This is a genomic window from Nannocystis sp. RBIL2, from assembly GCF_026626745.1.
Classification (GTDB): Bacteria; Myxococcota_A; Polyangia; order Nannocystales; family Nannocystaceae; genus Nannocystis.
On record NZ_JAPNJW010000002.1, the window covers coordinates 5,879,837 to 6,110,522 of the forward strand.

179 protein-coding genes and 2 tRNA genes (2 of these 181 cut by a window edge) are annotated in these 230,686 nt (G+C 71.7%); 90 read left to right on the top strand and 91 right to left on the bottom strand.

Features of this window, described 5'->3' with window-relative positions; genetic code table 11:
- Positions 1-960 carry the 5' portion of a GMC family oxidoreductase gene (locus tag OV090_RS51395; protein ID WP_267711856.1) on the bottom strand. 618 nt of this gene lie to the left of the window's left edge, so only the first 960 of its 1,578 coding nucleotides appear in the window; the start codon lies at positions 958-960; its stop codon lies off the left edge, out of view.
- A gap of 340 nt (positions 961-1,300) precedes the next feature.
- Between OV090_RS51395 and OV090_RS48125 the strand changes: the two genes are divergently transcribed.
- Together OV090_RS48125 and OV090_RS48130 are read left to right on the top strand one after the other, a co-directional pair.
- Positions 1,301-1,690, top strand: coding sequence for a TraR/DksA C4-type zinc finger protein (locus OV090_RS48125; RefSeq protein ID WP_267711857.1), 390 nt, complete (start codon positions 1,301-1,303; stop codon positions 1,688-1,690).
- A 45-nt stretch (positions 1,691-1,735) separates the two neighbouring features.
- Positions 1,736-2,344: a hypothetical protein gene (locus tag OV090_RS48130; RefSeq protein WP_267711858.1), complete on the top strand. Its 609-nt coding sequence runs from the start codon at positions 1,736-1,738 to the stop codon at positions 2,342-2,344.
- Here the strand turns inward: OV090_RS48130 and OV090_RS48135 are convergent.
- From OV090_RS48135 to OV090_RS48160, 6 genes are all read right to left on the bottom strand, one after another.
- Positions 2,325-3,359: an AraC family transcriptional regulator ligand-binding domain-containing protein gene (locus OV090_RS48135; RefSeq protein WP_267711859.1), complete on the bottom strand. Its 1,035-nt coding sequence runs from the start codon at positions 3,357-3,359 to the stop codon at positions 2,325-2,327. The genes OV090_RS48130 and OV090_RS48135 overlap by 20 nt on opposite strands.
- A gap of 106 nt (positions 3,360-3,465) precedes the next feature.
- Positions 3,466-5,280, bottom strand: a complete 1,815-nt coding sequence (locus OV090_RS48140) for an ABC transporter ATP-binding protein (protein WP_267711860.1) — start codon at positions 5,278-5,280, stop codon at positions 3,466-3,468.
- A 38-nt stretch (positions 5,281-5,318) separates the two neighbouring features.
- Positions 5,319-5,774 carry a hypothetical protein gene (locus tag OV090_RS48145; RefSeq protein ID WP_267711861.1) on the bottom strand — a complete coding sequence of 152 codons (456 nt, stop codon included), beginning with the start codon at positions 5,772-5,774 and terminating at the stop codon, positions 5,319-5,321.
- 51 nt (positions 5,775-5,825) lie between these two features.
- Positions 5,826-6,854 (bottom strand): NAD-dependent epimerase/dehydratase family protein, encoded by a 1,029-nt coding sequence (locus tag OV090_RS48150; RefSeq protein WP_267711862.1) that lies wholly within the window; start codon positions 6,852-6,854, stop codon positions 5,826-5,828.
- Between the two features lie 36 nt (positions 6,855-6,890).
- Positions 6,891-7,853, bottom strand: a complete 963-nt coding sequence (locus OV090_RS48155) for a hypothetical protein (RefSeq protein ID WP_267711863.1) — start codon at positions 7,851-7,853, stop codon at positions 6,891-6,893.
- Between the two features lie 274 nt (positions 7,854-8,127).
- Positions 8,128-9,075, bottom strand: coding sequence for a hypothetical protein (locus OV090_RS48160; protein ID WP_267711865.1), 948 nt, complete (start codon positions 9,073-9,075; stop codon positions 8,128-8,130).
- A 147-nt stretch (positions 9,076-9,222) separates the two neighbouring features.
- Here OV090_RS48160 and OV090_RS48165 point away from each other — a divergent pair, with 147 nt between their 5' ends.
- Both OV090_RS48165 and OV090_RS48170 read left to right on the top strand, forming a co-directional pair.
- Complete coding sequence (locus OV090_RS48165; protein WP_267711866.1) at positions 9,223-9,852, top strand: DUF938 domain-containing protein; 630 nt, start codon at positions 9,223-9,225, stop codon at positions 9,850-9,852.
- Between the two features lie 75 nt (positions 9,853-9,927).
- Positions 9,928-10,959, top strand: coding sequence for a DUF72 domain-containing protein (locus OV090_RS48170; protein WP_267711867.1), 1,032 nt, complete (start codon positions 9,928-9,930; stop codon positions 10,957-10,959).
- 315 nt (positions 10,960-11,274) lie between these two features.
- Here OV090_RS48170 and OV090_RS48175 read toward each other — a convergent pair whose 3' ends face one another.
- Positions 11,275-12,720 carry a TolC family protein gene (locus OV090_RS48175; protein WP_267711868.1) on the bottom strand — a complete coding sequence of 482 codons (1,446 nt, stop codon included), beginning with the start codon at positions 12,718-12,720 and terminating at the stop codon, positions 11,275-11,277.
- Positions 12,721-13,011: 291 nt separating this feature from the next.
- On the opposite strand from OV090_RS48175, the gene OV090_RS48180 reads away from it, so the two are divergent.
- Both OV090_RS48180 and OV090_RS48185 read left to right on the top strand, forming a co-directional pair.
- Complete coding sequence (locus tag OV090_RS48180; RefSeq protein WP_267711870.1) at positions 13,012-14,208, top strand: efflux RND transporter periplasmic adaptor subunit; 1,197 nt, start codon at positions 13,012-13,014, stop codon at positions 14,206-14,208.
- Positions 14,209-14,229: 21 nt separating this feature from the next.
- Positions 14,230-17,343, top strand: a complete 3,114-nt coding sequence (locus OV090_RS48185; RefSeq protein ID WP_267711871.1) for a CusA/CzcA family heavy metal efflux RND transporter — start codon at positions 14,230-14,232, stop codon at positions 17,341-17,343.
- Positions 17,344-17,434: 91 nt separating this feature from the next.
- On the opposite strand, the gene OV090_RS48190 is transcribed toward OV090_RS48185, so the two are convergent.
- Positions 17,435-18,304 (bottom strand): SDR family oxidoreductase, encoded by an 870-nt coding sequence (locus OV090_RS48190; RefSeq protein ID WP_267711872.1) that lies wholly within the window; start codon positions 18,302-18,304, stop codon positions 17,435-17,437.
- 195 nt (positions 18,305-18,499) lie between these two features.
- Between OV090_RS48190 and OV090_RS48195 the strand changes: the two genes are divergently transcribed.
- Positions 18,500-18,991, top strand: coding sequence for a hypothetical protein (locus OV090_RS48195; protein ID WP_267711873.1), 492 nt, complete (start codon positions 18,500-18,502; stop codon positions 18,989-18,991).
- A gap of 201 nt (positions 18,992-19,192) precedes the next feature.
- Here the strand turns inward: OV090_RS48195 and OV090_RS48200 are convergent, their stop codons facing one another.
- From OV090_RS48200 to OV090_RS48210, 3 genes are all read right to left on the bottom strand, one after another.
- A complete protein-coding gene (locus OV090_RS48200; protein ID WP_267711874.1) occupies positions 19,193-19,777 on the bottom strand; it encodes a hypothetical protein in 585 nt (194 codons plus the stop codon).
- A 22-nt stretch (positions 19,778-19,799) separates the two neighbouring features.
- Complete coding sequence (gene pepE / locus OV090_RS48205) at positions 19,800-20,504, bottom strand: dipeptidase PepE (RefSeq protein WP_267711875.1); 705 nt, start codon at positions 20,502-20,504, stop codon at positions 19,800-19,802.
- 247 nt (positions 20,505-20,751) lie between these two features.
- Complete coding sequence (locus OV090_RS48210; RefSeq protein ID WP_267711876.1) at positions 20,752-22,233, bottom strand: PLP-dependent aminotransferase family protein; 1,482 nt, start codon at positions 22,231-22,233, stop codon at positions 20,752-20,754.
- A 49-nt stretch (positions 22,234-22,282) separates the two neighbouring features.
- On the opposite strand from OV090_RS48210, the gene OV090_RS48215 reads away from it, so the two are divergent.
- On the top strand, positions 22,283-23,323 hold the full coding sequence (locus tag OV090_RS48215; RefSeq protein WP_267711877.1) for a GNAT family N-acetyltransferase: 1,041 nt from the start codon (positions 22,283-22,285) through the stop codon (positions 23,321-23,323).
- A gap of 14 nt (positions 23,324-23,337) precedes the next feature.
- Positions 23,338-24,189, top strand: coding sequence for a phosphodiesterase (locus OV090_RS48220; RefSeq protein ID WP_267711878.1), 852 nt, complete (start codon positions 23,338-23,340; stop codon positions 24,187-24,189).
- A gap of 15 nt (positions 24,190-24,204) precedes the next feature.
- Here OV090_RS48220 and OV090_RS48225 read toward each other — a convergent pair whose 3' ends face one another.
- Positions 24,205-24,537, bottom strand: a complete 333-nt coding sequence (locus OV090_RS48225) for a hypothetical protein (protein ID WP_267711879.1) — start codon at positions 24,535-24,537, stop codon at positions 24,205-24,207.
- 45 nt (positions 24,538-24,582) lie between these two features.
- Here OV090_RS48225 and OV090_RS48230 point away from each other — a divergent pair, with 45 nt between their 5' ends.
- On the top strand, positions 24,583-24,792 hold the full coding sequence (locus OV090_RS48230) for a hypothetical protein (RefSeq protein ID WP_267711880.1): 210 nt from the start codon (positions 24,583-24,585) through the stop codon (positions 24,790-24,792).
- A 498-nt stretch (positions 24,793-25,290) separates the two neighbouring features.
- On the opposite strand, the gene metH is transcribed toward OV090_RS48230, so the two are convergent.
- The 5 genes from metH to OV090_RS51400 all read right to left on the bottom strand — a co-directional run bounded on the left by metH (position 25,291) and on the right by OV090_RS51400 (position 30,898).
- Entirely contained in the window at positions 25,291-28,899 is a 3,609-nt protein-coding gene (metH, locus tag OV090_RS48235; protein WP_267711881.1) for a methionine synthase, read from the bottom strand.
- A 121-nt stretch (positions 28,900-29,020) separates the two neighbouring features.
- A complete protein-coding gene (locus tag OV090_RS48240) occupies positions 29,021-29,584 on the bottom strand; it encodes an OmpA family protein (RefSeq protein WP_267711882.1) in 564 nt (187 codons plus the stop codon).
- A 19-nt stretch (positions 29,585-29,603) separates the two neighbouring features.
- Positions 29,604-30,377, bottom strand: coding sequence for a protein phosphatase 2C domain-containing protein (locus OV090_RS48245; protein ID WP_267711883.1), 774 nt, complete (start codon positions 30,375-30,377; stop codon positions 29,604-29,606).
- A 166-nt stretch (positions 30,378-30,543) separates the two neighbouring features.
- Positions 30,544-30,616, bottom strand: a tRNA-Ala gene (locus OV090_RS48250).
- A gap of 102 nt (positions 30,617-30,718) precedes the next feature.
- Complete coding sequence (locus OV090_RS51400; protein WP_267711884.1) at positions 30,719-30,898, bottom strand: hypothetical protein; 180 nt, start codon at positions 30,896-30,898, stop codon at positions 30,719-30,721.
- 26 nt (positions 30,899-30,924) lie between these two features.
- Here OV090_RS51400 and OV090_RS48260 point away from each other — a divergent pair, with 26 nt between their 5' ends.
- The 4 genes from OV090_RS48260 to OV090_RS51410 all read left to right on the top strand — a co-directional run bounded on the left by OV090_RS48260 (position 30,925) and on the right by OV090_RS51410 (position 35,962).
- Positions 30,925-31,674, top strand: coding sequence for a TlyA family RNA methyltransferase (locus OV090_RS48260; protein WP_267711885.1), 750 nt, complete (start codon positions 30,925-30,927; stop codon positions 31,672-31,674).
- A gap of 71 nt (positions 31,675-31,745) precedes the next feature.
- Positions 31,746-32,066 carry a ribosome assembly RNA-binding protein YhbY gene (gene yhbY / locus OV090_RS51405; RefSeq protein ID WP_267711886.1) on the top strand — a complete coding sequence of 107 codons (321 nt, stop codon included), beginning with the start codon at positions 31,746-31,748 and terminating at the stop codon, positions 32,064-32,066.
- Positions 32,067-32,090: 24 nt separating this feature from the next.
- A complete protein-coding gene (locus OV090_RS48270) occupies positions 32,091-34,118 on the top strand; it encodes a metallopeptidase TldD-related protein (RefSeq protein ID WP_267711887.1) in 2,028 nt (675 codons plus the stop codon).
- Positions 34,115-35,962, top strand: a complete 1,848-nt coding sequence (locus tag OV090_RS51410; protein WP_267711888.1) for a metallopeptidase TldD-related protein — start codon at positions 34,115-34,117, stop codon at positions 35,960-35,962. Before OV090_RS48270 ends, OV090_RS51410 begins: the two co-directional genes overlap by 4 nt.
- Positions 35,963-36,133: 171 nt before the next feature.
- Here the strand turns inward: OV090_RS51410 and OV090_RS48280 are convergent, their stop codons facing one another.
- The 3 genes from OV090_RS48280 to OV090_RS48290 are packed head-to-tail and all read right to left on the bottom strand — an operon-like array spanning position 36,134 to position 37,381.
- On the bottom strand, positions 36,134-36,466 hold the full coding sequence (locus OV090_RS48280) for a hypothetical protein (RefSeq protein WP_267711889.1): 333 nt from the start codon (positions 36,464-36,466) through the stop codon (positions 36,134-36,136).
- Positions 36,463-36,975, bottom strand: a complete 513-nt coding sequence (locus tag OV090_RS48285; protein ID WP_267711890.1) for an RNA polymerase sigma factor — start codon at positions 36,973-36,975, stop codon at positions 36,463-36,465. The genes OV090_RS48280 and OV090_RS48285 overlap by 4 nt, the downstream gene beginning before the upstream one ends.
- Positions 36,976-36,988: 13 nt before the next feature.
- Positions 36,989-37,381 carry a hypothetical protein gene (locus OV090_RS48290; protein ID WP_267711892.1) on the bottom strand — a complete coding sequence of 131 codons (393 nt, stop codon included), beginning with the start codon at positions 37,379-37,381 and terminating at the stop codon, positions 36,989-36,991.
- A 172-nt stretch (positions 37,382-37,553) separates the two neighbouring features.
- Here OV090_RS48290 and OV090_RS48295 point away from each other — a divergent pair, with 172 nt between their 5' ends.
- Complete coding sequence (locus OV090_RS48295) at positions 37,554-39,584, top strand: M13 family metallopeptidase (RefSeq protein ID WP_267711893.1); 2,031 nt, start codon at positions 37,554-37,556, stop codon at positions 39,582-39,584.
- 39 nt (positions 39,585-39,623) lie between these two features.
- On the opposite strand, the gene OV090_RS48300 is transcribed toward OV090_RS48295, so the two are convergent.
- Positions 39,624-41,918, bottom strand: coding sequence for a serine/threonine-protein kinase (locus tag OV090_RS48300; RefSeq protein WP_267711894.1), 2,295 nt, complete (start codon positions 41,916-41,918; stop codon positions 39,624-39,626).
- A gap of 149 nt (positions 41,919-42,067) precedes the next feature.
- Between OV090_RS48300 and tssI the strand changes: the two genes are divergently transcribed.
- The 3 genes from tssI to OV090_RS48315 are packed head-to-tail and all read left to right on the top strand — an operon-like array spanning position 42,068 to position 46,067.
- On the top strand, positions 42,068-44,290 hold the full coding sequence (gene tssI, locus OV090_RS48305) for a type VI secretion system tip protein TssI/VgrG (protein ID WP_267711895.1): 2,223 nt from the start codon (positions 42,068-42,070) through the stop codon (positions 44,288-44,290).
- A gap of 56 nt (positions 44,291-44,346) precedes the next feature.
- Positions 44,347-44,817, top strand: coding sequence for a DUF6484 domain-containing protein (locus OV090_RS48310; protein WP_267711896.1), 471 nt, complete (start codon positions 44,347-44,349; stop codon positions 44,815-44,817).
- A complete protein-coding gene (locus tag OV090_RS48315; protein ID WP_267711897.1) occupies positions 44,817-46,067 on the top strand; it encodes a TIGR02270 family protein in 1,251 nt (416 codons plus the stop codon). Before OV090_RS48310 ends, OV090_RS48315 begins: the two co-directional genes overlap by 1 nt.
- Positions 46,068-46,196: 129 nt before the next feature.
- On the opposite strand, the gene OV090_RS48320 is transcribed toward OV090_RS48315, so the two are convergent.
- Both OV090_RS48320 and OV090_RS48325 read right to left on the bottom strand, forming a co-directional pair.
- Positions 46,197-47,204, bottom strand: a complete 1,008-nt coding sequence (locus OV090_RS48320) for a PDZ domain-containing protein (protein ID WP_267711898.1) — start codon at positions 47,202-47,204, stop codon at positions 46,197-46,199.
- Positions 47,205-47,347: 143 nt separating this feature from the next.
- Positions 47,348-48,661: a hypothetical protein gene (locus tag OV090_RS48325; RefSeq protein WP_267711899.1), complete on the bottom strand. Its 1,314-nt coding sequence runs from the start codon at positions 48,659-48,661 to the stop codon at positions 47,348-47,350.
- Between the two features lie 299 nt (positions 48,662-48,960).
- On the opposite strand from OV090_RS48325, the gene OV090_RS48330 reads away from it, so the two are divergent.
- Positions 48,961-50,748, top strand: coding sequence for a serine/threonine-protein kinase (locus OV090_RS48330; RefSeq protein ID WP_267711900.1), 1,788 nt, complete (start codon positions 48,961-48,963; stop codon positions 50,746-50,748).
- Between the two features lie 36 nt (positions 50,749-50,784).
- On the opposite strand, the gene OV090_RS48335 is transcribed toward OV090_RS48330, so the two are convergent.
- Positions 50,785-51,426, bottom strand: a complete 642-nt coding sequence (locus tag OV090_RS48335; RefSeq protein WP_267711902.1) for an SMI1/KNR4 family protein — start codon at positions 51,424-51,426, stop codon at positions 50,785-50,787.
- A 375-nt stretch (positions 51,427-51,801) separates the two neighbouring features.
- On the opposite strand from OV090_RS48335, the gene OV090_RS48340 reads away from it, so the two are divergent.
- From OV090_RS48340 to OV090_RS48350, 3 genes are all read left to right on the top strand, one after another.
- Positions 51,802-53,430 (top strand): alkaline phosphatase D family protein, encoded by a 1,629-nt coding sequence (locus OV090_RS48340; protein ID WP_267711903.1) that lies wholly within the window; start codon positions 51,802-51,804, stop codon positions 53,428-53,430.
- 130 nt (positions 53,431-53,560) lie between these two features.
- Entirely contained in the window at positions 53,561-55,429 is a 1,869-nt protein-coding gene (locus OV090_RS48345) for a carotenoid oxygenase family protein (protein ID WP_267711904.1), read from the top strand.
- A 334-nt stretch (positions 55,430-55,763) separates the two neighbouring features.
- Positions 55,764-55,836, top strand: a tRNA-Phe gene (locus OV090_RS48350).
- Between the two features lie 69 nt (positions 55,837-55,905).
- On the opposite strand, the gene OV090_RS48355 is transcribed toward OV090_RS48350, so the two are convergent.
- Both OV090_RS48355 and OV090_RS48360 read right to left on the bottom strand, forming a co-directional pair.
- Entirely contained in the window at positions 55,906-57,681 is a 1,776-nt protein-coding gene (locus tag OV090_RS48355; RefSeq protein WP_267711906.1) for a HEAT repeat domain-containing protein, read from the bottom strand.
- Between the two features lie 72 nt (positions 57,682-57,753).
- Entirely contained in the window at positions 57,754-58,560 is an 807-nt protein-coding gene (locus OV090_RS48360) for a hypothetical protein (protein ID WP_267711908.1), read from the bottom strand.
- A 385-nt stretch (positions 58,561-58,945) separates the two neighbouring features.
- On the opposite strand from OV090_RS48360, the gene OV090_RS48365 reads away from it, so the two are divergent.
- From OV090_RS48365 to OV090_RS48400, 8 genes are all read left to right on the top strand, one after another.
- A complete protein-coding gene (locus OV090_RS48365) occupies positions 58,946-59,362 on the top strand; it encodes a sporulation protein (protein WP_267711909.1) in 417 nt (138 codons plus the stop codon).
- A 9-nt stretch (positions 59,363-59,371) separates the two neighbouring features.
- Positions 59,372-59,848, top strand: coding sequence for a PaaI family thioesterase (locus OV090_RS48370; protein WP_267711911.1), 477 nt, complete (start codon positions 59,372-59,374; stop codon positions 59,846-59,848).
- Complete coding sequence (locus OV090_RS48375; protein WP_267711912.1) at positions 59,845-60,336, top strand: PaaI family thioesterase; 492 nt, start codon at positions 59,845-59,847, stop codon at positions 60,334-60,336. The genes OV090_RS48370 and OV090_RS48375 overlap by 4 nt, the downstream gene beginning before the upstream one ends.
- Before the next feature lie 310 nt (positions 60,337-60,646).
- Positions 60,647-63,613, top strand: a complete 2,967-nt coding sequence (locus tag OV090_RS48380) for a transglutaminase domain-containing protein (RefSeq protein ID WP_267711913.1) — start codon at positions 60,647-60,649, stop codon at positions 63,611-63,613.
- Positions 63,614-63,809: 196 nt separating this feature from the next.
- Positions 63,810-65,393 carry a hypothetical protein gene (locus OV090_RS48385; protein WP_267711914.1) on the top strand — a complete coding sequence of 528 codons (1,584 nt, stop codon included), beginning with the start codon at positions 63,810-63,812 and terminating at the stop codon, positions 65,391-65,393.
- Positions 65,393-66,250: an RNA methyltransferase gene (locus OV090_RS48390; protein WP_267711916.1), complete on the top strand. Its 858-nt coding sequence runs from the start codon at positions 65,393-65,395 to the stop codon at positions 66,248-66,250. The genes OV090_RS48385 and OV090_RS48390 overlap by 1 nt, the downstream gene beginning before the upstream one ends.
- A gap of 19 nt (positions 66,251-66,269) precedes the next feature.
- Positions 66,270-67,343: a hypothetical protein gene (locus tag OV090_RS48395; RefSeq protein WP_267711918.1), complete on the top strand. Its 1,074-nt coding sequence runs from the start codon at positions 66,270-66,272 to the stop codon at positions 67,341-67,343.
- Between the two features lie 67 nt (positions 67,344-67,410).
- Positions 67,411-68,100, top strand: coding sequence for an SDR family NAD(P)-dependent oxidoreductase (locus OV090_RS48400; RefSeq protein ID WP_267711919.1), 690 nt, complete (start codon positions 67,411-67,413; stop codon positions 68,098-68,100).
- 105 nt (positions 68,101-68,205) lie between these two features.
- On the opposite strand, the gene OV090_RS48405 is transcribed toward OV090_RS48400, so the two are convergent.
- From OV090_RS48405 to boxC, 3 genes are all read right to left on the bottom strand, one after another.
- On the bottom strand, positions 68,206-69,054 hold the full coding sequence (locus OV090_RS48405) for a hypothetical protein (protein ID WP_267711920.1): 849 nt from the start codon (positions 69,052-69,054) through the stop codon (positions 68,206-68,208).
- Between the two features lie 214 nt (positions 69,055-69,268).
- On the bottom strand, positions 69,269-70,693 hold the full coding sequence (gene boxB, locus OV090_RS48410; RefSeq protein ID WP_267711921.1) for a benzoyl-CoA 2,3-epoxidase subunit BoxB: 1,425 nt from the start codon (positions 70,691-70,693) through the stop codon (positions 69,269-69,271).
- A 36-nt stretch (positions 70,694-70,729) separates the two neighbouring features.
- On the bottom strand, positions 70,730-72,409 hold the full coding sequence (gene boxC / locus OV090_RS48415) for a 2,3-epoxybenzoyl-CoA dihydrolase (protein WP_267712137.1): 1,680 nt from the start codon (positions 72,407-72,409) through the stop codon (positions 70,730-70,732).
- Positions 72,410-72,900: 491 nt separating this feature from the next.
- On the opposite strand from boxC, the gene OV090_RS48420 reads away from it, so the two are divergent.
- Complete coding sequence (locus tag OV090_RS48420; protein ID WP_267711922.1) at positions 72,901-73,557, top strand: HAD hydrolase-like protein; 657 nt, start codon at positions 72,901-72,903, stop codon at positions 73,555-73,557.
- 251 nt (positions 73,558-73,808) lie between these two features.
- Here OV090_RS48420 and OV090_RS48425 read toward each other — a convergent pair whose 3' ends face one another.
- From OV090_RS48425 to OV090_RS48440, 4 genes are read right to left on the bottom strand one after another with little or no spacing between them, the layout of a single operon-like run.
- Positions 73,809-75,134: a hypothetical protein gene (locus OV090_RS48425; RefSeq protein WP_267711923.1), complete on the bottom strand. Its 1,326-nt coding sequence runs from the start codon at positions 75,132-75,134 to the stop codon at positions 73,809-73,811.
- Between the two features lie 2 nt (positions 75,135-75,136).
- Complete coding sequence (aroA, locus tag OV090_RS48430) at positions 75,137-76,423, bottom strand: 3-phosphoshikimate 1-carboxyvinyltransferase (RefSeq protein WP_267711925.1); 1,287 nt, start codon at positions 76,421-76,423, stop codon at positions 75,137-75,139.
- Positions 76,420-77,670 (bottom strand): DUF5924 family protein, encoded by a 1,251-nt coding sequence (locus OV090_RS48435; protein WP_267711927.1) that lies wholly within the window; start codon positions 77,668-77,670, stop codon positions 76,420-76,422. Before OV090_RS48435 ends, aroA begins: the two co-directional genes overlap by 4 nt.
- Positions 77,671-77,692: 22 nt before the next feature.
- On the bottom strand, positions 77,693-78,694 hold the full coding sequence (locus OV090_RS48440; protein WP_267711928.1) for a hypothetical protein: 1,002 nt from the start codon (positions 78,692-78,694) through the stop codon (positions 77,693-77,695).
- A gap of 181 nt (positions 78,695-78,875) precedes the next feature.
- On the opposite strand from OV090_RS48440, the gene OV090_RS48445 reads away from it, so the two are divergent.
- The 3 genes from OV090_RS48445 (at position 78,876) to OV090_RS48455 (ending at position 83,484) form a co-directional block, all read left to right on the top strand.
- Positions 78,876-79,685, top strand: a complete 810-nt coding sequence (locus tag OV090_RS48445; RefSeq protein WP_267711929.1) for a hypothetical protein — start codon at positions 78,876-78,878, stop codon at positions 79,683-79,685.
- Between the two features lie 8 nt (positions 79,686-79,693).
- Positions 79,694-80,227 carry a molybdenum cofactor biosynthesis protein B gene (moaB, locus tag OV090_RS48450; protein WP_267711930.1) on the top strand — a complete coding sequence of 178 codons (534 nt, stop codon included), beginning with the start codon at positions 79,694-79,696 and terminating at the stop codon, positions 80,225-80,227.
- 188 nt (positions 80,228-80,415) lie between these two features.
- Positions 80,416-83,484, top strand: coding sequence for an amino acid adenylation domain-containing protein (locus OV090_RS48455; protein ID WP_267711932.1), 3,069 nt, complete (start codon positions 80,416-80,418; stop codon positions 83,482-83,484).
- Positions 83,485-83,569: 85 nt separating this feature from the next.
- On the opposite strand, the gene OV090_RS48460 is transcribed toward OV090_RS48455, so the two are convergent.
- The 4 genes from OV090_RS48460 to OV090_RS48475 all read right to left on the bottom strand — a co-directional run bounded on the left by OV090_RS48460 (position 83,570) and on the right by OV090_RS48475 (position 90,496).
- Positions 83,570-84,448 carry an MBL fold metallo-hydrolase gene (locus tag OV090_RS48460; protein WP_267711933.1) on the bottom strand — a complete coding sequence of 293 codons (879 nt, stop codon included), beginning with the start codon at positions 84,446-84,448 and terminating at the stop codon, positions 83,570-83,572.
- Between the two features lie 72 nt (positions 84,449-84,520).
- Positions 84,521-86,101 carry a cysteine--tRNA ligase gene (gene cysS, locus OV090_RS48465; RefSeq protein ID WP_267711934.1) on the bottom strand — a complete coding sequence of 527 codons (1,581 nt, stop codon included), beginning with the start codon at positions 86,099-86,101 and terminating at the stop codon, positions 84,521-84,523.
- Between the two features lie 20 nt (positions 86,102-86,121).
- Positions 86,122-87,288, bottom strand: coding sequence for a hypothetical protein (locus OV090_RS48470; RefSeq protein ID WP_267711935.1), 1,167 nt, complete (start codon positions 87,286-87,288; stop codon positions 86,122-86,124).
- Between the two features lie 124 nt (positions 87,289-87,412).
- Entirely contained in the window at positions 87,413-90,496 is a 3,084-nt protein-coding gene (locus OV090_RS48475; protein ID WP_267711936.1) for an MXAN_5808 family serine peptidase, read from the bottom strand.
- 181 nt (positions 90,497-90,677) lie between these two features.
- Between OV090_RS48475 and OV090_RS48480 the strand changes: the two genes are divergently transcribed.
- The 4 genes from OV090_RS48480 to bioD all read left to right on the top strand — a co-directional run bounded on the left by OV090_RS48480 (position 90,678) and on the right by bioD (position 93,553).
- Positions 90,678-91,166 carry a hypothetical protein gene (locus OV090_RS48480; protein WP_267711937.1) on the top strand — a complete coding sequence of 163 codons (489 nt, stop codon included), beginning with the start codon at positions 90,678-90,680 and terminating at the stop codon, positions 91,164-91,166.
- 120 nt (positions 91,167-91,286) lie between these two features.
- Positions 91,287-91,664: a hypothetical protein gene (locus OV090_RS48485; RefSeq protein ID WP_267711938.1), complete on the top strand. Its 378-nt coding sequence runs from the start codon at positions 91,287-91,289 to the stop codon at positions 91,662-91,664.
- A 51-nt stretch (positions 91,665-91,715) separates the two neighbouring features.
- Entirely contained in the window at positions 91,716-92,774 is a 1,059-nt protein-coding gene (locus OV090_RS48490) for an SPFH domain-containing protein (protein ID WP_267711939.1), read from the top strand.
- A gap of 53 nt (positions 92,775-92,827) precedes the next feature.
- Positions 92,828-93,553 (top strand): dethiobiotin synthase, encoded by a 726-nt coding sequence (gene bioD / locus OV090_RS48495; protein WP_346660424.1) that lies wholly within the window; start codon positions 92,828-92,830, stop codon positions 93,551-93,553.
- Positions 93,554-93,633: 80 nt separating this feature from the next.
- Here the strand turns inward: bioD and OV090_RS48500 are convergent, their stop codons facing one another.
- Positions 93,634-94,710, bottom strand: a complete 1,077-nt coding sequence (locus OV090_RS48500) for a PEGA domain-containing protein (protein WP_267711940.1) — start codon at positions 94,708-94,710, stop codon at positions 93,634-93,636.
- Positions 94,711-94,807: 97 nt separating this feature from the next.
- On the opposite strand from OV090_RS48500, the gene OV090_RS48505 reads away from it, so the two are divergent.
- The gene (locus OV090_RS48505) at positions 94,808-95,569 is read left to right on the top strand and encodes a hypothetical protein (RefSeq protein ID WP_267711941.1); all 762 of its coding nucleotides are present in this window, start codon (positions 94,808-94,810) and stop codon (positions 95,567-95,569) included.
- 402 nt (positions 95,570-95,971) lie between these two features.
- Here OV090_RS48505 and mltG read toward each other — a convergent pair whose 3' ends face one another.
- On the bottom strand, positions 95,972-97,174 hold the full coding sequence (gene mltG / locus OV090_RS48510) for an endolytic transglycosylase MltG (protein ID WP_267711942.1): 1,203 nt from the start codon (positions 97,172-97,174) through the stop codon (positions 95,972-95,974).
- Positions 97,171-97,626: a Holliday junction resolvase RuvX gene (gene ruvX / locus OV090_RS48515; protein ID WP_267711943.1), complete on the bottom strand. Its 456-nt coding sequence runs from the start codon at positions 97,624-97,626 to the stop codon at positions 97,171-97,173. Before ruvX ends, mltG begins: the two co-directional genes overlap by 4 nt.
- A 152-nt stretch (positions 97,627-97,778) precedes the next feature.
- Here ruvX and OV090_RS48520 point away from each other — a divergent pair, with 152 nt between their 5' ends.
- The 3 genes from OV090_RS48520 to OV090_RS48530 all read left to right on the top strand — a co-directional run bounded on the left by OV090_RS48520 (position 97,779) and on the right by OV090_RS48530 (position 103,499).
- Positions 97,779-99,143 carry a cytochrome P450 gene (locus tag OV090_RS48520; RefSeq protein WP_267711944.1) on the top strand — a complete coding sequence of 455 codons (1,365 nt, stop codon included), beginning with the start codon at positions 97,779-97,781 and terminating at the stop codon, positions 99,141-99,143.
- Between the two features lie 643 nt (positions 99,144-99,786).
- Positions 99,787-101,073 (top strand): DUF1552 domain-containing protein, encoded by a 1,287-nt coding sequence (locus OV090_RS48525; protein ID WP_267711945.1) that lies wholly within the window; start codon positions 99,787-99,789, stop codon positions 101,071-101,073.
- Positions 101,074-101,087: 14 nt separating this feature from the next.
- Positions 101,088-103,499, top strand: a complete 2,412-nt coding sequence (locus OV090_RS48530; RefSeq protein WP_267711946.1) for a DUF1592 domain-containing protein — start codon at positions 101,088-101,090, stop codon at positions 103,497-103,499.
- On the opposite strand, the gene OV090_RS48535 is transcribed toward OV090_RS48530, so the two are convergent.
- The gene (locus OV090_RS48535) at positions 103,493-104,041 is read right to left on the bottom strand and encodes a peptide deformylase (protein ID WP_267711947.1); all 549 of its coding nucleotides are present in this window, start codon (positions 104,039-104,041) and stop codon (positions 103,493-103,495) included. The two genes, OV090_RS48530 and OV090_RS48535, sit on opposite strands and share 7 nt — an antisense overlap.
- Before the next feature lie 268 nt (positions 104,042-104,309).
- On the opposite strand from OV090_RS48535, the gene OV090_RS48540 reads away from it, so the two are divergent.
- Both OV090_RS48540 and OV090_RS48545 read left to right on the top strand, forming a co-directional pair.
- Complete coding sequence (locus tag OV090_RS48540) at positions 104,310-105,470, top strand: FAD-dependent oxidoreductase (protein ID WP_267711948.1); 1,161 nt, start codon at positions 104,310-104,312, stop codon at positions 105,468-105,470.
- Positions 105,467-106,324, top strand: a complete 858-nt coding sequence (locus OV090_RS48545) for a sigma-70 family RNA polymerase sigma factor (protein WP_267711949.1) — start codon at positions 105,467-105,469, stop codon at positions 106,322-106,324. Before OV090_RS48540 ends, OV090_RS48545 begins: the two co-directional genes overlap by 4 nt.
- Before the next feature lie 105 nt (positions 106,325-106,429).
- Here OV090_RS48545 and OV090_RS51415 read toward each other — a convergent pair whose 3' ends face one another.
- The 4 genes from OV090_RS51415 to OV090_RS48565 all read right to left on the bottom strand — a co-directional run bounded on the left by OV090_RS51415 (position 106,430) and on the right by OV090_RS48565 (position 109,807).
- Complete coding sequence (locus OV090_RS51415) at positions 106,430-107,629, bottom strand: aminoglycoside phosphotransferase family protein (RefSeq protein WP_267711950.1); 1,200 nt, start codon at positions 107,627-107,629, stop codon at positions 106,430-106,432.
- Positions 107,626-108,393 (bottom strand): M50 family metallopeptidase, encoded by a 768-nt coding sequence (locus OV090_RS48555; RefSeq protein WP_267711951.1) that lies wholly within the window; start codon positions 108,391-108,393, stop codon positions 107,626-107,628. The genes OV090_RS51415 and OV090_RS48555 overlap by 4 nt, the downstream gene beginning before the upstream one ends.
- Before the next feature lie 254 nt (positions 108,394-108,647).
- Complete coding sequence (locus tag OV090_RS48560) at positions 108,648-108,866, bottom strand: hypothetical protein (protein ID WP_267711952.1); 219 nt, start codon at positions 108,864-108,866, stop codon at positions 108,648-108,650.
- Complete coding sequence (locus tag OV090_RS48565) at positions 108,863-109,807, bottom strand: hypothetical protein (RefSeq protein WP_267711953.1); 945 nt, start codon at positions 109,805-109,807, stop codon at positions 108,863-108,865. Before OV090_RS48565 ends, OV090_RS48560 begins: the two co-directional genes overlap by 4 nt.
- A 730-nt stretch (positions 109,808-110,537) precedes the next feature.
- Here OV090_RS48565 and OV090_RS48570 point away from each other — a divergent pair.
- Positions 110,538-111,659, top strand: a complete 1,122-nt coding sequence (locus tag OV090_RS48570) for a sterol desaturase family protein (RefSeq protein WP_267711954.1) — start codon at positions 110,538-110,540, stop codon at positions 111,657-111,659.
- 219 nt (positions 111,660-111,878) lie between these two features.
- Here OV090_RS48570 and OV090_RS48575 read toward each other — a convergent pair whose 3' ends face one another.
- Positions 111,879-114,713 (bottom strand): tetratricopeptide repeat protein, encoded by a 2,835-nt coding sequence (locus OV090_RS48575; RefSeq protein ID WP_267711955.1) that lies wholly within the window; start codon positions 114,711-114,713, stop codon positions 111,879-111,881.
- A 113-nt stretch (positions 114,714-114,826) separates the two neighbouring features.
- Here OV090_RS48575 and OV090_RS48580 point away from each other — a divergent pair, with 113 nt between their 5' ends.
- The 5 genes from OV090_RS48580 to OV090_RS48600 all read left to right on the top strand — a co-directional run bounded on the left by OV090_RS48580 (position 114,827) and on the right by OV090_RS48600 (position 119,947).
- Entirely contained in the window at positions 114,827-115,348 is a 522-nt protein-coding gene (locus OV090_RS48580) for a hypothetical protein (RefSeq protein WP_143140227.1), read from the top strand.
- 134 nt (positions 115,349-115,482) lie between these two features.
- Positions 115,483-115,965 carry a hypothetical protein gene (locus tag OV090_RS48585; protein ID WP_267711956.1) on the top strand — a complete coding sequence of 161 codons (483 nt, stop codon included), beginning with the start codon at positions 115,483-115,485 and terminating at the stop codon, positions 115,963-115,965.
- Between the two features lie 32 nt (positions 115,966-115,997).
- Complete coding sequence (prmC, locus tag OV090_RS48590; RefSeq protein ID WP_267711957.1) at positions 115,998-116,912, top strand: peptide chain release factor N(5)-glutamine methyltransferase; 915 nt, start codon at positions 115,998-116,000, stop codon at positions 116,910-116,912.
- A gap of 125 nt (positions 116,913-117,037) precedes the next feature.
- Entirely contained in the window at positions 117,038-118,099 is a 1,062-nt protein-coding gene (locus OV090_RS48595) for a hypothetical protein (protein ID WP_267711958.1), read from the top strand.
- Positions 118,100-118,393: 294 nt separating this feature from the next.
- Positions 118,394-119,947 carry a TROVE domain-containing protein gene (locus OV090_RS48600; RefSeq protein ID WP_267711959.1) on the top strand — a complete coding sequence of 518 codons (1,554 nt, stop codon included), beginning with the start codon at positions 118,394-118,396 and terminating at the stop codon, positions 119,945-119,947.
- 1,018 nt (positions 119,948-120,965) lie between these two features.
- Here the strand turns inward: OV090_RS48600 and OV090_RS48605 are convergent.
- From OV090_RS48605 to OV090_RS48620, 4 genes are all read right to left on the bottom strand, one after another.
- Positions 120,966-121,619, bottom strand: a complete 654-nt coding sequence (locus OV090_RS48605) for a hypothetical protein (RefSeq protein ID WP_267711960.1) — start codon at positions 121,617-121,619, stop codon at positions 120,966-120,968.
- 1 nt (position 121,620) lies between these two features.
- Positions 121,621-122,436 (bottom strand): PTS sugar transporter subunit IIA, encoded by an 816-nt coding sequence (locus OV090_RS48610; protein WP_267711961.1) that lies wholly within the window; start codon positions 122,434-122,436, stop codon positions 121,621-121,623.
- A 29-nt stretch (positions 122,437-122,465) separates the two neighbouring features.
- Entirely contained in the window at positions 122,466-124,586 is a 2,121-nt protein-coding gene (locus tag OV090_RS48615) for a cation:proton antiporter (protein ID WP_267711962.1), read from the bottom strand.
- Between the two features lie 100 nt (positions 124,587-124,686).
- Positions 124,687-125,139, bottom strand: coding sequence for a hypothetical protein (locus OV090_RS48620; protein ID WP_267711963.1), 453 nt, complete (start codon positions 125,137-125,139; stop codon positions 124,687-124,689).
- Between the two features lie 238 nt (positions 125,140-125,377).
- On the opposite strand from OV090_RS48620, the gene OV090_RS48625 reads away from it, so the two are divergent.
- Positions 125,378-125,665, top strand: a complete 288-nt coding sequence (locus OV090_RS48625) for a hypothetical protein (RefSeq protein WP_267711964.1) — start codon at positions 125,378-125,380, stop codon at positions 125,663-125,665.
- A gap of 74 nt (positions 125,666-125,739) precedes the next feature.
- Here the strand turns inward: OV090_RS48625 and OV090_RS48630 are convergent, their stop codons facing one another.
- Complete coding sequence (locus OV090_RS48630) at positions 125,740-127,251, bottom strand: pentapeptide repeat-containing protein (RefSeq protein WP_267711965.1); 1,512 nt, start codon at positions 127,249-127,251, stop codon at positions 125,740-125,742.
- Positions 127,252-127,311: 60 nt separating this feature from the next.
- Here OV090_RS48630 and OV090_RS48635 point away from each other — a divergent pair, with 60 nt between their 5' ends.
- From OV090_RS48635 to OV090_RS48645, 3 genes are all read left to right on the top strand, one after another.
- On the top strand, positions 127,312-129,375 hold the full coding sequence (locus tag OV090_RS48635; protein WP_267711966.1) for a methylmalonyl-CoA mutase family protein: 2,064 nt from the start codon (positions 127,312-127,314) through the stop codon (positions 129,373-129,375).
- Positions 129,376-129,422: 47 nt separating this feature from the next.
- Positions 129,423-131,537, top strand: a complete 2,115-nt coding sequence (scpA, locus tag OV090_RS48640; protein ID WP_267712139.1) for a methylmalonyl-CoA mutase — start codon at positions 129,423-129,425, stop codon at positions 131,535-131,537.
- 141 nt (positions 131,538-131,678) lie between these two features.
- Positions 131,679-133,559, top strand: a complete 1,881-nt coding sequence (locus OV090_RS48645) for an Hsp70 family protein (RefSeq protein WP_267711967.1) — start codon at positions 131,679-131,681, stop codon at positions 133,557-133,559.
- Positions 133,560-133,663: 104 nt separating this feature from the next.
- Here OV090_RS48645 and OV090_RS48650 read toward each other — a convergent pair whose 3' ends face one another.
- A complete protein-coding gene (locus tag OV090_RS48650) occupies positions 133,664-134,365 on the bottom strand; it encodes a M12 family metallo-peptidase (RefSeq protein WP_267711968.1) in 702 nt (233 codons plus the stop codon).
- A gap of 316 nt (positions 134,366-134,681) precedes the next feature.
- Between OV090_RS48650 and OV090_RS48655 the strand changes: the two genes are divergently transcribed.
- Positions 134,682-135,473, top strand: a complete 792-nt coding sequence (locus OV090_RS48655) for a hypothetical protein (protein WP_267711969.1) — start codon at positions 134,682-134,684, stop codon at positions 135,471-135,473.
- A 300-nt stretch (positions 135,474-135,773) separates the two neighbouring features.
- On the opposite strand, the gene OV090_RS48660 is transcribed toward OV090_RS48655, so the two are convergent.
- Positions 135,774-138,305 (bottom strand): hypothetical protein, encoded by a 2,532-nt coding sequence (locus OV090_RS48660; RefSeq protein ID WP_267711970.1) that lies wholly within the window; start codon positions 138,303-138,305, stop codon positions 135,774-135,776.
- Positions 138,306-138,361: 56 nt separating this feature from the next.
- On the opposite strand from OV090_RS48660, the gene OV090_RS48665 reads away from it, so the two are divergent.
- The 6 genes from OV090_RS48665 (at position 138,362) to OV090_RS48690 (ending at position 146,644) form a co-directional block, all read left to right on the top strand.
- Positions 138,362-139,327 carry a threonine/serine dehydratase gene (locus tag OV090_RS48665; protein WP_267712140.1) on the top strand — a complete coding sequence of 322 codons (966 nt, stop codon included), beginning with the start codon at positions 138,362-138,364 and terminating at the stop codon, positions 139,325-139,327.
- Positions 139,328-139,351: 24 nt separating this feature from the next.
- Complete coding sequence (locus tag OV090_RS48670; protein WP_267711971.1) at positions 139,352-140,626, top strand: hypothetical protein; 1,275 nt, start codon at positions 139,352-139,354, stop codon at positions 140,624-140,626.
- 342 nt (positions 140,627-140,968) lie between these two features.
- Positions 140,969-142,564, top strand: a complete 1,596-nt coding sequence (locus OV090_RS48675; protein ID WP_267711972.1) for a VWA domain-containing protein — start codon at positions 140,969-140,971, stop codon at positions 142,562-142,564.
- Positions 142,565-142,579: 15 nt separating this feature from the next.
- Positions 142,580-143,116, top strand: a complete 537-nt coding sequence (gene orn / locus OV090_RS48680) for an oligoribonuclease (RefSeq protein WP_267711973.1) — start codon at positions 142,580-142,582, stop codon at positions 143,114-143,116.
- 5 nt (positions 143,117-143,121) lie between these two features.
- Positions 143,122-144,312, top strand: a complete 1,191-nt coding sequence (locus OV090_RS48685) for an MFS transporter (protein ID WP_267711974.1) — start codon at positions 143,122-143,124, stop codon at positions 144,310-144,312.
- A gap of 10 nt (positions 144,313-144,322) precedes the next feature.
- Positions 144,323-146,644, top strand: a complete 2,322-nt coding sequence (locus OV090_RS48690) for a hypothetical protein (RefSeq protein WP_267711975.1) — start codon at positions 144,323-144,325, stop codon at positions 146,642-146,644.
- A gap of 76 nt (positions 146,645-146,720) precedes the next feature.
- Here OV090_RS48690 and OV090_RS48695 read toward each other — a convergent pair whose 3' ends face one another.
- The 4 genes from OV090_RS48695 to OV090_RS48710 all read right to left on the bottom strand — a co-directional run bounded on the left by OV090_RS48695 (position 146,721) and on the right by OV090_RS48710 (position 151,747).
- Entirely contained in the window at positions 146,721-148,049 is a 1,329-nt protein-coding gene (locus OV090_RS48695) for a DUF1552 domain-containing protein (protein ID WP_267711976.1), read from the bottom strand.
- Positions 148,050-148,143: 94 nt separating this feature from the next.
- Complete coding sequence (locus OV090_RS48700) at positions 148,144-149,694, bottom strand: DUF1592 domain-containing protein (protein WP_267711977.1); 1,551 nt, start codon at positions 149,692-149,694, stop codon at positions 148,144-148,146.
- 182 nt (positions 149,695-149,876) lie between these two features.
- Positions 149,877-150,509, bottom strand: a complete 633-nt coding sequence (locus tag OV090_RS48705) for an MYXO-CTERM sorting domain-containing protein (RefSeq protein WP_267711978.1) — start codon at positions 150,507-150,509, stop codon at positions 149,877-149,879.
- 134 nt (positions 150,510-150,643) lie between these two features.
- Positions 150,644-151,747, bottom strand: coding sequence for a cytochrome c peroxidase (locus tag OV090_RS48710; RefSeq protein ID WP_267711979.1), 1,104 nt, complete (start codon positions 151,745-151,747; stop codon positions 150,644-150,646).
- A gap of 74 nt (positions 151,748-151,821) precedes the next feature.
- Between OV090_RS48710 and OV090_RS48715 the strand changes: the two genes are divergently transcribed.
- From OV090_RS48715 to OV090_RS48735, 5 genes are all read left to right on the top strand, one after another.
- A complete protein-coding gene (locus OV090_RS48715; protein ID WP_267711980.1) occupies positions 151,822-152,361 on the top strand; it encodes a hypothetical protein in 540 nt (179 codons plus the stop codon).
- A 52-nt stretch (positions 152,362-152,413) separates the two neighbouring features.
- Positions 152,414-154,063, top strand: a complete 1,650-nt coding sequence (locus tag OV090_RS48720) for an ATP-binding protein (RefSeq protein WP_267711981.1) — start codon at positions 152,414-152,416, stop codon at positions 154,061-154,063.
- 144 nt (positions 154,064-154,207) lie between these two features.
- Complete coding sequence (locus OV090_RS48725; protein WP_267711982.1) at positions 154,208-154,954, top strand: hypothetical protein; 747 nt, start codon at positions 154,208-154,210, stop codon at positions 154,952-154,954.
- Between the two features lie 273 nt (positions 154,955-155,227).
- Entirely contained in the window at positions 155,228-158,425 is a 3,198-nt protein-coding gene (locus OV090_RS48730) for a hypothetical protein (RefSeq protein ID WP_267711983.1), read from the top strand.
- A gap of 48 nt (positions 158,426-158,473) precedes the next feature.
- Positions 158,474-159,223, top strand: coding sequence for a patatin-like phospholipase family protein (locus OV090_RS48735; protein WP_267711984.1), 750 nt, complete (start codon positions 158,474-158,476; stop codon positions 159,221-159,223).
- A gap of 89 nt (positions 159,224-159,312) precedes the next feature.
- On the opposite strand, the gene queG is transcribed toward OV090_RS48735, so the two are convergent.
- The 3 genes from queG to OV090_RS48750 form a co-directional block, all read right to left on the bottom strand.
- Complete coding sequence (gene queG, locus OV090_RS48740) at positions 159,313-160,401, bottom strand: tRNA epoxyqueuosine(34) reductase QueG (protein ID WP_346660425.1); 1,089 nt, start codon at positions 160,399-160,401, stop codon at positions 159,313-159,315.
- A gap of 449 nt (positions 160,402-160,850) precedes the next feature.
- Entirely contained in the window at positions 160,851-161,453 is a 603-nt protein-coding gene (locus OV090_RS48745; protein ID WP_267711986.1) for a CoA pyrophosphatase, read from the bottom strand.
- A 20-nt stretch (positions 161,454-161,473) separates the two neighbouring features.
- Entirely contained in the window at positions 161,474-162,859 is a 1,386-nt protein-coding gene (locus OV090_RS48750; RefSeq protein ID WP_267711987.1) for an amidohydrolase family protein, read from the bottom strand.
- A 66-nt stretch (positions 162,860-162,925) separates the two neighbouring features.
- Between OV090_RS48750 and OV090_RS48755 the strand changes: the two genes are divergently transcribed.
- The 5 genes from OV090_RS48755 to rimK all read left to right on the top strand — a co-directional run bounded on the left by OV090_RS48755 (position 162,926) and on the right by rimK (position 166,047).
- Positions 162,926-163,330 carry a YkgJ family cysteine cluster protein gene (locus tag OV090_RS48755; protein ID WP_267711988.1) on the top strand — a complete coding sequence of 135 codons (405 nt, stop codon included), beginning with the start codon at positions 162,926-162,928 and terminating at the stop codon, positions 163,328-163,330.
- Positions 163,331-163,333: 3 nt separating this feature from the next.
- Positions 163,334-163,951, top strand: a complete 618-nt coding sequence (locus OV090_RS48760) for a hypothetical protein (protein ID WP_267711990.1) — start codon at positions 163,334-163,336, stop codon at positions 163,949-163,951.
- Between the two features lie 155 nt (positions 163,952-164,106).
- Positions 164,107-164,532 (top strand): hypothetical protein, encoded by a 426-nt coding sequence (locus OV090_RS48765; protein WP_267711991.1) that lies wholly within the window; start codon positions 164,107-164,109, stop codon positions 164,530-164,532.
- A gap of 154 nt (positions 164,533-164,686) precedes the next feature.
- Positions 164,687-165,139 carry a RimK/LysX family protein gene (locus OV090_RS48770; RefSeq protein ID WP_267711992.1) on the top strand — a complete coding sequence of 151 codons (453 nt, stop codon included), beginning with the start codon at positions 164,687-164,689 and terminating at the stop codon, positions 165,137-165,139.
- Entirely contained in the window at positions 165,136-166,047 is a 912-nt protein-coding gene (rimK, locus tag OV090_RS48775; protein WP_267711993.1) for a 30S ribosomal protein S6--L-glutamate ligase, read from the top strand. The genes OV090_RS48770 and rimK overlap by 4 nt, the downstream gene beginning before the upstream one ends.
- 772 nt (positions 166,048-166,819) lie before the next feature.
- On the opposite strand, the gene OV090_RS48780 is transcribed toward rimK, so the two are convergent.
- From OV090_RS48780 to OV090_RS48825, 10 genes are all read right to left on the bottom strand, one after another.
- Positions 166,820-167,155 carry an ATP synthase F0 subunit C gene (locus tag OV090_RS48780; RefSeq protein ID WP_267711994.1) on the bottom strand — a complete coding sequence of 112 codons (336 nt, stop codon included), beginning with the start codon at positions 167,153-167,155 and terminating at the stop codon, positions 166,820-166,822.
- A 41-nt stretch (positions 167,156-167,196) separates the two neighbouring features.
- Entirely contained in the window at positions 167,197-167,985 is a 789-nt protein-coding gene (atpB, locus tag OV090_RS48785) for a F0F1 ATP synthase subunit A (RefSeq protein ID WP_267711995.1), read from the bottom strand.
- A gap of 2 nt (positions 167,986-167,987) precedes the next feature.
- A complete protein-coding gene (locus tag OV090_RS48790; protein WP_267711996.1) occupies positions 167,988-168,404 on the bottom strand; it encodes an ATP synthase subunit I in 417 nt (138 codons plus the stop codon).
- A 2-nt stretch (positions 168,405-168,406) separates the two neighbouring features.
- Positions 168,407-168,715, bottom strand: a complete 309-nt coding sequence (locus OV090_RS48795; RefSeq protein ID WP_267711997.1) for an AtpZ/AtpI family protein — start codon at positions 168,713-168,715, stop codon at positions 168,407-168,409.
- Between the two features lie 15 nt (positions 168,716-168,730).
- A complete protein-coding gene (gene hemL / locus OV090_RS48800; RefSeq protein WP_267711998.1) occupies positions 168,731-170,080 on the bottom strand; it encodes a glutamate-1-semialdehyde 2,1-aminomutase in 1,350 nt (449 codons plus the stop codon).
- Positions 170,081-170,127: 47 nt separating this feature from the next.
- A complete protein-coding gene (gene gyrA / locus OV090_RS48805; RefSeq protein WP_267711999.1) occupies positions 170,128-172,740 on the bottom strand; it encodes a DNA gyrase subunit A in 2,613 nt (870 codons plus the stop codon).
- Between the two features lie 886 nt (positions 172,741-173,626).
- Positions 173,627-174,652 (bottom strand): aldo/keto reductase, encoded by a 1,026-nt coding sequence (locus tag OV090_RS48810; RefSeq protein WP_267712000.1) that lies wholly within the window; start codon positions 174,650-174,652, stop codon positions 173,627-173,629.
- 289 nt (positions 174,653-174,941) lie between these two features.
- On the bottom strand, positions 174,942-175,121 hold the full coding sequence (locus OV090_RS48815; protein WP_267712001.1) for a hypothetical protein: 180 nt from the start codon (positions 175,119-175,121) through the stop codon (positions 174,942-174,944).
- Between the two features lie 327 nt (positions 175,122-175,448).
- Positions 175,449-176,204, bottom strand: a complete 756-nt coding sequence (locus OV090_RS48820) for an EI24 domain-containing protein (RefSeq protein WP_267712002.1) — start codon at positions 176,202-176,204, stop codon at positions 175,449-175,451.
- 221 nt (positions 176,205-176,425) lie between these two features.
- Positions 176,426-176,548, bottom strand: coding sequence for a hypothetical protein (locus OV090_RS48825; protein ID WP_267712003.1), 123 nt, complete (start codon positions 176,546-176,548; stop codon positions 176,426-176,428).
- Positions 176,549-176,740: 192 nt separating this feature from the next.
- Between OV090_RS48825 and OV090_RS48830 the strand changes: the two genes are divergently transcribed.
- Positions 176,741-177,967 (top strand): metallophosphoesterase, encoded by a 1,227-nt coding sequence (locus tag OV090_RS48830; RefSeq protein WP_267712004.1) that lies wholly within the window; start codon positions 176,741-176,743, stop codon positions 177,965-177,967.
- A 294-nt stretch (positions 177,968-178,261) separates the two neighbouring features.
- Complete coding sequence (locus OV090_RS48835; protein WP_267712005.1) at positions 178,262-179,146, top strand: hypothetical protein; 885 nt, start codon at positions 178,262-178,264, stop codon at positions 179,144-179,146.
- 270 nt (positions 179,147-179,416) lie between these two features.
- On the opposite strand, the gene queD is transcribed toward OV090_RS48835, so the two are convergent.
- The 3 genes from queD to OV090_RS48850 form a co-directional block, all read right to left on the bottom strand.
- Positions 179,417-179,782, bottom strand: a complete 366-nt coding sequence (gene queD / locus OV090_RS48840; protein ID WP_267712006.1) for a 6-carboxytetrahydropterin synthase QueD — start codon at positions 179,780-179,782, stop codon at positions 179,417-179,419.
- Between the two features lie 81 nt (positions 179,783-179,863).
- Positions 179,864-180,889 (bottom strand): histone deacetylase, encoded by a 1,026-nt coding sequence (locus OV090_RS48845; protein ID WP_267712008.1) that lies wholly within the window; start codon positions 180,887-180,889, stop codon positions 179,864-179,866.
- A 49-nt stretch (positions 180,890-180,938) separates the two neighbouring features.
- The gene (locus OV090_RS48850) at positions 180,939-181,844 is read right to left on the bottom strand and encodes a YihY/virulence factor BrkB family protein (RefSeq protein ID WP_267712009.1); all 906 of its coding nucleotides are present in this window, start codon (positions 181,842-181,844) and stop codon (positions 180,939-180,941) included.
- Between the two features lie 278 nt (positions 181,845-182,122).
- Here OV090_RS48850 and OV090_RS48855 point away from each other — a divergent pair, with 278 nt between their 5' ends.
- From OV090_RS48855 to OV090_RS48875, 5 genes are all read left to right on the top strand, one after another.
- The gene (locus OV090_RS48855) at positions 182,123-184,096 is read left to right on the top strand and encodes a BamA/TamA family outer membrane protein (protein WP_267712010.1); all 1,974 of its coding nucleotides are present in this window, start codon (positions 182,123-182,125) and stop codon (positions 184,094-184,096) included.
- Between the two features lie 21 nt (positions 184,097-184,117).
- Positions 184,118-189,136 carry a translocation/assembly module TamB domain-containing protein gene (locus OV090_RS48860; protein WP_267712011.1) on the top strand — a complete coding sequence of 1,673 codons (5,019 nt, stop codon included), beginning with the start codon at positions 184,118-184,120 and terminating at the stop codon, positions 189,134-189,136.
- A gap of 271 nt (positions 189,137-189,407) precedes the next feature.
- Entirely contained in the window at positions 189,408-189,602 is a 195-nt protein-coding gene (locus OV090_RS48865; RefSeq protein ID WP_346660444.1) for a CsbD family protein, read from the top strand.
- A gap of 259 nt (positions 189,603-189,861) precedes the next feature.
- A complete protein-coding gene (locus tag OV090_RS48870; protein ID WP_267712013.1) occupies positions 189,862-190,038 on the top strand; it encodes a DUF1328 family protein in 177 nt (58 codons plus the stop codon).
- 497 nt (positions 190,039-190,535) lie between these two features.
- Positions 190,536-192,470: an IgGFc-binding protein gene (locus tag OV090_RS48875; RefSeq protein WP_267712014.1), complete on the top strand. Its 1,935-nt coding sequence runs from the start codon at positions 190,536-190,538 to the stop codon at positions 192,468-192,470.
- Positions 192,471-192,558: 88 nt separating this feature from the next.
- On the opposite strand, the gene OV090_RS48880 is transcribed toward OV090_RS48875, so the two are convergent.
- From OV090_RS48880 to wecC, 10 genes are all read right to left on the bottom strand, one after another.
- Positions 192,559-194,844, bottom strand: coding sequence for a cation:proton antiporter (locus tag OV090_RS48880; protein WP_267712015.1), 2,286 nt, complete (start codon positions 194,842-194,844; stop codon positions 192,559-192,561).
- Positions 194,845-195,014: 170 nt separating this feature from the next.
- The gene (locus OV090_RS48885) at positions 195,015-197,267 is read right to left on the bottom strand and encodes a cation:proton antiporter (RefSeq protein ID WP_267712016.1); all 2,253 of its coding nucleotides are present in this window, start codon (positions 197,265-197,267) and stop codon (positions 195,015-195,017) included.
- A gap of 24 nt (positions 197,268-197,291) precedes the next feature.
- Positions 197,292-199,364 (bottom strand): hypothetical protein, encoded by a 2,073-nt coding sequence (locus OV090_RS48890; RefSeq protein WP_267712017.1) that lies wholly within the window; start codon positions 199,362-199,364, stop codon positions 197,292-197,294.
- Between the two features lie 218 nt (positions 199,365-199,582).
- Positions 199,583-202,351 carry a beta-propeller fold lactonase family protein gene (locus OV090_RS48895; protein ID WP_267712018.1) on the bottom strand — a complete coding sequence of 923 codons (2,769 nt, stop codon included), beginning with the start codon at positions 202,349-202,351 and terminating at the stop codon, positions 199,583-199,585.
- Positions 202,352-202,510: 159 nt separating this feature from the next.
- Entirely contained in the window at positions 202,511-203,410 is a 900-nt protein-coding gene (locus OV090_RS48900; RefSeq protein ID WP_267712019.1) for a DUF2804 family protein, read from the bottom strand.
- 127 nt (positions 203,411-203,537) lie between these two features.
- A complete protein-coding gene (locus OV090_RS48905) occupies positions 203,538-204,986 on the bottom strand; it encodes a TIGR03790 family protein (protein ID WP_267712020.1) in 1,449 nt (482 codons plus the stop codon).
- A gap of 210 nt (positions 204,987-205,196) precedes the next feature.
- On the bottom strand, positions 205,197-205,928 hold the full coding sequence (locus OV090_RS48910) for a site-2 protease family protein (RefSeq protein ID WP_267712021.1): 732 nt from the start codon (positions 205,926-205,928) through the stop codon (positions 205,197-205,199).
- 374 nt (positions 205,929-206,302) lie between these two features.
- Positions 206,303-206,896 (bottom strand): nitroreductase family protein, encoded by a 594-nt coding sequence (locus OV090_RS48915; RefSeq protein ID WP_267712022.1) that lies wholly within the window; start codon positions 206,894-206,896, stop codon positions 206,303-206,305.
- A gap of 38 nt (positions 206,897-206,934) precedes the next feature.
- On the bottom strand, positions 206,935-208,548 hold the full coding sequence (locus tag OV090_RS48920; RefSeq protein ID WP_267712024.1) for a heparinase II/III-family protein: 1,614 nt from the start codon (positions 208,546-208,548) through the stop codon (positions 206,935-206,937).
- A complete protein-coding gene (gene wecC, locus OV090_RS48925) occupies positions 208,545-209,816 on the bottom strand; it encodes a UDP-N-acetyl-D-mannosamine dehydrogenase (protein WP_267712025.1) in 1,272 nt (423 codons plus the stop codon). The genes OV090_RS48920 and wecC overlap by 4 nt, the downstream gene beginning before the upstream one ends.
- A 33-nt stretch (positions 209,817-209,849) precedes the next feature.
- Here wecC and wecB point away from each other — a divergent pair, with 33 nt between their 5' ends.
- The 3 genes from wecB (at position 209,850) to OV090_RS48940 (ending at position 213,594) form a co-directional block, all read left to right on the top strand.
- Complete coding sequence (wecB, locus tag OV090_RS48930; protein WP_267712026.1) at positions 209,850-211,043, top strand: UDP-N-acetylglucosamine 2-epimerase (non-hydrolyzing); 1,194 nt, start codon at positions 209,850-209,852, stop codon at positions 211,041-211,043.
- Between the two features lie 53 nt (positions 211,044-211,096).
- A complete protein-coding gene (locus tag OV090_RS48935; protein WP_267712027.1) occupies positions 211,097-212,569 on the top strand; it encodes an MraY family glycosyltransferase in 1,473 nt (490 codons plus the stop codon).
- 827 nt (positions 212,570-213,396) lie between these two features.
- Entirely contained in the window at positions 213,397-213,594 is a 198-nt protein-coding gene (locus OV090_RS48940) for a hypothetical protein (protein ID WP_267712029.1), read from the top strand.
- Between the two features lie 211 nt (positions 213,595-213,805).
- On the opposite strand, the gene OV090_RS48945 is transcribed toward OV090_RS48940, so the two are convergent.
- Positions 213,806-215,371 (bottom strand): hypothetical protein, encoded by a 1,566-nt coding sequence (locus tag OV090_RS48945; RefSeq protein ID WP_267712030.1) that lies wholly within the window; start codon positions 215,369-215,371, stop codon positions 213,806-213,808.
- A gap of 220 nt (positions 215,372-215,591) precedes the next feature.
- Here OV090_RS48945 and OV090_RS48950 point away from each other — a divergent pair, with 220 nt between their 5' ends.
- Positions 215,592-216,668 carry a type I glyceraldehyde-3-phosphate dehydrogenase gene (locus OV090_RS48950; RefSeq protein WP_267712031.1) on the top strand — a complete coding sequence of 359 codons (1,077 nt, stop codon included), beginning with the start codon at positions 215,592-215,594 and terminating at the stop codon, positions 216,666-216,668.
- A gap of 47 nt (positions 216,669-216,715) precedes the next feature.
- Here the strand turns inward: OV090_RS48950 and OV090_RS48955 are convergent, their stop codons facing one another.
- Positions 216,716-216,856 (bottom strand): hypothetical protein, encoded by a 141-nt coding sequence (locus tag OV090_RS48955; RefSeq protein WP_267712032.1) that lies wholly within the window; start codon positions 216,854-216,856, stop codon positions 216,716-216,718.
- 37 nt (positions 216,857-216,893) lie between these two features.
- Positions 216,894-217,022 (bottom strand): hypothetical protein, encoded by a 129-nt coding sequence (locus OV090_RS48960; RefSeq protein ID WP_267712034.1) that lies wholly within the window; start codon positions 217,020-217,022, stop codon positions 216,894-216,896.
- Between the two features lie 96 nt (positions 217,023-217,118).
- On the opposite strand from OV090_RS48960, the gene OV090_RS48965 reads away from it, so the two are divergent.
- Together OV090_RS48965 and OV090_RS48970 are read left to right on the top strand one after the other, a co-directional pair.
- A complete protein-coding gene (locus tag OV090_RS48965; RefSeq protein ID WP_267712035.1) occupies positions 217,119-217,304 on the top strand; it encodes an addiction module protein in 186 nt (61 codons plus the stop codon).
- A 54-nt stretch (positions 217,305-217,358) separates the two neighbouring features.
- Positions 217,359-217,523: an addiction module protein gene (locus OV090_RS48970; protein WP_267712036.1), complete on the top strand. Its 165-nt coding sequence runs from the start codon at positions 217,359-217,361 to the stop codon at positions 217,521-217,523.
- A gap of 161 nt (positions 217,524-217,684) precedes the next feature.
- Here the strand turns inward: OV090_RS48970 and OV090_RS48975 are convergent, their stop codons facing one another.
- Entirely contained in the window at positions 217,685-219,079 is a 1,395-nt protein-coding gene (locus OV090_RS48975; RefSeq protein ID WP_267712038.1) for an FAD-linked oxidase C-terminal domain-containing protein, read from the bottom strand.
- 30 nt (positions 219,080-219,109) lie between these two features.
- A complete protein-coding gene (erpA, locus tag OV090_RS48980) occupies positions 219,110-219,442 on the bottom strand; it encodes an iron-sulfur cluster insertion protein ErpA (protein ID WP_346660445.1) in 333 nt (110 codons plus the stop codon).
- 435 nt (positions 219,443-219,877) lie between these two features.
- Between erpA and OV090_RS48985 the strand changes: the two genes are divergently transcribed.
- Positions 219,878-221,425: a hypothetical protein gene (locus OV090_RS48985; protein ID WP_267712040.1), complete on the top strand. Its 1,548-nt coding sequence runs from the start codon at positions 219,878-219,880 to the stop codon at positions 221,423-221,425.
- Between the two features lie 124 nt (positions 221,426-221,549).
- Here OV090_RS48985 and ligD read toward each other — a convergent pair whose 3' ends face one another.
- On the bottom strand, positions 221,550-222,461 hold the full coding sequence (gene ligD / locus OV090_RS48990) for a non-homologous end-joining DNA ligase (RefSeq protein ID WP_267712041.1): 912 nt from the start codon (positions 222,459-222,461) through the stop codon (positions 221,550-221,552).
- Between the two features lie 269 nt (positions 222,462-222,730).
- On the opposite strand from ligD, the gene OV090_RS48995 reads away from it, so the two are divergent.
- The 3 genes from OV090_RS48995 to OV090_RS49005 all read left to right on the top strand — a co-directional run bounded on the left by OV090_RS48995 (position 222,731) and on the right by OV090_RS49005 (position 225,713).
- On the top strand, positions 222,731-223,399 hold the full coding sequence (locus OV090_RS48995; RefSeq protein ID WP_267712042.1) for a hypothetical protein: 669 nt from the start codon (positions 222,731-222,733) through the stop codon (positions 223,397-223,399).
- A gap of 66 nt (positions 223,400-223,465) precedes the next feature.
- Entirely contained in the window at positions 223,466-224,473 is a 1,008-nt protein-coding gene (dusA, locus tag OV090_RS49000; RefSeq protein WP_267712043.1) for a tRNA dihydrouridine(20/20a) synthase DusA, read from the top strand.
- Between the two features lie 292 nt (positions 224,474-224,765).
- The gene (locus OV090_RS49005) at positions 224,766-225,713 is read left to right on the top strand and encodes an NAD(P)-dependent alcohol dehydrogenase (protein ID WP_267712044.1); all 948 of its coding nucleotides are present in this window, start codon (positions 224,766-224,768) and stop codon (positions 225,711-225,713) included.
- Between the two features lie 153 nt (positions 225,714-225,866).
- On the opposite strand, the gene OV090_RS49010 is transcribed toward OV090_RS49005, so the two are convergent.
- A complete protein-coding gene (locus OV090_RS49010; RefSeq protein ID WP_267712046.1) occupies positions 225,867-226,541 on the bottom strand; it encodes a TetR/AcrR family transcriptional regulator in 675 nt (224 codons plus the stop codon).
- A gap of 95 nt (positions 226,542-226,636) precedes the next feature.
- Between OV090_RS49010 and OV090_RS49015 the strand changes: the two genes are divergently transcribed.
- Positions 226,637-227,995, top strand: a complete 1,359-nt coding sequence (locus OV090_RS49015; RefSeq protein ID WP_267712047.1) for an efflux RND transporter periplasmic adaptor subunit — start codon at positions 226,637-226,639, stop codon at positions 227,993-227,995.
- 9 nt (positions 227,996-228,004) lie between these two features.
- A protein-coding gene (locus OV090_RS49020) for an efflux RND transporter permease subunit (RefSeq protein ID WP_267712048.1) crosses the window boundary here: on the top strand, positions 228,005-230,686 show its 5' portion. It continues 468 nt past the right edge of the window; the window shows 2,682 of its 3,150 coding nt (coding positions 1-2,682); the start codon lies at positions 228,005-228,007; the stop codon falls past the right edge of the window.

Sequence of the window (230,686 nt, forward strand, 5' to 3'; positions counted from 1 at the left end):
CGAGCCGATCGCCACGCCGCGCGAGAGGTCGTGCTGGCGCTGGGCCCCGACGACGCCGATGAGCGACTCGGAGTTGGTGCGCACGTTCTCGCCGAGCCGGTCGGACAGCTTGGGCAAGCCCTCGGGGTCCTGCTTCATGCGCAGCAGCAGGTGGACGCTGCCGAGCACGCCGCCGGCGAGCACGACGTTGCGGGCGGTGAAGCTGCGGGTCTGGCGGCCGAACACGCCGGCGCCGGTGCGCGCCTCGACGCGATAACCCCCGCCCGGCAAGGCCCGCACCGCGGTGACCTCGGTGTCGGCCAGGAGCTCCAGGCCGCGCTTTTTGGCGAAGTAGAGGTAGTTCTTGTCGAGGGTGTTCTTGCTGCCGAAGCGACAGCCGAGCATGCAGCCGCCGCAGTAGGTGCAGCCGGTGCGCTCGGGGCCGCTGCCGCCGAAGTACGGGTCGGCGACGGTCTTGCCCGGCTCGCCGAAGTAGACCGAGACGTTCGTCGGCTCGACGGTCTTGCCCATGTCGGCGGCGACGCCCTTCATGACGCGGTCGACCGGAGTGACCGCGGGGTTCGCTGAAGCGCCCAGCATCCGCAGCGCGGTCTCATAGTGCGGCTTCAGCTCGCTCTCCCAGTCGGCCAGGCGGGCCCACGAGGGCGACTCGAAGAAGCTGTGCTTCGGGACAGGTAGCGTGTTGGCGTAGACCAGCGAGCCGCCGCCGACGCCGACGCCCGAGAGCACTGTGACGTGGCGGAAGAAGGTCATCTGGAACAGGCCGCGCCAGCCGAGCTTCGGCATCCACAGCCACTTCTTGAGGTTCCAGTTGGTCTTCGGGAAGTCGGCCGGCCCGAGCTCGCGGCCCTTCTCGAGCATGAGGACGCGGTAGCCCTTCTCGGTCAGCCGCAGGCCGGACACGCTGCCGCCGAAGCCGGAGCCGACGACGATGAAGTCGTAGTCGAAGTCGGTGTTCACCGCTCGGGTGTATCACGGCCGGCGCGGCGCTGGCGACGAGCCGACCGGCGCCGACGTCGCGCAGCGAGCGGTTCGGGCTGGATCGCCAGATCTGCGGCGAATCTCCACACCGCGTCGGGGATCGCGTCCCACGCAGTCGGCGTGGCGAGCCTGCCGGAGACATGCGCCGCCGAACCGGCGGTCCCTCACCGTCACGCCCGCGGAACGCCGGCAACCGCCGTCCGCCGCCGAACTGGGCCGCCGCCCAGAGCCGGAGTCGAGGCCGCCCGCAGTCGAGGTCGCCCAGGAGTGCGGCGAGCGCTGCATCCGTGACCGAACGGTACTACGCTGTCGCGCAAAGATGGACCACCTCACCAAAGACCAGCTCGCCCGCCTGAAGCAGCGCCTCGAAGACGAGCGCTCGTCCCTGCTCCGCCGCGAGCTCGAGCACCGCACCGAGACGACCGCCCCGCCCTCGCCCGACGTCGGCGACCAACAAGACCTCGCGGCCAACGAGGCCGCCCAGGTGGCCCAGCTCAGCATCGCCGACCACGAACGCTCCCGCTTCCGCGAGGTCGAAGACGCCCTCGCCCGCATGCAGGCCGGGACGTACGGGATCTGCGAGGACACGGAGGAGGAGATCCCGTTCGAACGCCTGTGGGCCCAGCCGACAGCGCGGTTGACAGTCGAGGCGCAGGAGATCCGCGAACGCGAGGCCCGCGAGCGGGCCGAGATCCGCGAGGCGTATTGAGTTGAAGGCGAGTCGCCGATGCGGAGGTCCGAACCGGCCACGACAATGGCCGGCTCGGACCTCGTCCGCAGGGCCGCGGCGATTCATCCTCGGCCCATGACTACCCATCATTCACGTTATCTCTCCGGTTCACGGGCACGCGTCGCCCTCGCAACGGCGCTCCTCGGCGTCATGCTCGCCTCCGGTGGTTGCGAGTGGGGCGGCGAATCCGGCGAGTCCGGTGAATCGGGCGAGTCCGGCGAGTCCGAGACCGGGGATCCGGAGGCCGCGTCGATCGCCGGAATCGTGAGACGGACCGTGGACATCGCGCCTGACAACGATGGCAAGGGGACGCTCTTCGTGGCGGCCCTCGATGTCTGCGATCTGACCGGCGGCGGGACCGTCCTCGGCGTCGCGGTGGTGCCCGACGCCGACTTCGCGCCGGCGGACGCCGCGGTGCCCTTCGCAATCGAGGGTCTGCCGCGCACGGAGGTGCAGCTGGCGCTCTTCCTCGACGACAACGGTGACGCCATGCCGGCGTCGCCGCGTCCGGGGCTCGGCGATCTCGTGTATACGCGCAGCGGCGGCGACGGCGTGCTCGACTGCGTCGCGGTGGCGCTCGCCGACGGCGATGTCGCGGACATCGAGCTCGCGCTCAACGTCGTCGAGGAGTGACGCCGCGGACGGCAGACGCGTGGGTGCCCGGCGAGGTGCCGAACCAGCGGCGAAAGGCGCGGCGAAACGCCGCTGCATCGGCGAAGCCGAGCGCTGCAGCGACATCCTCGGTGCCGCCGCCGCGGGCGAGCAGTTCGCTAGCCGCGGCCGCCAGCACCGCGTCGAGTTCGGCGCGGAAGGTGGTCCCCTCGGCCTGCAGGAGCCGCCGCAGCGTCCGGTCGCTCATGCCGAGGTCGGCGGCCACGTCTTCGGACCTCGCAGAACAGTCGACGCCGCGCGCGGCGAGTTGATCGCGCACGCGTGCAGCGAGATCGCTGGTGGACGGCGCGGCGAGGATCGACGCGGCGTGCTCCTCGAGCAGCACGAGCAAGCCTGGATCGGCGCGCCGGAGCGGGACATTCAGCGCCTGGCGGTCGAACACGTAGGCGGTGGTGGAGCAGCCGAACTGCACCGGCGCGCCGAGGAACGTCTCGTGGCTGCCTGCCAGATCGGGCCGCGGTCGTTCTTGCGTCAATCTCACTTCCTTGACGACGAGCGGCCCCAGGGCCTGCTGGCGCACGAAGCAGAGCGAGACCGCGACGGCGAACGATTCGACGCTGGGCGGGCGCGGGCCGTGCAAGTCGAGCGTCATGCAGGCCGCGCGAGCGCCGATGTCGAGGCGATAGGTGGTCGCCTCGCTGAGCAGCGAGTAATACCGCGTGAGCCCGACGAGCGCGGCTCGTGTCGTGTCGTGAGACGCGAGCAGGTAGGTGAGCAGCCCGAACGTGGACGGCTCGACCGAGGCGGCGATCCGCAGCGGCAGGTCCGGCTGGTGGGCCGTCGCCGTCTGCCACAGTCGATCGGTGAGGAGCGCCGACAGCCAGCGGGACCGGCCCTCGCGGAACGCCGACGGATCGACGCCCATGCTCCGCAACAGCGCGCCCGGGTCGGCCCCGCTCGATCGCACTGCGGTCAGCAACGGCTGCATCGCCGCCGTCGTGATCCGCCCGGGAGATCGGGTGCTCCTCGTCGTCATGCTCCGATCCGGCGAGTGTAGCGGCCCGGCGAACGCCGGCGAAGCGCGCGTCGCTGACGAATCGCGCGCTTCCTCGCGCGAAGCCGGATCGCGGACGGCGGCGTCCTCAGCGGTAGCCCTGTGCCTGCAGCGAGAACAGGCGCTCGTAGCGGCCGCCCCTGGCCATCAGCGCCGCGTGGTCGCCGGACTCGAGGATCTTGCCGCCGTGGAGCACGATGATGTGATCGGCCGCGCGCACCGTGGAGAAGCGGTGGGAGATCAGGATGACCATGCGATCTTTGGAGAGGTTGCGGACGTGCTCGAACACCTGGGCCTCGGCCTCGGCGTCCATGGCGGCGGTCGGCTCGTCGAGGACGAGGACGTCGGCGCCGCTGCGCATGAAGGCGCGCGACAGGGCGATCTTCTGCCACTGACCACCCGACAGCTCGCGACCCTCTTTAAAAAGTCGGCCGAGCTGGGTCTCGTACTGCTTCGGCATGTCTTTGATAAAATCTTCGGACATGCCCTTTTGGGCAGATTCCTTCCAGCGCTCGCGGTCCTCGAAGGCGGCGACGTCGCCGGCGCCGATGTTCTCGCCGACCTTGAGCTGGTAGCGGGCGAAGTCCTGAAAGATGACGCCGACGCGGCGGCGCAGGGCGGCGGCGTCCCACTCGCGGAGGTCGCGGCCGTCGAGGAAGATCTGCCCTGCGGTCGGGTCGTACAGGCGCGTCAGCAGCTTGATCAGCGTCGTCTTGCCGCTGCCGTTCTCGCCGACCAGCGCCAAACTCTGGCCGGGGCGAATATGAAAACTGACGTCGTGCAGCGTCGGCGCGGCCGCGCCGGGGTAGGTGAAGCCGACGTGCTCGAAGCGGATGCCGTCGCTCGGGTCGGGGCCGGCGATCGCGGTGCCCGAGGGCGCGGCGACCTCCTGCGAGAGATATTCGTAGAGGGTCGAGAGGTAGAGGTTGTCCTCGTACATCCCGCCGATGGCGCCGAGGATCGCCGAGACCGCGCCCTGGCCCTGACGGAACAGCAGCAGGTACATCGTCATCTCGCCGAGCGAGATCTCGCCGGCCACCGCGGCCATGGCGATCCACATATAGGCGCCGTAGAAGGCGGCGGTGGCGACGAGGCCGAGGGTGCCGCTCCAGAAGCCGCGGCGTAGCGTCAGCTTGCGGTCCTCCGCGTAGAGGTCGCTGAAGATCTGCTGGTACCTGCGGAGGAACAGCGGGCCGAGCCCGTAGAGCTTGACCTCCTTGGCGTAATCGAGGGTGCTGATCGCCGTCTCGTAATAATATTGCATGCGCGTCTCGGGGGCGCGCCAGCGGAACAGGCGGAAGGCGTCGCCCGAGAACTTGGCCTCGGCGAGGAACGAGGGCAGGCCGGCGAGCGCGAGGATCAGCGCGGCCCACGGCGAGAAGCCGAACAGCAGCGCGGCGAAGCTGGTCAGAGAGATGGCGTTCTGGACCAGCGAGAAGGTGCGGCCGACGAGGCTCAGCGGGCGGCTCGAGGCCTCGCGGCGGGCGCGGGTCAGCTTGTCGTAGAAGTCGGCGTCCTCGAAGTGGGTGAGGTCGAGGGTCAACGCCTTGTCGAGGATCATGACGTTGACGCGCTGGCCGAGCTGGGTGCGCAGCAGCGACTGACAGACGGAGATCGATCTCTGGGCGAAGGCGAGGAGGATGACGAGCAGGGCCTCGACGGCGACGAGTCGCAGCACTGGCGCGGGGTCGTGGCTGACCTGGGCGGCGTGCACGACTGCGTCGACGATGAGCTGACCGACGTAGGCCGCGGCCGCCGGCAACAGGCCGACGATGAGGGTGAGCACTGCGAGGGCGACGGTCAGCGGCTTGCTGGTCGACCACACCAGCTCGACGGCGCGACGACCGTAGCGGAACACGCCGAGGAAGCGGCGCAGGCCTGGTTCGTCAGACGGAGCGGCCACGCGTGGAGTGTGACGCAAGGGTGCGCCGATCTGACGCGTCAGCGGAGGAGCTCGGCGGTCTGCAGGCGAGCGGGCTCGGCAGCGGGCGGTGATTTTCGCTCGACCTCGACGGGCGCGGACAGGGGCTCTGCGACCTGCATGCGCCCGGTCTCGGCGGGCGTCGGCAGGTCGTCGGGATGCGGCAGAGACTCGGCGGTCTGCAGGCGCACGGGCGGCGGGATCTCGAGGTTCGGCGGGCTCGGGATCGCCGGCATGAACTCGGCGGTCTGCAGGCGCATGGCCTCCTGCCGGGCCTCGGCGTCGAGCCGGATCGTCTCGGCCCGCTCGACCTCGAGGTGCTCGCTGCCGTGCTTCCCGAACTGGAGCAGCGCGATCACGCCGACGGAGGTGAGCGCGCCGATGACGAGGAGGGCGAGGAAGATCCGGGTCGCGTGCGCGGAGGCCCGCCGCGCGTGGTCGCGGACCGGCGGGGTGGGCGGGCCGTAGATCGACACGAGACTCACGCTAGCGGAGGACGAGCCGCGCGCCCAGCGGGCGAGGCTCGCTCACACCGCGGCCATGCCCTGGGCGCGGAAGTACTCGACGGTGCGGCGGATGCCCTCGAGCATGGGGACCTGGGGCGTATAGCCGAGGTCGGCGGTGGCGCGGGCGTAGTTGAAGTAGTGGTGGGTGCAGATGTAGCGGATCGAGAAGCGCGACAGGCCCTCTTCGGCGTGGAGGGTGCCGCCGCGGACGACGGTGTCGAAGGTCTCGCGGGCGGCGGCGGCGGCGTAGGCGACCGCGTAGGGGATCCGGAAGCGCGGGGTAGGGTAGCCGAGGCCGACGAGGACGCGGCGCACGAAGTCCCAGAAGTTCATCGGCTCGCCGTTGGTGATGAAGTAGGCGCGGCCCGACACCGGCGAGCCGGGCAGCAGGCGCTCGTCGGCGAGCAGCAGCGAGTCGACGATGTTGCTGACGTAGGTGAAGTCGTTGAGGCGGTCGCCGGCGCCGACGGTGAACTTGAGGTTGCCGGCCTTGGCGCGGGCGAGGATCGCCGGCAGCAGGCGGGTGTCGCCGGGCCCGAAGATCATGTGCGGGCGGATCGCGCAGGTCAGCACGCCGTCCGTGCCGCTGGCCTTGAGGACCTCTTCCTCGGCGATCCGCTTGGTCTCGGCGTAGGGGGCCAGCCACTTGCGGGCGTAGGGCAGGCTCTCGTCGCCGCGCTCGATGTCCTCGCCCTCGTAGACGACGCTGGCCGAGCTGACGTAGACGAGCTTCGGCACCTGGCCTTTGCGACAGGCGGCGAGGACGTTGCGGGTGCCGTCGATGTTGACCGCGCGGACCTGCTCGACTCGGCTGTGCTTGGTGTGGACCAGCGAGGCGTTGTGGAACACGACGCTCTGGCCGGCGCAGGCGCGGGCGACCAACTCGGGGTCGCAGATGTCGCCCTGGACGAAGTCGACGTCGTCGCGCCAGCGGTCGACGCGGTGGTCGAGGACGGTGACCTTGTCACCGCGGCGGACGAGGGCGTCGACGAGGAAGCGGCCGAGGAAGCCGCAGCCGCCGGTGACGAGAGATGCGCGAGGCTCGGACATGCGAGGCGCGGACTGTAGCGGGCCCGCGCCAGCCGCTCAAGGGCAGGTCCGCAAGATCTGGTTCTTGTTGGCGTCGAACGACACGACGCACGGGTCGGACGGCAGGTCGCCCTTGTCGTCGAAGCCGCAGCACGGCTGGCCACCTTTGAAGATCTGGCCGTCCTCGTAGTAGGGACACTGGGCCCCGCGCGGGGTGCAGCAGCCGAGGTCGTCGCCCTCGGGCTCGAGGAAGGCGTCGCACTTGTCGCTGCAGGTGTACTCGCACGCGACCAACGCGCCGCCGGCGTCGCAGCGATCCTGGCAGAACGCGCTCAGCGCCAGCGGGTCGGGCGCGATGTCGCCGTCGCACACTTCGGGCTCGGCGGCGTGCATCTGGTCCTTGTCCTTGAACAGGCCGCCGTCGACGATGTCGAGGCTCTCCAGGCGCGCGTTGCCGCAGTAGAAGCAGGTGGAGCGGTCCCACTTGCAGCCGATGCACTTGCTGGAGTGCCCGCTGCCGTAGGGACGCCAGGTCGGCGGGTTGAGGTCGCGGCAGTCGATGTAGATCGGCGCGCCCTTGTCGGTCACGTCGGTCACCGGGCCGAAGTCGCACTCCTCGCCCTGGTCGACGTCGACCACGCCGTCGCGGCAGGTGCGCGGACAGCTGGAGAGGTCGACGGTGCAGTCGCTGCGGCAGCGGGCGGCGCCGTCGATCGGACATGGCGGTTGGGACATGTCCGCAGGGTCACACGCCTCGCCGGGGTCGAGCACGCCGTTGCCGCAGCGGGTGCAGGCGTCGCGGTCGAAGGTGCAGGTGTCGCGGTCGCACGCGCCGGGAGCAGGGACCTCGTCGGCGGCGCAGTAGCCGACCATGCTGCCGACCAGCGACGGCTCGCACTCCTCGCCGGCGAGCTCGTCGACGTAGCCGTCGCCGCAGTCGCGCGGCGGATCGAGCGGGATGACGCAGCCCACGGCCGCAGCGAGGGCGGCAGCGACGAGCAGCGCGTACGACGAGCGCATCGACGACAAGGTAGCACACGGCGCAAACCGGCCGTGGGGGGCCGCCAGGGGGCGCCCGAACGCGACCGAGGGCCGAAGCCGACGCGTCGCTCGGAGCCTGACCGCGGCCCCGGCGGCATTGTCCCCGAAGGAGCTCCGCCCAACCCGTTCGCGGCGCAGCCGGTGGCGCGAGATCGCCGCCCGCGGCGCGTGACCTCGCGCCGCTCGCGCGAGCACGAAGGCCCTGGATGATCGAGCGCTCCGAAGCGAGCAGCGCCCGGACCGCGGCGAGGCGTCAGCGGCAGACGAAGAACAACTGCTCGCCGAACTGCAACGGCTCGCAGAACTTGTCTTCGTCGGGGTTGGCGAACTGGAAGCAGCAGGGCTGCCGCCCCTCCAGCAGCTTGCCCTGCTGGTCGTAGGGGCAGAGCTCGCCCTGGGCCGTGCAGCACTCGAGCTCGTCGATGGGGAGCGCCGCGGCCTGGAACGCCTGGCAGTCGGCGGCGCACTGGAACTTGCACTCGACGCGGTAGTTGCTGCCGCACGCCTTCTGGCAGTGGACGACCAGGGCGTCCTCGTCGGCCTCCTGGTTGTCACACACTTCGGGCGCCGGCTGGATGGTCTGCTCGAAGTCGACGAACAGGCCGTCGGCGATCTCGTCGCCCTCGAGCTTGTCGTTCTGGCAGTACGAGCAGCGCGAGCGGTCCCACTCGCACTTGCTGTTGCAGCGGGTCGAGGTGCCCGAGCCGTAGCGGCGGGTGACGCCGGCCGGCGAGTCGAGCTCGACGCAGTCGATCTCGAGGGCGATGTCGCCGATCTCGAGGGCGAAGTCGCATTCCTCGTCGACGTCGACCACCCCGTTGCCGCAGGCGGAGCAGGCCGAGCGGTCGACGGTGCAGTCGTCGCGGCAGGTCGCGACCCCCTCTCCGGGACATGTCGGTTCGGACATGTTCTCGGGGTCACACTCCTCGCCGGGATCGAGCACCCCGTTGCCGCAGGCGAGGCAGCCCTCCTCGGCGAAGCGGCAGGTCTGCGGGTCGCACGCGGCCGGGCTGGCGATCCGGCCGAGCTCGGTGCAGCGGTCGGCGTAGCTGTCGGAGAGCGCCGGCTCGCAGTCCTCGTGGGCGAGGAGGTCGATGAAGCCGTCGCCGCAGTCGGCCGGCGGATTCAGCTCGACGAGGCAGCCTGCGACGGCGCCGAGCGACGCCGCGAGGAGCCCCATGAGCCGCGAGCCGGACCTCATCGTCGAGGACGATAGCACGCCGTGCCGCGCCCTGCGCCGAGCGGGCCGGTGGTGCCCGACTCACGTTCCGTGTTCGCAGAAGCGGAGCGGTGAAGCTCGCAAATCGGCAAAACCACGAGTCTGTCATCTCGAGATACGATCGCGGTGATGCAGCCTCACGATCCACCGCGTCCGCAGCAGTCCCATGCACGGTCGTCTCCTGCAGCGCTCCGCAACCGCGGGGTGATCGCGGAGGTGTTGGCACGGGTCCTGCCCGCGCAGGGCCGCGTGCTCGAAATCGCCAGCGGGACCGGAGAGCACGCGGTGTACCTCGCGGCGGCCTTCCCTGGGGTCTCGTGGCAACCGACCGACGTCGACCCGGAGGCGCTGGCGTCGATCGCCGCGCGGGTCGAGAGCGAGGGGCCGCCCAACTTGCTGCGTCCGCTGCGGCTCGACGTCACTGCGTGGCCGTGGCCGGTCACCGAGGCCGAGGCGATCGTGTGCATCAACATGATCCACATCGCCCCGTGGGCCGCCTGCGAGGCGCTGATGGCCGGGGCCGGGCGCGTGCTGGCCCCGGGCCGGCCGCTCTACCTGTACGGCGCCATCAAGCGCGGCGGCCAGCACACCGCGGCGAGCAACGCCGCCTTCGACGAGGGCCTGCGGGCCCGCGACCCGGCCTGGGGCGTGCGCGACGAGGCCGACGTCCGGGCCGCGGCCGCGGCCCACGGGCTAGGGCTCACCGAGCTGGTGGCGATGCCGGCCAACAATTTCTCGCTGGTGTTTCGCAAGTCCTGAAGGACATGCCCTCCAGGGCAGGTCGGCTGCGCTTGCGCGGGCGGGCAGCTGGGGCTATCCTGCGCAAAACCGCGCATGGCTCCCCAGCTCGATCTGTTCGCCGACCCCTCGCAGGACCCGACCCCCGGCGGCGCCGGCCGTGGCGGCGCCGGCAAGAAGACGCCGGCGCCGATCTTGCCGGCCACGCCCCCGGCCGAGCTGGCGGCGCTGGCCGAGCGGCTGCCGAAGAACCTGCGCTTCGGGACATCTTCGTGGGCCTACCCGGGCTGGTCGGGGATCGTCTACGACCTGCCGCACTCCCAGCAGCGGCTCGCGCGCGACGGCCTGGCCGCGTACGCGCGCCACCCGCTGATGCGCGCGGTGGGCATCGACCGCTCGTACTACGCGCCGCCGCGGACCGACGAGTTCGCGGCCTACGCGGCGGCGGTGCCGGCCGACTTCCGCTTCCTGGTCAAGGCGCACGAGGCCTGCACGACGGCGGTGTGGCCGAAGCACCAGCGCTACGGCAAGGTCCGCGGCCAGCCCAACGAGCGCTTCCTCGACCCCGTGTACGCCAGCGAATTCGTGGTCGCGCCGGCCGTGGAGGGCCTCGGCGAGGCGCTGGGCCCGCTGCTGTTCCAGTTCGCGCCGCAGGACTTCGGCGCGCTCGGCGGGCCCCGCTGGCTGGTCGACCGACTGCGTCGCTTCCTCGACGGGCTGCCCCGCGGACCGCTCTACGCGGTCGAGCTGCGCAACCGCGAGCTGATGACCGGCGCCTACGCCGCCGCGCTGGCCGAGTTCGGCGCGTGCCACTGCATCAACGTCTACCCGAGCATGCCGCCGGCCCGCGCCCAGCGGACCCGCGTGCGCCAGGACCAGGCCCCCGCCGTGGTGTGCCGGTGGATGCTGCACCCGAGCATGAACTACGAGCGCGCAGAGGCCCGCTACGACCCGTTCGACCACCTCGTCGACGAAGACCCCGGCAACCGCGAGGAGCTCGCCCGCGTGTGCGCCGAGACCGACCTCGACCTGCCGGTCTACGTGATCGTCAACAACAAGGCCGAGGGCTCGTCGCCGCGGACGATCGCCAAGCTGGCCGGGCGCGTCGCCGAGCTGCAGGGCGTCTAGCTGGTCCGAAGGACAGGTTTTGCGGCGAAACCGCGGGGCGGCCGGGTTACGCCGGCGAAAGGCTGCGGGCCCGCAGATCGGCGGGCGGAGGGCGCAGGGAGGCAGTCTGCCTCGAAAGACAGGTTTATTTCGCGGCGAAATCTGCCCCGAAGGACAGGTCGTGGCGCTCCGGCGCGGCTGTCCGCAGGGACAGGTGGCGGTGCTCTCGCAGAGATGGCCGCCTTGCTCTCGCAAGGCTGGCCCTGTTGCTCGCGGCTGTCCGCAGAGACAAGCCGCGGCGCTCTTGCGGGGCTGTCCCGAGGGACAGGCGGCGCGTCAGCGGGCGGTCGCCGGCGGGGTGGACGCGCGGGTCGGACGGGCCGAGGCGAGGGTAGACGCCTCCGTGCCGATGATCGTCTCGAGCGTGTACATGGCGTCGAAGTAGGTGCCGTAGGCGTCGAGCGCCTCGGTCTGGATCCGCAAGAAATTCTCGCGGGCGACGAACACCTCGATGATGTCGACCTCGCCGAGCTCGAAGGCTCTTTGAAGGAGCTGCAGGTTCTCCTCGAAGCGCGGCACGACCTCGCGCGAGTAGGTCTGCACGCGCTCGGCGGCGGTGTTGATGGCGTCGACGGCCCGGCGGGCGTTGAGCGCCAGCTGGTAGCGGACGACCTCGAGCTCGGTCTGGGCGACGCTCAGCTCGGCCTTGGTCTGCGCCCGCGCCAGCTGGTTGCGCTTGAAGAAGGGCAGCGGGACCGTGAGCATGCCGAGCACGATCTTCGAGCCGGGGATGTTCGACGGGGTGTTCGGCTCGCGCTCGCGGCCGAAGTAGACGCCGATCCACGGCTCCGGCAGGCGGTCGCGCCTGGCCGACTTGGCCCGCGCCTCGCCGAGCTCGACCTGCGCCTCCTTGGTCTTGAGCGCGGGGTGCTCCTTCTGCACGTTGGCGATCAGGTCCTCGGGGTCGCGGACCTTGATCGGATCGCCGAGCTCGCCGGCGGGGGCGATGAGCTGTCCCGAAGGCCAGCCGGCCATCTCGGCCAGGTGGATGCACGCGAGCCGGAAATTCAGGTCGGCGGCCAGCTTGGCCTGGCGCGCGCGGGCCAGCTCACCCTCGGCCACGCGCACGCGCAGGCGCGAGATCTCACCGGCCTGCTGGCGGCGGCTGGCGATGTCGAGGAGGCGCTCGGCGAACTGCTGCGTGCGTGCAGCGGTACGGGCCCGCTCCTTGGCGATCAGCGCGGTGTTGTAGGCGTAGTGGACCTGCGCGTGCGTGGTCCAGCGGACCTGCGCGAGCTCGCGGTCGAGGAACTCGCGGTACTCGCGGCCGGCCTTGATGCGGAGGCTGCGTTCGCGGCCGATCTCGATCGGCTGCTGCAGCGTGCCCTGGAGCTCGAACTGCGCCGGCCCGGCGGTGGGATTGAGGCGCGCGCCCATGCCGATGTACAGCTGCGGGTTGTCGGGCAGCAGCGGCTTGGCGCCAGTGACCGCGGCGTCGCCGAGCTCGAGGCGCGTGCGGGCGGTGCGGACCGGCATCGCGTTCTCTTCGGCGTGTTTCAGAATTGTGTCGAGGGGCAGGACCTGGGCACCAGCGACGACGGGTTCGGGGATCGTCTGCGCCGGCACCGGCACCGGCGCGAGCAGCGGCGCGGGTGCGTCGGCGGGCTTGGTGCGCGTGGGGGCGGGCGCGGCTCCGGCCGCGGGGGCGAGCGTCGCCGCGGCCACGGCCGCGACCAGCGTGAACATCGTCGAGGTCCGGATGAGAGCTGTGCGGCGTGGCATGCGAATCGGAGTGCGGACGAGTTCGTCGCGCGCTGTCAAGCCCGCGGACTCTTACACGCGGGGTCCGAGGTTGCCAAGGACCTTGTACAGCCCGAGAGTTTGGGCACGGCGTGAGCGCTTTGGGGGCGGGCGAAACCTTGACATGAAGGCCCCGTAATGTAAGCAATGGTGTTTGAAACACCATCCCAGGGCCTTTTTCGGGGGGAGATTCGTCCTCGCCTCGCCGGGCCCTGCGCCACGCTCGCGCACGGGTGTGGCGCGCGGATTAAAAGACTCCCAGGACGTGTCGTGATGAGCAATTCCTCTGACCCCGGTCGAGCCTCGCGCTGGCTGATCCTCCTCGACCACGCGCGACGCTGGTTCGTGCTCATGTTCGTCTTCGCGGTCGCGACGCCGCTCGGCTGCAACCACGGGGAGGCCGCCGAGGCCGACGCCGCGACCAAGCCGCCGGAGCTGCCGTACTTCGAGGACGGCGTGATCAAGCTGCCCGAGGTGTTCGCCGAGAAGGCGGCGCTGCAGAGCGGCACCGTCGAGATGACCGAGGTGTCGCCGGTGGTCCACGTGACCGGCGTGCTCGAGTTCGACGAGCTGCGGATCGCCGAGGTCGGCTCGCGCATCTCCGGGCGCGTCAAGGAGGTCAAGGTCATCGAGGGCACGAAGGTCGAGACCGGCGACATCCTGGCCACGCTCGACAGCGCGGAGCTCGGCAAGGCCCAGGCCGAGATCTCGGCCGTGGTCGCCAAGGCGGAGCTGGCCGAGCGCGACAAGGAGCGCAAGCGACGGCTGCTGCAGGAGGGCATCGCCTCGCAGCGCGCGGCCGACCTGGCCAGCGCCGAGGTGTCGGTCGCCAGCGCCGAGCTGCGGGCGGCCAAGCAGCGCGTGCAGGCGCTGGGCGGCGGGTCGTCCGAAAAGGCGGCGCTCGGCGTGATGTCGCTGACCTCGCCGATCGAGGGCGACGTGGTCCGCGTGCGAGTGTTCCGCGGCCAGGCGGTCGAGCCGAGCTACACGGCCTTCACGATCGCCGACCGCAGCACGCTGTGGGTGCGCCTCAGCGTGTTCGAGGGCGAGGTGGTCAACATCCGCGTCGGCGACTCGGTCGAGATCTCGTCGCAGGTGACGCCCGACGAGGTGCTGACCGGCACGGTGACGTTCGTCAGCACGGTGCTCGACCCGGTGACTCGCAGCGCCGAGGTGCGCGTGGTGGTCCCGAACGAGGCCGGCAAGCTGCGCGTCGGTCAGGCGGTCAACGCGAGGATCCGGCCCGGCGCGGCGCGCAAGCAGGCGCTGGCGATCCCGCGCAAGGCGATGGTGCAGGTCGACGGCAAGCCCACGGTGTTCGTCGAGGTCGGCGAGCGCGCCGTCATGCCGCGCACGATCGAGATCGGCGCCCAGGGCCCCGACCTGGTCGAGATCAAGAAGGGCCTCGAGCCCGGCGAGCGCATCGTCACCGAGGGAGTGTTCGCCCTCAAGTCCGAGCTGTTCCGCTAGCGAGGCGCCGAGGAGACTCCCATGCTGGGCGCACTCATCGATATCTCCATCCGCCTGCGCTACCTGATGGCCGGCCTGCTCGCCGCCTTGCTGGTGGCCGGGGCGATCGCGGCCAAGAACCTGCCGATCGACGCGCTGCCCGACATCTCGACGATCCAGGTCACGGTCATCACCGAGGCGCCCGGCATGTCGGCCCTCGAGGTCGAGCGCAACGTCACCTTCCCGATGGAGAACGCCCTCAACGGCGTCCCCGGGCTCGACGAGCTGCGCTCGATCTCCCGCGCCGACATCTCGTCGATCACCGTCGTCTTCCGCGACGGCACCGACCCGTGGTTCGCGCGCCAGCTGGTGTTCGAACGCATGCTGCAGGCCAAGGGCGACCTGCCCGCGACGATCCAGACGCCGATCCTGGCGCCGCTGTCGACCGGCCTCGGCGAGATCTTCCAGTTCGTGGTCCGCTCGCCGGTGCACACGCGCAAGCAGCTGCGGACGATGCTCGAGTGGGAGATCGTGCCGCGCCTGCGCGGGGTGCCCGGCGTCATCGAGGTCAACTCGATCGGCGGCGACCTGAAGCAGTACCAGGTGATCGTCCAGCCCGACCGCCTCGCGGCCTACGGGCTGACGATCCGCGAGCTCAGCGAGACGCTGACCGGCTCGAACGCGATCGTGTCCGGCGGCTACATCGACCGCACTGCCGAGAGCTTCACGCTGCGCGCGGTCGGCACGTTCACCAGCATCGAGGACATCGGCAACGTGGTCCTCAAGGTCTCGGAGGGTCAGCCGGTGCTGGTCCGCCACGTCGCCGAGGTGCGCGACGGCTCGGCCCTGCGCCACGGCGTCGTCACCTTCAACGGCGAGGACGAGGCGGTCGCGGGCATCATCATGATGCTGCTGGGCTCGAACAGCCGCGACGTCATCTACGCGGTCAAGGACCGGGTGGCGGAGATCCAGGCCGACCTGCCCGCGGGCGTGGTGATCGAGGCGGTGTACGACCGCGCGAACTTCGTCGAGCGCACCCTGGCGACGGTGCTCAAGAACCTCGCCGAGGGCGCCTTGGTGGTGTTCATCGTCCTGGTGCTGTTCCTCGGCACGGTCCGCGGCGCGCTCGTGTGCGTGCTCGGCATCCCGGCCTCGATGTCGGTGGCGCTGTTCGGCATGCACTGGGCCGGGATCGCCGGCGACCTGATGTCGCTCGGCGCGATCGACTTCGGCTTCCTCGTCGACGGCCCGATCGTCGTGCTCGAGGCGCTGATCGCCACTTACGTCGGCCAGCAGATGTCCCGCGAGGAGCGGGCGCAGGCCTACAACACGTCCATCGGCGCGGTGATGCGCCCGGTCGCGTTCGCGGTGGCGATCATCATGCTGGTGTACATCCCGCTGCTCAGCCTCGAAGGGGTCGAGGGCCGGTTGTTCAAGCCGATGGCCACGACGATGGCGTTCGCGCTGCTCGGCGCGCTCATCTACTCGGTGGTGTTCCTGCCGGCCCTGCTGGCCCTGTTCGTGCCGCCGCTGAAGAAGGAGGGCGCGCGCTGGCTCAACCCGATCGCGCGCGGCTACAAGCGCGCGGTGCCGCACGCGGTCCGCCTGCGCTGGCCGCTGATCCTCGGCGCCGCCGCGGCGCTGCTCGTGTCCGGCTACATCTTCAAGGAGAAGGGCGCCGACTTCGTGCCGCGCATCGACGAGGGCGACATGGTGGTCAGCATCCGCCGCCCGCCGTCGATCAACCTCGAGGAGGCCAAGCGCCTCGACTATCAGACGCAGGCGATCCTCCTCAAGTACCCGGAGATCCTCAAGACGCTGACGATGACCGGCCGCGCCGAGGTGGCGATCGAGCCGGTAGGCAAGGACCGCACCGAGATCTCGATCCCGCTGCTGCCCAAGGAGCAGTGGACCACCGCACACGACCTCGACGACCTCAGCGTGATCCTCAAGAACGACATCGAGTCGCAGGTGCCCGGCACCTTCGTCGCGGTGTCGCAGCCGATCGAGGACCGCAACAACGAGATCATCAGCGGTTCGCGCGCCGACATCCAGATCGTGGTCGCCGGCAACGACCTGCTCGAGCTCAAGAACATCGCCGGCAAGATCGCGGATGCAGTCCGGCCGATCGAGGGCACCGGCGACCTCCGCGTCGAGCAGGTGCTCGGCATGCCCGAGCTGACCGTGCGGCCCGACCGGGCCCGCCTGGCCCGCTACGGCGTCAGCATGCAGGACGCGCTGCTGGCGATCGAGACCGCCCGCGTCGGCAAGACCTTCGGCCTGGTCTACGAGGGCATCCGCCGGTTCGACGCGCGCCTCCTGATCCCGCCGCGCGCGCCGGTGCCGGAGGCGCTCGGCGACCTGTTCGTCGAGACGATCGACGGCCACCGCGTACCGCTGTCCGAGGTGGCGACGATCGTCGAGGCCGAGGGGCCGGCGCAGATCCGGCGCAAGAACCGGGTCCGCGTGGTCCGCGTCGAGGTCAACCTGCGCGGCCGCGACCTGCTGTCGTGGGTCACCGACGCCCAGGCGGCGGTCAGCGAGAAGGTCGAGATCACGCCCGGGTACAAGGTCGAGTGGGCGGGTCAGTTCGAGAACTTCGAGCGCGCGTCGAAGCGCCTCGCGGTGGTCGTGCCGATCTGCCTGATGCTGATCTTCGGCATGCTGCTCTGGAACTTCGGCGACATCCGCTACGCGACGGCGGTGTTCGCGATCGTGCCGTTCGCGCTGATCGGCGGCTTCGTCGGCCTCATCATCCGCGACATGGCGTTCAGCATCCCGGCGGCGGTCGGCTTCATCGCCCTCGCCGGCGTGGCGGTGCTCAACGGGGTGGTCATGGCCAACGACGTGCGCCACGCGATCGACGAGGGCCACCCGTTCGACAAGGCGCTGGTCAAGGGCGCGGTGCACACGATGCGCGCGGTGCTCACCACCGGCGCGGTCGCGGCCCTCGGCTTCCTGCCGATGGCCCTGGCCACCGGCGCCGGCTCCGAGGTGCAGCGCCCGCTGGCCACCACGGTGGTGTTCGGCATCTTCGCGTCGACGCTGATGACGATGTTCCTGCTGCCGGCCATCCTCAAGATGACGCTCCGCCGCGAGCAGCGAGTGACGCCCGAGAACCACGCCGGGCCGCACCACGGCCTCGAGCGCTCGTAAGCAGCCGGGGCACACACGACGAGACCGGACGGGCCCCGCGGCGCGTCCGGTCTCGCTGCTTTCGGGCGGGCTCTGTGACCTGTCCCGAAGGTCAGGCCGCGGCCGACTTGGCGGTGCCGGTGAGCTGCTCGGAGACCTCCCACAGGCGGAGGGCAGCGGCGCGGTCGAGGGCGTAGCGGGTCGGGCGGGCCTGCTTCGACTTGACGAAGTACAGGCCGCTGGTGCCCGCGAGCTCGGGGGCGCTGGCGGCGTAGATCGAGGTGCGAGCGCCCTGCTCGGGGGTGATCATGAAGCGCTGGGCGAGGCCGACGAGGAAGCGGGTGACGCCGCGGGTGTCGCCGTCGAGGGCGAAGCCGGAGGCGACGACGCCGGGGTGGACCGCGTTGACGGTGACGCCGGTGCCGCGCAGGCGCTCGGCGAGCTCGAGCACGAAGAGGAGGTTGGCCAGCTTGGAGCGGCAGTAGACGGGGAAGGCGCTGTACTTGCGGCGGGCCTGGAGGTCGTCGAAGTCGAGCCCGCGGGCGGCGCGGTGGGCGTCGGAGGCGAGGACGACGATCCGCGAGGGCGCGCTCTGCTTCAGGCGGTCGAGCAGCAGGTGCGTGAGCAGGAAGTGGCCGAGGTGATTGACCGCGAAGGTGGTCTCGAAGCCGTCGGCAGTCTCGCCGCGGTCGCCCTGCACGAGGCCGGCGTTGTTGACGAGGACGTCGAGGCGCGCGTGGCCGGCGAGGTACTCGGCGGCGAACCGGCGCACGTCGGCCAGCGAGGCGAGGTCGAGGCGCATGACCTCGACGGCGTCGGAGCCGCTCTGCCGCTTGATGTCGGCGACGGCGGCCTCGCCCTTGGCGGCGTCGCGCGAGGTGATCGTGATCGCCGCGCCCTGGCGCGCCAGCTCGATCGCGGTGGCCTTGCCGATCCCGGTGTTGCCGCCCGTGATCAGCACGTGTTTGCCTTGCATCGTCATGGCGCGGACCCATAGCAGAGCGACCCTGCCGGCGCCACGGGGGCGAAAGGCCCCGCGCGCGGCGCCGACCGGCCCGCAGATCCGCTACAACTGGAGGGTCATGCCCGCGTCGCACCGACCCGCCGCTCGCCCGCCGCGCCCCCGCGGTGATGTCCCCGACATGTCCCCAGAGACATGTGATGCGCGAGGTCGGCGATGACCGCGATCGAGGACGAGCTGATGGCCGACGGCGAGGCGCTGCTCCGCCGGCGCGAGGCGGTCGAGCGCAGCATCACCCGCGACTTCCGCGGCTCGCGGGCGGCGTTCGTGGTCCAGGTGGCGCAGGTCGAGCGCGAGCGCGAGCGGCTGCGGGCCGAGCTGCAGCGGCTGGTCCGCGAGGTCGACGAGGCCGACCCCGCGGACTACGACCGCGACGACGAGGACGAGGGCGGGGCCGACCACTTCTACGCGGCGCGCGAACGCCTGGCGGTGCGCGACCGCGAGCTGGTCGGCCGCGGAGAGGCCCTCCAGCGCCGCGCGGGGGAGCTGCGCAAGGCCCCCGCCCCCGCCAAGCTGGCCGAGCTCGAGCGCGAGCGCGAGCAGCTCGAGTCACACCTCCGCCAGTGGCGCGGCCGCTGCCGCAAGGCCGGACTCATGCTCGACCTGCCCCGCTGGGGCGAGTTCGCCGGCAGCGCTCCGGATGACTGAACGACATGCCCTGAAGGGCATGTCCGAATGGACATGGAGTGGAGAATACAGGTGCCGAGCTCGCCGGCAGCGAGCCAAACCGTGCGGCGCACTCGGCCTCCTCGTGCGCCGGCACCACGCTGGTTGCGTCTCGAAGGTTGCGCCTCGACATGTCCTGGAGGACAGGTTTCTCGCTGCCTGCGACCTGTCCTTGCGGACAGGCTAATCGAGGGTCAGCAGGACGTCGAACGCGCCCGCGCCGCGGGGCGGGGCGAGCGGGCCGGTGAACCACGCGGACACTGCCACGTGGACGCCGTGGGGCCCGGGGCTGAGGTGGGCACCCAGGGCGCGGGCGGCGTGGCGGTAGGCGCTGCGGAGGACGGTGGGCGCCTGAATCGGAAAGCTGGCGAGCAGGGCGCCGGTCTCGGGGTCGCGGACCTGCAGCTGCAGCGGCGGGACGTCGTCCTCGGGCGTGCGCGGGGCCACCGGCGCGGCGGGGACGAGCAGGTAGCCGCCGTGGAGGACAGGGTCGCCGACCGGGCGGGCGCGCAGCGACCACAACAGGCGGCCGTCGCGGGTGAGGCGGTGGATCTTGTGGTGATAGGCGGCGCCGGTGCGGGCGTGCTCGCCCTCGGTGAAGAGGAGCACGAGGTCGTCGCCGAGGGCGCGGACCCACCCGCGCGGGTGCAGCGACTCGAGGCCCTCGGTGGCGTCGACGCGCAGCGACCAGCCGGGAGGGTCGCCGAGGCGGTCGACTGTGATGAAGCGTGGTCCGGCGAACTCGACCCGGTAGTACACGGCGGACATGGCCATTTTTAAATAGCACCCCTCAGGCGAGGAGTTCGCTCAGGTCGGCGCCGGGGGGCACCTCCGCGGGCCTCTGGCCCTGGCGGAAGATCCGGGCGCCGGTCACGCCCAGCAGGCTGAGCCGCGCACCCTCGCGGCGCAGCAGCGAGCCCTCGCGCAGGCCCACCACCGGCTGCGGGTTCTCCTCGTGGAATTGCTCGATCCGCTTCTCGCGGGTCTCGCCCATGTGCGTCGAGCCGGGGTCGGGGTCGAGGTAGTGCGGGTTCAGGTTGAACGGCACCAGGCCGAGCGCGCGGAAGCTCGGCGGCTCGACGATCGGCATGTCGTTGGTGGTGCCGATCGTCAGGCCGGCGATGTTCGAGCCGGCCGAGGAGCCGATGTACGGCATGTCCGAAAGGACACGTTCGCGCAGCGGCGCGAGCACGTCGAGAGAATAGAGCTGGTGCAGCAGGCGGAAGGTGTTGCCGCCGCCGGTGAACACCGCCTCGGCGGCCTGCACCGCGGCGCGCGGGTCGGCGGCCTCGTGCAGGCTGTCGAGCTGGTAGCCGAGCGCGACGAAGCGGGCGCGTGCCTGGGCGGCGTAGGCGTCGCGGTCGCGCAGGGCGAACGGGATGAACAGGACGCGAGTGACGCTGCGGCCGAGGAACTGTCCGATCAGCTCGGCGCAGTGGTCGAGGTAGCCGGAGCCGTGGAGCGTGGAGTTGCTGACGAGCAGGAGGCGGGTCATGGCGGCCCGCCGAGGATAGCGCGCCGCAGCGGCGGCAGGTCGCGTGGTGAGTCGCGCTCATCCGGTTGCTGCGCACGATGGTGAACCCGGGTCCTTGGCTCGCGGGAGCTCGGCGTTGCCAGAGCGATGCTGGCGTTCAGGGCGATGGGCGGGTGAGGTCGGTGGGCGACGGTCGGGCTCGCGGCGGCCTCACGTCACTCGCGCAGTCACTGTTGCACGGGTCCGCGAGAGGGGGACCTCGGTGCAATCATTGCTTGCGCAGGTCGGTGAGCGCGAGGGCCATGCGGCGGATGGCCTCGGCGAGGCCGCGCTCGTCGAGGCCGGCGAAGCCGAGGCGCAGGTGAGGCAGAGGGCGCGACTCGAAGCTGAACTGGCGGCCGACCTGGAACGCGACGCCGCGGGTCTGGGCGGTGCGCATCCACGCGGAAGGATCGACGCCGTGCGCGCGGGCCCACAGGGCCATGCCGCCGCTCGGCGGGGTGATGCGCAGGACGTCGCCGAGGCGGTTGGCGATCGCGTGCACGAGAGCGTCGCGGCGGGCGAGGTACGTGCGACGCGCGCGGCGAATGTGGCGACCGACCTCGCCGCTCTCCAGCAGCTCGGCGGCCGCGGCCTCGAGGGTGCGGTCGCCGTTGAGATCAGTGTAGGAGCGGACCGCGACGACGCGCTCGAGCAATGGTTGGGGGGCGACGCAGTAGCCGATCCGCAACCCCGGCGCGAGCACCTTGGATAATGTGCCGATATAGACGACGGAGCCGGCCGCGTCGCCGCTGGCGAGCGGGAGCACGGGGCGGCCCTCGTAGTGGAATTCGTGGTCGTAGTCGTCCTCGAGGATCGCCATGCGGTGGGTGCGGGCGAGCGCCAGGAGCTGCAAGCGGCGACCGGCGGCGAGGGTGACCGTGGTCGGGTATTGATGATGCGGGGTGGTGTAGACGGCGCGCACCGGCTCGCGCGCGAGCAAGGCGGCGAGGGCGTCGACGTCGAGGCCGCCGGCGTCGGCGGCGATCGGGACGAGGCGGGCGCCGGTGAGGCGCAGGGCCTCCCACGCGGGGCGATAGCCGGGGTCCTCGACCGCGACGACGTCGCCGGGGCGCAGGAGGGCGCGGGCGACCAGAGAGAGGGCCATCTGGCTGCCGCGAGTGACGATCAGGTCGTCCTCGCCGCAGGCCAGGCCGCGGGTGGCGGCGAGCATGTCGGCGAGGACGCGGCGCAGGTCGACGAGGCCGCGCGGGTCGCCGTAGCCGAGCAGGTCGGGGCGGGCGAGGGCGCGGCGATAGGCGCGAGCGAGGCTGGCCGCGGGCACGAGGCGCAGGTCGGGCACGCCGCCGGGCAGGGCGAGCAGGCCCGGGGTGCGCGGCATCGGGAAGTAGCCCTCGGGCCCGGGCGCGAGGTCGAACGCGGGTTTGGCCGGGACGCCGGTGCGCAGCGCCTGGCCGGCGCGTCGTGGGGTGGGCTCGGGCAGGGTGCGCGAGACGAAGGTGCCGCGGGCCTGGGCGCTGTCGATCCACCCCTCGGACTCGAGCTCGCGGTAGGCGGCGAGGACGGTGTTGCGGTGGACGCCGAGGTCCTCGGCGAGGCGGCGGCTGCCCGGCAGCGGGTCGCCGGGGCGCAGGCGGCCGCGCCGGATGTCGGCCGAGACGGCGTGGGCGATCTGCACGAACAGCGGCAGATCGCCGGCAGGGTCGAGGTCGACGGCGATCTGCCACGGCCGAACTGGTCTAGTCGACATGAAAGAACTGGACCTTTTTCATGGACCAGTGTGCGGCCATCCTCGAGGCATGCGCAAGCAGGAGTTCTTCGGGATGGCGCGCGAGGAGGCGGTCGCGCTGCTGGCGGCGGCGCCGGTGGTCCGCCTGGCGAGCGTCGGAGAGCGCGGGCAGCCGGTGCTGCGCTCGCTCCACGCGGTGGTCCTCGACAATTGGCTGTACTTCCACGCGGCGCCGGTCGGCGAGAAGTCGGAGACGGTCGGCCGTGAGGCGGTGATCGCCGCCGACGAGACGGTTGCGACGATCCCCAGCCACGTGTTCGACCCGGAGCGCGCGTGCCCTGCGACCACGTATTACCTCAGCGCGCAGGCCCACGGGACGCTGCACGCGGTCGACGAGCCGGCGCTCAAGGCCCGCGTGCTGCAAGCGCTGATGGAGAAGCACCAGCCGGAGGGCGGGTACGTGCCGATCACCGCCGAAGACCCGCGCTACCGCGGGGCGGTGAAGGGGATCGCGGTCGTCGGCATGCCGCTGACGCAGGTCGACGGCAAGGCCAAGTTGGGCCAAAACCGCGGAACCGATGACCTGGGCAAGGTGCTGCGATTCTTGTGGGCGCGCGGCGAGCCCGGCGATCCGCGGGCGGTCGACCTGGTGCGTGCGGCCAACCCGAACGTGCCGACGCCGGAGTTCCTGCAGGCGCCGGCGGGGGCGCGGCTGCACTGCGCATCGGGGCCGCGCGACCTGGAGGAGACGGTCGAGCTGCTGGCCGGCCAGTACTGGAACGTGGATGTCCCGCGGGACAGGATCGCCCGCGCGCAGGTGTCCTCGTCGGCCTGGGTGGGAGCGCGCGACGAGGCCGGGGCGCTGATCGCCACGGGGCGGGGGATCGCCGACGGGGCGCGCTGCGCCTTCCTGCTCGACATCGCGGTGGCAGAGCCGTGGCGCGGCCGCGGGCTCGGCAAGGCCCTATTAAATTTGCTGCTCGACCATCCGCAGGTGCGCGGCTGCCGGCGAGTCCTCCTGCGCACCCGTGATGCGCAATCGTTTTATCGTGCGTTCGGCTTCCGCGAGCGCATCGAGCTGCCCGGGACCGAGATGGTGCTGAATCGGTAACTCGTGGGAGAGACATGCTCATTGCTCAGATCAGCGACACCCACGTCAGCACGCCGACCGGCGCCGAAGACAGCTTGCTTCGCACCTCCGAGCACCTGGCTCGCGCCGTCGCGCACCTGAATCGTTTGGACCGTCGACCGGACCTCGTGGTGATCACCGGCGACCTCGTCGACCGCGGCGAGGTCGGCGAGTACGAGCGGCTGCGCGAACTGCTCGCGCCGCTGCGGATGCCGGTGTTCCTGCTGCCCGGCAACCACGACGAGCGTGACAACCTCCGCCGCGTGTTCGGCGAGCACGGGTACCTGCCGCGCGACGGTTTTTTACAGTACACGGTCGACGACTGGCCGGTGCGGCTCGTCGCGCTCGATACCCATGTTCCGGGGCAGGCCGGCGGTCGACTGTGTGGCGAGCGGCTCGCCTGGCTCGAGGCCCGCCTCGCGGAGGCGCCGGAGCGGCCGACGGTGGTGGCCATGCATCACCCGCCGTTTTCGATCGGGCTCCCGGTGATGGACGCGTTCGGGCTCGACGGCAGCGACGGACTGGCCGCCGTGCTCGGGCGGCACCCGCAGGTCGAGCGCGTCCTGTGCGGGCACCTTCACCGGCCGATCGTGCGCAGGTTCGCGGGCACTGTGGCGTGCACGTGCCCGTCGACCGCGCACCAGCTCGCGCTCGATCTACCGCCGGCGACCCGGCTGGCGTTCGTGATGGAGCCGCCGGCCTGCATGCTGCACCTGTGGCTCGGCAGCGACGGCGGGCTGGTCACTCACCTGAGCCTCATCGCCGGCGAGCACCCTCCGCTCACGGTGCACGACGGTCAGGGATGGATCCGCGACCCGCGGCCGCCTCCGGGCTTTCATCGAGCCTGAGGCCGATCCTCGATTTTAATTAAAATCGTAGAGCTGGCTGAGCACGCAGGTGTCGCGGTGATAGGCGGCGAACCAGGAGATCTCGGAGCCGGGGAACACTACGTCGGGGTGACGCAGCACGCGGAAGTCGTCGAGGTCGTGGGCATACGGGTCGTCCAGGAGGTCGTTCAGCTCGACGACGAGGTCGAGCGATACGGCGTCCTGGGCCTGTTGTAAGGTGTTGCCGCCGGCGGTGACGATGTCGCCGCCGAACTGGCGATAATAGTGGACGAGGTGCGAACGCAGGTCGGCGACGAAGGTCGAGACCAGGTCGCGCTCGATGTATTCTGTGACTGCCCGGAGTGACATGTTGGATCAGGACCAGGACGAGGGCCTTTTAAAAAAAGAAGAAAGGTGCTGAAGATCGGTGTCGTCGCGGCGCGGCGCGGCGCGGCTCCGGGGCGCGCTCTCGACCTGCAGCTCGACGGCCGACGGCACGGCGGTCTCGCGGGCTTGGCCTTCCGCGAGCCCATCATCACAGCCAGTCAGAGCGAACAGGACGAGCGCGAACCGGCGCACATGGGAAAGGTGACACGAGGGACGCGTCTCGACAATGGGCCCTGAGGTCCGGGCCGTCGCAGCGGCGCTGCACGGGGGGCCGCCGATTCGCATGCGGCGCCGGGCCGGCGCGGATCTGTGCGTCCTTGCGAGGTGGGCTGAACGGTGATTGCGTGACAGTCGGCCGCGCCGTCGCAGATCGTCGGTCACGCGTCCACATGGGCGCGAGCGCTGCGATGGTTTGCGTCAGTGCTTGAGCTCGCTGCGGCGTGGTGCGGCGAACGGGCTCAGCGCCGCGGCCACGCAAAGCTGTCGCGTTCGTCAGGCGGACGGCTGCCGGGCTCAGCTGGAGCCCTGGCGGTGTAATGTGAGTGTCATGATTCGCCCGGTCGAGCGCCGGTGTCGGCCCAAGACCGGCGGCGGGGTCATTCGCAGCAGCGCGCGGGTCCGCGTCCGTGGCGAGGCGGGCGAGGACGTCGTCGGGGAGGTTGTCGTGCTCGACGGGAGGGTCGAGCCGCGCCGGGTGCAGCGTATGGCCGCACCCGTTGCGTTCGCGGCGCTAAATTAGATATTAAAATACTTGGCGTCCGGGTGATGGACGATGATCGCGCTGGTCGACTGTTCGGGGACCAGCTGGAAGCCCTCTTCGGTGAGGGTGACGCCGATGTTCTCGGTGCGGAGCAGCTTGCAGAGGTGGACCTGGTCTTCGAGGCGGGGGCAGGCCGGGTAGCCGAAGCTGTAGCGCGAGCCCTGGTAGTGCTGGCCGAACAGGCCCTTGATGTCGGTGCTGTCGTCCTGGGCGATGTCGAGCTCGCGGCGGACCCGCTTGTGCCACAGCTCGGCCAGGCCCTCGGCGCCCTCGACCCCGAGGCCGTAGAAGTGCAGGTAATCGTCGTAGCGGTTGGCCGCGAACATCTCCTGGCAGTGCTGGGTCGCCACCTCGCCCATCGTCACGCAGGTGAGGGCGATGACGTCGCGCTCGCCGGAGCGGACGCTGCGGAAGAAGTCGGCGATGCACAGGCGGCCCTTGTCGAGCTGGCGCGGGAACGTGATCTTGACCCGCGGCGTGCGGTCGTCGGGCTCGCCCGGCGCCGGATAGATCAGCAGGTCGTTGTGGTCGCTCTGGCACGGGAAGTAGCCGTAGGCCACGCGCGGCTGCAGCATCTTGTCGGCCATCGCCCGCTCGCACCACATGCGAAACTTGGGCTCGACCGTCTTCTCGAGCAGCTCCTCGTACTCGGCCTCGTTCATCTTGCCGCGGCGGTACTGCCACTGGCCGACGTACAGCGCCTTCTTGTTCATGTAGCGGAAGATCTCGCCGAGCTGGACCTCCTCCGGGCCGGCGATCCGCGCGCCCCAGAACGGCGGCGTGGGCACGCGCGCGGCCGGCTGGACCTCGCTCTTCACGTAGGTCTCCATGGACTTGCGCATGTGCGCCTCCCACTCCTCCTGGGTGGTCTGGCGATAGGCCTTGATCCGCTTCGGCGCGGTCAGGCTGATCTTGTCGGGCGGCACGTGGCCGCACAGCTCGTCCATCAGGGCCAGGCCCTCGAACGCGTCCTTGGCATAAAACACCCGCGAGCGCGGGCGCGACTCGGCCTGCCGCTGCGGCGACGCGTCGCCCGCGACCTCGCCGGCGGCCAGGTCCTCGTCGCGGCCGCTGTAGGCGTTCTGCAGGTTGTGCTCGACGTAGCCGCGGGTCAGCGCCGCGCCGCCGCAGATCACCGGCATCAGGTGCCCGAGCTCGCGCATGCGCTCGAGGTTCTCCTTCATGATCACGGTCGACTTCACGAGCAGGCCGCTCATGCCGATCGTGTCGGGCTTGTGCTCGGCGGCGGCGGCCAGGATCGTCTCGATCGGCTGCTTGATGCCGAGGTTGACGACCTTGTAGCCGTTGTTGCTGAGGATGATGTCGACCAGGTTCTTGCCGATGTCGTGGACGTCGCCCTTGACGGTGGCGAGCACCATGCAGCCCTTGCTCGGGCCGGCCGTCTTCGACATGTGCGGCTCCAGGTGGCGCACTGCGGTCTTCATCGCCTCGGCCGACTGCAGCACGAACGGCAGCTGCATCTTGCCGGCGCCGAACAGCTCGCCGACGGTCTTCATGCCGTCGAGCAAGATCTCGTTGATGATCCGCAGCGGCGGGTAGACCTCGAGCGCCCGGTCGAGCAGGACGTCGAAGCCGACCTTGTTGCCGTCGACGATGCGCTTCTTGATCTGCTCCTCGAGCGGCAGCGCCTCCTCGGGCGGGCCCGACTCGATCTTCTTGGCGCCGGCGAAGCGGTCGATGAAGGCGAACAGCGGGTCGTAGCCCTCGGCGCGGCGGTCGTAGATCAGGTCGCGCGTGATCTTGAGGTCGTCCTCGCCGAGCTTGTGGGTGGGGATGATCTTCTTGGCGTTGAGGATCGCGGCGTCGAGGCCGTGCTCGCGCGCCTCGGCCAGGTAGACCGAGTTCAAGATCTGCCGCGGGTAGGGCTTGAGGCCGAACGAGATGTTGGACAGGCCGAGGATCGTGCGCGCCTCGGGCAGCTGGGTGTCGATCAGGCGGATGCCCTCGAGCGTCTCGAGGCCGAGCTTGCGGCTGTCCTCCTCGCCCTGGGCGATGGTGAAGGTCAGCGGGTCGAACACGAGGTCGGCCTCGATGAGGCCGTGGCGGTCGACGGCGAGGTCGCGCATGCGCTGGGCGATCCGCAGCTTGCCGGCGGCGTCCTTGGCCATGCCCTCTTCGTCGATGGTGAGGGCGACCAGGGCCGCGCCGTACTCGCGGGCGAGCACGGCGATCTTGTCGAACTTGCCCTCGCCGTCCTCGAGGTTGATCGAGTTGATGATCGGCCGCCCGCCGATCAGCTTGAGCGCGGCCTCGAGCACGTCGAGCTGGGTGGTGTCGATCATGATCGGTAGCGACACCGCCGGCACGATCTTCTTGAGGCACTCGGTCATGTCGCGGACCTCGTCGCGGCCGACGTAGGCGACGCACACGTCGAGCACGTGCGCGCCCTCGGCCTGCTGCTCCTTGGCCAGCTCGGCGATGCCGTCCCAGTCCTCGGCCAGCAGCATCTCGCGGAACTTGAGGCTGCCGTTGGCGTTGGTGCGCTCGCCGATCAGCAGCGGGCCGGAGTCCTGGTCCAAGGGACAGACGCTGTAGAGGCTCGCCAGCTGCGGGGTGAACTTGTCGGGCCGCGGCCCGGGCCTCAGACCCGCCACGGCCTCGGCGATCGCCTTGATGTGCGCCGGCGTGGTGCCGCAGCAGCCGCCGACCAGGCTGGCGCCGAACTCCTCGGCGAAGCGGCGGTGCGCCTTGGCCAGCTCGGCCGGGGTGAGGTGGTAGACGGCCCGGCCGTCGACGTTCTGCGGCAGGCCGGCGTTGGGCTGGACCGAGACCATGCGCGTGCTGGTGCGCCCGAGGTGGCGCACGTGCTCGACCATCAGGTCGGGGCCGGTGGCGCAGTTGAGGCCGACGACGTCGACCGGCAGCGACTCGAGGACGACCAGCGCGGCGGCGGTGTCGGTGCCGACGAGCAGGGTGCCGGTGGTCTCGACGGTGACCTGCACGAGCACGGGGACCTCGACGCCCCGCTCGCGCGCGACCCGGTGGACCGCCAGCACCGCGCACTTGACCTGCAGGATGTCCTGGCAGGTCTCGATGAGGATGCCGTCGGCGCCGCCGTCGATGAGGCCCTCGGCCTGGCGCGAGACGCTGGCCAGCAGGTCGTCGAAGCTCATGTGGCCGAGCGAGACGAGGCGGGTGCCGGGGCCGATCGAGCCGAGCACGAAGCGCGGCCGCTCGGGGGTCGAGTACTCGCGCGCGACCTCCTTGGCGATCTCGGCGGCGCGACGGTTCAGCGCGTAACACTCGCTGGCGAGGTCGAACTCGGCCAGCACGTGCGGCATGCCGCCGAAGGTGTCGGTCTCGACGCAGTCGGCCCCGGCCTCGAAGTAGGCGGCGTGGATGTCCCGGATGACGTCGGGCCGCGTGCGCACCAGGACCTCGGGGCAGCCGTCGTAACCACCGTAGTCGTCGATGGTCAGGGTGCGCGCCTGGATCATGGTGCCCATGGCCCCGTCGCACACGAGCACGCGCTCTTGCATGGCCCGCAGCAGCGGCAGGGTGCGCCGGCGCGCGGCCAGATCGAAGCGAGGGACCGGGACCGTAATGTCATTGCCCGCAGACATGGGTCTGGGCTTGGTAGCAAGGCGGCGAGGCCATTGCAAACCTCGTATGGGGCCGAAGTCGAACGGAAGGCCGACTGACGAGTGCGACTCGAAGCCCCGCGTCGAGGCCGCGACGCAAGACTCACGAGCAGGGGTCGCCGGCCGGCCTGCCGCCGCCGTCGGCGGGCATCCCACCGATCTCCCGCCCCATCAAGGCGACGTTGTGGACCTCGATGCGGTTGTTCTGAACCCGGCCCTCGGGCGTGCTGCCGTCGACGATCGGCTTGGTGTCGCCGAAGCCGACCGGATAAAGCCGCTTGCAGTCGACCCCCATGCGCACGAGCTCACGCGCGACGGCCAGGGCCCGCCGCTCGGACATCGCCTGCGCGTCGGGCCCGCTGAAGTGACCCTCGATGCGAACCTGCGTGACGGCCGGTTTGGCCTGCAAATAGCCGCGAACGTGCTCCAGCGCGATCTCGCTCCCGCGGCCCGGGACGTCGGAGGCGGCGGCGAAGTCGACCGGCCGCGGCAAGATCAGGCGGTGGCCGTCGAGCTCGTACGTGGCCGGCGCCGCTGCTGCGGGCTCGGGAGCCGCAGGCTCGCTGCTCGGCGCCCCGAGCGCCACAGGCTCGGGGGCCGCAGGCTCGGGCGTAGCGGCCGGTCGACAGGCGCACAGGCCCACGAGCACGAGCCGCTTCCACGTCATGGCGAACCCCGGCGGCGGCTCAGATCACGCGGCGCAGCAGCACCGCGCTGATGTTGTCAGGCCCACCGTGGCGGTTGGCGGCGTTGACCAGCCGACGCGTGGCCTCCTGCGGCGGATGCTGGGTGATGATGCTGTGCATCTCCTCGTTGGGGACGACATCGGAGAGGCCGTCGGAGCACAGCAAGATGTTGTCGCCGGCCTCGATGATGCCGGCGTTGATGTCGGGCACGCCCTTGGAGCGACCGTGGCCGAGGCAGCGGGAGATCCGTCCGCGATAGGGGTGGACGGCCGCCTGCTCCTTGGTGATGACGCCCTTGCTCACGAGCTCCTGGACCATGGTGTGGTCGAGGGTGATCGGCGTGGCGGCCTTCTTGTCGACGAGGTAGGCCCGGCTGTCGCCCGAGTGCGCGACCCACATCTTGTCGCGGATGCCCATGACCATCACGCAGGTGCAGCCCATGCCCTCGGTGTCGGGGCTCTTGGCGCTGAACTCGGTGATCGCGGTGCTGGCCAGCAAAAAGGCGTGGTACAGCAGCTCGCGCGGGCCCTGCTTGCGGAAGTTGTTGTCGATGTAGGCGGTGATCCGCTCGACCGCCAGCGCCGAGGCCAGCTCGCCCGCGTTGTGCCCACCCATGCCGTCGCACACGACGGCGAGGTAGTAGCCGCGACCGTCGTCCTCCTGGATCGAGATCGCGTCCTCGTTGTGCTCGCGCGACATCCCGGTGTCGCAGGCGCCCGACATCTGCACCTCGAAGTGGCCCGGGTAGAACGTGCGCTTGAAGAGCTTGTACATGAACCGAGGAGCTGCGAAAGCGTGAGGTCCGCCGATCCTGGCACCTCGGCGCAGCCGGTTCAAGCCATGATCGCGGCCGTCGCGCGGACGAAAGCCGCGCGCATCGATCAAGCGCGCGTTAAAAGCAACGAGCCCGAAGTCGGAGGACTTCGGGCTCGGATTCGAGTGGAGCAGAGGGGGATCGAACCCCTGACCTGTGCATTGCGAACGCACCGCTCTCCCAGCTGAGCTACTGCCCCGGAGAACTTGGAGGCCCGGGAAGCTAACCGAAGTGACTGTCCGAAGCAAGCGTCACGAGCGGGCGACGGCACAGGCACCGGGGGCCGCGGATGGGCGAAACATCACGCTCCTGGCCGCCGGTGCCGACCGCGCCAGGCCAGGCCGAGCAGCCCACACGCGACCACGACGCCGAGCAGGACGATCTGGGGACCGTCCTGCGGCGACGCCAACCACTGCAGAGCGCGCTCCAGGCCGGCGGGAGCGGCGACCCCGAGCCCGCCGAGGATCTGCGTGCGCACCACCGGCTTGCGATATACGACATGGCCCCGTGCCGCAACCTCCCCGCGTCCGCCTCGACAAGCTCGTCGTCGACCGCGGCCTGTGTGACTCCCGCTCGCGCGCCCAGGCTCTCATCATCGCCGGCAAGGTCGTGGTCGGCGACCACACCGAGAGCAAGCCCGGCGCGCTCGTCCCCGCCGACGCGGCCGTCCGCCTGCGCGTGGCCGACCACCCGTTCGTGTCGCGCGGCGGGCTCAAGCTGCGCGGGGCGCTCGACCAATTCACGGCGCTCGACGTCCGCGATCGCGTGGCTCTGGACGTCGGCGCGTCCACCGGCGGCTTCACTGACTGTCTGTTGCAGGCCGGCGCGGCCCGGGTCTACGCGATCGACGTCGGCTACGGGCAGCTGGCATGGAAGCTGGCGAGCGACCCGCGGGTCGTGGTGCTCGACCGCAGCAACATCCGCACCCTCCCGCGCGAGGCGATCCCCGAGGCCGCCGACCTGGCGGTGGCCGACTGCTCGTTCATCTCTCTGGTGAAGGTGCTGCCGCCGGTGCTGCCGTTTTTGGCCGCCCGCGCGGACGTCGTGGCGCTGATCAAGCCGCAGTTCGAGCTCGGCCCCGGGCGCGTCGGCAAGGGCGGGATCGTCCGCGACGCCGAGGATCACGCCGAGGCCTGCCGCGCGGTCCTCGCCGCCGCCGAGGCGCTCGGCCTGCGCCAGATGGGCCTGTGCGACTCGCCGATCGAGGGCCAGGACGGCAACCGCGAGTTTTTGGTGTGGCTGCGCCAGGGGGCGTGAGCTGCGCGCGCGACCGCGCGCACGCGCGAACCGGGCCGCCTTGCGCGTCCGCGCCGGTTACACTCCGCCGCGTGAACCGCCCCGTCCTCGGCGCCCGCAGCCGCGCCTTCCTCAAGTCGCTCGCCCATCCCCTGGCCCCCGTGGTGCAGGTCGGCGCCGAGGGGATCTCTCCCGAAGTCGTGCGCGCCACGAGCATCGCGCTCGAGGACCACGAGCTCATCAAGGTCAAGCTCGGCCAGAACTTCCCCGGCGAGCGGGTCGAAGCCGCCGAAGAGCTCGCCGCCCAGACCGGCGCCGCCGCAGTGCAGGTGATCGGCCGCGTGGTCGTGCTCTACCGCCGGCGGTCGCGCGAAGATCCGAAGCGCCCGCGGATCGAGCTCCCGCGGCGCTGACCGATGTCGGTTATCATGCGGCCGATGTCGGCCAGACCCGCGGCGATCCCGGCGCACTCGCGCGCGAGCCGAGACACCGCGAGCGCCGCGCCGGTCGACGACGCCTGCGAGGCGATCGCCGGCGCGAAGGCGCCGAGGCGGTGGGTCTCGCCGTGGCTGGTCGCGCTGGTGGCCGGGCTGTCGCTGGCGAGCTGTCGGCCGCGCAACGCGGCGACCTCGCCCGCGCCGGACGTGTGGGCGGCCGGCGGCGACGCGGCGCGCGAGCACCCGATCACGCGCACGCGGGCGCCGGTGGGCCTGCCCGAACCTGTCCTTGATTTCCTGGCCCAAGAGACACTCAAGAACCTGGCCCAGCTGCAGGGCGAGGGCGCCGAGGTGCCGGCGTACTTCCTCGCCTACGACCTGATCGCCCGCGATCACCTGTGGCTCGAGGCGCAGAACGGGCAGATCGTGCGCAACCGGAAGGACAGCGACCGCACGGTCGACGTCGACGTCCGGGTCGGCACGCGCCAGCTCGACAACAGCCACCCGGGCGACGCCAACTACGGGCCGGGCAACGGGCTCGGCAGCGGCATGTTCGTGTCGGTGCAGAACGACCCGCTCGCGCTGTCGCAGGCGCTGTGGCAGTTCACCGAGCTGCAATACAAGGACGCGCTCGCGGCCTTCAGCGCGGCCGAGAGCGCCGAGCAGCTGAAGAGCCAGACCGAGGACAAGCCGCCGTCGCCGGACTTCAGCGAGGAGAAGCCGAACATCCACGCCGAGCCGCCGGTGTCGCTCGACCTCGCCGCGGTGGGCAAGCAGTGGGAGCCGCGGCTGCGCGAGATCTCCGCGGCGCTGGCCGACGACCCGCACGTGCTCGAGAGCCAGGTCGTGTTCCTCGCGTGGGTCGACAACCGCGCCTACGTCAACAGCGAGAACACGCGGATCCAGGGCTCGCAGGTGCGCCTGCGCGTGATGCTGCAGGCCAAGGCCCAGGCCGACGACGGCATGACGCTCGACCGCTTCGAGAGCTTCGAGGCCCAGGCGCCGGAGCAGCTGCCGGCGCAGTCGGTGCTGCTGGCGACCGCCAAGCGCCTGCGCGACGAGGTGCTGGCGCTGCGGGTGGCGCCGCTGGCCGAGCCCTACGCCGGTCCGGCGGTGCTGGCCGGCCGCGCCGCCGGCGTGTTCTTCCACGAGATCTTCGGCCACCGCCTCGAGGGTCACCGCCAGAAGGACGACCTCGAGGGCCAGACCTTCGCCAACATGATCGGCAAGCGGGTGCTACCTGTCTTTTTGGACATGGTCGACGACCCCACCGCCGAGACCCTCGGCGGGGTGCCGCTGTCGGGTCACTACCACGTCGACGACGAGGGCGTGCCGGCCGAGCGGGTGGTCCTGGTCGAGCGCGGCAAGCTGCGCACCTTCCTGCTCGGCCGCTCGCCGGTGCTGCCGTTCACGAAGAGCAACGGCCACGGCCGGCGCGAGCGCGGCTACCAGGCGGTCGCCCGCCAGGGCAACCTGATCGTCACCAGCCGCAAGACGATCCCCGACAAGGACCTCCGCCGCGCGCTCATCGACGAGGTCAAGCGCCAGAACAAGCCGTACGGCCTGTGGTTCTCCGACATCCAGGGCGGCTACACCATCACCGAGCGCGCCGGCCCGCAGGCGTTCAAGGTCATGCCGCTGCTGGTCTACCGGATCTGGGCCGACGGTCGCCCCGACGAGCTGGTCCGCGGCGTCGACATCGTCGGCACCCCGATCGCCGCGTTCGAGACCATCGTCGCCACCGGCGACACGCCAGGGATCTTCAACGGCATGTGCGGCGCCGAGTCGGGCGACGTGCCGGTGTCTGCCGTCAGCCCGTCGCTGCTGCTGCGCAACCTCGAGGTCGAGCGCGCGACCCACGAGCGCGGCAAGCCGCCGCTCCTGCCGCCGCCGCCGGTCGGCGGCAAGGCTGACCCGAAGAGCATGTCCCCCGCGCCAGCCGCCGCAACGCCGCGCAAGGCCGTGAACGCGGGCGGTAATGTCCAAAGGGACATGTCCTCCACGCCAGCTTCGCGGAGGTCGCGGTGAAGCCGATCGTCCTGGCCCTCGCGCTCGCGCCCGCAGCGGCGGCTGCTCCGACCCCGGCACCCGCGGCGACCGCCCCGGCGTCCGCGCCCGCTTCGACGCCGGTCACCGCGGAGGCCGCCGAGAGCGAGATCTCCGCGGTCGAGCAGGAGATCGCCCGCGGCATCGCGGGGCTGCGCCTGCCGGACTCGCCGGCGCCCTACCACGCGGTCGTCTACGTCGTGCGCGCCGAGGTGCTCAGCATCGACGGCAGCTACGGCGGCATCATCACCGACGTCCTCGAGGACCAGGCGGCGGCGGGCATCGACATCCGCGTCGGCTCGGCCGAGCGCGACCAGACGGGGGTGTTCGGCCAGGACGGGGCGTGGCCGCGCTTCAACCTGTCGCTGCTGCCGTCGGCCGAGCTGACGCGGCACAAGCTGTGGCTCGGGCTCGACCAGGCGTTCCGCCGGGCCACCGGCACGTACGCGCAGAAGCTGGCCATCCTGGCCCGGCTGGCCGGCGAGCCGCTGCCGCCGGACCTCGGGCCCAAGCCGGAGCCGCTCGTGCGTCAGCCGGTGCCGCCGCCTGCGACCGACGCGATCGACCGCGAGGGCCTGCGGGAGCTGGTGCGCGCGCTGAGCAAGCGGTTCGCCGATCACCCGGCGATCGACAACGGCGACGTGTTCGTGCAGGTGCTGCGCAGCCACGTCACGACGATCACGAGCGAGGGTGTGGTCCTGCACGAGCAGCGCGACCGGGCGGTGCTGGCGGTGATGGCCGACACGCGCGCGCTCGACGGGATGCACCTCGACCACGGCGCGGCGATCCACCTGCAAGAGCTGCCGCGCGCGACCGACGAGCTGAAGAAGCGCGGCGAGGAGCTGGTCGACGGCGTCCTCAAAGAGCTGACGCTGATGGCTGACGCGCCGATGCTCGACGACGACTACGACGGCCCGATCCTGTTCGCCGGGCCGGCGTCGGCGCAGCTGCTGGCGTCGACGATCGCGGTGCACACCGGCGGCACGCCGGCGCCGCTCGGCGACAACGGCCGCGTCCGCGATTTCGAACCCCACTGGCAAGACAGCCTCGGCAAGTCGGTGCTGCCGGCGTTCCTCGACCTCGAGGACGACCCCCGCGAGGGCTTCGGCCGCCTGGCCGTCGACGCCCAGGGCTTTTCGCCCAAGCCGCTCACTCTGGTGAAGAACGGGGTGCTGCAAGAGCTGCTGATGACGCGCACGCCGAACCCGCGGCGCAAGGAGAGCAACGGCCGCGCCCGCCTCAGTCCGGGCCTGGCCTGGGGCGCGGCGATCACGAACCTGTCGCTCAAGTCGAAGAAGCGCGGCTCGCCCCGCAAGGCGCTCGAGAAGGAGCTGCTCCGCCGCGCCCGCGAGGACGGCTACGAGTACGCGTACATCGTCGAGTCGCTGCGCGACGGCAACATCCTCGGGCCGGTGAACCGCGAGGGCGCGACGAGCTACAGCACCGGCCGCAAGGTGTCGCTGCCGCTGCCGACCAAGATCTACCGGCTCGACGCGTCGGGCAAGAAGACGCTGGTCCGCGGCGCCATGATCGCGCCGGCGTCGATGCGGGTGCTGCGGCGGATCCGCGCGGTCGGCCAGAGCGCGCCGGCGCTGCCGCTGCGGATCGCCCCCGGCGCGACGGGTGGCTTCGGCGCGGAGACCGGGATGGACGGGATTCTCAGCAACACGGTCGACGTCAGCGTGAGCTCGCCCGACCTGCTGCTCGACGGGCTCGAGCTGCTGGTCGAGCGCAGCGAGAACGAGCGCCTGCCGATCCTCGAGCACCCGCTGCGCCGCGGCCAGACGCCGCCGCCGCAGCCGCCGGCCGACGACGACGCCGAGTGAGGCCGGCACCTCGGCCGCTCGCGAGCTCATCATAAGGAGTTGCGAGCTCGCCGGCTTCGCCCGGTGGACGAGGATGTCCTTCGGGACAGGCATACCGAGGATCGACCCCGTGGGCCGCGGAAGCGAGGATGTCCTTTGGGACAGGCATGTCGAGGATCGACCCGGCGGCGATCAGGCCGGGTCTTCGTGCACGACCGTCTCGGCGCCCCAGTCGTGGCCGACCAGCCAGGTGACCACCAGCAGGCCCGTCAGCAGCGGGAGGATCGCGCCGGCCGAGTCGGCCCAATCGGGCCGCCACAGCGTCCACAAGCCGAGGCTCGCGGCCAGGGCCGCTGCCGCCAGGCCGTCCGAGAGGCCGGGGCGCGCAGCGGCGCGGCGTTGCTGCGCCATGGCGCGGTCGAGCGCGACGAGCCGTTCGGTCCGGGCCACGAAGGCGAGGTCGGGCGGCCGCTCCGGCGGGGCCAGGTCGGCGGCGAGCAGCTTGTCGAACTCTTCGTCGGTCATCGCGGCTCCTTCGCTTGCGCCTCCAACAGCGCGCGTGCGTTGCGTTTCGCCCGGGCGGCGATGCTCTTCAGGGTCCCGAGCCGCAGCTCGAGCATCGCCGCCGCTTCCTCGTGCGTCCAGCCCTGGCCGTCGCACAGCACCAGCGCGGCGCGCTCGACCGGCTCGAGACGGGCCAGCACCGCGGTCATGTCGAGGCGCGCGGCGTGGCCCGGCTCTGCGGCCTCGTCGGCGAGGATCGCCGCGCCGTCGCGCTTGCGCGTCTCGGACGCGATGCTGCGCCGCTCGTCGAGGAACAGGCGCCAGCCGATGCGGAACAGCCACGCGGCGTAGCTGCCCCGGCCGTCGAATTGGCCCGCGCGCCGCCACGCCTGCAGGAAGCAGTCCTGCGCGAGGTCGTCGCTGCGCCCGGGCCCGGCGACGCGCGCGAGGAAGTCGCGGAGGCGACGCTCGTGGCGCGTGACGAGCTGCGAGAACGCCTGCGAGTCACCCGCGGCCGCGCGGCGGTTCAACGCGGGATCGTCCTCAACCATCCCGGAGGACATCCCGCGAGTTGCGGCGCGAGCCCCCGCGGCCGCGCGCAGCCAGGACGACGCCGACGAACAGCGGGAACAGGGCGACCCCTTCGGCGAGGCGGAGCGCCGCCGGCTCTTGTTGCAACCAGCCGAAGCCGACGCAGGCCGCCGCCATGGCGATCAGCATCGCCCCGTTGCGGTTGTCGAGCGCGTCGCGCTCGGCCTGGGTGCGGCTGCCGAACAGCCGGGCGAGGAGCTCCGCATCGGCGATGACGCCGGCGTTGAAGGCGCGGCGCAGGGTCCGGTGCAGCATCGCCAGGCGGGCGAAGCGGAGCCCGTGGATGAACGCGATCAGCAGAGTGATGGTGCCGATCAGGGCGCCTGCGAAGTGAGGGTCCAGCATGTCGTTCCTCGTTCGTCTCCCGAGATAGACGAAAGCCGCGGCGTCCTGGATGAGGGCGCGGTCGATTTTTTCGCGAACGACAGATCATGCGCCGCTCGTCATCCGCGGAGCGGGCGGGGTCCGTCATGGCTGCGAGCGCCGGCTGCGCGCCGGCGCTCGAGGATCCACGCCCATGAACCCACGATTTCGCCGCCTCATCGTCAGCCTGACCCTCCTGGCCGCCGCCTGTCCTGCAGTGATTCCGCCGCCGACGCCGCCGCCGCTCGCGGCCCTTCGGAGCTTCGACCTCGACGGCATGGACCCGAGCGTGTCGCCGGGCGACGACTTCTACCGCTACGCCAACGGCGCCTGGGAGGCGCGCACGCCGATCCCCGCGGACCGGCCCTCGTTCGGCACCACGCAGCAGATGCAGGATGACGCGTCCGAGCGCTTGCGGGCGATCGTCGAGGAGGCAGCGCGCACGCCCGGCTCGCAGCTCGGCGACCTCTACGCGAGCTTCATCGACGAGGCGACGGTGGCGCGACGCGGCATCACCCCGATCTCGCCGTGGTTGCAGGCGATCGGGTCGGCGGCGGACCACGAGGCGCTGGCCGTCGAGACTGCGCGGCTGGCCCGTTTCGACGTCGGCGGGCTGTTCAGCGTCAGCGTCGAGACGGACGACCGCGAACCCGGGCGACACATTTTAGTCCTGCGCCAGGCCGGGCTCGGTCTGCCCAATCGCGAATTCTATGAAAATACCGAATCGCGGATGACTGCGATTCGGTCCGACTATCGTGAATACCTCGAGACGATGCTGTCGCTCGCGGGCGAGGCCGACGCGGCCGCGCGCGCGGCTGCAGTGCTCGAGTTCGAGACGGCGCTCGCCCGGGCCCACTGGTCGGCGAGCGATTCACGCGACGCGGTGCGCACCTATCATAAGAAGACGCCGCTCGAGCTCGAGCGGCTCGCGCCGGGCTTCCCCTGGCGCCGCGCCCTGGCGGCGATGGGCTTCGCGGAGCCGTCGATCCTCGTGGTCGCCCAGCCGAGCGCCCTGGCCGGCGAGGCGGAGGTCTATCGCCGCACCCCGCTGTCCGTGTTGCAGGATCACGCGCGGCTGCGCGTCCTCACCAGCTATTCGCGGTACCTGTCGCCGCCCTTCGAGAACGCGCGCTTCGCCTTCTACGGCCGGGCGCTCGCCGGGACGCTCGAGCTGCTGCCCCGCTGGCGGCGTGGCGTGATGCTGGTCGGCTCCGTGCTGCGCGACCTGGTCGGCCAGGCCTACGTCGCCCGCCACTTTCCGCCAGAGGCGGAGGCGCAGGCGCATGCGCTCGTCGCCGACCTGATCGCCGCGCTGGACGAGCGCCTGGCCCGCGCGGCCTGGATGGCGCCGCAGACCCGCGCGCGGGCGCGGGCCAAGCTGGCGCGGACCCGGATCAGGCTCGGATATCCCTCCAAGTGGATCGACTACGCCGGCCTCGAGATCGTGCGCGACGATCTGGTCGGCAACCTGGCGCGCGCCAGCGCGTTTCAGTTCGAGCGGATGGTGGCGCGGCTGGGCGCCCCGCCGGATCCCGACGAATGGCTGGCACCGGTCACGGTCCCCAACGCGTACGCGAGCGCGAGCGTCAACGAGATCATCTTTCCCGCAGCGGTGTTGCAGCCGCCGCTGTTCGATCCGTCCGCCGATCCCGCCCTCAACTACGCCGGCATCGGGGCCACCATCGGCCACGAGCTCAGCCACCTGTTCGACGATCAGGGCCGCAAGTACGACGCCGACGGACGGCTCGGCGACTGGTGGACCGCGGAAGACGAGCACAACTTCCACAGCCGCGAGGCGGCGCTCGTGGCCCAGTACGACGATTACGAGCCGCTCCCGGGGCAGCACGTCCAGGGCTCGCTCACGGTGGGGGAGAACATCGCCGACCTGGCCGGTTTGGAGTTGGCGCTCGCGGCCTATCGTCGCTCACGAGGCGGCACCAATGACCTTATTAAAGGCTTCACGCCCGAGCAGCGGTTCTTCCTCGGCTGGGCGCGAGCGTGGCGGACGAAGTACCGCGACCACGCGCTGCGGGCCCAGCTGCTGTCCGACGCTCACGCTCCCGCCCGCGAGCGCACGTGGACGGTGCGCAACCTCGACGCCTGGTACGTCGCGTTCGACGTGCGGCCGGGGGACCGCCTCTATCTCCCGCCGTCGCAGCGTGTGTCCTTCTGGGGCACGGATTGACGCGACTCGCCGGCGGGCCCGGATCGTCGGCGCACCTGGTCAGCGGGTGAGCACGACGGCGAGCGCGGCGAGGATCAACACGCCGAGGCCGATGTTGAAAAACATGAGCCCACGCGGCGACAGCCACGGCTTGTCGGCATGCGCCTCGGCAGCCGGCTCTCGCGGCGTCGCGGCGCCTGCCGGGCGTTGCGACCGCATCGCCCGGACCTGCTCGCCGGAGTTCGACACCACCCGAGTCGATTCGTTGCGAGCGGGGATGTCCTTCGGGTCGGGTAGCGCCAGGGTCGCCTCGGCCGGCCGCGCGCCGCCCTGGTCGAGGACGATCGTCGACTCGGGGCGCCCCTCGGTCGGCGCTCGTCCGGTCATTCGTGGCAGCGCCCGGGTCCGCTCATCTCCGTCGGGATCTTCGGACGTGTCCTCGGGGACAGGTCGTTTCGGACGCGGCCGCAGCGTCGGCATCGCCGTCGTCGCCGCGTCCTCGTGCGCGCCCGGATCGAGGCGAGCGGGATCGGGGAGGGCGATCGTCGACTCGGGGGCGGGCCGCCGACCGTCGCGCTCGGTGGTGGTCCAGGCGGCGGGCAGACCTGATTTTTCGGTCAGCCCGTCGTCGTGGGCCAGGGCCATGGTCGTCTCGGGGGCGGTGGGGCGCCGACCGTCGCGCGCGGTGGTGGTCCAGTCGGCCGGGAGAGCTGGCTGTCGGGATGGATCTTCAGAACTGGCCTGGGGCGCGGTCTTGTCCGGCGAGGTCGGGCGCCGACGCTCGGGGACCGTCGTGCCTGGCTTTGAGGACAGCTCACCGGACAGGGGCAGGGCGACCGTCGACTCGGCCGGCGGGCGATCTGTCGCATGGGCCGTCCTGCGACCTGGCTTCTCGGACAGCTCACCTGACAGCGGCAAGGCGACGGTCGCCTCGCGCGCGGGCGACGGGCGCCGGAAGTCGCGTTCGGTGGTGATCCACTCGGCGGGCAGGTCCTGCGGCGCGGGCACGGTGTTGGGCTCGGGCCGCGTCCTGGCGGCCTTCGGCGCGGCCTGCCGCGAGTCGCGTTCGGCCGAACCTGACCTTCGGGGCACCTTGGCCGGCTCGGGCAACTGCATGGTCAGCTCGGGGCTCGCGGGCCGACGAGCGTCGCGCTCGGTGCTCGGTTCGGGGGTGACGAGGCGGCCGGTGTCGAGCTGCTGCAGTGATTCGCGCGTCGGCTTGTTCGCCGCCGGCGGCTGCGCCGGGATCGGTCGGTCGGTGCCGGAGCCGAGCAGCTCTGGTTCGTCCGCAGCGGGCGGCGAGTCGGCGGTGGCGGGCGCGACCGGTGCCGCGAATGCAGCGTCCCGGTTCGGGCCGCGGACAGGCGATTCGGCAGCGGCGATCGGCGGCTTCGGCCGGGCCACCGGGATTCGCAATTGCGTGGTCGGGTCGGCGACGGGGGCCGGCTCGTCCGCCGGTTCCGCGGTGGGTGCATTGTCGCCGGCGGTCGCTCGCGGGGCCATGCCGCCGACCGATTGGCGCACCAGGGTCAATGCGCGCAGGAACTCGCGGGCGTTCGCGTGGCGCTCCTCCGGCCGCCGCGCCAGCGCGCGCGTCAGCAGCGGCCGGGCCTGGGCCGGCAGCCCGGCGGTCGACAGATCGGGCGTCGATTGCAGCGCCCGGTGGGCCGCCTTGAACGCCGACGATGCGGTGAATGGATGGACCCCGGTGGTCGCCTCGAATAGCAGCACCGCGAGGGTGAACACGTCGGAGCGGGCGTCGCCGGCCTGGCCCTCGATCTGCTCCGGCGCGCGGTAATCGACGAACGCGCCGCCGGGGCGCGGGGCCACCGGCGAGACCGCGATCTCGGCGATTCCGAGGTCCAGGAGCCGCACCTGCGAGCTCTCGGTGATCCGCACGTTGCCGGGCTTGAGCGCGCGGTGCGCGAGGCCTGTGGCCTCGTGCACGGCCGCGAGCGCGTCCGCGCAGGTGCTCACGATCTCCGCGGCCCGCGACCATTGCAGCGGGCCGCCGCTGGCCCGCAGTGTGTCGAGGTCGGCGCCCGCCACCCATTCGCCGACGGCGAAGCGCGGTCCGCCGGCGACGACAGGCGTCTGGGGCAGCACGACCGCGGGGTGACTCACCGCCGCGGCGCTGCGGAGGGCCTCGGTGTAGCGGCGGAACGCCTCCGACGAGACCGCGGCGGCGTCGAACAGTTTGAGCGCGCAGGTCTGACGGCGTTCTCGGTCCCAGGCGAGGAACACCTGGCCGAGGCCGCCGCCGCCGGCGGGGCCACGCAGCTCCCAGCGCTCGCCGAGCACGTCTCCGACCTTGGCTCTCGCCTCGCTGGCGTCCGTCACGACTTGGCCGAGCATCCACGGATCTTCGCGGGCGATCAACCGCATATGACATGACCGAAGTCGCGCGAGCGTCGCAGCTGTAATGGGGCGTTTTCGTCGCCGGGCCGCCGCGCCTTGTCGAGGCCGATCGCATGTAGTAGCTTTTCGGACTCGTTCGAGCGCTCATGACGGAAACTGGCAGCAGCGCCCTGCTGGGCAATCGATCGATGTTCACATTCACCGTGGACGGCTGCAGCGAGGAGCTGCGGGTGGTCCGCTTCAGCGGGGAGGAGGCCGTCTCTTCGCTGTTCGGGTTCCGCTTCGAGCTCGCCTCGGTGACCATCCCGCTCGACGACCTGGTCGGCCACGCCGCGGTGCTGACGATCCACGGCCGCGAGGCGCCGCGGCACATCCACGGCCTGGTGTGCGACGCGCGTTACATCGGCGAATCGTCGAGCTACACCCTCCACGAGGTCACTCTGGTGCCGGAGATCTGGACGCTCCAGCAGCGCGCGGGCAGCCGGATCTTCCAGGGCCAATCGACGCCCGAGATCGTCGCCAAGGTGCTGGAGACCGCCGGCATCCCGCGCGCCGGGGTGCGGACCCAGCTGCACGCGACCTACGCCCCGCGCGACTACTGCGTACAATACCGCGAGACCGACATCGACTTCATCAGTCGGCTGATGGAAGCCGACGGCCTGTATTATTTCTTCGAGCACCACGAGGACAAGCACGTCCTCGTGATCACCGACCAGGCCGACGGCGGGGCGCCGATCGCCGAAGATCCGGCGCTCGGGTTCAACGCCACCCGCGAGCGCGAGCGACTGCTGCGATTCACCCTCGGCGAGAGCATCCGCCCGCAGCGGGTCTCGCTGCGCGACCGCAACCTGCACACCCCCGCCGAGGAGGTCGAGGCCGAGGAGGGGCAGGGCGACGGGCGCGAGCTCTACGACTATCCGGGGGGTTTCCAGGCCGGCGGCCGCGGCGGCCCGGAGACGGCGGGCAAGCAGGCGCGCATGCGCCTCGAGGCGGTCCAGGCGACCCGCCGCTCGGGCAGCGGCGAGAGCGACAGTCCGCGCCTGGCGCCCGGCTACTTCTTCAACGTGGCCGACGAGTCGCACCCTCACCTCGAGGGCGAGTACCGCCTGATCCGCGTGGCCCACCGCGGCGAGCAGCCGCAGGTGCTCGACGAGGGCGCGACCGGCGAATTCTCGTACACCAATCGCTTCGAATGCACCGCCGCCGAGCTGCCGTATCGCGCGCCGCGGCGGACGGTCAAGCCGACGGTGCACGGGGTGCAGACTGCGACTGTGGTCGGCCCCGGGAGCGAGGAGATCCACGTCGACGAGCACGGCCGCGTGAAGGTGCAGTTCCACTGGGATCGCCGCGGCGCGTTCGACGACGGCAGCTCGTGCTGGGTGCGCGTCAGCCAGATGTGGGCGGGCAACGGCTTCGGCGCGATGTTTCTGCCGCGGATCGGTCACGAGGTGATCGTCGACTTCATCGAGGGCGACCCGGACCGGCCGATCATCACCGGGCGGATCTACACCGGCGTCAACACGCCGCCCTATCCGCTACCCGACCAGAAGACGAAGAGCACGATCAAGTCGGAGTCGAGCCCCGGCGGCGGCGGCTCCAACGAGCTGCGCTTCGAGGACGCGAAGGGCAGCGAGGAGATCTTCCTCCACGGTCAGAAGGACTGGAACATCGTCATCGAGCACGACAAGACGCAGTCAGTCGGCAACGACGAGTCGCGCTCGGTCGGCCACGACAGCAGCGTGGCGATCGGCCACGACGAGACGATCGACGTCGGCAACGACCGCACGATCACGGTCGGCAAGATGCACGTCGAGCGGATCGGCGCCAACATGTCGATCGGCGTCGGCTCGAATCTCACCGAGACAGTCGGCGCCAGCGCGACCTTCACCGTCGCAGCCGACCAGACCGAGTCGATCGGCGCCAACAAGGCCGAGACCGTGGGCATCGCCAGCACCCTGGCCGTCGGCGCCGCCTATGCGGTGACCGTCGGCGGGGCGATGACGGAGAACGTCGGCCTCGCCAAGTCCGAGACGGTGGGCCTGGCCCGCGCGGTCAGCGTCGGCGGCAGCAGCTCCGAGAGCGTCGGCGGGGCCAAGAGCGTCAGCGCGGCCGACAACATCACCGAGAGCGCCGGCAAGAACATCGCGCTGCAGGCCGGCAAGCACGTCAACGTGACCGCCGGCGAGAACCTCAACCTCGCGGCCGGCAAGAAGGCCGCGGTCGTCGCCGCCGATCAGCTGTCGATCCAGTGCGGCAACGCCACGGTCGTGCTCAAGAAGAACGGCGACATCACGATCCAGGCCAAGAAGCTCAGCATCAAGGCCTCCGGCGAGGTCACCGTCAAGGGCTCGAAGATCAAGCTCAACTGACCGGTCCGTTTCCTCTCTCTCTCACGCCTGAGCCGTCCGCCACCGAGGAGCAAGTCATGGCCGCGCGCCGCCCCGCATCGTCCCGCGTCGTCCCGATCGTCCCGCCGACCCCGGCGCCGGCGTTGCCTGCGGTGATCCTCGGCTGGCTCACCGCCGCCGAGCCGCCGCTGGTCGACTTCCCCGGCAATCCGGCCGGGCCGGTGCCGGCGCGCCTGCTGGTCGAGCTCGACGCGCGCGCGCTGACTGTCGCGGTCGAGACGCGGCAGCCGGCGGCGCTGATGTTCGAGGGCGGCGACCCGTCGCGGCCGCTGATCGTCGGCCTCGTGCAAGCGCCCGGCTCGGCCCGCGAGGCCCGCGTCGACGGCAAGCGCGTGGTCCTCACCGGCACGGAGGAGGTCGAGCTGCGCTGCGGCGAGGCCAGCATCTCGCTCAAGAAGGACGGCAAGCTGGTGATTCGCGGCGCCTACGTCGAGACCCGCGCGAAGGGCACGAATCGCATCAAGGGCGGTTCGGTGCAGATCAACTGATGAGCACGCGCGAGGGCGACGACGAGCCGCTGTGGGACGTGCTCGAGGAGCACCTGGACGAGGCCGAGTTCCTGTGGGAATCGTGGGAGCAGAGCCTGGTCGCCCCCAATCATACGCTCGCGGAGGTCGCTGCCGGGGTCGAATCGCGGCTGCTGGCACACATCGACGGTCTGGTGATCGGCGGAGAAGCGGCGGCCGAGCGATTGTTGGTACCGGCGCTCGAGTCCGATGAATCGGCGCGGGTCAGCGCGGCCGCGGCGGCGCTGCTGCTCGGGCCCGTCGATTCGGCGCTGGAGACCCTGTTCGCGGTGCTGCAAGACCTGCCCGAGCAGCGGCCGGCGCTGGTGCGCGCGTTCGCGTGCATCGATCACCCCGGGCTGCTGGCGCGCCTGCGGGCCGGGCTGACCGACGTCGACGAGGCGCTGGTGGCCGCGTGCGCCGAGGCGCTGGTGTTCCGCCACGAGCCGCTCGGCGAGGCGCTGTCGGTGCTGCTCGCCAGCGACGAGCCTGCGGTGCGCAGCCTGGGCCTGCGGGCGCTGCCCGGCGAGGCCCAGGGCTCGGTGCGGGCGATCCAGGCCGGGCTCGGCGACGACGAGCCGCAGGTGGTCGACGCCGCGATCGCGGCCGGCCTGGTGCTGGCGCCGACACCGACGTGGACGCGCGTACGCGCGCGGGCCGAGGAGCCCGGCGGCGGGCCGGCGCTGGTGCTGTTGGCGCTGCGCGACGCGCCTGGCGATCGCGCGGCGGTGCAGGCGGCGTTGAGCGATGCGTCGCGGCGCCCGGCCGCCATTCACGCGCTCGGCCACGTGGGCACGCCGGAGCTGGTCGACGCGTGCCTCGAGTGGCTCGACGACGCGGAGTGCGGGCCGCTGATCGGCGAGATGATGCAGGTGCTGACGGGCATCGATCTCGACGACGCGGGCCTGACTGTGACTGTCGAGGACGAGGCGCTCGAGCACACGCCCGAGCACGACCTGCCGCGACCCGACCCGCTGCCGACGATGCAGTGGTGGCTGCGCCAGCGCCCGCGCTTCGAGGACGGGGTGCGTTATTTGCACGGCAAGCCGCGCAGCCGCGCCGAGGTGCTCGAGGCGCTGACGAGCGGGCCGATGCGCCGGCGACCCGCGCTGCTGCTGGACCTGCAGCTCCGGGCCCCGCGCGGCGTGCTGCTGCGCCTGCAGACCCGCGCGCCCACGGCCCGACAACTGGCCGAGCTGGCCGTGCTCCGCCGCGCGCTCGGGGCCGGCTGAGCGCCAGCCCGAGGGGCGCCGAGACTCTGGCTCACCGCCAACCCGTGCCGCAGAGGCGAGCTGCAGAAACGCAAATGGCCCTTCGGACAGGTCCGAAGGGCCATGGCGCGAGAGCCAGCTAGCGGCGGCTCAGAGGTCCTTCTTGGCGAACTCGATCGCCTGGATGATCGTCCACTGGTCGTCCTTGCCCTTGCCGGACAGCTCGTCGCCGGCGGGCGGGGACTGGATGCCCTCGGAGTGCCAGCGGATGATGCCGTCCTCGTCGAGCATCACGATCGCCGGCGACTGGCGGAGGTACTGCTGGTAGGTCGTCGCGCCCTCGAGGCCGAGCTCGCGCGAGGCCTGGTACTCGGTCGCGTTGGGGAAGCGGTAGGTCGGCAGCGGGCCCTTGTCGGACTGGCCGTTGGTCTTCTCCCAGTCGCGCAGACCGGAGTCGTTCATCGGCCGGACGCGCGGGCTGCCGTCGCCGAGGTTGTTCGACGGGAAGGTGATGTGCGTGAACATGATGTCCACGCCGGAGTTCTGCAGGTCGTCGCGGGCCATCTGCAGCACGCGCAGCATGTTGGCGGCCTGGGCCTGCTCCTCGCGGGTCGCCCAGTCCCAGAACAGGATCAGGCGCTTCTTGCCGGCCATCTGGCGGCCGTCGGTGGAGCCGCCGTCCATGTTCATCAGCATGATCATGAGGCTGGCGTGACCGAACAGGTTGCGGCGGGCCCACTGGGGCGCCTTGTCGAGGTCGGCGGCGCCGACCGACCAGAACGGCGGGGCCTCCTTGATCGGGGGGAGCTTCTCGCTCGGGGTGGCGACGATCTCGACATCGACCACCTGGCCGCTCTTCTTCTGCACCTTGAGCTTGACCGGCTGGCCCGTGGCGATCTGGCTGACCCGCAGGTCCTTGGCCGAGGTCACCGGCTGGCCGTTCAGCTCGAGCACCAGGTCACCGCGCCCGAGCTGGTCGCAGCCCTTGTCGCAGCCGAGGACGTAGGTGATGTACACGCCGCCGGGCTTGAGCTGCTCGCTCGTGACCTCGATGGTCGGTGGGGCCGAGCCGGCGCCGTCACACGCGGCGATGGCCGACAGGGCCAGTGTGGAGGCGAAGCCGAGGGGGACGAGACGGTGAACGAGACCGCGGAGCATCGCCGCGGACTTTAGAGCGGGGCCCCGCGAGCGTCAAATCCGGGCGACGTGCGTAAAGAGCGCGGTCCGAAACTCGTGGGCCGGCGGGGCTCTCCGGGGGCCTGCGGGCGACGCGGCCGGCCCCTTGCGTCGTGAAGCTCGCTTCACAGACCCAGGCGGAAGCGGACGCTGACGGAGAACGACCAGAAGTGGGGCAAGCCCTTGCGGAGGTTGGTGCCGGCGTCGAGCGCCGCGCCCTCGATGATCGACAGCGGCGCCACGCCAGACAGCTCGGGGTGGCTGACCCCGGTGATGACGTAGAACGCGTAGTGATAGGCGAACTCGCCGGTGACGGCGATGTTGGGATGGACGAAGGCGCCGCCGCCGACGCGGAACGGGGCGACGAAGCCGTGGAAGTCCATGCGGGTGGGGCCGCCGGTGGTCTCGTAGCGGTTGCGCCACAGCTGGTAGTGGATGCCGGTGCCGATATAGGCGACGCCGCGGCCCTTGCGGAGGAAGTGGATCCGCAGGGCCGGGCCGGCGCTGACGGCTCGCGCCTTGGCGCTGTTGACGATCAGCTGGTTGAAGTCGACGTCGACCTCGGTGCCGAGCCGCTCCGACAGCGCCTGCTCGAGGCGCGCCGGGTCGATGCCATACAGGGCCACCGCGTTCTTGCCCTCGATGTCGCGCGGGCGCAGCGTGCCCCACTGGGCCTCGATGCCGATGTCCAACAGGCCGAGCAGGTTGCCGCCGATGAAGCCGCCGAGCAGCGCGCCGGGGCGCTCGCCGTGGCCGTTGCTGCCGGCGCAGAACTGTCGCGTGCAGCCGAGAGTGCCGAACCGCGGCTCGACGATGAGGCCGGCGTGGCGCCACTTCTTCGGCTGCTTGCGCCGCGCCCGGGCCGCCTCCTCCTCGATGTCCTCCTGCGACTTCGGCTCGGCCGGCTTGTCGCTCTTGGCCTCGGCGCCGGTCGGGTCGGCGCCCTCGATCATCGGCGCCCGCGTGTCCGCCGGACCCGACGACGGCTTGGGGCCCTCGGGCTGCAGCGGGTCGCCGTCGGGCGGGCTGCCCGAAGAGACAGGTGGCGGCGGCGTCGGCACCGGGCTCGCCGTCGGCGGCGAACCGGGCGCGGCCGGCGGGGGCACCGAATCGGCCGGGGGCTCAGGCGCGGCGACCGGCGGCGCGGGCGGGGTGGGCGCCGGGGTCGGCCGCACCGTGGGTCGCATGACCGGGGGCCCGGGAGCGGGCTTCACGGGGGCGGGTGCCGTGGTGGTGGGCGGCGTCGACGGGGCGGGGCTGGTCGGCGGGACGTTCTGCGGGCCGACGTCGGGCAGCATCGGCGGGGGGCCGATGTCGGGCAGCTTGGGCGGCGGGCCGACCGAGGGGGCCGCGGCGGCCTCGGCCGGCGCAAAGGTCCACGCGAGCGCCAGCGCGCCGAAACAGACCAGAGACAACGCGGCGCGACGAGCAGAGAGCATCACGGACCTCAGTACGATGCGTGACGGGCCCGGTGATTACAAGCCGAGTCCGACGCCGGTAGGTGTGCGGAGGCGTCGTTGGCGAGGTTCGACGATCCGTGACGGATCGGGTCCCGCGCGCTCCTGAGTTCCTGGCCCAAGGGACAGCTTCGAGTCGCGCTGCTGCGGCAAGCTGCTTTCTTTGCCGCGTCGATTGTGCGATAACGCGCGGACTCTCGCGTTCTGGCGACGGATTCGATCCAGGTCGCCACCCTCGGTTATGCTAGCGCCGGTCCCGTCGCTCCCGCTGCTCCCGCCCTATGGACCCGTCGTCCCACTCGCACGAGCCGGCCCCCGGTGAATCCTCGGGAGTCATCAAGATCCCCAGCCTCGCGCAGGAGGCGGACCCCGCGTCGCGCAGCGGCACCGGCTTCGCCAAGGTCGTCGAGCCCGACGACCCCGACGACCTGGTCGATCGCGTGCTCGGCAACTACCGCCTGGTGCGATCGCTCGGCGGGCGCGGCCTGACGTCGGTGTACGAGGCCCGGGCGGCGGCCGGCGGCGACCGGCGCTTCGCGGTGAAGATCCTGCGCAACGCCAACTTCAACCGCGGCGCGCTCGATGTCGTGCAGCGGCGCTTCGTCCAGGAGGCGCGCGTCGCTTCGCGCTTGCACCACCCGCACATCGGCGACGTGGTCGACTTCGGCATCGAGGCCGGGCTGGCCTACATCGTCATGGAGTACCTCGAGGGCGAGAGCCTGCGCGAGACCTTGAGCCGCCACGGGCCGCTGCCGTGGACGCGCGTGCTGCCGATGTTCCTGCACATCTGCGACGCGCTCGAGGCGGCCCACGCGCAAGGAGTGATCCACCGCGACCTCAAGCCGAGCAACGTCTACCGGGTGCGTCACGCCTCCAGCGACGACTACGTCAAGGTGGTCGACTTCGGCCTCGCGCGGATCGTCGACGAAGATCTGCCCGAGGGCCTGCTGGCCGGCGGCGTGCTGCTGTCCACCCCGGAGTACATGGCGCCGGAGCTGATCCGCGGGGCCAAGCCCGACCCGCGCGTCGACATCTACGCCGTCGGCGTCCTCCTCTACGAGCTGCTCACCGGCTCGTGTCCGTTCAAGAGCGGCAAGCAGACGACCGTGCTGGCGATGCAGCTGCTCGACACGCCGATCCCGCCGCGGCGCGTCGCGCCCGACGCCAACATCCCCGGCGTGGTCGAGCGAGTGATCCTCAAGGCCCTGAGCAAGGCCCCCGAGGAGCGCTATCAAAACATCATGGAACTGCGCCTCGCTCTGCTCGACGACACCCGCATCGGCCGCACCGAAGCCGCCGCCATCCGCACCAAGGCGCTGTCCGGCCCGTCTCGCAGCGCCGCCAGCACCTCCGCGGCCGTCAAAGAGAGCAGCGTCGGCGTGACCATCATCCTGGCGCTGATCGCCGCGGGCCTCATCGCCTGGGTGTTCGCCGGGACGCCGGGCCTCGAGTTCCTCACCGGCGCCCAGCCGCCGGGCCCCGCGCCGGTCGTCGCGCCGGCCGCGGCCGTGCTCCCGCCCGACGGTCAGCCCTCGGCGGCGACCGACCCGCGCGTGCTCGAGACCACGCCGCCGGCGCCGACGCAGGACCCCCAGATCGAGGCCGAGCCCGACGAGCCGCCGCCCGAGCCGGAGCCGCCGGTCGCCCTGCCGACCACGCCGCCCGACCCGCTGCCGCCGAGCGACCCCGAGCCGAACGCGTTCAAGGCTGCCCGAACGACCAGGTCCTCCGAGACAGGTGCGAAGGAGCCCGTCAACTACGACATCGTCGACGACCCCAACGAGGCGACGGTCGTCACCGAGGCGCAGATCGACGAGCTGCTCAAGCCCTACCGCCCGGCCGCGGCCCAGTGCGGCCGCCAGAACGGGGTCGAGATCGACGCCACGGTCACCTTCAAGTTCGTGCTGACGAAGGACGGCCGCCTGACCCAGATCAAGCCGGTCGGCCGCGCCGCCTCCGACCCCGCGGCGGTGTGCATGATCGACCTGATCCGCGACGCCCGCCTGCCGGTGCCGGCCGGCAGCAGCTTCAAACATGCGTTCTTCGACTACAGCTTCCGCGTGTACTGAGGCGGCGAGCTGTCCCACGGGACAGCTCGAGCGCAGCTAGGACCGCCGCGGAAACAGCCGGCCCATGTCCGGCGGTCGGGGGCGCTGCGGATGGCACTGGGCGTCGCACGCGATCCAGGCCAAGAAGTGGCCCAGCGAGAGCCACCGCGCGACCAACTCAGGGGTCTCGGGATCGAACCACAACACGGGGTGCTCGCCGACCGACGACGTCCGGCTCGTGTCGAGCACGAAGCAGATGTGCCCCCCTTGCTCGTGTCCCAATGGGAACAGCTGGTCGAGCTGCACCTCGGTCGGACCGATGCCCTGCCAGTCCCCGGGCTCGAGCTCTCCCTCGTCGAGCAACTGCTGCAACTCCTGCCACTCGCGCTCGAAGCGGTCCCATTCTCCACGGAGCTCGGCGGCCCCCGCGAAGAATGGCCCGGAGTTGGTCCATCGCTCGACGATCCCGTCGTGCTCGCCGAGCGCCTGTCGCAGCACGAGTGGGAGAGCTCGCCCGAGCGCCACCTCGGCGTGGTGAAGCGCTTGCTCGCCCGCGCCCGCGCTGCGCAGCTCGAAGCGATCGGGCGGAAGGGGATGCGCGCGAAGAAACGCCCAGGCATCCTCGAGCCGCACTGGCGCTCGTTCGGGCCAAGAGAACGCCCGCATGCGGGCCATCAGAGCCGCGTCCCTGTCGCTCATGGCGAGACGTCTAGCACGGCGTGCGCTCGCTGAACTCGGGCGGCATGGCCTGGGCGTTCCCTCGGCCGACGACAGCGAGGACGCTCACACGGGTCCGACCTTTGCACACGTCTTGAGCGTCGCCGCCCCGGAACCGCTCGCGCAGCGCGAGGACGGAGCGATGATGTCTCTCGGGACATGTGGTGTGATACGATGGACATGTCCTTTTGGACAGGCCGCGACGGCGCTTCGCCGCGGGCGTCATACGATCCGCGTGGCGTGTCTTCACGGTCACGCGCTCGGCCCTTCTGCATCCGGAGGGCCGATCGGGCGCGCGCTGAAGGTCACGCCGAGTTCGCGCCGATGTGATGCGAAGTGCTCATAAAGTCGGGCCCGATGTCCGACCACGACGATCAGCCCGAGGGCCGACGGAAGCTCGCACGGCGAGACTTTTTAAAACTCGCAGGCGCGACGCTGGTGGCAGTGCCGGCGTGCGCCGACGACGTGATGGCGGGCACCGAGGGTCCGGGCGGCAGCAGCACGGGCGACGGCAGCAGCACGACCACGAGCGGCGACGTGCCGACCACGGGGGCGCCGACGACGAGCAGCTCGACGAGCACCGGCGACGGGACGACGACGTCGAGCACGGGCGCCGACTCGACGAGCACCGGCGACGACGGCACCACGAGCACGAGCACCGGCGAGCCGAGCGACATGGGCGCGCAGCCGCAGGCGTGCGAGGGCCAGGAGATCGCGTTCGCGCCCGACGCGGTGGCGGAGGACCTGGCGCGCTTCCCCACCGCGGTGATGGCGGGGGCGATGCGCCAGGAGTCGGCGCTGCTCCACGGCCGCAGCGAGCTGCCGGAGCCGGTGCTGCTGCGGGTGTGGCAGCCCGGTGATGCCGAGGGCACGGTGCGGGTGGTCCGCGAGCTCGAGGTGACGCCCGACGAGAACGGCTACCTGCGGCAGCTCGTCGACGGCCTGTGCCCGGGGCAGTGGTACCGCTACGGCTTCTTCGCCACCGACCGCGGCGAGCCGGTCGCGCGCGGGGTGCTCGGCGAGTTCCGCACCGCGATCGCCGACGACGCGATGGAGCCGCTGACCGTGGCGATCTCGTGCTGCAACGGGCTCGACAACTTCCCGTGGCCGGCGCTGCAGCGGACCAGCGACGAATACTACGACGTGTTCCTCCACCTCGGCGACATGGCCTACAACGACGGCGAGATGTCGCTGGCGGACTACCGCGGCAACTGGCAGGCGTACCTGGCGGTGGCGGACGGCGGCGGGATGGCGCTGGCCTACGCGCGGGCCGGGCTCTATTGCACGCTCGACGACCACGAGGTCACCAACGACTTCAACCCGGAGACGATCGATCCGCAGCGGCTGCAGGACGCGATGACCTCGTACTTCGAGGCGATCCCGGTGACCGACACGCCGATGGAGTTTCGCGTGTGGCAGAGCTTCCGCTGGGGCCTGACCGCGGAGTTCATCGTGCTCGACTGCCGCACCGAGCGGAAGCCGTCGACCGCCAATTCGGCCGACCCGATCTACCTCAGCAAGGAGCAGATGGCCTGGCTCAAGGAGCGGCTGCAGTCGAGCCCGTGCCACTTCAAGGTGATCCTCAACTCGGTGCCGATCACCGACATGCCGACGATCCCGTGGGACTTCGCGGCCAACGACCGCTGGGAGGGCTACCCGGTCCAGCGCCAGGAGCTGCTCGACTTCATCGCCGCCGAGGACATCGCCAACGTCTGGTTCCTGTCGGGAGACTTCCACACTTGCTTCATCAGCCACGTCGAGCCCGATGGCGACGGGGTGGTCGCCAAGACGCGCGAGATCGCCGTGACGGGCGGCAACACCAACATCCTCGGCGACTTCCTCGCCGCCCCGCAATTCTCGTTCGGCTCGTCGAACCCGCACGGTTGCATCATCACGTTCGACCCGGCCGCCGACGAGGTGCTGGTCCGCTTCATCGACGCTGACAGCGGGCAGGACGCGTACAGCGAGACGCTGACCCAGAAGTGACGCGGGCTACACGTGAACTTCGGGACATGTCCTCCAGCGCGTTCGCGCGCGCGGGAGCCTTGAGGATCCGCACGGCCGCGCGGTGGGCGATCCGGCGGCTTTCAGACGCTGATCCGGGACGATGAGCCCCATGGAGATCCCGCAGGGACCCAGCCGCATCATGCCGACGTCGATGCTCAGCAGCGGCGCGGAGGACCTCGACGGTCACCGCCGCGAGCTCGAGCTCAACGTGCTGGACGGCGCGCTACCGGGGGACATCCACGGGCACCTGTTCATCGCCGGCTCGATCGCCTCGCTCGGCCGCCCGGCCTTCACCGGCGAGGGCACGCTGTACCGCTTCGACCTCGAGCCCGACCGGATCCGCCTGACGCAGAACATCATGCGGCCGCCGTGTCACTACGCCGACCGCGCGGCCGCCAACTTCGGCGAATTGATGCAGTTCCGCGACATCGGCCTGTCGCGGATCTCGCCGCTGCTCGGGATCCGCACGGTGCTGAGCAACTCGCCGATCCCGCTGCGCGACCGCATGATCGTGACGACCGACGCCGGCCGCCCGTGGGAGTTCGACCCGGTCACTCTCGAGCTCGTCACCCCGATCGGCAAGGCCGACGAGTGGCTCGGATCGATCCCCGTGCCGTGGGCCTTCCCGCTGGTGCTGAGCACCGCCCACCCGGCCGAGGACGAGGCCACCGGCGAGCTGTTCACCGTCAACTTCTCCAACCCGGCGCCTGGCGGGCGACCTGGCTTTTCGCACCTGGTCCGCTGGACAGGTCGCGCGCTCGAGCACTTCACCCTGATCGACCGCGACGGCGAGGCGATCCAGATCCACCAGTGCGTGCACCAGATCCAGGTGACCCGCAACTGGGTGCTGATTCAGGACTCGGCGTTCGTGGTCGAGATGCGCCAGCTGGCGCTCGACGTGCTCGGCCAGGTGCTGCCGGTCGAGCCGCTGCGCGAGCTGCTGGGCGCGAGCACGATGCGGACGCAGCGGCCGACGACGGTGATCTACGCGATCCGCCGCAGCGACCTGCGGCCGCGCGCGGGCGGGTTCGCCGACCTGCCGACGCCGGTGCTGGCCCACCGCATCGAGCTCGAGGGCGAGTCGGTGCACTTCTACGCCGACTTCGAGGACGACGGCGAGTCCGTGCGCCTGATCGTGCCGCACACGCCGACGCTCGACGTGTCGGAGTGGATCCACGAGGGCGAGGACCTGCTGAGCGGCGGCGAGGCCGGGATCGAGGTCGCGGGCATGCAGATCCCGTGCGCCCTGGCCCGCGGTCGCCTGGGGATCCACAAGGTCCACGTGCCGTCGGGCACGGCGGAGTCGCGCTTCGTCGAGGGCCGCGAGACGTGGGGCCTTGCCCTCGGGACATACGCGCGCCGCGGGCCCGAGAAGCCGATCGAGGTCGTGTACTACAACACCAGCGGCTTCGCGCCCGAGCTGGTGCCGTCCCGCTTGCTGTCGGCGTACGCGCCGCGCGTGGACATCGGGGCGCTGCCGCTGGCCGACGGGGAGCCGCCGCGCCTGCTCGAGATCGACACGACGACGGGAGCGCTGCGCAGCTACACGGCGCCGAACGGCTGGAGCCTGCTGTCGCCGAACTTCATCCCGCGCCGCGGCGGGCCCCGCCACGCCCGCGACGGCTACATCGCAGTGCTGGCCCACGCGTCGGAGACTGTGCCGCACACGCTCGGCTCGACCGGCGAGGAGCTGTGGCTGTTCGACGCCAATGACATCACCCGCGGCCCGGTCGCCCGCCTCGGCCACTCGGAGCTCGACTTCGCGTTCACGATCCACGGCTCGTGGGTGCCGACGCTGAAGCCCAGCCGCCGCGACTACCAGGTCGACATCCGCAGCGAGCTGGACCTCGAGTACATCCGCACCCGCGCGCTCGGGTCGCTGGCGTTCTCCGATCTTTTTAATGAGACGCTCGGCCGCGTGATGCAGAGCGACGACGTCGACTCGCTGCTGCTGAACGCGGTGTTCCCGAAGTTCTGAGCGCGAGGTCGCGTGAGCGCGGACGGCGAATCGCGGCTCCGAGGATTCAGGCCGCGATCGCACGCGCGCTAGCGATGTGGTTGCGAATGGCGTGAGGCGATCGGTCCGGCCCTCAATGTCTGGAGTGCGCCTGGGCGGTACCGACTTTTCGGGATTTCCGAATTGTTGGCAGCTCCGGGTGCCCGAGCCGAGGTGAGGGGATGGCGCTCGCGGAGCCTTCGGGGTGGTGAGAAATATCTCTGGAATCGAGCCGCCGGGCGGGTGCTCGGCGGGCCTGTCCGGAGCGCCAGGTGCTTGACGCCCGGCCGCGGATCTCGTACCACTGCGCCCCCACGCCCAGGTAGCTCAGTTGGTAGAGCAGGGGACTGAAAATCCCCGTGTCGGCGGTTCGATTCCGTCCCTGGGCACTCTCGAAAAAGGCGACAGCAGGAGAGGCGGAGCGCGCGGCGCCCCGCCTCTTCGCTTTTGGTCCCGAATCAGCGGCGGCGGCCGGGCGGGCGCAGCGGCTTGTCCCAGCGCTGGAGCTGGCCCGTGAAGCCGCCCATGTCGAGGGTGAGCGAGCCGCGCAGGACCAGGCCGGCCGCCTGGAGGGCCGGGTCCGTCACCCGCGGGAGCGGCGAGATCCACGCGAGGCGGCCGCCGGGGGCCAGGACGGCCGCCGCGTTCGCCACGAAGGCGGTCAGCAAGGGGCCCACGTCGCCGCGATGCACGCGTCGGCCCATCGGCGGGTTGGTGACGATCAGGGTGACGCCGGTCGGCCGATGCGTGGTGGCGTCGGCCTGGGTGAGCTCGGCGCGCAGGCCGGCGTTGCGCAGGTTGGCCGCCGCGACGGCGAGGGCGCGCGGGTCGAGGTCGGTGCCGAGGAGGCTCGCGGCCGGGCCGAGCAGGCCGCGCTCGCACAGCTCGAGGCCGGAGCCGACGAACGGGTCCCAGACGACGTCGTCCGGGCGGACCTCGGCGAGTCGCGCGAGGGCGGCGGCGATCGTCGGGTGCGAGGCGGCGGGGACGTCGCCGCTGCGGTAGGCGAATCGCGGGTCGGCGGACTCGAGCGCGGGCTTGTCGTCGACGGACTCGGATGGCCTCTCGGCGGGAGAGGGTTCGCGGTCGGCGGCGGGCGCGGTGAGTCCTTCGCCCGGCTTGTCGGTCGCGCTCCAGCGACGCGGGCGCAGCTCGGCGCGCACGAGCAGGCCCGCGTCGTCGACGACGACCTCCCAGGTCGTCTCGCGCGGGTCGTTGACGAGCTCGGGCCACTGCGCGGCGGCGGCGGCGGCGACCTGCCAGACGAGGGCGCGGCGGTGGCCGCCGCGGGCCCAGGCGAGGCGGTAGCGGACCTGTCCCTTGGTATATGTCTTAAAAATCCGGCGGGCTTCGGGGCCCGTCAGCACGGCGGCGATGGTCGCGGGCAGATCTGTCCCGCGGGACAGGGGCGGCAGCGGCAGGCCGACCTCGGTCCACAGGCGGACTGCGAGGAGGTCGCGCAGCGGGCCGCGGAGGGTGGCGGCGACGCGGCCGGGGCCGAGGATCCGCGGGGCGAAGCCGGGGCCGAGCGCGTCGACCAGCAGCGGCTCGAGGCCGGGGCGGCAGCCGAGCACCAGCGGGCGCGGCCCGGCGGCGACCGCGTCGAGGTCGATCGCCGAGCCCACCTCGCCGCGGCCGAGGCTGCGGCCGAGCATCAAGCGGGCCCGCGCGGTCAGTCGCTGCAGCTCGGGGTCGTCGCTCTCGAGGCCGTCGAGCCAGGCGAGGGCGTCGGCGTCGCCGACCTTGCCGAGGGCCTCGACCAGGCTGCGCAGGTGCGGCAGCGAGGCCTCGGCGCGGGCGCGGGCGAGCAGGGCCGCGGCGACGTCGGGGCCGCCGCGCTTGCCGAGCGCGCCGATGGCGTTGCGCCTGGTCTTGGGGTCATGGTCGTCGAGACATGTTTTTAAAGCCATGTCGACGGCGGGGTCGGCGGGCAGGCGGCCGAGGACGCGGACGAGGCGCGGGCGCAGCGGCGGCTCGGCCCCGGGCAAGCGGCGCAGCAGGGCGGGGGCCGCGGCCGCGCCGGCGCGCAGGAGGGCGCGCTCGACGTGGACCGCGAGGTCCTCGTCGTCGCCGAGCAGCTCGACGACGTCGCGCAGGTCGTGGCGGCCAGGGGTGAAGCCGGCGTCGGCGACGGCCTGGGCGAGCTGCTGGCGGCGCTCCGGCGCGAGCTCGGGCGCGGCGCTGTCGCGTCGCTCGGTCGCGGGCTTGGCCGGATCGGTCGGTCGGGTCGCCATGAGCGGCGAAGCATAAGCGATGGCGAGCCGCGCCCTCACGGAGATTCGCCGCGGTGAGTCACCGCTGCGCGCTCACTTGCCGAGCGGGGCCTTCTCCATCAGCACGGGCACCGCGTTGGGGCCGCGGCGGACCTGGAACGAGGTCATCGCGGTGCGGTAGCCGGGGGCGTTGAAGCGGAGCAGCAAGGTCGCGCCGTCGTCCTTGAGCGGGAGCTCGGGGAACTTGTCGACCGTGTAGGGCTTGTTGTTGACGCACGGCCCGCTGACGCACTCGACGGTGGTGCCGGCCGGCGCGCCCTCGAACTGGAACACCGCGCTCTCGGGGGCGCCGAACTCTCGCTCGAGCGCGAACTGGATGTAGTTGCGGCCGGGCACGAGGTTGTAGGTGCCGACGTAGGGCTTGTAGTGCATCGCCCGGAACTCGAGCTGCACCGTGGCGCCGGCGGCGGGGATCGCGATCGGCGGGTAGACGCCGGTGATGAAGTCGGCCGAGCGCGTCGGACACGGGCCGCTCACGCACTGCACGATCGTGTTCTGCGGACCCCTGGCGAATTCGAGGTTGGCCACCGCTGCGTCGGCACCCTGCGAGGCAGGTGCGCCGGATGCGCTGCTCGGATTCGCGGCTGGTTCGGGCGCCGGCGCGCTCGCAGCGGCGACCAATTCGCAGGTGCAGTGCGCGTCGTCGACGGCAGCGCAGCGCACGCCCGGCGCCACCCGCTCGATGTAGACGGCGCACGGGTCGTTCCCGGGGCCGCTGGCGACGGTGTTGGCGGAGGCGGTGTCGGGCGTCGCCGAGGCCGAGGCGTCCGAGCGCGCGCGGCCGGAGCATGCGATGCCGAGGACACACAGGCCGAACAGGGCAGGAGTGATTGCACGCATGGCTCAGCTCAGCTTTTAGCGCGGGCCGGCCGACCGCTCAAGAAACGGACCGGGCCGCCATGCGTCCGATACGGCCGGTCATGGCCGAGCATGGCCGCGTCGGCGAGGCCCCACCGAGCTCGGCCGCCGGTCCCGGCAACGCCGCGGGTCGGAATGTGACGCGGCGGACCCGGCGACGACGTCGAGGCCGCGGCGCCGCGAGGTCGCGCCGCCCGAACCGACGCGCGCAGGACCCGAGGCCGCTCGCGCTGCGACGCGCGGGTCCCACATCCGGCCACGCACTCGCTTTCGCCCGTGAAAGCCGCGGCGGACGGCCCGCCCGGCGGCGCAGCGTATGAACCGAGATTCACGTGCCGCGCGGCCCGGGTTCGGCTAAGTGCCAGACATGGAGATCCTGGACCGACTCAAGAGCATCGTGGGGATCGGCAAGGCGACGATCGAGCTGTCGAAGGTCGACACGCCGGTGCGCCCGGGCGCCGAGCTGCACGCCACAGTGATCTTGCGCGGCGGGGACTACGACGTCGCGGTCCAGGACGTGCGCCTGCACTTCGACGAGGAGCGCATGGTGTACACCGCGCAGGGCCGCGGCGACTTCGCGTTCTGGCAGCAACACGCGAACGTGACGATCCCGCTGGGCGGACGGATGCTCGGCAAGGACGAGCAGCTGGAGATGCCGGTGGTCCTCACGCTGCCGGGCGACCTGGCGCCGAACGCGGAGAACCTGCGCTACGTGCTCATCGCCGAGACCGAGATCCCCGGGCTCAACCCGAAGCACGCCGTGCCGGTCGAGGTCGTGGCATAACCACGATCGATGTCCGACGAGCGACTCGACGCGGAAGACCTGAATCGCCTGCGCGAGCTCGGTCAGCGCTTCATGCGGGCCGTGCCTCACAACAAAGCGCTCGGCCTCGAGCTGCGGTCCGTCGGCGAGGGCCGGGCGGAGATCTTCCTGCCCTACGACCTGCGCCTGGTCGGCAACCCGGAGACCGGGGTGCTGCACGGCGGGGCGATCTCGGCGCTGATCGACGCCTGCTGCGGCGCGGCGGTGTTCCAGGCGCTGCGCAAGCCGATGGCGATCGCCACCCTCGACCTGCGCATCGATTACCTCAAGCCGGCTGCCCCGGGCGTCGGCGTGATCGCCCGCGCCCACTGCTACAAGGTGACGCGCCACGTCGCGTTCGTCCGCGGGGTCGCGTTCCTCGACAGCGAGGACGATCCGATCGCCACCAGCGCCGGGACCTTCATGCTCGGCACGCGCACCACCAGCCGCACCGAGGGGGCCGCGTGAGCACGAGGGATTCGTGGCTGCGACAGGTGCTCGCGGAGGCCCGTGCGACCCATGACCCGAGCCGTCTGGCGGCGGTGGTGCCGTACGCGCAGACGATGGGGATCTCGCTGCTGCTGGCGCCCGAGGGGCCGCACGCGGGCGAGCTGCTGGGAGTGATGCGGTTCGCCGAGCACTTGATCGGCAATCCGGTGCTGCCGGCGCTGCACGGCGGGGCCCTGTGCGCGCTGCTCGAGTCGACCGCGATCTTCCAGCTGCTGTGGGAGAGCGAGCTGTCGGCGACGCCGCGGACGATCGGTCTCACCGTGGAGTACCTGCGCTCCGGTCGCCCGGTCGACACGTTCGCGCGCGGGATGCCGACCCGCCAGGGCCGCCGCGTGACCAACGTCCGCGTCGAGGCCTGGCAGGACGACCGCTCGCGCCCGATCGCGGTGGCCAGCGCGCATTTCCTGGTCCACAGCGACGAGGGGCCGGCGAAGCTCGAGATCTGAGCGGCGGCGCCAGGCCGGCCGTTCGGGTGGCCGTCTGCGGCAGCTCCGGGGGGCAGAGGCGGGTCTGCGTCGGGCTCGCGCGACGACCGGACGTCGCGTGGTCCAGCCACGAGGGCGGCGCCGCGGCAGCGCTCGTCCGGCCGTCGCCGGGGGCGCGCCCGGAGTCCGCAGCACGAGGGCTGCGCCCGGCCCCGAGCCGCGTCCGCGCGCCCTGGGGCCGGCTTGAAAACAAGCGCGCTCGTCCCGGGCGCGCCAGCCGGTACACTGCTCGCGTGTCCCCGTCGCACCACGGCCGGCTCGAGGCCGCAGGATGACCAGCGCGCCGCCCGGGTCGGAGTTCCGCGCCCGCGCGCGCGCCGAGGCCGAGCGCTACGGGCCCGACCCGTGGGTGTTCGTGCGCGAGCTGCTGCAGAACGGCCGCGACGCCGGGGCGACGAAGGTCGAGTTCACCTGCGAGGCCCGCGGCGGGCGGTGGGTGCTGCGCTGCCGCGACGACGGCGAGGGCATGACCTTCGCCCACGCGCGCCGCTACCTGTTCGCGCTGTACGCCTCGAGCAAGGAGTCGCGGCGCGACCAGGTCGGCCGCTTCGGCGTCGGCTTCTGGTCGGTGCTGCGCTTCGAGCCGGAGCGGATCGCCATCCGCTCGCGCGCGCGCCGGCCCGACCCGAATTCGCCTGACCCGGAGGACAGGTCGGGTGCGTGGGCGCTCGAGCTCGACGGCGACCTGGCGACTGCCCGCCGAATCGCGCCGCCGAGCCTGCCGGGCACGGAGATCGAGCTAGAGCGAGCGGCGGTCGACGAGGCGCTCGAGCGGCGGGTGTTCGACGCGGCGTTCCAGAACGCGCGCTTCCTGGCGACCCGCGACGACCCCGAGCGGCCGCTGGTGGTGACGGTCAACGGGCGCAAGGTGAACAAGCCGTTCGCGCTGCCGGCCCCGAGCGCGAGCTTCCGCCGCGGGCGGGTGCGCGGGGTGGTGGCGCTCGGCGAGGCGGCGCGGGTCGAGCTGTTCTCGCGCGGGCTCAGGGTCCGCTCGGCGGCGTCGCTGGCCGACTTCGTGGTCGCCGGCGGCCGCAGCACCGACAACAGCCGCGTCCACTTCACCGAGCTGCCGGGGCGGCTGGCCCCGCAGGCGCTGCTCGAGAGCGACGCGCTCGAGCTGATGTTGTCGCGCTCCGACGCGCGCGACAACAAGGCGCTGCGCCGCCTGGTCGACCTGGCCCAGCGCGAGCTGGAGGGGCTGATCGCCCGCCAGCTCGACGCGGTCCACCCGCTGCCGTGGTGGCAGCGCCCGTGGGCCGGGCTGCGCGACCTGGTCCGCCGCTCGCTGGCAGTGCGCATGTTCCTGGCCGCGCTGCTCGGCGCGGCGCTGGCCGGCGGGGCCGCCTACGCGATGTGGGGCGACCGGGTGTGGGCCCGCTTCAAGCCGGCCGCGGGGATGTCCTACGGGACAGGTCCCATCGGACATGGCGAAACGGCCAGCGCCAACCTGCCGGCCCGCTACTCCGACCTGGCCGCGCGCTACCGCGGGCCGCAGGTCGACGTGCTGACCGGCGCCGGCGCCCGCGAGCCGCCGCTGACGTTCCGCCCGGCCGACCTGCGCCTGCACTTCGCGGCGCTGCTGTTCGCCCGCCTGGGCGACACCGCCGAGGCCCGCCCGCCCGAGCCGCGCGGCGACTACGCCTTTACGACATGTCCCGAAGAGCAGGTGTGCCCGGAGGTCGAGCTGCGCCTCGGGGCGCCGGCCGGGCCGATGCGGGTGCCGGTGCCGACGGGCCACCGGGTGGTCGCCGGCAGCGCAGCGCTGGTCGACGCCGACCACCCCGAGGGCGCGCCGACGACCCTGCAGGTCGGCGCCGACGGGGAGGCGCTGCTGGTGCTGGCGGGGCCGTCGGAGGCGACTCTGGTGTACCGCACCGCGCCGGCCCCGGCGGGCCCGCCGACGCGGCCGGTGCCCTCGGGGCTGCTCCCGGCCGACGTGCGCCGCGAGGCGCGAGCGCTGCGCGGGCGATCGATCGCCGCGCGGGTGTCGGCGCTGACCCGGCTGACCCGCGAGCTGGTGGCCTACAGCACCGCGCCGGAGGTGGCGGCGCAGCACCGGGCGCTGGGCGAGGAGCACTTCATCGCCCGCGCGCTCGAGATCGGGCAAGGCGACTGCGACGTGCAGAACGGGCTGCTGACCGCGCTGCTGCAGGAGGCGGGGGTCGAGTCGCGGCTGGCGATCGGGTTCGTCGGCCAGGACGGGCGCGTGAACCCGTGGCTGCACGCGTGGGCCGAGTACCGCGGGCAGGACGGCGAGTGGGCGGTGGCCGACGCGAGCACCGGCGTGGCCCTGGGCACGCCGGCCGGGCCGATCGAGCCCGGCGAGGTCGACGCGGCGGCGGACACGACGGGCTCGCTGGCCGCGGCGGACACCGCCGAGCTGCCGCCGGCCCTGCCAGGCGAGCCGCAAGGTGACATGGCCGTCGGGGCAGGTTCTTTGGAGCATGTCGAAACGGCCACGTCGTGGCGGCGACCGCTGGCGCCGTGGGGGCTGGCCGTCGGCGCTGCGGCGCTGTTCGCGGTGGCGCTGTTCGGAGTGCTGCGCGAGCGGACCCGCCGGCGGGTGGCGCTCGACGCCAGCGGCGATCTGTCGCGGCTGCTGCAGGGCGCGCTGCAGCAGCCGGAGGTGTTCCAGGCGGTGCCGGCGGTGTTCGAGCGGCCGCTGGTGCCGACGGCTTCCGGGGGGGCGCTGTCGCTGGCGCAGGCCAAGCGGCTGGCGGCCCGCGGGCGGCTGTATCGCACGCGCCGGCGCTCGCCGCTGGCCGTCGACGCGCTGGCCGGCGACGCGGCGGTGCTCGACGAGGAGCGCGCCGAGGCCCGCGCGGTGGCCGACGCGCTCGGGGCGACCGACCTCGACCTGTGGGACGCGCTGCTGAGCACCGCGGGGGAGACCGAACTGCTGAAGGCGGTGAGCGCCCGCCTGACCGCGTCGGGGGAGCCGTGGCAGGTGCTCTCCAGCCCGTCGCTCGGCCCCGAGGAGCTGCGCAGCCTCGACCTGGCGCCGCTCCGCCTGCGCAAGTCGCCGCTGCGCGGGCGCAGGGTGGTGGTGGCGGGCGCGCAGAACCCGTGGCTGCTGGACGCCGCCGGGGTGCTGGCGGCGCGGCCGGCCGCGGCCGTGTTCGCGGCCCTCGATTACCTGCTCGACCGCCTCGACCTCGGCCCCGAACGCACCGCCCGCCTGCTGCGCGAGGCAGCCCGCGAGGCGGTCCACGAGGCGGCCCGCGGGAGGCCGGCGTGAGGGGCGAGCGAGATGTCCCTCGGGACATGCCGCGGGAGGTCATGGATGGAGATGTCCTTCAGGGCATGTCCATGAAGCTCCCGCGAAGGGGGGCGCGCGCGGAGCCCGTGGCAGAATATGTCTTCAAGGACATGTCAGAGAAGGCCGGGCATCGGGAGCTCCGCAGCCGTAAGGCGAGAAACAGGTGGGGGTGGGGGTGAGCGAGACGGTCGACCTGCGCCAGCTGCTGGCGATCGACATCGAGGCGGAGCTGCGCAAGCTGGCGACCGCGCAGCTGCAGGGGCCGTGGCAGCTGCCGGCGGAGCTGGTGCGGCGGTCGCTGTCGGCCGGGGCGCGCACTGTCGAGGTCGAGCTCGGGCGCGCCTCGGTGCGCGTGCGCGACGACGGGGCGGCGATCGGGCGCGAGCTGCTGCTGGCGCTGGCCGACCTGCTCGACACCGGCGTGCAGGCCGAGCGGCGCCACCGGGCCCTGCTCGCGCTCGAGCAGGCGGGCGCCCTGGCGCTGCTGGCCCTGCCGGCGCTGCGGCCCGGGCGGGTGGAGATCGTGGCGCGCTCGCACGGGCTGGTGCGCCGCCTCGAGTGCGCCGGGCCGGGGCGAGCGAACCTGTCCGAAGGTGCAGATCCGTCCGGGGGCCGCGGGACCGAGTTCGTGGTCCGCGGCGCCGAGCTCGACCCGGCCCGCGCGCGCACGTACCTCGCCGACGTGGCCCGCTTCGCGCCGGCGGCGGTCCGCGTCGACGGCTCCGACATCAGCGACGGCCTGCGCAGCTACCTCGCGCGCGCGGACCTCGAGCTGCCGCAGTTCAAGCTGCGCGGCACGGTGGCCCTGGCCCACCGCGGCGAGCCGGCGCGGATCTGGCTGCTCGTCCACGGGGTGGTGTCGACCCACGTCGGGGTCACGCGGGCGCCCTGCTTCGAGGCGGTGGTCGAGCTGGCCGACAAGTTCGCGGCCGGCGAGCTGACCCCGGCCGCGACCGCGGCCGACCTGCGCGAGGCGATCGCGCCCGCGCTCGAGGCGATCGTCGACGCCGGCGTGCAGCTGATGTTGGCGACGGGCGCCCGTTCGGCCAGCTTGCCGGGCACCAGCCAGGCGCGGGTGCTGCACCTCCTGCTGCAGGCGCTGCGCTCGCGTCGACGCGCCGCCGAGGTGCTGGCGCTGCCGGTGGTGCCGGCGCTGGTGAGCCGCGACGAGCGGCGCTGGCTGGCGATCGAGAGCCTGCCGGCGCTGGCCCGACCCGAGCCGGCCTTCGCCCTCGAGCCCGAGCAGAACCCCGACGACTTCGCCCTGCCGGGTCCGCCGATCCTGCTGCTCGGCACCGCGGAGCGGGGGATCCTGGCCGAGTTGCTGCAGCTGCGGTTTCGCTCGCCGCCGCCGCGCGGAACCGAGCAGATGCCGGTCTCGGCCGCGCTGACGCGGGGCTGGCGGCAGCTGGCGCAGGCGTTCGGCGGGGCGCGGCGGCCGTTGCCGGATTCGGCATTGTCACCGGCCGAGCGGCAATTCCTGGCGACCCTGCGGGCGGCAGTGCGCGGCGGGGCGGGTGCGCCGGAGCGGGTCGAGCTGTGCGCGGGGGCCGGTTCGCCGCGGGTGGCCGGCGAACCGGCGACCCTGTACCTCGGGCGCGAGCACCCCGACGTGCGGGCGGCGATCGCCGCGGCCGAGACCGGCGAGGCGTGGATCTTCCCGGCCTGCATCGCGCTGCTCGCCGGCAGCGGCATGCCGGGCACGGCGAGCCGGGCGACGTGGGTCCGGACGTGGCACCGGCTGTTACAAGGGCGGTGATGACCCCGGTCCGCGTCGACGACCCCGACGACCCGCGCCTCGCCGACTACCGCGAGCTGGAGGCGCTCGGCCACCGCCCCGACCCGCGCCGCTTCATCGCCGAGAGCGAGCTGGTGGTCGAGCGCCTGCTGCACAGCCCGTACCCCGTGGCCTCGGTGCTGACGACCGAGAGCCACTGTGCGCGCCTCGGCCCGGCCCTGGCCGCGCGCCCCGAGGTGCCGGTGTACGTCGGCGAGCAGGGGCTGCTGCGCAGCGTGGTCGGCCAAAACTTCCACCGCGGGGTCGCGGCCTGCGGTGTGCGGCCACCAGAGCTGCGCTGGCATGATATGTCCCTGGGGACAGTTTATGGAAATGTCCCGGAGGACATGTTGTCGGCGCTGTGCCGGCGACCGGCCTACACCGTCGCGCTGGCCCAGGGCCTGAGCGACCCGGCCAACGTCGGCGCGATCGTCCGGGCCGCGCGGGCCTTCGGCGTCGACCTGCTCCTGCTCGACCGCGCGGGCGCCGACCCGCTGAGCCGGCGGGCGATCCGCGCCGCCGCGGGTAACGTGTTCGCGCAGGGGCTCGCCGGCGTCACCGACCTCGTCGCGGTGGTCGAGCGGCTGCGCCGGGCCGGCGCCACGGTGCTGGCGGCGACCCCCGGTCCGCGGGCGCGGCCCCTGGGCGCGGTGGTGCGGCCGGCGCGGCTCGTGATCCTGGTCGGCAGCGAGGGTCAGGGGCTGCCGGCGGCGTTGCGCGCGGTCAGCGACGACGAGGTCGCGATCCCGATGCGCCCGGGCGTCGACTCGCTGGGGGTCGCGGCCGCCACCGCGATCCTGCTGTACGCCCTCGCCGGGGCGCAGGACCCGGGGTTATGATGGGCGCCAGGCGAACGACATGGACGTCATTCTCAGCGCCTCCCTCGGGCTCCTGTTTTTGGTCGTCGGCACGGCTGCCGTCTTCTTGATGTACTACCTCTGGGGCTTCCCGTTCGACAAAGCCACGCGCACGAGCGCCGCCCCGCCCTCGCTGATGCGGCTGCACCGGCAGCTCGGGTGGTTCTACATCCTGATCTACATCGCGTTGATGTTCGAGATGGTGCCGCGGATGTGGAACTACCAGGTCGAGTGGCCGGCGCGGACCGTCGCGCACATGTGCCTCGGCATGGGCGTGGGCTTCATCCTGATGATCAAGGTGGTGATCCTGCGGTTCTTCCGCCACCTCGAGGAGTGGATGCCGGCGCTCGGGACGTCGCTGCTGGTCTGCACGATCATGCTGGCCGGCCTGTCGATGCCGCACGCGTTCCGCGAGATGGTGCTCGCCAGCGAGATGGGCGACGTCTACGGCGACGAGAACCGCGCCCGGGTGAAGAAGCTGCTCGAGGCGGCCAAGCTGCCCGAGGAGGCGCCGATCGACGAGCTGTCGTCGGCCGCCTCGCTGCAGGCGGGCCGGCAGGTGCTGCTCAAGAAGTGCGTCGCCTGCCACGACCTCAAGACGATCCTCGATCGCCCGCGCTCGCCGCTCGACTGGGTCGGCACCGTCGACCGCATGGTCATCAAGCCCAGCTTCAACGAGCCGATCTCCGAGTTCGAGGGCTGGCAGGTCACCGGCTATCTCATCGCCATCTCGCGCGACCTGCAGCGCTCGCTGAAGGAGCGCCGCGCCCAGGAGGAGCAGCGCGAGCAGGCCGACGCGGTCCTGGCCGCGCCGCCGCCCGGGGCCGCGCCCGCGGTCGCCACCGAGCCGGCCGCCGCGCCGCAGATCGACGCCGCGGTCGCGCGCAAGACCTACGAGAGCGTGTGCAGCCAGTGCCACGAGCTGTCGGAGGTCGAGAAGGCGCCGCCGACCAGCGAGGCCGAGGTCATCGAGGTCATCCGCCGCATGGTCGACGACAACGAGATGAAGGCGACGCCCGAGCAGGTCACCCACATCGAGTGGCACATGATCAAGGTGTTCGTGCACCGCGGCTGACCGTTCGGACAGGTCAAGCAATCACCTGAACAAGACGTCCACGCAGGGACAAGGAAGGATCTCAAGCATGCAGCGCGATCTCGAGGGGCTCACCATCGTCGTCACCGGAGGCGCAGGCGCGCTCGGCGGGGCGGTCGTGCAAGAACTGGCCGAGGCCGGCGCGTCGATCGTGGTGCCGGCGATCGACGACGGTCCGACCGACCGCGTCGCCGGCGTGCGCTACGTGCCGCGGATCGACCTGGCCAACGAGGCGGCCGTCAACGCGCTGTACGCCGAGCTGCCGACGCTGTGGGCCTCGGTCCACGTGGCGGGCGGCTTCACCTGGAAGAAGATCGAGGACACCGACCTGGCGGCGCTGCAGGGCCAGTGGACGATCAACGCGGTGACGGCGTTTTTGTGCAGCCGCGCGGCGGTGGCGAAGATCCGCGCCAGCGGCAAGCAGGGCGGGCGGATCGTCAACACCGTCGCCCGCACCGTCGCCCAGCCGACCGCAGGCATCAGCGCCTACGCGATGTCGAAGGGCGCCGTGGTCGCGCTCACCACCCAGCTCGCGGTCGAGCTGCGCGACGAGGGCATCACGGTCAACGCGATCGCCCCAGGCCTCATCGACACGCCGGCCAACCGCCGCGACATGCCCGACGCCGACTTCTCGCGCTGGACGAAGCCGGCGGAGATCGCCCGGGTCATCCACACGCTGGTGTCGCCGGGGCTCGGCGTGACGAGCGGCGCGATCGTGCCGGTCCACGGCCTGTCCTGAGGCCGCGCCTGTCCTTCGGCGCAGGTCGCGAAGGACAGGTCGTGAGAGACAGGTGCCGCGCTCCGTCGGCGCGGCGCTACGTGACGCCGGCCGCCGAGACGGCGGTCAGGGCAGCGCGCCCTCATCGATCCACGCGGCGATCTCGTCGATCACGTCTTGCGGCAGGGGCGCCGCTTCGGCCGGCATCCGAACGCCGTTGCCGCCGACATCGACGTGCGTGCCGTTCACCTTGTGCCAGAGGTAGCTGCTCTCGTGGTCGCCCGGGGCGACGCGGAGGAGCGGCACCTCGAGCGACGGTTGGTTGACGATGCTGTCGTAGGCGAGGTCCTCCGTGAGGACGAACCAACCCGAAGCCGACCCGCCCTGGACGTGGCACTCGATGCAGTAGGTGTTCCAGATCGGCTGCACCGCCGCGCCCGGGCCCGGGACCCGGCAATTGCCGTCGATGCACGCCTCGCCGCCGCCGACGTCGCACTCGTCGTCGCTGGCGCACTCGAAGCACGCGGGCTCCTCGGGCGCGAGCTCGTGGCCCTGCGCGAGACCGGCCTTGCAGGCGGTGATGCACAGCTCGGCGTCGGCCGGCGTGCCGGTCCAGCAGGAGCTGGCCTCACCGAAGTCCTCCTGGGCGTCGAGCAGCCCGCCGGGGTTGGTGACCGCGACGCACTCGATATAGCGATTGCACGGCACGCGGTTCGCAGCCGGGCCGCCGGTCGGGTCGCCCGTCGTCGTCGACGTCGGGTCGGTGGTCGGGGGTCCCTCGGTGGCGGGCCCGCCGGTATCGTCGGACGTCGTCGAGGTGTCGCTCGGGTTCCCGGACGGATTTGGACCCGATCCCGACACGGGCGCGGAGGCCGTGGGATTGGTCGTCAACGTGTCGAGGGGGTCGCTGTCGTTGCCGCAGCCGATAGCGAGGGCCGCGGTCAAGCAAGCCGATACGCACCATTGGTGTGCCATGCCTGCATGGTATCGGCGAGGCGGAACGCGCGCAACCGTCGGGGTGCCCCTGCAACGCGGTGGCGCGCGCCCGAAGAACATGTCGCACAAAACATGTCGGAAAAGACATGCTCCATGTCCATCGCCTTCTCACGGAGCCGCGGGCCCTGAAAAAACGCGAAACGGCCCCGGTTCGCCGAACCGGGGCCGTCTGCTGTCCGCGCTGGCGCGCGGCTCAGTCGCGCAGCTGGACGTACTCGAAGTCGATCGGCTGGCCTTCGATGCCGCGGGTGGGCGGGGCGATCCAGTTGGCGAACTTGCCCGGCTCGTGCGAGGCCTTCATGATCGACAGCAGGTAGTCGTTGTCGGCCGGGTTCAGCACCCACTCGCCGCGGCGCTGCTCGAACTGATCCTTGGTGATCAGGTTGCCGGTCGGGTCGAACGCGTGGTCGGCGTAGATGCCCTGGTGGCGATGGAAGCGACGGCTCGGCAGGGCCAGCCGCGTGGGCGAGCCGGCCTCCTCGAGGGTGCGGTTCCACTTGCGGAGCGCGCGCTCGCAGTCGTGGACGTAGGCGTCGCGCAGGACCTCGTTCATGGCGTTGCGCATCGGCACGTCGCGCTCGCCGAGGCGGCCGTCCTCGACCACCGGCAGGCGGTAGGTGCCGCCGAGGGCGCGGTGCTCCTCGTACTTGTCCTCGCGGTAGCGGCCCTTGAGGCCGGTGGCGAAGAAGTCGGCGGCGTTGCTCGAGATCTCGCCGCCGAACAGGTCGAGCGAGTAGGTGTACCAGTAGTTGATCGTGCGCTGGATGAGGTCGAAGTCGATGCCGCCCTGGTTGCGCACGTCGCCGTTGGGGTCGAGGCGCTGCAGCTCGGCCGAGCGCTTGACGATGCGGTCCATGCCGGTCTCGCCGACGAACAGGTGGTGCGCCTCTTCGGTCAGCATGAACTCGGTCGTGCGGGCCAGCGGGTCGAAGCCGCTCTGGGCCAGCGCGGCGAGCTGATACTTGCCGTCGCGGTCGGTGAACATGGTGAACGCGAAGAAGCTCAGCCAGTGGTCGCACGGCTGGTTGAACGCGCCGAGGATCCGCGGCTTGTCGGGGTCGCCGCTGCGCCGCTCGAGCAGCATGTCGGCCTCGTCACGCCCGTCGCGGCCGAAGTACTTGTGGAGCAGGTAGACCATCGCCCACAGGTGCCGGCCCTCTTCGACGTTGACCTGGAACAGGTTGCGCATGTCGTAGAGGCTGGGCGCGGTGTGGCCGAGCAGGCGCTGCTGCTCGACGCTGGCCGGCTCGGTGTCGGCCTGGGTGACGATGATGCGGCGCAGCGCGTTGCGGTGCTCGCCGGGGACCTCGTGCCACGCGGCCTTGCCGGCGTCGTCGCCGCAGCGGATCAGCGACTCCTCCTGGCGCGGGTTGAGGAAGATGCCCCAGCGGTAGTCGGGCATCTTGACGTAGTCGTAGTGGGCCCAGCCGTCGTTATCGACCGACACGGCGGTGCGCAAATAGACGTTCTTCTGCGCGAAGTCCGAGGGGCCCATGTCGTTCCACCACTCGAGGTAGTTGGGCAGCCACTTCTCGAGCGCGCGCTGCAGCTTCACGTCGTCGGAGAGCCCGACGTTGTTGGGGATCTTGGCGTTGAGGTCGACGGTGTTGCTGACCATGGGATCCGTGTGCTCCAAAAACGATCGGGGGGGTACTTACACGCGGTTGAGGTCGAAGTGCGGGCGCTGGGGCTTGCCGTACAGGCTGAGCGCGCCCTCCGGGCCGGTGGCGTTGGGCCGGATGAAGATCCAATTCTGCCAGGCCGTGAGGCGAGCGAAGATCTTGCTGGTGTCGTTCTCGGCGCCGACGAAGCGCAGGTTGGCCTCCATGCCGGTGAGCGCGTCGGGCGACATGCTGGCGCGCTCCTCGATGGCGACGCGGGTGTCGTCGTCCCAGTCGATCTTGTCGAGCCGCACGGTGACGAGGCCGGCGTCGTCGGCGTCCTCGGGGCCCATCAGCTCCTGCGTCTCCCGCAGCTCCTGCACCTTGTTCGGTTCGGCGGCTAGCCTCACGGACAGGCGCGAAGGGCCATGGCTCATCGGCAATGCCCCAAAGTTCAGGGGGCCGAGGCCGACGCGCACGTCCTCGTCGTCGAGCAGGTAGAAGCGGTCGGCGGCCAGCGCCAGCTCGAGCAGGCAGCCGGCGAAGGCCGAGTCGGTGGCGTCGCCGAGGGCGAAGAACGAGCGGCTGGTGAGGTCGAGGCGGCGCAGCACGCGGGCCATGTGCAGCAGCACCTCGCTCACGAACCAGTGGTCGCGGGCGGCGAACAGCGCCCGGTCGTGGGCGATCACGCGGGCCGCGTCGCCCTCGGTGCGCAGCAGGACGAGGCCCGTGTCGAGCAGGTTGAAGCGCAGCCACAGCAGGGCGTCGTCGAGCTCGCGCATGGCCCGGAGCGCCCACAGCTGGTCGCCCGCGGCGTGGATGGCGGCGCCGCCCTGCTCGACGAGCTTCACGTCGTCGGCGCTCGGGCCCTTGACGGTGATCGTGGCGGTGCGCGCGGCCGGGTCCCAGCTCAGGGTGACGTGGCGGTAGCTGCGGCGGTTGTCGCCGCGGTCCGGGGTGATCGGCCCGAGCTTGACGCCGACGCGCTCGCCCGGCTTGAGGTCGACCTTGCGCTCGGCCGAGGCCTTGGCCTTCTTGGCGACCTCCTGCTCGAAGCGGCTGCGCGAGAACACGGCGTCGACGAGGCCCCACTGCAGCGCACGCTTGCCGCGCACGCCCTCGGCGGTGGTGCAGAAGATGTCGGCGCGGTCGCGCCGGACCTTGCGCTTGTCGACCACGCGGGTGAGGCCGCCGGTGCCGGGCAGCACGCCGAGCAGCGGGACCTCGGGCAGGCTGACGGCCGAGTTGCCGTCGTCCTGCAGGTAGATCTCGGCGCACGCCAGCGCGAGCTCGTAGCCGCCGCCGGCGCAGGTGCCGTTGAGCGCGGCGACGTAGACCTGGTCGCTGTTGGCGGTCGCGTCCTCGATCTCGCAGCGCGTCTCGTTGGTGAACTTGCAGAAGTTCACCTTCCACGCGTGCGTCGAGCTGCCGAGCATGAAGATGTTGGCGCCGGCGCAGAACACGTTGTCGTGGCCGGAGGTGACGACGACGGTGCGCACCTCGGGGTGCTCGAAGCGCAGGCGACGGACGACGTCGGCCAGCTCGATGTCGACGCCGAGGTCGTAGCTGTTGAGCTTGAGCTCGTAGCCGGGGCGCAATCCGGCGGCGGCGTCGACTCGCATCAGCACCTTCGCGATCGCACCGTCGTACTGCACCTGCCAATGACGGTACCGCGAGGGATCGGTCTCGAACTCGACGGGGGGGGTGTTGCTGCGGCGAAGCGTCCATCGCAGACAAAAAATTACATGGGCTCGTCGCTTCGTGTGCCGCACATCGAAGTGTGCTCTCGCACGGCTTCGCAGATGCGTGCGGTGGGCCGGGGGAGCGCCGTGGCGATCGTCGCGCGACCCTCGACGTCGCTGCGGATCGCGGCGAACCCGTGTGGACGCGCACGCGTGTGCGCTCGCACGGAATGCGGAATTTCGGGCTCCAACGGTGTTCTACGGCGAATTTTTCCGAGTTCCATCGGCGCTCGACCGGCGGTAGATGACCTGTCCTTCGGGACAAGTCGTGTGCTGACTCGCCGCGCCGCGTCACGATGTCCGAAGGTGCCGCGATCGTCGCGAGCTCCGCGGTCGCGAAGATGACACGCATCGCACCGCGTGCATCGGCCGCCGCGTGGCGCTGCGACAGAGCCGTGTGCATCCGCACGGCGATCTGTCCCATGGGTCTGGATCTCCTCTCAAGCGCGACTTCAAGCCGCTGCGAGTGCTAGACAAGCTTCGTGCTCCGCGGCGTCCTCTTCGACCTCGACGGTGTGCTGGTCGACTCGCTGGCCTCGATCGGCGCTTGCTTCAACCACGCGCTGCAGACGCTCGGTCGGCCGCCGCTGCCGCTGGCGTCGCTCCGGCCGCTGATCGGGCCGCCGCTCGAAGAGAGCGCGCAGTCGGTGATCGGCGACGACCCGCAGCTGCTCGCTCGCTTCATCGCCGCCTATCGCGAGCGGTACGCGGCGACCGCCGTCGCCGAGACGCGGCCCGCCGCCGGGCTGGTCGAGGTGATGACGGAGCTGGCGGCGCGCACCGACCTGGCGGTGGCGACCAGCAAGCCCGAGGTGTTCGCGCGGCCGATCCTCGCCGGACTCGGCGTGGACCACTGCTTCCGGGCGATCTGCGGCCGCTCGCTCGAGCTCGACGCCGAGCCGAAGGCAGCCGTGATCGCCCGCGCCTTGCAGTCGTTCGCCGGCCGCGCCGAGGGCCTGGTGATGGTCGGTGACCGCCGCCACGACGTGATCGGCGCCGCGGCCCACGGCATCCCGACGATCGGGGTGCTGCACGGGATGGGCAGCGAGGACGAGCTCCGCGCAGCCGGCGCTCGCTGGCTGGCGGCCGATCTGCGCGCGCTGCCCGGGCTGCTGCGCGAGATCGAAGCGCAGCTCTGACCCTCATTTTAATTTTTAAATATGGGCAGTAGCGAATGACGACACATGCCTGGAAGGGCATGTCCGTAAGTTCATGCTTTAAAAAGAGGCGCGGGCGGGTTTCGGCGGGCGAGCGGGCTCAGCCGTGGCGAGCGATCGCCGGGATCGGGTCGCGGATCTCAGGGTCGGCGACATCGTGCTTCCAGGTAGAGCGCAGGCCGAGGCGGACGGGTCGCCGCGGGCGACGCGACGAGGATGAGGATGTCGAGGCGTCAGACTTCGCCTGTTCCGTGGGACAGCCAGGCGACCAGCTCGAGGTGCGGGGTCTGGGGCAGGGTGTCGTAGGCGCGCAGGCGGCGGAGGACGTAGCCGCCCGCCTGCAGGACGGCGAGATCGCGGACCAGGGCGTCGGCGCTGCAGCTCATGATCTGCAGGCGCGGCGCGGCCATCCGGACCAGCGCGGCGGACACGGCGGGGCCCATGCCGCCGCGCGGCGGGTTGGCGACGACGAGCTCGGGGGCGCGCCCTTCTGCCTGCAGGCGGGCCAGGAAGACCTCGGCCGGCTCGGCCGGGACGCCCAGAGCCGCGGCGCTCTCGGGGTAGGACTCGCACGGGACGACCTCGGCGAACTCGCGGCGCAGCAGGGCGGTGGTCACCCCGGCGCCGGCGTAGAGGTCGAACGCGAGGGCGCCGCGGTGCGGGGCGCCGGCCTCGTCGGCGACGAGGTCGCGGTAGGCCAGCTCGGCGACGCGCGGGTTGGGCTGCAAGAAGCCGAGCGGGCCGACCTCGACGGGCACGCCAGCGAGGCTGACCGAAAGGACAGATTTTCCTCGAAGCGATACCGGTGGCTCGCCGCGCACCGCGTTGCCGCGGCCGGCCTGCACGCTCCACGCGACCCCGACCGGAATCTTCAAGGCCTCGGGTAGCAGCTCGGCGGCGCGGCTCGGGCGCGCCGCGGTGATCAGCGTCAGAAGGACGTCGTGGCGGTCCAATTTAAACCACGCGTAGCGGAGGTCGCCGGCGCCGGTGGATTCGTCGTAGGGCTCGATCGCCAGGGCCGAGGCGGCCGCCTGCAGCTCGCGCGCGGCCGCGGCGATGGCAGGGTGGTCGACGCGGCAGTCGTCCATCGCCGCCGGGGCGTGCGAGCCGCGGTGGTAGCTGCCCACGAGGACATGTCCCGAAGTGCCGGTGACGATGCGCTTGCTCGACCAGCGGTAGCCCCACTCGTCGGGACCGGCGACCAGCGGGCCGGGGTCGAGGCCGTGGCGGCGGACCAGCGCGGCGCGCTTGAGCTCGCGCTGGGCGGCGACGTCCAGCGCCTGCAGCGGGCAGCCCGAGCACGCGCCCGCCCGCGGGGCCGCGCCGGCGTCGCTGTGCGGGCACGGCGGGGCGCGACGGGCGGGGTGGGCCTGCAGCAGCGAGAGGAGGCGGGCGTGGGCCCGCGGGGCCTGGCGCGAGGCGTGCTCGACCCGGACCTCGGCGCGCTCGCCCGGGTAGCCCCCGGGGACATGTACCGAAGTACCTGCGCTTTCGGACAGGCCGTCGCCCTCGGGCGAGAGCAGCTCGAGGTCGACCGTGATGACGTCGCCGGCGCGCACGCTCACTCGACCATGCCGAGGCCGGCGAGGACCTCGAAGTATTTCGGGAAGGTCTTGGCGACGCAGCCGGGGTCGCGGATCGTGACGTGGCCGGCCAGGCTGAAGGCCATGGCGACGCGGTGGTCGCGGTAGGTGTCGATCGCCGCGTCCTGGGCGATCTGCGCCGGCGGGGTGATGTCGAGGCCGTCCTCGTGCTCGACGACCTCGGCGCCGAGCTTGCGCAGCTCGGTGGCGGCGGCGGCGATCCGGTCGCTCTCGTGGTGGCGGAGCACGTCGACGCCGCGGATCCGCGTCGGCCCCGCGGCGTGCAGGGCGAGCACTGCGGCGGTCAGGGTGGTGTCGGGCATGTCGGACAGGTCGAGGTCGACGCCGTGCAGGGTACCTGTCCCGCGGACCAGGGTGATCTCCGGGCCCTGCAGGACGTGGGCGCCCATGCGCCCGAGGACGTCGCAGAAGCGGGCGTCACCCTGCTGACTGGCGCGGCCGAGGCCGGGCACGCGCACCTCGCCGCCGAAGATCGCCGCCAGCGACAGCAGGTAGGTCGCGGCCGAGGCGTCGGGCTCGACGTGATAGTCGCGGCCGCGCAAGGTGGTGGGGCTGACCTCGAGGACATCTTGCTCGACCCACCGGGCGTCGGCCCCGAAGTCGCGCAGACAGGCGAGGGTCATGTCGACGTAGGGCCGCGCGGGGGTGCCCTGCTCGAGAACGACGCGCAGGGGGGCCTCGGCCAGCGGGGCGGCGAGCAGGAGGGCGGAGATGAACTGCGAGCTCGGCGGGCGGGCGAGGCGGATCTCGCCGCCGCGCAGGCGGGCGCCGTGGATCTCGCACGGCAACATGTCGTCGGCGCCGAGGCAGCGGATGTCGGCGCCCTGGGCCCGCAGGGCCTGCAGGAGGCCCTCCATGGGCCGCTCCCGCATGCGCGCGCTGCCGTCGACGCGGCAGGCGATCGGCGAGGCGGCGAACACCGCGGCGAGGAAGCGCGCGGCGGTCCCGGCGGTGGCGACGTCGATCGGCCGCTCGGGCTCGTCGACGCGCGGCAGCGGGCCGCCGACGCCAGTGACGCGGACCTCGCTGGCGTCCTCGCTGGCCTCGCAGACGACGCCGCAGCGGCCGAGGGCGGCGCGCATGACCTGGGTGTCCTCGGAGTCGAGGCAGCCGCGCAGCATGGATGTCCCTTCGGACATGGCCGCAAGGACAAGTGCGCGGTTGGTCAGGCTCTTCGAGCCGGGCGGGGTGAGGGCGGCCACGATCGGGCCGGGCGGGGGGCGGACGCGGACTTCGCTCGTCATTGGATGACCTCGAATTCGACGCGACCCACCAGCTGGTCGTCCTCGGTGACGACGTCGATGCTCCACGGGCCGGTGCGGTCGGACGGGATGTGGAACGAGCGCAGGGTCGAGCGCAGGCGCACGCTGCCGGGCGGCGGGTCGGCGGCCGGCTCGCTGGGGCCGCGCTGGACCTCGAGCCCGTGGTGGCGCCACACGTGGAGCAGGTTGTCGCCGCGGCCGCCGGGGGTGATGACGTCGGTGAGCGCGTGCATCTCGGTGATCAGCGACTCGTGAAGGGCGCTGACGTGCATGCTGAGGCGCCCGTCGGGCAAGAGCGTCGGGCCGACGGCGCCGACCGAGACGTACATCGGCACCGGAGGGATGCCGCGCCGGCCGGCGTAGGCGGCGAACATCGCCGTGCCGACGGCGGCCATCAAGGCGAAGAACCACGCCGGCTTGAGCAGGTTCTTGAACGGCACGTGCATCGTGAAGAACACCACCGTCGCCAGCGCGGCCGCGGCGAGCAGGGTGACGAGCGTGCGCGTGTCGGGGAAGATCGCCGGCAACACCAGGTTGAGGCAGGCGAACAGGATGAACAGGTAGACGACCGAGGCCGGGGCCTTGTAGCGCATCAAGACCTGGTCGAACACGACGTCGACGGTCGACAGCAGCGCCAGGAGGCCGAGCAGGTAGAGGAAGAAGCGGTTGTCGGCGTCGAGCGTGGCGGCCTTCCAGTAGAAGGGCACCAGGAAGAACAGCATGCTCTGGTAGAGGTTCTTCAGCGCCGTGGTCATCACGTAGAAGCGCAGCTTCGACTTGGCGTCGGTGACCTTGTCCTTCTGCCCGCGGCCCTGGCCGAAGTGGCGGAAGAACATGACGATCACCAGCCAGCCGGCGCACAGCAGCACGACCATCCAGCGCGCGCGGTCGTAGCCCTCGGCGGCGTACATCATGACGAACGCGCCGAAGGTCATGGCGTAGGCCGAGTGCAGCCACCACAGCAGGTGGCCGTGCTTGGCGAAGAAGGCGCGGATCTTGGCGAAGCGCTTGACGGTGGCGAGGTCGCCGACCGACATGTCCTTCGGGACACCCGACGGGTCGCCCATGTCCTCGCCGACCTGCGCCAGCTCGGCCGCGGCCATCTGCAGGTCGGGGCTCAGCGACGCGGTCGGCGTGGCCGGCTCGGTCGCGGCGGGGCCGGCGTTCGCGTCGGGGACGGCGTTCGCGTCGGTCGGCTCGAACTTCGGTTCCTGCGGCGTCTCGGCCATCCGGTGGGTGAGGATGCGCGATTCACGAGCCGGTGCCAACCGTCGTCGTCGCGGTGGCGTCGCCGGTGGGGCCGGTGGTCGCTGCGGTGCCGCCGGTGCCGTCGGTCTCGCCGAGCCCACCGGTCTCAGGCATGGGCTCGGGGCGGTCCGTGGCCCACTGCACGCGCTCCGCCGTGAAGTTGAAGTACATCCACACGCCCTGGCCGTAGAGGCCGTGGTTGTCGATGTCGCTGAAGGTGTTCATGGCGTCGACTTGGCAGCCGGCGCCGCCCGCGAGCACGTTCCACGGGACGAAGCTGATGCCGTTGGCCTGGCCGGCCGGCATCATCGCCGCGGCCGCGGGCATGAAGCCGCGCAGCGCGCCCTGGACGAGCTTCTGCGGCTCGCCGTCGACCGCATAGGCGGCCGCGAGCTCGACCTCGACGAGGGCGAGGTCGAGCGGCGTCATGCCGGTCTGCGCGGCCAGCCGCACCGGGGTGCCGGAGATCCTCTGGCTGACGATGCAGGGCGCGGGCGGCTGCGCCGGGGCGTCGTAGGCCGAGTTGAGCGAGTTGGGCTCGGTGCCGCCGCAATTGCCGGCCTCGCGGTTGAAGGCGTCGGCGTCGACGGTGTGGGTGCCGGCGACCATGCGGTCGGTGCAGTTGGTCGGCTCGCCGGCGATGCACAGCGCCGACACGAACTGCAGCTTGGCGACCGCGCTGTTCGGGTCGAGCGGTCGCAGGACGAGGACGTTGCTGACGTCGTAGTCGGCGATGCCCTGGGCGATGAAGCCGTTGAGCGTCGCAGTCGAGTCGGTGCACACGCCGAGCACGGTGTCGAAGGTGTAGGTGTGCGGGTCGACGAGCTCGAGCGAGGTGATCCGGAAGGCGACCGGGCTCTCGGGCGGCGGGTCGGGACACACGCCCGTGTTGGCGCACAGGCCGTCGAGGTACTCGTTGCTGTAACAGGCGGCGCCGAGGCCGACCGCGAGCGCCAGCGCGGCGCGCATCAGAGCGGCGAAAGGACGGCGACCGGCGGCGAGCAAGGCGGCGCCATCATAGCGAAAATCCGCGCCGACCGGCCGCCGCCCGCGATGTGTGTTGCCGCCGCTCGGCGCCTGTCGCACCATCACGTCCATGAACTCGCTTATTCCGGCGCGCGGAGGCCTGAAGTCCAGGCCGGCGGGCGCCCCTGGCAAACGGTCGCTCTCGCCGATCCTGCCGCTCGTGGCCGGGATCGCCTGCCTCGCGGGCGCGTGCGAGCTCCGCGTCCACAACGAGTCCGAGACGGCGTCGGGCAGCGACACGAGCAGCACCAGCGCGACCACCGACGGCGACGGCGCGCCCGAGGTGTGCCTGCGCTACGTGGCCTGTCTGAAAGAGATCGACGCCGAGGCCGGGGCCGAGGCGGAGGCCACCCACGGCGCGAACGGCAGCTGCTGGTCCGGCGACGAGACCGCGGCGGCCGACTGCCTGGCGCTGTGCGACGCGCAGCTGCGCAACTACGCGAAGGCGTTCCCCGACGTCGCGGCCTGCGAGGACGAGGGCATCGTGTCCGACGTCGAGTTCGAGATCGGTCAGGCAGTGTTCGACCCGGTCGACCCGTTCCTGCCGCCGGTCTACAAGAGCCTCGAGCCCGGCGCGACGCTGCCGGTGGTCCGCGGCGGCCAGGGCCTGCTGATGCTGCCGTTCGGCCTCCGCGGCAAGAACTTCGTGATCACCGAAGACCCCAACGACTGGGACAACCCGAAGATGCCGCGCGTCGACATGTGGGTCGACATCGACGGCCACAACGTCGGCTTCGGCGGCCACTTCGCCCGCCTCAACAACTACTCGGTCGGCTTCTACCCGCTGGACGACGGCATGGGCACGCTCGAGCACATGTACATCGCCATCATCGTGCCCGACGCGATCGCCGATCCCCAGACGCTCACCGGCCAACCGGGCAAGGTCCACATCGAGCTCAACACGTTCGGCGAGCCGGCGTCCATCCAGGAGCTGGAGTTCGTGGTGGCGCCGCAGATCCAGGAGTATTGAGGCGCACCATGACCGGCCCGGCCCGCGAATTCATCCCCGTCCACGTCGCAGTCCTGACAGTCTCCGATACCCGCACCGTCGAGACCGACACGTCCGGCCGCCTGGCGGTCGACCGCCTCACCGAGGCCGGCCACCGCGTGATCCGCCGCGCGATCGTCCGCGATGACCGCGAGGACATCCGCGCGGCGCTTCAGGGCTTCATCGACGACCCGGAGGTCGAGGTGGTGATCACCACCGGCGGCACCGGAGTGACGCCGCGCGACGTCACCCCCGAGGCGCTCGCGCCGCTGGTGACCAAGCCGATCCCCGGCTTCGGCGAGCTGTTCCGCTGGCTCAGCTTCGCCGAGATCGGCACGTCGACGATCCAGAGCCGCGCCGAGGCGGCCCTGTGCGGCACGACCTACGTGTTCCTGCTGCCCGGCTCGACCGGGGCGGTCCGCACGGCGTTCGACAAGATCTTGCTGCAGCAGCTCGACCACCGCCACAGGCCCTGCAACTTCGTCGAGCTGCTGCCGCGGATCCGCGGCGAGCGCCCGGGATGATGGCTGGCTGGAAGGACATGTCGCGTGGGGCATGTCCTTCCAGACCTGTGACGATCGGTGCTGCGCGCCCGAGGAAGTCTGCACTGTCATCCCTCCGCGAACGGACCTGACCTTGCTCCGGGGACAGGCTCTGCTCTCCTGATTCCATCTAGCCGATTAAGACGGCGTTCTTGGATAGGGAGAGGTGTATGTCGATATCTGTCTATAAGAAGTTCGAAGCGCAGGCGGAGCGCGTCGCGGAGGCGATCGCGCTGCGCCAGGGCGAGCAGACGTGGCGCTACGGCGAGCTGGCGGCGCGAGTGCGGGGCGCGGCCGCGGGTCTGCGGCGCGCAGGCGTGCGCGCGGGCGATCGCGTGGGCGTGCTGCTGTCGCACTCGCCCGAGCTGGTGATCACGCTATTGGCGATCTGGCAGGCCGGGGCCGCGTATGTGCCGCTGGACCCGCTGCACCCGCACGCGCGCGCGCGCTTCGTCCTCGCCGATGCCGGCGCGAAGTTGTTGGTCGCCGAGCCGGCGCTGTCGCGAGCGCTGGGAGAGGTCGCGGCGCGGGTGGTGGCGCCGGCCGAGCTCGCGGAGGCCGAAGATGACGCGTCCGCGCCGGAGCTCGCGCCCGGCGATGCGGCCTACGTCCTCTACACGTCGGGCACGACCGGTGACCCACGCGGGGTCGAGGTGTCGCACGCGGCGCTGGCGAGCTACGTGGCCTGGGCCGGCGAGCGCTACGAGGGAACGGCGAGCTTCGCCCTCTACTCGTCGATCGCGTTCGACCTGACCGTGACCTCGCTGTTCGTGCCGCTGGCGTTCGGCGGGCAGGTGCAGCTGTTCGCCGGCGACGGACCGACCGCGGGTCTGTTCGCGGCGGCCGACGACCCGCGGGTCGAGGTGATCAAGCTGACGCCGGGCCACCTCGCGCTGCTGGTCGCGGGCGGGGGCGCGGGCGGGCGTCTGCGGCGGCTGGTGGTCGGCGGCGAGGCGCTGCCGACCCGCCTGGCGCGCGGGGCCCAGCAGCGCTTCGGCGCGCAGCTCGAGATCGTCAACGAGTACGGGCCGACCGAGGCGACCGTCGGGTGCGTGATCCATCGCTTCGATGCGGCGCAGGACGTCCGCGACGACGTGCCGATCGGCCGGCCGACGCCGAACGCGAGGCTGCAGCTGCTGGACGCCGAGCTGGCGCCGGTGGGCGACGGGGCGATCGGGGAGATCTTCCTGGCAGGGCCGTGCCTGGCCAGCGGCTACGTCGGGGCGCCGGAGGCGAACCGGCGCGCGTTCGTCGAGCTCGACGGAGTGAGGCACTACCGCACCGGCGACCTCGCGCGCCGCCTGGCCGATGGGACATACGAGTTCGTGGGCCGCGGCGACGGCCAGATCAAGTTCGCGGGCCAGCGGGTCGAGCTCGAGGGCCTGCGCGCGCTGCTGCTGCGCCACCCGGCGGTGCGCGAGGCCGCGGTGCTGCTGCGCAGCGACGGGCGCGGGCACGCGGCGCTGGTCGCCTATCACGTGGCCGAGCGCCCGCTCGCGCCGGCCGAGCTGCGCGCGCACATGACTGCGCTGGTCAGCCAGGACGTGGTACCGAATCACTTCGTCCAGCTCGAGGCGCTGCCGCTGACCGGCAACGGCAAGCTCGACGTGCGCGCGCTGCCCGAGCTCGAGGTGGTGCTGCATCAGGCGGCCAGCGCCGACGCGCCGCCGCGCACGGAGGCGGAGGCGACGCTGGCGGAGATCTGGGCCCAGGCGCTGGGCCTCGCGCAGGTCGGCGTCGACGACGACTTCTACGAGCTCGGTGGGCACTCGCTGCTCGGCAACCTGATCATCCTGCGGGCGCGCGAGGCGTTCGGGGTCGACCTCAACATGCGCAGCCTGTTCGAGCAGCGGACGGTGGCCGCGCTGGCGCGGCACATCGAGGACGTGCGCGGGCGGGCGCCGGAGCCGGCCGCGCCCGAGCCCGAGCTGCCGCCGCGCGTGCTCGACCTCGAGGCCGGGCCGCTGCCGGGCCGCACCACCGACGAGGAGAACCTCGCGCGCGGCGGCTCGATCGCCGGCGTCGACGAGATGGTCGGCGGGTTCTACAGCCGCTACCCGTGGCCGTGGAACTCGACCCGCTTCGACACCCTCGAGGACCCCGAGTTCGAGCGGGTGATGCTGAGCCAGGAGTTCGGCGACTACGGCCACGCGGCCTTGCCCGCGGAGAGCGAGATCTGGGTCGCCGGCTGCGGCACCAACCAGGCGCTGCTGACGGCGCTGCGGTTCCCGCGGGCGCGGGTGCTCGGCACCGACCTGTCGACGCGGTCGCTCGAGATCTGCGCGGCCACTGCGGCCGAGCTCGGGGTCAAAAACCTCGAGCTGCGGCTCGAGAGCATCAACGACGCCGACTACGAAGGTCGCTTCGACCACGTGATCTGCACCGGCGTCATCCATCACACCTTCGAGCCGGCGCACGCGCTGGCGCGGCTGCAGCGGGCGCTGAAGCCGGCGGGGGTGCTCGAGCTGCTGGTCTACAACCGCTTTCACCGCACGATCACCAGCGCGTTCCAGAAGGCGGTCGGGATCGTGACGCGCGGGCTGCCAACGGCCGACCTGGCGGTGGCGCGCCGGATCGTCGCCGGGTTCGCGCTCGACAACACGATGAGCCGCTTCATCAGCCGCCACCGCGACTGGGAGGAGACCGACTTCGCCGACCTGCTGATCAACCCCATCGAGCACAGCTACACGGTCGACTCGCTGGCCGAGATGGCGGCCGGCTGCGGGCTCGAGCTGGTGCGGCCGTGCATCAGCCTGTACGCCAAGTTCCGCGCCGAGAACATCTTCTGGGAGATGCGCTTCACCGACCCGGAGGTGCAGCGGGTCTACGACCGCCTGCCCGACCTCGACCGCTGGCGGGTGTCGAACCTGCTGATGCACGAGAAGTCGCCGATGCTGTGGTTCTACCTCCAGCGCAGCGACAACCCGCGGCCGCGGCTCGACGAGCGCGCGCTCGGCGAGGTGTTCCTGGCGACGCGGTTCGCCCCGGCCCGGACGCGCCAGCGCAGCCACATCCGCGGCCAGGACGACCGCTTCCACGCGAGCGAGCGGCCGATCGAATTCCCGACCGGGGCGCCCGAGGCGTCGCTGCGGCCGCTGTACGAGCGCTGCGACGGCACCCGCACGATGGCGGAGCTGTTCGCCGAGCTCGGCCTTTCGAGAGACTTCGCCAGCGTGCAGCGGGCGCGGCTGATGCTGACGATCCCCGCGTTCCCGTACCTGCGCGCGGTCGGGCCCTGAGGTGCCGACGGAGAGCATGCCCCGGTGGACATGCTCTCCGCGTCATGTCGAACAGGACATGACCCTCAGGGCATGTCCTGCAGCGCTACAGCAGCTGCTGGCCGGCGACCAGGTCGTAGACGTGGCCGGGCAGGGCGATCCGGAAGCCGGCCGCCTCGACGCGGGCGCGCCAGTGCTCGAGGTTGTCCTCGTGGTGCATGATCACGAGCTTGCGCCGGACCGCCTCGGGCAGGGCCTCGAGCTTGTCGAAGAAGCCGTGGACCTGGCCGGGGTAGTCGATGAAGGTGCAGTCGTGGAAGTAGATGCTGGTGCGCGGCTCGATGCTGTGGAGGAACGCGGCGTCGACGGTGCCGTCGCCGGACCACCAGGCGATCTTCGGGTTCTGCGGGTCGTCGCCGACGTGCAGCTCGAGCGCGCACGACGGCTTGCCGGGCACGTGCTCGTTCTCGCGGGTGACCACGCGCAGGCCGTCGACCTCGAAGGTCTCGGAGTGGTTCCACGGGTGCTTGCGCGGCGGCTCGCTGGCGGCCGGGGCGATGACGTCGAAGAAGTGCTGCAGGGTGCCGCAGCGCAGGTTGCCGCGGCCGTCCTGCAGGTAGCGCAGCGACGGCGCCAGCGTCTCCCACACCTCGTCGCGCACGGCGCTGTGCGAGATGTACTTCGGCAGCGGTCCGCCGCGGCTCGAGGCCATCACCTCGGCGTGGGTCTCGAAGTAGCGGACGAACGCGAAGTCCTCGAGGCCGAAGACGTGGTCGCCGTGGCAGTGGGTGATGATCTGGCCGTGGATGTCGTGCCAGGCGTAGCCGGCCGCGTGCAGCTGGTCCGGCGCCTGGCGCCCGCAGTCGATCAGCCAGCGCTTGCCGTCGCGCAACGTGACCATCGAGCATGTCGTCCCGTAGCGGCGGGAGAACGCGCCTCCCGCCCCGAACAGGCGCAGCGTGATGGTTTGACTGCTGGCGGACACGACCTTGTCGTTGTAGTGAAGCGCTCGGCTGCGGCGATGCAAGCCCTCGGGCCGCGGGGCCGAGGGAAAGGCTCAGAGGGTCCAGGTGGAGCGATCGACGCCGTCGCGGACGAGGACCCCGATCGAGCTTAACTCAGCTCGCAGGCGGTCCGCCTCTTTCCAGTCTTTTTTGGCCCGGGCCTCGTCGCGGAGGGCGACCTTCCGCTCGACATCGTCCACGTCGAGGCCGAGCCGCGCGGCCTTGCGAGCCCGGCGCCCCAGCAGCCAGGTCTCCGGGTCGGCCGCGAACAGGCCGAGCATGCGCGCGACGGCCGGGAAGTCGGCCAGGAAGCGGCGCAGGGTGGCCGTACGGCCCGCAGCGGCGCCCTTCTTCTTGGCCTCGAGCAGGCGGTTGATCTCGCGCAAGGGCTCGCTCAGGGCGGCCACGGCCGCGGCCGTGTTGAGGTCGTCGCGCAGGGCCGCGGTGAACGCGGCGAGCATCCCGCTCACGCTCGCGGAAACCGCGTTCTCCGGCGAGTCCTCGGACTCGTCGAGAGCGCGGCGGGCGCGCGCGAGGGTGTCGTAGACGTAGGCGACCCGCTCGTCGGCCTCTTCCAGGCCGGGGAAGCGGATGTGCGCCCGCAGGCTGTCGCGGTCGAGCGCGGCCCCGCACTCCGGGCACGCGCTGCCCTGCTGCGCCTCGGTGTCGAGCGGGCGTGCGCACGCCGGGCACGGGACCTCGACGTCGAAGTTGATGCCCGAGCGGTAGTGGACCCCGATCAGGAACCACCGCACGGCCTCGGGCGGATAGAGCGCCGTGACCTCGCGGATGGTGAAGAAGTTGCCGAGGCTCTTCGACATCTTCTCGCCGGCGAAGTCGACGAAGCCGTTGTGCATCCAGTGGCGGGCGAAGGTGCCGTGGCCGCACGCGCCCTGCGACTGGGCGATCTCGTTCTCGTGGTGGGGGAAGATGAGATCGCGGCCGCCGGCGTGGAGGTCGAAGGTCTCGCCGAGGTGGACCTTGCTCATCGCCGAGCACTCGATGTGCCAGCCCGGCCGCCCGGGGCCCCACGGGCTCGGCCACGCCGGCTCGCCAGGCTTGGCGGCCTTCCACAGCGCGAAGTCGAGCGGGTTCTCCTTGAGCTCGCTGACCTCGACCCGCGCGCCGGCCTGCATGTCGTCGAGGCTGCGCTTGCTCAGCGCGCCGTAGGTCGAGAAGGCGGCGACGCGGAAGTACACGTCGCCACCTGACTCATAGGCCAGGCCACGGGCGATCAAGGTCTCGATGAGGGCGACGATCTCGGGGATCGTGCCAGTGACGCGCGGCTCGACGTCGGGGCGCAGGCAGCCGAGCGAGTCGAGGTCCTCGTGGTAGGCCGCGGTGTACTTGGCGGCGACCTCGCCGGCGCTGATGCCCTCGACCTGGGCCCGCTTGATGATGTTGTCGTCGATGTCGGTGACGTTGCGGACGAAGGTGACGCGCACCTCCTGCTCGCGCAGGAAGCGGACCACGGTGTCGGCACAGATGGCGGAGCGCGCGTGCCCGATGTGGCTCAGAGCGTAGACGGTGGGCCCGCACAGATAGAAGCCGATGTGTCCCGGCTCGAGCGGCTCGAGCGGGCGCTTGCTCCCGCTCATGGTGTCGTAAAGAAGCAGCGTGGGCGTCGTACTCATCTCGGGCGAGGCAGTGTGCCTCATGCCCGCCGGGCGCGCCACCCTGCGACCAGGCTAGCGACGTTCCACCCGACGACCAGCAGCACCAGGCACCACATCGCCACCTCGAGCCAGCGGTCGCGCGGGCGGACGCCGACGTCGATCACATAGCCCTGCGGGTCGACGACGACCGGCCGCTCGAGCCGCACGGCCCGGACGTCGCCGGGGTCGAGCACGAGCTTGCCGGCCTGCAGCGGCCGCGGGACGAGCTTGCCGTCCTGCAAGTCGAAGCCCGGCTTGGCGTTGTCCCCCGGCACGAAGCTGAACTTGCCGCCCTCGGCAGTGATGTCGCTCGCAAGCACGGGGTAGCTGGTGATCCACGGCAAGATCACCGCGCCCACGCTCGGGTCGGCCGGCTTGGCGCCCTCGGGGATGACCGCCGCGACCGACAGCTTGGCCTGCGCCGACTCACGCTCGCCGGCGGGCAGGCGCACGTAGAAGCTGTAGAAGCGGGTGTTGCTCTGCTCCGGCGGCGCGTAGTACGGGACGCCGAGCGCTGCCACGGCCGCCTCCGCGGACGCCTGCGAGTCGAAGCTGCTGCGCCCGAGCTGGACCTGCACGTCGGGCTGCTCGACCACCAGAGTGACGGTGGCCTTGGTGCCGAGAGCGAGGCTCTGGCCGCCGGTGTCGACGACGGTGAGGGCGTCGCCCTGGCGCTTGCCGAGCGCGTCGAGCAGCGCGGCGGGGGTCGCGTCGCGCTCCTCGACGATGCGCTCGCCGTCGAAGTGCTGCTGGATGGCGGCGAAGTTGGGCGAGTCGGCGAGCCGGCGGATGCGGCCCTCGAACACGCCCTCGAACTGCTGCGGCGCGGCCTCGGTGGTCCGCGGGATGGCGGCGAACAGGCTGCCGCCGCCCTCGATGATGCGCAGGTAGCCGATCGTGCGCCCGCTGCCGCCACCCTTGGGCTCGAGGCGCAGGCGCGCGGCGTGCTGGACGTCGGGGGTGCCGTGGAGGACGACGTAGGTGTCGTCGAGGTCGTCGGCGAGGCCCTTGTCGACGAAGGCGGCGGCGTCGCCGAGATCTTGCGGCTCGCTGCCCTGGAGGAAGTAACGGACGTCGCCGAACATCCAGTAGAGCAGGTAGCCGCCGAGCGCGACCACCGCGACGTCGATGATGGGAGAGCGGCGCCGACGCGGAGCGCCGGCCATGGAATCGGACCCGGAGGGCCGGGGAGAGTCGTCTGCTGGATCCGTCGCTTCGCTCACGACAACCTCGCTATATCACAGGGGCGTGCGGTCCGTGGGACCGTCGCGGCGGGGGGAGGTTCCCCCGTCACTCGCGAAATACCCAGACCTCGCGGGTGGCCTCGATGTCGTCGCCGTCGCGGGCGGTGACGAGGATCCGGTTGCTGCCCGGCTCCAGCGGCACCTGCGCGGAGAACTCGAGGCTGCGGGCGGCGGCGCCCTGATGCGCGGGATTGGCCCGGTAATCGAGCTTGCGCTCGACCTGGGCGGTGCCCGGCGGCTTGACTGCGATGACGACGTCGCGGACCCGGCCCTCGTGGCGCGCGGTGCCGCGGATCTCCACCGTGGCACCCGCGGCCACCGGCGCCACCGGGTCGACCTCGATCACCGGCGGCTGCACCAGCAGGGCCGGCCGGTCCGGCAGCTTGCTGCCCTTGCCGACCGCGCCGCCGGCCTTGACCAGGTCGCTGGGCAGCCAGGCGCGGCGGCCGGGCCCGGCCGCGACGGCGCTCCATCCGCCGGCGGTGCCGAGGATGTCGAGCGCGGTGCCGCCGGCGACCTCGGAGAGCTGCCGCGACTGGCCGTCGGCGGCGTTGTAGAGGCGCACCGGCTCCTCGCCGGCCACCACGCGCGCGGGCCCGGCGACGAAGCCGGATGCGGGCGGGCCGAGCGGGATGTCGAACTTGTGGCGCACGCTCTCGCGGACGACGACGTCGGCGACGATGACCTCGAGCTCGACGGGCTTGTTCGGGTCGGCCTGCTCGCTGACGCTGAGGCCGAAGGCGCCGCGCACGGCGCCCTTGGTGGGGATCTTCCCCAGCTGCAAGAAGCCCTCCTCGAGCAGCACCTGCGCGCCGGACATGTTGTGGATGAGGGCGCGGGCGTCGGAGCTGTCGGCGCCGCTGTCGTTGCGGATCTCGAGCGCCAGCAGCACCTGCTCGCCGGGTTGCAGGACGCCGTCGCCGTTGCCCTTGACGGCGAACGGCGGCTCGCCGGGGAGCGGCGGCGACTTGGGCCGCTGCGGCGCGGCGGCGGCCAGCTCGGGGTCGTCGACGATCCAGTAATCGTAGGCGAAGCGCGGCCGCGGCAGGCCGGCGATGTCGAAGCGCACTGTGGTGGTCGCGTCGGCCGCGGGGCCCGGCTCGCCGGCGTGGACGTCGACCCGCAGGGTGTCGACGAGGTCGGTGTGCCAGGCCATGACGTAGAGGCGGACGTCGCGGCTGACGGTCGCGCCCGGCTCGATGCGCCCGAGCAGCAGCTCGATGCCGTCGAGCTCGTCGCGCAGGCAGTCGGTGATCACGTGGACGCGCTCGGCCGGCTCGCTGCCGCTGTTGGTGACCTCGACGCGCAGGGTGAACGGCTGGCCGGCGGCGATCTTCTTGTCGTCGACGACGCGCGCGCGCAGCTCGAGCGTGGGGTCGCTGCCGGCCCCGAGCGCGCCGGCCCAGTCGATCTTGGTGGCGGCGATGCCGTCGGCGATCTTCTGATCCTCGCGGGCGGCGATCTCGCCGTTCAGCGTAGCGAGCTTGGCGGCGCGCTGCTTGCTGTCCGAAAGGCCAGCCAGGGCGTCGGCCACGTCGCGGGCGATCTGCACCTCCGGGTCGGCCATCGCCGCCGGACCCTCGGCGGGGCGCGGCAGCGGCGTGCCCTGGCGACCGGCGAAGTAGCGCAGGCGCGGCCCGTCGCCCGCGGCCTTGCCGGCGAACGCGGCCTCGTGCTTGGCCGAGGGCAGGTGCGCGACCTGGGTCGACTCGCGGCGACGCTCGAACCGCTCGGTGTCGAAGTAGTTGGCGACCGCAGTGATGTCGCTGAGCTCGACGGGGTAGATCGAGAGGTCGGGGCGCACGCCGACGGTCTGGATCTTGGTGTCGCCGGCGACCTGGTACTCGGCGATCGTCATCTTCAGCGCGAGCTCGCGGCCGTAGAGGTTCTGCGGCTTGAGCAGCTGCACCGTGCCCTTGCCGAAGCTCGGGCGGCCGACGACGACGCCGCGGCCGAGCGCCTTGACGCCGCCGCTGACGATCTCGGCCGCCGAGGCGGAGTCCTCGTTGATCAGCGCGACCACTGCGGCGTCGGCCGGCAGGTTGATCTCGGCGGCGGCGTCCTCGGCCTCGCGGCCCAGCGCCGAGCGCACGATCACCAGCTCGCCCTCGGCGACCAGCGCGTCGACGACCTCGACCGCTTGCGTGAGCAGGCCGCCGCTGTTGTCGCGCAGGTCGAGCACCACGCCGCGCAGCGCCTCGCCCTTGGGCGTGAGGTCGGCGAGGGCCTTGCGCACCTGCTCGCCGGTGTTCTCCTGGAAGGTGGAGATCTCGAGGAGGGCGATCTTCCCCGGCAGCAGCGAGGCGGTGACGCTGTCGACGCGGATGATCTTGCGCGTGATCGTCAGCGTCAGCGTCTCCTGGCCGCGCTGGACCTTGACCGTCACCTTGGTGTCGATCGGGCCGCGCAGCATCAGCTGCGCGTCGGGGGAGCGCAGGTTGACGGTGCTCTGCTTGTCGATCTGCAGCAGCAGGTCGCCGTCCTTGAGGCCGGCGGCCGCGGCGGGGCTGTTCGGCAGGACCTTGACGATCCGGATCCGCCGCTCGTCCTCGCGGATCTCGGCCCCGATCCCGCCGAACTGGCCGCGCGTCTTGACGCCGAGGTCGGTGTGCTCCTCGGGCGTGAGGAGGATCGTGTGCGGATCGAGCGGCGCGAGCATGCCGTTGATCGCCGCGTACTCGACCTTGTGCGTGGCCTCGGCGTCGAGGCGCAGGCTGTCTTGCACGAACGCGAGCACCTCCTCGAGGCGGTCGGCGACGCTCGGCAGGTCGGTCAGCCCGGCGAGCGAGAACTCGCGGCGGAAGTCGGCCACGGTGACGGTGGCGGTGTCGCCGGCGACCGCGGCGAAGAACTCCGGCGTGTTGAGGCCGAGGTGGCGCAGGGCCTCGGCGAACTGCTCGCGCGGGTTGATGCGCTCCTTGTCGAAGTACTCCTGCTGCACGACGTAGGCCGCCCACACGGTCAGCGGGAAGCGGCGGCGGTCGAGCTGCAGGCGGGCGGCGACGTCGATTTCCGGTGCCGCCGCCTCCTCCGCCGGTCGGGCGGCCGCCGCGGCTTCGCCGGGATCCTTCGTGGAGCACCCGCAGAGCAAAACGGAGGCGAGACCCGCGGCGAGGCGACGAGCGACCATCAGCGCTAGCATAACGTCCGGCGGCCCCTGCCGATGGCCGATGTGGGGGCATCCGGGGCAAATCTACGAATCATCGCAGCGATGATGGCTTTTGTCGCGAGCGGATCCCGCGCCTCTGGCCAAGTCACTTGAAACACTGATCATGCCCCCTGGCACGGGACAGGCATGTCAAGTTTTCCGCTTGCGCACCACGAACCTGCTCTCCCTCGTTGTGGCCATGCTCGTGGTGGGTTGCGTCGACGCGCCCATCACTCCGGAGCACATCCTGCCCGACGGGCAACTCCGCTCCGATCTGTCGTCGTCCCAGGCCGCGTTCGCGGCCACGCCGGCCCGCCCGGTCGGGCACGCGGTCCAGGTCGCGGCCGTGCTGGCGGCGCAGGCGGCCGGACCGCTGGTCGATGCCGCTTCCTTCACCGCCGAGGCCGGCTCGGTCCACCTCCACCTGCGCGCCGACAGCCTGCTTGAGCCGCGCCCCGTGACCTTCGTGTGGACTCACGGCGAGTCGCGCGAGGAGGTCCCGGGCGTCCTCGCGCCGACGACCACGCTGGCGCTCGCAGCCAGCCATCCGCTGAACCCCGACGAGCGCGGGCGGTGGAAGGTCGAAGTGTTCACGCTGGCGGGGGACGAGCCCGCGCAACTGCTGCTCACCCGCGAATTCGAGGTTCTCTAGACGCTCATTGCTTGGTGGCGTCGAGTCGTGCGACGCCCGCGGTCCAGGCTGGACCGCGGGCGTTTTCTATTTGCGGCCGGCGCTGGCGGCGGCGGGTTCGTGCCCGTACCATCTCGGGCCATGGAGAGCCAGCAAGGCAGCATGACCCCCGAGGAGATCGACGTGTTCGCCCGCGGTCTGCACCACCTCGCCAGCGTGGACGGCATCGACCCGCGGGAGTTGGAGCTCATCGCCGACTTCCTGCGCGAGGCAGGCGCCAGCATCACCCTCGACGACCTGAAGGGCACCAGCTTCAGCAAGTTCGAGGCGGTGCAGGTGCTCGACAAGACCTACCTGCGCCGGATCTTCCTCAAGACCGCGATCGCCCTGGTCCACCGCGACGGGCACACCAGCGTCGCCGAGCGCCTCGCGCTCGCCGAGCTCGCCGACGTGTTCGGCCTGAGCAACGTCGAGTTCGTCGAGCTCGAAACCGAGGCCCTCCGCGCGGGCCTGGCCTGAAACTAACCGGCCGCGTCACCCTCTCGAATCACCCGCAGCACCGGAGCGACCATGGGCATCCTCAGCTTCATCAAGGGCCAGTTCATCGAGATCATCGAGTGGCTGGACAACACCAACTACACGCTGGTCTACCGCTTCCCTGACGACGACCACGAGATCAAGAACGGCGCCAAGCTGGTCTGCCGCGAGAACCAGGCCGCGATCCTCATCAACGAGGGCCAGCTCGCCGACGTGTTCGGCCCCGGCACGCACACGCTCAGCACGCAGAACCTGCCGATCTTGTCGCGCCTGAAGGGCTGGAAGTACGGCTTCAGCAGCCCGTTCAAGGTCGAGATCTACTTCGTCAACCTGCGCCAGTACGTCGACCAGAAGTGGGGCACCGCCAACCCGGTGCTCATCCGCGACCCCGAGTTCTCGGTCGGCGGCCGCCCCGGGCGCGTGCGGATCCGGGCCTTCGGCTCGTACAACTTCAAGATCTCCGACCCCGGCGTGTTCTTCAAGGAGATCGTCGGCACCCAGGGCCTGACGACCACCGACTCGATCGCCGAGTACCTGAAGCGCCAGCTCGTCAGCAAGTTCACCATCGCCGCCGGCAAGAGCGACCTCAGCGTGGCCGACATGGCCGCGCACTACAACGTGCTCGAGAACGCGGTGAAGGGCGACCTGGCCGAGGAGTTCGGCAAGCTGGGCCTCCTGCTGACCAGCTTCGTGATCGAGAACATCTCGCTGCCGCCGGAGATCGAGAAGGCGCTCGACGCCGCTGCCGCTCAGGCGGCCCGCGGGGTCGACAACACGATGGCCTGGGAGGGCCTCGGCGTGATGCGCGACGCGGCCCGCAACCCCGGCGCCGGCGGGGCCTCCTCCGCCGGCATGGGCATGGGGATGGGCATGGGCATGGGCCAGATGATGGCCCAGATGATGGGCGGCATGGCCGGCGCCATGAACCCGCAGCAGCAGTTCCAGCAGCAGCCGCAACAGCAGCAGCAGGCGCCCGCGGACGACAACAGCCTCGAGGCCAAGCTGCGCAAGCTCAAGGCGGCGTTCGAGGCCGAGCTCCTCACCGAAGAGGAGTACAAGGCCAAGCGCGCCAAGCTGCTCGAGGCCTTCTGAGCGCCGCGGCTCCCCCCGGGTCTGCAGCGCGCGCTGCAGGCCCGCCCCCGCGGGTGTTCCTGGTCGGCACCGACACCGACTGCGGCAAGACGACCCTCGCGTGCGCGCTCCTCCGCGCGGCCGCGGAGGCGGGGCTGCGGGTGCTGCCGTTCAAGCCCGCGGCCAGCGGACAGTCGGGACCGGAGGCAGATCCCGAGCGCCTCGCGGCGGCCAGCGACCTCGGCGTGACTGCCAGCGAGATCTGCCCGCTGCGCTACGCCGAGCCGCTGGCCCCGGGCATCGTCGAGGATGCTGCGGCGTTCACCGGGGGTCCGAGACTGGATGTCTCGAAGGACATGCTGCGGGAGACAGGGCCTATCGGGCATGTCCGAACGGTCATGGAGAACCTCGAGGCGGCGCACCGACCCGAGGTGACTTTGGTCGAGGGCGCCGGCGGGCTGTGGGTGCCGATGCCCGGCGGGACCTGGCTGCCGGCGTGGGTCGCGGGGCTGCGCGCGGCGCCGGTGGTGGTCGGTCGCCTGGGCCTCGGCGGGGTCAACCACGCGCTCTTGACGATCTTCGCCCTGCGCGCGCTGGGCCTGCCGCCGCGCGGGTTCTTCCTGGTCGACACCCACGCGATGCCCGACGCGGCGCGCACCCACAACCCGGCCGTGATCGCGGCCGCGAGCGGGCTGCCGTGCCTGGGCGTGATGCCCCACGCGGCGGCCGATACGGCGTGGCTGGCCGCGGACGCGTGGGCGACGATGACGAACCCGGCGCGCAGCTCACCGGGTCCTTGAGACACGCACAGCTGGCGGGCTGGTCATGATGCTCTTTAGAACATGCCGCCAAGGACATGTCCCGAGCGGCAGGCCCTCTTTTAGAATTGGCCGCGGAGGATCAGGCTGCCCGGGCCGATGCCGAGCTGGCGGACGCCGCGGCGAGCGGCGCGCTTGTCACCGGCGTCGGTCTTGGGCCGGGAGTTGATGAGGATGACCGTGCCGAGGGTGAGGAGCGCGGCGCCGGCGATGGTGGCGGCGACGCCGTACCACTTGGTGTTGAAGAGGTACTTGCACTCTTTTTCGCCGGTGATGCCCGGGTTCATCACGTTCTCGCCCTCGCAGTCGAGCGAGTAGTTGCGGCCGTCGATCGCGGTGAGGGCGATGCCGCCGCCGATGCCGAGGATGCCGACGGCGATCGAGGCGTAGCCCCAACCCTTGCCGGGCAGGCGGCTCGGCAGTTTTTCCAGTGCGTACTGCAGCTCCTCGCCGACGCCCTCGACGAAGGTGACCTCGCGCTCGAGGGCGATGAAGCCCTCCTTGCTGATCCGGATGACGTGCTTGCCGGGCACGATCGGGCGGTTCAGCGGGGTGGTGCCGGCGATCTCGCCGTCGATGGTGACGAGCGCGCCGGGCGGGTCGGTCTGCAGCTTGAACGAGGCTGGCCCCTTGGCCAAAGCGTCGAGCTTGAGCCGCAAGGTGGCGGCGGCGGAGTCGATGAGGCCGCTGGCGTCGACGACGCCGCAGATCTCGCAACCATCCTGGGTGGCGGCGATCCGCTGGCCGTCGTTGCCGTTGAACAGGTCGACGTGGACGTTGTAGTCGCGGTCGCGCACGGTGACGGCGGCGCGGACGATGTAGGCGGCGCCGGTCTTGGTGGCGATCGACTTGTAACAGACGGCGTTGTCGCAGCTGGCGGCGCCGCTGTCGGCGGTGATGACCTGGTCGGGCGTCAGCACGGTGAAGTTGCCGCGCTGCAGGCCGCTGCTGAGCGACTGCGTGAGCGAGTTCTGGTCGGCCTCGCTGAGCGAACCCTCGATCACGAGCGGCAAGATCGCCAGCTTCGCGCCCTGCTGCTCGGCGCCCTCGCCAGGGGCCGCGAACGTCAGCACGGGCCGCGGGGCCGCTGCCGCGGCCTCACCGATCCCCGAAGTGCTGAGGCACACACTGGCGGCCATCGCCACCGCAAGGCTCCGTCGCGCGAGGTCCATCTCTTCCCGAGGCTATCACGCTTGACCTTAGCCCCTCCACCATCCCACCCTGTGCAAGCCCCCGGTGACCCGCCTCCGCACCGCTTTGCTCGCCGCGTCGCTCGCGTTCGCGCTCGCTTGCCCGCAGGGACCCGCCGCGGAGGCACCGCCTCCGCAGCCCGCGCAGACCCCCGCACGCGCGCCCGAGCCGTGGCTGTACGGGCCGGCCCTGCGCGACAGCATTCCGGCAGGGCTCGCCGCGCGCCCGGTGTTCGAGCTCGCCGACGGTCGGCACGGGCGGGCGGAGATCGGCGTGGCGGTGGCGAGGCCGGGCGCGGCGCCGCGGCTCGAAGTGTGGGAATTCAGCCAGAACAACCCGCGTGAGCGGCTGGAGCGGGTCGGCGAGGCGCGCGAGCTGGTGGCTCTCGAGGGGCCCCGCGAGGCCCGCGGTCAGCTCGACGCGATACGCACGGCGATCGCCCGCCCGGGCAACGAGTTCGTCCGCATGCGCGGCCTCGAGGGCGAGCCGGAGGCGATCGTCGCCGAGCTGCAGCGCCTGGCGGCAGTGGTGCGCGACGATGCGGCGCTCCCGGAGCTGCGCGCGCAGGCCCTGGCCGACCTCACGCGCGCGCTCGACGATCACCTCCTGTTCACCGAGAACCGCCTGCCCGAGCTGCTGGCAGCGCTGAGCAGTGAGCTCACGGTGGCCTCGCGCGAGGCGATCGGCGAGCGCCGCGTCACGGTCACGCTGCGCGAACCACCGCACCGCCTGACATTCGCCCGCACCGGCGACCGCTGGGCGCTCAGCGACCTGAAGCTGGCAGCGCCGAGCGCGAAGGCTCCCTGAGCCCCGAGCGGGCACTGGCAGCGCCGCCGACGATCGTCGAGGCGAAGGCGCGCTCCGAGTTAGCGAGGGCTGCGGCTGCTTCACCCGGCCCGGGGCAGGTCGATCTTTCGGATGTCCGAAAGGACAGGCTGCGCGACGCGGCGATTCGCGCCTGGGTGCTCGTGCGACGGATGCACCCTCTGGCCGTCGACGAGCCGCCTCCGTCGATCACATGTCTCGAAGGACCTGTGATCCCACATGCTCGCGGCAGCCCATCCCGTTGGATGCCCGAAAGACAGCTGCGGGACGAACCGAATCGTGCTCGACGGCGGTGTGTCCGAAGGGACAGGTAGCTCATCGAGCGGGCTCCCGAATCACATGTCGCGAAGGACATGTGATCCAACGACCCCGCGCCCGGGCCGACTACTCCGCGTCGGGGTCGGCGGCGCCTGCGGCCGAGCCGTCGCCGACGGCGCCCTGGCGCATGAACTTCTCGACCGCGGCCTCGTGCTCGGCGATCGTCTTTGAAAATTGGTGCGTCTTGTCGTTGCGCGACACGAAGTACAAGAAGCGCGACTTCTTCGGCGCGAGGACGGCTTCGAACGCGGCCTTGCCGGCGTTGGTGATCGGCCCCGGCGGCAGGCCCTCGTGCGTGTACGTGTTGTACGGGTTGTCGGGGTCGCGCAGGTGGATCCGGCGGATCCGGCCCTCGAACTTCTCGCAGGCCGCCGACTTCTTCACCGCCGCGGTGCAGCCGTAGATGATCGTCGGGTCGGTCTCGAGCCGCTTGGGCTGGAACGACGAGAAGCGCAGGCGGTTGAGGAACACGCCGGCGATCAGCGGCCGCTCGTGCTTGGCGGCGGTCTCTTTCTCGACCAGCGAGGCCATGATGATGATCTCGCGGTCGCCCCAGCCGAGGGTCTTCTTCAGCTCCTCGAGCGCCTCGCGGTGGCTGCGCTTGAGGTTGTCGAAGACCTTGCGGTGCTGCTCGACCATGCGACGGATCACCTGGTCGGGCGTGGCCGCGGTCGGGAACTTGTAGGTGTCGGGGTAGAGGTAGCCCTCGACGCTCTCGCCCTCGATGCCGAGCTCCTTGAGCAAGGCGGGATCGCGCATGGTGGCGAGGATCACCGAGGCGTCGCCGTAGCCGGCGACCGCGAGGATGTCAGCGACCTCGAGGATGTTGCGGCCCTCGGGGATGGTCACCCGCGTCTCTTCGGTGCGCTGGGCCCGGACGAGCTCGGCGAGGACCTGCTCCGGGGTCATGTCGGCGCGGAAGGTGTGCGCGCCGGCGGTGATCTTGCCGGCCGCGCCGCGGTGCAGGACGAACAGCTTGAAGTAGAGGCCCTCGTCGTCGGGGATCACCCCGGCCTCGACCAGCTGGGTCAGCACCTGCGGGAAGCTGGCGCCCTTGGCCACCTCGATGGCGATCGGCTCGGCGCTGCCGACCCCCGGGCGCTCGGGGTAGTCTATGACCCGCTGGTACGTGCGCGACAGCCACACGCCGCCGACCACCAGCGTGACCGTCACCACCACCAGGGCCACGTATTGCGCCCAGCGCGAGCGCCGCGGACGCCACCACGGCAGGCGCTGGCGCTTGCTCGCTGCGCTCGGGGCCTGGGTCATGTGCCTGTCTCTCCGGACATGTCCTTACGGCGCTGGCCGTCGAGCCAGCCCTGGAGGATGAACTGGGCCGCGGCGGCGTCGATGACCTGCTTGCGGCGCGCGCGCGAGACGTCGGCCTGCAGCAGCGCCCGCTCGGCGCCGGCGGTGCTGAAGCGCTCGTCCCAGGTGAAGGCGCGGGGCGAGCCCGGGAGCGCGCTCAGGGCCGGCTCGAGGAGGGCGAGGAAGCGCTGGACCTGGCGCGCGCGGTGGCCGACGGAGCCGTCGAGCTCGAGCGGGAGGCCGACCACCACGGCGCCGGCTTCGAGCTCACGGGCGAGCGCGGCGACGGCGGCGGCGTCCTCGGCGTGACCGCGGCGCGTAAGGACCTGGCGGGGACTGGCGATCGTGCCGCTCGGGTCGGACACGGCGACGCCGATCGTCTTGCTGCCGACGTCGAGGCCGAGGGCGCGCATGCCCGGGGTTTTTAGCACAGCGGGGCCTCACCCGGGCAATTTCGCGAGCTTCGGCCCGGGCTTGCTTTCGGGCCGATCTTGCGCGGGCTCACCGCACACTCGGGGGAGGCCGGTCTTGCGCGCGCCCGGCCGGGGGGTCGATGCTCCGCCGCATGCTCGATCAGGTCCCGCACGCGCCGCAGAAGCTGCCTGTCGTCGGTCACATGGCCGCGCTCATGGCCGGGGCGCCGTGGGACGTGACGGAGCGGTGGCTGCGAGAGCGCGGGCCCACGGTGCGGCTGCAGATCCCCGGGGCCAGCTACCTCGTCACCTCGGACCCCGAATTCATCCGCCACGTGATCGTCGGCGCCGCCGACAACTACGTCAAGGATCTGCGCGCCATGGGCGCCTTCCTCGACATCCTCGGACATGGCCTTTTGACCAGCGACGGCGAGCTGTGGAAGAAGCAGCGGGCGGTGCTGGCGCGGGCGTTCCGCATCGAGGCGCTGCGCAACGTCGCCGAGGCGTCGATCCGCGCCGTCGACCGGCTGGCGGCGGTGCTCGACGCGCACGCGCGCAGCGGCAGGCCGGTCGACATCGGCGCGCAGATGCGGCGGCTGACGCTGCAGGTGATCGCCGAGGCGACGCTGCAGATGCCGCCGCACCAGAGCGACGACGTGCTGCCGCGGCTCTACGAGCCGCTGGTGGAGGAGGCCAACAAGCGGGTCTGGCTGCCGTTCCGCGGCTACCTGCCGACGCCGGCGAAGTTCCGCTACGACCGCTCGCTGGCCCAGCTCGACGCGTTCTTGCTGGAAAAGATCCGCGCGCGCGTGAAGGCCCGCCGCGCCGACCCCAAGGCGCGACCGGCCGACATGCTCGACATGCTGCTGATCAGCCTCGAGGAGCGCGGCTGGACCGACGACAGCGAGCGGCTCGTCAGCGACGAGCTCAAGACGATGCTGTTCGCCGGCCACGACACCTCGAGCGCGATGCTGACGTGGACGCTGCACGCGTTGACGCAGCAGCCGGCCGAGCTCGAGCGCCTGCGGGCCGACGCCGCCTCGGTGTTCAACAAAGGCGACGCCGTGCCCGACTACGAGCAGCTCAAGCGGCTCGACTTCGCCGGGGCGTGCCTCAAGGAGGCGCTGCGGCTGTACAACATCGTGCCGGTGGTCGTGCGCGAGGCGGTGGTCGACGACCGCTTCGGCGAGCTGGTGATCCCGCGCGGCACCAAGGTGATGGTGCACATGCAAGCGCTGCACAAGGACGCGCGCCACTGGCCCGAGCCCGAGGCGTTCCGCCCCGACCGCTTCCTCGGCGACGAGCCGGTCGGCCACCGCTGGCTGCCGTTCATCACCGGGCCCCGCAGCTGCGTCGGTCAGCACTTCTCGCTGCTCGAGGCGAAGATCGTGCTGTCCCGCCTGGCGCTGCGCTACGAGTTCTCACCTGTCCCCGAGAACAGCGACGCGCGCCACCGCTTCAACATCCCGGTCGGCCCGGCCGGGAGCATCTGCATGCACGTGCGGCCGCGGGTTTAGCTGTCTCCGAGGACATGTGCGGTCGGGACGGCGGCCGCATGCGCGGGACGAGGCGAGGCCGAAGCAGGCCAGCAGGAGCGGGCCGCCGGACGGAGCGCGAGCCTGTCGTGCCGCTGCGACATCCAGCGATGCAGGGTGCTCGCGGTGGGGATGCCGCCGCGAGGAGCGGCAGAGCGCCCGACGCCGCAGATGTCCTCGCAGAGGTCGCCGACGAGCGGCGAGGGGGCGGCTGTCATGAGCTGTCCCTGAGGACAGGTCTCGGTTCATGCCCCTCCCATGACACCGGCGACAGGTTCGGCGCTCTGGATGGCCCCGAAGCGCTCGAGCCCGCGAGCAGCGAGCCCTGCCGGCGCGGGGCCCCGAGGAGCGGCCGGAGGTCCGGCGGGCTCGGCCGTGGCCCGGAATCACATGTCCTGGGGGACATGTGCCCCGAGCGTGCATGATTCGCGGGGGTCGAGGGCCGTAGCACCTGTTTTAAGGGACATGTGATGATCCATCGCTCGTCCGCACGCGCAGCTCGGGGCGCGCGAGTTGCGAGGGCCGGGCGCGGGCATGCGCGGGGCGTTCGCTGCCGGGACTTACATGTACCGAATCGACGCGCATCGACAGATGCGCCGCCGCTCCGCTATGCAGGAGCGAGTCTATGTCGATAGGTCGTCGAAGCGTCCTGCACGGCCTCGGGATCGGTCTGGTCGCCGCCCCCTTTTTAAATCTGCTGACGGCGCCGAGCAGTCGGGCCGAGGGCGGGCCGACGGCGCGGCGGCTGATCGTGTTCTTCAGCCCCAACGGCACGATCCCGCAGCACTGGAGGCCGAGCGGGACCGAGACTGACTTCAGCTTCCCGGTCGGCTCGATCTTGGAGCCCCTGGCGGACATCCAGGATCAGCTGATCGTGGTCGAGGGCCTCGACTTCTTCGGCGCCGATAACCACGAGGGCGGCATGGCGGCGATGTTGACCGCCAGCGGCACGGCGTCCGACGAGTCGGGCGGGATGTCGATCGACCAGTACGTGGCGGCGCAGATCGGTCAGGACACGCGCTTCTCGTCGCTCGAGTTCGGGGTCCAGACGTCGGCGTGGGGCGGCGGGGTGCAGACGCGCATGTCGTACGCGGGCCCGGGCGCGTGGGTCACGCCGGACGACGACCCGGCGCACGTGTACGGGCGGCTGTTCGGCGACTTCATGGGCGGAGACGAGGCCGCGGCGGCGCTGCGGGCCCGGCGTCAGCGCGTGGTCGACCTGCTGGTCGACGAGGCCAGCGCGCTGCGCGGGCGCCTCGGCAGCGAGGAGCGGCCCAAGCTCGACGCGCACCTCGACGCGCTGGCCAAGGTCGAGAAGGGCCTGATGGGGGCGGTCGGCTGCGGCTTGCCGGACGCGCCGATGGGCGGGGGCACGCAGGACAACGCCAACTTCCCCAACATCACCGCGGCGCAGATCGACATGATGGTGGCGGCGCTGGCGTGCGACATGACGCGGGTGGCGTCGCTGCAGCTGTCGCACACGGTCAGCCCGACGGTGTGCTCGTGGCTCGGGGTGGCGGAGGGGCATCACTCGCTGTCGCACATCGACGACTCGAACGTGGCCGGGGTGGCCCAGTTCGTCGAGTGCGAGCGGTGGATGGCCGAGCAGTTCAAGTACCTCGTGCAGAAGCTGGCGATGACGCCCGAGGCCGACATGCAGGGCTCGATGCTCGACAACTCGATCGTGCTGTGGGCCAAGGAGATGGGCGACTCGCGGCTGCACACCTGCGTCGGCGTGCCGTTCGTGATCGCCGGCGGCGCGGGCGGGCGCTGGCAGACCGGCCGCTACCTCAAGTACAGCGGCGAGTCGCACGGCAAGCTCATGGTGTCGCTGTGTCAGGCGATGGGCCTGAGCAACGAGACGTTCGGCAACCCGATGGTCGGCAACGGCCCGCTCCCCGGACTGGCGTGAGGAGGACGAGGACCATGCGCACGACTCTCGTCAGCAACCTCGCGATCTTCCTGAGCCTCGCGGCCTGCCAGAACGGCGGCGGCGGGGCGGGCACCGACTCCGACGGCGAGACCGCCGGCACCGGCACGAGCATGGGCACGAGCAACGGCGACCCGACCGACGGCGGCGGCGATTGCCCGAGCGACGCGCAGTTCTTCGAGACGAGCGTGTGGACGCCGATCCTCAGCAAGACCTGCATCACCTGTCACAACCCCGAGGGGCTGGCCAAGGACACGCGGATGGTCCTGCTGGCCGAGGGCGAGGAAGGCTGGCTCGCGGCCAACTTCGCGGCGGCGAAGGAGGTCGCGCTCGACGACGACGGCGGGACGTCGATCCTGCTGCTCAAGCCGACCAACCAGCACCCCGACATGCACAAGGGCGGGATGGTCGTGACGCCCGACACCGAGGCCTACGACGCGCTGGCGCAGTTCGTCGCGCGCAGCCAGGGGACGTTCTCGTGCACGGGGCCCGACGGCGAGGGGGCGGCCGGCTGCGACGAGGGCGGCGCCGGGGTGCGACGCGTGCGACGCCTCAGCCACGTCGAGTACAACCGCACCCTGGCGGCGGTGCTCGGCGCATCGACCGAGCTCGGGCTCGGCTTCGCGGCCGACACCGTGGTGCAGGGTTATACGAACAACGCGGGGGCGCTGGTGGTCTCGGGGCTGCTCGCCGACCAGTACCGCGACGCGGCCGAGAAGATCGCGGACCTGATCGTCGCCGACCTGCCGACGCGGCTCGGCTGCGACCCGCTGGCCGACGGCGAGCAGACCTGCGCGCACGACTTCATCGCCCGCTTCGGCAAGCAGGTGTACCGCCGGCCGCTCACCGCCGACGAGCAGGCGCGCTACGAGATGCTGTGGAAGGAGGCCGCCGCGATCGAGAAGTTCGACGGCGGGATCCGCTGGACCATCGCGGCGATGCTGCAGTCGCCGGGGTTCCTCTACCGCACCGAGCTCGGCGAACACGCGGGCGAGGGCATCTACGAGCTCACGCCGTACGAGCTCGCCAGCGAGCTGTCGTATCTGATCGTCGGCGGCCCGCCCGACGCCGCGCTGATGGCCGCGGCCGACGACGGGACGTTGAAGGACCCGGACGTGCTGCGGATGCAGGCCACCCGCCTGCTCGCCAGCGCCGACGCCGACGCGACGCTGCACCGCTTCGTCGACGAGTGGTTGCACATCGACCGCCTGCGCACGGTGCCGCGCGACGCGATGCTGTACCCCGAGCTGACGCCGCAGATCCGCGAGGCCATGCTCGGCGAGACGCACCGGTTCGTCGGCGACGTGTACCGCGGCGGCGGCTCTCTGGCGGAGCTGCTGACCGCAAACTACTCGTTCATGACCGACGAGCTGGCGAGCTACTACGGGGTCGAGGCCGGCGCGGGCGAGCCCGATCCGGCCGGCTTCAAGCGGGCCGAGGCCGCCTCGGCGGCGGGCCTGTTGACGCACGGCGCGGTGATGACGACGCACGCGCTGCCGACGTCGTCGTCGCCGATCCACCGCGGCAAGCTGGTGCGCGAGCGGCTGCTGTGCCAGGACATGCCGCCGCCGCCGCCGGCGCTCGACACCTCGCCGCCGCCGGTCGATCCGGGCCTGAGCACGCGCGAGCGCTACACCCAGCACTCGGCCGATGCGACCTGCGCGGGCTGTCACGCGCGCATCGACCCGATCGGCTTCGGCTTCGAACACTACGACGCGATCGGCCGCACGCGCACGATGGACGGGATCCACGCGATCGATGCGACGGGAGAGGTCTTGCTGACCGACAACACGAACGGGCCGTTCGACGGGGCTGACGAGCTGGCGCAGCTGCTGGCGGGGAGCCCGGACGTCGAGGCCTGCTACACGCTGCAGTGGGCCCGCTACGCGGTCGGCTCGGCGGCGGGCAGCGAGCTGAAGTGCGTGCAGGACGATCTGTCCGCGGCGTTCGTCGAGGCCGAGGGCCGGCTCGACAGCTTGGTGCTGGCGCTGGTCGGCACGCGGTTCTTCCGCGAGCGCGGCGGAGCGCCGAGCCCGGGCGGCGACCCGACGACGGGCGAGGACCCGACGACGGGCGGCGAGACGACGACCGGCGAGGAGACGACCACGAGCGGCGGCACGACCACCGGCGAGCCGCAGCCGGGGCCGATGACGTCGCCGGGCATCGACGTGCAGATCACCCAGGACTCGAAGTGGGAGCAGGGCGAGTGCAACTCGGTCACGGTCAGCAACACGACGGGTGCGCCAATCGTGTGGCAGGTGGCGATCGCGATGCAGGGCACGATTCAAAACGCGTGGAACGCCAAGTACACGCAGGACACGATGCACTTCGTGTGGACCGGCGAGCCCTACAACGCCGAGGTCGCAGCCCAGGGGACCACGAGCTTCGGCTTCTGCATCCTTTATTGAGGATGAGAGGCTGAGGGTCGGCGATCGACCATGGCCGCGTAGCGCTCGGGCTCGCGGTCATGGTCGGCGCGCGTGACGATCGCGTCAGGGCCGTCGGCGCGGTCGACCGCGAGGACGCCGTCGAGGTGATCGAGCTCGTGCTGCAGGAGCTCGGACTCGGCGGCGGGCAAGCGCTCACGCAGGTGAAGCCGACCGTGCTCGTCGTGGTACCGCACGGAGATCGATGTCCACCGCCTCACGCGCACGAGCAGCTCGGGGAAGCACAGGCAGTCGTCCCAGAGGGTGAAGGTCTCGTCGCCGTGCCACACGATCTCGGGATTTAATAAGGTTCGAGGCCCGTCGCCGAGGTTCAGGGCGACGAGGCGCAGATCGATGCCGAGCTGCGGCGCAGCGATCGCACGGCCGAAGCCGTGCTCGGCGCGGAACTCGGCCAGGGCGCGGTGCAGCCGCTCGACTGCGATCGAGAGTTCGGGCGCGGCGAGGTCGACGGGGCGAGCGACCGCACGCAACCGCGGGTCGCCGAGGCGGAGGATCGCGGACACGCCGGGACGATCGCACGGGGGGCTCGAGGGTGGGGAGGATGAGTCGGCGATGGGTCGGTCGAGGTGGTGAAGAGGTCGGCGACTCCGGTGCAGTGGCCATGAGATGCAGGGCTTGAATTCGGGGCGGTGAAGGTGATCGTCTGCTTCCTCTTTTTGTGCGCGAGCCGCGAGCGCTGGCGCGCGGACCGGGGGGGAGCTCGGCGCGAAAAAAATCGTGTCACGCGGCGCGGGGGCTGCCTCGTCATGCCGGCGAACCAGGAGAACTCGCATGACCCCGCATCTCGTCGTCATCGGTACCGGCTACGCCGGCCTGCTCGCGGCCCTGCGCGCCGCGCGGATCGCCCGCGGTCGCATCGCCGTCACCCTCGTCGGCGCCAGCGAGCAGCTCGTCGAGCGCGTCCGCCTCCACGAGCTGGCGGCGACCGGCCGCAGCGTCGCCCACCCCGTGGCCGCGCTGATCGCAGGCACTGCGGTCCGCTTCGTCCACGCGCGCGCGCTCGAAGTCGCGCCCGGGCGGCTCGTCACCGACGCCAGCGTGCTCGAATTCGACCGCGCCATCGTGTGCACCGGCGGCTCGGTCGACCTCGATCTCGTGCCCGGCGCGCGCGAGCACGCGTACGCCATCGACGGCGACCGCGTGACCCGCTTGTTCAGCGAGGCGAGGCGGGTTGCCGCGCGCGGCGGACGGCTTGCCGTGTGCGGCGGCGGCCTCACCGGGGTCGAGATCGCCACTGAACTGGCGGAGGCGCTGCCCGGGCTGCGGGTCGAGCTGGTGGCGGCGAGCGAGCTCGTGCCAGGGCTCAGCCGAAAGGCGCGCGAACACGCGCGGGCGGTGCTGGGGCGCCTCGGCGTGGCGGTGCGGGAGGGGGTCCGGGTCCATGCGGTGGCGGCCGACCACCTCGACAGCGCGGCCGGGCCGATCGGCTTCGACCTGTGCGCCTGGGCGGCCGGCTTCCGGGCGGTGCCGCTGCTGGCCGGTCTCGGCTTGCCGATGGCGGCCGACGGGCGGGTGATCGTCGACGCCTACCTCCACGCCCGGCCGGACCTGCTGGTGGCCGGCGACGCGGCGGCCTGCGCGGCGACCGGCGGCGGCTGGCTGGGGGCCGGGTGCAAGACCGCGATGCCGATGGCGGCACACGCGGCCGACACTGCGGTGGCCGAGCTGACCGGCGGCGCGGTGCACGAGTTCCGCTTCGCCGACCCGGGCTACTGCGTGAGCCTGGGCCGGCGAGATGGCATCTTGCAGTTCATGGACGGGGCCGGGCGGCCGCGCGAGCGGATCGTGAAGGGACGCGTGGCGGCGTGGATCAAGGAGCGGGTGTGCCAGTACACGGTGCTGGCGCTGTGGGCCGAGCAGCGGCGGCTGCTGGCCTATCGCTGGCAGCGCGGGCCGGCGCGGCCGCTGGTGGCGGTGGAGGCGGCGCAGTGAGCCCGGACGAGGCGGCGACGCTGTTCGGGGCCCATCGCTCGCGGCTGTTCGGGCTGGCGTACCGCATGCTCGGCAGCGCGGCGGAGGCCGAGGACATCCTGCAGGAGGCGCACCTGCGCTGGCAGGCGGCCGATCACGGGGTCATCGAGGCGCCGGGCGGGTGGCTGACGACGGTCGTCTCGCGGCTCTGCCTCGATCAGCTCAAGTCGGCTCGCTCGCGGCGCGAGGCCTACGTCGGCACCTGGTTGCCCGAGCCGCTGCCCACCGAGCAAACGGGCTCGGCGCCGGACCTCGAGTCGATCTCGCTGGCCTTCCTCGTGCTGCTCGAGGCCCTGAGCCCGCTCGAGCGGGCGGTGTTCGTCCTGCGCGAGGTGTTTGACTACGACTTCGCCGAGATCGCCGCGATCGTCGGCCGCGAAGAGGCGGCGTGCCGGCAGCTGGCCCACCGCGCGCGCGAGCACGTGCGCTCGAAGCGGCCGCGGTTCGCCCGCTCGCGCGAGCAGCACGAGCAGCTGCTGGGGGCCTTCCTCGGGGCGGTGGCCCAGGGCGACCTCGACGGTCTGCAGCAGCTGCTGGCGGACGACGTGGTCGCCTGGTCCGACGGCGGCGGACGAGCGCGGGCCGCTCGCAACCCGGTGTTCGGCCCCGACCGCGTGTCTCGCATGATGGTCGGGATCGCCAAGAAGGGCGGCGCTCACGGCACTGTCTCGCTGGTCGAGATCAACGGCTGGCCGGCCGCGGTGCTGTGGGATCACGGGGTGGCCGTGGCGGCGGTTTCGATCGAGACCGACGACGAGAAGATCCACTCGCTGCACATCATGGTCAACCCGGACAAGCTGGCGGCGCTGAACTGACCGTTCGGGCATGCTTTGAAAAACATGTCTGAACGGGCATGTCTTCATGGGCATGCCACGAGCGCCTGAGATGCGCCGTATTACGCTGGCCGTCCGTGGGCAGCGTTAAGAAGCGCGCTCGAGGGCGACGGCGAGGGCGCGACGGCCGAGGGCGCGGAAGGCCGGGTCGTCGTGGCGCTCGGCCCAGGCCAGGGTCGCCGCCGCGTGCAGGGCCAGCAGGACGTCGAGGCGGGCGGTCGCGTCGGGCGTGAGCGGGCCGTGGCCGGCGAAGAAGGCCTCGGCGAGGTCGGGGCGGTCCGGCCAGACGTCGGCGCACAGCTTGACGAGGTCGGCCTCGGGGGCGTCGAGGCGGGCGTGCTCGAAGTCGAGGACGCACAGGCCGTCGGCGTCCAGCAGCCAGTTGTCGGGGGTGAAGTCGCGGTGGCACGGCACGCGGCGGACGCCGGCGAAGGCGTCGCGGCGGGCGGCCAGGCGCTGCAAGGCGTCGCGCTCGGCGGGGGTCAGCAGGTCGCGGGCGCGGGCGTGCCACTCGCTCTGGCGGGCGGCGATGGCGTCGACGAGCGGCATGGGGTCGTCGTCGGCGGCCGGGAGCTCGTGGAGGGCGCGGAGGAACCGGCCGGCGGCGGCGTGGGCGGCCGGGGCGAGCGCGGGGTCGTGTGTCCCGAGAGACAGGCGCTCGCCGGGGGCGACGGTCAGCGCGAGGGTGCGCGCGGAGAGGTCAAAGGCGAGCAGCGCCGGGACGCGGATGCGAGGCTGGCCGACCGGCTCGGTGCTGTGGGTCGGGGGTGCCGGAGCGCTCGCGGGGCTGGATGTCCCGGGAGACAGGGCGCTCGCCGAGCGGGATGTCCCGAGAGACAGGGCGCTCGCGGAGCTGGATAGCCCGAGAGACAGGGCGCTCGTGAGACTGGATGTCCCGAGAGATAGCTCGCTCGCGGACCTGAGCGGTCCGAGCGGCAGGTCACGCGCGGAGCCGGATGTCTCGAGCGGTGGCTCTGCCGCGCAACCCGATGTCCCGAGAGACAGCTTATCGCCGGTCGAGATCAGGCCCGCCGAGGAGGGACCGGCGAGCGCCAGGGCCGGCAGCCACTCGCGATAGGCGCGGAGCTCCTGCTGGAACGGGCGCGGATAGCGGTGCTGCTTGAGGACGAGCGCGCCGGTGGGCGCGGCGACCTGCCAGATCGCCGCGCTGTGCGGATGACTTTTGAGACATGTCCAGGAGAGCAGGCTCTCCGGGACATCTTCATGTTCATTTTTTCTAAAAAGCTGCGAGGCGAGCGCGCGCAGCTCGGGGGTCACGTGCGTCACCGGCGGAGGCTGGCCAGGCTGACGCGGCTCTCGCCGCGGGTGAACAGCCACAGGCCGAGGACCAGCACCAGCACCGAGAACAGGCCGCAGACGGCGCCCCACAGCATGTAGGAGCCGCCGAGGGCGGCGGCGATGTGGGCCGAGTCGGACGGCATGACGCCGGCGGAGGTCTGGGCGCTGGCGGTGAACAGGTAGTCGGCGCGGGAGAACACGCTGAGGGCCAGCTGGACGGCGAGGAAGACCAGCGCGGTCTGGGCCACCTGGGCGCGGGCGCGGGCGGCGAGCGCCAACAGCAGCACGCCGACGCCGCCGATGTACCAGAAGCCGAACGGGTTCTCGACGACGAGCGCGACGGCCGCGAGGAAGCCGAGGCCGAGCAGGCCGAGCACGACGCGGGCGACCCCGGCGCGGCGGGCCAGGGCGAAGCAGGCGCCGGCGACCACCGCCGGGCCGATCAGCCCGCCGGCGGCGACGATGGCCTGAAGGGCATGTCCTTCGGGACCTGTATGAACAGCCATGCCCGAACCGTCAGGCCACAGGTAGAACGCGTGGAACGAGCCGCCGGTGGCCAGCGCCGCCAGGCCGTGGCCGAGCTCGTGGGCGAGCGTGGACAGCAGCAGCAGCGGGTAGATGAGCAGGCCGCCGAACGGGATGAGATAGAGCAGGAGGGTGATCGCGGCGCTGGCGACGAGCGCGCCGCGGGCCCGTCGGGTGACCCGGGCCTGGTCGTGAGCCCTGGCGAAGGCGCGCGCTGCGGAGGACATCACATCGCAGCGTAGCATGGCGACCCGGGCGCGCTCGCGGCCCGGCTGCGACGGGGGTGCAGGCGCGTCGCGCGGCGCGGTGAAACTCGCGGCGGGGCTGCGGGGTCGTGAGCGAGCTCGAGGGCGCGGAGACGAATGAGCGGCGGCAGGCTCGTTCGGTGCGCATCGATTCGAGCTCGGCGCGTGGTTCGGCTGCAAGCGTCTCGCGGCGCAAGGGCGTATCGTTCGAGCGCGGATGTCTCGCGGCGCGGCGCTCAGCCGTAGGCTTCTTCGGCGCGCACCGACTCGAGCACGATCGCGTCGCCGAGCAGGGCACTTTTATAGAGGGTGTGCGCGAGCATCTGCGGGCACTCGCGGACGATCACCCGGCCGCGGGCCGCGGCGGCGCGCAGGCGCTCGACCCACGCGAGCACGACCTCGGGCGCGTCGGCGTCGACCTCGGACAGGTCGAACACCTGCGGCGCGTCGGTCACCGCGGCGGGACTCCGAAGCGCTGCAGGAGCTCGCCGATCGGGCGGTCCATCACGTCCCAGAAGTCGTGGCGGCGCGAGAAGTCTTCGGTGGTGGCGCGGCCGCGGTCGCGGGCCGCGAGGATCCGCGGCGGATCGAAGCTGAGGCCGCTGTCGTCGCCGACGCGGGCGCCGACGGCGTGCTGCAGCAGCACCAGGAACAGCGCGCTCGACGGGTCCTCGCCGCGCAGGCCGGCGATGAAGGCGAGGGTCTCGAGCTCGCCCTGGAGGTCGGCCTCGTAGCCGGCCAGGATGTGGGTGATGTCGTGGTGGACCAGCGCCTCGGGCACGCCGCCCTGCTCGCCGGCGAACGCGAACTGACGCTCGCGGTAGTACCGCCACAGCTCGCGCCCGAGGGTGCCCTCCGGCAGCAGGCCGATCCGGCGGTAGCGCCAGGCGAGCTCGCTGTTCTCGCGGGTCTTGGGCAGGGCGAGCAGGTCCTCGGTGAAGAAGTTGAGCACGCCTTGCCAGCCCTGGGCGGCGTAGAGGGTGCCGGCCTGCGGCGAGCCGAGGCGGCGCTGCAGCTCGTACTGGGTGCGCTGGCGGTGCTGCTGCACGAGGTCGTGGAACACCTGCATCGCGCCCTCCTCGACGCCGAGCACCGAGCGGAAGGCCGAGAGCACGCGCCACTCCTCCGGCGAGACCTGGCCGTCGACGATGCCCATCACGAGAGAAGCCTTGAGCGCCATGAGGCGTCGGTCGGGATCGACGAGCGCGGCGGCCAGCTCCTCGGGAGTGATGGTGGTCAGCGCGTCGGGGTCGGCCTCGACGCCGAGCAGCTCGGCGGAGGCGGAGAGCAGGGCCCGCTCCTTGACCGCGAACGTGCCGTCGGCCATCGCCACGGTCTTCAGAGCCCGGAGAACGGCATTCGCCTCGTCGGTCGTGAACGGGAACAGCGCGGCCATGGCGGGGCCCACGCTACCAGGCCGGCCCGGCAGCGCAAACCCTGGCGAGCGGCCTGGCCACGAGAGGTCGGTCGCCCATGAACGCGACCTCACGGGCGGTCCGCGGGGCCCCGCGCTGCGGGTCGGGCGCCGTCGCCACGGCGTTTCCGCAGCGTCACCCTGCGGGGCGGCCGATCGGTGCGCCTCGCCTGTCGGGTCGATCACCGCGCGTGGTCCCTCGCTGTCCGTGAGGAGCGGGCGGATGTCCGGACTGCATCACGAAGGTTGCGGCAGGCGGAGGTCGCGTCAGTGACGCGGCGCGCTGCGGCCGGCTGGTACCCCCGCGTCGCAGTCCCGGCGATCGCGTCGGCGCGGGTCGAGTGACTGGCGTCTCGAGCTTCGAGTCTGCCGCGGGCGTGTCGGAGCGCGGCGAGGGTGGGCCCGAAGTGCGCAGCGCTGGCTGCGATGCACGAGCAAGATTGCGCGGAACGTGTGCACGCGGTGTGCTCGGTCTCTCGGTGGGCGATCGCCGGGGGTCGCTGGCATCTGCTCCGACTTGCGCGCGCGAGGCTCCGGCGGGTCGAGCGGCGGCCGCGAGCGTGGGCATGGTTTGCGTGCGGGGATGCGGGGGCCGGCGTGGTCACGCTCGGCGCGCTCGCCGAGCGGCGGCGCTTGCTCGTCGAGGTCGTGCGTGGCGGCGCTGGCGATGCTGCTGGCCGTGTGCTCAAGTGGGCCCTGAGCTCCGAGGTCCATGCAGCTCATCGCCTGGTCGATCCCCGTCTTCGTCGCTCTCATCGTCCTCGAGTACGCCCTTGCGCGTCGGGCTCGGCGTGACCTCTATCGCCTGTCGGTGTCGGTCTCCGACGTCGGCTGCGGCGTCGTCCAGCAGCTGTTCGGCGTGCTGACCACGGCCGCGTTCGTGGCGCTGTATTTTTTCGTGTACGAGGCGCGGCTGTTCGACTTCGATCCGCGCGCGGCGTCGACGTGGCTGCTGGCGATGCTCGCGGTCGACTTCATCTATTACTGGTGGCATCGCGCCAGCCACGAGGTCGGCATCCTGTGGGCGACGCACGTCGTGCATCACCACAGCGAGGACTACAACCTGGCGGTCGCGCTGCGCCAGGGCATCTTCACCGCCGGGCCGCTGATCGTGTTCGGCCTCCCGCTGGCGCTGCTCGGCGTGCCGCCGCTGGTGTACCTGACCTGCAAGGCGCTCAACTCGCTGTATCAGTTCTGGATTCACACCGAGCTGATCGGCGGCCTCGGTCCGGCCGAGGCGGTGCTCAACACGCCGCAGCACCACCGCGTCCACCACGCCGTCAACCCGCGCTACCTCGACAAGAATTACGGCGGGATCTCGATCGTCTGGGACCGGCTGTTCGGGACCTTCGCGCGCGTCGACGAGGCGCCGGTGTACGGCACCACCCGGCGGCTGCAGAGCCTCAACCCGCTGTGGGCGCAGTTCGAGCACTTCGTCGAGCTGGCCCGGCGCGCCGCAGCGGAGCGCGGATTTTTTAAAAAGGTGCGGGTGCTCGTGGCGCACCCGGGCTGGACGCCGCGCGGGCCGTCGGCGCCGCTGTCCGAGGCAGAGCTGGCGGCGCGGGCGGCCGGGCGCTTCCACGCGCCTGTCTCTTCGGCCATGGCGGTCTATGTGTTGCTGCAGGCGGTCGGCATCGTCGCGGCGTCGATGGCGGTGCTGATCGCCGCGGGCACCTGGCCGGCCTGGCTGGCGGCGCTGGCCTGCGCGACGGTGATCGCCGGCGCGGTCGCCCTCGCGGGCCTGGTCGAGCGCCGCCGCTGGGCCGTGCCGCTCGAGGTCGGGCGGCTGGCGACGACGCTGGCGGTGGCCGGGCTCGTGCTCGCCCGCGGGTGAGCGGGCAGCCTGGCTCGTCCCGGCGTGCGCATGGGCGCTCTTCTCGAGCCGAGTGGATGCATGTCCGTAGGACATGTCCGAAAAGACTTCCATGACAGCTTCGCCGAGACCTGGCCCTCGCGCGATCGCATGCGCGCGAGTACATGTTCATAGGGTCATGTCCTCGAAGACATTTCTCGAAGGACATGCCCCAGAGAGCATATCCTTCTCTTTTAGAGATCACTTCGCGGTGCGGACGCGCTCCATCGCTTGTTTGGCGGGGGCGGGCAGCTTGGGTTCGGCGCCGGCGCGGGCGGCGAGGATCTTCGCGCGGGTCGCGTCGCCGGCGGCTTCGGCGGCGAGGGCGAGGACCACCAGGGTGTCGACGGGGCCCTTGGCGAGCGGGCCCTCGTTCATGTTCTTGAGGGCGCGGTCGCTGAGGCTGCGGGCGCGGGCCTTGTCGCCGGTGGCGGCGGCGCGCAGGGCCTGGCCGCCGAGGGTGAGCGGGTGGAGCGGGGCGATCGCGGCGGCGCGGTCGAGCGCGTAGTCGCGGTTCGGCGCGTCGGCGGTGACCGCGGCGAGCATCACCAGGCGCGCGGCCGGGTCGTAGCTCATGCCGTCGATCGCCAGGCCCTCGCGCAGCAGCGCCTTCTCGTGGGTGATGTCGCCGTCGCGGCGGGCCATCTCGGCCAGGCGGATGATCGGCTCGACCGACTCGGGGCGGAAGCCGCGGGCCTTCTCGTAGTGCTCGGCGGCCTGCTTCCAGCTCGGGCCCTGCATCAGAACCTCGGCCAGGGTCATGCGCGGGATGAAGCCGTCGCCGCGGCCCTGGATCAGCTGCTGCAGCACGCGCGCGGCCGAGGTCATGTCCTTCTTCTGCGCGTGGGCGAACGCCTCGGTCAGCAGCTTGTCGCGCTCGTCGGGCTTGTCGCCGCGGCTCTTGGCCGGCTCCCAGCCCTTGATCTTGACGTCGAGCTGGCCGAAGAGCCAGGTCTCGAATTCCTTCTCGACGACCGCCAGCGGCTTGCCGAGGTGGCGCTCCATCAGCGCCTCGGTGGTGCCGCCCTCGCCGTAGCCCTTGAGCATGGCGATGAGGCGCGGCAGGCCGTAGGTCTCGCCGAGGTAGCGGATCGCGTAGGCGGCGGTGGTGTAGGCGACCTCCATGGCCTGGGCGCTGCCGGCCCGCAGGAACGCCAGCTCGAGCTCGGACAGGCGGCGCAGGGTGCCCTTGCGGCGGGCGACGGCCAGCAGCTCGGCGCTCTCGCGGGCCCACGACGGGTCGGCGAGCTCGGACTCCCACTCGGACAGGCCCTCGGTGAACCACCGCGGGACGCGGCCCTTGCTGAGCTGGACGGCGTAGACGTGGGCGAGCTCGTGCCACACGACCTGGTGGAAGTTGTGGGTGCCGGCGTAGGGGCCCAGGGCGGTGATGAGGCGGCCGAAGCACACGCCGACGGCGCCGAGGCTGGGCACGCCGATCGTGCGGACCGAGAAGTCGCTGGGGTCGGCGAACACCTCGATGCGCAGCGGGGTCGGGCGCAGGGCGTAGCGCTTGTCGAGGCTCTGGCGGGCGCGGGCGATGATCGCCAACATGTCCCCGGAGACATACTCCTGGTCCTCCTTGAGGAGGCGCAGGCTGAGGTCGCCGTCGCTGACGTCGGTGTAGAGCGGGTCGATGCGCTGGTCGTAGAGGTCGAGGGTGTTGCGGGTGCGCTCGTTGAAGCGGTCGCGCTTCCACGCGGCCTTGAGCGCGGCCCGGCCCTCGGTCTCCTTGCCGAGGCGCAGCAGGTTGAGGCCCATCGCCGACTGCACGTAGGCGTTGTCGGGCGCGCGCTTGGCCGCCTCGTCGAGGACCGTACCTGTCTGTTCGTACATGTGCATCGAGACGAGCAGGTCGGCCAGCGCGAGGTAGAAGGCCAGCGGGTTGCCGGCCGCGGCCTGGTCGCGCAGGCGGGCGTAGGCGGCCTGGTCGTCGCGGGCCAGCGCGGCGCCGGCCAGCACCGCCAGCGCGTCGGGGTGACCGGGGCTCGCGGCCAACATGTCGCCCTGCGCGCGCGCGGTGGCCTCGTCGCGGCGACCCTCGACCAGCGCGACCTTGGCCAGCACCCCGAGCGCCACGGGCTGGCGCGGATTGACCTGCAGCGCCCGCTGGGCCGTCTCGCTCGCGGCGGCCAGGCGCAGCTCCTCGAGGTGGGCCGCGGCGACCCCGGCCAGTGCTTCGGCGTGCCACGCGTCGCGGCGCAAGATCTGCTCGTACGTCTCGATCGCCTCGGCCGCCGCGTACTTCTCGCGGAACATCACCCCGCGCAGCAGCAGCGCCCGGTCGCGCAGGACGAACGCGGGCTCGAGCGAAGCTGTCTCGAGGGGCAGCTTCTCGGCCTCGCCGAGGACCATGTTGGCGTCGTGGAAGGCCCCGGTCGAACCGCGGGCCAGGGCCGCGCGGGCCACCGCGGTCAGCTCCTCGGCGGTCTTGGCCTTGCCGGCGTCGTAGGCGTCGTAGAGCTGCTCGCGCAGGGCGACTGCCTTGGGGTCTTTCTCCTGCCCGGCGGCGACCAGCAGGCTGAGCAGCTCGCCGCGCGCGGGCAGCTCGGAGGGATCGATCGCGGCCTTCTGCAGCAGGGCGCTCGCGCCGGCCTGGTCGCCACGCGCGGCGAGCAGGCGCGCCAGCAGGCGCAGCCGTGCGGGGCTCGGCTGACCGGCCTTGAGGTCGAGCGCGGCGGCGGCGAGGTCGGTGGCGCCGGTGGCCAGATGAGCGTGTGCGAGCGCGAGGCGGACCCGCTCGTCACCTGGCTTTTGGCGCAGGGCGCCGGCGAGAAAGGCGGCGGCGCCCTCGGGGTTGCCTTGCTCGAGCGCCGCGAAGGCGCCAGCCAGATCGCTGACGACGACGGGCTCGGGCCGCTTCGGCGGCTCCTTGGCGACCGGCTCGTCGCCCTCCTCCGGGACCTCGAGGCCGCCCACCTCGAGCGGCGGCGGAGCTGTACGTTCGGACAGGTCAGGGCCCGCGGAAGGGCCTGCGGCCGGCGGGGCCGTGCGACACGCGGCGGTGGCGGCGGCGAGGGCCGCGAGCAAGCGCACGGGCCACGCGGCACGCGGACGGGACGACCATGAACGCGGCATGCGGGCCGGAATTGTGCGAGCCGCGCGCGGCCGTGTCAAAGGAATCCGAGGGCTCTGCTATGCTGGCGCGCATGGCAGCCAGCAGCAGCAGTCACACGGCCTACCCGAGCGAGGTGTACGAGTCCTTCGACGCCTTCATGCAGCAGGTGATCAAGGACACCTACGAGCGCGGGGCCAAGCGGCCGGAATTCGTGGCCCTGGTGCTGGCCTCCGGCGAGCTGCTGCCGATGGCCTGGGGCAAGATGAAGAAGAGCGGGATCCGCGAGCTCGCCGTTGGGGTCGGCGGCGTCGTCGCCCTCCGCTACGGCCTCGCCTACATCGTCAGCGGCCCGATCGGCGTCGCCCTCACCGGCTTCACCGTGGCCGCGATGGTCTCGTTCTTCTGGCAGAACCAAAAAGAAGTCCTGGCCCGCCGCAAGCCCTACAAGCAGCTCATCAACGACACCCGCGAGAAGTACGAGGACATCCAGGCCCGCTACCACGACGGGGTCTATGACTCGGGCGAGCGCGCGCTGATGGTCGAGGGCCTGCTGCGGCGCATGGTCGCGCAGATCGAGGCGCCGCTCGAAGAGCCGGCCAAGGCCTCGTCCTGAGCGGCAGGCGATTCCGCCCGCAGGTGTCCTGAGAGACAGGTGCGCGAGCGCGGGTGGAGGCGCGCGGCGGCGCGCGGCGCGGCGTGAGGATGACGGCTGGCAATCCTCCGCGAACTGCGCGACACGGGGGGGACATGCCGCTGCAGCGCGTCACCCACGTGCCGTCCGACCTGCCGCTCCGCGAGGGCCGCGACCGCTACCTCGAGCTGAACGGCTTCTCGATGGCCGAGTACTCGTCGCCGGTGTTCGCGTTCTTCCTGTTCGGCCGCACGCTGCGCCTGCCGAACCCGCCGGCGCGCCGCCGCGTGGTCGCGCTGCACGACCTCCACCACGTGCTCACCGGCTACGGCACCGACCTCGCCGGGGAGTCGGAGATCGGGGCCTGGGAGCTGCGCGCCGGCTGCAACACGCCCTTCTTGTGGATGATCAACCTCACCGCGGTGGTCGGCGGCCTGTTCGTGGCCCCGCTGCGGACGCTGCGGGCGTTCCGCGCTGCGAAGGGCCAGCGCACCCTCTACGTCGACGGCCGCGACGCCGAGGCGGTGCTGAAGCTCCCGATCGCCGAGCTGCGTCGGCAGCTCGGAATCCCCTCCGGCGGCCACACCGCCGCGCCCTGAGACCGCGCACTCCAAGCTACACTCCGCGCCCCGTGTCCTCCGCGTCCCCGACCCGACCCGCGCGCCAGCAGCTCTGGACCGTCCAGGAGGTGCTGCAGTGGACCGTCGAGCGGTTCGAGCGCGCGGGCTTCGGCGAGGCCCGCGCCGACGCGCAGCACCTGGTGGCGCAGGCGCTCGGTTGTACGCGCATGCAGATCTTCCTCCGCTACGACGCGCTGGTCGACGACGACCAGCGGACGACGCTGCGCGAGCTGATCCGCCGGCGTCTCGCCCGCGAGCCGGTGGCGTACATCGCCGGCAAGCGCGGCTTCCACGGGCTCGGCCTCGAGCTCGCGGTCGATCGCCGGGTGCTGATCCCGCGGCCGGAGACCGAGCACCTGGTCGACTGGTTGCTCGAGCTGCTGCCGCCGCCGCCGCCGCCGTACCCGCTGCACGTGCTCGATGTCGGCACCGGCTCGGGGGCGATCGCGCTGGCAGTCAAGCACGCGCGCCGCGACGTCGACGTCACCGCGGTCGACGTCTCGCCCGACGCCCTCGCGGTCGCGCGCGAAAACGCGGCCAGGCTCGGCCTGCAGGTCGAGTTCGTCCGCGGCGATCTCCTGCGCGGCGTGGCGGTCCCCGCCGGCGGCTTCGCGGCCATCGCCGCCAACCTGCCCTACATCGCCTCGCCGGAGATCGCCGAGCTGCAGCCCGAGGTCCGCGACTACGAGCCCCGCCTCGCGCTCGACGGCGGGCGCGACGGGCTCGATCTGGTGCGCCGGCTGATCGACCAGTGCGCGGCCCCGGGGGTGCTGACGGGCGAAGGACGGCTGTTCCTCGAGATCGGGCTGGGCCAGGCGGAGGCGACCCGCGAGCTGCTGCTGGCGCGCGGCTACGAGGCGGTCGAGATCCGCCGCGACGCGGCCGGGATCGACCGGGTGGTCAGCGGCGCGGCGCCTCTCGGCTGACGAACTGGCGGCCAGGACGCGGCTCTCCTATCCTGACGCGGATGCCCCCTCGTCCGCGCGCAGGTGGCCAAAGATCGGCCCGGACGCGCGCCGCCGCGCTGGCGCTCGGACTTGTCCTTTGGGACATGTCCTGTGCGACAGGAACCGAGAAGATGGTCCGCCGGGCGGTGCCGGCCGGGATCGACGAGACGCTCAACACTCTCGAGGACCCGCGCACGCAGAAGCGCATCGAGGGCCTGCTCGACCTGCCCGAGGTCCAGAAGGCGGCGCGCGACCTGGCCGGGCAGGTCGCGGCCGGGGCGTTCGACGGGCTCACCGACGATCAGCGGTTGGCGAAGGTCCGCCAGGTCAGCGAGGACTACGTCGGCGCGCTGTCGAAGGCGGTCGGCCAGGGGCTGCGCGAGGACGTGAGCCCGGCGCTGGTCGACACCACGCGGCAAGCGGTCGAGCAGGCGATCCACGCGGCGCTGTCGCCGGCGACGCGGCAGGGCGCGGCGAACATGGCCGAGGCGCTGACGCGCAGGACGCTGACGACGCTGAGCGAGGGCCTGCGCGACGAGCTCGGGCCGGCGACTCAGACGGTGCTCGAGCGCAACGTGGGCCCGGCGCTCCAGCGAGTGGTGGAGGACAACGTGGGCCCGGCGCTGCGCCACACGATCGAGAAGGACCTCGCGCCGGCGCTGCGCGAGGCGCTGACCCGCGAGCTCGCGCCGGCCGCGGGAAAGGTGTCGCGCGAGGTCAGCCGCGAGGCGCTGCTCGGCGCGGTCGATGCCCTCGAGGTGGTCGAGACGGACCCGCAGTACCAGGGGTTCCGTGAGCGCTTCTGGGGCCGCATCGACGACACGCTCAACAAGGGGGCGCAGGTCGGCGAGCGGATCGCGTGGATCCTCGCGCTCATCGTCATCATCCTCGGGCTGCTGCTGGCCCGCGCGATCGTGGTCCGTCGCCGCGAGCAGACGGAGCGCGAGCGCAGCGAGCGGATGCTGCTGGCGATCTTGCAAGAGCTGCAGCAGGGCGGAGCGGTGAAGGTCGAGCAGGTGGTCGACCACGTCCGCGCCCGCGACCCGGACCTGGCCCGATCGAGCTCGCTCAACGCGATGATCCAGCGCGCAGTCGCCATCAGCCGCGACCTGTTCGACGGCCGCCCCGACCTCGACGGCAAGCCCGACGCGCCACGGAAGCGCTGAAGCTTTTCGACATGTCTCTAGGGACAGGAAAGACTGTCTCGAAGGACATGACGATTCGGTGTCGGGCGAGCGTCTGCAAGCGTCGACCTGCGCGCGGAGCGGGCTGTCTTAAAGGACATGCGGTCGACCGCGTGCGCGATCGTCATCTACCTCTGGATAATCAAGTATAAGAAAAAAGCTCCATTCTTCCCCGGGCATAGACATTCAAATATTCGGAATCATGCGGTTCCAGGCCTCCGTTTGGCCTTCGGTCCGCCGCCTGCTCAAGGGGTGGACAAGGACAAGGAGCCCGTCATGGTCAACCTCTCGATCTTCACCTCCCGCAAGGTTGCTCCCGCTGCTACTGCGGTGAACGAGGCCGGTGGTCGGGCCTACGCGCTGAGCGACAAGCACGCGCTGGCGCAGTACGCCGCGACCGGGTGCCTGAACAACACGTTTTATACGAGCGGGCAGGGCCAGCTCGACGCGGTGCGGGCGCTGGTCGCCAAGGTCGACGCCGAGTTCGTGGCGAAGACGGCCGTGTACACCCGGAAGCACAGCCACATGAAGGACATGCCGGCGCTCTTGCTGGCGGAGCTGGCGAGCCGCAACGGCGAGGCGCTCGAGAAGGTGTTCGGGCGGGTCTGCGACAACGGCAAGATGCTGCGCAACTTCGTGCAGATCGTGCGGTCCGGCGCGACCGGGCGGCGTTCGCTCGGGACGCGGCCGAAGCGGCTGGTGCAGCGCTGGCTCGACCGGCGCACCGACGCCCAGGTGCTGGCGGACTCGGTCGGCAACGACCCGTCGCTGACCGACGTGCTGCGGATGGTCCACCCGAAGCCGGGCACCGACGGCCGGCGGGCCCTCTACGGCTACCTGCTGGGCCGCCAGCACGACGCCGACAAGCTGCCGGCGTGCGTCCGTGCCTTCGAGGACTTCAAGGCCGGGCGCTCGGACCAGGTCCCCGACGTGCCGTTCCAGCTGCTCACGGGGTCGCCGCTGCGCGAGAGCGCGTGGCGAGCCATCGCTGCCCGCGCCGGCTGGCAGATGCTGCGCATGAACCTCAACACCTTCCTGCGCCACGGCGTGTTCGACGACGCGGCGCTCACCAAGGCGCTCGCCAAGAAGCTGGCCGCGCCCGACGAGGTGCGGAAGGCGCGGGTGTTCCCGTACCAGCTCCTCATGGCCTACAAGCAGGCCGACGCCGCGGTGCCGAAGAAGATCCGCGACGCGCTGCACGACGCCATGGAGGCGGCGCTCGACAACGTGCCCGAGGTAGAGGGGCAGATCTACGTCCTGCTCGACGTCTCGGGATCGATGCACTCCCCGGCCACGGGGTTCCGCAAGGGGGCGACCTCTGCGGTCCGCTGCATCGACGTGGCGGCCCTGGTCGCCGCGGCGTTCCTGCGCAAGAACCGTGACACCACGGTGATCCCGTTCCACGACAAGGTCGTGCCGTGCAAGATCGACGGCCGCGACAGCGTCCTCTCCAACGCGCAGCTGCTGGCGAAGCTCCCGTCCGGCGGCACCAACTGCGCGGTTCCCCTGCAGGAGCTCAACCGCCGCAAGGCCAAGGGCGACCTCGTGATCTACGTGTCCGACAACGAGTCGTGGATCGACACCCGCAGCACGTACCGCCGCGGGACGCAGGTGATGGAGGAGTGGGGCGAGTTCAAGCGCCGCAACCCGAAGGCGCAGCTGGTCTGCATCGACGTCCAGCCGGGGGCGACCACGCAGGCGCCTGACCGAAAGGACATCCTCAACGTCGGCGGCTTCTCCGACGACGTGTTCTCACTGATCGCCGCGTTCGCGCGCGGCGGCCTCGCGGGCGAGCACTGGGTCCGCGCGATCGAGGCGGTCGCGCTGTGAACGCCTGAAACCCTCTGGCTGCGAATGCCGGGCGAGACTACATCTCGGTTGACCATGTCTCGTCCACCGCCTCGTCGCAGCCGCCTTCTTCGGGCTTCGAATGCCGAAGGGACTACATTCCAACGGTGAGCCGCCGGTTCGAGTCCGGCCCGCCCCGCGAGGGGCGGTAGTTCAACGGGTAGAACGCACTGGTCTGTCTCTTCAAGCCCTCGTCGAAGCCCACCTTTTCTGTACGCACAACCATCTTCGGGCCCCGAATGCCGAGGGGACTACATTTTAACGGTAGGGACGCCGGTTCGAATCCGGCCCGCTCCGAGTGTGGGGCGGTAGCTCAGCGGTAGAGCGGACCGCATTTGTCTCTTCGATCCCTCGTCGAGGCCCACCTTTTTCTTGCACACGCACAGTTTTGGACTCCGAATGCACGGAGGGACTACATCTTACGGAGATCGAGGTCGCTGGTTCGAATCCAGCCCGCTCCACTTCACGGGGCGGTAGCTCAGCGGTAGAGCGCGCACGTCTCTCCGACCCTCGTCGGGGTCCACCTTTTTTGGCTGCGAATGCTTGGCGGGACTACATCTTTTCCCGATCCACGTCTCGCCGAATTCTCGTCGCAGCCGCCTTTTCCATCATGCGCCGTTTTGGGCCTCGAATGCCCGCGGGGACTACATTTTTAATGTCGAGGTCGTCGGTTCGAATCCGACCCGCTCCACTTCTCACGGGGCGGTAGCTCAGGCCGGTAGAGCACGAATGTCTCCGTACCTTTCGTCGAGGTCCACCTTTCTTCTGGCTGCGAATGCTCGGTGGGACTCCATCTTCATGCGATAGCCCGTCTCGCCGAACTCTCGTCGCAGCCGCCTTCTTCAGGGTCGCGAATGCCGAAGTGACTACAAGGGACCGCGAGGTCGCTGGTTCGAATCCAGCCCGCTCTCTTCGCGGAGAGCGGTGGCTCGGTCTGGTAGAGCGCGCGGTAAAAATGTCACTTCGAATCTCGTCGCGACCCGCCTTTTCTCGCGGCGCGTCAGCGGTAGATCTTCGGGCGCGCGGTCGTCTCGCGCACGGTCTCGCCGGCGGCGTCGCGCAGCTCGGCGAGCGCGCGCACGCGGTGCGGCGGGCTGAACGACTGGCCGCAGCGCGGGCCGCCGCACACCCACGCGTCCTCCGTGGCGCGGTAGACGGACGACGTGCGCGCGCAGTGCGGGCACGCCAGCGGCTGCGCCAGGTGGGCGTAGAGCTTCTTCAGCTTGCTCGGCAGCGGCAGCGGGGACGGCTCGGCAGGCGGCGGCCCGGCGCTCGTGGGTCGGCGCAGCGAGACCAGCACTACGTCCTCGCCGGGCACGAGCCACACCCAGCGGGCGGCGTCGGGGATCCCCGTGAGGGCGTAGCCGTCCTCGTCCTCGAGGCGGAACGCCATCGCCTGTCCTTGCGGACAGATCTTCGCGCGGGCCAGGAGCGCGAGGATCGTCGCCGGCGCCGCCTCGCTGACGTAGGGGATCGCCCCGCCGCCGGCGAAGCGGACGACGAAGCCGCGCGGCGAGATCTCGGTGTCCGTCTCGCCGGTGAACAGGGCGCGCAGGACGAAGGTGATCTTCGCCGAGGATCGCGGCTCGGAGACCTCGCCGAGCAAGATCTGCCGGACCCGCGCGAAGTCGACGGGCGGGTCGTGCAGCAGCATGTCAGCCGAGCTCGCTCTCGGCGTGGCGCACTCGCCCGAGCGCGGCCTCGGGCGTGGTCGCCTGACACAGGTCGGCGACGGTGTCGGGCGTGGCCAGCCGGGCCGCGCGGGCCAGCAGCTCGAGCGGCGCCTGCCCGCCGCCGACGATCACGAGCAGCATCTGCAGCGGTATGTCGTCAGGAGTGGCGACCGGGAGCGGACGCGCGAGGGTGACGAGCGCGGCGACTGGTTGGACGCTGGCGTTCATCGCGTGGGGGACGGCGACGCCGTGGCCGATGCCGGTCGGGGATTCGCGCTCGCGCTCGCGGATCTCGGCGGCGATGGCGGCGGCGTTGAGGCCGGGCGCGGCGCTGGCCAGGCGCACCGCGGCGATGTCGATGGCGTCGCCGAGGTAGCTGCACGACAGCTTGAGTAGGACGCGCTCCGGGGTGAGCAGCTCGTGCAGGCGCGGAGTGATGCGCCCCGCGGCCGCGCCCCGGAGCGGGAACTCGGCGTCGAGGAAGGCCTGGACGCGCGCCAGCTGGGCGGCGTTGAGCTTGCGGCGGGCGATCTCGAGGAACAGGTAGCTGGCCGAAGGGACATCCTCGAGGTAGCGCGCGACGAACGGCGAGACGCGCTGGGCCAGGTCGATGAGGAGGGTCGGCGGGAGGTCGAGCGCGCGGGCGATCGCCATCAGGCGATCGGGCGTGGGGGCCTGGTCGTGGCCGTTCTCGACCCGGCTGAGGTACGCGCTCGAGACGCCGATCTTCTGCGCGAGGGCGCGGAGGCTGACGCCGGCGTCGACGCGGAGGAGGCGGAGGGTGGCGCCGAAGTGCATGGGGGGACCTCGCGGGGGATGATACGCGACTAGGCGCTCACGACCGCATGGGTCTGCGGCTCGGTGAGCGGACGCGGTCGACGCTGGGCCGGCTCGCTCCGCTCGTGGTGGTGGACGACGAGGAAGGAGGTCGGGCAGCGCGTCATGATCTGGTCGGGCGAGAGCGGGTCGGCCCCGAGCACAACGAGGTCCTGGCCCTCGGCGGCCTGGACGACCAGGTCGACGGCCTTGTTGCCGTCGTCGACGGCCTCGATCACCTTGACGCGGTCGGCGGCCATGTCGGCGAGGAAGCGGTCGACGCGCGGCGCGTCGGCGTTGCGGAAGCGGATGCGCAGGATCGTGACCTCGGCGCCGATGGCGAAGGCCATGCGCCGCGCGAGGCGGACCGCGAGCTCGTCGTGCGGCGAGCCGGAGAACGGGACCAGGACGCGGCGCACCGCCGCGAGGTCACGGCTGACGAGGACGGCGACGTCGGCCCGCGCGTCCTTCATGACGTCGTGCACGGTGCCGCCGAGGAGGGCCTGACCGAACAGGGTCTTGTGCCAGCCGAGCAGGATCAGGTCGACGTCCTTGACCTCGGCGACGCTGCAGATGTCGCGCGCGGGCTCGCCGGAGACGAACGACAGCGGCCGCACGTGGAGGCCGTGGTCGCGGCTGCGCGCCAGCAGGGGCTCGAGGGCGCCCGGGCTCTCGGCGTTGTCGCCGTCCTCGAGCAGGGTCGAGGTGCGCTCGGCCGGGCGCTGCAGCTGCAGGCCGTAGAGGCGGTCGGCTGCGGTCTGCTTGCCGACCAGGGCGCCGGCGAGCTGGGCCATGCCGGGGCCGGAGCGGTCGAAGGCGACGCACATCAGGACGCTGAAGCCCTCGGGCAAGGTGGCGCGCAGGTCGGTCTGAGGCGGGTCGATCATCTCCTGCGCCAGCAGCTCCGGCGGGTAGACGAGCTGCAGGATCGGCGTGGTCATGAAGGTGGTGACCAGCGCCATCAGCACCATCATCGTGAACAGGGTCGGCGAGATCACCCCGAGCTCGAGGCCGATGTTGAGCACGATCAGCTCCATCAGACCGCGGGTGTTCATCAGGATGCCGAGGGCCGTCGACTCGCGCCAGCCGAGGCCAGTCCAGCGCGCGGCCACGTAGCTGCCGCCGAACTTGCCGAGGCAGGCGACCAGGATGATGAGCAGGCACTGGATCCAGTGCTCGGGCGTGTTGAGCAGGCCGATGTGCGTGCGCAGGCCGCTGAGCGCGAAGAAGGTCGGCAGCAGGACGATGACGACGATGTCCTCGAGCTTCTCGGCCAGGACGCGGGCGAAGCCGCCTTCGCGCGGGATGATCGCGCCCATCAAGAAGGCGCCGAAGAGCGCGTGGATGCCGATCAGCTCGGTCGCCCAGGCCGACAGGAACAGCAGCACGAAAGTGACCGCGACGACGTTCTGCGTCAGGCCCTCGCGGCCGGTGCCACGCGCGGCCAGGCGGGCGAGGAACGGGCGCACGACCAGCAGCATCCCCAGGGTGTAGGCGACGGCGAGGACGGTGGTGACGACGGCCTCGGTCAGCGCGGTGGCGCGGACGATCGAGACGACGAAGGCGAGGATGCACCAGGCGGTGACGTCGTCGACGGCGGCGCAGGTGATGGTGACCGCGCCGACCTTGGTGCGGAGCAGGCGGCGTTCGGTGAGGATGCGCGCCAGCACCGGGAAGGCGGTGATGCTCATCGCCACGCCCATGAACAGGGTGAACGACGAGAAGGCGACGCCCTCGGGCATCAGCGTCGGGTAGATGTAGAGCGCCAGCACGGCGCCGAGGGCGAACGGGACGACGATGCTCGTGTGGCTGATGAGCACCGAGGTGTGGCCGCGGCCGCGCAGCAGGCCGAGGTCCATCTCGAGGCCGACCAGGAACATGAACAGCAGCAGGCCGACCTGGCTCAGCATGCTGAGGATCCCGAGCGAGGGCGCGGGGAACAGCGCGGCCTTGACGTCGGGCGCGACGAGGCCGAGCAGCGAGGGCCCGAGCAGGATGCCGGCCACGACCTCGGCGATCACCAGCGGCTGGTGGATCTTCCGCGCCAACAGACCGAGCACGCGCGCAGTGACGATGATGACGACGAGCTGCGCAATTAGCAGGCAGAGCGGGCTATGCAGGAGAAACGCCATGAAGCCTCGTGCGGGATTAAGTGCTCGCTTATCACCCGCGTGCAGGGGTCGTCAATCAGGTTGAACGCCCCCGGCGGGCGGTCCGCGGGCGGCGCGAGCGCTAAACCGGGCGCACGCCATGGCGTCGGCGAAGCGCGGCGATCGGCACGTCGAGGGCCTGCGCGTAGGCGAAGAAGGGCCACGGCGCGCGCATGCGACGGGCGCGAGCGATCGCGCGGAGCACCCGCGGGAGCGCGCGCGCGGAGCCGGTGGTCATGCGCCACCAGCCGATCTGCTGGATGACGCCGGCGATTACCGGGTGCCTGAGGTAGGAGGCGTAGCGGCGCAGGCCGACGTCGGAGCCGAAGATCGTCCAGGTGTCGGCGACCGCCTCGTCCTCGACACTGGTGCCGAGGCCGAACAGCACGTGGCAGGCGTCATGAGCGCGGATGAACTCGCGCAGCTCGCCGTCGCCGGGCGGCAGGAGGCCGGGGTTGGCGGCGGCGAACTCCGCGAGGCCCTCGGCGAGGGTGAGCGAGCAGTCGACCGCGAGGTAGGCTGGCTTTTGGATCATGTCACTCCGGGCTGCGGCGGGTGGCGCGACGGGCGAGCGGTCGCGCGGTGCTGGCGTCGGCGCGGGGGGCGGTGCGAGGATGACGGGCGTGACTGCGGGGCCGCGAGACGGCGAGGACGCGACGGTCGCCGAGCAGTGTCCGCGATGCTCGGCGCCGGCGCGAGTGTATTACCGCGTGTTCCGGCGCGAGACGGACGTGCGGTGGTCTGGATCGCTCCGCTGTGACGGCTGCGGGTGCATGATGGAGTGGGACTTCGACGCGGGGGACGAAGCGGCGCGGGCGGCGATCCTGGCGGCGAACGGCCGCTGGGTCCTCGCGGTCACCAGCCTCGGCCGGGTCCCGATCCGCGTGCTGCGGGTGATCTGGCACGAACTCGGGTTCAAACCTGCTGAGGCGCGGGCGCGGCTGGAGCGGCTGGCTTGCGGGATCAGGACCGAGCTGGAACTGCTCCTGGCCAAGCTCGTCGAGGAGGGCGCGACCGGCGAGTGCCGCCGCCTCGACGACGCTGCCGAATTTCGGCAATAGAATGTCCCGCAGGACATGTCGTTCGGGCGCTGTCCGATGGGGCATGTCCGTTCGGACATGCCCTTTAAAAAGACTCAGCCCGGCGCGTTGGGGGCGGCGGCCTTGGCCTCGGCGAGGATCGCCTTCGCGGCGTCGAGGGAGGTGGCGGCGCGCAGGCGGGTCAGGGCCTCGCGGTTCTTGGCGTTCTGCGCCGGGCTGACGCCGAGCTTGGCGGCGTAGTCGTCGCTGTAGACGGCGAGCCACCACGAGGCGGCGGCGCGGATCTTGGGGACCAGCGGGGTGCGGTCGACGGCGCTGAGGTCGGCGAGGGCCAGGTCGGCGTCGGTGAGGTCGACGCTGGCGAGGTCGCACTGGGTGAAGTCGACGCCGCTCAGGTTGGCGCTGCCGAGCTGGGCCTGCTTGAGCACGGCCTTGCGCAGGTTGGCGCGGGTGAGGTCGGCGCGGACGAGGTTGGCGTCGGTGAGGACGGCGTCGACGAGGACGGCGTCGGCGAGCTTGGCGTCGGTGAGGTTGGCGCCGCTGAGGTCGGTGCGCGCGAGCTGGGAGATCGACAGGTCGGCCAGGGCCAGGTTGGCGCCGGGGAACTTGGCGTCGTAGAGCGCGGCCTGGCGGATGTTGACGCCCGGGAGCTGCACCTGCGGCAGCTCGGTGCTGTGCAGGTCGACGTGGTCGAGGAAGGCGCGCGACAGGTCGAGCTCGCTGACGTCGACGTTGACCGCCGACAGGTAGCGCAGCACCTGCTCCTGCTCGGGGCTCTTGATGTCCCGGGTCACGCTGTTGTTGACCGGGTCGACGCCCTTGTACGGCTGCAACTGCGAGACGGTGGCGGTGATGAGGAGACGTGTCCCCTGGGTCAGCTTCTTGCGGTCGTTGTCGGACTCCTTGCCGGGGTCGTTGGCGATCGCGGCGAACACCTCGCGGGCGGTGGTCTGGCGGCGGTCGGCGATGCTGAGCGCGATCTCGACGGCCTGGCGCTTCTCTTCGAAGTCGAGCTGCTTGATCGTCAGGTCGGTCTGGACGCGGATGAGCTCGTTCTGCTCGGTCATCCGCTCGACCTGCATGAAGGAGGTCAGGAACACGGCGAAGCTGATCGCGCTGCCGAGCACCGCGAACAGGGCCGACAGCGCGGCCATGCGGAAGAAGGCGGCGAGGCCGAGGCCGGCGACCTCCTCGACCGCGGGGCGCAGGCGACGGAGCCGCTCCCAGACGCTCGGGAGGTGGCTCATGTCGCGCTGCAGGACCACGACGGCGAGCTCGTCGCCGAGGCCGGGCAGCTCGCTGCCGGCCTGGCGCAGCATGTCGAGGCCGTGCCGCTGCAAGCGCTTGCGGCGCGCCTCGAACAGGTAGTGGCCGACCACGGCGCCGAACACCAGCGCCGCCAGCACGAGCATCAGCCCGCTGGCGATGTACCAGGCGGCGTCGAGCTTGAGCGCGACCCCGCCGATGAGCGCCAGCACGACGCCCACCGCCATGCCCTTGATCATCGACGGTTCGGTGAACCACAGGACCAGGCGCACGATGGGGTTGCGCGACGGGCGGAACGGGGGCGGCGACGAGGGCGAGGTCACGGGCGGCGGGGGGGTCATCGCGGGCTCGGGGCGGGGCGCACTATAGCTGGTCGCAGGGGCGGGGCGTATCATCGCCGCGTGGCGGAAGACGACGCGACGCGCGACAGCCTCTGCGGATTCCCACCGGTCACGCTCGCCGACTGGCGCGAGCTGGCCACGCGCGAGCTCAAAGGCGCGCCCGTCCAAAAGCTGGTCCACCGCACCCCCGAGGGCATAGGGCTGGCGCCGCTGGTGACCGCGGAGGACGTCGGCCCCGCGGTGCCGCGCGCGCCGCTGCTGGCCCGCTCCCGCCGCGGCTGGGCGATCGCCCAGGAGTACCGCCAGCGGCGTCCCGTCGACGCCGGGGCGGCGGCGGTCGAGGACCTGTCCCACGGGACAGAAGCGGCGTGGTTCGTGCTCGACGAGCTGGTGGCGGCCGGGGTGGCCGCGGACGGCGGCGAAGGGCGGGCGCGGGCCGGGGTGGTCGTCGGTGACGCGGCCGACGTCGCGGCGCTGCTCGCCGGGATCGACCTGGCGGGCGCCGAGGTGGTGATCGACGCCGGCGTGCGGGCGCTGCCGGCGGCGGCGGCCCTGGCGGCCGAGGCCCAGCGGCGCGGAGTCGCGCCCGGGCAGCTGCGCGGGGCGGTCGCCGGCGACCCGCTGGCGCTGTTGCTCGCGGTCGGCGAGATCGGCTGGTCGATCGAACATGTCTATCAGGACATGGCCGAACTGACAGGCTGGGCGCGCGCGACGGCGCCGGGCCTGCGCACCGCGCTGGTCGACGCGACCGCGTGGCACGAGGCCGGCGCGAGCGCGGCCGACGAGATCGCAGGGGCGCTGGCGGCCGCGCTCGAGCATTTTAAACAACTCGTGGCTGCGGGCGTGACGGTCGAGGCGGCCGCCGAGGCGCTGCTGTTCGTGCTGGCGGTCGGACGCGACCTGCCGCTCGAGCTGGCCAAGCTGCGGGCGGCGCGGAGCCTGTGGGCCCGGGTCGCGGCGGCCTGCGGCGTCGGTCCCGAAGGACAGGTGATGCGGCTGCACGCGCGGGCGTCGCGGCGCGAGCAGAGCAACCTCGACCCGTGGGTCAACCTGATCCGCGCGACCTCGGAGGGCGTGACCGCGGCGCTCGGCGGCGCCGACTCGGTGGCCCTGCCGGCCCTCGACGAGGAGCTCGGCGAGCCGTCGGCCCTCGGGCGCCGGCTGGCCCGCAACACGCAATTGCTGCTGCGCGACGAGTCGCACCTCGGCGCGGTGCAGGACCCGGCCGGCGGGAGCTACACGATCGAGCGGATCACCGATGCGCTGGCCCGGGCGGCGTGGGAGCGGCTGCAGGCGATCGAGCGCGAGGGCGGGCTGCTGGCGTCGCTGCGCGCGGGCGCCGTGCAGGGGGGCGTCGCCGCGGTCGCGCAGGCGCAGGCGCAGGCGGCTGCGACGCTGCGGCTGCCGATCGTCGGCGCGAGCCGCTACGCAGCGCGGCCGATGGGGCCGCGGCTCGGGGCGCAGGTCGAGAAGGATGTGACTCCCGGCGACGCGGCGGTTTCCAGCGAGGGCGCGGGTGACTCGGCGGCGCGGGAGACAGATGTCCAAAAGGTCCTGTCGCAAGCGCCATGGCCGAATGTACATGCCCTAAAGAGCATGTCCGAAGTGCAAGGTGCGATGAGTGGTGGGCTCGGCGGGTTTCGGCGGCCGGGGCCGGGCGAGCGGGTGACGCCGCTGGACCGCGGGCGGCTGGCGGCCCCGTTCGAGGCGCTGCGGGCCCGCGGGGCGGCGCTCGGCTCGCCGAAGGTCGCGCTGGTGGCGTTCGGCACCGCGAGCGAGGTGCGGCCGCGGGTCGAGTACGCGCGGGCGTACTTCCCGGTCGGCGGCTTCGAGGTGATCGAGGTCGAGGCGACGGAGGAGCTGCAGGTGGCGGCGGCGCGGTTCGCCAACAGCGGGGCCAAGGTCGCGGTGATCTGCGGGGCCGACGCTCGCTACGCGACGGCCGTGCCGGAGCTGGTGCCGGGGCTGCGGGCCGCGGGGGCGCGGGTGATCGTCCTGGCCGGCCGGCCCAAGGATCTGTGGGAGGCGCTCGCGGCCGCGGGCGTCGATGTCTTCATCGCCGCGGGGGCCGACGCCCTGGCGGCGCTCGGCGCGGTGCAGGAGCGCCTGGAGGTGCTCGCGTGACGACGACACGGCCGATCCCCGACTTCTCCCAGCTCGGCTACGACGAGCTGCCCCAGCTGACTCTTCCGACAGGTTCCGAAGGACAGGCGTGGACGACGCCCGAGGGCATCGCGGTGCCGCCGGTCTACGAGCCCGCGGCGCTGCAGGCGATCGAGCCGGGCTGCCTGGGCACGCTGCCGGGGCTGCCGCCGTTCACGCGCGGGCCGTACGCGACGATGTACACCCAGCGGCCGTGGACGATCCGCCAGTACGCCGGGTTCTCGACGGCCGAGGAGAGCAACGCGTTTTATCGGCGCAACCTGGCGGCCGGGCAGAAGGGGCTGTCGATCGCGTTCGACCTGGCGACCCACCGCGGCTACGACTCCGACCACCCGCGCGTGCTCGGCGACGTCGGCATGGCCGGGGTGGCGATCGACTCGATCCTCGACATGCGGGTGCTGTTCGCCGGCATCCCGCTCGACCAGATGTCGGTGTCGATGACGATGAACGGGGCGGTGCTGCCGATCCTCGCGCTCTACGTCGTCGCCGCCGAGGAGCAAGGAGTGCGGCCGGAGCAGCTCAGCGGGACCATCCAGAACGACATTTTAAAAGAGTTCATGGTCCGCAACACGTACATCTATCCGCCCGAGCCGTCGATGCGGATCGTGGCGGACATCTTCGCCTACACGGCGAAGCACATGCCGCGCTTCAACAGCATCAGCATCTCCGGCTATCACATGCAGGAGGCGGGGGCGACCGCCGACCTCGAGCTGGCCTACACGCTGGCCGACGGGCTCGAGTACGTGCGCACGGGGGTGCGCGCGGGGCTCGACGTCGACGCGTTCGCGCCGCGGCTGTCGTTCTTCTTCGGCATCGGCATGAACCTGGCGATGGAGGTGGCCAAGCTGCGGGCGGCGCGGCTCTTGTGGGCCAAGATCGTGCGCGGCTTCGGGGCCAAGAGCGACAAGAGCCTGGCCCTGCGCACGCACTGCCAGACGTCGGGGTGGAGCCTGGCGGCCCAGGACCCGTACAACAACGTCGCGCGCACGTGCGTCGAGGCGCTGGCGGCGGTGCTCGGCGGGACGCAGTCGCTGCACACCAACAGCTTCGACGAGGCCCTGGCGCTGCCGACCGACTTCTCGGCGCGGATCGCCCGCAACACCCAGATCTACCTGCAAGAAGAGGCCGGGGTGTGCCGCACGATCGACGCGCTCGGCGGCAGCTACTACATCGAGTCGCTGACGCACGAGCTGGCCCAAAAGGCATGGTCGTTGATTCAGGAGGTCGAGGGGCTCGGCGGGATGGCGCAGGCGATCGTGCAAGGCCTGCCGAAGCTGCGCATCGAGGAGGCGGCGGCGCGGACGCAGGGGCGCATCGACAGCGGGACGCAGGCGGTGATCGGGGTCAATCGCCAGCGGCTCGAGCAAGAGGAGCCGCTCGAGGTGCTGGTGGTCGACAACTCGGCGGTGCGCGCGGCCCAGCTGGCGCGGCTCGAGGAGCTGAAGCGCGGGCGCGACGAGGCGGCCACGCAAGCGGCGCTGGCGGCCCTGACCCGCTGCGCCGGCGACGGCCAGGGCAACCTGCTGGCGCTCGCCATCGACGCGATGCGGGCGAAGGCGACGGTCGGCGAGGTGAGCGCGGCGCTCGAGCAAGTGTGGGGCCGCCATCAGGCGGTGACGCGGACGATCCGCGGGGTCTATAGTGCGGCGGTGGACGACGACCGCAGCGTCGCGCGCGTGCAGGCGAGGGCCGAGGCGTTCGCCCGCGCGGAGGGCCGCCGGCCGCGCCTGCTGGTGGCGAAGATGGGCCAGGACGGCCACGACCGCGGCGCCAAGGTGATCGCCACCGCGTTCGCCGACATGGGCTTCGATGTCGACATCGGGCCGCTGTTCCAGACGCCGGCCGAGACGGCGATGCAGGCGGTCGAGAACGACGTCCACGTGGTCGGGGTGTCGTCGCTGGCGGCCGGTCACCTGACGCTGGTGCCGCAGCTGCGCGCCGAGCTCGAGCGGCTCGGCCGCGACGACATGATGGTCGTGGTCGGCGGCGTGATCCCGCCGCAGGACGTCGCCACGCTAGAGTCGATGGGCGTGGCCGCGGTGTTCGGCCCGGGCACGGTGCTGACGCGCGCGGCCGAGGCGATCATCGACGAGCTGGCGCGCCGCCTCGGACACGCGGACTGAAGCTTCTGCGGAGCGAGCGCCGCGCTCGCTCCGCGGCCGGGGGACCGGCGTCCTTCGAGGTCGCGATCTCGGGACATGTCCTCGGGGACATGTTGTGCGGGTGTTGACAGGGCTGGCGGGGGTTGCAAGAGTGCGCCGCGCATGAGCACGGCGATCGGGATCGATCTGGGGACGACGCGCTGCACCGTGGGGATCTTCGAGCACGGTCGCGCGTCGGCGCTGCTGCAGGGCAAGGGCGTGATGGTGCTGCCTGCGGCGGTGGCGATCGACGGCGAGGGCGCGGTGGTGGTGGGGGACCGGGCGCGGCGGATGGCGCTGCTGCGGCCGGACGGCAGCCAGCTGTACGTGCACCGGCTGCTCGGGCGCCGCTTCGAGGCGGTGACGCCGGGGGTGTGGCAGCCGCAGACGCTGGTGCGGGCCGAGCACGGGGACGCGTCGGTCAAGCTGGGCGAGCACGCGATCTTGCCGCAGGCGCTGGTGGCCGCGCAGGTCGCAGAGGTGCGGGCGGTCGCGGAGGAGCAGCTCGGCGAGCCGGTGCTGCACGCGGTGGTGACGGTGCCGGTCTACTTCGGCGACGCGCAGCGGCGGGCGCTGCTGCACGCGTGCCGGCTCGGCGGGCTCGAGGTGAGGCGGCTGGTCCACTCGACCACCGCGGCGGCGCTGCTCTACCAGGCCGAAAGGACAGGTGTCGACGACGAGGTGATCGTGCTCGTCGACGCCGGCGCGGGCGGGGTGAGCTGCGCGGTGGTGGAGATCAAGGAGCGCGAGATCTCGGTGCTGGCCCAGCGGGGGCTGGCGATGGGCGGCGAGGACATCGACGGGCGGATCGCCGAGTGGCTGCTGAGCGAGCGCGGCGAGGAGGGCGGCGACGCCGAGCTGGTGCGCTCGCGGATCCGCGACGCCGCCGAGAAGGCCAAGGTCGCGCTGTCGGAGCGCAAGGACGTCGAGGTCCACCTGCCGTTCCTCAGCGCCGACGAGGCGGGCCCGAAGCACCTGGCGGCCAAGTTGACGCAGGCGCGGCTCGAGAAGCTGGCCGGCGACGTGGTTCAGCGGATCGCGGGGCTCGTGGGTCGCGTGTTCGAGGAGTCGGGGGTGGCCCTCGAGCGCGTCGGCGACATCATGCTGCTCGGCGGGACCTGCCGGATCCCCGCGCTCCACGAGAAGGTCGAGGCGATCTTTAAAAAGATTCCGTCGAGCAAGCTGGACACGGTCGACACCGTCGCGCGCGGGGCGGCGATCCTCGCCGGGCTGCTGGCGTCGCGGCACCCGGAGGTGCGGGTCCACGAGGCGCTGGTGCATCCGCTGGTGGTGCGGCTGTCGGGCGGCGAGGTGCAGACGCTGTTGACTGCGCGCGCGGCGGTGCCGGCCGAGACTGCGGTGGTGCTGCACACGCCGGGCGACGGGCGGGCCTCCGCGGAGGCGCGGTTGTTTCAGGGCGACCGGGGGGCCGAGGAAGATGACCTTTTGGCCAGCTTCGTGGTGACGGGCCGGCCCGAGGTCGAGGTCAAGCTGCGGGTCGACGACAACCAGGTGCTCGAGCTGTCGGTGCGCGAGCTGCTGCGCGGCAAGGAGGCGCGGCTGATCGTGCGCGAGCGCGGGGGGATCGCCGAGGAGCAGCTGACTGCGATGGTCGAGGCGGCGCGCGAGCGCGAGGCCGCGGCGCGGCTCGAACGCGAGGCGCACGAGCGGCGCACGCGGCTCGAGGGCATGGTCCAGCGCTGCGAGCGGATCCTCGGCGAGCAGGAGAAGCTGGCGCCCGAGGTGCGCGCGACGGTGGAGGGCGGCCTGCGCGACGCGCGGGCGGTGCTGGCCGGCGGCGACCCGGAGCTGGTGCGCACTGCGATCGACGGGCTGGCCGCGCTGCTGCAGCCGCTCGGCGGCGAGTGGGCGGCCATCGCCGCGCCGCCGCCCCCGCGCGCCCGCCTGCAGCCGGTCGTGGCGCCGCCGCCGAAGCGGGTGACGGCCGACGCCGCCAACGCGCTGGAAGAGGCGGGCGAGGCCGTCGAGGACGACGACGATTGAAGCTGGCTCGAGGGACATGCCCATGAGGGCATGTTCATCCGGGCATGTGCTTCAAGGCATGTCGCCGCGCCCGTCCTGCGCGGCCTGTCCTCGGGGACAGGGGCTCAGGGCTGGCGGGCGACGAAGGCGAGGGCGCCGCTGCGCATGCGCCGGCCCTGGTCGAGGGTGAAGATCTGGCGCGGGCCCTGGCGGCACGAGCACATCAGGTTTTGGTGCGAGGTGTCGTGCTCGAGGCCGAAGAGGTGGCCGAGCTCGTGGACGAAGGTGGTGGCGGGGGCGTCGTTGCTGACGATGAGGTACTCGCGGTTGCGCATCTTGCCGAGCAGGCCGCGGTAGCGCCAGTGGAGGCCGCGGACGCTGCGGTCGGCGCGGCGCGACCCGCCGAGCTCGAGGTTGCCGACGAGGAAGACGTGGACGGTGCCGTCGGGGGCGGCGAACTTGGCGAGGTGCCGGCGATCGCGGCGGTGACGGACCGCGGCGAAGCCCTCGGGCAGGAGCTCGACGCGGGCGACGTAGACCTCGATGCCGGAGGCGCGCAGGGCCTCGTTGGCGCGCCATACGGCGCGGTTGAGGCGGCGCAGGTCGAACACGACCTTGTCCGCGCCGGTGGCGACGTGGACCGTCAGCGGCAGCCGCACGAGCCGGGCGCCGGCGCGCGACTGAGGCTGCGTCTCGCCGCGGATGTCGGGGACGACGTGCCTGTCGGCGGCGAGCGCCGGCGTGACCGCCAGCGCAGTGACGAACAGGACCGCCAGCGCTGCGAGGCGCGGTCCGACGAGTCGACCGAGACGCGAGGCCAGTATCACCCGAGATCGACAGTACCCGAATCGCAGCAGAAAAAAACTGCGCGGTGCGCACCGAGGGGTGCGAAGCACATCGCACGGGTGATCGCGAGCGTGCAGCGAACGGAGACGCGGGACTCCATGCGATCGCGGGCGACCGCGGACCGCCCTCGGACCCGGACCGGTCGGGCTGCTCTCGACAGGGGCCCGGGCGCCGCGGGCCCTCGACGAGCCGCGGTGCGCCTTGCGGGGCTGCAACTCGCGGTGAGCCGGCGAAGGGGCGTCGCGCACGCGGTGCGGCCTGCAGGCGCGCGCCCTTGCTGCTATCTTGCAGCGGAAGATGCTGCAGTTCGGAGAGCGGGCCGCGAAGGCCCCGGAGTTCGTCCCCGACCCCGAGACCCGCACCTGGCTGGCGCGCAGCCTCGCCGCAGTGGTCGCCCACCTGGGTCCACCGGCGCGCAAGCAGCAGTGGGTGTCCGACTCGCCGCTGAAGAAGGCTGCGCCGCGCGACCTCGACGCGCTGTTCGAGCTGGTGTGCGTCGCCCAGGAGCACATCGGCCAGGGCGACGTCGAGATCACGCTGGCGCCGCCGGGGGCAGGCTCCGCGGCAGTACCGCCGGGCTTCAAGGTGCTCGGCGATCCGTCCGGACACTTGCTTCACACGTTCGCGCGCGGGTCCGAACTCGCGCTGGTGGTGATGCCGCAGGTGTTCCGCGCGCCGTCGCTGCTGCTCGGCAACCTGGCCCGCGAACTGGGACGGATCGGTTTGTGGATACAACCGTCGCCGTCGCCGGCACTCGCGGAGATCGACGGCGAGGCCGCGGCCGAGCTGGCGGCGATCTCCCTCGGCCTCGGGGTGTGGGTGGCCAACGGCGCCTACATGTTCGAGAACGCCTGCTGCGGCGGCGGCTGCGGGGTCGACCTGCGGAACATGCGAGCCGGCCTGTCCCTGCCGGAGGCCAGCTACGCGCTGGCCCTCGACGCCCACCGCAAGGGTCTGTCCCGCCGCGCGGCCGCCAAGCAGCTCGAGACGACGCAGGAGACCGCCTTTAAAAAGTGCTTCGAGGCGTGCGCGAGCGACGTGATCGCCGCGCTGCCGCCGGCCCGCGAGCGGCCGGCGCTGCGCTCCTGATGCTCCCGGGACATGCCCTAAAGGGCATGTCCTTTCAGTCATGAGGCTTGACCGGTGGCGCCCGCGTTGCAGGCGCCCCGCGTCGTGGGCGCGTTCGTGAGGCGTTCCCCACGCGGGACGGCGGCGGCCGCAGCGAGCGAGGGCGCCGCGAGGCTGTGGTCGTGAGAGGTGGGCTGGTGGGTGCTCCGAGGCGAAGGAGGAGATCGCCCGGGGAGCCGACGCTCCTCTCGCGGCGTCGGGGGGTCGACGTCGGTCCCGCGTGGTCGGCCGAGAGAGCTCGTATGTCCCTCTGGACAGGTCCTACGGGACAGGGACCTTGAGCAGGGTGTAGTGGGCGTTCTCGTAGGCGACCTCGCTGCGGGAGCGGAGGTCGGCGGGGAGGGAGCTCTTGGCGCGGGCGCCGTGGCCACCGGTGGTGATGATCCAGACGTTGCGGCCGTGGCCGCGGTTGGCGTCGATCAGCTCGGCCAGGGTCTCGCGGTCGGCTTCCTTCTGCACCCACACCGCGCCCTTCGTAAAGAAGGTCTCGCCGCGGTAGTAGAACCACCAGCTGGCCAGCGGGTCGTCGGGGCCGCGGTGGTCGTAGTAGTGGCGGATCGCCGAGCGCTGCGACCAGTGCTCCGACACGGCCGGCAGGTAGCTGTTGAGCGTGTAGTGGAGGGTGATGAAGCCGGCGAGCAGCATGGCGACCAGCGCGGCTTGTTGGCGCCGCGCGGCCCACAGCGCGAGGCCCAGGGCGAACGGCAAGGCGCAGGCGACGAGTCCCGTGGTCTCGGGCGCGCCGTTGCGCCACATGTGGTCGTAGAGGTAGGTGGTGAGGTGGGTGATCCACGCCGGCTCGACGATCGCGTCGCGCAGGACCAGCGCCAGCAGGGCGGTGCCGAGGCCGGCCGCCGCCCACGCGAGCTTGCGGCCCTGCGCGGCCGGGGCCGGCTCGCTCAGCCACAGGCCCAGCAGCAGGGCCAGCGGCGGCAGGGTCGGCAGCAGGTAGTGGTAGTACTTGGTGACGCTGGTGGTCAACAGCGCCAGGGTGGCGCAGAACCACAGCAGGGCGAAGCGCCACAGCTCGGACGAGCTCGGGGCGGGCGCGGCGGCGGTGCTGGTCGCGAGGGCATGTCCTCCGGGACCTGTCGGTTGGGCCATGTCGCTGGGGACATGTCCCGAGGTGCCATCATGGCGGAGGTGGCGGGCGGCGGCCCACAGCGCGGCGGGCAGGGCGGCCGACCACGGCAGGGCGGCGACGCCGAGGGTGCGCAGGTAGTAGGCGAAGCCGCCGACGGCCTGGTCCTGCTCGCCGCTGCCGAAGCGGGCCAGGTTGTTGACGATGATCAGCTCGTTGAGCCACGAGTCGCCGCGGTAGATCCACATGGCGTGGTGCCACGGCAGCGAGGCCAGCGCGAACAGCAGGAGGCCCGTCAGCGGGCCGCAGCGCCACAGGTTGGTGAGGGTGAGGCGGCCGCTGACGAGCAGGTGCAGCAGCACGAGCAGGCCGACGAGGCCGGGGCCGATCATGCCCTTGCCGACCAGCGAGACGCCGGCGGCGAGGTAGAGCACGCCCATCCACACCTGGGCGCGGGTGCGCCAGCGGAAGGTCCGCAGCAGCACCAGCAGGGCCACCGCGGCGTAGCCGAGCATGACCAGGTGGATCTTCACCAGACTGGCGAAGTTGGGGACGCCGGGCTTCTTCACGAAGCGAGACACGCGCGCGACGGTGTGGTCGCTGCTGACGTGCAGGTCGAGGGCGACGATCGGGGCGACCACCGCGAGCAGGAAGAGGAGGAGGAAGCCGAGGTAGGCGGCGTCCCACGGGACGGTCCAGCGAGCGACGCCAGCCAGGCGGGCGCGCCAGCCGGTGGGCGCGGGGGCGGCGGGCGGAAGGGACAGGTCGGCGGGGCCGGCGTGCGAGGCTGTCGGAAGGGACAGGTCGGCGTGGGCGGCCTCGGCGGCGCGCAGCTCGGGGTTCGGAGCGGCGGCGGCGCGCGGGAGATCGGCCCCGTCCGCGCGGACTGCGAGGGCGGGTGAAGCTGTCGGCGGGGACAGGTCGTCGGCCGATGCGCCTGGCTCTCGGGACATGTGCTCGCTCGTCGGCGCGCTCGCGGCGGCGGCGCGCGCGACAGACGTGGATGTCCTAATGGACATGTCGGAAAGAACATGACCGTCGGGGCCGTCGTCGCGGTTCACGAATCGGGCGCGGAGGCGGCGCGGGAGCAGGGTGACGAGGGCGCGGCGGCGCAGGGGTCGGTCGGGGCGCAGCCAGGCGAGGGCCCAGGCGGCCATGGCCAGGGTCACCGGGGCGACGAAGAACATGTCAGTCAGCGCCTGCCGGCTGACGATCGCCCACTGCGGCATGGTGACGAGGGCGAGGGCGGTGTAAAAGCCGGCGCGCACCGGCTGGCCGGGGTCGGCCGGACGGGCGGCGGCGAGCAGGCGGGCGCAGGCCCAGCCGAGGAAGACCGCGCAGGCCAGGCCCGTGAGCATGCTCGGCAGGCGGATCGCCAGCTCCGGCCAGGGGGCGCGCACCATCTCGTCGGGGGCCGCGCCGAGGCCGACGCCGAGCAGCTTCATGCTCAGCGCCATCAGCCAGAACGGCAGGGCCGGCTTGGACCAGAAGGTGTTCTCGGCGTTGCCGTCGGGGCCGACGCCGGGCTTCCACCACAGGTCGAGCGGGTCGTTCCGCAGCAGGATCTGCCGCGCCACCTCGCCGTAGTGGGTCTCCCACGGGTCCCAGGGGCCGCAGGCGGCGATCGACCAGGCGCTCAGCGCGACGACGGCGAGGGCGGCGAGTGCGAACAGCGCCCACGTGGGCGGGCGAAAGGCGGGTCCGAGGGCCACGAGCGGGAGAGTCGTACCAAAGCCGCGGCCGCCGGTGTAGCCTGGCGCGCGTGACGATGTCCGTCGAAGACGTGCGCGCCGCGGCGGAGCGCCTCGCCGGGAAGGTCGTGAGGACGCCGGTGCTGCGCTCGCCGGCCCTCGACGCGCTGGCCGGCGCGGAGCTGTGGCTCAAGGCGGAGTGCCTGCAGCGGATCGGGGCGTTCAAGGCGCGCGGGGCGCTGCACGCGGTGGGGCGCATGAGCCCCGAGACCCGCGGCCGCGGCGTGATCACCTTCAGCTCCGGCAACCACGCGCAGGCCGTGGCCCTGGCCGCGCGCGAGTTCGGGGTGCCGGCGACGATCGCCATGCCGGTCGACGCCCCGGCGGTCAAGGTCGCGGGCGTGCGCGCGCTCGGGGCCGAGATCGTGTTCGCCGGCACCACCTCGGACGAGCGGCGGGCGGCGGCGCTCGCCGTCCAGGAGCGCACCGGCGGGGCCATCGTCGACCCGTTCGACGACGCCGACATCATCGCCGGCCAGGGCACCGCGACCCTCGAGCTGGTCGAGGAGGTCGCGGCCCGTGGGTCGAAGCTCGACGCGCTGGTCGTGCCGGTCGGCGGCGGCGGCCTCCTCGCCGGCGCCTGCCTCGTGGCCGAGGCCGCCGACATCGCGGTCCACAGCGCCGAGCCCGGCACCTGCAACGCCCTGGCCCAGAGCCTCCGCGCCGGCGAGCGCGTGCCGGTGCCGCCGGGGCCGACCCTGGCCGACGGGCTCAAGCCGGTCCGCGTCGGCCAGCAGAACTTCGAGATCGCCCGTCGGGTGGTCCGCGGCAGCTTCGAGGTCGACGACGAGGCGCTGGGGCGCGCGCTGGTGGCCCTGCTGCTGCACGCCAAGGTCCTGGTCGAGCCGTCCGGCGCGGCCGGGCTGGCAGCGGCGCTGTCCGGGGCCCTGCGCGGGCGCCGGGTCGGGGTCATCCTGTCGGGCGGCAACGTCGAGCCGGCTCTGGTGGCGGCGCTGATCGGCCGCCACGCGGAGGCCGTGTGAACTTCGGGACAGGTCAGGAAGGACATGGCCCTGGGGACAATGTTTAAGAAGACATGTCTTTGGGGGCATGTCCTGACGTTCACCCTGGCGTGCGGGCGCCCGGCCGAGCCGGCGCGTGAGCGCGCGAGCGCGCCGGAGCAGCCGGCGCCGAGCGAGGCGAAGGAGGCGATCCCGCCGGCGCCGACCCCGGAGGAGCTGGCGGCCGAAGAGGCGCGCCGGGCCGAGGCTGCCGCTCACCGGGTGGTGTTCGCCGACCGGATCACCTTCGGGTACGTGCTGCTGCTACCCGGCCCGCCCGGGCCGGCCCCGACGCGCGAGGAGCTGCAGGCGATCGTGCGCCGCATGTTCGCCGAGAGCGTCGACGACCCGGAGGTCGCGCTGCTGCTCGACCTCGTGGCCACGCCGCCGCGCGCGGACATGAGCGCGCTGCACGGGCCGGACCAGGCTGTCCCGAAGGCCAGTGACGAGCAGCCGCTCGACCCCGAGGCGGCGGCGAGGATCTGGGCGACCACCGACCTGCTGGGGCTGGAGATCGACGCGCTGCCGGCCGCGGCGGTCGAGCCGAAGCTGCTCGCCGACCCCGAGCTGACGCGGGCGCTCGAGCCCGAGGAGCGGGCCAGCCTGCCCGAGCGCACTCAGCTGGTGATGGTGCGCGCGCTGTATCGCAACCAGAACGGGGTGCGCGGGCTTCGGCTTCTGCAGGCGCTGGTCCGGGCGGTCGCCGCCGACACCGGCGCGCTCGTCCACGACCCCGACACTCTCGAGACCTTCGGGCCGGCGGCGTTCGCTGCGCGCCGGCTGCAGGCCAGCCTCGGCAACGTCGCCGACCAGGTCGCAGTGGTCCCGTTCATCGATCCGCGGCAGCCCGAGGCGGTGCGCCTCACGACCCGCGGCATGCGGCGCTTCGGCAGCGTCGACCTCGAGCTCGACGGCCTGTCGCGCGACCTGCCGGCGCTGCAACAGGCGACTTACTTCCTGCACGGGATGGGCCTGGTGATGGCGCGGCTGGGAGAATTCGACCGCTCGGGCTTCGCGGTCGAGGCCCCGGAGGTCATCGGGCTGCACTATCGTGACTGCGTCGACGCCTACGGCGGTCAGGTCGCGCTGCCGCGGTGCAGCGCGTGTCCGGAAGAGGTGGATATCCACCTCGTGGAGCGCCCGGCCGAACCGCATGACCCACCCGGACACGTGGTCGCGCGGATCGTGGCGCCGCAGGCCATCAGCGGCCGCTCCGACTACGATCACATCGCATGGATCCGCGCCGCACTCGACCGGGTGCTCGGACGGCCCGCGAGTTGACGCCGGTCTGCGCTCGCCGGGGCCGGTCGGGTCGCTGCCGCGGGTTGGCGCGTCGCAGCGAGGCCCGATATACTGAACTCGGGCCGAGTTCGGCCTCTTGAATTCAAGCTTGCGCTCCGCAGGCCCCGTTCGGGGCTTCGGACGGGCCCTCGGGCCCCGGGCCTCGGCCCCCCACTGAATTACTCCTTGTCTGAGGTCGCCATGCCCTCTCTTCGCGGGTCCCCCCCTGCGTGTCTGCCAACCTCTGCCGCCGCTGCCGTTCCCCTCGCGGACGCAGTTCGCACCGAGCAAGCACCGCGAGCGCGGTCGCGGCGTGGACCCGGAGTCGCGCTCGGCTTGTGGGTGCTGGCGACGGGCTGCTCGTCGGCGGCCAACCTCGGCGGCGACGGCGGGGAGACCGACAGCGACGCCCTCGGCGGGTTCGCCTCGGGTGATTCGCTGTCCGCCTCGCAAGGCGACACGGAAGGCAATGACGGCACCTCGGCCGCGTCCGGCGGGTCCTACACCACCACTGGCGACGACCCGGGGTCCGAGTCGACCTCGGGCACCAGCGAGCTGCCGGCCCCGCCCTCCGACGAGCCGGCGCCGACCGACGAGAAAGAACAGCAGAACGTCCCCGAGGAGGACGTGTGCAGCGGCGACCAGGTCACTGCGTGGCGGCTGGCGGCGCGCGACCCCGACGCGATGTCGTCGCCGGCCCACGCGCGCGAGGCGATGCTCGGGCAGTGGCCGTCGCTGATCAGCGTGGCGATCCGCCCGTGGGAGTTCCTCAACTATTACACGTTCGCGTACCCGCTGGCGCCGCCGGGGCAGCTGCTCGCGGGGGCCCAGCTGCGCGCGAGCAAGGATGAACTCGGGGACATCTTCGAGCTGCAGGTGGCGATCCGCGGCCCCGAGCTCGCCGAGGCCGACCGCGCGCCGGTCCACTTGACCCTCGCGCTCGACAACTCGGGCTCGATGGAGGGCAAGGCGCTCGAGCTGCTGAAGAGCGCCGGCCACGTGCTGGCGGCCGAGCTGCGCGCCGGCGACACTGTGGCGGTGGTCAGCTGGAACGAGGCCGACCCGCCGCTGCTGCCGGTGACGATGGTGACCGGCCCGAACGACGCCAAGCTGCTGGCGGCGATCGACGGCTTCACCGTCGGCGGCTCCGCCGAGCTGACGCAGGCGCTCTCCGCCGGCTACGCCCAGGCCGACGAGGCGTATGTCCCGAAGGACATCAACCGCCTGATCCTGATCAGCGACGGCGGCGCGACCGCGACCCAGGACGACCTCGAAGAGATGGCCAAGCGCGCCGGCGACGTCGCCAACAAGACCGGCGTCCACGCGATCGGCGTCGGCGTCGGCGACCCGGGCCTCTACCGCAGCGGCCTCATCGACGCGATCGGCGTCGCGGGCGCGGGGCCCTCGATCTACGTCGGCAGCGCCGAGGCGGCCGAGACCCAGCTCGGCGAGCGCTTCCTCAGCCTGGTCGGCCTGACCGCGTCGTCGGTCGACGTCCGCGTCACGCTGCCGCCGGGCCTCCAGCTGGTGTCCGAGTCGCAGACAGACACCGAGGTCCTCGGCCCGGACCACGTGACCGCGGCGCCGACCGACAACTCGGTGATCCACCGCCGCCTGCGCCCGTGCGTCGACGACCTCGACATGAGCACGACGCTCCAGGTCGAGCTCCACTGGGTCGACGCGGTGTCCGGCGAGCAGAAGCAGACCACCGCCGAGTGGAAGCTGATCGAGCTGCTGTCGGGCGACACTGCCTGGCTGCAGAAGGGCGAGGCGGTGCTGGCGTACGCGACGGCGCTGCGGGCGATCCAGTACTACCCCGGCGACACCGGGGCCATCGACCGGGCGTGGGAGCGGCTCGAGGCGGCGAAGAAGGCGCTGCCCGACGATCCCGAGCTGGCGGAGATCGGTCAGGTGCTCGCGGCGCTGCAAGAGCCGTAGTAGGATCGCGCGGCCATGGACGCCGCGCCGCCGCTCGTGTGGATCGACCTCGAGATGTCGGGTCTCGACCCCGACCACTGCCAGATCCTCGAGATCGCCGCGATCATCACCGACGGCGACCTCAACATCGTCGCCGAGGGCCCCGACCTCGTGATCCACCAGCCCGACGCGGTGCTGGACGCGATGGACGAGTGGTGCACGCGCCAGCACGGCAACAGCGGGCTGACCGCGGCGGTCAAGGCGTCGACGGTGGCGCTGGCCGAGGCCGAGGCGCAGGTGCTCGAGCTGGTCCGCAGCCACTGCCCGCCCGGCAAGTCGCCGCTGTGCGGCAACTCGATCGGCCACGACCGCCGGTTCCTGATCCGCTACATGCCCGCGCTCGTCGGCCACCTCAGCTACCGCAACATCGACGTGTCGTCGGTCAAGGAGCTGGTCCGCCGCTGGTACCCCACGGTCAGCGCGCCGGCCAAGCGCGAGACCCACCGCGCGCTCGACGACATCCGCGAGTCGATCGCCGAGCTGCGGTTCTACCGCGAGCACGTGTTCCGCTGAGCCGCATGCGCACGGCGGGCTTCAAGCTCCACTACTTCCTGCTGTACGCGGTGGTGGGGGCGTACCTGCCCTATGTGCCAGTATTCTTGGGACATGACCTGAAGTTACCGGACAGCCAGATCGGCTGGATCACCGGGGCTTACGGGCTCGCGGTCCTGGTCGCGCCGCCGGTGATGGCGGCGCTGGCCGACCGCAGGGTGCCGGGGCGCACTCTGGTGGCCGTCGGCTACTCGCTGTCGTGCGCGGTGCTGCTGGTGTTCGCGGGGGCCGAGGGCTTCGTCGTCCCGCTCTTGCTGTCGGCGGCGTTCGGGCTGGCGTACACGCCGATGACGCCGCTGCTCGACGCGCTGGCGTTCACCGAGATGGCCCGCGCGCGCTCGAACGGGGCGACGCCGCCGGACTACGGGGCGCTGCGCGTGTGGGGCAGCCTCGGCTTCATGGCGCCGGCGTTCGTGCTGTTCGCGCTGATGCACTCGGGGCTCGCGGGCGGCCGCGCGGCGATGTTGACGGGCGCGGCCGCGGCGGCGCTGGCGGTCGTGTGCGCGCCGCTGCTGCCGCGAGTGGTGCCCGAGCCGCGCGCCACGACGACGGTGCCGACGGCGGCGGCGTGGGCCGAGCTGCGGCGGCCGTCGACGTTCGCGCTGGTCGGGCCGCTGGTGCTGCTGTTCGTGTCGATCAGCGTGTTCTACGCGTTCTACCCGCGGCTGGTGGTCGAGGTCGGGATCGATCCGGCGTGGGTCGGCCTGGCGTCGAACCTCGGGGTGCTGTTCGAGCTGCCGTGGCTGTTCCTGGCCCCGGCGATCCTGCGCCGCACGAGCGTGCGCTCGTTGATGCTGTTCGGCGCGGCGTGCATGACCGTCCGCATGGCGCTGCTGGCCGCCGTGGCCACGCCGACGACGGTGCTGGCGACGCAGGTGCTGCACGGGCCGGTGGTGATGAGCCTGTACCTGCTGCCGCCGATGGTGCTCGATCACAAGGCCTCGCCCGACTTCCGCAACTCGGTGCAGGGGCTGTACGCGGCGCTGTGCTACGGCGCGGCGCGCTTCGTCGGCTCGGGCGCGGCCGGGCACGCGGCGGAGTTCGGGCTGCAGTGGGCCTTCGTGCTCGCGGCCGCGTTCGCGCTCGCGGCCGCGCTGTGGTTGTGGGCGTCGTGGCGCGATCCGGCGGTCGAGACGGCGCTGCGCGGCTCGCGGTAAGCTCGCGTCGATGCGACGACTCGCGCTCGTGGTGGCCCTCGCGGCCGCGTGCAAGCCCGCCCCCGCCACCACGACGCCGGCCGCGACGCCCGCGGCCGCGACCCCGAAGGCGGTCGACGAGGAGCTCGCGGCGGTCGCCGATCGCCTCGATCCCGGGCCGCAGCCGCCGATGTACGAGGTGCTGCCGACCTGGCTCAAGAGCAAGGTCGAGTCGTCGCTGGCCGGCGACCCGAAGTCGCCGCAGGCGGTGGCCGAGGCGCGCGAGGCGATCGCTGCGTGGGACAAGGTCGACACCAAGGACACTCTGGCGACGATGCAGGGCGCGCTGTTGTTCTCGCGCGGGTTGATTCTGGCCGAGCGGGCGGTCGCGGCCGGCAGCGACGACCCCGAGCTGCTGGCGGCGCTGACGAACGCGTACCGCGTGGTCCACAGCCTGCGGATGTTCCAGCGCAGCGGGCTGCTCGGGCAGATGCTGCAGATGGCGGTCGAGATGGCGCGCAAGGAGGCGCAGCTCGAGGCGCAGCAGATCGAAGAGGCAGTGGCGGCGCTGGGCCGGGCGGTCGAGCGCGCGCCGGCGTTGCACATGCACGCGACGGCCCGGCTGCTGCGCGAGCACCCGCATCACCCGACGGTGCCGGAGGCGCTGGCGCGCGCGAGCCAGGCGAAGGTCGAGGCCGAGCAGTACGAGGAGGGCCTGGCGCTGCGCCGGCTGGCGGTGCAGCGCAAGGGCGAGCGCGCGACCGGAGGCGACTGGGCGGCGCTCGTCGGCGTGTGTCACTCGGCGCTCGACGTCGCCTGCGCAGACGCGGCGCGCAAGCAGGCCGAGGCGCTCGGGCCCGCCGAGCCGGGCGACGACAAGGCGGCGGCGTTCAAGAAGCGACTCGCCGACCTCGATGCGACGGGGACGATGGTGCGGCGGGTGCTGGCGTTGACGCAGGCGACGTCGCTCGAGGAGCAGCTCGAGCGCGGGCACCTGCTGCTGAAGCTGAACCGGCAGGGCGACGCGCAGCGGACGTTCGAGGGGCTGGCCGCGGCGCACCCGAACGACGCGCGGCCGCAGACGGGGCTCGGGCTGGTGGCGATCCAGCGCCAGTTCGACCTCGAAGGGGTGATCCGCCACGTCCGGGCGGCGCGCAAGCTGGCCAACCACGACCGCCTCTACTACGAGGTGGCGCTCGGCACGATCTCGCCGCTGATGTTCACCGAGGTCGCGGCCCAGCTCGCGCGCGCGCCCGATGCCCCGGTGCCCGACCTCGACGCGCGCTTCGACGAGCTGCTCGAGCTGACCCGCGGCTTCCGCGTCCACGACCCGGCGCGCGCGGCGTTGCTCGAGCTGCTGTTCACGCTGACGCGCGAAGCGATGCCGAAGTTTTTGGCGAAGCAGCGCGAGGCGGGGATGGCGACGCTGCGCAAGCTGCCGGACAAGGCGATGGCGCTGACGCGCAAGTTCCCCGAGTCGCGCGACGCGTGGCGGCTGGTGTTCTCGAGCACGCGGCTGACCGACGATCCCCGCAAGGCGCGGCTATTGGCCAACGCGCTGCTGCCGGCGGCGCTGCAGCAGGACCCCGACCTGCGGGTGCAGCAGGTCCGGGCGCAGCTCGACGCGGCGCTGCTGTGGGAAGACGGCGACCTGCTGCTGGCGGCGATGAAGTCGGGGATGACGCTGCCGGAGACGGTCGACGCCGACACTGCGCTGACGATCCGCGCGACGCTCGACGCGGTCGCCGGGCGCGAGGGCGACAAGGCGTCGCTGCAGCGCGCGGGTCAGGCGTTCGCGGCGCTGGCCGAGCGCAACACCGGCAAGGACCGGGCGCTGGCGCTCAACAACGCGGCGATGGTGACGGCTTACTCGGGCGATCTGCCGGCGGCGATGGCGATGCTCGAGCGCGCGGTCCAGGCGGATCAGGAGGGCGTGACCGCGGCCTACAACCTGGGCGCCCTGGCGTTCCGCATGCAGACCCGCGAGGGGCTGGCCGAGCTGTTCGCCAAGATCACCGGGGCGTCGGGGATCGTCGGCGTCCGCCTGCACGCGCGCGCTTTTTTGGTGACGCTGGCGGAGGCCGGGCAGGGCGACGTGGCGGTGACTCGCGAAGAATTCGCGGCGGCCCTGGCCAGGGAAGAGGTCGACGAATTCCGCGGCCGCGTACCGCTCGGCCGCTGGGGCGTGGTCGAACAGGGCGAGTTCAAGGTGTCCCTCGGCTACGCCACGAATGGCGGACTCATGGTGCTCGACGAGGTGGTGCCCCACTGGTGGCTGGTGGTGCCGGCCCCGGCGATGGACTCGCTGCTGGCGGCGCGGAAGAAAGGCAGCAAGGTGAAGGCGAGGCCGTGAACGAGAAGGTCCGAGCGAGACGTGACCCGAAAGTCATGTCCTTAAAGACAGATAGTCGTCACGAGCTGGCGAGCCATCAGGCGTCGAGGCGCAGGCCGGGGAGCGGGCCGTCGCCGTCTTCGCCGAAGCTGGTGTCGGGCAGGCCGAGCGCCTGGAGGATCGAGACGTAGAGGCGGGCCAGCGGCGTACCTGTCTCGTAGACCAGGTGACGGCCGCCGCCCCACAGGTCGTCGCCGCCGGCCAGCAGGACCGGCATGTCGCGGTGGGTGTGGGCGTTGCCGTCGCCGACGTCGCTGCCGAGCAGGACGACGGTCGAGCGCAGCAGGTCGCCGTCGCCCTCAGGAGTGTCGGCGAGCCGCTGCAGCAGGCGCGCGAACTGGGCCGCCTGCCAGGCGTCGACCTTGCGCAGGCCGGCGATCTTGACGGCGTCACCTGCGTGATGGGACAGGTCGTGATGGCCGCCCTCGACGCCGAGGAAGGGGAAGGCGCGGTTGCTGGCGGCGTTGCCGAGCATGAAGGAGATCGCGCGGGTGCGGTCGCAGGTCAGCGCGAGGACCATGAGCTCGGTCATCATGTCGACGTGGGCGAGGAAGTCGGCGGGCTCGTCCGGCGGACTCGCGGCAGTGCAGGCGCCGAGGCCGGCGGGGGCGTCGACCTGGCGCTCGAGCTCTCGCACCCCCACGAGATAGGCGTCGAGGCGCACGCGATCGGCCGCGCCGAGGTCGCCCTCGAGGTCGTGGACGTCGGCGAGGACGACGTCGAGGACGGAGCGCCGGGTGGCTCGCCGCGCAGCCCGGGCGGCCGCGCTGGCGCTCGGATCGTCGCCGGCGAGGATGACGTCGAAGGCCAAACGCGGAGAGGTGAGCTTGGGCAGCGGAGTGGTTGGAGAGGACCAGGAGATCGATCTGTGATAGGCGCAGGCGAAGCCGATGTCGCAGGCGCCGAACGAGCCGCCGCCCTCGCAGCCGAGCTGCAGCGAGGCGAGCGGGGTGGCGCCGGCGATCGCGGCGGCGTAGCGCTGGTCGAGCGAGACGCCGACGTGCAGGTCGACCTCGGACCGCCGCGCCTTGCGAGCGGTGAGGAAGGCCGCCGTGCCCGAGGCGTGCGAGCCCGGCAGCTCGGGCATGCCTGGCGTGTTGGCGACGCCGGAGAAGACGATGACCCGGTCTTTTACCGGCGCGAGCGCGGCCAGCGAGGGCGAGAGCTGCAGCTCCGGGTCGGGCGCCGGGAACCACGCGTCGCCGCGCACGCCGTTGGGCACGAAGTAACACAGCAGCCGCCGCGGCCGCACGGCCTCGGCCGCGCGGGCCCGCGGGCGCATGACGTCGAGGAACGGCAGGCCGAGCGCGACTCCACCGGCCAGGAGGGCCCGGCGCGACAGACCACGACGCGTGGCAGACTTCATGCGGCCTCCTGCGGGGTGACATGGAATGTCCTCGAGGACATGTAGCGATGGACATGACCTCCAAGACACTTGATGGCGAACCGCGCGGCGGACATCACGGGGCCTCCTGCGCGCGGCGGATCCGGAACGGATCGCTCTGGACCACCGCCACCACCAGCGCGACCAGGTCGCGGTCGGCGGCGATGAAATTTTTAATGATGTCCTCGAGGACGGGTTGGTCCTCGGCTACCAGTGGGCGGCCGAGGGCGTAGGTCAGCACCTTGGTGGCGACGCAGCGGGGGAAGCGGGGGTCGTCGGCGAGGATCTCGGCGAGCTCGCGGACATCTGAAAAAGGTTCGCCGGTGGGCAGCTCGCCGGACGCGTCGATGAGCTCGCCGTGTTCGCTGCCGCGCCACGCACCGACGGCGTCGAAGTGCTCGAAGGCGAGGCCGATCGGGTCGAGGATCGCGTGGCAGCCGGCGCAGGCTGGATCGGCGCGGTGCTGGGCCAGCCGCTCGCGCGCGGTGCTGGCGTCGCTCTCGGCCTGCGTGGCGGCCTCGGGGGGCGGCGGCGGCAGGGGCGAGCACAGCAGCTGCTCGAGCACGAAGCGGCCGCGACGGGTCGGCGAGCTGGCGAACGGATAGGCGAGCACGGTCATCAAGCCCGGCTCGGTGAGCAGGCCGCGGCGCTTGTGCGGCCCGAGGTCGATGCGGGTGAATTCGTCGACTGCGAGCTCGTCGGGCAAGTAGTAGAGCGCGGCCAGCTCGGCGTCGACGTGGGCGTGGGTGTCGAGAAGGAGATCGCGGAGGTCGCGGCCGGGGACCAGGAACTCGCGGAAGCGCCGGCGCATCGCCTCGCGCATCGACTCGCGGACCGCGTCGTCGTAGCGCGGGTAGCGGTGGGCGTCGCGGAAGATGTCGTCGAGGCCGCGGAAGTACAGCCACTGGCCGGCGAAGCCGTCGACGAAGCCGGCGCTGCGCGGGTCGGCGAGCATGCGCTCGACCTGCTCGGCGAGGACGGGTTCGCTTTGCAGCTCGCCGACGGCCGCGAGCGCGAGCAGCTCGTCGTCGGGGGCGCTGCTCCACAAGAAGTAGGACAGGCGGGCGGCGAGGGCGTAGTCGTCGAGCCAGTGCGACTCGCCTGGCGCTCCGGCGTCGTGCTCCCAGCGGAAGGTGAAGTGCGGCGACAGCAGGGCGGCCTCGATCACCAGGCGCAGGCCGGAGTCGAGCTCGGCGGGGTCGACCAGCGCGACGTAGCGACCGATCTCGCCGTCGGTCGGCGGGCGGCGCCAGGCGCGGGTCAGCAGCGGCTCGACGATCGCGCGCAGGCACGACGTTGGGTCGGCGGGGTCCGGCGTGCAGACCATCAGCGCCGCGCGGGCCGACTCCGAGGCGAGAGTCGCTGCAGCGATCGACTCCGCCGAGTGTTGGAAGATCTGGACCAGCAACGCCGATGGTGGTTGTGACGCCGCCACAGTGTCGAAGCCGAGCGCCGGCGGGTCGGCCGGGAACTCGCGTGTGAGTGCGGCCTCGACCCCGAGGATATCGCGCACCGTGTTCGCGTACTCGAACGCGGTGAGGCGGCGGGCCATGGCCTCGGGGACAGGTGGTGCCGCGGGCTCGGGGTCCTGCGTGCACGCGAGGAGGCCGGTCGCGGCCGCGATCATGGTGAGCGCGCCGAGCCGCGCGCGAGCGGGACGGCGGTCGGTCCTGCCCGTGGTTGGCGCGAGCGTGCCGAGCCGCGCGCGAGCGCCACGGAGACCGATCGCGCCCGCGTTCGGGACGAGCGCGCCGGGCTGCGCGCGAGCGTGACGGAGGCCGGTCGCGGGTCGCATGGCGCCTCGGCTGCTCAGGCGTGACGGCGGCGGCGCCACGGGGCGAACAGGGCCAGCAGGGCCAGGCCGAGCAGGTCGGGCGCGCCCGGGGTGGCCTTGCAGCCGCAGCCCTCCTTGTCGCCGCTGCCGCTGTTGCTGCCGTCGCTCTCGCCGTCGGTGGGGTCGGTGTCGCTCGCGTCGGTGTCGGTGGCCGGCTCGGCGCCGCTGGTGGGGGAGCTCGTCGCCTCGGTGGGGGAGCCGGTGTCTGTGTCGGTGTCGCTCTCGGTTGCGCTGCCGGTGTCCTTGACCTCGATCGTGATCTCGTGGGTGTCGACCTGGGTGACCCCGTCGTCGCCGACGGCCTTCAGCTTGTGGATGCCGGGCGAGAGGGTCGTCTCGATCGTGCAGGGCGGCGCTTCGGGGCAGGTGACGGACGGGGCGTCGTCGACCGACAGCGAGACGGCCAGGGCGCCGAAGCCGTCGTACTCGATGGTGACGGGGACGACGACGTCGGGGGAGCCGTCGAAGACGGACCCGTCCTCCGGCGAGACGATGACGACCGAGGCCGGCTCGAAGTCGGTGTCGCTGGTGGTGACGAGCTCGGCGGCCGAGGCCGGCGCGGCGAGCAGGAGGAGCGCGGATGAACAGCCAAAGATAAGCGAACGCATGCCTGATGGGGTTAGCCCGCCGGTCAGGCGCGGTCAAGTGTGACAGCGGTGCCGCGGTCACGCCCGGGGCCGCGGCGCCGCTGTCAGATGTTCGAAAGGTCAGGTCGGGGGAGCGAGCTGGCCTGTGGGACAGATCAGTTCGGGTCGGGCTTGATGGTGTCGGGCCCGCTGATCGGCAGATCGGGGAGCTTGATGTAGTCCATGTCGATCTTGCCGGTGAGGCTGTCGAGGAAGGCGATGAGGTAGGTCTTCTCCTCGTCGGACAGCTTGCCCTTGGCGAGCTGGTACTCGGCCATGACGTCGAGGGCGTCGCCGAGCTCCTTGGCCGATCCGTCGTGCAGGTAGGGCGCGGTCTTGGCGACGTTGCGCAGGCCGGGGACCTTGAACACGTGCTTGTCCTCGGGCTTGTTGGTGATCTTGAAGCGGCCGAGGTCCTTCGCCTCGTACGGCTTCACTGCGCCGAGCTTCTGGTACATCGTGCCGCCGAGCGTCGGGCCGGTGTGACAGCTGACGCAGTTGAGCTCGATGAACAGCTCGAGGCCGCGGAGGGCGTCGGAGCTCAGCGCGGTCATGTTGCCGCCGAGGAAGTCGTCGAACGGCGCGGGGGTGACGAGGCCGCGCTCGAAGGCGCCGATCGCCAGCGAGATGTTGCGCGGGTTGCAGGGGTCGGGGTCGGCCGGGAAGGCGGCCTTGAACAGGTCGGCGTAGCCCGGGACCGACTTGACCGAGTTGACGCAGGCGGCCTCGTCGGCGAGCGCCATCTCGACCGGGTTGGTCACCGGCTTGAGCGCCTGGTCCTCGACGTCGGTCGCGCGGCCGTCCCAGAACTGGGCGATGTGGAACGCGGCGTTGTACACCGTCGGCGTGTTGCGCTCGCCGCGTTGCTTCTTGTGGCCGGGCGAGGTGGCCTCGTGGTCGATGCCGTAGTCGTCGAGCTTGTGGCAGCTGTTGCAGGACAGATCGTGGTTCTTCGACAGCCGGGTGTCGTAGTAGAGGATCCGGCCGAGAGCGACCTTCTCGAGGGTGATCGGGTTGTTCGGCGAGTCGGCCGCGGCGGGCAGCGGCGCGAAGTACTTCTTCGCCGTCTCGAGCAGCTGCGCGGCCGAGGGCACCGGCCGGCTCGCCTTCTTCTTCGGGGCCTCGGACTTGCTCTCGGACTTGCTCGCGACGGCAGGAGCCGGGGCGGTCTTGCTTGCGCCTCCCTCGCAGCCGGTCGCCAGGAGAGCGGCCCCAAGCATGAGCAACGGGCCAGAGCAGTGAACTGTTGCGGAACGCTTGCGACGAACCATGACTGTTGCGACCATAGCGCACCGTGACCAGCTTTTCGCGCATTCTGCAAACTGCGACCCTGGCGCTTTTCGGGGTCTCCCTGACATCCCTGGCCGCGTGCGGCGGTGACGGCGCCGAGAACCGGTTGCCCCTGACGAACCGCGTGTGGCTCACCCAGGTGCCGAAGAAGGTCGGCGACAGCGTCGGCGCTCTGGTGGTGTTCGAGGCCAAGGGCCGGCGCCAGTTCGGCGCGCTGTACAAGGGGTCGCTGCTCCGCGGGAGCTTCGAGCTGTTCGAGTGGCAGCCCGACGAGCAAGAGGGCCGGGCCCACATGCGCCTGCTGCAGGACGACAAGTCCGTGAAGATCCGCACCGAGTCGTGCGAGCCGGACGCCGGCCTCGACAGCTGCATCATGCTGCACGGCGACCCGCTCGGCGCGGTGCGCTACCAGTCGAAGCGGATCTGGGGCCTGCGCGGGAAGCCGGCCATCTCCAGCCCGCTCGAGCTCGACATCGCCGGCGACGTGCGGGCGCTGCTGGCGGCCGACCCCGAGCTGGCGGCGCTCCTGTCCGAAGAGACATGAGAACTCAGGCCATGTCCTTGAGGGCAGGTCTCGAAAGACAGGTCGGCGAGACGTGAGCGGCGTCGCGGCGCTGCTCGACCGCCTGGTCGCGCAGTTCGAAGGGCCCTACGACTTCCTGCGCGAGCTGGTGCAGAACGCCCTCGACGCGGGCAGCGACCGCGCCGAGGTGGCGCTCGACGTCCACCCCGGCGAGTCGGCCGACCCCGACGAGGTGGTGTTCGAGCTGCGGGTCGCCGACGCCGGCGCCGGGATGGACGAGGCGATCATCGACGGCGGCCTGACGCGCCTGTTCGCCTCGACCAAGGCCGACGATCGCACGATGGCCGGCGGGTTCGGGATCGGCTTCGTCAGCGTGTTCGCCTGGCAGCCCGACGCGGTGGTGGTGCAGACGGGCCGCGCGGGCGAGGCGTGGGAGCTGACGTTCTACGCCGACCGCCGGTTCGACAAGCGGCCGCTCTCCGAGCCGCTGGAGGGCACGACGGTGACGCTGCTGCGCCGCGGCCGGGCGCCCGAGCGGGCCCAGATCGCCGAGGCAGTGCGCGACAGCCTGTGGCGCTGGTGCCGGTTCTGTCGGCTCGAGCTGTCGTTCGAGGACGTGGCCGGCGGCGAGGGGCCGGAGCTGATCCAGGACGCACCGGCGCCGCCGGGGGCGCTGGCGGCGGTCGAGGCCCAGCCCGACGGGGCGATCCACGTGGCCTTCGCGGTGCCGCCCGAGGCGGTGCTGCTGCGGCGCGGGCTGGTGCTGTCCCAGGGGACAGCCGCCGATCTGCTGGCCGACCTGCAGCCGCCGCCGGGGCCGACGCTCGAGCACCTGCAGGTGTGGGCCGACTCGCCGAGCCTGCGCACGACGATGGCGCGCGACAAGGTGGTCGACGACCCGGGCCGCGCGGCGGTGCTGGGGAAGATCGCGCTGGCGATCGCGGGGCTGCGCGAGCGCCTGGTCGAAAGGACAGCCGAGGCGGCGGCCGAGGCCGGGCCGTGGACCCGCGCTCGCCACGATCACTACGCGTACCTGCACGCGCACCTGGCCCGCGAGCGCAGCCACCTGGGGGCCGGACTGCTCGGGCGACCGGTGCTGCGCGACCTGGCCGGCGAGCGGGCGCTGTCGCTGGCGCAGCTGCAAGCGCTGGCGCGGCCGCTGCTGTGGGCGCCGCTGGGGGCCGGCGAGGCGGCGACAGGGCGCCTGCTGGCGGCCGCGGCGGGGGCGGGGGTGCCGGTGCTGGCGGCGGAGGCCGGCGACCTCGAGTGGCTCGGTCGCCTGGTCGAAGGGACAGGTCTGACGATCGCCGAGCTCGGCCGCGGCTGCGCGCTGATCCGCGAGGCTCCGGGCGAGGCGGAGGCGCTGCGGGCCAGCGTCGAGGCGGGGCTGGTGAGCGCGGGGGCGCCGGTGCGGCTGTGCGTGGGGACCGGCGAGGCCGCGGATGCGCCGCGCGGGGGGCTGGGGATCGAGCTCGGACGCGGGCCGGCGGGGGTGCTGGTCTTGTGGACAGGTCAGCCGGTGGCTGCGGCGTGCTGGCGCGCGACGCCGCTGTGGCTCGACGCGGGCGAGCCGCTGCTGCGCGCGGCGGCGAAGAGCCACGCGGGCGAGCCGCGGGCGGCCTGCCGTTCGCTGGCGCTGGCGATCCGCGCGCAGCTGGTGGATGCACCGACGCCGGAGCGAGTGGCGGAGGCGATCGACGGGGCGCTCGGGCGCGCGGGGTGAAGCTCGCGCGAGGACATGGCCCGGGGGACAGATGCTGTTGCCCGGGGGCGACCGTTCGCTGACAGGGGGCCGGTGATTTTGTGGTTGTGGAAGGTCGCGCGGGCGCGGACGCGGAGGCTGGCCCAAGCGTGCGAGAGTCGGTGGATGGCGAACCGGGCGATGGACCTGAACACGACGACGCTCTGCACTCTCCTCGGCGCGGTCCTGCTGATCGCGGCCTGCGGTCCGGGGCCCGCGACGACGACCGAGGCGACGACGGGCAGCACCGCCGACAGCACCGGGGCGACGACCGGGCCGGACAGCACGAGCGAGGCGCCGACGCCGACGTCGACCTCATCGACGACGACGAGCGAGGCGACGACGGACGCATCGATGACCTCGGGGACGACGGACGCGAGCACGACGACCGGCGGCGAGTGCCAGGTCTTCGAGGACGAGGACCCGACGGACGGGCGCGTGTCGACGCAGTTCACGTGCGGCCACGAGGAGACGCTGTGCCCGTCGGACGCGGCGCTGTTCTCGTTCGAGAGCGGGCCGAACTGGGACGACACTGCGTCGACCGACGACCTGGCGCGGGTCCACTGCGTGCTCGAGGCGCTGCGCGACCGTACGCCGGGGCAGGTGACCTATACGCTGGCGTGGCCGGTGCTCGGGTCCGACGTGGGCTCGCTCGAGATCGCCGGCGACTTCGTGATCGCGCGGCGCGAGTACGCCAACGATTTTAATTATACGTACAAAGAGGCGGTGCTGTGGCTCGAGCCGTCCGAGGTGTTCGCGGAGTGCCGGGCGAAGAATACGGCCGCCGCGGCGTGGCTGTGCATGCGGCCGTACATCAACATCATCGACGCGCTGCAGCCGGAGTGCGTGGCGGGGCCGCTCGAGTGCGGGTGACGGGGCTGGAGAGCGCGGCATCTTCGATGCGCCGCGGCCGGAGTGGTTGCGTCGCTCGAGCGCGGGTGACGGGCGGTGGTGTGGTGACTTCTTCGCGTCGACCTCGCTCCGGGCGCGGTCGGTGCGGCTTCGCGGGCCGAGATCGAGGCATCGCCGCGAGGGCGCGTGCGTAGGCGCGCCGGGAGTGGGCGGCGCGAGGGCGCGGGACTGCGGTAGACTCGCGGGCGTGCCGGCGGGGCGGACGGGGACGAGCGCTCGCGGGAGGGGCCGCGGATGAGCGAGCTGCACCCGAGCGTGGCCTCGGCGCTGGGGCGGATCCGCCGCGCGGAGGGTGAGGCGGGGGCGCTGCGCGCGTTCACGGTGGCGCGCACGGAGGCGGTGCTGCGCCTGCGCGAGCTGCCGCGGCCGGGGGCGTGGCACTTCACGCTGCCGCTGGTGCGGGCGGCCAACGCGGTCGCGCCGGGGGCCCGCGGCTTCGCCCGCGAGCGCGAGGACGGCGAGCTGCGGACGCTGACGCTGACGTTCTCGACGGCGGGCTTCGACTTCGCGCAGGTCGACCTGCGCGGGCTGGTGCTGGCGGCGGCGGACGGCGATTCGGACATGTCCGAAGAGGCATGTCCGAAAGGACCGGCCGCTGCCTGGCGGCGGCTGGTCGGCGCGGGCGTCAACGAGGCGCTGGCGGGGGCGCCGGTGGTGGTCGAGGTGCGGACGGCGGCGGGAGCGGTGCGATATGTCCGCAAGGACAGCCACGCCGCCGGCCAAGATCCGTACGGCGAGCTGCCGTCGGCGGGGCGCTGCCTGCCGCAGGCGTTCGAGGTCGAGCTGCAGTGGCCGCGGCCGGGCTTCGGGCGCCGGTTGACGAGCTGGCTGGCGCGCCAGGCAGGGGCCGAGGCGGCGCTGACGGAGCTGTGGCTGGCGGCGCTGCCGGGGGCAGAGCCGAGCGAGAAGGCGAACACGTGGATCAAGCTCGGACGGCCGCTGCCGGGGCTCAAGGTGTCTCTCGGGACAGCCGAGGCGCCGGTCGGGACGTGGGGCTGGGCGCCGGAGCAGGGCGGGCCGTGGCTGGTGCGCGAGGGGGTGCGGCTGGTGTCGCTGGCGCCCGCGCTGACCCGCCTCGGGCTGACGCCCGCCGAGTTCGCGGGGTGGATCGAGTGCCCGCGGGTGAGGTTGACGGCGGACGAGGCGTCGGTGGCGCTCGACGCCGGCTGCGAGCTGTTGGCGGCGTGGCTGCTCGACGCGCGCGCGCACAGCTTCCCCGACCAGAGCGCGGCGGGCTTCGCGGTCCAGTGGCCGACCGAGCTGCGCCACGTGCCGACGGTGAGCGGCCGGCCGGCGCCGATCGAGCAGGTGGCCCAGCGCTGCCGCCAGGGCCGCGACCTGGTCTACACGTGGCCGCACCAGGCGGAGTCGGTGGCGCCGGCGATCCAGGCGCGGGTGTACGCGCTGTGGCCGTCGGAGCTGGCGCTGCTGCAGAAGGCGATCCCGGAGGCCCGGCCGGTGCCGGCGCGCGCGCTCGGCGAGAGCCCGCAGTTCGAGCGAGCTGACCTTTCGAACCTGTTCAAAAGCGCATTGCCCCCGGAACAGGTGCCGATGGGGGCTGAGGCGAGCGCGAGCACTGCCGCGGGGGCGCGGGTGCAGGTGACGCTCGAGGCGTTCGTGCATCGGTTCGCTTCGGCCGAGGAGGGGGCGATCGCGCTGCTGTTCCACGAGCGGCGGGTCGCCCACGTGCGCGAGTCGGCGCGCACGATCGCGGGGGTGACTCTGGTGGCCAAGCTGGTCGGCGAGACGCCCGAGGCGCTGACGATCGACGGGCTGCGGGCGGAGAAGGGGCTGCTGAACGCGATCGCAGAGAGCTGTCGGGCGGCGGCGCTGCGGGTGATCGCTCGCCTGCTGGCGCCAGCGCTGGCCCACGAGAGCCCGTGGGAGTTGCCGCTGGTGCGCGCGCAGGCGGGGGCGCTGACGGGGGCGGCGCTGGCGGTGCGCTACCGGCCGCGGCGCGAGCCGGGCGGCGAGGAGGCGGCGGAGCTGGCGTGGGACGAGTCGCCGCTGCTGGCCCTGACGGTCGGACACGACATGGCCGGGCAGCCGGTGACGCTGAAGCACGCGCTGATTCGTTGTCGCGAGGTCGGCGGGATCGTGGTCGAAGATCCGAAGCAGCGCTGGACGACCTTCCGCTCGCCCGACCCGCGCCACGAGCCGTGGGCGCTGAGCCGCGAGGGCCGCGCGCTGTGCCAGCGGGTGCTCGGTGATGCTGTCCTTTGGGACATGCCGACGACGCCCGAGGGGCACCTGCTGCCGGCGCCGGCGGAGGGGCAGCGCCGCCTGGTCCTCGGGCCAGGTGCGATCGCGCAGGCGCAGGCGTCGGCGCGGCCGCCGTGGGAGCGCGCGGAGCTGCGGGCCCACCTGCTGGTGGCGGAGGCGCTCGGGCAGGCGGTGGCCGAGGTGGTCGACGCGCCGCTGTGGGTCCGCTACGACCCGCGCACGCTCGAGCCGGTGCGGATGGTGTCGCGCTCGGACGCGCGGAGCGAGAGCCTCGGGCTGCTGCCGCCGGGGTCGGGCTCGCGCGCGCTGGCCGGGCCGGCGCTGCTGGTGACGCCGGGAGAGGCGCGGCTGCTGCACGCGGCCGGTCATCCGCTGGCGGCCGCGGCGGCTGCGACGACGACGACGACGGCGCGGCCGAGCCGGGCGCCGCTGCGCCGCGCGGGAGGGGCCGGGCCGTCGCTGGCGGTGCTGCCGGTGGCCGACGCGCTGTGCCTGGGGGCGCTGCGGGTCGAGGCGCGGCCAGCCAAGATCGCGGTGTGGGGCGGCGGGCTGCACATCAACGACCTCGAGCTGCCGCCGCCGCTGGACTGGATCGGCGGGCGCCTGGCGCTGACCCGCGAGGGGGCGCGGGCGGGGAGCGAGCGGCTGGCGGCGCAGGTGAAGGGGCTGGCCCGCGAGGTGGTGCGCACTGCGCTGCGCGAGCGGCTGCTGCACGCGCCGGGGTCGCCGCAGCGGGCCGGGCTCGACGCGTTCCGCGAGCGCTGCGCGGCGCCTGGATCGCCTGTCTCGGAGTTCATGCGCGAAAAGCCATGTCTCGACGGACATGCCCTTGCGGACATGTGCGCGCAGTCGTTGAAGCAGCACCCGCTGCGCCGGCTGGCCCCGGGGCCGCGCGGGTTCGAGGAGCTGCTGCGGCAGGCGCTGACGCGGCCGGTGGCGATCGAGGGGGCGATCCTGTCGTGGCAGGCGGCGCGGCTCGGCAACGCGGAGGGGCGGGCGTGGTCGATCGAGCTCGGGCGCCGCAACGCGGAGGTCCAGCAAGCGCTGGCCGAGGACGCGAAGCTGGACGCGCTGTTCGCGGCCGCGGGGCTGGCGCTGGCGCAGCTGTTCGCGGAGGCGCGAGCGCGCGGGCTGCCGGCGTCCGGGCTTCCCGACGAGCTGGTGGCCGGGTATCGTGTCCTCGCGCTGCTGTACGCACATGTCCCTTGAGTCATCCGCGACGCAGGCGTCCGACCGCACATGTCCCTCGAGTCATCCATGAACTACGCGTCCAACCGCGAGTGGCTCGCCGCCGAGCCGTTCACGCTGGCCCTGTCGGCCGGGTTCTTCGGCTTCTTCGCCCACACGGGGGTGCTGCAGGCGCTCGAGGAGGCCGGGCTGGCGCCGCGGCGGATCGTCGGGGTCAGCGCAGGGGCGCTGGCCGGCGGGCTGTGGGCGTCGGGGCTGTCGGCGACCGAGCTGGCGGAGGAGCTGCTGCGCCTGCGCCGGGCCGACTTCTGGGACCCGGGGCTGCCGCTCGGCGGGTTGCTGAAGGGGGGGAAGTTCGCGGCGAAGCTGCGCTCGCTGCTCGACGACCGCGGGGTCCGTCGCGTCGAGGACTGCCGCCTGCCGTTCGCGGCGGTGGTCTACGACATCGCGTCCCGCCGGGTCCGCGCGGTCGACCAGGGGCCGCTGGGTCCGGCGATCCAGGCGTCCTGCACGGTGCCGCTGATGTTCCGCCCGCTCCGCCACGAGGGCCGGCTGCTGCTCGACGGCGGCGTGGCGGACCGCCTGGGCCTGTGCGCGCTGCAACCAGGCGAACGCGCGCTGCACCACGCGCTCCGCTCGCGCAGCCCGTGGCGCGGGCTGTCGGCGGAGGTGCCGAAGGGGCTGTCCGATGGGCCAGGTCGGAAGGTGCTGATGGTCGACGACCTGCCGCGAGTGACTCCGTTCCGCCTCGACGCCGGACCGGCGGCGCTGCGCCGCGGACACGCGGCGATGACTGCGTGGCTGGCAGCGCGGGCGTGACGGGCGGGCGGAAGATCAAGGATGACGTGACCACGAGCCTGTCCGATGGGACAGGCGTGATGAGCTGTCTGTCGGGACAGATCGGGTCGTCAGTCGTCGTCTTCTTGTTCGCGGGCCTCGGCGGCGGCGAGGGCGGCTGCGGCGGCCTCCTCGCGTTGACGGCGGATCTCCGCGAGCTCCGGGGCGAGGGCCTGCTCGTCGAGGCCGCGGCGGGTGGCGGCCCACAGGGCGGCGTCGTGGACGCGTGAGTCGGGCTCGAGCAGGCCGGCGGCGAAGGCGTGGCGCTCGCCGGGGTCGGGCGTGCCGGTGCGGTTGCCGAGCGCGAGGAGGGCGTTGCGGCGCATGAGGCGGTGGGGGATCCGCCTCAAGGCGGTGTGGCGGACAAAGCCGCGGTACTGGGCGCCGCCGAGCGCGGCCATGGCGGTGACGGAGGGCGCGGGCCGGGGCGCGGGCGGGAGCCAGGCGACGGCGGGGATCCGCGCGTTGCGGCCGAGGCCGGCGTTGTACGGGCAGACCTCCTGGCACACGTCGCAGCCGGCCAGGCGCTCGCCGAAATTTTTGGAGATGTCCTCGGGGACATGTCCGCGGTGCTCGATGGTGAGGTAGCTGAGGCAGCGCCGCGGGTCGAGCTGGCCGGGGGCGTCGAAGGCGGCGGTCGGGCAGGCGTCGAGGCAGCGGGTACAGGCGCCGCAGGCGTCCCAGGGGGGATTGGCGGGCGCGGCGAGCGGCTGGTCTTCGGGCCAGGTGGCGGTGCAGAGGATCTCGCCGAGCAAGACGTAGCTGCCGAGGCCGGGGACGATGAGGCAGCCGTGCTTGCCGAGGAAGCCGAGGCCGGCGAGCGCAGCGGCGCTGCGCTCGAGGACGGGCTTGGTGTCGACGCAGATCAGGCTGCGCACGCCGGGCAGCTCGGCGTGCAGTGCCGTCTCGAGGGCGATCAGGCGCTGGTGGACGACGGTGTGGTAGTCGCGGCTGCGAGCGTAGCGGGCGATCGGGCCCGGTTCGCCGCCGTACGGGACCGCCGCGACGAGCAAGGTGCGGGCGCCCGGGAGCATGCCCTCGGGGCGCTTGCGCAGCTCGAGGGTGCGCGGCATGAAATCCATGTCGCCGGCCTTGCCGGCAGCGACGTAGGCGTCGAGCGCGGCGCGGGCGGGAACGAAGCCGGGGTGGTCGAGGCGCACGACGCCGAGTTTTAATAAACCGTTGGCCTCGGCGACGGCGGCGAGGCGGGCGAGGATCGCGGGGGTGAGCTCGCGGACGGGGGCGTCGTCGGGGGGCGAATCTTGGCTGTCTTGAGGGACAGGTGATGGCGCGGCCGAGGACGTGAATTCGAGGCTGTCTTGAGGGACAGACGAAGGGGCGGCCGGGGCAGCGCCCGGTTTGCCCGCCGGAGATTCAGGGATGTCTTGAGGGACAGGTGGTGGAGCGGCCCCAGCGCGGGCGGGCGAAGTTTCTTGGCTGTCTCGAGGGTCAGGTGATGGACCAGCCGCGGTGGGTTTTCTCGCCAGAACTTCGGGACTGTCTTGAGGGACATGTGATGGCGCGACCGGGGGGGCGCCTGGTTCGTTCGCCGGCGGTTCGGGGCGTGGCTCGCGGTCTTCCGCGGGCCCGGCTTTCGGGACAGGTTGCTTCACGGCGCCTCTGGCGGGCGGGCGGGCGCGAGGTCGAGCCGTTGCAAAAGATCGTAGACGATGCGGGCCGTCGCGCCCCACAGCGGGGGTTCGTGGATCTGGAACTCGTGCAGCTCGTAGCGCTGGCCCTGCCACTCGCGCTCGCCGGCGAAGCGGTAGACGGCGGGGTCGGAGACGCGGCGCAGCGAGGGCATGAGGACGGCGGTGACCTCGGCCTCGGCGTGGGTGGGGACGAAGGGGCCGTCGACCAGGCCGACGAAGGGGATGATGACGTAGCCGGTGGGGACCGGGACGGGGTGGAGGCGGCCGAGCACGGTGACGCGGCCGGGCGGCAGGGCGACCTCCTCCCAGGCCTCGCGCAGGGCGGTGGCGACGAGGTCGGCGTCCTCGGGGTCGGGCTTGCCGCCGGGGAAGGCGAGCTGGCCGGGGTGGCTGCGCAGGTTGCCGGCGCGCTCGATGAGGAGGAGGCGCGGGCCGTCGCCGGGTGTCTCTTCGACCAGGATCGGGGCGAGCACGGCGGCGTGGCGGAATGGCGCGGGATCGGGCAGCGGGCTGCCGATCGCGTCGAGTCGCAGGCTGAGGTCGCGCGGGAGAGAGGACACGCGCGCGGAAGTTTGGCACATCACCAGGCGGGCGGCCGCACCGGTCGGCCGCCTTGCACGACCAGCGCGGGGCGCTCGAGCACGCGGATGTCGGCCAGCGGGTCGCCGTCGACGACCACGAGGTCGGCGACGTAGCCGGGCTTGACCTGGCCGAGGTCGCGCAGGCCGAGCAGCTCGGCGGCGTTCCTGGTGGCGGCGACGATGGCGTCCTTCGGGGCCATGCCGAGGTCGACCATGACCGAGAACTCGCGGGCGTTGTCGCCGTGAGGGAAGACGCCGGCGTCGGTGCCGAAGGCGATCTTCACGCCGGCCTTGGCGGCGCGGGCGAAGCTGTCACGCATGCGCGGGGCGATGAACTTGGCCTTGGCGGCGCTGTCGGCCGCGAGCTTGCCGCCGTCGGCGGCCTGCTCGATGACGCGACCGACGTAGACGGTGGGCACGAGGAAGGTGCCCTTCTTCTTCATCATGGCGATCGCGTCGGCGTCGAGCAGGCTGCCGTGCTCGATGCTGTGGACGCCGGCGCGCACGGCGTCCTTGATGCCCTCGGTGCCGTGCGCGTGGGCGGCGACCTTGCGCCCGGCGCGGGCGGCCTCGTCGACGATCGCGACCAGCTCGGCCGGGGTGAGCTGCGGGTCGCCGGCGCCGTCGCCCGAGCTGAGCACGCCGCCGGTGGCGCAGACCTTGATCACGTCGGCGCCGAGCTTGATCTGGTGGCGCACTGCCTTGCGCACCTCGTCAGGGCCGTCGGCGATGCCGGCGCGGAAGTCGGGCGGGCCGCCGAAGACGTCGGGGCGCAGGCCGTTGGTGTCGTCGCAGTGGCCGCCGGTGATGCCGATGGCGTGGTTGGCGGCGACGATCCGCGGGCCGCTGATCCGGCCGGCAGTGATGGCGTCGCGCAGGCTGCGGATGGCGAAGGTGCCGCCGACGTCGCGCACGGTGGTGAAGCCGGCCAGGAGGGTGGTGCGCGCGTGGGCTGCGCCGCGCAAGGCGAGGTCGGCGTCGCTCTCCTGGACCTCGCGCATGACGCCCTCGGCGTGCGAGGGGGCCATCTCGCTCAGCAAGTGGGTGTGGGCGTCGATGAGGCCGGGCAGGAGGGTGCGGCCGCCGAGGTCGATGACTGCGGCGCCGGCGGGGGTGGCGAGGCTCTTGCCGATCTCGGCGATCCGCCCGCCGCGGACGAGGACGTCGACGCCGACCTGCGGGGCGCCGCCGCTGCCGTCGATGAGCCGGGCGTTGCGCAGCAAGAGGGCCTCGGCATGGGCTGTCTCTGGGGACATGTCACTGGCGCGCACCACGGGGGCGTCGCGGTCGGGGATCGGACAGACGGCCACGGGCGCGGGCGGAGGCGCGGGGCTCGCGGCGCAGGCGGGGAGGAGGGCGCAGGCGAGGAGCAGGCGGGGCGACACGCGGGGATGATGCCACGCCGGCGGGGGCTCGACGCGGACGGCGAGCGCGGCGATAGTCGCGGCCGGATGGCGACGCCCCCCGAAACCGAGTGGCCCTACGAGGTGTCCGAGTTCGCGTGCCATCGCTGCGGCAACTGCTGCCGCGGCGACGGCGACGTGGCGCTGACCCCGGACGACGTGACTCGGCTGGCCGCCCACGCAGGGCTCACGGCGGAGGCGTACCTGGCCCGCTTCACGTGGCAGCGCGAGGACGGGTCGACCTGTCTGATCGACCAGGGTGACGCGCTGCGCTCGTGCGTGTACCTCACGCCCGAGAACAGCTGCCAGGTCCACGCGCTCAAGCCGACGCAGTGCGTGGGCTTCCCGATGAAGTGGCGGCCGAGCGACGCGCTCGAGATCTGCGCCGGCCTGCGCGCTGCGGCGGGGTTGCCGTACCCGACGCGGCGGACGATGAACCGGCGCACGGGATAATCGATGGCCCGCAGGCAGGACCTCCCGGCCGGGGCGGTGGCGCCGCTGTTCTGGCTGTTCACTCTGGTGTTCGCGGCGATGGTGCTGTCGCGGTTCGACGGCTTCGGCGGGCAGATCCCGGCGCCGGCCCACGCGGCGATGCTGTGGGCCTGCTTCCCGCTGTTGCTGGTCGCCGGCGCGATCGAGGGTCGCATCGACTACGGCGAGCACGCGCGGCGGATGCCGCTGTGGATGGCGATCGACTCGCGGCCGGTGCGCTACACGTTCGCGCTGGCGCTCACCTACCTCGGGCTGGTGGCGATGCAGACGTTCGAGGTGTCGCTCGGGGTGGTCGACCCGCGCGCGCCCGCCGAGTGGCCGCCGACGCAGCGGCTGTTGTGGTTCCTCGGGTTCTCGTTCGGCATGGGCTTCGCCAATTACCTGGCGGCCGCCGGGGCGTTGATCCCCGGGCTGCGAGTGCTGACGGCGCCCTTTTCGCGCCTGCCTTCGCCGGTCGGACTCGGCCTGTTGCTGGCGCTCGGGCTCGGCCTCGCAGCGGCGGCGTTCGAGCTGCTCGCGTTCGGGCCCGACGTGCGCGCCGGCGTCGCCCAGGCGGGCGCCCGCACGTGGCAACCAGAGTAGCCGGCGGGGCCGCCGACGGCTGGCGACGGGTGTTGCGGTCGAGATCGGTGTTCCGATCGATAACTGAATAATTTCAAGGAGAAGCGCGACGGCGCGGAGATTGAACAGGGGGCGGCATCCCGGTCCAGCAGCGGACCACAAAAGGATCCATAGCCATGTCGTTCATCACCCGTATTCGCACGCTCACCCTCACCGCCCTCACCGCCGCGATCGTCGTCGCGCCCGGTTGTGACGATGCCGCCACGTACGAGGCGCTCGGCGTGACGGTCGAGGACCTCGAGGTGATGTCCGCCGACGAGCTCGACGCGCTCGACGCGGAGCTCGAGCAGCTCGACCTCGCCGAGGAGCGGTTGGTGACCCACCGGCCGCACAAGCGCCCCGAGGGCCTGAAGGAGCTCCGCAACCCGCTCGTGTACACTCACACCGAGGGTCTCGGCGCCAACGAGGATCTGAAGATCCGGCCGCGCCCGACGCACGAGGGCGAGGTCCCCGCCCCGGCCTCCGACGCGTTCGCGGCCGAGCCCGACGAGCTCCCGCCGTGTGACACGCACGGTGAGGATGTCGAGTTCGCCGCGGAGTGAGCAGACACGTTCACGACCTCACCGAAGCGTGAGGTCGCACGCCCCCCGGAGCGCGCCACGGTCGCGCCCGGGGGGCGTGCGCTTGAAAGTATCATCGAGTTCGGCAAGCGTTAGCCGTGGCGCACGCGCCGACGAGGTGAACAGAGTGGTGGTGATGACGACGCTCGGGGTCGACGCCCTGGTTGTGCTCGGTTGGCGCGAATGGGTCGCGTTGCCAGATCTGGGGATCGGCGCGCTCAAGGTCAAGGTCGACACCGGCGCCCGCACCTCGGCCTTGCACGCGTTCGGCATCGAGAAGCTGCCCAACGCCAAGGTCCGCTTCCGCGTCCATCCGCACCAGAATCACGACGGCGAACACGTGGTGTCGGAGGCGACGCTGGTCGACGAGCGCGTGGTCCGGACGTCGGGCGGACACAGCGAGCTGCGACCGGTGGTGCAGACGACCCTCCGGGTCGGGATGCTCGAGTTCGCGGTCGAGCTCACGCTGTCGAACCGGGCGCTGCTCGGCTTTCGCATGCTGCTCGGGCGCGAGGCGGTGCGCGGGCGCTTCCTCGTCGACCCCCAGCGGAGCTACTGCTGCGGTCACAGGCTGCGGAGGGTGTCGTGAAGATCGCGATCTTGTCGCGCGACGCGTCGCTGTATTCGACCAGCCGGCTGCGCGAGGCGGCCGAACACCGCGGGCACGAGGTGAAGGTCGTCGACTACCTGCGCTGCTACATGAACATCACGTCGAGCCGGCCGCACGTGGTCTACCACGGCGAGGACCTCACCGACGTCGACGCGATCATCCCGCGGATCGGGGCGTCCAACACGTTCTACGGGACGGCGGTGGTGCGCCAGTTCGAGATGATGGGGGTGTTCACGCCGAACCGCTCGCAGGCCATCTCGCGCTCGCGCGACAAGCTGCGGTCGATGCAGATCCTGGCGGCGAAGGGGATCGGGCTGCCGGTCACGGGGTTCGGCCACTCGATCAAGGATATCGAGGGCCTGCTCGAGGTGATCGGCGGGCCGCCGGTGGTGGTGAAGATGCTCGAGGGCACGCAAGGCATCGGCGTGGTCCTGGCCGACACGCCCGCAGCAGCGCGCAGCGTGATCGAGGCGTTCCGCGGGCTCGACGTCAACATCCTGGTCCAGGAGTTCGTCAAGGAGGCCGAGGGCGCCGACATCCGCGCGTTCGTGGTCGGCAACCGCGTGGTGGCAGCGATGAAGCGCCAGGGGGCGCCGGGCGAGTTCCGCTCGAACCTCCATCGCGGAGGCAAGGCGACGAAGATCAAGCTGACGCCGAAGGAGCGATCGACGGCGGTGCGGGCGGCGGGCATCCTCGGGCTCAAGGTGGCCGGCGTGGATATCCTCCGCAGCCGCCGCGGGCCGGTGGTGCTCGAGGTGAACTCGTCTCCGGGGCTCGAGGGGATCGAGCGCACGACCGAGATCGACGTCGCGGACTCGATCATCGCTTACATCGAGCGGTCGGTAGCGGGGGCGGACAAGAAGAGCGAGACGCCTAGTCCTTACTGAGCTCGGCTTTGTAGAAGCCCGGCGAGCTGGGGGGAGTGCTTCGCGAATTGCCGACTGCGCCTCGCGGGGGGTCCGGGGAAGGTCCGGCCGCGAGTTAACCGGCCGGATGCGCGCTCGTGCCTCGCACCCATCCTGCCTCTAATTCGCGGCCGGCCCTTCCCCGGACCCCTGGCACGGCTGCAGTCGTGAGAGGCGGACTCGCCGTCGTGGGCTTCGATTGGAGATGGCCTTTGGAGCAGGTCGGCGGCGCCGGTTCGACGGCCAGGGCTGGCCGTCGAACCGACGCTTTCTCGCGACAATAACGGCGTGTCATTGCCGCGCGGCGAGCTCGCGCGGTGGGTGGCTCGGGGGCGAGGAGTCGTCGGGCTGCAACGAGCTCGCGTCGGGGCGACAAGCGACTCCGGGGCGACGAGGCGTCGCGCCGGAATGAACTCGCCTCGGCGCGACGAACTCGCGTCGGGGCGACAAGCGACTCGGACGCGACGAGCCGTCGCACTGCGACGAGCTCGCATCGGTCCGACGGGCGACCGGAAGCGACGAGATGTCGCGCTGACGACGAGTTCGCGTAAGGGCGACGGGCGACTCGGGCTCGACGAGGTCTCGGCGCGTAGCGCAGGGCCTTGCTGCGACGCGATAGACGGATGTCTCTCGGTACATGTCTCGCGGGACATGCTCTCAGAAGCAGATGCGACCAAAGCACGAAGCCCCGCGGACGGGGTCGTCCGAGGGGCTCGGGGAGCGCCGAAGAGCCGGGGCGCGGCTCGGGACGGGCTCAGCCGATGGTCGGGGCGACGTAGCCGCCGAGGGTGAAGGCGATGATCAGCGCGAAGATGACCAGCGACTCGATGAAGGCGAGGCCGAGGAGCATCGGGACGAGGACCTTGCCGGCGCTGTTCGGGTTGCGGCAGATACCCTCGAGGGCGGCCGCGACGGCGCGACCCTGGCCCAGGCCGCCGCCGAGGGCGGCGAGGCCGATGGCGATCGCCATGGCGAAGCCGTAGATCGAGCGCTCGGAGCCGGAGGTCTCGGCGGCGCCGGGAGCGGCGAGGACGATCGCGGGGACGAGGAAGGTGAACAGGAAGGAGGCGATCTTGGTGATGTTGCGCATGGGACAGCTCCGAAACGGCCAGGGCCGCGAGGACAGGGGGCTCAGTGCTCTTCGGCGTGCTCGACGGCGAGGCCGATGAAGATGATGGTCAGCAGGGTGAAGACGAGGGTCTGGACGATCGCCACGACCGTACCCAGCAGGAGGAACGGCAGCGGCACCAGCAGCGGCACCATCAGGGCGACCACGCCGACGACCTTGTGGTCGGCGACGATGTTGCCGGTGAGGCGCAAGGACAGCGAGACCGGGCGGGCCAGGTGGCTGACGATCTCGATCGGCAGGAACAGGAAGAACAGCCAGGGGAAGCCGCCGATCTTCGGCCCGAGGAAGTGCGCGAGGTAGCCGAAGCCGTTCCTCACCACGCCGGCGACGTTGTAGACGATGAAGACGATCAGCGCGAAGACGAGGTTGGTCTTCAGCGTGTCGGTCGGCGGCAACATGCCGGGGATCAGACCCTGGATGTTGCAGACGAAGATGAACAGCGCCAGCGAGCCGGTCAGGGGGAGGAACCGCTTGGCGTCCTCCTCGCCCATGACGTCGGCCGAGAGGTTGTAGACGGCGCCGACGAAGCCGTCGACCATCGCCGCCAGGCCGAAGTTGCGCGGCGGGATCACCCCGCGCGAGCTGTCCTGCAGGCTGGCGCGGTAGCGCAGCGCGGCGATGATCAGGAACACGAAGGCGAGGAGGGCCCCCGCGACGTGTACCAGCGTGAAGTGCGTGGCACCGAAGATCAGGAACGCCTTGTCACGGGCCAGATGCTCGGCGGCGCTGGACTCCAAGTGCGCCCAGAACTCGGGCATCAGGAGCGTGTACCAACTGTCGTGATCACCCATGTTCAGGCGTCCGGTTCGGGATCGTCGCGGGAGAGGTCGGCGCGGCTCTGAAGGGCCGCCAGGCAGAAGGCGGCCAGGGCCACCAGGACCCCTGCTGCGAGCCCCTCAGGTCGGCCGGGCATGTACCAAAGGACGGCGACGGTCGCAAGAGCAGCGACCGGCCAGCGCACCAGCGCAAGACCGACTCCGCCGGCCCCGCCGGCCCCCCGCTGCGGGTCGGCCTGGACCTCGGCCACCAGACGCACCACGGCCCGCGCGAGCGAGCCGAGGTTGACGAAGCCGATCAGAGCCCCCGCGACCACGCTCCACGCCTGCTCCGCGCCCGCCAGCGCGGCCGCCGAACCGGCCGCGATCACGGTGAGCGTGAGCGTCCACAAATACACGCGGCGCCGCACGAGATCCCAGGTGCCTGCGCGCACGACTACCGGACCTCGGGATCGTCAGTCGACTCGTGACTTTGCCCCGCGGCCCGCTCCTCGGCCTCGATGCGGGCGCTGAACTTGCGGGCCGTGCGGACGATCGCCACGGCGGCGGCGCCGATGCCGACGCCCAGGCCGATGTACGTGGTCCACGGGGCCCAGTGCGTGACGTGGCGCTCGAGCCACATGCCGCCGAACGCCCCGATGGCGATCGCCACGGCCATCTCGATGCCGACCGAGCCGGCCTCGGCGAGCACGAACCACCGCCCCTGCTGCTTGAGGAGCGGCTCTCTCTTGCGACGCTCGGTCATGGCGAATCCCCTCCGCTAGCCGTAGCGACGGGCGACCGCGGCGAAGGCGGCCTCGGCGGCCGAGAGGGTGTGGTCGAGGGCCGCGGCGTCGTGGGCGAGCGAGACAAAGCTGGCCTCGAATTGCGACGGCGCCAGGTAGACGCCGCAGGTCAGCATCTCGCGGTGGAATTCGGCGAACGCGCCGAGGTCGCTGGCCTTGGCGTCGTCGTAGTCGTGGACCTCCCCCTCGCGGAAGAAGCCGGTGAACATGGCCCCGACGCGGTTCATCACCACCGGGACGCCGGCCTTGGCGGCCCGCGCCGACAGGCCGGCGGCCAGGGCGGCGGAGGTCGCCTCGAGGGCGGCGTACGGGTCGTCGCGGGCGAGGATCTGCAGGGTCGCGAGGCCGGCGGCGACCGCGACCGGGTTCCCGCTGAGGGTGCCGGCCTGGTAGACCGGGCCCAGCGGGGCGACGTGCTGCATGATGTCGCGCCGGCCGCCGTAGGCGCCGACCGGCATCCCGCCGCCGACGATCTTGCCGAGGCAGACGAGGTCGGGGGTGACGCCGTAGCGCTGGCCGGCGCCGCCGAGGGCGACGCGGAAGCCGGTCATGACCTCGTCGAACACCAGGACCACGCCCTCGCGGGTGCACAGGTCGCGCAGCGCCTGCAGGTAGCCCGGGCGCGGGGGCACGCAGCCCATGTTGCCGGGGACCGGCTCGACGATGATGGCGGCGACGTGGCCGCGGTGCTGCTCGAGCACCTGCTCGACCGCGTCGACGCTGTTGAAGGGGACGGTGAGGGTGTCGGCGACGGTGGCCGCGGGCACGCCCTCCGAGCCGGGGATGCCGAGGGTCGCGGCCCCCGAGCCGGCGGCGACCAGCAGGAAGTCGGCGTGGCCGTGGTAGCCGCCGTCGATCTTGACGATCTTGCTGCGGCCGGTGAACCCGCGGGCCAGGCGCAGCGCGCTCATGGTCGCCTCGGTGCCCGAGGAGACCAGGCGGACCATGCCGCCCTGCAGCGCCGGGACCAGCCGGCACAGCAGCTCGGCGAACTCGACCTCGCCGGCCGTACATGCCCCGAAGGACAGACCGTCACGGGCGGCGCGGCAGACCGCGTCGACCACCTCGGGGTGGGCGTGGCCGAGGATCGCCGGGCCCCAGGTGCCGACGTAGTCGACCAGGGTGACGCCGTCCTCCGTCAGCAGGTAGGGCCCGCGGGCGGCGCGGATGAACGGCGGGTCGCCGCCCACGGCCTTGAACGCGCGCACCGGGCTGTTGACGCCGCCGGGGATGACGAACTGGGCGGCGTTGAAGAGCGCGCGGCTGTTGGCGCCGGCCCGGCCGTCGCCGGGGATCTGGGTCCAGAACTCGGGCGTGGTGCTCATCGCTGTCCTTCAGGCCAGGTGCCTCGGAACATGTCCGCAGGGGCAGTTTACTCTTCGCCGCCCTCGTCGCCGGCGGGCTCGTCGCCGACGACCTCGTCGCCGACGGGGGCCTCGACGACCTCACCGACCTCCTCGCCGGCCTCCTCCTCGCGGTCGAGGATGCGCTCGACGGCGACCACCCGCTCTTCCTCGCCGATGCGGATGATGCGGACGCCCTGGGTGTTGCGGCCGATCTCGCTGATCGAGGCGGCGGTGGTGCGGATGACCTTGCCGCGGCTGGTGACGACCATGACGTGGTCGTCGGCGTCGACGCGGAGGGAGGCGACCACCGGGCCGTTGCGCTCGGTGACCTTGATCGTGATGATGCCGAGGCCGGCGCGGTTCTGGACCTTGTAGTCCGAGGCGGCGGTGCGCTTGCCGTAGCCCTTGGCGCACATGGTGAGGATCGAGCCCTCGGTCTCGGGCTCGAGCACGGCCATGCTGACGACGGCGTCGCCCTCGCGCAGGTCCTGGCCGCGCACGCCGCGGGCGGTGCGGCCCATCGGACGCACGTCGTCTTCGGTGAAGCGGATCGCCATGCCCTGGGCCGAGGTCAGCATGATCTGCTGCTTGCCGTTGGTCAGGCGCGCGTCGATCAGCTGGTCGCCGTCCTCGATGGTGACGGCGATGATGCCGGTCGAGCGGATGTTGGCGAACTCGTCGAGCGCGGTGCGCTTGATGTAGCCCTGCTGCGAGCACATCACGACGTAGAAGTGGCCGCCCTCGAGGTCCTCGTCGCGGTACGGGACCATGCCGAGCACGCGCTCGCCGTCGCGCAGGTCGAGGAAGTTGACCAGCGCCTTGCCGGCGTGGTCGCGGCGACCGGCCGGCAGCTCGAACACGCGGGTGCGGAACACCCGGCCGGTGTTGGTGAACATCAGCACGTGGGCGTGGGTGCTCGCCTCGAACAGCTCGACCACGAAGTCGGCGGCGTCGCGGCCGACTCCGCCCTTGACGCCGGTGCCGCCGCGGCCCTGGACCCGGTACTCGCCGACCGGTAGGCGCTTGATGTAGCCGTTGTTCGTCAGCATGACGATCATCGGCTCGTCGGCGACCAGGTCGATCGGCTCGATCTCCGAGTCGTCGTCGACGATCTCCGTGCGGCGGTCGTCGCCGTACTCGTCGCGGATGCCGACCAGCTCGCCGCGGATCACCTGCATCAACATCGCGTCGGAGGCGAGGATGCTCTGCAGGTAGGCGATCGTGGCGGACAGCTCCTTGTACTCGCCCTCGACCTTCTCGCGCTCGAGGCCGGTGAGCCGCTGCAGGCGCATGTCGAGGATCGCCTTGGCCTGGTTCGGCTTGAGGTGGTACGGCCTGCCCTTCGCGGCCTCGACCTCGGCCTCGGGCCGGCCGCAGCGGGCCAGGAAGCCGGAGAAGCCGTGCAGCGGCTCGGCGCACAGGGCCTCGCGCGCGGCGTCCGGGTCGGGCGCGGCGCGGATGATGGCGATGATGCGGTCGATCGCGTCGATCGCGACGCCGATGCCCTCGACGATCTCGCGCCGCTCGGCCGCCTTGCGCAGCTCGTAGCGCGAGCGGCGGGTCACCACCTCGCGCCGGTGGTCGATGAAGTGCGTCAGGCACTCGTGCAGGCTCAGCACCTGCGGGCGACCGCCGGCGATGGCGATCATGTTGACGCCGAAGCTGACCTGCAGGTCGCTCGACTTGTAGAGCGAGTTGAGGACGACCTGGGCCGAGGCGTCGCGCTTGACCTGAATCCAGATCCGCATGCCCGTGCGGTCGGAGTAGTCCTGCAGGTCGCTGATGCCCTCGAGCTTCTTCTCGCGCACGAGCTCGGCGATGTGGCTGATGAGCCGCACCTTGTTGACCTGGTAGGGGATCTCGTGGACGATGATCGCCTCGCGGCCCTTCTCGTCCTCTTCGATCGTGCACTTGGCCCGCAAGGTGAGGCTGCCGCGGCCGGTGGCGTAGGCCTGGCGGATGCCGGCGCGGCCGATGATCTGACCGCCGGTCGGGAAGTCAGGGCCGGAGACGATCTGCAGCAGATCGCGGGGCGGCAGCTTGGGGTCGTCGACCAGGGCGATGCAGGCGTCCACGATCTCCCGCAAGTTGTGCGGCGGGATGTTGGTCGCCATGCCGACGGCGATGCCGACCGCTCCGTTGAGGAGGAGGTTCGGGATCTTGGTCGGCAGGACCGTCGGCTCGAACTCCTTGTCGTCGTAGTTCGGCGCCCAGCCGACGGTCTCCTTGTCGAGGTCGGCCAGCAGCTCCGAGGTGAGCCGCTTCATGCGGACCTCGGTGTAACGCATGGCCGCCGGCGCGTCGCCGTCGATCGAGCCGAAGTTGCCCTGGCCGTCGACCAGCGGGTACCGCATGGCGAAGTCCTGGGCCAGGCGGACCAGCGCGTCGTACACCGAGGCGTCGCCGTGCGGGTGGTACTTGCCGATGACGTCGCCGACGACGCGCGCGGACTTCTTGTAAGGCTGCGCGTGGGTGTTGCGCAGCTGGTCCATCGCGTACAGCACCCGGCGGTGAACCGGCTTGAGGCCGTCGCGCACGTCCGGCAGCGCGCGCGAGATGATGACGCTCATGGCGTAGTCCAAGAAGGAACTACGCATCTCGTCTTCGATGTTGATGCCCGTCTTCTGCTCGCTCGCCATACGCCGTGAGGGGCGGGAGGATAGCGCGGGCCGTCCGACGCGGCTACGCGCTTTTGCCGGCCGCTGCAGGCCCCGGCGGCGCCCCCCGCGCCCCGGCGGTGCCCGGCCCTCCAGCGCCTTCGCAGGGGCCCGCAGCGGCGGTCTGTGAGGCCGTCGCCGCAGATGCGCCGCCTCACGAAGCGCGCCAGCGCCTGCGGGCGGGAAATTCACGCGTAGTCACGGAGTTTTGCCGCGCGCGCGCCGGGTCAGCGGCCCGGCGGTGGGGGATCGCCGGGCGGGAATGGGCGACCGGGGCCCCGCGGTTGTTCACGCGGCCGGGCGGCCCGTTGCGGCTTGTAAGGCCCCGCGGCCTGCCCCAGCATCGAAAATGAGGAGGTACCGGAATGGAATCGACCTGGTTCGTCGTCGCGGATCGCAGTCAGGCCCTGGTCTTCGAGGTCAACGGCTCACGCATGAAGCCCACGCTGACCCCGATCGAGACGCTGGAGAGTCCGGAACGCCCGCGGTACGAGCGGCGCGGCGGTCAGAGCAGCGCGTCGGGCCGGCGCGACCTTGTCAGCGAGACCCGCGGCGCGGCTGAGGAGCAAGACTCGAAGTTCGTGCGCCAGATCGTCGAGCGGCTGACTCAGGCCCAGCACCAGCGCCAGTTCGGCCGCCTGGTCATCGCCGCCCCGGCCGACTCGTCGGCCGCCTGCGCGAGGTCGCCAGAGGCCCCCTGCAGAAGTCCGTGGTCCGCGAGATCATCGGCGACTACACCAACGACTCGGTCCAGGCGCTGCAAGAGCGGGCGCGCCGGCACGAGTGGCTGCACTGAGACAGTCTTTTCGGACATGATGAAAGGGACAGGTCCTCGGGGACCTGTCCCTTTTTCGCGCGCGGGGCCCGACTACCAGCGGCCCTGGATGTTGCGGATCATCGCGTAGGGGTAGGGCAGCGGGCTGGCCGAGGCCTCGTCGAGGGCGCGCAGCTGCTCGCCCGACAGCTTGAGGTCGGCGGCCTTGAGGTTGTCGCGCAGCTGATCTTCGGTGCGGGCGCCGAAGATGCAGGAGGTGACGCCCGGCTTGTGCAGCAGCCACGCGAGCGCGACCTGCGACGGCGTGGCGCCGAGCTCGGCGGCGGCGGCCTTGACCGCGGCGATGGTCCGCCAGTTGCGGTCGTTGTCGAAGCCGGCGAGCCGCTCCTTCCACTTCTCGAGCCGGGTCCCGGGCGGCGGCGGCGCGCCGCGCTCGATCTTGCCGGACAGGAAGCCGCCGCCGAGCGGCGACCACGGCAAGATGCCGAGGCCGTGGCGCACGCACGCGGGCACGAGCTCGAGCTCGAGGTCGCGGACGATCAGGCTGTACTGCGCCTGCAAGCTGACGAACCGCTCGAGGTGCTTGGCCTCGCTGGTGTAGATGCTCTCGACCAGGCGGTAGGCGGCGTAGTTGCTGCAGCCGATGTAGAGCACCTTGCCGGCGCGGATCAGGTCGTCCAGCGCGCGCAGGGTCTCCTCCTCCGGCGTGTCGCTGTCCTGCATGTGGATCTGGTAGAGATCGATGCGGTCGGTCTGCAGCCGGCGCAGCGAGTCGTCGACGCAGCGGACGATCCGCCGCCGCGAGGCGCCGGTGCCGTTGGCGCCCTTGCTCATGCGGAAGCGGAACTTGGTCGCCAGCACGACCTCGTCGCGCCGCTTGGTGTCGGCGAACCACTTGCCGATCACGCGCTCGCTGAGGCCGTCCTGGCCGTACACGTCGGCGGTGTCCCAGAAGTTGACACCTGCCTCGAGGGCCAGGTTCATGATGCGGAACGAGGTCGCCTCGTCGCACCCGACCTTGTGCATGAACGAGTTCTCGTCGGCCTCGCCGAACGTCATCGTGCCGAGGCACAGCGTCGACACCGACAGGCCGCTGCGGCCGAGATTGCGGTACTCCATGGGTCCTCCCCCCGCGCGGTCGCGGGCGGGTGGACTCTACGAGCGGCCAGGGCCGGTCTGACGCGCGGCGCCGACCGAAGGTGATCGGTCGGCGCCATGCGACGAGGCGACGAGGCAGCAGCCTCTACAGTGGAGGTGACAGCCCGGAGCGGACGGGAGTCCGCGCGTTCGGGCTGGGCGTTTGTGGTCCGGCGCGCGGCCCCGAACGCAGGGACCGCACCCGGAGACGGGGTGGATGGCGAGGTCTGGCGCCTACAGGTGAAGGCGGCCAGGGCGGGAGAACAGCGGTCTAGGCGCTGTCACGACGGGCGCCGAGCTTGCCCGGCGCGGCAGGAGCCGGGGCTTCTGCGCTGTCGTTGGCGGGCCAGGTGTGGGCAAGCCCCAGAGCCAGGCGGGCACCAACCTGCGGAAAGGCGTACTGCACCTTGAGGCACAGGTAAACCCAGGGAACTTCGGTCTTCGCGGACATGGCGGCTCCAGGGGGGGCAGGTCTGTAACAGCAAGAAGCTTGCCAAGCACGCGGAGCGCCAATTTGCCGAGAACGGGCCGTCAGGACACCCTCCGCGCCGACATAGCGGTGTTCATCCCACGTCGTAAGCACAGGGCTGAAAGGCCACGTGACAGCGGTCAGCCTGGGGGGGCGCGTCCACGCCCCTCAGGGGCCTGACGAACGCGGTTCGAGCGCTGTCCCGATCGCGGACCCCGGGCCTTCAGCGAGGGCTGTCAGCGACCTGATCTTTGGGACAGGTCTCGGACGGTCGCCCGGACATGCGTCCGATCGTCCCCGCGGACACGATCAGCGCGCTGATTCCGCCTCGAGCTCGTCGGCGACGACCGCGGCGACCGCCGCCTGCGCTAGACCAAAAAGCAGAGGGCCCACGAACGGGAGCGCCATGACCGCGACCCATGGCAGACCAAAACCCACAAGGGTCCCGCGGTGCGCCCGCACGAGGGTCTTCTGATGCGAGTAGTCGCGGCCGGTCCGCTCGAAGTACGGGTCCAGCAGCTCCCAGGTGAAGGTCCGGGCGGCGTACCACAGCTGCAGCGGCGGCCCGAGCAGCGGCCCGACGAAGGGCACGAGGGTGAGGCCGAACAGGACCACGGTGACGCCGAGGAAGTAGAGGGCGCGACGGAGGCTGCCGAGCGTCGAGGCCACGAACCCGAGCTCCGCCGACCGCTCGAGCCGGGCCGCCAGCGCCGGGCTGGTCGCCCGCATGCCCGCCATGAACACGCCGTCGGCCAGGAACGGGAGGCCGATGCTGACGACGAAGTACGACAGCATCGGCGCGGCGACCAGCGCCAGCAGTCCGCCGCCGATCCGCAGCGCCCATCTCCCGAGCCATGTCGTCCAGGACATGTCCCCATCGACAGGTACCATCCACCACAGGAGGCCGCCGAGCGCCACCGTCAACGCGACCGCGAGGACGACGAGGACGACCGCGAGGCGGGCGTAGGCGCGGCGGACCTCGGCGCTGGCGAGCGCGAGCTGGAGGCCGCGGACGGCCAGCTGGAGGCCGCGCGGGAGGCCGTGGGAGACGGCAGCAGAAGACATGGCTCGCGAGTAGCACGAATCTCCGGTCGGGGTCGCGCTTCGGGCGCAACAGCGCGAGAACGCGGTCTGCCGGCTGGCACGATCGCCGACGCCGGAGTCCGCGCCGGAAACGGGAGGCGAGCGCAGGCGCAGCGGAGGTCGTGGTTCATCGCGCAGCCGCGAGTCGCCAGCGGCTCCGACAGGACGCGCGCGCTGGCTTCACCGCCGAGGTATCGCTCGCGTCACGGCCAGGTCGACTCGTCGATCGAGCGCAGCGAGACCGCGGGCTCGACGACGAGGGTCACCACCGGACGAGTCGACTGCGAGGTGTTTCCACGCGCGGCGCAGGAGGTCGCCGGTCGCATGCTTTTCGAAAAATCGCGGACGGGCGACCGCCGTCGCGTCGAGGCCCCAAGTCGTGACGCTCGCAGGAGACCCGCGAGCTTGCGCACGTGCGTCGACGACTGGAACGGGAGCCCCCGCGCATGGCCTTCCGGGCGCGCAGCGATCGGCCGCTCGTGTATATTGCCGCGGCTGAGGGGACGATGGACATGAAGATGGTCAGCCGAATTGCGCATGGGACAGTGCTCGCGGCGGTGTTCGCCGGGGGTTGCAGCGACGACGGGGGCACGGGCGCGGGCACCCAGAACGTCGACACCACGGCGCAGACGACCGACACGAGCGGCGCGACGCAGGGCCCGGGGCCGACCTCGCAGCCGACCGGCTCGAGCGACGGCACGCAGTCCGGCGGCCAGACCAATACGACCAGCGAGCCCGACCCGACCGCGGGCCCGACGACCACTCCGCCGACCTCGACGACGACGACCGCGACGGCGACGACCACCGTCGACACGACGACGACGACGACGAACACGACCGCGTCTTCCACCACCGACGACGAGACCACCGGCGGGGCGACCGGCGTGGTCCGCTTCGTGGTGCTCGGCGACGTCGGCGAGGGCAACGAGGACCAGTATCAGGTGGCTGACGCGATCATCGCGGTGTGCGAGCAGCGCGGCTGCGACTGGGCGATGCTCACCGGCGACAACTTCTACGACAGCGGCGTGGAGGGCGTCGACGACCCGCAGTGGCAGGAGAAGTTCGAGCTGCCGTACATGGGCATCACGTTCCCGATCTACGCGGTGCTCGGCAACCACGACTACGGCGGCAACGGCATCGGCGTCGACTTCGACACCAACAAGTCGGACTACCAGGTCGAGTACACGCAGCACAGCGAGCTGTGGCGCATGCCCGACAAGTACTACTCGTGGAAGCAGGCCCACGCGGAGTTCTGGGGCCTCGACACCAACCAGGTGATGACCGACCCGTTCAACGGCAGCTCCGACGACCAGCAGAACTGGCTCGACCAGACCCTCGCGGCCAGCACCGCGACGTGGAAGATCGCCTTCGGCCATCACCCCTACCTCTCGAACGGCGACCACGGCAACGCCGGCGCCTACGAAGACCTCGAGGGCATCCCGCTGCCGTTCGTGGCCGGCGAGAGCGTCAAGGAGTTCATGGAGGAGTCGGTCTGCGGCAAGATCGACGTCTATATCTGCGGCCACGACCACACGATGCAGTGGCTGCAGGCAGCTTGCGGCACCGAGTTCATCGTCGCCGGCGCGGGCAGCAAGGCCAACACGATCGAGGGCGACAACCCGTTCCACTTCCAGATCGCCGAGATGGAAGGCTTCACCTGGGTCGAGCTCAACGACAACAGCTTCACCGGCGTCATCTTCGACAAGAACGGCAACGAGCTGTACTCGCGCACTTTCTCGAAGTGAACGCCCGCCCGCGACGCGCCCTCTCGCCAGGGGGCGCGTCGCTCGCGAGCGGCGTGGATGAGGTGAGCTCGCGCGAGCGCCCGGACCGCCGCGGGCGAGCGGCTCGATCATCAGGGAAGAGTTCGACTCGTCCCCCATCACCGGCGTCATCGACGACAAAACCGGACCCGCGCAGAACCGCGTGAGCGGCGAAGTCTGCGACCGATCGGCACGAGCGCGAGCGAGGCCCGCGAGTTGCCGCTGCGGTCCCGTCGAAGCACGGTGAACGCATCGGAGGACGACATGCTGGGGTCGATGTTGGGCTCGCTGATGAGCGTCGTGAGTGCTTTCGAGGCCGCCGATGAGGTGGCGATGGCGTCGGCCCTGCGCGAGCGGGCGGTCGCTGGTCCGGCGGAGTACGCGAATAGATCGGGCGACGAAGCGATGTGCCCGGCGGTCCCGACGATCGCCGAGGAAGAATTCGCTGCCCGCTTCACCGCGGCGGTCTGCGCCCAGAAGGCCGCGTGCGGCTGCGGCGGCGGGGTGGACTGCGTGGTCAGGCTGCGACCCAAGTTCGAGGCGGTGCAGAAGTACGCGCGCGACAATTCACTGGAGTACGATCCCGCGTGTGCTCGGGAGATCCTCACCAGCGCGGTGTATCGGCGCGGGTGCGGCCTCGAGTCCGAGTTTTATAGGCCGTTCTCGCAGTGCGGCGGGTACTGCGAGGTTTTCCGCGGCGACGTGACCAGCGGCGGAGCGTGCCCCAATCTGGACACCGACGTGGCCGCCTACAGCAACTCCTGCGCCGCGGCCGACGAGTATTGCGACATCTTCGATACCTTGACCTGCAAGTCGTTCGAGGACCTGCCGACGATGCAGATCGGCCAGACCTGCGTGGAGGAGAACGGCAACGACCTGGGCGAGTGCGCCGAGGGTCTCACTTGCAGCTACGAATCGAACACGTGCGTGCCGGAGGTCGGCGCGGGTGAAGCTTGCGACGAACCCACGGTGTGCGAGCTCGGGCTCTTCTGCGACAACGGGGTGTGCGCGCCAGAACGCCTCGTCGGAGAGGCGTGCGACGGCGGCGAACAGTGCGAGACGGTCGCCTGCATGAACGGCGTGTGCCGCGACGAGCCGGTGATCTGCCTCGTCGACACCCCGGCCGATCTGATGTGGCCGTTCATGCTGTGGACATGGTGAGGCACGCGTTCAGGCGGCGGATTCGGCCGTGCGGCCGAACAGGTGCCGAAGGAGGTGCGAGCCCACCACGAGCGGATCGGGTCCGGCGAATCACGCGGTCCATGTCCCTTGAGACATGTTCCGAAAAAGACATGTCTCGCTCGCTCGCCAGTCCGGCTGTTTCGAACCCGAGGCGCGCCAGGTTCGACGCGCCGGCGCTTCATCGCCGCGGCTCGCCAGGATGACCCGCGGCAGGCCACGCGCCGACGAGCCGCGCGCGTTCAAAAAAACTCAGCGCTCGTCTTCGCCGCGGTAGATGCAGCCGGAGGTGCAGGTCTCGCGGACCACGACCTGCGACAGGCCGGGCAACGCGGGCAGCATGCGGCGCCAGATCCACCGGGCCAGCAGCTCGCTGGTCGGGTTCTCGAGGCCTTCGACCTCGTTGAGATAGTTGTGGTCGAGCAGCGCGTGCAGCGGCTGCCAGGCGGCGCCGATGTCGGCGAAGTCGACGACCCAGCCGCTCGTCTCGCCGACCGGGCCGGTCACGTGGATCTCGACCATGAACGAGTGGCCGTGGAGGCGCGCGCACTTGTGGTTCGCGGGGACGTTCGGCAGGCGGTGGGCGGCCTCGAAGCGGAACTGTTTAAAAATGTCCATGGCTCGGCGGCGGGGGCGGAGAGTAACGGAAGCCGGCGCGCGCGCCGAGCTGGGCGAGCTCACGGGCGCCGGGGGGGCCGGCTAGAAGCGCCAGTAGGGGGCCTGGGCCGCGCGGGCGCGGCGGACGGCTGTCTCGCCGCCGGGGCTGGCGGGGCCCCCGCCGGGCGGGGTGCTGCCGGTGAGGACCGCGGTGCAGGCGTGGACGCTGTCGGCCAGGCCGCGCAGGTCGTAGCCCCCCTCGAGCAGGAGGACCACGCGGCCGTCGGCGAGGCGGTCGGCGAGGTCGCAGACCACGCCGCAGAGGTGGGCGAAGCCGTCGGCGGTGACCTGCATGTCGCCGAGGGGGTCGTCGCGGTGCGGGTCGAAGCCGGCCGACACGAGGATCAGCTCGGGGGCGAACTGCTCGGCGATCGGGGTCAGGAGGTCGCGGTAGATCGCCGCGTAGTCGCCGTCGCCGAGGCCGCCGGGCAGCGGGACGTTGACCGTGAAGCCGCGGCCGTCGCCGTTGCCGACCTCCCCGGCCGCGCCGGTGCCCGGGTAGTGCGGCGACTGATGGGTGTTGAACACCAGGACGTCGCGCCGGCCCTCGAACAGGTGCTGGGTGCCGTTGCCGTGGTGGACGTCCCAGTCGATCACCAGCACGCGCGACAGGCCGAGCGCGACGCGGGCGTGCTCGGCGGCCGCGGCGATGTTGCTGAACACGCAGAAGCCCATGGCCATGCTGTGCTCCGCGTGATGGCCCGGCGGGCGCACCAGGGCGAAGGCGCGGCGGGCGGCGCCGCTGACCACGGCCTCGACGGCGGCGATACCTGCCCCTGCGGCCAGGTAGGCGGCGTCGACGCTGCCGGGGGCGAGCAGGACGTCGGGGTCGAGGTCGAAGGCGACGCCGCGGGCGCGGTCGACGGCGTCGACGTAGATCGGGTGATGCACGCGGAGGACCTGCTCACGCGTGGCCGGGGCGGCCGACTGCCAGCGGGTGCCGGCGATCGGCTGGCTTTGCAGCTTGTCGCGGATGGCCTGCAGCCGCGCGGGGCTCTCGGGGTGGTGAGGGCTCTGCTCGTGGCCGAGCATGCGATCGTCGCAGACGAGGAGCGTGTCGTGCGCCATGGCGTGGCTCGGCAGCATAGTCGCCGGCACCAGCCGATGCTACCGCGGGTCACGAATGCGAGGTCACGGCGCCGGCCGGGACCTGGCGGGCCTCCTGCGACTGTTGCCCGCGCGAGACGATCGCGCGACCGGAGCGCCGCGCGTGGACCTGCGTGATCTCGGCGCCGAACAGGACGATCAGCGACGAGTAGTAGACCCACGCCATCAGCACGACCACCGAGCCGGCCGCGCCGTAGGCCGAGCCGACGGCGGCGCGGCCGAGGTAGACGCCGAGCGCCCACTGGCCGACGGTGAACAGCAGCGCGGTGGTGGCGGCGCCGATCGCCACTTCGCGCCAGCGGATCTCGGCGTTCGGCAACAGCTTGAACAGCAGCGCGAACAGGCCGGTCATCACCGTCAGCGAGACGCCGAGATCGACGAGGCGCCAGAACCACCCGAGGCCTTCGACGCCGGGCATCGACGACAGGCCGGAGACGATCGAGCCGGCCACCAGCAGGGCGACGACCGCGGCGCCGAGGGCGAGGATGAGGACGAGGCCGAGGAGGCGCCCGCGCACGGTGTTGCGCCAGCCGGACTGGCTCGGCGCGGCGCCCCAGATGTGATCGAGCGCCGACTGCAACTGGCCGAAGGCCGTGGTCGCGCCGACCAACATCACCACGCCGCTGATGATCGCCGACAGCCACCCGCCGCCGGCCTTGTGCGCGTGGGCGAGGATGTCCTGCGCCAGACCGGCGGCCTCTCCGCCGATGAGGTGCTCGAGCCGGTCGACGACCTCGCCGCGCGCCGCTTCCTCGCCGTAGATCAGGCCGACGATCGCCACCAGCAGCAGCAGGAACGGCGCCAGCGACAGCATCGTGTAATAGGACAGCGCGCCCGCCTGCGTGAACGGGTCCTCGCGCGAGAACTCGAGCGCCGCGTCCTTGAGCAACAGGTAGATCTTCCGCAGTGTCGCCATGGGAGCTCGGGGCCTCCTCGGCGAGTGTGATCCGGATCGGCGGGTGCGGCCAGCGACGAGCGGAGCGGGGTGTAGAGGCGCGTCCGCGAACACATGTCCGAAGGGGCATGTCATTGCAGGCATGTCATGATCGGACCGGCGCGGACGTCGTCCGCTCGCGGACATTGCGCGGCAGCGCGGCCGGACGGCTCGAAAAGGGCTGGAGGACGGCCCGCGCGAGGAATCTTGCACCCGCGCGCGTGGCCCCTGAGGCCGGTCGAGATCATAGTTCGCGCGTCATGCGCCCGCTGTGGACATGTCTCTTCGGACTGATGCTCGCGGTCCTCGTCGGCTGCTCGAGCAAGCTCGACGACGTGCGCGGGTCCGACGCGTACATCAAGGACGTCCAGTTCGTCGGGGTCGAGCGGTTCACGGAGAAGGAGCTGCTGGCGTACCTGCACATGGGGGAGACGTCGATCCTGCCGTGGAAGGACCGCTACGCGTTCCTGCCGGCCAACATCCCGGTCGACGCCAAGCGCATCGTCGAGGTCTACAAGGCCCACGGCTACTACGACGCCGAGGTGGTGTCGATCACCCCGCTGGTGAAGGCCGGGCGCGTGCGCCTGTTCACCCGCACGCCGGGCGAGCGCCGGCCGGGCAAGGCGACCATCAAGGTGGTCGTCCGCGAGGGCGAGCCGACTCTGGTCAAGAAGATCGAGCTGACGTTCCCGGCCGGGCGCCCCGGCGTCGCGGTCGGGGACCCGCGGGTCGGCGAGGACGCGCTGCGCCAGCGGATCGCGCTCCGGACCGAGAGCGCGTTCGAGGTGCCGAAGCTGAATCGCTCGTCCGAGCAGCTGCTCGAGACGCTGCGCGACGCCGGCTACGCCAAGGCGGAGGTGCGCGAGTCGGCCGAGGTGATGCCCGGCGTCGGCGCCACGGTGCGCTTCGAGATCCGCCCGGGCCCCTACTACAAGATCGGCAAGATCCGCTTCGAGGGCCTCGGCAACGTGCCCGAGAAGTACGTCCGCAACGAGAGCGACTACGCCCCGGGCAAGCCCTACTCGCCCAAGCTGGTGAAGAAGGTCGAGGCCGCGACCTACGGCCTCGAGGTGTTCGACACCGTCACGATCGAGGAGGTGCCGTCGGAGTCGAAGCCGGGGACGATCGACCTGGTCGTCAAGGCGCGCCCGGCCAAGCCGCAGTCGATCAAGCTCGGCGCCGGCTTCGGCCTCGACCCCGTGCGCTGGGAGCAGCGCGGCAGCCTGCTCTACACCCACAAGAACCTGTTCAAGAACCTGACCCGCTTCGACCTGCGCGCGCGCGCCGGCTACGCCGAGCTGCCGAGCATGTTCAATCCGCAGGAGCACGGGCCGATCGCCAAGCTCGAGCCGACGCTGCGGCAGAAGGGGCTGATCGAGAAGCGCACGGTGGCGTCGCTGTCGCCGGCCTTCGAGCTCGGGATCTGGGAGGGCTACCAGTTCTACAGCCCGACCATGCGGGCCGGCCTGTCGCGCTTCTTCAGCCGCTTCGTCGAGGCCGAGCTCGCCTACAACTTCCGCTTCGTCGACTTCTTCAACGTGTCGCCGACCCTGAAGGGCCAGGACTCGATCCTCGGGCTCGACTTCCGCGACCCGTACACGCTCAGCTACCTCGAGCCGTCGCTGCGCATCTACCTCACCGACTCGGTGCTGCGGCCGAAGAACGGCGCGATCCTCGGGGTCGTCTACGACATCATGGGCCTGGGCGGCGACTTCAGCGCGCACCGCGTGCGCCCCAGCGTCCGCCTGTACTGGACGCCGCACTGGCGCATCACCTTCGCGGGCCGCTTCGAGATGGGGTGGATCGTGCCGTGGGGCCCCCGGGGCGGCGCGCCGATCGACATGCGCTTCTACCTCGGCGGCGCCGACACCGTGCGCGGCTGGGGCCTGCGGCGGCTGTCGCCGCAGGTGTTCCCCGACGGCTGCATGCCCGGCGAGGCCGATTGTCGCGGCATCCCCGTCGGTGGCAACACCATGATCCTCGCCAACATCGAGGCGCGCATCCGGGCCACCAAGATGCTCAGCTTCGTCGCCTTCGCCGACGGCGGCGACGTGCGCGCCGGGGTCAACCAATTCGCCCTGGGCCAATTCAACTACTCGGCTGGGCCCGGTGTCCGCGTGGACACGCCGATCGGCATGTTCCGTCTGGACGTGGGATTCCGCCTCAACGAGACCGAGTACGCGCGCGACCAGAAGATCTGGGCCGTGCACTTCGGGCTCGGTGAAGCATTTTAACCAAGGGCTGCAGGGGACGCGATGACGAGGCTCGGGAAGATCGCACGCACGACGCTGAAGGGGCTGGCGATCCTCATGTTGATCGTGGTCGGCGCGGTCGTGGTGCTCCTGACCACCAACGTCGGGCTGCGACTCGCGCTGCGGGTCGGCCTGCCGATCTACAACGACAAGATCGCCGGCAGCGTGGCGATCGAGGCGGCCGAGGGCTCGCTGCTGGGCTCGTTCACCCTGCGTGGCGTGACGCTGTCCGACCGTGAGGGCCGCGCGCTGATCACCGCCGACGCGCTCGCGCTGGAGTGGTCGCCGCTGGCCCTGCTCGGCAAAGACCTCGCGGTCGACTCGCTGGTGCTCGAGAGCCCGCGCGTCTACCTGCCCGGACCCGGCGGCAGCTTCGCCGACATCGCGCCGCCCGGTGATGATGTCCCGAAGGACATGTCCGAGCCGCCAGGCCCCAACCTCCCGCTCGCCATCGCCGCGGCCCTGCAGCTGCGCGACGGCGCGGTCTACTTCGCCGACGGGGCGCCGATCGTCGAGGCGCTCGACCTCGACCTGCGCGCGCGCGGGGTCGGGCGCGCCGCCGAGGCGGAGATCTCGGCGGGCCGCGGGCGACTGCTCGGCAACCGCGAGATCGAGGAGCTGGTGCTGCGCGCGCGCTGGGGCTCGCCGGTGGCGACGGTCGAGGGGTTGCGAGTGGTGGCGGACGCGGCGTCGATCGAGATCCCGCAAGCGCAGCTCGATGTGCGCTCGTGGCGGATGATCGTCGACGTGAAGGCCCGCGCGGCGCTGGGGCTGCTGGCGGAGTACCTGCCGCCGGGCTCGGTGGAGAAGTTGATGACGCCGGCCGGCACTCTCGAGCTGGCGGTCGCAGCGGAAGGTGTCCCCGAGGACATGGCGGGCGAGGTCCGGCTGGCGCTGGCGCCGAACTTGGCGCTGCGGCTCGCGGGCGCGGGCGCGTGGCGCGGGACGCCGGAGGCCGATGTCACGATGACCGTCGATGCCGACCTGGCGCCGTGGACGCAGTCGCGGCTCGGCCGGGTCCGCCCGACGCTCGAGCTGCACGCGCGGCAGATGCCGAGCAAGCGGCTGGCGCTGGCCGGCGGGCTGCGCTGCCCGGAGTGCGCGTCGCTCGGCGGGCTGTCGCTCGACGTCGACGGCGTGGTCGACCCGGCCGGCAAGAACCTGTCCCTCGAGGCAGCTCTGGACGCGGCCGGGATCGGAGCGCTGGTCGACGTGACCGCCGTGGGCGGGACGCTGCGCGAGATCGACTGGCGGCTGGCGGTGGTCGACGTGGCCCGCCCGGCCGGGGTCGGGCGTCAGTTCGCCAGGCTGCCCGAGCTCGCCGGGACGCTGGCGGGCCGCGGCACCTGCCTCGGGCCGGAGCTGCGCTGCGCCGGCGCGCTCGAGCTGCGCCGGGTCGACGCCGCGGGCGTGGCGGTCGACCGCGCGCGGATCGATCTGGATGTCCTTCAGGGCATGTCCGGTGGCACAGTCGCGGTAGCGCTCGAGGCGCTGCGGGTCGGCGGGCAGACGGTCGATCGCGGCGAGGTCCGGCTCGACGTCGAGAAGCTGGCGCCCGGGCCGGTGGCGCCGCCGGTGCCGGCCGCGCTGCCGCCGCTGCTCGCGCGGGTGCGGGCCGGGGCGGTCGGGCCGGGCACCGGGGCCGAGATCGACGTGTCCGTACGGACAGGTCAGGAGCTGCGCGCGGACCTCGACAAGTTGAAGGCCGAGTTCGCCGGCTTCCACGCCGAGCTCGAGAAGCCGGCGCGGGCGGTGCTGTCGGGCTCGAAGCTGGAGGTCGAGGACCTGGCGCTGCAGATCGCCGGCGGGCGCCTGGCGGCCGCCGGGGTGCTCGACGCCGACGGGCCGAGCGACATCAAGGTCGACCTCGGCGGGCTGGCGCTGGCGCGGCTGCGGCCGCTGCTGCCGAAGCTGCGACCGGCCGGGCTCGCCTCGGCCAACGTGCGCGTCCACGGCCGCCCGGAGGCGCCGTCGCTCGAGGCAGACGTACGAATCGCCCGCGTGGGCCTCAAGGGCAAGACCTTCGGCGACCTCGACGTCGCGGCCCGCCTGAACGGCGGCCGCGCCGAGGTCGACGTCAACCTCCACGGTCCGCTGGCGCGCGAGCTGAAGCTGCGCGCAGAGGTGCCTGTCCATGTGAACATGGCGATTCGGACAGGTTCGATCGGCCAGGCTTACACCAAGGTCGAGCTGCGGGCCCAGGAGGTGCGGCTGGCGCAGCTGCAGCAGTGGGTGAAGCGGCCGGAGATCGCCGGGCGGCTCGACGGCATGGTGCTGTTCGAGGCCAACGGCACCGACGGGCCGCTGGCGACGCCGCGGGTGCTGACGGAGTGGCGCGCGAAGGGGTTGACGATCGCCGGCGCGCCGGTCGGCGACGTGGCGGTCAGCGTCAGTCACCGCGGCGAGTGGTTGCAGGGCAAGGTCGACCTCCACCGCAGCGGCGGGCGGGCGCAGGTCGACGTGCAGGTGCCGCTCGAGCTCGACCCGCTGCGCGGCCACTTCGCGTGGCACCGCGAGCGCGACCACCGGGTCCTGGTGCAGCTCGACGACATCGACGTCGCCGACCAACTCGACGCCATCGCGCCCGGGCACGACGCCGGCGGCAAGCTGACGCTGCGGGCCGAGATGACCGGTCCGGCGACCCGTCCGGAGCTGCAGGCCGAGCTGCGCGGCGAGGGCCTGATGCACCGCCGGATCGCCCTCGGCTCGCTGACGCTGCTGGCGACCATGCGCGACGGCGGCGCGGCGGTCGACCTCTCGGGCGGCGGCGGCCAGGTCGGGCGCTTCCAGGTGCGCGCGCTGGCCCCGGTCGCGCTCGACGCCTCGGGCGTGCGCTGGCGTCGTGAGGGCTGGTACGCGCTGATGCTCGACCTCCGCGAGCTCGAGCTGGCGCCGCTCGAGCCGCTGCTCGGGCTCAACCTCGGCGGGCGCATCAGCGGCGGGGTGACCTTCGACGGCGCGGGCCGCCACCCGAAGCTGCGCGGGGCTGTCCGTGCGGACAGGTTTTCGTTCAAGGGCCAGCCGGTCGGCGCGCTGCGGGCCGAGCTCGAGTTCCGCGACGGCCTGGCGAAGGTCGACGCGCACGGCCGCATGGGCAAGATCACGACCCTCGAGCTGAGCGGCCGGGTGCCGCTCGACGTCGACCTGCGCTCGGGCGAGTTCGCGTGGGCGACCGAGCGGCCGGGCAAGGTCAAGCTCGCCATCGAGAAGCTCGACCACGACGCGCTCGAGCCGTTCAGCCCGCTGCCGCAGCAGGCGCTGGTGGCCCTGAACATCCACGCGCAGGCCGAGATGGACGCCGAGCACGTGCGCGGCAAGGCCCTGGTCAGCGGCGAGATCGGCCACAAGGTCCTGGGCGGCCTGCCGTTCAAGATCCAGGCCGACGTCGACGACTCCAAGCAGGCGGTGCACGGCAGCCTCGGGCGGCGCACCGAGAAGGGCTCGCTGACGTTCGCGGTCGACACCCAGGCGTCGATCCCCAAGCTGCGGGCCAAGCAGGCCAAGCTGACCGACGCGCCGCTGCGCGGCGAGCTCAAGGCGAAGGCGACCGACCTCCGCTACCTCAGCGGCTTCTTCCCCGAGGCGATCTACGACTTCACCGGCTTCTTCTCCAGCGAGGTCACCGCGAGCGGCGTGATCGGCAAGCCCAAGCTGCGCGGCTCGGCGCGGCTGCAGAAGGGCGGCGTGACGGTGGTGGCGCTGCAGCAGCGGTTCCGCGACCTGAACTTCCAGATCGACGCCGACGGGCCGGAGATCAAGCTGACCAGCCTTACCGCGACCAGCGGCGAGGGCCGGCTCAAGGTCACCGGCGGGGTCAAGTTCGCCAGAGGCGGCAAGATGGACGCCGACGCCGACCTCGTCCTGCGCAGCTTCCCGGTGGTCCGCCCGGGCCTGCCGCAGATGATCGTCGACACCCACGTGCGCGCCGACGTCAAGCGCAGCCCGGAGCGGCTCGGGGTGGCGATCGACGTCGACGGCGCCGAGGTGTGGGTGTCCGACCTGACGACGCGCGCGCCCGACCCGCTGCCGGAGAACGAGCACGTCAAGATCGTCACCGGGCCGCTGCCCGAGCTGCAGGCGGCGCTCGGCAGCCAGGCGGCGGGGGCGAGCGACAAGGAGCCCGCGGTGGTGCTCGCCGAGGAGCGGACGCTGCCGCCGTCGAAGACCCCGCCGACGGCCGACGTCCAGAACAGCCACCTCGACCTCGAGGTGCGGCTCAAGCAGCCGGTCCACATCAAGGGCGTGTCGATGGACATGAACTGGAGCGGCGCGCTGGCGCTGCACCGCAAGGGCGAGGAGGCCGAGGTCACCGGCGGCTTCCGTGCCGACCGCGGCCGCTTCGAGCTGCTCGGCAACCGCTTCACCATCGACCAGGGCCGCGTGTTCCTGCCGGAGGACGGCACGACGGTCGACCCCTACCTCGACCTCACCGCCGACACGACCACGCCGCAGGCCGAGGTGAGCGTGGCGATCCGCGGTCGCCTCAGCCGGCCCGAACTGAAGCTGCGCTCGCGCCCGTCGCTGACGGAGGGGCAGATCTTCGCGCTGCTGTTGACCGGCACCGCCGACACGCAGGAGAGCGACCCGAAGAAGACGCAGGCCAGCGCGGCCGGCCTCCTCGTCAACTTCAGCAACCCGACGCTGTCGCGCTTCGCCGACCAGAAGCTCGGCATTGACCGCATCAAGTTCGGCTTCGCCGACGACGTGACGCAGCCGGTGCTGAGCGTCGGCAAGCACCTGACGAAGAAGATCTACGCCGAGACCACCTATCACCACAACGCGCCCAGCGCGCCGGTCCGGGCCAACCGCATCGAGGGCTCGTTCGAGTACCGCTTCAAGCCGCAGTGGTCGGTGGAGACTTTCTTCGGCGACGCCGCGGTCGGCGGTCTCGACGTGTTCTGGCGCCGCACCTTCGGCCGCACCGGCGCCGAGGAACTGCCCCCGATCCGCGACCCCGAGCACCACCCGCCGCCCAAGACGACGCCGACGAAGCAGACGGCGAAGGTCGACACGACCCGCTGAGACTTCGGCAAGACCCCAGGGCCGCGTCGGCGCTCGAAAGGCGCCCACGCGGCCCTCGCGTTTGCGCTGAGTGCCTGCAAGGACAGGTGGTGCATTCGTCGGGATGCTGCGGCATACGCGCCGTAGGCCTGCGCGCTCGCCGCGTCGCCTGCCGCGCCCGTCTGGATCGGCCGCTAGAGCCGAGATGACGGCGTTCAAAGGGCGTAGGCCAGTTCGCGCGAGGGGCAACAGCGATCAGACTATGAGCAGGAGCAGAGAACGAAACATGGCCATCAATCAGGATCAGGCGCAGGGTAAGTGGGACCAGATCAAGGGCAAGGCCAAGCGGATCTGGGGCGAGCTTACCGACGACGATTTCCTCAAGGCAGAGGGCTCGGCCGACAAGCTGTACGGCATCATTCAGGAGCGCTTCGGCGACGGAAAGGAGGCGATTCAACGCAAACTCGAGGACCTCCATCTGCCATAGCAACGAAGCGCCGGCGACATGTGGCCGCCGGCTGAATCACCGCGCCTGCCCCCGATAACGTGTTCGGGGGCGGGCGCGGTCCCTTTTAAGGGCCTGAAGGCCGTAGATGCCTGAATTCGGGCCATTTCGCGGGCTGGGCTCGCTGGGATGGGAATCGAAGTTCGGGGGTTGATTGTGCATAATGAGATGATCAAAATGGCGATAGCATCGTTGCCCCGGCACCCGACCTGGCTATTAATATCCGTAGGAGGAAAAAACAATGCTTCGTTGGGCCGTCGTCTTCTTCATCATCTCGATCATCGCTGCGATCTTCGGCTTCGGCGGGGTCGCCAACGCCGCCTCCGACATCGCGCAGGTGCTGTTCTTCATCTTCATCGTGATCTTCGCGGTGATGCTGGTCGCCGGCCTCGTGGCGGGCAAGAAGATCGCCGGCTGATGCACTCCGGGGCGCGCTGTCCCGCGCGGGACGGCGCGCCGGAGGACCTACCGCGGACGCTGCCACAGGCACGCCGCGGTGCTGCGTGCGACGAGTTCAGCCGGGCGCGGTCGATGACGACCGCCGCGCGCTGCGTCGCGTGACGGCCACAGGCCAGGTCACGTGGCGCGCGCCACGCGGCAGCTCCACGCCACGCATGGCCATCGAGAATATGTCTTGAAGGACAGATGGGACCCCGCAGCGCGCGCCACGCGAGCTGTGGGGTGCCCCGATCTGTCCCGAGCGACATGTGCCTCGAGGGACATGTGCAACCGTCGACGCATGTCGCCGTCGACCCGCAGACGCGGAGTTGCGAGCGAGCGCACGGGTCGCGAGCGCGCGTAAGGCCACACATGCAGGCGAGCGGACTTCCCCGTTCGCGCGCGCGTCACTGCTCGGACCGCTGCGACCTCCACTTTGCGTTTGAGCGGCTCGGCCGTGTGTGGCACACGTGGCTGATGCTGAAGCGGGAAGACTTGTTCAAGCTTGGGGTGATGGCGGCCGTGGTGCTGCCGGCGTGTGGCGACGACGGGGCGACGACGGCCGTGTCGGCGACGAACGTGACGGGGCAGACGGAGGCGACGACCACTCCGGGGACCACCGACACGCCGACCTCGACGAGCGATACGCCGACGAGCACGGTGGCCACCACCGAGGGGACGGGCACCGCCAGCGCGAGCGAGGGTACGACCGACACCTCGACCACCAACGCGAGCACGGTGAGCACCACCGACGTCTCGACCTCGACCACCGACACCACCGGGCCGGTCTCCGGGACCACCACCACCTCCACCACCACGACCGACACCGACACGACGGCAGGTCCGTGCGTGTGTAACCCGGGCGACCTCAACGGCTGCGAGGGCGACCAGATCCTGGTGTGCAGCGACGACTGTCAGGGCTTCGAGCCGCAGCCGTGCCCCGGCAACGGCCAGACCTGCAAGAACGGCGCGTGCGGCTCCATGCTGTGCAACCCGGGCCAGGTCCAGTGCGAGGGCCTCGACGCCGAGAAGACCTGCAACGCCAACGGCGACGCCTTCGACCCGCCGGTCGCGTGCAGCGCGACCCAGCAGTGCGACTTCGGCGGCTGTACCGAGCTGTGCGACCTCGTGCAGACGAGCCCGAGCTCGGTCGGCTGCTCGTTCCTCGGCCACAAGATGGACAACTTCAACGACGGTCAGGCGGACTCGCTGATCGTCGGCAACACGCACCCGACCAAGACCGCGCAGGTCCAGCTGTACTTCGTGCCGAACGGCCAAAACGTCGAGCAGCCGCAGGGCGCGCCGATCAACCTCGCGCCGGGCATGACCTACACGTTCCAGATGGGCAACACCGCGCTCGACAAGAAGTCCGAGCTGCGCAAGGGCGGGGTCTACCGCGTCAACAGCAACATCCCGATCATCGCCTACCTGCACTCGCCGCTCGGCTCGCAGGCGACGAACGACGCGTCGATGCTGCTGCCCGAGTACGCGCTGCGCCAGAACTACATCGTGGCCTCGTGGAAGGACACGCACAACCAGTACCCCAGCTACTTCAACGTGATCGCGCTGCAGGACGGCACCACCGTCAAGTGGACGCCGCCGCAGAACACCCTGGCGGGCGCGGGCGTGCCGGCGGTCAACGCCGGCGCGACCGGGCAGGTGGCGATGAACCGCTTCGACACCCTGCAGGTCCGCGGGCCGCAGGCGGGCAGCGACGTGTCGGGCACGTTCATCGAGGCCGACAAGCCGATCTGGGTCGTCGGCGCCGTCGAGTGCGTCAACGTGCCGACCAACCAGGTCACCTACTGCGACCACATCGAGGAGCAGATGCTGCCCCTCGACTACTGGGGTAAGACCTACGTCGGCGCCCACTCGCCCGACCGCGGCAACGAGAAGCACTACTGGCGCGTGTTCGCCGGCGAGGACGGCACCACCGTCTCGACCGACCCCGTCCAGCCCGGTACGCCCTTCACCCTCAACAAGGGCCAGTACAAGGACATCGTGGTGCCCAACAACACCAGCTTCATGTTCTCGGGCGACAAGCCGTTCCTGCCGGTCCAGTACCTCGAGAGCCAGGACGGCGGCGCCGGCACCGGCGACCCCGCGATGTACCAGATGATCCCCGTCGAGCAGTTCCTCGACCGCTACGCGTTCGCCACCGGCACCGGCTACTCCGCCGACTACGTCCAGGTCATCCGCGTCAAGGGCGGCGCCGACGTCAAGGTCGACGGGGCGACCGTCGGCGGCTACTACACCGTCGGCAACTACGAGGTGTCCGACTGGAAGATCAGCCAGGGCGGCCACCTCGCCGAGAGCACCGACCCGTTCGGCATCGTCAGCGTCGGCTACACCGGCGTGACGTCCTACGCCTACCCCGGCGGCATGCGGCTCAAGATCATCAACCCGCAGTGAGCGCCGTCCCCGATGGTATGACCCTCGGGACATGAAACAAGGGACATGCCCGCGAGGGCATGTCCCTTTGTTTATTGGCGCCGTCGCGTCAGCCGGCGCTGAGCAGGACGACCGGGCAGGGGGCGTTCTTCAGCATGTTCTCGACGCGGTGGCCGAAGAAGGCGCGGGCCGAGACGGCGCGCAGGCTGCTGCCGATGACCAGGAGGTCGTAGCCGCCCTGCTCGGCGACGCGGACGATGTCCTCCTCGGGCCGCGCGCCCTCCATGACGACGGTCTCGACGCTGGCGCCGAACTTCTTGGCCCGTTCGGCCTCGCGCGCGACGATCTGCGCGCCGATCTCGTGCGGCCGCGCCGAGTCGACGTCGTTGGAGCCGGTGCGCGAGATGTGGACGATGGTGACCTCGGCCTTGGTGCTGACGGCGAGCACCGCGGCCAGCTCGACGGCGTTCTTGCTGTACTCGGTGCCGACGGTGGGCACGAGGATCTTCTTCGGCGACCACACGCGGTAGAGCGGCGGCTTCTCGCCCTTGGCGATCTTGGCCGCCGGCTCGCGCACGATCAGGGTCGGGCACGGCGACTTGTGGATGATGCGGTCGGCCACCGGCCCGAACAGCGCCTCGGTGCTGCGCTGGGTCTCGCCGAGCACGAGCAGCTCGTAGTCGCGCGCGGCCTCGGCCAGCACCTGCTCGGCCGGGTCGGCGTCGGTGATCAACTTGAGCTCGGGCCGCGAACCCTTGAGCAGTCGCAGCGGCCGGCCGATCCGCTCGAGCGCCTTGGCGCCGGTGGCGTGGTAGCGCCGCACGCGACGCGCCAGGCCGCGCCACCACGGGGTCTTCACGGCCTGCGGGCGCGCGTACACGGCGGTGACCTCGATCGGCTGCTCGTGGCTGAGGTAGCCGAGGATCTGCGCCGGCAAGTCGACGCTGTGGGCGTTGCGGCTGACCATGAGGACGCGCCGTACCTGGCGGATGAAGCTGCTCGCAGCGAGCGCCTCCATCTCGAGCCGCTTGGCCTCGCTCTCGCCCATTTTGACCTTCGACAGGGTCCAGCGCAGGAGCGGCGGGGCCATCAGCGAGGTGGCGATCGCTACCATGACGACGATCGAGTACATCTCGACGCTGAGGACGCCGAGGCTGAGGCCGATGGTGGCGACGATGATCTCCATGGCGCCGCGGGCGTTCATGCCGGAGCCGAGAGCGAGCCGCTCCCAGTGGGAGATCCCGCAGACCCAGGCGCCGAGGTAACAACCGACGAACTTGCCGAAGCAGGCGATGCCGAGGACGATCGCGCCGACGGTGGCGACGTCCGGGTCGGCGAGGCGCATGAGGTCGACCTTGACGCCGGCCGAGGCGAAGAAGATCGGGGCGAGGAAGCTGGCGGTGACGAGCTCGAGGGTGTGCGCGACCTCGTGGCGGAACCGCGGCGCCTGGCCGGCGAGGATGCCGACGGTGAAGGCGCCCAGCACGGCCTCGATGCCCATCTCGTGGGTCAAGGCGGCGGTCGCGAACGCGATCGCCAGCACCAGCGACATCTGCGAGCCGGCTCCGCCGAACCGCTTGTCGACGGTGGCCATGACCCGGGCGATCAGCGGCGCGCCCAGGGTGAAGGCGAACAGCATGAACAGCACGGCGCCGCCGATCGACTTCAGCGCGGTGAGGACGTCGACCACGCCGGTCTTGGCGAGGCCGGCGACGACTGCGAGAAGGATCCACCCGATCGTGTCGTCGGTCATCGCCGCCGCCAGGATCAGCTGGCCGATGTCGCGCCGGATCAGCTTGAGGTCCATCAGCACCTTGGCGATCACGGGCACCGCCGAGATGCTCATCGCCACCGCCATGAACAGGCTGAACACCAGCCTCGCGTCAGGGTTGGCGAGGTAGGCCTCCGGCAACATCTCGCCGAGCGCGAAGCCGGTCCCGAACGGGACGAGGATGCCGCCGGCCGAGATCATCAGCGCGGTCTTGCCGCGCCGCTTGATCAGGCCGAGGTCGGTCTCGAGGCCGGTGCAGATCAGCAGGAAGAGCACGCCGATCCACGAGATCGCCGCCAGCAAGTCGGCCAGGTGCTGGTCCTTCGGGAACAGGGTGTGCTGCGCCTCGGGCCACGCGAGGCCGAGGATCGACGGGCCGAGCACGACGCCGGCCATCAGCTCGCCGACCACCGGCGGCTGCTTCAGCTTGCGCATGATCTCGCCGAGGAAGCGCGCCATCGCCAACAGCACGGCGATCTGCACGAGCAGCATCAGCACCGCGTGGTGCGAGAGGCCCTTGATGACGGCGTTCGGCGCGGCGGCAGCAGCTGCTGCTGCGTCGCTCAAGGCCGCGAAGAGAGACGAGAGGTCGAAGGAGGACGCGAGGGTGGCGCAGAAGGACATGGTCGCGGTCACAGGTCCCTTGGGTCCGCTCAGGACGCGTCCGGGAGAGGTCGAAGCGCGAGGTCCCCGGCGAGACCCTCGCGACGGTGATTCTTGCCCTTTCGGTGTATCACGAAGAGGTCTTCGTGGAGCGCGCCGCAGCGGCGCTATTTCGAGCCGCCAGGCGAAAGTCAGCCGGCGCTGAGCAGCACGACCGGGCAGGGGGCGTGCTTCAGGACGCTCTCGACGCGGTGGCCGAAGAAGGCGCGGGTCGAGACGGCGCGCAGGCTGCTGCCGAGCACGATGAGGTCGAAGCTCCCCTGCGCGGCGAGGCGGACGATGTCCTCCTCGGGCCTGACGCCCTCGATGACGACGGTCTCGACGCTGGCGCCGAACTTCTTGGCCCGCTCAGCCTCGCGGGCGACGATCTGCGCGCCGATCTCGTGCGGCCGCGCGGTCTCGACGTCGTTCGAGCCGGTGCGCGAGATGTGAAGGATCGTGACCTCGGCCTTGGTGCTGGCCGCGAGGACAGCCGCGAGCTCGACGGCGTTCTTGCTGTACTCGGTGCCGACGGTGGGCACGAGGATCTTCCGCGGCGACCACAGGCGGTACAGGTTCGGCTGCCCGGGTCCGAGCTCGCGCGCCGGTTCGCGCACGATGAGGGTCGGGCACGGGGCCTTGTGGATGATGCGGTCGGCCATCGGCCCGAACAGCGACTCGGTGCCGCGGTGGACCTCGCCCAGCACCAGCAGCTCGTAGTCGCGGTGCGCTTCGGTCAGCACCTGCTCGGCCGGGTCGGCGTCGCTGATGATCTTGAGCTCGGGCCGCGAGCCCTTGAGCAGCCGCAGCGGCCGCGCGAGCCGCTCGAGCGCCTTGGCGCCGACGGCCGCGTAACGGCGTCCGCGGCGGCTCCAGAACTGCCACCACGAGGTCTTCACCGCCTGCGGGCGGGCGTACACGGCGGTCACCTCGATCGGCTGCTCGTGGCTGAGGTAGCCGACGATCTGCGCCGGCAGGTCGACGCTGTGCGCGTGCCGGCTGACCAGGAGGACGCGCCGGATCTGCCGCACGAAGCTGTTGGCGGCGATCGCCTCGGCCTCGAGCCGCTTGGCCTCGCTCTCGCCCATCTTCACCCGCGACAGCGCCCACCGCAGCATCGGCGGCGCCATCATCGAGGTCACGATCGCGACCATGACGATGATCGAGTAGAGCTCGATCGTGAGGATGCCGAGGCCGAGACCGACGGTGGCGACGACGATCTCCATGGCCCCGCGGGCGTTCATGCCGAAGCCCATGGCCAGCCGCTCCCAGTGCGACAGGCGGGCGAAGGCGGCGCCGACGTAGACGCCGGTGATCTTGCACGCGCACGCGAGGCCGAGCACGCCAAGGCCGACCAGCGCGACCTCCTGGTTGGCGAGCCGCGCGAGGTCGACCTTGACGCCGGCGGAGGCGAAGAAGATCGGGGCGAGGAAGCTGGCGGTGACGACCTCGAGTGTGTGGCCGACCTCGCGGCGGAACCGCGGCGCCTGACCGGCGAGGATGCCGATGGCGAAGGCGCCCAGCACCGCCTCGATGCCCATCTGGTGGGTCAGCGCGGCGGCCCCGAGCGCGAGGGCGATGACCAGCGAGGTCTGGGCGTTGACGCCGCCGATCCGCCGGTCCACGCCAGAGATGATGCGGGCGACGATCGGCACGCCGACGGTGAGCATCAGGCCGAGGAACACCAGCGCGCCGCCCACGGCCTGGGCGACGGAGACCGGGTCGACCTGCCCGGCGGTGGCGAGGCCGGCGACGACTGCGAGGAGGATCCACCCGACGGTGTCGTCGGTCATCGCCGAGGCGAGGATCAGCTGGCCGATGTCGCGCCGGATCAGCTTGAGGTCCATCAGCACCTTGGCGATCACCGGGACCGCGCAGATGCTCATCGACACCGCCATGAACAGGGCGAACACCAGCCGCTTGCTCGGGTCGGCCAGGTAGACCTCGGGCAGGTACCAGCCGAAGGTGGCGCCGGCGAGCAGCGGGATGGTGATCCCGCAGCTCGAGATCAGGAGCGCGCTCTTGCCCCGGCGCTTGATGAGGCCGATGTCGGTCTCGAGGCCGGTGACGATGATGAGGAAGAGGACGCCGAGCCACGACACCACCGACAGCAGGTCGGCCTGGTGCTGGTCGCGCGGGAAGACGTAATGCTGCAGCTCGGGCGCCAGCGCGCCCAGCACCGACGGACCGAGCAGCACGCCGGCGGCCAGCTCGCCGATCACGGCCGGCTGCTTGAGCTTGCGCAGCAGCTCGCCGAGCAGCCGCGCGGTCGCCAGCAGCACCGCCAGCTGCAGCAGCAGCAGGAACACGGCGTGGTGCCCGAGTGACTTGAGGACGGCCTGCCCGGCCGCGCCGGCCTCGGCGGCCCCGTCCGTCAGCAGGGTTGCGGCTGTTTCAAAGACCATGGTGCACAGGACAGGTCTGAAGAGTCAGATCATGCTGCGCCAGCGCAGGTCGTGGGTGACGGGGCCGACGGCGGTGGGCCGGAGGGTGAGGAAGCCGCCGGGGCCGCCCTGATCGACGAGGTGGCGGCGGCGCAGGTCGTCGATCTCGGGGCCGATCCCGCCGCCGCTGCGCACGATCTCCTGCAGCTGCGCCTCGGTCAGCGCGCCGTGCTGGACCAGGCTGACCAGCACCTGTCGCTGCGACAGCGACAGGTCGTTCAGGGCGGTGCCGCGGCGGCGCGGCAGCGGACGCACGAGGATGTCGTGCTCGGTCTTGAGGTCGAGGCGGGCCGAGAGCAGCCAGTAGTCGAGGGCCTGACGCAGGTTGCCGGCGCACATGCGCTCGAGATCGGCGAACCACTCCTCGCCGGGGTCGGGCAGCATGTCGGCGCGGGTGAAGGGCCGCCGCAGGCGCTGCAGCGCGGGGGCGCGGCGCTCGCGGAAGCGCAGGCCGAAGCCGCTGACGCGGTGGCGCGAGCGGATCATGTTCTCGATGAAGCGACCGGACTCGGCCGGCACCTCGACCACCTGGCCGAAGTAGAGCGGCAGGCGCAGGCAGGTCTCCAGCAGCGTCGCGGCGGGCGCGGCCATCAGCACGATCCACAGCATGGCCTCGTCGGTGACGCGGACCATGTCGAGGAAGGCCTGCATGCGCGCGAGGCCCTCGGGGGTGCGCACGAACAGCTGCTCGGCGTTCTCGAGGATCAGCACGCGCCGCTTGCCGACCAGCGGGACGACCCGGGCGAACTCGGCGAAGCTGGCGGCGTAGGGGGCGCCGGTGACCTCGCTCAGGGCGGCGCACAGGCGGGCCTCGCTGGCCAGGTGCGGGCCCATGGAGATCCAGTGCATCGGCAGCTCGCCGTGCAGCTCGGCGCGCACGCGGTTGACGAGGGTGCGCTTGCCGGCCCCGCGGTCGCCGGTGACGAGCAGGGCGGTGCGCCGGCCCTCGAGCCAGGTCTCGAAGACCTTGCGGCACGGGGCCTCGAGGCGCGGGCGCGGCTGGTAGAGATCGGACAGGCCGAGCGGGACCTCGCCGAACAGGCGGCGGTAGATCGCGGGCAGGCTGTCGGCGCGGTCGTTTCCAGCGATCAGGAGGTCCCAGTAGCCGACGCGCGGGCCCTCGCCGGTGAAGGTGCGGCGGACGTCTTGAGCCAGCTCGCGGACCAGCGGCGCGGCGCGGGTGTAGAGGGCCGAGGCGCCGAAGCGGGCGCGGTCGCGCTGGGCCCGGAACCACGACGGCCGCGACCGGGCGACCCGCGCCTCAAGCTGCTGCATGAGCTCGTCGGGTCGGTGCGTGCGCAGCGGGGCGAGGGCGTCGTCCATGCGCGCGGAGCTCTCGCCGACGAACCACACGAACAGGCGCCGGACGTCGCGAGCGCTGCGCTCCGACAGCGTGCGGACCAGGCGGATCGCGTGGCCGAGGCCGGTGTGGGCCGACTCGTCGCGGGCCTCGACCTCGCGGCTGTCCTCGACGATGAAGAGGTGGTAGTCGAGGACGGTCTCGATGCGCTCGAGCTCGGCGGCGGCGGCGCGGGCGAGGGCGGCGGCGCGGCGGGTGAGCTCGATGACGAGGCCGCGCACCGGCTCGGCGAACATCTCCTCGAGCCAGCGGCGCAGCGGCACCGCGATCTGCACCGGGCCGGCCTTGGCGGCGGCGGAGTCCTCGGCGGAGCGATCGAGGAAGTACAGTTCGGGCTCCTCGGCGATGGTGCGCGCGAGATCGGTCAGGAGGCCGGCGGCCGCCATGCCGCCGTCGAAGGAGGACGCGGTGGCGGCGAGGGTGTCGCGCGCGGCGTGGATGGCCGGGCGGATCTCGTGCTCGAGCACGGTGCGCCAGCGCGTCCGCGACAGCGGGTGCCGGTTGTCGTCGTCCGCCAGGGTGACGAGCGTCTCCTCCGGCGCCTGCGGCGGGTGCATCTGCTGCTCGAGCGTCAACGCGACCTGTTCCAGGCCGCCGAGGCAATCTCCGCGCAAACGTTGGTCGAGCAGCTCGCCGGCCCGTCCCTGGAGCGCCGCGAACCACTCAGCCAACCGGGCGAGCTGAGGGTCGAGGATCACAGGCCGAGGATATCAGCTCGCGGCCCCCCGGCGGTGAAGGCGACGAAAGGTGCGTTCTCGCGCCGTCAGCGCGCGCCTGAACAGGCGCGCACCTGCGCGGCGCGGTCGGCGGAGGCTCTCCTATATGTCTCTCGGGACAGGCTCGCGCGATCCGGCGCGAGGTGTCCCGAGAGACATTTTAGGTGTCCCGAAGGACATGTCGTATTCGCGCCGCGAACTCACGGCGTGTCGTTCGGGTCGGCCGGGTCGCTGAGGTGCAGCAGCTCGTCGCCGTCGCGGTGGCCGTCGCCGTCGCGGTCGACGCCGAGGCGGAAGCCCGAGCCGGGCGGGGTGCAGGTGTAGGTGACGGGCTTGCCGGTCTGGGCCAGCAGGCGCACCGCGACGTCGCTGAGCGGCGGGATCGCCGAGAAGCTGGTCACGTAGCTGCCGCCCGAGTAGTAGAGGCCGAGCTCCTGGCCGCCGACGTGGGCCTTGGCGACCAGGTCGCAGTCGCCGGTGTCGGCGCGCTGGCGCAGCAGGTTGATGCGCGGACCGACGACCGCGCCGTTGCTCGCGGTGAGGCTGATCTGCTGGCCGACGACCGGCTTGAGGTTGGTGTCGAAGGCGAACGTGAACTCGGCGACCTGGCGCATCTGCTCGAAGTTGGTGAAGCCGTTCGGGGTCACCGGCGTGGCGACGAAGGCGTTGAAGAAGCGCATCGCCGTGTCCTTCGAGCCGTCGTGGGTGTAGCCGAAGGCGCGGATCTGGTCGCCCTTGTGCGCGTCGTCGAAGAAGGCGCTGGCGACCGGGTCGTTGAAGACGGGGTCGCCGGCGGGGAAGCCGAAGGTCCCGACCTTGGTGTACATGTTGCGCAGGTGGGGGATCTTGAAGGTCTGCGAGAACTCGCCACCGACGATCTCGCCGTCGCTGCCGAAGAAGCCGGGGTGCGGGTCGGTCGGGTTGGCGGTCGGGTCGAGGCGGTGACAGCCCTCGCAGGTGAACTTGCGCTCGGGCACGAACGAGAAGGTCTCGACGTTGACGAAGAAGTCGCGGCCGGCGGCCTGGTCGGCGTTGAGGCTGTTGTCGAGCGCGCGGATCGGGTTCGGCGGGTACATCACCTGCAGCTGGAAGTCGGTGAACGCTTGCATCTGCTGGGCCGTCAGCGGCCCGTCGCGCCCGAGCAGGCCCTCGAAGGCGACGTTGAAGGCGTTGAAGGCCGCGACCTCGCTGAAGGCGCCGCCGTTCGGCTGGACGTTGGTGCCCTGGCCCTCGCCGTTGCGATCGCCGCGCCAGTGCATCGGCCCGTGGTTGGCCAGGCCGCGCAGGCTCTGGGTGGTCATCGGCCCCTTGTTCGGGTGGAACGGGACCTGGAAGTCGAAGAACTCGTCCTTGAGGATGTTCGGCGGGTCGGTGACGTCGCCGTCGGGGTCGCCGAGGTCCCACGCGAGCTCGTCCTTGTCGCCGAAGATGTGGCACGACGCGCACGCCTGGTCGCCGTTGCTCGAGGTGAGCGCGGCGTCGTAGAGGAAGCGGCGGCCGGCCACCAGCGACGCCGGCTCGGGGTTGTGCATGGTGACGTGGGCGATCTCCTCGCGGTCGTCGGTGTCGATGATCGAGATGCCGTTGTCGAAGCGGGTCAGGACGTACAGGCGGTCGCGGTACTCGTCGAGCACCAGGCCGGTCGGGCCGCCGCCGCTGACCGCGATCTGATCGATCTCGTCGGGCCAGTGGTCGTCGCTCTCGAGGTCGCCGGTGTCGTAGAGCACGACCTTGTCGTTGCCCAGGACGGCGGTGTAGAGGGTCCGGCCGTTGGCGGTGATCGCCATGCCGAGGGTCTGCGAGACGCTGAGGGCGCCCGTGTCGTTGGGGATCGCGCCGCAGCAGTCGTCGCGGTCGATGTGCTTGTTGAGGTCGCGCGGCTGGACCGAGCCCGAGCCGCCGAGCACCGTGATGCGGTTGTCGACGGTGTGGCCGCGGACGGTCGTGCCGGCGAAGTCGCCGTGGCCCTCGAAGCGGACCTCGTTGCGCGCCTCGGTGTTGCTGACGTAGACCTTCCCGCTCAGCGGGTTGACGATCATGTTGAAGATGACCGTGCCGACGCTGCGGTAAAACCCTGAATTGCCGGGCAGGACCGCCGGAGTGGCCGCGTTGGCGTCGATGACGAACACGTCCTTGTCGGGCAGGTTGAACTTGATCTTGCTGTCCCACCAGCGGCCGATCTCGTCGACCCAGTGCGAGCCGTCGTACTTGACGATGAGGCTCATGTCCGGCTCGGGGATGCCGGCGTGGTTGGTGTTGGGCAACGGGATGCCGCCGACGGCCTGACCGCCGTCGGGGATCACGGCGAGGGCGACGACCGCGGTGCGGTTGCCGGACACGAACGAGGCGGCGTAGACCTTGCTGCCGTTCGGCGACACGGCCAGGGCGCGCGGGACGTCGCTGAAGAGGTTGACGATCGTCAGCGGGGTGCCGCCGAGGCTGTTGCCGAGGTTGTTGGCGTTGAAGACCCACACGTCGGCGCGGCCGATCCCCGGGGTGGTGAGCTTGGGGTCGAACGGGGCGTTCTGGCCGCGGTGCGCCGCGGTGATGAACGCCCGCGACTTGCCGGGCCCGGCGAACACGATATCCCGCGGCTCGTCGCCGACCAGCAGGGTGCGCTTGACATACGGGGTAGCGCTGTCGACATCGACGATGCTGACGCTGTCCGAAAGATGGTTGACGACCCACACCTCGTCGTCGCTCCGCACTGCGACGGCGACGGGCTCGAGTCCGACGGGTACCGACGCCTCGTGCTCGAGGGCGCCGCTATTCTTGATCTTGTAGACCTCGAGCCGGTTGTCGGGGGTATTGACCGCGTAAAGTCGGGTCCGGCTGGGGTTCATCGCCAGCGGGCGCACCTGGCCGCTCTCGAAGGCGGTGAAGGAGGGCGCGGCGTGTGCGGACTCAATGGTGCCGCCTATGGCGAGGAGCGTGACGAGCGAGCTGATGCACAGATTGCGAGTTTCCATCGCAGTCACAGTACCGAGGCGCCGCCGCCGCCGACAAGCGCTGATCGCTGTCTGCTGTGATCATTCTGAATGTCATGTGAACACTGCAGCGAGAGCACATGTATGTACAGTGCGGCGGGCGGATCATCAGGGGCGTCCCGAACACGCTTGCGCCCGTTCTCACCAGCGTCCGTCGTGCTCCTCGGCGACCCCGGTGAGGCCCCGAAGAGGCACGGAGACCCCGCCCAGCCGCATTTCGCCCTCGACCTCGACGAACAGTTCATTGTGCTGAAGATCGACGAGGAAGGGCACGAGCGGCGGAATCGTCACCCGGTCGCGATGGACGCGGCGCGGCCGCACGACCAGGTCGAGCTCCCGCGAACGGACCCGCCAGGGCGCCGTGAGGTCGTCGCGGTCGTAATCGAAGTCGACGTCGGGGTCGAGCCGGTGCCACGCCCCGCGCCAGTACACCTGGGTGTAGCGCTGGGCATAAGCGCCGTGGTTGACGAGTGAGGCCAGCGCGATGTCGTCATTTTGCACCGCGAGCCATTGCCAGGAGGCGCGCCGCGGCACGACGCCGAAGCAATGATCGTAGTAGGAGCGCGCGGTGTCGACGGCGAACCGCCGCCCGAACGCCTCGATCTCGCCGCTGACGCGGTTGAAGAAGCGGTGGAGCAGGGCGTAGCTGCAGCGGAAGTAGTTGTCGCGGCGGGTGAACGGCAGGCCCTCGCGGCGGATCTCGAGGTCGACCCGCAGGTCCGCGGTGCGCGCGCGGAACACCGCCCGGCCGTCGCCGTCGCCGCGGTACTCGAGGTCGACGGCGCCGCGGTGGCGCAGGTCGAGCACGCCAGGGGCCTGGGCGCGGTCGAGGTAGAGGTTGTGGTCGACCGACCAACTCTCGTCACCGGCGAGGTCGCACAACCACAGGCGGAACTTGTCGACCGCGAACGCGCGCGCGAACGACCAACTCATGTAGACCTGCGCGTGGGGGTCGTGGAGGTCGGAGAACCACCATTCCTTCTGGCGCAGCGCGCCCTCGGCGCGCGGGGTGCGGACGAGCCACTTCTCTTCGAGCTGCATAAGTAAGTCCTGTCAATAACGATGTTTCATGAGCGTCGCGGGCGACGCCCCTGGATCGCCGCGGAGGCGTGCGGAAGCGTCGCGCGAGGCGGTGAAACACCGGCGCAATGACACAAATGTCAGTAGTTCAGCCGGGCCCGACGATCCGGTAGAAGGGTTCGGTCGCGTCGGGGATGTCGACTTCGTGGATCGCGTCGGCGGGCGGGGTAAATTCGCTCGACACCGTCCACGGCCCCTGCTCGCTCGGCGCCGATTCGACGGTGTAGGTGACGCCCGGCGCGAACTGTCTCGTGCGGATCTGGAGCGACAGCGTGTCGGGGTCGAACTCGACGGTCGCGCCGGCGTAGGGGCGCGCGAGCGGCTCTCCCACGAACACGCCCTCGCCGGGCCAGCTCACCGACTTCCAGTAGGCCTCGATCAGCGTCTCGCCGCGCCAGTAGTGCGGCACGAACACCTGGGTCTCCGGGAATTTCTGCGGGTAGTTGCACGGCTCGGTCGCGGTGCCGTAGCTGCCGGTCGCGCCGGCCTCGAGCCAGCGGCAGATGCTCATCTGCCCGCTGTCGCAGATCTGCCCGCCGTAGGAGGTGAGGTGGTCCGCGACCGCGCCGGGCAGGTACGTGTTGGTGGCGATCCCGGGCACGTCGGCCAGGCCGGTGAAGTAGAAGAGGATGTCGACCTTGCCATCGAGCGCGTCCGAGCCCATGCCCATGGCGTTGTCGACGTACTCCATGGCGATCCGCTCCGGGCTCCACTGGTCGACCGTGGCGGTGAAGGAGGGCCAGCGGACGCTCCGGGCGGTGTCGGTGGTGCGCACGAAGTAGCCGGTGCCGCTCGGCGCGGTGGCGTCGGCCGCGACGCCGCGGTCGATCAGCGCCTGCACGTTCTCGAGCGAGGTGCCGGCGAGGTGCATGGCCGGCCGCAGGCCGAGATCGGTGAAGGGGCGCAGCGAGCTCGAATCGTAGTAGCCGCTCGGCGCGGTCTCGCTGCACGGCTGACTGCAGTACTTGGCAGGGTCGTGGCCGAGCGCGAAGGCGCTGACGAGCGACTGACAGTCGACGCGGTAGGGCTTCGTCCACGCGATCGCCAGAGCCTGGATGTCGGGGCCGAGGGCGGCGTCGACCTGTCCTTTGAGACCGGCGAAGACGTCGGCCGCGAGCGCGTCGCCGGGCGGGGCGAAGCTGAGGACGACGAGGTTGTCCGCGGGCAAGCCGCGCGCCGCCATGTAGTGCGCGGCGACGGCCATCGACTGCGGGTCCTGGTCGTTGGCGAGGACGGCCAGCTCCTCCGGCTGGATCGAGGCGCGCGGGAGGATGACCGTGGGCGCGACCGGGCTGTCCCCGGTGGTGCCGGTGGTGGTGAGCGGCTCGGCGGTGGTGCCGGTGGTGGTACTCGAGCTGGTCGAAGAGACAGGCTCATCGCCGGTGGTCGACGAGCTCGTGGTCGAAGTGGTCGGCTCGTCGGTGGACGCGGCGGAGGTGGTGCCGGTGATCGGGCTTGAGTCGGTGCCGTCGCCGCCGCCCGGGCTGCAGGCGCAGGCGAACAGGAGGGCCGCGGAGAGGCGCGCGGGCTGAGACATGCGGCGAGGGTATCAGCCGGCCTCGCGCGCGCCGTGGGGGCCGTAGACGACGTTCCGAAGCGTCGGGGACCCCGGCCGTGGGCGCGGTCCTTGATGCCCGCAGAGCGTGTCTACGGGCGTGGGCGGGCAGGCGCGTTGACTCGCCGCGCTCACTGCGGGCGCGGCGAGTCGTGCCAGTGGCGCTGCGAGGTCGGCGAGACGCGCGAGGGCTCAGTAGCCGCGACCGCTCTTGCGCGGGAAGCCGCTGGTGCTGCGCCACAGCGCGGGGTCGTCGGGGCCGCGCGAGTAGCGACGGGCGGCGAGGCCCGCTTCACCGCTGGCCGCGAACCAGAGGAAGATCGCGACGACGGTCATCATCGTGCGACCGCTGGCGATCGCATAGGCGCCGAGGCCGACGGCGGCGAACTTGCCCACGGCGGCGGCGATCTCGGTGGCGCGCAGCGGGCCCATTCGCGCCGACAGCAGGGCGCGGAAGACGCGGCCGCCATCCATCGGGAAGGCCGGCAGCAGGTTGAAGGCGCCGAGGCCGAGGTTGGCCCACGCGAGCGCGCCGAGGAAGGAGTGCGGCGTGGAGTCGCCGGTGAGCGCGGAGAGGGCGAAGAACAGGCCCGAGAGGAGGAAGCTGACGACCGGTCCGGCGAGGGCGACCATGAACTCCTCACGCGGAGGCATGTGGGCGCCGTCGATCTGGGCGACGCCGCCGATCGGGAGGAGCAAGATCTGCCGGGTCGAGATCCCAAAGCTGCGCGCGGTCAGGGCGTGGCCGAACTCGTGGGCCACGACCGAGGCGAACACCGCCAGCAGGAAGGCGAGGCCGTAGACGACGGCGGCGGGACCGCCGCCATAGCTGCTCAGAACCGCCCACAAGAGCACGAGGACGAAGGAGGCGTGGACCCGCGTCTCGATGCCGAACAGTCGGCCAAGCGACCATGACCATTGCATGATGAAGCCACCATGCGCACGCGTCGGCGAGGGTCAAGGTCGCCGCCGGCGCCGGGCAGGCAGCGGTGAGGTGAAGCGCACGGGACGCTCGCAAGCGTGCTTCGGCGGTGATGGCGCGACGTAGAGGTCTGCGTCCACCCGCGGGGAAGTGCGGGGCAGGGACCTGTTTCGAGGGACAGGTGGTTTGCGAGGGTTATTCCCGGGGGAGACGCGGGTGGCCCGCTCACGGGCTCGGGGCAGCTCGGTCGAGCGGCGGCGACGGAGGCAGGTGAGTCGGCGTCCGGTGTGAGATGTCCAAAGAGACAGCCGCCGACTTCGCGGTGGCTGTCTCGCGGGTCGAGTTCTTTCTTTTAAAAAAAGTCCCGAAGGTCAGGTCAGCCGGCGGGGCTGAAGCGGCCGCGGTGGAGGAAGCTGGCGGCGGGGACGCGGGCGCTGGCGCCTTCGCGGGCGCGCAGGCTGTCGGGGAGGGTCTCGGGGTCGCCGGGGGCGCCGACGGCGATCGCGGCCATCGCCTCGAAGTCGGGCTCGGGGACGCCGAGCTCAGTGTAGGTCTTGGCCTCGTCGAAGCCGGCCATCGCGTGGGCGTAGAGGCCGAGGACGCGGGCCTGCAGGGCGAGGGACATCCACGCGCTGCCGCAGTCGAAGCCGGCGTGGCGGTTGGCCTTGCCGGAGGCGGCGAAGCGGCGGCGACCGAACAGGATCATCACCAGCGGGGCGTTGTGGGCCCACGACTGGTTGAACGCGACGAGGCAGCCGAGCACGCGCTTGTGATCGTCGGTGCCGGGGCCGTGGCCGTACACGACCATCCACGGCTGCTCGTTGTAGCTGGACGGGGCCCAGCGCATGGCCTCGAACAGGCTGGCGAGCTGCGCGTCGGTCAGCGGCTCGGGCCGGAACGCGCGCGGCGACCAGCGGTCGAGGAACATGGGGTGGACGTCGGCGTCGGGCGTGCGAGGAGTCGCGGTCATGGGGCGACCGATCTAGCACAGCGCGCGAGGCGTCGGGCTCAGGGCAGGAGCTCGAAGGCGATCTCGAGGCCGGCGGGACCCGCCGGGAGGGCGAGGCAGTGACGCGGCGCCGGGCTCGACATGGCGGTCCAGCCAGGGGCGGCGGTGGTCTGCCAGCGCAGGTCGGCGGGACCGCGCACCGCGAAGCGCCGACCGCCGGGGGTACGCACACGGACCTCGGGGCCGTCGACCGCGAGGTCGCAGGTCTGCGGGAGGTGGACCCGCATGGTCGCAGGGACAGGTTCGCCGTGGTCGGGGAGGACGCGATCGAGGCAGCGGAGGACGCGGCCGTCCCAGCTCAGGCGGCGGTGGTGGACCGCCGGCGAGCGGAAGCCGCGGACGCCGGCCGAGATCTCGGATGTCCCGAAGGACAGGTCGACGAGCTCGGCCCGGCCGCCGATCCGGTGGCTGGCCCAAAGTTCATGTTGGTCGCGATCGCCGGGGCCGACCGTGACGGTGTTGTGGGCGCGGGTGCTGCGGGCGTAGTCCCGCTCGGGGCCGACCTCGTAGGTGCCGACGCCGGCGTCGACGACCACCCGCTCGCCGCCGAGCGACAGCTCGAAGCCGAGCCAGTCGCCGTGGATGTGGCCGACCTGCTGCGGCATGCCGAGGCCGCCGGCGTTCCACAGCAAGGTCCACGGGCCCCACGCGCGGCGGAACAGGCCGGAGGCGGGGGCGTTGTAATCTGTCCCCTGGGACAGGCTCGTGCCGCAGCGGGTGGCGAGCGCGGCGGGGGTGACGAGGCCGCGCTGGCTGTCGCCGAACAGGGCGACGTCGCCGTCGGGGTGGGTGAAGGCGGGCAGGACGGCGAGCATGCGCGCGAGGTTGTCGCGCAGCCGCTGGGCGGCCCGCGGATCGGCGCGCTCGGGGCCGAGGGCGACCACGCCGGCGAGCTGCTCGGCGAGCAGGCAATGATAGGAGGGGGTGCGCTCGCGGTGGAAGCCGTCGAGCGCGAGCTGCTCGCTGGTGACTGCCGCGAACCGGCCGACCGCGGGCGCGAGCAGGTGGGCGCGCGGGCCGTCGAGGACCAGCGCGCCGGCGGCCAGCGCGGCGAGGTCGGTCCACAGGTGATTGCCGTCGAGGTGGTGCTCGAGGTGGCGCTCGAGGTGCCGCAATTGCCCGGCGAGCGAGGCGAGCAGGCGTCGCCGCGTCATGCCGTCGAGCTCGTCGATATGTCCCGAGAGCCAGCCGAGCCAGTGCAGCGAGCGCACGGCCGTCGGGTACGGCTCCCAGCCGATGCCCTCGGTGTGGTTGACGATCCAGTGGTCGATCGTCGCCAGCGCCAGCGCGGGCGTGAGCCGCTGCAGCCAGCCGTGGTAATGCAGGGTGTAGAGGTAGAGCGGGCCGACCGGCGGAGCCCAGCCGGCGCGCAGCGGGTCATGCGGCGGCTGTCCCAAGAGACAGACTCCGTCCGGGCCCGGCTCGCCCTCGGGCGTGGGCGCGGGCATGCGAGCGAGCAGGCCGGTGACGCCCTCGAGGCTGGTGGCCTTGGGTCGGCGCGCGGGGCCGCCGAGGCGCCTGCGCAGCTGGTAGGCGATCTGCCGCGGAGGCAGGTGCGACGCCGTGCGGAAAAGCGTCCCGGGGCCGTGACGGAAGATCCGGGAGGTGGTCATACGCGCTTGTGTTCGGCGCCGGCCAGGAGGCCGACCGCGTCGACGACCATGACGCGGAGCAGGTCGGCGGAGCGCAGGCGGCGGAAGTCGCGGTGAGCCACGAGGATGACCAGGATGTCGGCCCGCGCGAGCGCGTCGTCGAGCGAGACCAGCGGGCAGCCGGCGATCGGCGAGCCGTGGAGGTGCGGCTCGACCAGCAGCACCTCGCCGAGCCCCTCGCGGTGGACGGCCTCGGCGATGTGCAGCGCCGGGCTCTCGCGCAGGTCGTCGATGTCTGGCTTGTAGGACAGGCCGAGGAGGGCGATCGTCGGCGCGCGCAGCTTGCCGGAGAGGCGGCGGATCTGGCCCAGGATGCGCTCGGGGCGGCCGTCGTTGACCTGGCGTGCGGCCTGGATCAGCGGCGTGTGCTCCGGCGCGCTGGCGGCGATGAACCACGGATCGACCGCGATGCAGTGCCCGCCCACGCCCGGTCCGGGGCGCAAGATCTGGACCCGCGGGTGGCGGTTGGCCAGCCGGATCACCTCCCACACGTCGAGGCTCAAGTGAGCGCTGACGTTGGCGAGCTCGTTGGCGTAGGCGACGTTCACGTCGCGGTAGGCGTTCTCGGCCAGCTTGGTGAACTCGGCCACCTCGGCGCTGGTGCGGTGGACCTCGGCGCGCACGAAGCCCTCGTAGAAGGTGGCGCAGCGGTCGGTGCAGGCGTCGGTGAGGCCGCCGACGATGCGCTCGTTCTCGACGACCTCGCGCAGGACGGCGCCGGGCAGCACGCGCTCGGGGGCGTGGGCGAGGAACAGATCCTTGCCGACGACAAGTCCGCTCTGGCGCAGGATCGGGGCGACGAGGTCGCGCAGGGTGCCGGGCGGGACAGTCGATTCGAGGACGACGAGGTTGCCGGGCCGCAACACCGGCACGAGGGCGCGGCTGGCGGCCTCGACCGCGGCGAGGTCGGGACGGTGGTCGGAGGTGATCGGTGTGGGTACACAGATCAAAAAAGTGCGCGCGAGGACGGGCTCGGCGACGGCGCGCAGGGTGCCGGCGAGGACGGCGGCGCGCACGAGGGCGTCGAGCTCGGGCTCGACGATGTGGATCCGCCCGGCGTTGATAGTGTCGAGGATGTCGCGCCGGAGGTCGAAGCCGGCGACGCGACGACCGCGCGTGGCGAGGACGGCGGCGGTGGGTAGGCCGACGTAGCCGAGGCCGACGACACAGACATCGAGATCGAGCGCGGCCTCGCTCTCGGATTGAGGTTGGTTAAGTGAAATGGTCACCGGCTTTTCGGGCATGCTATCTGGGTCGCGCCGATGCCGTCCACTGGGCCCCGGATCCTCATCGTTCTTGGCACTCGCCCCGAGGTGATCAAATTGGCGCCGGTGGAGCGCGCGCTGCGGCAGCACACCGACTGGCAGGTGTCGCTCTGTTGCACCGGGCAACACCGCGAGCTGGTGCCGCCGATCTTGCAGACATTCGGGCTGCAGTGCGAGGTCGAGCTGAGCGCGATGACGCCGGCGCAGTCGCTGTCGAGCCTGATGGCGCGCCTGCTCGACGGGATCGATCCCGTGCTCGACGCCCTGCGGTTCGACTGGGTGGTGGTCCAAGGCGACACCACCACCGCTCTGGCCGGCGCCCTCGCGGCCTTTCATCGCCGGATCCCCGTCGCCCACGTCGAGGCCGGCCTGCGCACCCTCGATCTCACCGCGCCGTTCCCCGAAGAGGCCAACCGCCAGCTCATCGCTCGCCTCGCCAGCCTCCACCTCGCCCCCACGCCCGCGGCCCGCGAGGCGCTACTCAGCGAGGGGGTGGCGCCGGAGTCGATCGAGGTCACCGGCAACACGGTGGTCGACGCGCTGCGCTGGGCCTCCAGCCGCCTGCCGCTCGAGGGGGCCCCGGCGCCCGAGCTGGTGCGCTTCGCCAAGGGCCGGCCGTTCGTGCTGGTCACCGGCCACCGCCGCGAGAGCTTCGCCGGCGGCCTCGCGGCGGTGTGCACCGGCCTCGCCACGCTGGCGCGCGCCTATCCGGGGGTCGACTTCGTGTACCCGGTCCACCTCAACCCGGCGGTGCAATCGGCGGCGCGCGGGCTGCTCGGCGGGCTCGGCAACGTCTTCTTGCTCGAGCCGCTCGAGTACATGTCGGCGGTGTGGCTGCTCAAGCGCTGCATGTTCGTGATCACCGATTCGGGCGGGCTCCAGGAGGAGGCGCCGGAGTTCGGAAAGCCGGTGCTGGTGACCCGCACGGCGACGGAGCGCATGGAGGGAGTGGCGGCCGGTTGCGCGGTGCTGGTCGGCTATGACACCGATCTGCTGGTGACCACTGCGCGGCGCTGGCTCGACGACCCGGCCGCGTACGCGGCAGTCTGCCCGCGCAAGAACCCGTACGGCGACGGTCGCGCGGCTTCGCGCTGCGTGGCGGCGCTGCGCCGACGCCTGGGCTTGCCGGCGGCGTCGGTGACGCCGTGGCCGGAGGCCCGGATCGAGCGAGCTGCGACCGACATGAGGTAGGATCGGCGGGTGAACGTCGGCGCACGTGGACGCGGGATTTCCGGGGGGTCCCCGTGAGCGCCGCGACGTGGGTGCTGTGGATCGCCGGGCTCGTGGCGTTCGTGCTGGTGGCGGTGGCGATGCCGTGGGCGATTCGTGGCTGGCGCGCGCTGGGCCGCTCGGACCGCGAGATCAGCCTGCGCAAGGTCCATCAGGGCGAGATCGCGCGGGTCGGCGGATTCGTGATGATGGTGGGCATCGGCGCGGTGGCGTTCCGCGGCCTGGTCGGCACGAGCGAGCTGTCGCTCGTGCACGAATGGCTGTCGCGCAATCCGCTGAGCGGGGCGCTGCTCGGGGCGCTGCTGTGCGGGCTCGTCGGGCTCTACGACGACCTGGTCGGTGCGCGCGCGCGGGTGAAGCTGGCGCTGCAATTGTTCGCGGCCGGGGTGGCGGTGTTCGCCGTCGGCCTGCGCTGGCCGGCGATGGCGGAGCTGCTCGGCCCGCTGGCGGCGATCGAGCCGGTGATCACGCTCGGGTTCTTGGTGGCGTCGGTCAACGCGATCAACCTCAGCGACGGGCTCGACGGGCTGGCCGGCGGCAACACTGCGATCGGCTTCGGCGTGGTGCTGGCGGCGACGCTGCTGCACCCGCAGCCCGACCTCGCGCTCGGGTGGGTCAGCGCGGCGTCGCTGGGCGGCGTGCTCGGGTTCCTGGTCCACAACCGCCACCCGGCGCGCGTGTTCATGGGCGACGCCGGCAGCTACTTCCTCGGCTTCCTGCTGCCGGCGCTGCTGCTGCAGATCGCGCCGGTGCCGGAGCGGGTGGCGATCATCGACGTGTCGCTGCCGCTGCTGGTGCTGGCGCTGCCGCTGCTCGACATGGGGCTGTCGATCGCGCGCCGGGCCGCGCGCGGCCAGCCGATCTTCGCGCCGGACAGCGATCACATCCACCACCGCCTGCTGGCCCGCGGCTTCACCCACGGCCGCGGGGTGGTGGTGCTGTGGCTGACGACGGGGATGTTCGCCGGGCTGGCGCTGCTCAACGTGATCGGCGTCGGCGGCTGGTGGACTTTGACGGGCGCCGGGGTGGGGCTCCTGGTAGTCGCGGGGCTGCTCGGGTACCACGAGCTGCTGCGCCACCTGCCGGCGTTCACCGGCGATCGATTGGTGCTGCGCGACCGCCGGCGCGCGGTCGTCGAGCTGCTGGCCGACTTTGATCGCCTGTCCGAAGAGACAAGGCGAAAGGGACATGTCTTCCAGGACACAGAGGACCCGGCGCTGGCGCGGTGGGTCGGGATTGCGCCGTCGCTGCTGCCGATCCTCAGCCGCATCGGGGTGCCGGGGTTCGAGCTGCGGCGCGGGACGGCGACCGCCGTGAAGTGCGGCGACGATTCGCAGGCGTGGGGCTTCCTCAGCCTGCCGCTGCCGCAAGGAGCGGAGCTGCGGCTGGCGCTGGTGGCCCGCCTGCCGGAGCTGCAGCCGGAGCAGCTGGTGCTGCTCGAGCGCGTCGTGGGGCTGCTGGCCGACCAGTCGCCCTCGCGGCGTTAGGCGCGAGCCTGCGATCGTAATCGCGAGCACACGCCGGGACGTCGAGACGGCGTCGGCGTGGGCGATGAAGCGATGTTCGCCGCGGCAGTCCGGGCTGGCTGGGCCGGTTAACCGCGTTGCGGCGGCGACGCCTCGAATCGTGGCGCCCGTCATATCGAAGCCGTGGCCCGCTCGCGGAGTCGATGCACACTTGGTGTGTCGCGCTGCGACGTAAGGAGATATCGGGGCCATGCTGTTCAATCACACGACCATCTTATTCGCCAGTATCATGCTCACCGTACCGTTCATCGAGGAAGGCTGCCCGTGCGACCCGGGCGACGCCCACGACGATGACGACGATGACGACGACGACGACGACTGAGCTCGGCTTCTGACCGACGATGGAGGGTCGCCCGCGGGACGTTCCGCGCGCGTCTGCCCAGTGCTCCGGCGTCGCTGCGCCGATGAAATCTTCATACTGCGCGCGCCCGCGAGGACGAATGGTTTCGCTCTCGCCGGGCGCGTCGACGTCGCGACATCAAGCGCTGCGAAGCCGAACGCTTTCGGTCACGCCAGCACATCGACGTCGCGACATTCTTCGAATCAGGTCTCGAGACGAGAGCGTCGCCTTCTCGTCGCGAACGAGCGCGTCGTCGTGGGTCGCTGCCCGAGGGTCGCCGGGTGCCCGAGGCGGTCGGGTGCGAACCGGCGGCTTCACGCTGCCTGCGCAAGCGATGGGGGATGAAGACCTCTGCAGTAAAATAGCTCCGTGCTGGACCGGGGAACTCCGGATTTGCGGGCGGCTTGGCCGCGACCGGGGCGCTCGTCTATAGTCCAGCCAGGTTCTCATGAAGTGGGTCGAAGTCAGGCACGAAGGAGACGGCAACCGCGGCGCCGCGTACGTAGCCGAAGTACCCGGCGGCGTGCTCGTGCGGACGGTGACGCACCTGATCCTCCACACCGGCCTGTACGTGTCGGAGGCGCTCGCGTTCGTGCCGAACGTCGGCCTCGCCGACTTCGAGCGCAAGCCGAAGGACGAAGACTAGGCCGCGCTGCCGCCGCGGCTGACGCGGCTGACGCGGCTGACGCGGCTGTTGCTTCCTGACCCGCAGGTGGGGCGCGGGCGACCTCGCAGGCGCGGGAGGCCAGGCGCTTCGGCAGCTGAAGCAGTCTCGGCGTAGCGGAGGCAGGCGCTCGCTTGCGGCGACCGCGAGCTCGAGTCCGCGGAGGCTCGTCGTGAGGCTGTGTGCTCGCGGCTCAGTTGCGCTTGCGGCGATCGACCTCGAGCTCGGGGCCGCGGACGGTGGCGAAGTAGCGGTCGGGCTTTCGCTGCAGGACCATGAGGGTGGGGTCGCGATCGGCGTCGAGGCCGAGGGCGCCGGTGACCAGCAGGGACTGGGATGTGGTCTGGAGCAGCGGCTTCAGGCGTTCGGGGCTGACGGCGAGCACGGCGGACAGCAGGTCGTCGGCGGAGCTCTTGGCCGGCTCGCCCTCGCCCGCGGCCTTGGCCCAGCGCTGGATGACGGGCAGCGGCTCGGGGCCGATGACGACGAGGAGGCCGCCGGCGCGCTCGTCGGCGGCGAGGGCCACGCGCAGACGGCCCTTGTCGTCGAGCAGCGGCTTGCCGACGGCGGGCACGTGGCGCGAGACGCCGTCGACGGTGAGCAGGTAGACCGTCGGGTTGTCGCCGACCTTCTTGAAGCTGGCCCCGGGGACATCCGCGAACATGCGCGCGAGGCTGAGGTTGTCGACCAGAGTGCGCAGACAGCCGACGAGGTCGCGATAACCCGCGGCCGGGTCGTCGGCGCCGAGGCCGAGGCGCAGGTGTCGGGCCGGGCCGGTGCCGAGCAGGACGCGGCCGTTCCAGCGGCGCAGCGCCTTCGCGGCCTGGGCGACCAGCGGGTCGAGCATCAGCTTGGCGGCGAACCCGGCCCGGTCGACGCCCGCGTTCATCTGCTTGATCGCGTCGGCCACGGCCTTCTTGTGGCCGGGCCAGCGCGTGCTGACGCCGGCCGCCAGCTCGGGCACCTCGAGCATGCCGGTCAAGGCGCCGTTGGCGAGGTCGGGCGAGGTCGGGAGCGGCTTGCCGGGCGCCTCGAGCACGTGGACGTCGAGCGAGTGCAGACCCTGACCGGCGGCGGCGACCCGCGCGTAGGGGAACTCGGGCATGACGGCGCGCGCGCGCGTGTCGGCGAGGGTGAACCACAGCGGGCGTGAGCCGTAGGTCGCGGGCAACTGACGGCTGGTGGCCAGGCCCTGCAAGGTGGCGGCGAACACGAGGTTGTTCGTCTGTCCGTCGAGCCAGGCGAGCCGCGGCGCGGGCGGCTGGCCGTCGGCCGGGGTGCTGTCGCCGGCGGGCGCGGGCAGCTGCACGGCCCCGAAGTCGCCGACCGACTCGAGGCCCTTCAGCGCGTCGGCCACGGCCGAGCCGGGTCGCACGGGCAGGACGACGATGTCCTCGCCGGCGACGTGGACCCCGGCCCACGGCCGGTCGCCGACGACCTGCGGCGAGAGCTTGTCAGCGAGCTCGGCCGGGGCCTGCATGCGCAGCACGAACTCGGCGAAGGTCGGCAGCGCGGGCACCTCGGGCAGGTAAGCGTCGACGCCGGCGAGGACCTCGGCGGGCCGGGCGATGAAGGCCCCGGCATCTGGCATTTGGGACAGCTGGTGTGGCGCCGGCAGGGCCGGGCCCTCCGGCGTGCGGGCGCGCGGCGGGGCGCCGGTGGCGGTGGAGGGGACGCGCTGCGGGGCCTTCTTGCAGCCCGGTGCGGCCAGGACGGTGGCAGTGACGAGGGCGGCGGCGAGGGCGACGTGGCGAGGCATGGAGCGTGCGTACCGTAGCAGGTGGGCGCGCTGGACGCATGCGCGGGCTCACGGCTTCACTGCGAGGGCGCGATCGCGGGACGAGAATTCTCAGGGGCGAGCGGGTGTGACGAGAATCCTCGTCGGCGCGGACGAGCGGACGTCGCGGGGCGCGGACACGGTCGCGGACAGGCGCGCGGCATTGCGAGGGCGGGGGGGTTGCCCTATCCTCCGCCGCGTCATGACGATCCGCCTGGGAATCAACGGAATGGGCCGCATCGGGCGGCTCGTGCTTCGACATGCGCTCGCGCGGAGCGCCGACTTCGCTGGCTCGGGGGCCGTGCGCAAGGGGCCGGCGATGCAAGTGGTCGCCGCCAACGACCTCGCCGACGCCGACGAGCTGGCCTACCTGCTCGGCCACGACTCGGTGCATCGCTACCAGCTGCCGAAGGCCCGCGCGGAGGGCGGCGCGCTGCACGTCGGCGACGGCTCGATCTCCCTGTTCAAGGAGCGCGATCCGAGCAAGATCCCCTGGGCCGACCACGGCGTCGACATCGTCATCGAGGCGACCGGCAAGTTCACCACCGGCGAGCAGATGGCCGGCCACCGCGCCAACGCGAACGGGCCGTCGCACGTCATCCTCGCCGCGCCCGGCAAGAACGTCGACAAGACCCTGGTCGTCGGCGTCAACGAGGAGTCGTTCGACCCGGCGAAGGACCGCCTGGTGTCCAACGCGAGCTGCACCACCAACGCGCTGACGCCGGTGCTCGCGGTGCTCGACCGCGTGTTCGGGGTCAAGTGGGGCCTGGTCGGCACGACGCACGCGTACACGGCCGGTCAGGGCCTGGTCGACGGCCTCGCCGGCAAGGACCTTCGCCGCGGTCGCGCGGCGCCGATCAACATCGTGCCGACATCGACCGGCGCGGCCAAGGCCATCTCCGAGGTGCTGCCCAACCTCAAGGGCAAGTGCGACGGCACGGCCGTGCGCGTGCCGGTGGTCGACGGGTCGCTCTACGACGTGGTCTGCCAGCTCGAGGGCGAGCCGGCCCTGGCCCGCGTGATCGAGGCGCTGCGCGAGGCGGCCGCCACCGAGGCGCTCCGCGGGGTGCTCGACGTCCGCAAGGAGGCGCTGGTGTCGAGCGACATCCTCGGCGACCCGCACTCGAGCATCGTCGACGTCGACGCGTGCATGGGCCTCGGCGCGCTGGTGAAGATCGTCGGCTGGTACGACAACGAATGGGGCTACTCGGGCCGCGTGCTCGACCTCGCGGCGATCGCCAGCAACTGGATCGTCGCCAATCGCGGCAGCAAGAGCTGAGCCGCGGTGAGCAGCAGGAGGGCTCCGTCTCGCCGAGGCGGAGCCCTTCAGCGCGCCGTGAATCGCAGGCGCCGCGGGTCCTGGCGCTGGTCGGCGATTCCGAGGACGAGGACGTGGTCCTGAGCGGCGGTATAAAAGATCGCCAGGAAAACCGGGGATGGATGATACGTCGGACGTTCGCGCGCCACGGCGGATAGGCGAGCGGGAAGTCCCGGATCTGCCGGATCAGTCGTTCGCCAGGTCGAGCTGAAGCCGGCGAAGATGCGTTCCGTGCGGATGCAAGTTGTCCTGGAATGCATAGAGCGCAGACAGATCGGGGAGGGCGAAGTGCGACAGGCGCACCGGCAGCGACATGCGGCGAGGATAGCGGCAGGCGGTGATCGTGCGCAGTTTCGCGCAAAATCGCGTAGGCGCCGGCCACGAGGGCGAAGCCGTGGTATGAAGAGAGCGATGGGAGCGCCCACCAAGCCCGCGGAGAGCCTCGTCGAACCGGAGCCGAGCGAAGCGGAGCTCGCGGAGATCGAGGCCGCCTGGGAGGCCGAGGTGTTGTGGCGCGCCAAGGAGCACGAGGAAGGGCGCGCGGAGTCCATCCCGTGGGAGCAGGTGCGGGCGCAGATGTTCGGCAAGCGCAGCTAGTTCGGCGCAGCGCGACGCGGACCTCAGACGACCATGGCTGCGCCGAGAAGACGCGTGAGAAGCCTGGTCGAGCCCGAGCCTGGCGAGAATGAGCTCGCGGAGAGCGAGGCCGCCTGGGAAGAAGAGGTGCTGCGGATCGCCAAGGAGCACGAGGAAGGGCGCGCGGAGTCCATCCCGTGGGAGCAGGTGCGGGCGCAGATGTTCGGCGAGCGCAGCTAAGTTGTCGTGCGATTCGAGCGCGGTGCTCCACAGGGTGCTGCGTTATTTTCTGTCCCGAAGGACAGGCCGTGAAGGCTGGAGCTCGGTCTCGCTGACAAGCCGGGAATGGCGAGATTGGCTGCCCCCGGGGCGAGACAGCGACCGCGGCCGTTTCTCGCGCCTCAGGCCGGCGGGAATACCTTGCCCGGATTCAGAATGTTCTGCGGGTCCCAGGCGCGCTTGAGGGCGAGCTGGAGGGCGCGGAGCTCGGGCGGCTGCTCGAGCGGCATGTAGGGGCGCTTGCTGAGGCCGATGCCGTGTTCGCCGGAGAGGGTGCCGCCGAGGGCGATGGTGGCGGCGAACAGGTCGGCGACGCAGCGATCGACGCGTTCGCCGATGTCGCTGCTGGCCTTTGGGTCATACAAGAAATTGACGTGGAGGTTGCCGTCGCCGGCGTGGCCGAAGCTGGCGACGTCGACGCGGTGACGCGCGCCGATCTCCCGGGCCGCGGCGGCGAGGTCGGGCAGGCGCGCCAGCGGGACCGCCACGTCCTCGCTGATCTTCTTCGGCCAGTGGGCGCGCAGGGTGTGGCTGAGGGCGCGGCGGACGTCCCACAGGGCATCGCGCGTGGCGGCGTCGGTGGCCTGCGCGACGGCCAGCGCCCCGGCCTCGCGGCACAGGTCGGCGGCGCGCAGCAAGGCGCGGTCGAGGCCGGCGCCGTCGCCGTCGAGCTCGACCCACAGCAGCGCGCGCGCCCCGGGCGGCAGCTCGACGGCCAGGGTGCCGCTGCGCGCCAGCAATTCGGTACATGTCCGATCGGCCAGCTCGAGCGCGGCCGGGGCGACCCCGCCGGTGAGGCAGCGGTGGACCGCGTCGCAGGCGGCGGCCTCGTCGGCGAACGAGGCCAGCAAGGTGACTGCGAACGGCGGGCGCGGGATGAGGCGCAGGACGCAGCGCGTGATGAGGCCGAGGGTGCCCTCGGAGCCGACCAGCAGACCGGCGAGGTTGTAGCCGGTGACGCCCTTGATCGAGCGATGGCCAACCTCGTGGCTGAGGCCGGTGCCGTCGACGACGTCGAGGCCGAGGACGAAGTTGCCGGTGACGCCGTACTTGCACGCCCGCGGGCCGCCGGCGTTGGTGGCGACGTTGCCGCCGACGCTGCAGATCTTCAGGCTCGCGGGATCGGGCGGGTAGAACAGGCCGCGCGCCTCGACGGCGCGGTGGAGCTCGCCGGTGAGGACGCCGGGCTCGACGATCGCCAGCATGCTGCGCTCGTCGATGTCGACGATCGAGCGCAGGCCGCCGAGGTCGAGGACGACGCCGCCGTGATCGGCGAGGCAGCCGCCGACTGTGCCGGTGCCTGCGCCGCGCGGGCTCAGCGGGACGCCGAGCGCGTGGCACAGGCGGACCAGCGGGGCGACCTCGGCGCGCTCGCGCGGGCGCACGACCAGGCCCGGCATGAACGGGCCCTCGGCGCCGTCGTCGCGGGCGTAGGGCTCACGGTCGCGGACGACGATGTCGGCGCCGAGCTCGGCGCAGATCCGCTCGTGCAGCGCGGCGAGGTCGAGGACGGCCATGGTCCACGATGCGCGGGTGGATGCGCCGCGCTAGACGGAGAACGAGCTGCCGCAGCCGCAGGAGCCGGTGGTGTTGGGGTTGTTGAACTTGAACCCCGCCCCCTGCAGGCCCTCGACGTAGTCGACGCTGGTGCCCATCAGGTACATGAAGCTCATCTGATCGCAGACGAGCTTGACGCCCTGGCTCTCGAAGTGGTTGTCGCCTTCGACGGGCTCGTCGAAGTAGAGGTCGTATTGAAAGCCGGCGCAGCCGCCGCCCATGACCTTGACGCGCAGGGCGTAGGTGCTCTCGATCGCCTCGGTCTCGCGGATCTCGCGAATCTTCGCGGCGGCGGTCTCGGTGACCTCGAGGGCGCCCGTCATCTGCGGGTCGTGGGCTTCGTGCTGGGTCGGCGTCGCGGGCGCGGTCTCGGTGGCTGCAGACATCAGGGCTCCCAAAGTTGACGTTCGGGTAGGATGGTGCGCTGGGCCGTGCGGGTCAAGTCTGCGGTCCTGCAAGGTCGGGTGCGGCAGGCCACGTGACCGCGAGTTCGTCGCTCGCCGCAGAAGGCTCGGGTGTCGCCATTGCGGCCGTGTTCGCGGGCGCTGCTGCGCGCTTTCCGGAGCCTGCACGCGAGTCGCTCTGCGTGGCGCTGGGCGAGGCGGTGGCAAGTAAAGCGAAATCCTTCACCCGCGCTGCGTGGCCAGGTGAGAATGGGCGGCAGGGCGGTGTTTGACAGCGACGGCGACCTTCCCCTACCGTGGCGATGCGGCAGTTTTGCCGCAGCCGCACGAAGTCGGCCGGAGCACGGAGAACGCATGCGACGAACCCACGCCACCACCCTCACGCTCCTCTCGTTCGCGCTGGTCGCGGGCGCGCTTCCCGCCTGCGGCGAGGGCCGCCAGGAGATGCTCGAGCGCGAGATGGAGTACGCGAAGGCGGGCCGCAAGGAGGACAAGGGGGTCCCGATCCCGGAGATCCCGCCGGACGAGACGCGGGAGGCGCTGCGGCCGCTGCTGACCCAGATCTACTCGAACACCGAGCGCCTGCCCGACGTGACCGAGGGCGACGTCGAGCCGACTGACGGCCGCGACTACGTGCTGCAGCCGGGCGTGCTGGCGGTGGTGACGGTCAAGAAGGGCCTCACCAAGGCCGAGAAGGCGCGGGCGATCATCCTCGGGGTGGCCGAGGCCGACGCGTGGACGTTCCGCAAGAACGCGCGCAAGGAGTTCGCGCTGCAGGTCGAGAAGCTCAAGTACAGCTTCGGCGACGAGACGAAGGCGAAGGTGCTCGACGCGTATCCCCACCTCAAGCTGCTGAGCTTCTTCGGCTCGCCCGAGGCCGACAAGGCGCTCGGCGAGCTGTCCGGCGACGCCAAGACCGCGGCCGAGGCGATGCGCAAGGAGTACACCGAGGGCAAGCAGGACATCTGGAAGAAGTGGATGGGCGTCAAGATGTACGCCCGCCGCCTCGTCAGCCAGGACGAGCCGTTCCGCAGCGTGCTGAAGAAGATCGCCAAGGACTTCGGCCAGGAGGAAGTGCCGCCGAAGCCGTTCAAGGAGTCGGTCGACGCGCCGTTCAAGGCCTGGGCCGAGGCGATCGAGAAGGACGAGAAGCTGCTGACGGTGCTCACCAACTACAAGGAGCTGCGCGACCGCGTCGACTTCCTCGGCGAGGCGCACACTCTGTGGGCGATCGAGGGCTCGGAGCTGGTGCCCGAGCGGGCCAAGGGCGTCGTCATCGACAAGAAGATCGGCTACGGCTTCTTCCGCGAGGACCTCGGCGGCGGCTACAACGACCTCGTGTTCGTGTTCAGCAAGAAGCTCGGCGGCAACGAGCTCAAGCGGGCGTTCCTCCACTCGTTCCTGTTCCGCCAGCTGCTCACCGATTTCCAGCTGCTGTCGACCGCCGGCACCGACTTCGCCAAGCGCGGCCCGGACGGCCAGCTCGACATCGGCACCGCGACGGTGCCCGACAAGTACGACCCGCTGTACGCCAGCTGCGGCGGGACGGCGGCGCTCGAGACGATGCTGTACAGCTTCAACAACGAGTTCGCGCTGCTGAGCGGGGTGCCGTCGAAGGTCAAGGACTCCGAGGCGGCCCTCAAGGTGGCCCACAAGTGCATCGTCGACGGGGCCGCCGGCGACATCAAGATCCCCGCCAAGAGCGACGAGTTCGACACCGAAGGCCCCGCGCCGGCGTCGCGCCTGGCCCTGTTCCAGATGCTCGCCCGCTTCGAGAACATCAAGGTCAACACGGCCGTCCTCGCCGGCGACCAGCGCACCGCCGAGGACGACGCGATCGACGACGGCGAGAAGCTGCTCAAGCAGCTCAAGGCCGAGGCCGACGCGAAGAAGAAGGACTAGCTGTCCCGCGGGACAGGTCGCTCCGGAGAGCGCGCGAGACCTCGCCCCGGCGGGGTCTCGGCAATTGAAGCTGGTGATTGTCCACGCATGTCCCGAAGGACATGTGGATGGATGATGGTTTTTATCAGAGATTCGCGAGGGCTTCGGCGGCGTCGGCGAGCGAGCGGGCGTGGCTGTGGATGTCGCGCCACAGGTCGCCTACGTCCCACAGGCGCTCGCGGACGTTGCGGACGTGCCAGCGGCGGGCGTCGAGCTCGGGGTCGTCGAGCTCGTCCCAGCCGATCGGGACGGCCACGGGGGCGCAGGGGAGGGCGCGGGCGCTGTACGGGGCGACGGTGGTCTGGGCCTGGCCGTTGCGCAGGTAGTCGACGAACACCCGGTCGCCGCGCTTCTTCTTGTTGATGTCCATGGTGAAGCGCGCCGGGTCGGTGGCGACCAGGTACTGCGCGACCTTGCGGGCGAACTCGCTGACGCCGTCGCAGTCGAGCTCGCGGTGGATCGGCGCGACCACGTGGAGGCCGCGCGAGCCGGTGGTCTTGACGAACGGGACCAGGCCGAGGGCCGGGAACAGGTCGCGCAGCAGGCGGGCGCCGTGGCGGACCTTGGCGAAGTCGTCGTCGCTCGGGTCGAGGTCGATGATCACCATGTCCGGCCGGTCGAGGCTGTCCCGGTGGACGTGACAGGTGTGGAACACCAGGCAGTTCTGGCTGGCGAGGAAGACCAGCGCGGGGGCGTTGTCGGCCACGGCGTAGACGGTCTCGCCGCTGTGGCTGGCGAGGGTGAGGCGGTGGACGTAGGCCGGGAAGTGCTCCTGCGCGGCCTTTTGAAAGTAGCCGCGGGCGGCGATGCCGGACGGGAAGCAGTGCAGGGTCAGCGGCCGGCCGGTCAGGTGCGGGACCATGAAGGGGGCGACGTCGCGGTAGTACGTGACGAGGTCGCCCTTGCCGATCTGCTCGTCAGGGTAGAGCAGCTTGTTCGGGTGCGTGACCTCGATGCTCTCGCCGTCGACCTCGATTGTGGTGATGCCCTTGGCCACGCGCCCGCTCCCCCGTGAGGGCCGCATGCTGCCTCGAGCGGGCCGGCGACGCCACGCGCGCAGGCGCGCTCGCCGGGGCGCGGATGCGCGCGTGGGCGCGGACCTGGCGGATCGAGCAGGTGCCGTCATCGGACCCCAGGGTAGCGGTCTTATCAATGGTCTTTGAAACATGTCGCGAGGGACATGTCGTAGGGGCGCGGCGGCCGGCCCGCTGCCGGCGTGAGCGCGGCGTCACTGGCGGTCTGCGCGATTGCGCTACCTTTGCGGGCATGCGGCACATCGTCCTGATCCCGTGGGTCGCCGTCGCGGCGGCCGGGTGCAACTACGAGAGCGGCGGAGGGACCGCGCACGCGACGGACTCGGCGGCGGTGATGAACGACGCCGAGGCGACTATCGGCGCGACGACCGGCGACGGGACGAGCACCACGCTCGGGGCGACGGGCTCGGCGACGGGGGCGACGACGGAGGTGGCGGTGAGCTATTGCCACGGCTTCCAGGCCGCGGCCGAGGCGCCGTTTCTGTCGCTGTACATCGTCGGCGGCGAGGTGCTGACCGACGGCGCGGCGTGGCCGATCGAGTGCAGCGAGGGGCGGTGGATGTTCGGGCTCTATCCGTCGCTGGGCGGCTGGGACCCGCACGCAGATCAGGTGCGGTTCACGGTCGAGGTCGACGTCGAGGGCTACGAGCTCGACAGCGCGGGCCACTTCTACAGCGACGAGGTCGACTATCACATCGGCTGCGACAACCCGTGGGCCGGGCTCATCGGGGTCGCGCCGGTGTACCTGCCCGAGGGCGTGGGCGACCCGGGGCAGCTCGACGGCAAGCCGGCGAAGGTGCTCGTGACCGTGCTCGCGGGCGACATGGAGCTGCGCGCCGAGGCGTCGGTGACGCTGTCGGCGCCGCCGGACGTGCTGCTGCAGGGCTGCACGTCCCCGTGAGGGGTTGACGCGGCCGGCGCGATCGGTCATCCCACCCCGGTGTCGACGGCGGGCAAGCGAGGTCTCGTGCGCGCGCTCAGCGTGGCGCCGATGATGGAGTGGACCGACCGCCACTTCCGCTGGCTGGTGCGCCAGATCAGCCGGCGCGCGCTGCTCTACACCGAGATGGTGACGACGGGCGCGGCGCTGCACGGGGAGCGGGAGATCGTGCTCGGCTTCGACGCGTCGGAGGGGCCGCTGGCGCTCCAGCTCGGCGGCGACGACCCACAGGCGCTGGCCGAGTGCGCGCGGATCGCCGAGGGCATGGGCTACGACGAGGTCAACCTCAACGTCGGCTGCCCCAGCGACCGCGTGCAGGGCGGGAACTTCGGGGCATGTCTTATGAGACAGCCGAGCCGCGTGGCCGCGTGCGTGGCGGCGATGCGCGCGGCGGTGTCGCTGCCGGTGACTGTGAAGCACCGGATCGGCATCGACGGGCGCGAGCGCTACGAGGACATGCTCGAGTTCGTCGACGCGGTGGCGGCGGAGGGCTGCGACCGCTTCACGGTGCACGCGCGGATCGCCATCCTCGCCGGGCTCTCGCCCAAGGAGAATCGCACGGTGCCGCCGCTGCGCTACCCCGAGGTGTACCGGCTCAAGGCCGAGCGGCCGGGGCTCGTCGTCGAGATCAACGGCGGGGTGCGCTCGCTCGACGCGGCGGCGGAGCACATGCGCGCGGGGGTCGACGCGGTGATGATCGGCCGCGCGGCTTATGAAGATCCGTACTGCTTCGCCGAGGTCGACCGCCGGTTCTTCGGCGAGACCGAGGCGCCGCCGAGCCGCTTCGAGGTGGCCCGCCGCTACGGCGAGCACGCCGACGCGCACCTGCGGGCGTACCCGCGGCGCAAGGCGTCTGCCGTGCTGCGGCACGTGCTGGGGCTGTTCACCGGCCAGCCGGGGGCGCGCGAGTTCAGGCGGATCCTCAGCGAGACCCGCGACGAGCGGCCGCCCAGCGTGCGCATGGAGGCGGCGCTCACGGCGGTGCGGCGGGCGCACGAGCGGATCGCCGAGCACCGCGCGGCCGCCGGGTCGTGAAAAAGACGGTGCGATCTTGAGGGCATGTCCTTCAAGACATTGTCCCAAAGACATGTTCTTTGGGGCATAAGACTCTTGGGGTGCGTCGGCCTCGAGGCCGATGCTCTCGGGGGCCGGATCGCCAGGGCGATCGCATGTCTTGAAGGGCATGTCTGGAGAGACATGCCGCGGGTAGCGAAGGACCGCTGGTGGCGGGGACCGGTTGCGGCTACCATCCGCAGGTGCTGCGTCGGGGCCCGTCCGTCAGGTCATGCGCTCACCCGTTCATGCGGGAGGTCGGGTGATGCGGGCGATGGCGCAGCGGAGCTGGGCTCAGGGCGAGCCGCTGGTGTCGATGGAGCTGCCGACGCCGGCGCCGCGGCGCGGGGAGCTGGTGGTGCAGGTGCAGGCGATCGGGGTCAACCCGGTCGACTGGAAGATGCGCACGCGCGGGCCGCTGCGGCTGGCGGCGCGGCTCGTCGGGCCGAGGCCGCCGGTGGTGTTCGGGGTCGACTTCGCGGGGGTGGTGACTGCGATCGGTGAGGGGGCGCGGGTGCGGGTCGGCGAGCGCGTGGTCGGCGGGACCAACTTCGCTCGCAAGCAGCGCGGCAGCTACGCCGACACCGTGGTGGTCCGCGACGATCAGGTGGCGGTGTTGCCCGGCGGATTCGACATGGTGGTCGGGGGGGCGCTGCCGGTCGCGGGCGTGACTGCCTATATGTGCGTGGTCGAGGTCGGGCGGCTGCAGGCGGGCCGGCGGGCGCTGGTGCTCGGGGCCTCCGGCGGGGTCGGGCAGCTCGCGGTCCAGTTCGCGCGGTACGTCGGCGGCAGCGCGGTCGGGGTGTGTTCGACGCGCAACGTCGAGCTGGTGCGCTCGCTCGGGGCCGCGGCGGTGATCGACTATACGAAGGGCGATCCGCTGGACCAGGCGCGCGCGCACGGGCCGTTTCACCTGGTCGTCGATTGCGCCGGCGGCTACGCGGGTGCGGCTTGTCGCGCGCTGCTCGAGCGGGGCGGGCGGCACGTGATGATCGCCAACGAGTCGGTGGGCGAGACGCTGAACGTGCTGGTGCCGCCGTTTGCTTCGAAAAGCGTGCTCGGACGGCCGACGCGGCCGCGGCTCGAGGCGGTGGTCGCGGCGGTGGCGAGCGGGGCGGTGAAGGTCCGCGTCGAGGCGACCTTGCCGCTGGCGCAGGCGGAGCAGGCGCTGGAGCGCAGCCGCGGCGGGCGGCTGACGGGCAAGCTGGTGCTGCTGCCGTGAGGCGCTGAGACCGTCGCGCCAGAACGGCGCGTGCTGTCCTCGGGGACATGTGACAGGCGGCTGCGACTGTCCTCGGGGACAGGTCATGCGCACCGACGTCCGGCGTGTTTCTATGCTGTCCTCGGGGTCATGTCCTCCGGGACAGGCGTCGAGTCAGGCCTGGTGTTCCGGCGCGGCGGCCGGCTGCGGGGCGCCGTAGGCGGCGAGGAACACGTGGACGGCGCGCTGGACGGTGGCGACGATGGCGGGCTCGAGCGGGTCGGGGAGGACGCCGAACTGCGAGCGGACCGCGAGGTCGCCCTTGCACAGGAGGAAGAACTGGACCCCGGCGGCGTGGACGTCGGGGAGGTCGAGGGCGCCGAGGTCGTGCCAGCGGCGCAGGTACTCGGCCATGGCCGCGTGCATCGCCGCGGGGCCGCGCTCGAACAGCAGCGCGCCGAGCTCGGGGAAGCGATCGATCTCGGCCGAGGTGTTGCGGTAGAGCGCGACGATCGCGGGTGCGAGGACCAGCGACACCAGGTGCTCGCCGACCGCCTGGAGCGCCGGGGCGATCTCTCCGTCCGGTTCGCTGCGCAGCAATTTGCAGCGAAGTGCGTCGCGCAGCTCGTCGGCCTCCTCCGAGAAGCAGGCGACAAACAGGGTCTTCTTGTCGTTGAAGTGGTTATAGACGGTCGCCTTCGACACCCCTGCGCGGGATGCGACCTGGTCGACGCTGGCCCGCTCGAAGCCCATCTCGGCGAACACTTCGCGCGCGCCGGCCAGGATCTGGCGCCGCTTGGGGGAGTGCTCCAAACCGCACGGGCGCACCGACTTGTCGGGGTGAGTCATCGAACACGATTAAACTGAACGGTACAGTCTTGACCGTCAAGCACCCGCGGAGCATTGTTTGGAACGTCGCGGTCGACGCCGCGCAAATTCGCTCCATGCTCGCGTCCCGGCTCTTCCCCCTGGTCTTGCTCGCGCTCGTGGCCTGCGGCTCGCCCGGGTCGGCAGCGGCCCCGAAGTCGGCCCCGGGGCCGGTCGAGGTCGCAGTGCTGACGCTGGCCCCCACCCCCGTGACCCTGACCCGCGAGCTGCCGGGGCGGGTTTCAGCGCTGCGCGTCGCCGAGGTGCGGGCGCGGGTCAGCGGGGTCGTCGAGAAGCGGCTGTTCGACGAGGGCAGCGACGTGAAGGAGGGCCAGGCGCTGTACCGCATCGAGGCGGCGCCGTACCAGGCCAGCCTGAAGTCGGCCCAGGCCAGCTTGCGGCGGGCCCAGTCGGGCCTGTCCTCGGCGCAGGACATCGCCAAGCGCGACGAAGAATTGATGAGCGTCGCCGGGGCGGTCAGCGCCGAGACTGCGGAGCGCTCGGCGGCGTCGCTGCACTCGGTCGAGGCCGACATCGCGGCCGGCAAGGCGGCGGTGCAGACGGCCAAGATCAACCTCGGCTACACGACCGTGACCGCGCCGGTGAGCGGGCGGATCGGCCGCTCCGTGGTGACGGAGGGCGCGTTCGTGCAGGCGTCGCCGGCGACGCTGATGGCGACCATCCAGCAGATGGACAAGGTCTACGTCGACGTGACGCAGTCGACGACCGAGCTGCAGCGGCTGCGCCGCGAGCTCGAGAGCGACAAGCTGCGCCCGGCCGGAGCGGCGACGACGGTGACGCTGCTGCTCGAGGACGGCAGCAAGTACGCCGAGACGGGCTCGCTCGAGTTCACGGACGTCACGGTGGAGCCGGGGACCGGCTCGGTGGTGCTGCGCGCGGTGTTCCCCAACCCGCGCGGAGAGCTGCTGCCGGGCATGTTCGTGCGGGCCCGCATCGACCAGGGCGAGGACCCGGCGGCCCTGCTGGTGCCGCAGCGCGCGGTGACCCGCGACACCCGCGGGCAAGCGTGGGCGATGGTGGTCGGCGCGGAGAACAAGGTCGAGCGGCGCAAGCTGGTCGCCGATCGCGTGGTCGGCAACGCCTGGCGCGTGACGTCGGGGCTGTTCGCCGGCGAGCAAGTGATCGTCGACGGGTTGCAGAAGATCCGCCCGGGCGCGCAGGTCACGACGGTGGCCGCGGCGCCCGAAGAAGTGGCGGGCCCCGGCGGTGCGCCGCCCGAGGCGGTGGCCGGGTCGGCCGACGCGAAGAACGAGCCCGCGAGCGAGGGCAAGGCGGCGACGCCGGCCGCCGCGAGCGAGGGCAAGGCGGCGGGCGAGCAGGCGGCGAGCGAGGGCAAGGCGGCGGGCGAGCAGGCCGCGACGCCGGCCGCTGCGAGCGAGGGCAAGGCCGCGGCCGGGTCCGCCGGCAAGCAATAGGAGTCGCGCGTGTCCAGGTTCTTCATCGATCGGCCGATCTTCGCCATCGTCCTGGCGATCCTCGTCGTGCTCGTCGGCGGGCTGGCGATCGTGTCCTTGCCGATCGCGCAGTACCCCGCGATCGCGCCGCCGACGATCTCGGTGAGCGCGAGTTATCCGGGCGGCTCGGCCAAGACGCTCGAGGACACGGTCACGCAGGTCATCGAGCAGCGCATGGTCGGCCTCGACGGGCTGCGCTTCGTGTCGTCGTCGAGCGACGCGACCGGCTCGGCCCAGCTCACCCTGACTTTCGAGCCGGGCACCGACCCCGACATCGCCCAGGTGCAGGTGCAGAACAAGCTGCAGCTGGCGATGCCGCAGCTGCCGCAGGAGGTCCAGCGCCAGGGCGTGCGCGTCGTCAAGTCGGCCAGCAACTTCCTGCTGATCGCCGGCTTCGTGTCGATGGACGGCAGCATGACCCGCAACGACATCGCCGACTACGTGGTGTCGGCGCTGCAGGACCCGATCAGCCGCGTCCCCGGCGTCGGCGACGTGCAGGCGTTCGGCTCGCAGTACGCGATGCGGGTGTGGCTGAACCCCGACAAGCTGATCTCGTACAAGATGACGCCGCTCGACGTGACCGCGGCGATCCAGGCCCAGAACGCGCAGGTGTCGGCCGGGCAGTTCGGCGGCCTGCCGCAGGTCAAGGGCCAGCAGCTCAACGCGACGATCACGGCGCAGACGCGCCTGCAGACGGCGGAGGAGTTCGGGGCGATCTTCTTGCGCGTCAACCCCGACGGCTCGCAGGTGCGGCTGCGCGACGTGGCCCGCGTCGAGCTCGCGGGCGAGAGCTTCGACGTCGAGAGCTTTTACAACGGCAAGCCGACGGCGGCGATGGGCATCCGCCTGGCGGTGGGGGCCAACGCGCTCAACACCGCCGACGCGATCCGGGCCCGCCTCGGCGAGCTCGAGGCCTTCTTTCCGCCGGGGCTCAAGACGGTCTATCCGGTCGACACCACCCCGTTCGTGAAGATCTCGATCCGCGAGGTCATCAAGACGCTGGCCGAGGCCATCGTGCTGGTGTTCGCGGTGATGTACCTGTTCCTGCAGAGCTTCCGCGCGACGCTGATCCCGACGCTGGCGGTGCCGGTGGTGTTGATGGGCACGTTCGCGGTGCTGGCGGCGTTCGGCTACAGCATCAACACCCTGACGATGTTCGGCATGGTGCTGGCGATCGGCCTGCTGGTCGACGACGCGATCGTGGTGGTCGAGAACGTCGAGCGCATCATGCACGACACCGGCCTCGATCCGCGCGAGGCGACGCGGCGGTCGATGGACCAGATCACGGGGGCGCTGATCGGCATCGCGCTGGTGCTGGCGACGGTGTTCATCCCGATGGCGTTCTTCGCCGGCTCGGTCGGCACCATCTATCGCCAGTTCTCGATCACCATCGTGTCCTCGATGGCGCTGTCGGTCGCGGTGGCGCTGACGCTGACGCCGGCCCTGTGCGCGACGCTGCTGAAGCCCGGGCACGGGCCGGCCACGCGCGGCTTCTTCGGCATGTTCAACCGCGGCTACGAGCGCACCAGCGGGCTCTACCACCGCGGCCTGGCCTGGCTGCTGCGCTGGCGCAAGACGGCGATGCTGGGGTTTTTGGCGCTGACTGCCGGGGTCGGGCTCGGCTTCATGCGCATGCCGACCGGCTTCTTGCCGGAGGAGGACCAGGGCTCGATCACGGTGCAGGTGCTGCTGCCGCCGGGCTCGACGATGGAGCGCACGCGGGTGATCATGGCCCAGCTCAGCGACTACTTCCTGCAGCAGGAGGGTGACGCGGTCGAGTCGGTGCTGTCGATCTCCGGCTTCGGCTTCAGCGGCCGCGGCCAGAACTCGGGGCTCGCGTTCATCCGCCTGCGCGACTGGAAGGAGCGCGAGAAGCCGGAGCTGAAGGCCAGCGCGGTGTCGAAGCGGGCCTCGATGGCGTTCAGCAAGATCAAGGAGGCGACGGTGTTCGCGTTCGTGCCGCCGGCGATCTCCGAGCTCGGCAACGCGACCGGCTTCCAGCTGCAGCTGCAGGACCGCGCGGGGCTCGGCCACGAGGCCTTGATGGCGGCGCGCGACCAATTGCTCGACCTGGCGACGAAGGAGCCGTCGCTGACGAAGGTGCGCCAGGGCGGGCTCGACGACACGCCGCAGTACAAGATCGACGTCGACCGCGAGAAGGCGGCGGCGCTCGGCGTCGCCCTGTCCGACATCAACGCGACGCTGGCCGCGACGTGGGGCGGGGTCTACGTCAACGACTTCCTCGACCTCGGGCGCACCAAGCGGGTGTACATGCAAGGCGACGCGCCGTACCGCATGCAGCCCGACGACATCAGCCGCTGGTACGTGCGCAACAGGAACGGGGAGATGGTGCCGTTCTCGGCGTTCGCCAGCGGCAACTGGACCTACGGCTCGCCCAAGCTCGACCGCTTCGGCGGCTACCCGACGATCCTCATCCAGGGCGAGGCGGCGCCGGGCTTCAGCTCGGGCGACGCGATGGCCACGCTCGAGCGGCTGATGACGCAGATGCCGACCGGCATCGGTCACGAGTGGTCGGGCCTGTCGTACGAGGAGCGGATGTCGGGCGCCGGGGCGATGATGCTGTACGCGCTGTCGCTCCTGGTGGTGTTCCTGTGCCTCGCCGCGCTGTACGAGAGCTGGTCGATCCCGATC

Bases quoted from the DNA above. Each gene is read 5' to 3' on its own strand.
- OV090_RS48125 (WP_267711857.1), top strand. From the start codon at position 1,301: ATGGACCACCTCACCAAAGACCAGCTCGCCCGCCTGAAGCAGCGCCTC.
- OV090_RS48130 (WP_267711858.1), top strand. From the start codon at position 1,736: ATGGCCGGCTCGGACCTCGTCCGCAGGGCCGCGGCGATTCATCCTCGG.
- OV090_RS48135 (WP_267711859.1), bottom strand. From the start codon at position 3,359: ATGACGACGAGGAGCACCCGATCTCCCGGGCGGATCACGACGGCGGCG.
- OV090_RS48150 (WP_267711862.1), bottom strand. From the start codon at position 6,854: ATGTCCGAGCCTCGCGCATCTCTCGTCACCGGCGGCTGCGGCTTCCTC.
- OV090_RS48155 (WP_267711863.1), bottom strand. From the start codon at position 7,853: ATGCGCTCGTCGTACGCGCTGCTCGTCGCTGCCGCCCTCGCTGCGGCC.
- OV090_RS48160 (WP_267711865.1), bottom strand. From the start codon at position 9,075: ATGAGGTCCGGCTCGCGGCTCATGGGGCTCCTCGCGGCGTCGCTCGGC.
- OV090_RS48165 (WP_267711866.1), top strand. From the start codon at position 9,223: ATGCAGCCTCACGATCCACCGCGTCCGCAGCAGTCCCATGCACGGTCG.
- OV090_RS48170 (WP_267711867.1), top strand. From the start codon at position 9,928: ATGGCTCCCCAGCTCGATCTGTTCGCCGACCCCTCGCAGGACCCGACC.
- OV090_RS48175 (WP_267711868.1), bottom strand. From the start codon at position 12,720: ATGCCACGCCGCACAGCTCTCATCCGGACCTCGACGATGTTCACGCTG.
- OV090_RS48180 (WP_267711870.1), top strand. From the start codon at position 13,012: ATGAGCAATTCCTCTGACCCCGGTCGAGCCTCGCGCTGGCTGATCCTC.
- OV090_RS48185 (WP_267711871.1), top strand. From the start codon at position 14,230: ATGCTGGGCGCACTCATCGATATCTCCATCCGCCTGCGCTACCTGATG.
- OV090_RS48190 (WP_267711872.1), bottom strand. From the start codon at position 18,304: ATGACGATGCAAGGCAAACACGTGCTGATCACGGGCGGCAACACCGGG.
- OV090_RS48195 (WP_267711873.1), top strand. From the start codon at position 18,500: ATGACCGCGATCGAGGACGAGCTGATGGCCGACGGCGAGGCGCTGCTC.
- OV090_RS48200 (WP_267711874.1), bottom strand. From the start codon at position 19,777: ATGTCCGCCGTGTACTACCGGGTCGAGTTCGCCGGACCACGCTTCATC.
- pepE (WP_267711875.1), bottom strand. From the start codon at position 20,504: ATGACCCGCCTCCTGCTCGTCAGCAACTCCACGCTCCACGGCTCCGGC.
- OV090_RS48210 (WP_267711876.1), bottom strand. From the start codon at position 22,233: ATGTCGACTAGACCAGTTCGGCCGTGGCAGATCGCCGTCGACCTCGAC.
- OV090_RS48215 (WP_267711877.1), top strand. From the start codon at position 22,283: ATGCGCAAGCAGGAGTTCTTCGGGATGGCGCGCGAGGAGGCGGTCGCG.
- OV090_RS48220 (WP_267711878.1), top strand. From the start codon at position 23,338: ATGCTCATTGCTCAGATCAGCGACACCCACGTCAGCACGCCGACCGGC.
- OV090_RS48225 (WP_267711879.1), bottom strand. From the start codon at position 24,537: ATGTCACTCCGGGCAGTCACAGAATACATCGAGCGCGACCTGGTCTCG.
- metH (WP_267711881.1), bottom strand. From the start codon at position 28,899: ATGTCTGCGGGCAATGACATTACGGTCCCGGTCCCTCGCTTCGATCTG.
- OV090_RS48240 (WP_267711882.1), bottom strand. From the start codon at position 29,584: ATGACGTGGAAGCGGCTCGTGCTCGTGGGCCTGTGCGCCTGTCGACCG.
- OV090_RS48245 (WP_267711883.1), bottom strand. From the start codon at position 30,377: ATGTACAAGCTCTTCAAGCGCACGTTCTACCCGGGCCACTTCGAGGTG.
- OV090_RS48270 (WP_267711887.1), top strand. From the start codon at position 32,091: ATGTCGGCCAGACCCGCGGCGATCCCGGCGCACTCGCGCGCGAGCCGA.
- OV090_RS48280 (WP_267711889.1), bottom strand. From the start codon at position 36,466: ATGACCGACGAAGAGTTCGACAAGCTGCTCGCCGCCGACCTGGCCCCG.
- OV090_RS48290 (WP_267711892.1), bottom strand. From the start codon at position 37,381: ATGCTGGACCCTCACTTCGCAGGCGCCCTGATCGGCACCATCACTCTG.
- OV090_RS48295 (WP_267711893.1), top strand. From the start codon at position 37,554: ATGAACCCACGATTTCGCCGCCTCATCGTCAGCCTGACCCTCCTGGCC.
- OV090_RS48300 (WP_267711894.1), bottom strand. From the start codon at position 41,918: ATGCTCGGCCAAGTCGTGACGGACGCCAGCGAGGCGAGAGCCAAGGTC.
- tssI (WP_267711895.1), top strand. From the start codon at position 42,068: ATGACGGAAACTGGCAGCAGCGCCCTGCTGGGCAATCGATCGATGTTC.
- OV090_RS48310 (WP_267711896.1), top strand. From the start codon at position 44,347: ATGGCCGCGCGCCGCCCCGCATCGTCCCGCGTCGTCCCGATCGTCCCG.
- OV090_RS48315 (WP_267711897.1), top strand. From the start codon at position 44,817: ATGAGCACGCGCGAGGGCGACGACGAGCCGCTGTGGGACGTGCTCGAG.
- OV090_RS48320 (WP_267711898.1), bottom strand. From the start codon at position 47,204: ATGCTCCGCGGTCTCGTTCACCGTCTCGTCCCCCTCGGCTTCGCCTCC.
- OV090_RS48325 (WP_267711899.1), bottom strand. From the start codon at position 48,661: ATGCTCTCTGCTCGTCGCGCCGCGTTGTCTCTGGTCTGTTTCGGCGCG.
- OV090_RS48330 (WP_267711900.1), top strand. From the start codon at position 48,961: ATGGACCCGTCGTCCCACTCGCACGAGCCGGCCCCCGGTGAATCCTCG.
- OV090_RS48335 (WP_267711902.1), bottom strand. From the start codon at position 51,426: ATGAGCGACAGGGACGCGGCTCTGATGGCCCGCATGCGGGCGTTCTCT.
- OV090_RS48340 (WP_267711903.1), top strand. From the start codon at position 51,802: ATGTCCGACCACGACGATCAGCCCGAGGGCCGACGGAAGCTCGCACGG.
- OV090_RS48345 (WP_267711904.1), top strand. From the start codon at position 53,561: ATGGAGATCCCGCAGGGACCCAGCCGCATCATGCCGACGTCGATGCTC.
- OV090_RS48355 (WP_267711906.1), bottom strand. From the start codon at position 57,681: ATGGCGACCCGACCGACCGATCCGGCCAAGCCCGCGACCGAGCGACGC.
- OV090_RS48360 (WP_267711908.1), bottom strand. From the start codon at position 58,560: ATGCGTGCAATCACTCCTGCCCTGTTCGGCCTGTGTGTCCTCGGCATC.
- OV090_RS48365 (WP_267711909.1), top strand. From the start codon at position 58,946: ATGGAGATCCTGGACCGACTCAAGAGCATCGTGGGGATCGGCAAGGCG.
- OV090_RS48370 (WP_267711911.1), top strand. From the start codon at position 59,372: ATGTCCGACGAGCGACTCGACGCGGAAGACCTGAATCGCCTGCGCGAG.
- OV090_RS48380 (WP_267711913.1), top strand. From the start codon at position 60,647: ATGACCAGCGCGCCGCCCGGGTCGGAGTTCCGCGCCCGCGCGCGCGCC.
- OV090_RS48390 (WP_267711916.1), top strand. From the start codon at position 65,393: ATGACCCCGGTCCGCGTCGACGACCCCGACGACCCGCGCCTCGCCGAC.
- OV090_RS48395 (WP_267711918.1), top strand. From the start codon at position 66,270: ATGGACGTCATTCTCAGCGCCTCCCTCGGGCTCCTGTTTTTGGTCGTC.
- OV090_RS48400 (WP_267711919.1), top strand. From the start codon at position 67,411: ATGCAGCGCGATCTCGAGGGGCTCACCATCGTCGTCACCGGAGGCGCA.
- OV090_RS48405 (WP_267711920.1), bottom strand. From the start codon at position 69,054: ATGGCACACCAATGGTGCGTATCGGCTTGCTTGACCGCGGCCCTCGCT.
- boxB (WP_267711921.1), bottom strand. From the start codon at position 70,693: ATGGTCAGCAACACCGTCGACCTCAACGCCAAGATCCCCAACAACGTC.
- aroA (WP_267711925.1), bottom strand. From the start codon at position 76,423: ATGACGAGCGAAGTCCGCGTCCGCCCCCCGCCCGGCCCGATCGTGGCC.
- OV090_RS48435 (WP_267711927.1), bottom strand. From the start codon at position 77,670: ATGGCCGAGACGCCGCAGGAACCGAAGTTCGAGCCGACCGACGCGAAC.
- moaB (WP_267711930.1), top strand. From the start codon at position 79,694: ATGACCGGCCCGGCCCGCGAATTCATCCCCGTCCACGTCGCAGTCCTG.
- OV090_RS48455 (WP_267711932.1), top strand. From the start codon at position 80,416: ATGTCGATATCTGTCTATAAGAAGTTCGAAGCGCAGGCGGAGCGCGTC.
- cysS (WP_267711934.1), bottom strand. From the start codon at position 86,101: ATGAGTACGACGCCCACGCTGCTTCTTTACGACACCATGAGCGGGAGC.
- OV090_RS48470 (WP_267711935.1), bottom strand. From the start codon at position 87,288: ATGGCCGGCGCTCCGCGTCGGCGCCGCTCTCCCATCATCGACGTCGCG.
- OV090_RS48475 (WP_267711936.1), bottom strand. From the start codon at position 90,496: ATGGTCGCTCGTCGCCTCGCCGCGGGTCTCGCCTCCGTTTTGCTCTGC.
- OV090_RS48485 (WP_267711938.1), top strand. From the start codon at position 91,287: ATGGAGAGCCAGCAAGGCAGCATGACCCCCGAGGAGATCGACGTGTTC.
- OV090_RS48490 (WP_267711939.1), top strand. From the start codon at position 91,716: ATGGGCATCCTCAGCTTCATCAAGGGCCAGTTCATCGAGATCATCGAG.
- OV090_RS48500 (WP_267711940.1), bottom strand. From the start codon at position 94,710: ATGGCCGCCAGTGTGTGCCTCAGCACTTCGGGGATCGGTGAGGCCGCG.
- mltG (WP_267711942.1), bottom strand. From the start codon at position 97,174: ATGACCCAGGCCCCGAGCGCAGCGAGCAAGCGCCAGCGCCTGCCGTGG.
- ruvX (WP_267711943.1), bottom strand. From the start codon at position 97,626: ATGCGCGCCCTCGGCCTCGACGTCGGCAGCAAGACGATCGGCGTCGCC.
- OV090_RS48520 (WP_267711944.1), top strand. From the start codon at position 97,779: ATGCTCGATCAGGTCCCGCACGCGCCGCAGAAGCTGCCTGTCGTCGGT.
- OV090_RS48525 (WP_267711945.1), top strand. From the start codon at position 99,787: ATGTCGATAGGTCGTCGAAGCGTCCTGCACGGCCTCGGGATCGGTCTG.
- OV090_RS48530 (WP_267711946.1), top strand. From the start codon at position 101,088: ATGCGCACGACTCTCGTCAGCAACCTCGCGATCTTCCTGAGCCTCGCG.
- OV090_RS48540 (WP_267711948.1), top strand. From the start codon at position 104,310: ATGACCCCGCATCTCGTCGTCATCGGTACCGGCTACGCCGGCCTGCTC.
- OV090_RS48555 (WP_267711951.1), bottom strand. From the start codon at position 108,393: ATGTCCTCCGCAGCGCGCGCCTTCGCCAGGGCTCACGACCAGGCCCGG.
- OV090_RS48565 (WP_267711953.1), bottom strand. From the start codon at position 109,807: ATGGCCGCGCTGTTCCCGTTCACGACCGACGAGGCGAATGCCGTTCTC.
- OV090_RS48570 (WP_267711954.1), top strand. From the start codon at position 110,538: ATGCAGCTCATCGCCTGGTCGATCCCCGTCTTCGTCGCTCTCATCGTC.
- OV090_RS48580 (WP_143140227.1), top strand. From the start codon at position 114,827: ATGGCAGCCAGCAGCAGCAGTCACACGGCCTACCCGAGCGAGGTGTAC.
- OV090_RS48585 (WP_267711956.1), top strand. From the start codon at position 115,483: ATGCCGCTGCAGCGCGTCACCCACGTGCCGTCCGACCTGCCGCTCCGC.
- OV090_RS48595 (WP_267711958.1), top strand. From the start codon at position 117,038: ATGTCCTGTGCGACAGGAACCGAGAAGATGGTCCGCCGGGCGGTGCCG.
- OV090_RS48600 (WP_267711959.1), top strand. From the start codon at position 118,394: ATGGTCAACCTCTCGATCTTCACCTCCCGCAAGGTTGCTCCCGCTGCT.
- OV090_RS48605 (WP_267711960.1), bottom strand. From the start codon at position 121,619: ATGCTGCTGCACGACCCGCCCGTCGACTTCGCGCGGGTCCGGCAGATC.
- OV090_RS48610 (WP_267711961.1), bottom strand. From the start codon at position 122,436: ATGCACTTCGGCGCCACCCTCCGCCTCCTCCGCGTCGACGCCGGCGTC.
- OV090_RS48615 (WP_267711962.1), bottom strand. From the start codon at position 124,586: ATGGCGTTTCTCCTGCATAGCCCGCTCTGCCTGCTAATTGCGCAGCTC.
- OV090_RS48620 (WP_267711963.1), bottom strand. From the start codon at position 125,139: ATGATCCAAAAGCCAGCCTACCTCGCGGTCGACTGCTCGCTCACCCTC.
- OV090_RS48625 (WP_267711964.1), top strand. From the start codon at position 125,378: ATGATGGAGTGGGACTTCGACGCGGGGGACGAAGCGGCGCGGGCGGCG.
- OV090_RS48630 (WP_267711965.1), bottom strand. From the start codon at position 127,251: ATGACCCCCCCGCCGCCCGTGACCTCGCCCTCGTCGCCGCCCCCGTTC.
- OV090_RS48645 (WP_267711967.1), top strand. From the start codon at position 131,679: ATGAGCACGGCGATCGGGATCGATCTGGGGACGACGCGCTGCACCGTG.
- OV090_RS48655 (WP_267711969.1), top strand. From the start codon at position 134,682: ATGCTGCAGTTCGGAGAGCGGGCCGCGAAGGCCCCGGAGTTCGTCCCC.
- OV090_RS48665 (WP_267712140.1), top strand. From the start codon at position 138,362: ATGTCCGTCGAAGACGTGCGCGCCGCGGCGGAGCGCCTCGCCGGGAAG.
- OV090_RS48670 (WP_267711971.1), top strand. From the start codon at position 139,352: ATGGCCCTGGGGACAATGTTTAAGAAGACATGTCTTTGGGGGCATGTC.
- orn (WP_267711973.1), top strand. From the start codon at position 142,580: ATGGACGCCGCGCCGCCGCTCGTGTGGATCGACCTCGAGATGTCGGGT.
- OV090_RS48685 (WP_267711974.1), top strand. From the start codon at position 143,122: ATGCGCACGGCGGGCTTCAAGCTCCACTACTTCCTGCTGTACGCGGTG.
- OV090_RS48690 (WP_267711975.1), top strand. From the start codon at position 144,323: ATGCGACGACTCGCGCTCGTGGTGGCCCTCGCGGCCGCGTGCAAGCCC.
- OV090_RS48695 (WP_267711976.1), bottom strand. From the start codon at position 148,049: ATGAAGTCTGCCACGCGTCGTGGTCTGTCGCGCCGGGCCCTCCTGGCC.
- OV090_RS48700 (WP_267711977.1), bottom strand. From the start codon at position 149,694: ATGATCGCGGCCGCGACCGGCCTCCTCGCGTGCACGCAGGACCCCGAG.
- OV090_RS48705 (WP_267711978.1), bottom strand. From the start codon at position 150,509: ATGCGTTCGCTTATCTTTGGCTGTTCATCCGCGCTCCTCCTGCTCGCC.
- OV090_RS48710 (WP_267711979.1), bottom strand. From the start codon at position 151,747: ATGCTTGGGGCCGCTCTCCTGGCGACCGGCTGCGAGGGAGGCGCAAGC.
- OV090_RS48725 (WP_267711982.1), top strand. From the start codon at position 154,208: ATGGCGAACCGGGCGATGGACCTGAACACGACGACGCTCTGCACTCTC.
- OV090_RS48730 (WP_267711983.1), top strand. From the start codon at position 155,228: ATGAGCGAGCTGCACCCGAGCGTGGCCTCGGCGCTGGGGCGGATCCGC.
- OV090_RS48735 (WP_267711984.1), top strand. From the start codon at position 158,474: ATGAACTACGCGTCCAACCGCGAGTGGCTCGCCGCCGAGCCGTTCACG.
- OV090_RS48755 (WP_267711988.1), top strand. From the start codon at position 162,926: ATGGCGACGCCCCCCGAAACCGAGTGGCCCTACGAGGTGTCCGAGTTC.
- OV090_RS48760 (WP_267711990.1), top strand. From the start codon at position 163,334: ATGGCCCGCAGGCAGGACCTCCCGGCCGGGGCGGTGGCGCCGCTGTTC.
- OV090_RS48765 (WP_267711991.1), top strand. From the start codon at position 164,107: ATGTCGTTCATCACCCGTATTCGCACGCTCACCCTCACCGCCCTCACC.
- OV090_RS48770 (WP_267711992.1), top strand. From the start codon at position 164,687: ATGACGACGCTCGGGGTCGACGCCCTGGTTGTGCTCGGTTGGCGCGAA.
- OV090_RS48780 (WP_267711994.1), bottom strand. From the start codon at position 167,155: ATGCGCAACATCACCAAGATCGCCTCCTTCCTGTTCACCTTCCTCGTC.
- atpB (WP_267711995.1), bottom strand. From the start codon at position 167,985: ATGGGTGATCACGACAGTTGGTACACGCTCCTGATGCCCGAGTTCTGG.
- OV090_RS48795 (WP_267711997.1), bottom strand. From the start codon at position 168,715: ATGACCGAGCGTCGCAAGAGAGAGCCGCTCCTCAAGCAGCAGGGGCGG.
- hemL (WP_267711998.1), bottom strand. From the start codon at position 170,080: ATGAGCACCACGCCCGAGTTCTGGACCCAGATCCCCGGCGACGGCCGG.
- gyrA (WP_267711999.1), bottom strand. From the start codon at position 172,740: ATGGCGAGCGAGCAGAAGACGGGCATCAACATCGAAGACGAGATGCGT.
- OV090_RS48810 (WP_267712000.1), bottom strand. From the start codon at position 174,652: ATGGAGTACCGCAATCTCGGCCGCAGCGGCCTGTCGGTGTCGACGCTG.
- OV090_RS48815 (WP_267712001.1), bottom strand. From the start codon at position 175,121: ATGTCCGCGAAGACCGAAGTTCCCTGGGTTTACCTGTGCCTCAAGGTG.
- OV090_RS48820 (WP_267712002.1), bottom strand. From the start codon at position 176,204: ATGTCTTCTGCTGCCGTCTCCCACGGCCTCCCGCGCGGCCTCCAGCTG.
- OV090_RS48825 (WP_267712003.1), bottom strand. From the start codon at position 176,548: ATGCGACCGGCGACCTCCTGCGCCGCGCGTGGAAACACCTCGCAGTCG.
- OV090_RS48830 (WP_267712004.1), top strand. From the start codon at position 176,741: ATGGTCAGCCGAATTGCGCATGGGACAGTGCTCGCGGCGGTGTTCGCC.
- OV090_RS48835 (WP_267712005.1), top strand. From the start codon at position 178,262: ATGTTGGGCTCGCTGATGAGCGTCGTGAGTGCTTTCGAGGCCGCCGAT.
- queD (WP_267712006.1), bottom strand. From the start codon at position 179,782: ATGGACATTTTTAAACAGTTCCGCTTCGAGGCCGCCCACCGCCTGCCG.
- OV090_RS48845 (WP_267712008.1), bottom strand. From the start codon at position 180,889: ATGGCGCACGACACGCTCCTCGTCTGCGACGATCGCATGCTCGGCCAC.
- OV090_RS48850 (WP_267712009.1), bottom strand. From the start codon at position 181,844: ATGGCGACACTGCGGAAGATCTACCTGTTGCTCAAGGACGCGGCGCTC.
- OV090_RS48855 (WP_267712010.1), top strand. From the start codon at position 182,123: ATGCGCCCGCTGTGGACATGTCTCTTCGGACTGATGCTCGCGGTCCTC.
- OV090_RS48860 (WP_267712011.1), top strand. From the start codon at position 184,118: ATGACGAGGCTCGGGAAGATCGCACGCACGACGCTGAAGGGGCTGGCG.
- OV090_RS48870 (WP_267712013.1), top strand. From the start codon at position 189,862: ATGCTTCGTTGGGCCGTCGTCTTCTTCATCATCTCGATCATCGCTGCG.
- OV090_RS48875 (WP_267712014.1), top strand. From the start codon at position 190,536: ATGCTGAAGCGGGAAGACTTGTTCAAGCTTGGGGTGATGGCGGCCGTG.
- OV090_RS48880 (WP_267712015.1), bottom strand. From the start codon at position 194,844: ATGTCCTTCTGCGCCACCCTCGCGTCCTCCTTCGACCTCTCGTCTCTC.
- OV090_RS48885 (WP_267712016.1), bottom strand. From the start codon at position 197,267: ATGGTCTTTGAAACAGCCGCAACCCTGCTGACGGACGGGGCCGCCGAG.
- OV090_RS48895 (WP_267712018.1), bottom strand. From the start codon at position 202,351: ATGGAAACTCGCAATCTGTGCATCAGCTCGCTCGTCACGCTCCTCGCC.
- OV090_RS48900 (WP_267712019.1), bottom strand. From the start codon at position 203,410: ATGCAGCTCGAAGAGAAGTGGCTCGTCCGCACCCCGCGCGCCGAGGGC.
- OV090_RS48905 (WP_267712020.1), bottom strand. From the start codon at position 204,986: ATGTCTCAGCCCGCGCGCCTCTCCGCGGCCCTCCTGTTCGCCTGCGCC.
- OV090_RS48910 (WP_267712021.1), bottom strand. From the start codon at position 205,928: ATGCAATGGTCATGGTCGCTTGGCCGACTGTTCGGCATCGAGACGCGG.
- OV090_RS48915 (WP_267712022.1), bottom strand. From the start codon at position 206,896: ATGACCGCGACTCCTCGCACGCCCGACGCCGACGTCCACCCCATGTTC.
- OV090_RS48920 (WP_267712024.1), bottom strand. From the start codon at position 208,548: ATGACCACCTCCCGGATCTTCCGTCACGGCCCCGGGACGCTTTTCCGC.
- wecB (WP_267712026.1), top strand. From the start codon at position 209,850: ATGCCGTCCACTGGGCCCCGGATCCTCATCGTTCTTGGCACTCGCCCC.
- OV090_RS48940 (WP_267712029.1), top strand. From the start codon at position 213,397: ATGAAGTGGGTCGAAGTCAGGCACGAAGGAGACGGCAACCGCGGCGCC.
- OV090_RS48945 (WP_267712030.1), bottom strand. From the start codon at position 215,371: ATGCCTCGCCACGTCGCCCTCGCCGCCGCCCTCGTCACTGCCACCGTC.
- OV090_RS48950 (WP_267712031.1), top strand. From the start codon at position 215,592: ATGACGATCCGCCTGGGAATCAACGGAATGGGCCGCATCGGGCGGCTC.
- OV090_RS48960 (WP_267712034.1), bottom strand. From the start codon at position 217,022: ATGTCGCTGCCGGTGCGCCTGTCGCACTTCGCCCTCCCCGATCTGTCT.
- OV090_RS48965 (WP_267712035.1), top strand. From the start codon at position 217,119: ATGGGAGCGCCCACCAAGCCCGCGGAGAGCCTCGTCGAACCGGAGCCG.
- OV090_RS48975 (WP_267712038.1), bottom strand. From the start codon at position 219,079: ATGGCCGTCCTCGACCTCGCCGCGCTGCACGAGCGGATCTGCGCCGAG.
- erpA (WP_346660445.1), bottom strand. From the start codon at position 219,442: ATGACGGGCGCCCTCGAGGTCACCGAGACCGCCGCCGCGAAGATTCGC.
- OV090_RS48985 (WP_267712040.1), top strand. From the start codon at position 219,878: ATGCGACGAACCCACGCCACCACCCTCACGCTCCTCTCGTTCGCGCTG.
- OV090_RS48995 (WP_267712042.1), top strand. From the start codon at position 222,731: ATGCGGCACATCGTCCTGATCCCGTGGGTCGCCGTCGCGGCGGCCGGG.
- OV090_RS49005 (WP_267712044.1), top strand. From the start codon at position 224,766: ATGGCGCAGCGGAGCTGGGCTCAGGGCGAGCCGCTGGTGTCGATGGAG.
- OV090_RS49010 (WP_267712046.1), bottom strand. From the start codon at position 226,541: ATGACTCACCCCGACAAGTCGGTGCGCCCGTGCGGTTTGGAGCACTCC.
- OV090_RS49015 (WP_267712047.1), top strand. From the start codon at position 226,637: ATGCTCGCGTCCCGGCTCTTCCCCCTGGTCTTGCTCGCGCTCGTGGCC.